At 54.7% G+C, this 164,446-nt stretch carries 146 protein-coding genes and 9 pseudogenes (1 of these 155 running past the window's edge); 71 read left to right on the top strand and 84 right to left on the bottom strand.

Translation table 11 applies throughout. The annotated features are described in order from the left end of the window. Window positions 1-195 precede the first annotated feature (195 nt). The 6 genes from VI25_RS01915 to VI25_RS01890 form a co-directional block, all read right to left on the bottom strand. Window positions 196-1,476 carry a M16 family metallopeptidase gene (locus VI25_RS01915; RefSeq protein ID WP_045689267.1) on the bottom strand — a complete coding sequence of 427 codons (1,281 nt, stop codon included), beginning with the start codon at window positions 1,474-1,476 and terminating at the stop codon, window positions 196-198. A gap of 11 nt (window positions 1,477-1,487) precedes the next feature. Continuing rightward, a complete protein-coding gene (gene porV, locus VI25_RS01910; protein WP_045689266.1) occupies window positions 1,488-2,684 on the bottom strand; it encodes a type IX secretion system outer membrane channel protein PorV in 1,197 nt (398 codons plus the stop codon). 46 nt (window positions 2,685-2,730) lie between these two features. Then, window positions 2,731-5,460 (bottom strand): type IX secretion system sortase PorU, encoded by a 2,730-nt coding sequence (gene porU / locus VI25_RS01905; protein ID WP_082455357.1) that lies wholly within the window; start codon window positions 5,458-5,460, stop codon window positions 2,731-2,733. Further along, a complete protein-coding gene (locus VI25_RS01900; RefSeq protein ID WP_045689265.1) occupies window positions 5,361-6,665 on the bottom strand; it encodes a hypothetical protein in 1,305 nt (434 codons plus the stop codon). Before VI25_RS01900 ends, porU begins: the two co-directional genes overlap by 100 nt. A 135-nt stretch (window positions 6,666-6,800) precedes the next feature. Next, window positions 6,801-7,538 carry a CDP-alcohol phosphatidyltransferase family protein gene (locus VI25_RS01895; protein ID WP_045689264.1) on the bottom strand — a complete coding sequence of 246 codons (738 nt, stop codon included), beginning with the start codon at window positions 7,536-7,538 and terminating at the stop codon, window positions 6,801-6,803. Between the two features lie 111 nt (window positions 7,539-7,649). Beyond that, entirely contained in the window at window positions 7,650-8,285 is a 636-nt protein-coding gene (locus VI25_RS01890) for an MBL fold metallo-hydrolase (protein WP_045689263.1), read from the bottom strand. A gap of 118 nt (window positions 8,286-8,403) precedes the next feature. Here VI25_RS01890 and VI25_RS01885 point away from each other — a divergent pair, with 118 nt between their 5' ends. The 9 genes from VI25_RS01885 to VI25_RS28185 all read left to right on the top strand — a co-directional run bounded on the left by VI25_RS01885 (window position 8,404) and on the right by VI25_RS28185 (window position 18,923). Next, window positions 8,404-9,528 carry an NAD(P)/FAD-dependent oxidoreductase gene (locus VI25_RS01885; protein ID WP_055562211.1) on the top strand — a complete coding sequence of 375 codons (1,125 nt, stop codon included), beginning with the start codon at window positions 8,404-8,406 and terminating at the stop codon, window positions 9,526-9,528. Between the two features lie 17 nt (window positions 9,529-9,545). Further along, entirely contained in the window at window positions 9,546-12,851 is a 3,306-nt protein-coding gene (locus VI25_RS01880; RefSeq protein WP_052695333.1) for a PD40 domain-containing protein, read from the top strand. Window positions 12,852-13,101: 250 nt separating this feature from the next. Continuing rightward, the gene (locus VI25_RS01875; RefSeq protein ID WP_045689268.1) at window positions 13,102-13,743 is read left to right on the top strand and encodes a heme exporter protein CcmB; all 642 of its coding nucleotides are present in this window, start codon (window positions 13,102-13,104) and stop codon (window positions 13,741-13,743) included. 123 nt (window positions 13,744-13,866) lie between these two features. Further along, a complete protein-coding gene (locus tag VI25_RS01870; protein ID WP_055562210.1) occupies window positions 13,867-14,538 on the top strand; it encodes a cytochrome c biogenesis protein in 672 nt (223 codons plus the stop codon). Further along, entirely contained in the window at window positions 14,519-14,764 is a 246-nt protein-coding gene (locus tag VI25_RS01865; RefSeq protein ID WP_045690037.1) for a CcmD family protein, read from the top strand. Before VI25_RS01870 ends, VI25_RS01865 begins: the two co-directional genes overlap by 20 nt. Window positions 14,765-14,898: 134 nt before the next feature. Then, complete coding sequence (locus VI25_RS01860) at window positions 14,899-15,327, top strand: cytochrome c maturation protein CcmE (protein WP_045690036.1); 429 nt, start codon at window positions 14,899-14,901, stop codon at window positions 15,325-15,327. A gap of 112 nt (window positions 15,328-15,439) precedes the next feature. Then, window positions 15,440-16,327: a hypothetical protein gene (locus VI25_RS01855; protein ID WP_152981451.1), complete on the top strand. Its 888-nt coding sequence runs from the start codon at window positions 15,440-15,442 to the stop codon at window positions 16,325-16,327. Between the two features lie 65 nt (window positions 16,328-16,392). Continuing rightward, window positions 16,393-18,135 carry a cytochrome c biogenesis protein CcsA gene (ccsA, locus tag VI25_RS01850; protein ID WP_316934224.1) on the top strand — a complete coding sequence of 581 codons (1,743 nt, stop codon included), beginning with the start codon at window positions 16,393-16,395 and terminating at the stop codon, window positions 18,133-18,135. Window positions 18,136-18,191: 56 nt separating this feature from the next. After that, a complete protein-coding gene (locus tag VI25_RS28185) occupies window positions 18,192-18,923 on the top strand; it encodes a hypothetical protein (protein WP_316934223.1) in 732 nt (243 codons plus the stop codon). A 338-nt stretch (window positions 18,924-19,261) separates the two neighbouring features. Here the strand turns inward: VI25_RS28185 and VI25_RS01845 are convergent, their stop codons facing one another. Next, window positions 19,262-22,075, bottom strand: a complete 2,814-nt coding sequence (locus VI25_RS01845) for a T9SS type A sorting domain-containing protein (RefSeq protein ID WP_152981450.1) — start codon at window positions 22,073-22,075, stop codon at window positions 19,262-19,264. A gap of 166 nt (window positions 22,076-22,241) precedes the next feature. Here VI25_RS01845 and VI25_RS01840 point away from each other — a divergent pair, with 166 nt between their 5' ends. From VI25_RS01840 to VI25_RS01805, 8 genes are all read left to right on the top strand, one after another. Then, the gene (locus tag VI25_RS01840) at window positions 22,242-23,042 is read left to right on the top strand and encodes a Rossmann-like and DUF2520 domain-containing protein (protein ID WP_045690505.1); all 801 of its coding nucleotides are present in this window, start codon (window positions 22,242-22,244) and stop codon (window positions 23,040-23,042) included. Between the two features lie 86 nt (window positions 23,043-23,128). Beyond that, window positions 23,129-23,458 (top strand): 2Fe-2S iron-sulfur cluster-binding protein, encoded by a 330-nt coding sequence (locus VI25_RS01835; protein ID WP_055562208.1) that lies wholly within the window; start codon window positions 23,129-23,131, stop codon window positions 23,456-23,458. A 113-nt stretch (window positions 23,459-23,571) separates the two neighbouring features. Beyond that, complete coding sequence (gene iscX, locus VI25_RS01830; RefSeq protein ID WP_045690196.1) at window positions 23,572-23,808, top strand: Fe-S cluster assembly protein IscX; 237 nt, start codon at window positions 23,572-23,574, stop codon at window positions 23,806-23,808. A gap of 60 nt (window positions 23,809-23,868) precedes the next feature. Then, window positions 23,869-24,372: a KdsC family phosphatase gene (locus VI25_RS01825; protein WP_045690195.1), complete on the top strand. Its 504-nt coding sequence runs from the start codon at window positions 23,869-23,871 to the stop codon at window positions 24,370-24,372. Between the two features lie 136 nt (window positions 24,373-24,508). Continuing rightward, entirely contained in the window at window positions 24,509-24,703 is a 195-nt protein-coding gene (locus tag VI25_RS01820; RefSeq protein ID WP_045690194.1) for a cold-shock protein, read from the top strand. A gap of 141 nt (window positions 24,704-24,844) precedes the next feature. Continuing rightward, complete coding sequence (locus VI25_RS01815; protein ID WP_052695597.1) at window positions 24,845-25,702, top strand: geranylgeranylglycerol-phosphate geranylgeranyltransferase; 858 nt, start codon at window positions 24,845-24,847, stop codon at window positions 25,700-25,702. Window positions 25,703-25,878: 176 nt separating this feature from the next. Then, window positions 25,879-27,195: a BamA/TamA family outer membrane protein gene (locus VI25_RS01810; RefSeq protein WP_045690193.1), complete on the top strand. Its 1,317-nt coding sequence runs from the start codon at window positions 25,879-25,881 to the stop codon at window positions 27,193-27,195. A gap of 210 nt (window positions 27,196-27,405) precedes the next feature. Beyond that, complete coding sequence (locus VI25_RS01805; RefSeq protein WP_055562207.1) at window positions 27,406-28,626, top strand: glycosyltransferase; 1,221 nt, start codon at window positions 27,406-27,408, stop codon at window positions 28,624-28,626. Here the strand turns inward: VI25_RS01805 and VI25_RS01800 are convergent. Genes VI25_RS01800 through VI25_RS01790 form a run of 3 tightly spaced genes read right to left on the bottom strand, consistent with a single transcriptional unit; the run spans window position 28,609 to window position 31,203 of the window. Next, window positions 28,609-29,214, bottom strand: coding sequence for an SAM-dependent methyltransferase (locus VI25_RS01800; RefSeq protein WP_045690192.1), 606 nt, complete (start codon window positions 29,212-29,214; stop codon window positions 28,609-28,611). The genes VI25_RS01805 and VI25_RS01800 overlap by 18 nt on opposite strands. Window positions 29,215-29,246: 32 nt before the next feature. Continuing rightward, window positions 29,247-30,002, bottom strand: a complete 756-nt coding sequence (locus VI25_RS01795) for a PIG-L deacetylase family protein (RefSeq protein WP_045690191.1) — start codon at window positions 30,000-30,002, stop codon at window positions 29,247-29,249. Then, window positions 29,995-31,203, bottom strand: coding sequence for an acyl-CoA dehydrogenase family protein (locus VI25_RS01790; protein ID WP_082455356.1), 1,209 nt, complete (start codon window positions 31,201-31,203; stop codon window positions 29,995-29,997). The genes VI25_RS01795 and VI25_RS01790 overlap by 8 nt, the downstream gene beginning before the upstream one ends. A 230-nt stretch (window positions 31,204-31,433) precedes the next feature. Here VI25_RS01790 and purH point away from each other — a divergent pair, with 230 nt between their 5' ends. The 7 genes from purH (at window position 31,434) to VI25_RS01755 (ending at window position 40,816) form a co-directional block, all read left to right on the top strand. Continuing rightward, entirely contained in the window at window positions 31,434-32,972 is a 1,539-nt protein-coding gene (gene purH / locus VI25_RS01785) for a bifunctional phosphoribosylaminoimidazolecarboxamide formyltransferase/IMP cyclohydrolase (RefSeq protein ID WP_055562206.1), read from the top strand. Between the two features lie 337 nt (window positions 32,973-33,309). Then, entirely contained in the window at window positions 33,310-34,335 is a 1,026-nt protein-coding gene (locus VI25_RS01780) for a rod shape-determining protein (RefSeq protein ID WP_045689771.1), read from the top strand. Between the two features lie 123 nt (window positions 34,336-34,458). Continuing rightward, window positions 34,459-35,379, top strand: a complete 921-nt coding sequence (gene mreC / locus VI25_RS01775; RefSeq protein ID WP_045689772.1) for a rod shape-determining protein MreC — start codon at window positions 34,459-34,461, stop codon at window positions 35,377-35,379. A gap of 2 nt (window positions 35,380-35,381) precedes the next feature. After that, window positions 35,382-35,915, top strand: coding sequence for a hypothetical protein (locus VI25_RS01770; protein ID WP_045689773.1), 534 nt, complete (start codon window positions 35,382-35,384; stop codon window positions 35,913-35,915). Window positions 35,916-36,154: 239 nt separating this feature from the next. After that, a complete protein-coding gene (mrdA, locus tag VI25_RS01765; RefSeq protein ID WP_045689774.1) occupies window positions 36,155-37,993 on the top strand; it encodes a penicillin-binding protein 2 in 1,839 nt (612 codons plus the stop codon). A gap of 52 nt (window positions 37,994-38,045) precedes the next feature. Then, window positions 38,046-39,344 carry a rod shape-determining protein RodA gene (gene rodA, locus VI25_RS01760; RefSeq protein WP_045689775.1) on the top strand — a complete coding sequence of 433 codons (1,299 nt, stop codon included), beginning with the start codon at window positions 38,046-38,048 and terminating at the stop codon, window positions 39,342-39,344. 68 nt (window positions 39,345-39,412) lie between these two features. After that, window positions 39,413-40,816: a hypothetical protein gene (locus VI25_RS01755; protein ID WP_152981449.1), complete on the top strand. Its 1,404-nt coding sequence runs from the start codon at window positions 39,413-39,415 to the stop codon at window positions 40,814-40,816. Here the strand turns inward: VI25_RS01755 and VI25_RS01750 are convergent. Next, the gene (locus VI25_RS01750) at window positions 40,741-41,817 is read right to left on the bottom strand and encodes a hypothetical protein (protein ID WP_152981448.1); all 1,077 of its coding nucleotides are present in this window, start codon (window positions 41,815-41,817) and stop codon (window positions 40,741-40,743) included. The two genes, VI25_RS01755 and VI25_RS01750, sit on opposite strands and share 76 nt — an antisense overlap. Before the next feature lie 116 nt (window positions 41,818-41,933). Further along, complete coding sequence (locus tag VI25_RS01745) at window positions 41,934-43,139, bottom strand: hypothetical protein (RefSeq protein WP_045689778.1); 1,206 nt, start codon at window positions 43,137-43,139, stop codon at window positions 41,934-41,936. A 58-nt stretch (window positions 43,140-43,197) separates the two neighbouring features. Here VI25_RS01745 and VI25_RS01740 point away from each other — a divergent pair, with 58 nt between their 5' ends. The 5 genes from VI25_RS01740 (at window position 43,198) to recO (ending at window position 47,654) form a co-directional block, all read left to right on the top strand. Next, window positions 43,198-43,497, top strand: a complete 300-nt coding sequence (locus tag VI25_RS01740) for a 2Fe-2S iron-sulfur cluster-binding protein (RefSeq protein WP_236704835.1) — start codon at window positions 43,198-43,200, stop codon at window positions 43,495-43,497. 208 nt (window positions 43,498-43,705) lie between these two features. Next, window positions 43,706-44,335: a thymidine kinase gene (locus tag VI25_RS01735; RefSeq protein ID WP_045689780.1), complete on the top strand. Its 630-nt coding sequence runs from the start codon at window positions 43,706-43,708 to the stop codon at window positions 44,333-44,335. Window positions 44,336-44,420: 85 nt separating this feature from the next. Beyond that, entirely contained in the window at window positions 44,421-46,412 is a 1,992-nt protein-coding gene (locus VI25_RS01730) for a two-component regulator propeller domain-containing protein (protein ID WP_055562205.1), read from the top strand. After that, window positions 46,403-46,765, top strand: a complete 363-nt coding sequence (locus VI25_RS01725) for a T9SS type A sorting domain-containing protein (RefSeq protein WP_045687933.1) — start codon at window positions 46,403-46,405, stop codon at window positions 46,763-46,765. Before VI25_RS01730 ends, VI25_RS01725 begins: the two co-directional genes overlap by 10 nt. Window positions 46,766-46,931: 166 nt before the next feature. After that, on the top strand, window positions 46,932-47,654 hold the full coding sequence (recO, locus tag VI25_RS01720; protein ID WP_055562204.1) for a DNA repair protein RecO: 723 nt from the start codon (window positions 46,932-46,934) through the stop codon (window positions 47,652-47,654). A gap of 87 nt (window positions 47,655-47,741) precedes the next feature. Here the strand turns inward: recO and VI25_RS01715 are convergent, their stop codons facing one another. From VI25_RS01715 to VI25_RS01690, 6 genes are all read right to left on the bottom strand, one after another. Next, a complete protein-coding gene (locus tag VI25_RS01715; protein WP_236704834.1) occupies window positions 47,742-48,683 on the bottom strand; it encodes an FKBP-type peptidyl-prolyl cis-trans isomerase in 942 nt (313 codons plus the stop codon). A 209-nt stretch (window positions 48,684-48,892) separates the two neighbouring features. Further along, window positions 48,893-49,315: an FKBP-type peptidyl-prolyl cis-trans isomerase gene (locus VI25_RS01710; protein ID WP_052695103.1), complete on the bottom strand. Its 423-nt coding sequence runs from the start codon at window positions 49,313-49,315 to the stop codon at window positions 48,893-48,895. A 9-nt stretch (window positions 49,316-49,324) separates the two neighbouring features. Further along, window positions 49,325-49,882, bottom strand: coding sequence for an FKBP-type peptidyl-prolyl cis-trans isomerase (locus VI25_RS01705; RefSeq protein ID WP_052695102.1), 558 nt, complete (start codon window positions 49,880-49,882; stop codon window positions 49,325-49,327). A gap of 48 nt (window positions 49,883-49,930) precedes the next feature. Next, entirely contained in the window at window positions 49,931-50,452 is a 522-nt protein-coding gene (locus VI25_RS01700) for an FKBP-type peptidyl-prolyl cis-trans isomerase (RefSeq protein WP_052695101.1), read from the bottom strand. A gap of 90 nt (window positions 50,453-50,542) precedes the next feature. Next, window positions 50,543-51,598 (bottom strand): FKBP-type peptidyl-prolyl cis-trans isomerase, encoded by a 1,056-nt coding sequence (locus VI25_RS01695; protein ID WP_045687932.1) that lies wholly within the window; start codon window positions 51,596-51,598, stop codon window positions 50,543-50,545. A gap of 48 nt (window positions 51,599-51,646) precedes the next feature. Next, entirely contained in the window at window positions 51,647-52,690 is a 1,044-nt protein-coding gene (locus VI25_RS01690; protein WP_055562202.1) for a DHH family phosphoesterase, read from the bottom strand. Window positions 52,691-52,953: 263 nt separating this feature from the next. On the opposite strand from VI25_RS01690, the gene VI25_RS01685 reads away from it, so the two are divergent. Next, window positions 52,954-53,373 (top strand): nucleoside-diphosphate kinase, encoded by a 420-nt coding sequence (locus VI25_RS01685; RefSeq protein WP_045687931.1) that lies wholly within the window; start codon window positions 52,954-52,956, stop codon window positions 53,371-53,373. A gap of 407 nt (window positions 53,374-53,780) precedes the next feature. On the opposite strand, the gene VI25_RS01680 is transcribed toward VI25_RS01685, so the two are convergent. From VI25_RS01680 to VI25_RS01660, 5 genes and pseudogenes are all read right to left on the bottom strand, one after another. Then, complete coding sequence (locus tag VI25_RS01680) at window positions 53,781-55,070, bottom strand: nucleoside permease (protein WP_055562201.1); 1,290 nt, start codon at window positions 55,068-55,070, stop codon at window positions 53,781-53,783. Window positions 55,071-55,274: 204 nt separating this feature from the next. After that, the gene (locus VI25_RS01675) at window positions 55,275-55,883 is read right to left on the bottom strand and encodes a superoxide dismutase (RefSeq protein WP_045687930.1); all 609 of its coding nucleotides are present in this window, start codon (window positions 55,881-55,883) and stop codon (window positions 55,275-55,277) included. A 134-nt stretch (window positions 55,884-56,017) separates the two neighbouring features. Continuing rightward, window positions 56,018-56,462: pseudogene (locus tag VI25_RS01670) on the bottom strand (nucleoside deaminase). 113 nt (window positions 56,463-56,575) lie between these two features. After that, window positions 56,576-57,130, bottom strand: coding sequence for a hypothetical protein (locus tag VI25_RS01665; protein WP_045687929.1), 555 nt, complete (start codon window positions 57,128-57,130; stop codon window positions 56,576-56,578). A gap of 138 nt (window positions 57,131-57,268) precedes the next feature. Beyond that, complete coding sequence (locus VI25_RS01660) at window positions 57,269-57,721, bottom strand: hypothetical protein (protein ID WP_055562199.1); 453 nt, start codon at window positions 57,719-57,721, stop codon at window positions 57,269-57,271. 325 nt (window positions 57,722-58,046) lie between these two features. Between VI25_RS01660 and aspS the strand changes: the two are divergent. Beyond that, window positions 58,047-59,809: pseudogene (aspS, locus tag VI25_RS01655) on the top strand (aspartate--tRNA ligase). Window positions 59,810-59,830: 21 nt separating this feature from the next. On the opposite strand, the gene VI25_RS01650 reads toward aspS, so the two are convergent. Further along, window positions 59,831-60,916: a LacI family DNA-binding transcriptional regulator gene (locus VI25_RS01650; RefSeq protein ID WP_045687927.1), complete on the bottom strand. Its 1,086-nt coding sequence runs from the start codon at window positions 60,914-60,916 to the stop codon at window positions 59,831-59,833. Window positions 60,917-61,184: 268 nt separating this feature from the next. Between VI25_RS01650 and VI25_RS01645 the strand changes: the two genes are divergently transcribed. The 7 genes and pseudogenes from VI25_RS01645 (at window position 61,185) to VI25_RS01620 (ending at window position 66,657) form a co-directional block, all read left to right on the top strand. After that, window positions 61,185-62,045, top strand: coding sequence for an aldo/keto reductase (locus VI25_RS01645; RefSeq protein WP_201783253.1), 861 nt, complete (start codon window positions 61,185-61,187; stop codon window positions 62,043-62,045). A gap of 217 nt (window positions 62,046-62,262) precedes the next feature. Next, a pseudogene (fucP, locus tag VI25_RS01640) lies at window positions 62,263-63,512 on the top strand (L-fucose:H+ symporter permease). 3 nt (window positions 63,513-63,515) lie between these two features. After that, window positions 63,516-63,992: an amidohydrolase family protein gene (locus VI25_RS28180; protein WP_316934222.1), complete on the top strand. Its 477-nt coding sequence runs from the start codon at window positions 63,516-63,518 to the stop codon at window positions 63,990-63,992. After that, a complete protein-coding gene (locus VI25_RS28175) occupies window positions 63,884-64,282 on the top strand; it encodes an amidohydrolase family protein (RefSeq protein ID WP_316934221.1) in 399 nt (132 codons plus the stop codon). The genes VI25_RS28180 and VI25_RS28175 overlap by 109 nt, the downstream gene beginning before the upstream one ends. 96 nt (window positions 64,283-64,378) lie before the next feature. After that, complete coding sequence (locus VI25_RS01630) at window positions 64,379-65,389, top strand: zinc-binding alcohol dehydrogenase family protein (protein WP_055562198.1); 1,011 nt, start codon at window positions 64,379-64,381, stop codon at window positions 65,387-65,389. 243 nt (window positions 65,390-65,632) lie between these two features. Next, entirely contained in the window at window positions 65,633-65,905 is a 273-nt protein-coding gene (locus VI25_RS01625; RefSeq protein WP_045687926.1) for an autorepressor SdpR family transcription factor, read from the top strand. Next, entirely contained in the window at window positions 65,902-66,657 is a 756-nt protein-coding gene (locus VI25_RS01620; RefSeq protein WP_052695100.1) for an SdpI family protein, read from the top strand. Before VI25_RS01625 ends, VI25_RS01620 begins: the two co-directional genes overlap by 4 nt. Here VI25_RS01620 and VI25_RS01615 read toward each other — a convergent pair. From VI25_RS01615 to nuoK, 5 genes and pseudogenes are all read right to left on the bottom strand, one after another. Continuing rightward, on the bottom strand, window positions 66,652-68,061 hold the full coding sequence (locus VI25_RS01615; protein WP_045687925.1) for an NADH-quinone oxidoreductase subunit N: 1,410 nt from the start codon (window positions 68,059-68,061) through the stop codon (window positions 66,652-66,654). The genes VI25_RS01620 and VI25_RS01615 overlap by 6 nt on opposite strands. Before the next feature lie 49 nt (window positions 68,062-68,110). After that, window positions 68,111-69,579 (bottom strand): annotated as a pseudogene (locus tag VI25_RS01610) (complex I subunit 4 family protein). After that, entirely contained in the window at window positions 69,579-69,845 is a 267-nt protein-coding gene (locus tag VI25_RS01605; protein ID WP_052695099.1) for a superinfection immunity protein, read from the bottom strand. Before VI25_RS01605 ends, VI25_RS01610 begins: the two are co-directional and overlap by 1 nt. 3 nt (window positions 69,846-69,848) lie before the next feature. Continuing rightward, entirely contained in the window at window positions 69,849-71,807 is a 1,959-nt protein-coding gene (gene nuoL, locus VI25_RS01600) for an NADH-quinone oxidoreductase subunit L (RefSeq protein WP_045687924.1), read from the bottom strand. A 104-nt stretch (window positions 71,808-71,911) separates the two neighbouring features. After that, window positions 71,912-72,244 carry an NADH-quinone oxidoreductase subunit NuoK gene (gene nuoK / locus VI25_RS01595; protein ID WP_045687923.1) on the bottom strand — a complete coding sequence of 111 codons (333 nt, stop codon included), beginning with the start codon at window positions 72,242-72,244 and terminating at the stop codon, window positions 71,912-71,914. A gap of 297 nt (window positions 72,245-72,541) precedes the next feature. On the opposite strand from nuoK, the gene VI25_RS01590 reads away from it, so the two are divergent. The 3 genes from VI25_RS01590 (at window position 72,542) to VI25_RS01580 (ending at window position 74,246) form a co-directional block, all read left to right on the top strand. Next, entirely contained in the window at window positions 72,542-73,003 is a 462-nt protein-coding gene (locus tag VI25_RS01590) for a MaoC family dehydratase (RefSeq protein ID WP_045687922.1), read from the top strand. Between the two features lie 192 nt (window positions 73,004-73,195). Continuing rightward, complete coding sequence (locus tag VI25_RS01585) at window positions 73,196-73,804, top strand: RNA polymerase sigma factor (RefSeq protein ID WP_201783252.1); 609 nt, start codon at window positions 73,196-73,198, stop codon at window positions 73,802-73,804. Window positions 73,805-73,868: 64 nt separating this feature from the next. Further along, window positions 73,869-74,246, top strand: coding sequence for a hypothetical protein (locus VI25_RS01580; protein WP_045687921.1), 378 nt, complete (start codon window positions 73,869-73,871; stop codon window positions 74,244-74,246). A gap of 56 nt (window positions 74,247-74,302) precedes the next feature. On the opposite strand, the gene VI25_RS01575 is transcribed toward VI25_RS01580, so the two are convergent. The 12 genes and pseudogenes from VI25_RS01575 to pruA form a co-directional block, all read right to left on the bottom strand. Next, window positions 74,303-76,051, bottom strand: a complete 1,749-nt coding sequence (locus tag VI25_RS01575; protein WP_262489900.1) for a serine hydrolase domain-containing protein — start codon at window positions 76,049-76,051, stop codon at window positions 74,303-74,305. Window positions 76,052-76,333: 282 nt separating this feature from the next. Then, the gene (locus tag VI25_RS01570; RefSeq protein WP_045687920.1) at window positions 76,334-76,846 is read right to left on the bottom strand and encodes an NADH-quinone oxidoreductase subunit J; all 513 of its coding nucleotides are present in this window, start codon (window positions 76,844-76,846) and stop codon (window positions 76,334-76,336) included. A gap of 53 nt (window positions 76,847-76,899) precedes the next feature. Then, window positions 76,900-77,475: a NuoI/complex I 23 kDa subunit family protein gene (locus VI25_RS01565; RefSeq protein WP_045687919.1), complete on the bottom strand. Its 576-nt coding sequence runs from the start codon at window positions 77,473-77,475 to the stop codon at window positions 76,900-76,902. Window positions 77,476-77,533: 58 nt separating this feature from the next. Next, window positions 77,534-78,613: an NADH-quinone oxidoreductase subunit NuoH gene (gene nuoH / locus VI25_RS01560; protein WP_045687945.1), complete on the bottom strand. Its 1,080-nt coding sequence runs from the start codon at window positions 78,611-78,613 to the stop codon at window positions 77,534-77,536. 127 nt (window positions 78,614-78,740) lie between these two features. Then, on the bottom strand, window positions 78,741-79,742 hold the full coding sequence (locus tag VI25_RS01555; RefSeq protein ID WP_045687918.1) for a 2Fe-2S iron-sulfur cluster-binding protein: 1,002 nt from the start codon (window positions 79,740-79,742) through the stop codon (window positions 78,741-78,743). Between the two features lie 46 nt (window positions 79,743-79,788). Beyond that, on the bottom strand, window positions 79,789-81,129 hold the full coding sequence (gene nuoF / locus VI25_RS01550; protein ID WP_045687917.1) for an NADH-quinone oxidoreductase subunit NuoF: 1,341 nt from the start codon (window positions 81,127-81,129) through the stop codon (window positions 79,789-79,791). Window positions 81,130-81,156: 27 nt separating this feature from the next. Next, on the bottom strand, window positions 81,157-81,726 hold the full coding sequence (gene nuoE, locus VI25_RS01545; RefSeq protein WP_045687916.1) for a complex I 24 kDa subunit family protein: 570 nt from the start codon (window positions 81,724-81,726) through the stop codon (window positions 81,157-81,159). Window positions 81,727-81,748: 22 nt separating this feature from the next. After that, window positions 81,749-83,008, bottom strand: a complete 1,260-nt coding sequence (locus tag VI25_RS01540) for an NADH-quinone oxidoreductase subunit D (protein WP_089333631.1) — start codon at window positions 83,006-83,008, stop codon at window positions 81,749-81,751. A 17-nt stretch (window positions 83,009-83,025) separates the two neighbouring features. Continuing rightward, complete coding sequence (locus tag VI25_RS01535; protein WP_082455354.1) at window positions 83,026-83,592, bottom strand: NADH-quinone oxidoreductase subunit C; 567 nt, start codon at window positions 83,590-83,592, stop codon at window positions 83,026-83,028. An 89-nt stretch (window positions 83,593-83,681) separates the two neighbouring features. Continuing rightward, the gene (locus VI25_RS01530; RefSeq protein ID WP_045687915.1) at window positions 83,682-84,236 is read right to left on the bottom strand and encodes an NADH-quinone oxidoreductase subunit B; all 555 of its coding nucleotides are present in this window, start codon (window positions 84,234-84,236) and stop codon (window positions 83,682-83,684) included. Between the two features lie 70 nt (window positions 84,237-84,306). Next, a pseudogene (locus tag VI25_RS01525) lies at window positions 84,307-84,698 on the bottom strand (NADH-quinone oxidoreductase subunit A). Window positions 84,699-85,068: 370 nt separating this feature from the next. Further along, window positions 85,069-86,738, bottom strand: a pseudogene (gene pruA, locus VI25_RS01520) (L-glutamate gamma-semialdehyde dehydrogenase). A 277-nt stretch (window positions 86,739-87,015) separates the two neighbouring features. Here pruA and VI25_RS23160 point away from each other — a divergent pair. The 3 genes from VI25_RS23160 to VI25_RS01510 are packed head-to-tail and all read left to right on the top strand — an operon-like array spanning window position 87,016 to window position 88,015. Next, a complete protein-coding gene (locus tag VI25_RS23160) occupies window positions 87,016-87,267 on the top strand; it encodes a family 43 glycosylhydrolase (protein WP_072144733.1) in 252 nt (83 codons plus the stop codon). Continuing rightward, window positions 87,228-87,818 carry a family 43 glycosylhydrolase gene (locus tag VI25_RS01515; RefSeq protein WP_055562197.1) on the top strand — a complete coding sequence of 197 codons (591 nt, stop codon included), beginning with the start codon at window positions 87,228-87,230 and terminating at the stop codon, window positions 87,816-87,818. Before VI25_RS23160 ends, VI25_RS01515 begins: the two co-directional genes overlap by 40 nt. Next, window positions 87,812-88,015 carry a hypothetical protein gene (locus VI25_RS01510; protein ID WP_055562196.1) on the top strand — a complete coding sequence of 68 codons (204 nt, stop codon included), beginning with the start codon at window positions 87,812-87,814 and terminating at the stop codon, window positions 88,013-88,015. Before VI25_RS01515 ends, VI25_RS01510 begins: the two co-directional genes overlap by 7 nt. Window positions 88,016-88,050: 35 nt before the next feature. On the opposite strand, the gene VI25_RS01505 is transcribed toward VI25_RS01510, so the two are convergent. The 4 genes from VI25_RS01505 to VI25_RS01490 all read right to left on the bottom strand — a co-directional run bounded on the left by VI25_RS01505 (window position 88,051) and on the right by VI25_RS01490 (window position 90,281). Then, window positions 88,051-88,599 carry a hypothetical protein gene (locus VI25_RS01505; protein WP_152981446.1) on the bottom strand — a complete coding sequence of 183 codons (549 nt, stop codon included), beginning with the start codon at window positions 88,597-88,599 and terminating at the stop codon, window positions 88,051-88,053. Window positions 88,600-88,711: 112 nt separating this feature from the next. Next, the gene (locus VI25_RS01500; protein ID WP_045687941.1) at window positions 88,712-89,410 is read right to left on the bottom strand and encodes a YjjG family noncanonical pyrimidine nucleotidase; all 699 of its coding nucleotides are present in this window, start codon (window positions 89,408-89,410) and stop codon (window positions 88,712-88,714) included. Window positions 89,411-89,508: 98 nt separating this feature from the next. After that, entirely contained in the window at window positions 89,509-89,835 is a 327-nt protein-coding gene (locus VI25_RS01495; RefSeq protein WP_052695095.1) for a (2Fe-2S) ferredoxin domain-containing protein, read from the bottom strand. 50 nt (window positions 89,836-89,885) lie between these two features. Then, entirely contained in the window at window positions 89,886-90,281 is a 396-nt protein-coding gene (locus VI25_RS01490; RefSeq protein ID WP_045687913.1) for an ArsR/SmtB family transcription factor, read from the bottom strand. Between the two features lie 112 nt (window positions 90,282-90,393). Here VI25_RS01490 and VI25_RS01485 point away from each other — a divergent pair, with 112 nt between their 5' ends. The 15 genes and pseudogenes from VI25_RS01485 to VI25_RS01420 all read left to right on the top strand — a co-directional run bounded on the left by VI25_RS01485 (window position 90,394) and on the right by VI25_RS01420 (window position 111,130). Then, window positions 90,394-91,083, top strand: coding sequence for a carboxypeptidase-like regulatory domain-containing protein (locus VI25_RS01485; protein ID WP_045687912.1), 690 nt, complete (start codon window positions 90,394-90,396; stop codon window positions 91,081-91,083). 449 nt (window positions 91,084-91,532) lie between these two features. Next, window positions 91,533-94,649, top strand: a complete 3,117-nt coding sequence (locus VI25_RS01480) for a SusC/RagA family TonB-linked outer membrane protein (RefSeq protein ID WP_045687911.1) — start codon at window positions 91,533-91,535, stop codon at window positions 94,647-94,649. A 267-nt stretch (window positions 94,650-94,916) separates the two neighbouring features. Beyond that, window positions 94,917-95,945: a RagB/SusD family nutrient uptake outer membrane protein gene (locus VI25_RS01475; protein ID WP_152981445.1), complete on the top strand. Its 1,029-nt coding sequence runs from the start codon at window positions 94,917-94,919 to the stop codon at window positions 95,943-95,945. Continuing rightward, window positions 95,932-96,234, top strand: a complete 303-nt coding sequence (locus tag VI25_RS27540; RefSeq protein ID WP_072144732.1) for a RagB/SusD family nutrient uptake outer membrane protein — start codon at window positions 95,932-95,934, stop codon at window positions 96,232-96,234. Before VI25_RS01475 ends, VI25_RS27540 begins: the two co-directional genes overlap by 14 nt. A 117-nt stretch (window positions 96,235-96,351) precedes the next feature. Beyond that, a complete protein-coding gene (locus tag VI25_RS01470) occupies window positions 96,352-97,428 on the top strand; it encodes a family 43 glycosylhydrolase (RefSeq protein WP_045687909.1) in 1,077 nt (358 codons plus the stop codon). Between the two features lie 49 nt (window positions 97,429-97,477). Further along, entirely contained in the window at window positions 97,478-98,545 is a 1,068-nt protein-coding gene (locus VI25_RS01465; RefSeq protein WP_082455352.1) for an arabinan endo-1,5-alpha-L-arabinosidase, read from the top strand. After that, window positions 98,542-99,165, top strand: coding sequence for an RICIN domain-containing protein (locus VI25_RS01460; RefSeq protein WP_045687908.1), 624 nt, complete (start codon window positions 98,542-98,544; stop codon window positions 99,163-99,165). Before VI25_RS01465 ends, VI25_RS01460 begins: the two co-directional genes overlap by 4 nt. Window positions 99,166-99,472: 307 nt before the next feature. Next, the gene (locus VI25_RS01455; RefSeq protein ID WP_082455351.1) at window positions 99,473-100,681 is read left to right on the top strand and encodes an aldose epimerase family protein; all 1,209 of its coding nucleotides are present in this window, start codon (window positions 99,473-99,475) and stop codon (window positions 100,679-100,681) included. A 144-nt stretch (window positions 100,682-100,825) separates the two neighbouring features. Next, window positions 100,826-102,559: a ribulokinase gene (locus VI25_RS01450; RefSeq protein WP_045687907.1), complete on the top strand. Its 1,734-nt coding sequence runs from the start codon at window positions 100,826-100,828 to the stop codon at window positions 102,557-102,559. Then, a pseudogene (locus VI25_RS01445) lies at window positions 102,556-103,256 on the top strand (L-ribulose-5-phosphate 4-epimerase). The gene VI25_RS01450 and the pseudogene VI25_RS01445 overlap by 4 nt, the downstream one beginning before the upstream one ends. A 113-nt stretch (window positions 103,257-103,369) precedes the next feature. Further along, window positions 103,370-104,860, top strand: a complete 1,491-nt coding sequence (araA, locus tag VI25_RS01440; RefSeq protein ID WP_045687906.1) for an L-arabinose isomerase — start codon at window positions 103,370-103,372, stop codon at window positions 104,858-104,860. Between the two features lie 158 nt (window positions 104,861-105,018). After that, window positions 105,019-106,719, top strand: coding sequence for a sodium:solute symporter family transporter (locus VI25_RS01435; protein WP_045687905.1), 1,701 nt, complete (start codon window positions 105,019-105,021; stop codon window positions 106,717-106,719). Window positions 106,720-106,897: 178 nt separating this feature from the next. Beyond that, window positions 106,898-108,670, top strand: a complete 1,773-nt coding sequence (locus tag VI25_RS01430) for a family 43 glycosylhydrolase (protein ID WP_052695092.1) — start codon at window positions 106,898-106,900, stop codon at window positions 108,668-108,670. 66 nt (window positions 108,671-108,736) lie between these two features. Further along, window positions 108,737-110,587 carry an NPCBM/NEW2 domain-containing protein gene (locus tag VI25_RS23150; RefSeq protein ID WP_082455350.1) on the top strand — a complete coding sequence of 617 codons (1,851 nt, stop codon included), beginning with the start codon at window positions 108,737-108,739 and terminating at the stop codon, window positions 110,585-110,587. A 24-nt stretch (window positions 110,588-110,611) separates the two neighbouring features. Further along, a complete protein-coding gene (locus VI25_RS01420; RefSeq protein ID WP_082455349.1) occupies window positions 110,612-111,130 on the top strand; it encodes a beta-L-arabinofuranosidase domain-containing protein in 519 nt (172 codons plus the stop codon). Window positions 111,131-111,294: 164 nt separating this feature from the next. Here VI25_RS01420 and VI25_RS26310 read toward each other — a convergent pair whose 3' ends face one another. From VI25_RS26310 to VI25_RS01385, 9 genes and pseudogenes are all read right to left on the bottom strand, one after another. Further along, window positions 111,295-111,582, bottom strand: coding sequence for a hypothetical protein (locus tag VI25_RS26310; protein ID WP_236704833.1), 288 nt, complete (start codon window positions 111,580-111,582; stop codon window positions 111,295-111,297). A 47-nt stretch (window positions 111,583-111,629) separates the two neighbouring features. Beyond that, window positions 111,630-112,388, bottom strand: coding sequence for an MFS transporter (locus VI25_RS01415; protein WP_236704832.1), 759 nt, complete (start codon window positions 112,386-112,388; stop codon window positions 111,630-111,632). Between the two features lie 128 nt (window positions 112,389-112,516). Continuing rightward, window positions 112,517-113,647, bottom strand: coding sequence for a transaldolase (gene tal, locus VI25_RS01410; protein ID WP_045687903.1), 1,131 nt, complete (start codon window positions 113,645-113,647; stop codon window positions 112,517-112,519). Window positions 113,648-113,772: 125 nt separating this feature from the next. Beyond that, window positions 113,773-115,824, bottom strand: coding sequence for a transketolase (gene tkt, locus VI25_RS01405; protein WP_045687902.1), 2,052 nt, complete (start codon window positions 115,822-115,824; stop codon window positions 113,773-113,775). Between the two features lie 201 nt (window positions 115,825-116,025). Next, entirely contained in the window at window positions 116,026-117,021 is a 996-nt protein-coding gene (locus VI25_RS01400; protein WP_045687901.1) for an arabinan endo-1,5-alpha-L-arabinosidase, read from the bottom strand. A gap of 104 nt (window positions 117,022-117,125) precedes the next feature. Then, the gene (locus VI25_RS26305; protein ID WP_236704838.1) at window positions 117,126-117,401 is read right to left on the bottom strand and encodes a GH36 C-terminal domain-containing protein; all 276 of its coding nucleotides are present in this window, start codon (window positions 117,399-117,401) and stop codon (window positions 117,126-117,128) included. A 111-nt stretch (window positions 117,402-117,512) separates the two neighbouring features. Further along, a pseudogene (locus VI25_RS25710) lies at window positions 117,513-119,227 on the bottom strand (alpha-galactosidase); the annotation flags it as partial. A 232-nt stretch (window positions 119,228-119,459) separates the two neighbouring features. Continuing rightward, window positions 119,460-120,467, bottom strand: a complete 1,008-nt coding sequence (locus VI25_RS01390; protein ID WP_082455348.1) for a glycoside hydrolase family 43 protein — start codon at window positions 120,465-120,467, stop codon at window positions 119,460-119,462. A gap of 12 nt (window positions 120,468-120,479) precedes the next feature. Then, the gene (locus VI25_RS01385; RefSeq protein WP_052695091.1) at window positions 120,480-122,555 is read right to left on the bottom strand and encodes an alpha-L-arabinofuranosidase C-terminal domain-containing protein; all 2,076 of its coding nucleotides are present in this window, start codon (window positions 122,553-122,555) and stop codon (window positions 120,480-120,482) included. Between the two features lie 365 nt (window positions 122,556-122,920). Here VI25_RS01385 and VI25_RS01380 point away from each other — a divergent pair, with 365 nt between their 5' ends. The 5 genes from VI25_RS01380 (at window position 122,921) to VI25_RS01360 (ending at window position 130,341) form a co-directional block, all read left to right on the top strand. Beyond that, a complete protein-coding gene (locus tag VI25_RS01380) occupies window positions 122,921-123,979 on the top strand; it encodes a LacI family DNA-binding transcriptional regulator (RefSeq protein ID WP_055562193.1) in 1,059 nt (352 codons plus the stop codon). Window positions 123,980-123,985: 6 nt separating this feature from the next. Next, window positions 123,986-124,696, top strand: a complete 711-nt coding sequence (locus tag VI25_RS01375; RefSeq protein WP_052695089.1) for a 3'-5' exonuclease — start codon at window positions 123,986-123,988, stop codon at window positions 124,694-124,696. Window positions 124,697-124,780: 84 nt separating this feature from the next. Further along, on the top strand, window positions 124,781-126,592 hold the full coding sequence (locus VI25_RS01370) for a DUF294 nucleotidyltransferase-like domain-containing protein (RefSeq protein ID WP_201783249.1): 1,812 nt from the start codon (window positions 124,781-124,783) through the stop codon (window positions 126,590-126,592). A 130-nt stretch (window positions 126,593-126,722) separates the two neighbouring features. Then, window positions 126,723-128,105, top strand: coding sequence for an NAD(P)/FAD-dependent oxidoreductase (locus tag VI25_RS01365; RefSeq protein WP_045687897.1), 1,383 nt, complete (start codon window positions 126,723-126,725; stop codon window positions 128,103-128,105). 181 nt (window positions 128,106-128,286) lie between these two features. Continuing rightward, a complete protein-coding gene (locus VI25_RS01360) occupies window positions 128,287-130,341 on the top strand; it encodes an alpha/beta hydrolase family protein (RefSeq protein ID WP_045687896.1) in 2,055 nt (684 codons plus the stop codon). 101 nt (window positions 130,342-130,442) lie between these two features. Here the strand turns inward: VI25_RS01360 and VI25_RS01355 are convergent, their stop codons facing one another. Then, window positions 130,443-130,847: a hypothetical protein gene (locus VI25_RS01355; RefSeq protein ID WP_152981443.1), complete on the bottom strand. Its 405-nt coding sequence runs from the start codon at window positions 130,845-130,847 to the stop codon at window positions 130,443-130,445. 75 nt (window positions 130,848-130,922) lie between these two features. Next, window positions 130,923-131,297 (bottom strand): PH domain-containing protein, encoded by a 375-nt coding sequence (locus tag VI25_RS01350; protein WP_045687894.1) that lies wholly within the window; start codon window positions 131,295-131,297, stop codon window positions 130,923-130,925. A gap of 441 nt (window positions 131,298-131,738) precedes the next feature. On the opposite strand from VI25_RS01350, the gene VI25_RS01345 reads away from it, so the two are divergent. After that, window positions 131,739-134,924, top strand: coding sequence for a TonB-dependent receptor (locus tag VI25_RS01345; RefSeq protein ID WP_045687893.1), 3,186 nt, complete (start codon window positions 131,739-131,741; stop codon window positions 134,922-134,924). A gap of 85 nt (window positions 134,925-135,009) precedes the next feature. Here VI25_RS01345 and VI25_RS01340 read toward each other — a convergent pair whose 3' ends face one another. From VI25_RS01340 to VI25_RS28165, 4 genes are all read right to left on the bottom strand, one after another. After that, window positions 135,010-135,450, bottom strand: coding sequence for a hypothetical protein (locus tag VI25_RS01340; RefSeq protein ID WP_045687892.1), 441 nt, complete (start codon window positions 135,448-135,450; stop codon window positions 135,010-135,012). Between the two features lie 94 nt (window positions 135,451-135,544). Next, window positions 135,545-137,911: a M1 family metallopeptidase gene (locus tag VI25_RS01335; RefSeq protein ID WP_045687891.1), complete on the bottom strand. Its 2,367-nt coding sequence runs from the start codon at window positions 137,909-137,911 to the stop codon at window positions 135,545-135,547. 206 nt (window positions 137,912-138,117) lie between these two features. Continuing rightward, window positions 138,118-138,321, bottom strand: coding sequence for a HupE/UreJ family protein (locus tag VI25_RS28170; protein WP_316934226.1), 204 nt, complete (start codon window positions 138,319-138,321; stop codon window positions 138,118-138,120). Between the two features lie 38 nt (window positions 138,322-138,359). Next, a complete protein-coding gene (locus VI25_RS28165) occupies window positions 138,360-138,728 on the bottom strand; it encodes a HupE/UreJ family protein (protein ID WP_316934220.1) in 369 nt (122 codons plus the stop codon). 407 nt (window positions 138,729-139,135) lie between these two features. On the opposite strand from VI25_RS28165, the gene VI25_RS01325 reads away from it, so the two are divergent. The 3 genes from VI25_RS01325 to VI25_RS01315 all read left to right on the top strand — a co-directional run bounded on the left by VI25_RS01325 (window position 139,136) and on the right by VI25_RS01315 (window position 141,878). Beyond that, a complete protein-coding gene (locus tag VI25_RS01325) occupies window positions 139,136-139,996 on the top strand; it encodes a hypothetical protein (protein WP_152981442.1) in 861 nt (286 codons plus the stop codon). A gap of 262 nt (window positions 139,997-140,258) precedes the next feature. Then, window positions 140,259-140,681 carry a hypothetical protein gene (locus VI25_RS01320; protein WP_045687889.1) on the top strand — a complete coding sequence of 141 codons (423 nt, stop codon included), beginning with the start codon at window positions 140,259-140,261 and terminating at the stop codon, window positions 140,679-140,681. Window positions 140,682-140,873: 192 nt separating this feature from the next. Further along, on the top strand, window positions 140,874-141,878 hold the full coding sequence (locus tag VI25_RS01315; protein ID WP_045687888.1) for an acyltransferase: 1,005 nt from the start codon (window positions 140,874-140,876) through the stop codon (window positions 141,876-141,878). A gap of 192 nt (window positions 141,879-142,070) precedes the next feature. Here the strand turns inward: VI25_RS01315 and VI25_RS01310 are convergent, their stop codons facing one another. The 11 genes and pseudogenes from VI25_RS01310 to VI25_RS01265 all read right to left on the bottom strand — a co-directional run bounded on the left by VI25_RS01310 (window position 142,071) and on the right by VI25_RS01265 (window position 153,341). Beyond that, complete coding sequence (locus tag VI25_RS01310; RefSeq protein WP_055562191.1) at window positions 142,071-143,282, bottom strand: hypothetical protein; 1,212 nt, start codon at window positions 143,280-143,282, stop codon at window positions 142,071-142,073. Window positions 143,283-143,824: 542 nt separating this feature from the next. Then, window positions 143,825-146,446 carry an ATP-dependent chaperone ClpB gene (gene clpB / locus VI25_RS01305; protein ID WP_055562190.1) on the bottom strand — a complete coding sequence of 874 codons (2,622 nt, stop codon included), beginning with the start codon at window positions 146,444-146,446 and terminating at the stop codon, window positions 143,825-143,827. A gap of 218 nt (window positions 146,447-146,664) precedes the next feature. Continuing rightward, window positions 146,665-147,237, bottom strand: a complete 573-nt coding sequence (locus tag VI25_RS01300; RefSeq protein ID WP_072144729.1) for an outer membrane beta-barrel protein — start codon at window positions 147,235-147,237, stop codon at window positions 146,665-146,667. Window positions 147,238-147,259: 22 nt separating this feature from the next. Continuing rightward, window positions 147,260-147,991, bottom strand: a complete 732-nt coding sequence (locus tag VI25_RS01295; RefSeq protein WP_045689661.1) for a hypothetical protein — start codon at window positions 147,989-147,991, stop codon at window positions 147,260-147,262. 266 nt (window positions 147,992-148,257) lie between these two features. Further along, window positions 148,258-149,180: pseudogene (locus tag VI25_RS01290) on the bottom strand (DUF808 domain-containing protein). A gap of 340 nt (window positions 149,181-149,520) precedes the next feature. Continuing rightward, the gene (gene bla / locus VI25_RS01285; protein WP_055562189.1) at window positions 149,521-150,270 is read right to left on the bottom strand and encodes a subclass B1 metallo-beta-lactamase; all 750 of its coding nucleotides are present in this window, start codon (window positions 150,268-150,270) and stop codon (window positions 149,521-149,523) included. Window positions 150,271-150,773: 503 nt separating this feature from the next. Then, window positions 150,774-151,238 (bottom strand): hypothetical protein, encoded by a 465-nt coding sequence (locus VI25_RS01280; RefSeq protein ID WP_045689660.1) that lies wholly within the window; start codon window positions 151,236-151,238, stop codon window positions 150,774-150,776. A gap of 49 nt (window positions 151,239-151,287) precedes the next feature. Continuing rightward, a complete protein-coding gene (locus VI25_RS01275) occupies window positions 151,288-151,851 on the bottom strand; it encodes a hypothetical protein (protein ID WP_045689659.1) in 564 nt (187 codons plus the stop codon). A 489-nt stretch (window positions 151,852-152,340) separates the two neighbouring features. Beyond that, window positions 152,341-152,496 (bottom strand): hypothetical protein, encoded by a 156-nt coding sequence (locus VI25_RS26300; protein ID WP_236704830.1) that lies wholly within the window; start codon window positions 152,494-152,496, stop codon window positions 152,341-152,343. Continuing rightward, window positions 152,493-152,741 carry an NUDIX hydrolase gene (locus tag VI25_RS26295; RefSeq protein ID WP_236704829.1) on the bottom strand — a complete coding sequence of 83 codons (249 nt, stop codon included), beginning with the start codon at window positions 152,739-152,741 and terminating at the stop codon, window positions 152,493-152,495. The genes VI25_RS26300 and VI25_RS26295 overlap by 4 nt, the downstream gene beginning before the upstream one ends. A gap of 24 nt (window positions 152,742-152,765) precedes the next feature. Further along, window positions 152,766-153,341, bottom strand: a complete 576-nt coding sequence (locus tag VI25_RS01265; RefSeq protein ID WP_052695412.1) for a hypothetical protein — start codon at window positions 153,339-153,341, stop codon at window positions 152,766-152,768. A gap of 270 nt (window positions 153,342-153,611) precedes the next feature. Here VI25_RS01265 and VI25_RS01260 point away from each other — a divergent pair, with 270 nt between their 5' ends. Continuing rightward, entirely contained in the window at window positions 153,612-154,334 is a 723-nt protein-coding gene (locus VI25_RS01260) for a DUF72 domain-containing protein (protein WP_045689658.1), read from the top strand. An 80-nt stretch (window positions 154,335-154,414) separates the two neighbouring features. Here VI25_RS01260 and VI25_RS01255 read toward each other — a convergent pair whose 3' ends face one another. The 7 genes from VI25_RS01255 to VI25_RS01225 all read right to left on the bottom strand — a co-directional run bounded on the left by VI25_RS01255 (window position 154,415) and on the right by VI25_RS01225 (window position 157,546). Then, entirely contained in the window at window positions 154,415-154,924 is a 510-nt protein-coding gene (locus tag VI25_RS01255) for a hypothetical protein (RefSeq protein ID WP_055562188.1), read from the bottom strand. Further along, a complete protein-coding gene (locus tag VI25_RS01250; RefSeq protein ID WP_045689656.1) occupies window positions 154,897-155,091 on the bottom strand; it encodes a hypothetical protein in 195 nt (64 codons plus the stop codon). The genes VI25_RS01255 and VI25_RS01250 overlap by 28 nt, the downstream gene beginning before the upstream one ends. After that, on the bottom strand, window positions 155,091-155,549 hold the full coding sequence (locus VI25_RS01245; protein WP_082455346.1) for a hypothetical protein: 459 nt from the start codon (window positions 155,547-155,549) through the stop codon (window positions 155,091-155,093). Before VI25_RS01245 ends, VI25_RS01250 begins: the two co-directional genes overlap by 1 nt. Further along, window positions 155,486-155,863 (bottom strand): hypothetical protein, encoded by a 378-nt coding sequence (locus VI25_RS24555; protein ID WP_052695410.1) that lies wholly within the window; start codon window positions 155,861-155,863, stop codon window positions 155,486-155,488. Before VI25_RS24555 ends, VI25_RS01245 begins: the two co-directional genes overlap by 64 nt. A gap of 19 nt (window positions 155,864-155,882) precedes the next feature. Continuing rightward, a complete protein-coding gene (locus tag VI25_RS01235; RefSeq protein WP_045689655.1) occupies window positions 155,883-156,116 on the bottom strand; it encodes a hypothetical protein in 234 nt (77 codons plus the stop codon). Beyond that, the gene (locus VI25_RS01230) at window positions 156,095-156,397 is read right to left on the bottom strand and encodes a hypothetical protein (RefSeq protein ID WP_045689654.1); all 303 of its coding nucleotides are present in this window, start codon (window positions 156,395-156,397) and stop codon (window positions 156,095-156,097) included. Before VI25_RS01230 ends, VI25_RS01235 begins: the two co-directional genes overlap by 22 nt. A gap of 204 nt (window positions 156,398-156,601) precedes the next feature. Further along, complete coding sequence (locus VI25_RS01225; protein ID WP_316934219.1) at window positions 156,602-157,546, bottom strand: D-2-hydroxyacid dehydrogenase; 945 nt, start codon at window positions 157,544-157,546, stop codon at window positions 156,602-156,604. Window positions 157,547-157,671: 125 nt separating this feature from the next. Between VI25_RS01225 and VI25_RS01220 the strand changes: the two genes are divergently transcribed. After that, window positions 157,672-158,724 carry a methyltransferase domain-containing protein gene (locus VI25_RS01220; protein WP_045689652.1) on the top strand — a complete coding sequence of 351 codons (1,053 nt, stop codon included), beginning with the start codon at window positions 157,672-157,674 and terminating at the stop codon, window positions 158,722-158,724. 135 nt (window positions 158,725-158,859) lie between these two features. Here the strand turns inward: VI25_RS01220 and VI25_RS01215 are convergent, their stop codons facing one another. From VI25_RS01215 to VI25_RS01195, 6 genes are all read right to left on the bottom strand, one after another. Continuing rightward, on the bottom strand, window positions 158,860-159,141 hold the full coding sequence (locus VI25_RS01215; protein ID WP_045689651.1) for a YMGG-like glycine zipper-containing protein: 282 nt from the start codon (window positions 159,139-159,141) through the stop codon (window positions 158,860-158,862). Between the two features lie 182 nt (window positions 159,142-159,323). After that, window positions 159,324-159,626: an alpha/beta hydrolase family protein gene (locus tag VI25_RS27535; RefSeq protein ID WP_262489897.1), complete on the bottom strand. Its 303-nt coding sequence runs from the start codon at window positions 159,624-159,626 to the stop codon at window positions 159,324-159,326. Window positions 159,627-159,666: 40 nt separating this feature from the next. Beyond that, window positions 159,667-161,781 carry an alpha/beta hydrolase family protein gene (locus VI25_RS27530; RefSeq protein WP_262489896.1) on the bottom strand — a complete coding sequence of 705 codons (2,115 nt, stop codon included), beginning with the start codon at window positions 161,779-161,781 and terminating at the stop codon, window positions 159,667-159,669. 202 nt (window positions 161,782-161,983) lie between these two features. Continuing rightward, entirely contained in the window at window positions 161,984-162,694 is a 711-nt protein-coding gene (locus VI25_RS01205; RefSeq protein WP_045690226.1) for a pirin family protein, read from the bottom strand. Window positions 162,695-162,697: 3 nt separating this feature from the next. After that, window positions 162,698-163,276 carry a nitroreductase family protein gene (locus VI25_RS01200; RefSeq protein WP_045690225.1) on the bottom strand — a complete coding sequence of 193 codons (579 nt, stop codon included), beginning with the start codon at window positions 163,274-163,276 and terminating at the stop codon, window positions 162,698-162,700. A gap of 40 nt (window positions 163,277-163,316) precedes the next feature. Continuing rightward, window positions 163,317-164,036 (bottom strand): pirin family protein, encoded by a 720-nt coding sequence (locus VI25_RS01195; RefSeq protein WP_045690224.1) that lies wholly within the window; start codon window positions 164,034-164,036, stop codon window positions 163,317-163,319. Window positions 164,037-164,191: 155 nt separating this feature from the next. Here VI25_RS01195 and VI25_RS01190 point away from each other — a divergent pair, with 155 nt between their 5' ends. Further along, window positions 164,192-164,446 carry the 5' portion of a winged helix-turn-helix transcriptional regulator gene (locus VI25_RS01190; protein ID WP_045690227.1) on the top strand. The gene runs 84 nt beyond the window's last position, so 255 of the gene's 339 nt are visible here — the first part of the coding sequence; its start codon is at window positions 164,192-164,194; its stop codon lies beyond the right edge, outside the window.

Below are 164,446 nucleotides of genomic sequence, written 5' to 3'. Positions count from 1 at the left end.
GGGGGGGGATGCGCCGGGGGCTCGTCTCGTTTAGGGCCTTCCCAGCCGGGAGGCTCTTTTATCTATTTGCTTAACAAGCCTATCTAGCGTTAACATTGCCAGCCGGGGGCTTAGGAACTAGCTTTCATTGTACGCAGCGCCTCACCGCCCCGTCTTTGCTTAGGCGGAGCGGTGGGGCGCTGCGTTTTTATCTGCTTAGCGTGTTGGGCCAGCTATTACCTCAATCATACTATTTGGTGAGAGGTATTCCTGAGCTAGCTCTCGCAGAGTGCTTGCCTCAACTTGATCAACCTCCTTCAAGAAGTCAGAGTAAAATGTACTTGGTAGGTCGTAGAAGATAATGCTCTTATACTTGTCACACTGTTCAAATACAGTGCTTAGTTCATTAGCAAACTTACCAGCCATGTAGTTTTTCACTGTTCGCAACTCATCTGCTGGAATTAGGTCTTCTTGCAACAAGCGTAGCTCATGCTGAACTTCCTTAATGGCCACGTCTGCATTCTTGGCGTTTACATCTGAACCAATTGCGAAGCTAGTTGCATGTTCGCGTGGGCCAGTGCTAGCGTAAATACCGTAGGTCAGGCCTTTGTCTTCGCGTATGTTCTTCATCAGGCGCGAACCGAAATAACCGCCGAGAACTTTGACTAGTACTTGGAGTTGGTGCGTCTGGGGGTGGTCAAGTGCCGGCCATAAACGACCAATGCGTAGAGAAGCTTGAATGCTGCTAGGTACTGTAACATAATCGAGTGCAGGTCCGCTAGCAGGAGCAACAGATACAAGCTTTTCGAGTGGCTTTTCAGTTACAATGCCTTCTCCTAGCGTTTGGCGCACCAACTGCTCATGGTACGTACTGACATCACCGCATAAGAACAGCTCAGCGTGTGAGAGCTGGTAGGTAGCATGGTAGAAAGCTTTAACCTCCTCAGAAGTTGTTTGCTCGAATTGCTTTTCGTTAAAGACCACTCCGTACGGATAGGTAGCTCCATATAGGTTCTGGGAGAACCGTTCAGCTGCTAGATAGCTAGTTTTTTGGCGCTCCACCTGGACGTTTTGGATAGTACGGGTCTTAAGTTGATTGAACTCGTTTTCGGGGAATGTAGCTTCAGTTAAAACATCTAGGAACAAGGGAAGAAGCTTTTCCAAATGGCGAGCTAAGCAGTACAGCGTAAGCGTTGCCCGGTCAAACCCTTGTTCGCACTCCAGTGAAGCGCCGTAGAAAGCTACTTCATCAGCAATCTGCCGGGCCGTGCGGGTACGCGTACCTTCCAGCAGCATACGAGCGGTGAGTAGCGAAACGCCGGAAGCAGTATCGTACCACTTTCCGGCTTTGAATACCGCCTGGAGGCGAATTACTGGCTGGGCTGCGTTACAAAGAACGTGGAGGCGGGCTCCATTAGGGAGCGAAAACACGTCAGCCGCGGGCAGCGTTACGCTGGCCAGCGGCTGAACGGGAGGAGCGACTGTGCGGTCGAGCATTCAGTAGGGAGTTAGTTGGTCGGAGACGGCTCAGATTCACCGAAGGCATCCGAGAGGTCATTGACGTTAAAGTGCAGAGAGATGCGGATTGTTTGTGAGAGCGGATTGTTGCGCGAGTTTGGTACCAAGTAAGCTGCATCAACCCCTAGTACGTTGTAGCGCAAGCCCGCTCCAAAGCTGAGGTATTGCCGGTCACCTTTTCTGGGATTCTCGTAGAAGTAGCCAACGCGTGCCATCAACAGATCGTTGTACGTATACTCAAGGCCAGTTGATAGGTTGATTTCGCGTAATTCCTCTTTGAAGCCGCCTGGGGCATCACTAAACGAGTTGAAGACAGCTGCAACAATACCTTGCTCAGCACGCTTTCTGTTCTCGTCTACCACGGATTGCTTAGTAGTATTCGTCGGATCATCAACGTCGTAGAAAGGCGTTGGAACCAGAAGCTTGTTCACGTCGAAAGCTAGGGTAAGCTTGTTATAAGGGTCCAACTCTTTCGTAATGGCCGTACCCAGCTTAAGATTCATAGGTAGAAAATCTGGCTGAGCGACATTGGTATAAGATATCTTATTGCCAATGTTAGAAATAGTACCACCTAACGACAAGTTGTACTCGCCCGCTCCAATTGTGAGGTCGTTGGTGTAATAGGCTCCCAGGTCAACGGCTACGGCATTAGCAGGCTTCGTATCGGCAGCGCCACCAGTGAGGTTAGAGCGCAGGAAGCGTGCATTTAAGCCAACGCCAAAGTTCTCGCTGAGCTGCTGACCATACCCTATGGTTAAGGCGTACTCTTTGGGGTTGAACGTTGGACCGGCTTGGCCTTGGGCATTACGGTACTGAATCTCACCCAAGTCAAAGTACATCAGATTGGCAGATAAGCCAGCGCGTTGGCCAATCTTGGCGGTACCGGATAGGTAGGCAAGGCCCATATCATTAGCTACGCTAGCTAACCAAGGCGTATACGAGGGAGAAACGCTGTACTTGTACCTAACGAATCCTAGCTTACCAGGATTGTAGTATCCGCTGTTGGCGTCTGGGCTAATGGCCACCCCTGCCTCGCCGAGGGCTGCTGAGCGCGAATCAGGACTGATTGTAAGGATGGGTACAGCAGTGGTAATAGCGTTTGACTGGGTCTGGGCCTGAGCAGCAACTGCGAGGCTCAAAAGACTAGGAACAAGGGCAAAACGCAAGGACAGTTTTGTCGAACGCATAACAACGGAAAAAGTAGGAGCGGAAGGTAGGCGAAAAGCCAGGGTTTTAGTTGAGAAGAACTAATTTTTCGTATTTGGAAGCAGTAGAGCCGTCGCTTGTGCGAACACTCACCCGGTACACGTATACCCCACGCGCGAGCTGATCGTGGTACTCATCGCGCCCATCCCAAGTGATGGACGACACGTGCGAGCCAGCAGCCAGCGCCGAACCTTGTAGCGTGCGAACCAAGCGACCCGCTACCGTGAAGATCTGCACTTGAATGTCTAACTCTTCCCCACTCCGGTTATGATCGAAGTGGAAGGTCGTGTTACCAGCAAAGGGATTAGGATAGTTCAAGACGTGTTGCAGAGCCAGCTTGTCGGTGGAGGCGGCAATGAATTCTAGACTACGCTCACTGGAGTTGTTATACGTATCCCAAGCCTTCACCTTAAGTAGGTGTGGCCCCGGAGTAAGTTCTTTGAACACATACTGCACTTGGCCCGCCTGAAAGCTATCCACCTTAGCGGTGTAAAACTCATTCAGGATAATGACTTTGTTAGGGTCATTATCAAGACTAGCCGTAATGTCGTGGCCGATACCGGAGCCAGCCGTATTGATACCACTTTCATCCCGTAGCTTACCCAGCAGGGTAGAGGTAGTAGGAGTCAGACCGCCAAACACGAATGACTCATCATTGTTCATGAAAAGCCGAATGCGAGGCGGGATGGTATCTAACGAAGCCAAATCGGAAGCACCACCAACTGGCACCAAGCGGGCACCGTGGGCGTCTTGCTTACGAATGGAGTCGGCGGCATACAAACTAATTTTGCCTAGCCCAAAGCTGTAGTTGATATCCTTCGGCACCACAAAGTTGACAGTGAACCGACCGTTGGTTACGCTGGCCTGCCCATCATACACCACGTTCTCGCGAACAACTACGGAAATTACCGAGTCAGAGGATTCATTGCGCAACGTTTTAACGATGGACTGCTTTTCAAAGACCGTTACCTGAGCCGTGCCGGTAAAGGTAGAATTACGCTGACCGCTTTGCTGTACTTCTCCTTTGAGCACTACTCGGCTTAGGGCCTTTAAGGTGTCTTGCTGGGTAGCTCCTGCAGGGCGGCCGTTGAGTTCCGTCACAACGGTCTGTTGGTCGGGGTAGGCTAGGCGCATGGAAGGGTCGCCTAGCAAGGCGTAGTTGCGGTTGGCATCGCCAAAGGCGGCAATGTTTTTGGCCGTGGTGATGACGTCCCCGATGCGGGGCATGGTCCCGTCGGAGCGCCGTTGTAGCACGTCGTTAAAGAACTCAACCGCTAGGCCTTGGTTGTTGCTGGCGTACACTACCCGCGTAGTGGTAAACAAGCCAATAGCGCCCCCTGCAATGTCGGTCAGGGATAATTCGCCGGCGGAAGTGAGTTCAGGGTTGTCGTAAGTACTAAAGTCGCACGTACCGGTGAACATGAACGCCAAGCGGCGGGTATTTTGCAGGCGAAGAACAGAAGCACTGGTTAAAATTTGCTCGTCGGCCCAGGCAGTGGGGCCACCATGCCCGATATAGCTCACAAGTAAGGAACCCTGCTCAAAAGACTCATCAATTGCCTGTTCGCACTCGGGGGAGCGCTGACCCGCGGCTACAGGGTTTTGCCGGTACATGTCAAGATACACCTTGCGCACGTTGTAGTTGGGCTGCGTAGTAGCTAGCGGGTTTGCTAGTGGCTCGGCACCTGCTCTTGTGAATAGGTTTGCGTCGCCGTCATCCGTGACGAACGTGAGGCGGTTGCGCCACTTGCCATAGCTAGTCGGGCTGTCGTAGCGGATAAGCTTATCGACTACCGCCTTTGCCATATCAGCATTGCCATATTGGCCTACTGCCGAGCGCACTGGGAGGCGGCCAACCCGCACGTCCATTAACTCATTGGAGCCTGGTAACCACGCACCCTCGTCGTCATCGAGGATGCCGTAGTAATCATCAGAGGAATAGCTAATGCCTTGGTTGTTGGGGCGGAAGCCTTGCACGGGGTCAAAGCTTTCTACTGATTCGTAAACGGGAACGTAGTTCTGGGCAATACGGTCGGCGTCGGCTGGTAAACGGTTTGCCCACCAGCTGGGCTGTTGGGCTTTGTTGTTTGTTGGGTCCGACTTGTAGTCGTAAGAAGCGTCGCCGAAGAGGAGGAGGTACAACTGCTTGCCAGATGGTGACCGGTCGTAGATCATCTTCATCAGGTCGCGGATGGCCGTGACATCCTGCCCTCCCGAACCAAATTCGTTATATATCTGCGTGGTCGTTACTACGCTTGCCACCAAGCCATCGTGACTAGCACGGTGGTCGGCCAACCGCTGGGCCTGCGCTAAAAAGGCAGGGTGCGTGACAATGACCAGGTCTATTTTCCCGTCCAGATTCAGGGTGTGCAGATTTTGGTTGGCAACCTTGCCAAAGCCTAATGGCGCGGGAAAGGAGCTGCCCGGCGTAAATGCCACGAACTCGCGTAGCGTATCGGTGCGTGCCACGAAGGAGCCGTTGTTAAAGCTAACAGCTGCTGGTCGGCGCGGGTTGGTGACGTCCCATACGGTAGCACCGGCGGCGTTGCCGACATCAAACTGGCTAATGGCTGCCGGCCCAATGTTTTCGAGAGAACGGAACTCCAAGCTGCTCCCATTTAAGCGTAACTGACGCTGGGCATTAAGTTCTAGATAGTCTAAGTACCCCTTGGCTGAGAGGTCTGAGCCGCATTGTAGGTAATATCTACCCGTAGCTCCGCCGGAGCCGTGGCAGGAACCACATAAGCGAAGGTAGATACACTAGTGTTGGCTATTTCCGGATAGGGAGTTGGTGTTCTGCCGCTTACTACCTGCGTACTGGTTTGGCCATTGATGCCTACCTGAAATATAGACGAGCTAGCCCCCGTAGACACCACCGATGACGTGATGCTAGCGGTAGTACCCGGTACCAAATCGGCCACCGGAAAACTAAAGGTTTTCTGGTTAGTGGTCGAGAATTCCTCTCCCAGCCAGGTGCGGCCCGACTTCAGAAGGTTGAGAAGGTCGCGCTCATAGTACTGCCGCTCTGTAAAGGCAGTAATGCGAGCCGTAGGCGTGCCCGTAACGGCTGGAGCTGTTGCCACGCGCCGGCCGGCAGTGGTGCCTACCGTCAGGAAATAGTAGGCGGTATCGGTATAAATATTGGTTTGATGGCGAAAACGAGTGGCAAAACCATCGCGCACCCAGGTATGTGGACCGCGGGCATAAAATAGAAAGTACTCGTTGTCGTCGAAGGTAGCATTGGCATCGCCAACAAATTGGATAGCATTTTCCACCAAATCATCGGGCCGATAGGCTGCATTGGCTTGAGGAAGCGTACCCATTGCATTGCCATATAAACGCAGGCGACTAGGGTCAATGCCCTGCACAGTGAGTCCAAAGCTCTGTAAGGTGGCTTTGCTGAGCTTGTAGATGCCGTTAGAGGGTACCCCAATCTTAAACCACTCGCCCTGGTTCAGAACGGAGGTACGGGCGTACACGCGGGTGCTTTGTCCGTCGCGGCGGGAGTCGGAGCTACGCGTGTAGGCGTAGGTGAACGACGTGAGTTTTTCGGCTTGTCCGGTTTGGGGGTTACGGCGTAGGGGCTGCACCGCCAGTAGCGTGACTGGTTGACGTTGCTCGGTGGTATGGGTAAGCCATACTGTTGGGCTAGCGGGAAGCGTAGCAAGGCTAAGCTGGCGCGTTTCTAGGGGCGTGGCGGCCTCGTATTCTGCTTCGCGCAGCTGCCCATCCGTCACGTTGCCCGGCAAGCGTAGCTGATACGTACCTACCTGCTCATTCATGCGGAATGTAGCACCCCGGAAACTGGGCACGCGGCGCAATTGGTTGCCTACTATTGCGGGTACGGTTCCCAGCCATTCTACTTTTCCCTGTACCACCTGCTCGGCCGACTGAGCTGCAGCAGATGCCACAAAGCCCAACGCGGCCACTGCGGCCAGAACCCAACTAGTAAAGTGGCGCATAAAAAATGCTCAATAGTCTGGTGAACGAGGAGTGGTTAATACAGTTCGCAACAGGTAGTAGGTAGGCACAGTTCAGCAAACGCCGGCTACTTAACTATCGGACCAGGTAAATATTGTGGCCTGCCAATAGAAATATCAGGCGCGCGCAGTCTTTACCACTGAGAGCAGCACATACAGTAAAATAACCAACGGGATGGCCGCCGCTTGCAATACTACTAGCAGACCCAAGCTCAGCAGTAGGAAAATGAACTGCAGAGAATTATCCTGCCACCGTAGGTTTTTGAATTTTAAAGCAAAAAGGGGAAGCTCCGCTACCAGTAGCCCCGCCAAAGTCAGCGCCAGGAGCAGCAGTACCCACGGGTTCAGAATAATATCCTGCAGGGAAAATGTGTCGTGGGCTAGAATGAGTGGTAATGAGGCTACCACCAAGGTGCAAGCAGGCGTAGGCAGGCCAATAAACGAGTCAGACTGCCGGGTATCGTTGTTGAACTTGGCCAGCCGCAGCGCCGAAAAAATACTAACCACGAAGGCGACGTATGCCAACCATTCAGGGAGACCAGTAGCGGGGAGGGCATGCCGCAGCAACTGAAATAAAATAGCACCCGGCACTACCCCAAATGACACCATGTCGGCTAGGGAGTCCAGGTCCTTCCCAATGGGAGAAGAAACGTGCAGGGCACGCGCCACCAATCCATCAAAAAAGTCGGCCACGGCAGCTATGCCAATGAGGTAAGCTGCCGTTACTAGTGGCATCTGCCAGGAAAGCGAAGTAGCGTCAGCCTGGGAGACGCCAGGGCCGAGGATAAGGGTAAGAGCCAGGCAGCCGCACAGTAGATTTAAGCAGGTAAGCGCGTTTGGGAGGTGCTTTTTCAAGGTTTGGAGGTAATCAGGAGCTAGTAGAGCAGGGCACTACGCCCCAAGGAGATTTTCAGAATAGGAAGTAAAATAGCAGCTAGGACAGCAAGCCACGCGGGGTAAAATACGCTAGCGCAAGAATGGGTTGCTTTTCCGCTCGGCGCCAATGGTGGTAGCAGGGCCGTGGCCCGGATATACCGTTACATCATCGGGGAGGGTAAGCAACTGGGTTTTGATGCTTTCAATGAGAGTATCGTAGTCGCCGCCGGGTAGGTCGGTGCGCCCAATGCTGCTTCGGAATAGCACGTCGCCGCCAATGACGGTACGCGTAGGTGCATGGTAGAATACTACATGGCCCGGCGCGTGGCCCGGCGCAAAGCGCACTTCCAGTTCGGTTTCACCAAAGCGCACCGGCTTCTCCGGCGTTAGAAAACCGGTAGGCTCGGCCGGCGTGTAGTGTGGAAATCCATAGTTAGAGGCATACGTAGGGACGGCCCGTAGCACGCTTAAGTCAGCTTCGTGAATAAGAAACGGGACTTGATAGGTGTCGAGGATAAACTTATTGCCTAGCACATGGTCAATATGGCAATGCGTGTTCAGCAGTAGTACCACCTGCAGCCCTTGCGCAGTAACAAATGCTTGTAGTGCCTCCTGTTCGGCCCGCTCGTAGCAGCCGGGGTCTACCACTACACATTGCCCAGAGGCATCATGCAGCAAATAGGTGTTTTCAGAAAAAGCATTGAAGGTAAATCCAGAGACAGTCATGCAATGAAGGAATGAGGCCAGTGCCAGCCGAATAAAATTGCGAGGGTAAGTTACGAGTCTTACTGCGAATGATGCCCACGCTACCCGCGTTTCACCCTACCCCCGTACCTTGCCAGCCATGACACAAGTAGAGTACCTGATAATAGGCCACGGCATTGCCGGGGCTACCCTGGCGCACGAGCTACGTGGGCGTGGCCGTAGTGTGCTTGTGATAGACACGCCCCAGCCTGATTCGGCCTCGAACGTAGCTGCGGGGCTGATGAACCCTGTGGCGGGCAAGCGCTTTGCCTTGGCCTGGCGCGTAGAAGAATTGCTACCCGCCGCTAGCGCATTCTACCGCCAGTTGGAAGCCCGTTTTGGCCAGCCATTTTTCGTGGAAGCTCCCATCTTGAAGCTGTTTTCCTCCGTAGCAGAACAGAACACAGTAATAGCCCGCAGTGTGGACCAACCGTGGCGACACTTCGTGGAAAACCCAGGCGAGCCGCTGCCAGTGGTGCCTGGTATGCGAGCAGACTATGGGGGCCTACGCATCCGGGGCGGAGGCCACGTACTAGTAAGCAACGTGCTGGCTGCCTTAGCCGCCGAAGGAATTCAGGAAGGTTGGTTGTGGCACGAAACTTTTGTTTGGGAGCAGCTTGTTCCGGCTGCGGAAGAGGACGGGGGAGGTCTGCTTTATGCAGGTCGGGTACGGGCGCAGCACGTGGTGTGCTGCGAAGGTGCTAATGCCCGGCATAATCCCTATTTTCATTGGCTGCCGCTTACTCCTAACCAAGGAGAAGTGCTGGACGTGGAATGCGCCGGTCTTTCTGATCAGCAAGTATTAAATAAAGGCGCCTACGTGGTACCGCTCGGCAACGGGCAGTTTCGGGTGGGCGCAACGTACCGTTGGCCGCCCTTTGCGGCGGGCACCACTCCGGAAGCTCGCCAAGAGCTTAGCCAGCGTCTAGATGCCATGACCACCGAACCATTCAGGGTGACGGGCCAGCGGGCCGGGGTTCGGCCGGCGGTGCGCGACCGGAAGCCATTGCTGGGCACCCACCCGGCGCAAGCTTCCGTACACATTTTCAATGGCTTCGGCTCGAAAGGTGTGATGCTGGCCCCCCGGCTGGCTACCCTGATGGCTGATTGGCTGGAAACTGGCCAGGAGTTGTGGTCCGAGGTCAATATTCAGCGGTATTCTGCGTTATACATTGCCGCCTTGTCTTCGGCTGGGGTAGCATCTTCTTCTGGTTCTCGCTCCTAGTATTTCAGCCTTCTTCTATGAAGCACATCTTCTTTCTTTCCCGGCGCGGTTGGGGCCGTCCGGCTGGCCTGGCTGCGTTGCTGTTGGGTGCCTTTCTGCCGGGTGGGGCCGCCCTGGCCCAAACGGCCCAGGAGCCGTTCGGGCGTGTGCGTATCCAGTACAAGGATTTCAACTGGCAGCAGCTCAGCACCCAGAACTTCAACATCTATTTCTATGCGGGCGGCGAAACCAACGCCCGGCACGCGGCGGAATATGCCGAGAAAGAGTTGCAGCGCATCACGGGGCTTATTGGGTACTACCCCTATTCAAAGACGACGATTATGTTGTACAACTCCGTGGGCGACCTACGGCAGAGCAACATTGGTCTGGATGCGGATAAGTACCAAACCGGTGGCGAGACCTCACTAACCCGCCTCACAAAAGTTCAGATTGCGTTTGAAGGGCAGCAGACACGGTTCAAGCAGGACTTAAGCACCCACATAACCCAGGTGCTGCTTAACGATATGATGTATGGGGGCTCCCTCAAGGAAGTCATCCAGAGCAGCTACCTGTTGCAGTTGCCCAACTGGTTTATTAGTGGCGCATCGGCGTACGCCGCCCAGGGGTGGAGCGTGGAAATGGACGACTACATGCGTACCATGACCAGCGAGTACGAGGGTACGAAGACGGCGCCGTTCTTTCTTCGCAATCCTGAGTTGGCGGGCCAGAGCATCTGGAACTACATAGCAGAACGCTACGGCTATACTAGCATTCAAAACATCCTCAACCTCACTCGTATTACCCGCGACGTTGAGGTGGGCATTAGTTCGTCGCTCAATGTGCCCTATAAGGTGTTCTTGAAAGATTGGCTGGGATACTACCGTCAGCTGAACGCTCAACCCCAAACGCCGTTTCAAAATACCGACGAGGCGCGGCGCGTAGTGCGCAACAACCGCAAAGGCGTGCTCTACTCGCAGCCAGTGATGAGCCCCAATGGGCAGCGCTTGGCCTACGTGCAGAATGACCGGGGCCGCTACCGCGTTTTGGTCGTTGGTAAAGACGGCAAGGGCCGCGACATTATTCACCGCGGGGGCTACAAAACGCCTGACCAGGAAATTGAAACTCGTTTGCCGGTGCTGGCTTGGCGGGGCAATGGGCAAGTGGCCGTGGCGGAGATGTACAAGGGCGATATGACCTTGCAGTTGCGTGATGCCCAAGGCGGCTTTGGAAGCATGCTAGACCGCCTGAAAGCCCTACTGCCTACTTTCGGCAAAAATGCTTCCATATTCTCGGTGTACTCGCAGGTCAACAGCATGAGCTACTCGCCCGATGGCAAGTCCTTGGTGTTTAGTGGCGTGCGCAATGGTCAAACCGATTTGTACCTCCTTCGTGCTGGCACCCGGACGCCGGAAAAGCTCACTAGTGATGTTTTCGACGACGTAGAGCCAGCCTTCCTGCCTGGTGGGGGCGGAATAGTTTTCAGCTCGAATCGGTGGCTCGACTCGGCTGGCACAGCAAAAGGCAGCTTTGGGGCAGTAGTGAATAACTACGACCTGTTTCTGTATCACCTCGATGGCCGGGCCCAGCCCGTAGAATCGTTGGTGAACACCATTTCTAATGAAGGGCGGCCACGGGCCTTGTCCGACTCTGAGGTGCTGTTCGTGGGCGAGGAAAGTGGCGTGCGCAGCCTATACCGCCTGTCGTTGGCTACCAAGAAGTACCAGCCCGTAACAAGCTTCCTGCCCAACATCAAGGACTACGACTACAACGCTACCTCTGGCACTCTGGGCTTTGTGGCTGCTGAGCAGGCCCGCGACTTCGTGTATTTGTATCCCAACTACGCGTTGCCCGAAAACCTAACGCTTTCCAAAACGGCCCGCCAAGAAATACTGGAAGACCGCTCGAAAGCGCCAGTTCCCACCAAAGCAGCTACTCCGGCACCTAGTCCTACGGCGCCTACTATCGCCAACGCACAAGAGCAGCAAAATCAGAGCAACGGAGAGCAGCCACGTCGTACCGATGGGCGCGTCAATACCACTGACTACGAGTTCGACGAGGATATTCCAACCTCCCGGGCCAACCCCACGCCGCGCCGTATCGCCCGCCAACAGGCGCCTACCATTGTAGCACTGCCCCAGGCCGCCCCCTCCGAAACGAGTGGCGTAACGGGACCGTACCGCTACGATAACCGCTTCAGCGTTGACAATGTGGTATCGTCGTTGTACGCTGATCCACTGTTGGGCCTTGGCATCATTGCCCAGGCTAACATGGCTGACCTGTTTGAGGACCACCGGATTCGGGCAGGAATTTTTGCCCTGACGGATTTGCGCACCAGCAATATTTTTGCTGAGTATACCAACCTCAAACATCGCTACGACTGGACTATTGCTTATACCAAGCAAGCATACTTCTTTGACTCTGAAACATACCAGAGCCGCTTGCGCTATGGCCGTCACGAGGTAGCGCCTACCATAGCGTATCCTCTCACGCACAACTTGAGCGTCCGTCTGGGGCCGCGCTTTGTAAACGTAAGCCGGCAGGTATTTTCTGACCTCAGCGGTACCACCGATGTAAACCGCAGCTACCTAGGCGGCTCCGGCGAATTGGTATTCGATAACTCCGTTGCTACGGGCGTAAATATGCTAGAAGGTACCCGCATGAAAGTGGGTTACCAGCGGCTGTATGGTCTTGATAATGGAGTGCCCACCTTTGGTAAGATTTACGTTGACCTGCGGCACTACCAGAAAATTCACCGGCAGCTGATTTGGGCTAACCGGGCCAGCTTTGGGCAGTTCTTAGGCGGCGGCAGCTTGCCTCCTTTCTTCCGCCTAGGCGGTATGGACAACTGGTTGAACAACGATTACGATGGTCCGCAACTAGCCACGCGCAGCCAAGACCCGTTGCCCGACCCCACGGAGTTAATGTATCAGCAGTTTGTGACCAATATGCGCGGCTTCAACTATAGCAAGCGCACGGGCCCGAAGTATGTGCTGCTCAACTCTGAACTCCGGCTTCCTATTATTCAGTACCTGTCTCGTAAGCCAATCGACTCCGGTTTCCTTCGGAACCTGCAACTCACGGCTTTCGGTGATGTAGGTACTACCTATTCTGGTGCTAACCCGTTCAGCGTAAACAACTCGAACAACACGCAGATCGAAGAGCAAGGACAAAACCCCTTTACGGCCACCGTCATCAACTTCAGCAACCCTATGCTGTACGGCTACGGCTTTGGCATGCGCAGCACTGTACTAGGCTTCTACGTGAAAGGCGACCTTGCATGGGGCCGGGAGAACTACACGGAAAAAGGCCCGAAAGTATACGTGACGCTAGGGTACGATTTCTAGGGTAGCTACTACCCACTTGCGGAAAGCCGTCGAAAGAAATTTCGGCGGCTTTCGTTTTTGTACCCACGCGGTTGCAAGCACCGCTGCATCCCCTTAGTGGGCGGCCCACTACGAACTGCACCAGTAAATAGGTAGCAGATTCAGATGGATTCCGGACCTAATAGAGGCTAATCCGGGAGTTGGGTTGTATCTTTGCGGTCCTTTTACCAGCCGTGTTGCCGTGACGCTACTGAGCGAAATCTGGGTGTTGATACAGAAGGACTTCCGTCTGGAATGGCGGCAGCGCGCGGCCCTGAATGGGATGCTGCTGTACGTGGGCAGCACTGTGTTTGTATGCTACCTCAGCTTCTCCCTACGCGGCGGACAACTTCCGGCCCCGGCCTGGAATGCGCTATTCTGGATTGTCCTGCTGTTCTCAGCCGTAAACGCGGTGGCGAAAGGCTTCCTGCAAGAAAGCCGCGGCCGCATGTTGTACTACTATACGGTGGTGCGGCCCCAAGCTGTTATTCTGGCTAAAATTGGCTACAATGCCCTGCTATTGCTGGGGTTAGCATTGATAGGCTTTGCGCTTTATGCCATTGTGCTCGGAAATCCCGTGCAAAACACTCCGCTCTTCGTGGGCAATGTAGTACTCGGGGCAGTGGGGTTTGCCAGCACACTAACGCTAGTATCAGGCATTGCGGCTAAGGCTACCAATAGTAGCACGCTGATGGCCGTGCTAGGCTTCCCGCTGATGGTGCCTATGCTGCTGCTGTTAATCAAAGTATCTAAAAATGCACTTGATGGGCTGGAGTTTGAAGCCAGCCAAAGCTCCCTGCTAACACTAGTAGCCCTAAACATGATAGTTGCGGCTGTCTCTTACCTCTTGTTTCCCTTCCTATGGAGAAGCTAAGCCGGTTTGTAAGCACTGAGGCGCCAATAGCGCATTTCGTAGCACTAAGCCCCCGCGCAAGTTGTTTCCCGCTCGACGGCCCAAAAGAGGGGGCCTTGGTTTACTCATTTCTTCTCTGTGCTCATGTCTAAAAATTGGTGGAAAGCCCTGTGCGTGGTACTGCTCCTGTACGTGGCAGTAGCAGGGCTGCTGATGCCCGTGCCGCGCTTGGCCATTCTGAATGAGAGCATCCGCAATCTGTACTTCCACGTGCCCATGTGGTTCGGGATGACCTTCATTCTGTTTGCCTCAGTCTACTACTCCATTCGTTATCTGCGCACACCTACGCCCGAACTGGATATTCTGTCGCACGAGGCGGCTCGCACGGGCATTCTGATGGGGTTGGTAGGTTTGGCAACGGGTAGCATCTGGGCGCGCTACACCTGGGGCGCTTGGTGGACCAACGACCCCAAACTCAATGGGGCCGCCATTGCCATGCTGATTTACGGTGCCTATCTGGTGTTGCGCTCGTCCTTTACTGATGAGCAGCAGCGGGCCCGTATATCTGCCATCTACAACATCTTCGCTTTTGCCACGGCAATGCCGCTCTTTTATATTCTGCCCCGCCTGACGGACTCTTTGCACCCAGGGGCGGGAGGCAACCCCGCTTTTGCAAAATATGACCTTGATAGCAACATGCGCTTGGTCTTTTACCCCGCAGTCATTGGTTGGACGCTGCTGGCCTTCTGGCTGGCACAAGTAGCCAGCCGTCTTTCCCTGCTCAAACTGAAAGTGTATGAAAAACAGCTTGCGTAAGCTTCGTCCGGCGCTATTGCTGCTGCTGGCCCTGCTGCTACCAGTGCTACACGTAGCCGCCCAAACGGCCGCAGCCAACGAGCCTGAAATGGCCGATTCTCTTCGCCTCAACGGCAAAATTTACGTGGTGGTGGCTGTCATTACGGTGGTACTGGCAGGGTTGCTGTTCTTCTTGGTTTCTCTGGACCGTAAGCTAACCCGCCTCGAAAAGGAAGTGCGCGACTAGGCTAAACGAAGTTGGTTCTACCCCCTAGGAAAGGGCCTTCTTGCTTCACAAATTCATGATTCATGCGGACCTTTGCCGCTGACTTTGTTGTTTCGATTATCGGCTACCAGTAGGAGCCGCCTGTTGCACCCCACATGAAAAAAGCACACATCCTTGCCATTGCGGTTATTGCCGTGGCCATTGGCATCATCATGAGCGCCGCCGGAGATGCCAGCGTGTACGTGTCATTTAGAGAAGCTCGGGAGCGGGCTGCCGATGGCAACCTCACCAAAGTGCACGTAGTAGGGCGCCTCCCCCGTGATGGACAGCAGAACATCCTCGGGCTGGAATACAACCCTGTACAGGACCCCAACTACTTCGCATTTACGCTGGTAGACACTAACCGCATTGCGCAACGCGTAATCTACTTCAATCCCAAGCCGCAGGATTTCGATAAATCGGAGCAGGTAGTGATTACGGGTGCCATGCGCAACGACATCTTCGTGGCCGACAAGATTCTGCTGAAGTGCCCATCGAAGTACGTGGAGAAAGACATCGAAGGCGCTACCGCCTCTATCAACTAAGGCTAGCATGAAGAGTGAGCAAGCAACATACGGAGCCTGGAAAGCGCCTAAGCGCCTTGGGCTGCGCGTAGCTGCAACTCACTTAATGCTTCTACCTGGTGCCTTGGCTGCCATGGCTCAAGTACCAAATGATGATATCGAAAACCGACAGCAGCTGCGCTTAAATGCGGCTATATCCTCGAACACCACGGGCTGCACAGTGCAATGGCGTTGCGTGGACGAAAAGCTGACGGGCAAATGCATCGAGTATCACAACGACCAGTGGTTTGAGTTTACGCCGCGCACAACGGGCCGCTACTACGTGAATATTGGTGGGCAGAAGTGCCGCGATACGCGCGGTGTACAGCTAGTAGTGCTTACGGGGCAGCCCTGTCAGCCGGCTACGTACCGGGTGCTTTCCTGCACCTCGCTGGGTAGTCAGGATGATGTGTTTATAACGCTGGACTCTTTGCAGGCGGGCCAGCCCTACCTATTGGATGTAGACGGCTACCTCAAAGATTTCTGTCAGTTTTCCTTGACCGTGAGCGACAAGCCTCAGGGCGTGCCTGCTCTAGCTCCACCACCTGTTTCAACGGTAGTACCGGCCGCTAACAGCCGCTTCACCCTGCGCTGGACGCTGCCTGACTCGCTCAGCGCTACGCGTCAGTTTCGAGTGTTGCGACGGGAAGCGGCCCAGTTTCGGGCGGCGCCCATGGCTACGGTACCGGTGGCGCGCACTACTTACGGCGCCAACACCACCGAATATGCTTGGACTGACTCGCTCACCGCACCGGGCCGTTACCTCTACCAGGTACTAGCTGATGCCTCGGATACTAAGGCACCGGTCCTGGTACAACAGCAATGGTACGCCTACAGCCAACTACTACCTGATCGTAGCAGTGCTCAGGCTATGAATGAGGCCGTTGCCAAGCGCGCCCTGAAAGCACAACAAAGCTGGGAGCGACACGGCCATCGGGCCCGCCTGAAACGCCTTGCTACCCAGCGACGCTCTAATCCCTAAAAACAAGTTCGTACTGGTCTGGTACTACACCATAGGCTAGTATTTCCTCTTCAACGCAGTAGCTCATGTTGAACACATTTATCGGCGACGCCGGGCACTTTAGTGTCATCGTGGCTTTTGTAGCGGCCACGGTAGCGGCGTATGCCTACTACGCGGCAGCACGCAACCAGCCCTTGGGCGAGTCAGATGCTTCTTGGCTGCGTATTGGCCGCGGAGCATTCATAGTGCACGGCTTGGCGGTGTTCTCGGTAGTCATCTGCCTGTTCACCATCATTCACAGTCACCGCTACGAGTACTACTACGCTTGGAGCCACAGCAGCAACCACTTACCCGTGGAGTACATGATATCCTGCTTCTGGGAAGGCCAGGAGGGTAGCTTCTTACTCTGGATATTCTGGCAGGTGCTTTTGGGCTTTGGCATCATGCGTTACCACCGCCGTTGGGAAGCTCCCGTCATGACGGTGTTTGCCGGCGTGCAGCTCTTCCTTACTTCCATGATTCTGGGCGTAGTGCTAGGTGGCGTGAAGATTGGCTCTTCACCCTTTATCCTGCTGCGCGACTTCCTAACGGATTTGCCTGTATTCAAGCTCAATCCCGACTTTGTGCCGAAGGATGGCACTGGCTTGAATGCCCTGCTGCAGAACTACTGGATGGTAATTCACCCACCCACGCTGTTCCTAGGCTTTGCCTTAACGCTGGTGCCCTTTGCCTTCGCCATTGCCGGTCTTTGGAAAGGTGAGTTCACCAAGTGGGTGCGCCCCGCTTTGCGCTGGACGCTGGTGGGCGGCTTAGTACTAGGGGTAGGCATTATGATGGGTGCTTACTGGGCCTACGAAACTCTGAACTTTGGCGGGTACTGGAACTGGGACCCGGTAGAAAATGCTGTGTACATTCCATGGTTAGTCCTGGTTGCATCTTTGCACGGTTTGGTGCTATGGCAGCGTAGCCGGACGGCCTTGCGTACGTCCTTCGTGCTGGTTATTGCCACTTTCCTGCTGGTTCTCTACGCCACCTTCCTCACGCGTAGCGGGGTACTAGGCAACGCTTCTGTACACTCCTTTACCGATCTAGGTCTCTCGGGCCAGTTGATTATCTACCTAGCCGCCTTTGTGGTAGTAGCCATTGGGCTGCTCGTATGGCGCTGGAAGACCATCCCTGTGTCGGAGAAAGAGCTGACGACCTACAACTCAGAACTGTGGGTATTTGTGGGAGCCACGGTGCTATGCCTGGGTGCGTTCCAGGTGCTGGTCACTACCAGCATCCCGGTGTACAATGCCTTCCTCGGCTTCATCGGTATCAAGTCTAACCTGGCTTTGCCTGCCGATCAGATTCAGCACTACACCAAAATCCAGTTGTGGATGGGGGTCGGCGTAGCCTTCTTCTCGGGCTTGGCCCAGATAATGTGGTGGCAGAAAAATAACAAAGAGTCGCTTACTAGCTCGCTCACCGTGCCCGGCATTCTGACGCTGCTTGGCGCTGCGCTGGTTATCCTACTGGTTCAGTACTTCGGTCTGAAAATGAGCATTACGTACATTGTACTGCTTACGACGGCTCTGTTCGGAGTACTAGCCAACTTGAGCATGGTCATCACGCTTATGAAGCGTAAGGTCAGTCTTTCCGGAGGTGGTATAGCCCACATTGGCATTGCGCTGATGCTGTTGGGCATTCTAGCATCGGCTGGTTACTCAAACATTATCAGCCAGAACGTCTCGGGCTTGCTATACTCGCGTGAGTTTGACGAGACTACCAACCGCGACAACGTGCTGCTGTGGCGCAACGATAAGGCCCAAATGGTCCGTATGAAGTAAGCTACACGGGGCAGTACTTTGATGCGCCTGGCGTTCCTGGCTACGTAAACAAGCAGTTGCTATTCCGCACGGCCGACGAATATAAGGCGCTAGCTCGGGCTGACATTAAGCGCGGCGATAAGGTGTACTACAAGGCTGGCGACACAGTCGACATATTGCCCGAGAACACTTATTACCGAGTAGAGTATAAGCACCGCGAAACGGGAGAAACGTTCACCCTTTATCCGCGTGGGCAGGTGAACGAAGAAATGGGCGAGGGGTTATTGGCTTCTCCTGACATCAAGAAGTTCCTAGACCACGATATCTACTCCCACATCAGCGCCGTGCCTCCACCCGATAAAGAGAAGGACTGGAGCGAAGTGAAGGAACATGTGTTGTCGCTGGGCGACACGATTTACTTGAACGATTACTTCGCGGTATTCCGTGGGGTAGAGCCTGCCCACCAAACAGCGGGGTTAGGGCTGGCAAAGGGTGACTTAGCCATCCAAGGCGACTTTTTGGTATACGGCGAGAAAAAGCAGTACCACGTGCACCCCGTATTTGTGGTGCGCAACCGCATGATCGGCCGAGTACCGGACGAGGTAGAGGACCTAGGCTTGCGTTTAACTTTCCTCAACGTAGATCCTTCCAACAGCAAGTTCACCTTTGGTGTGAGCACCACTCAAAAGGACTACATCATTCTGAAAGCAGTAGAGAAGCCCTTCATCAACCTCCTGTGGAGCGGTACGCTGCTCATGCTGTCGGCTTCTGCATGGCCCTGTACAAGCGTCGCCGCGACGTGGACGTAGCTGAGCTGCCCGTTCCTGAAGAAGCTGTGAAGGCTCCTCGGCCTCGCCCAATTCAGCAAAAGCGCCAAGTTGCGTAAGCGTTAAGCCTATCACTACGGCACAAACAACGAGGCCCTAGTCGTCTGACTAGGGCCTCGTTGTTTGTGATGGCCAAGTGTGGAACGCGAAGCATGCCTCTTGGTACTATCCTCACGAATGGCAGATAACGCAGTAATTTCGCTTACCAATGCAGGTGTTTTACCTTGGCTAGACAGGTTGCAGATATGGTCCTGTAGTAACAAAAACGGGCAGCTCCTAGAGCTGCCCGTTTTTGTGAGGCCTATATGAAGTAACAACGCCTACTTCTGCACGGCAATGTTGCGAATCATGTAGTCGTTGCCTGACTTCACCTTCAGGATGTACATGCCACTGGCTAAGCGCGACAAATCCAGCTTGTTGGCGAAGTTGTCGCGGACGTTGGCTGTGTATACACGCTGGCCCACCAAGTTTGTAACTTCTACTTGAAGTCCGGCCCGGGCGTTGGCGCCGCGTATATCCACTGTAAATTGCCCCGCTGACGGATTAGGATATACAGTCACGGCTTGCACGAGCGCATCTGAAACGCCAGTAGACACCGACGTGATAGTGATGTCGTCAACGGCCAGGAAAAACTGGTCGGCAGCGCTGTATACGTGGAAGCCCAGGAAGTAATTGCCGGTAGTGGCGGGCGTAATAGCTGCTACTGGTGTAGCGCTGTTGGCATCAGCAGTCAAAACGGTAGCAGTAGCAATGTTGCTGTTGTTCCACAGCGTATTGGTTTGGCCAGCCACCGTTGCAGCCGTGCCATACTTCACTTCCAGCTTTTCAGGGTAGTTGGCGCCACTGTTGCGGTATTTGAAGGCAAGCTGATAGCGAGAACCCGCACGCAGGAAAAGAGCAGGCGTGAAAAACCAGTCGTCGGCCTCCGTGGTACCGTCCTCGTTATAGAGGTAGGTCATGGCATTTGGTGAAGACGAGCCCACGAAAATAGGACCGGTGTCCGTTGGTACGCTCGAGCGGTTCTGCCAAGTTTCTTCATCATTATTCACGTTGAGCACCGTATAGCCACAAGGTATTGACCCGCTTGCTACTCCATCGAAGTTCTCGGAGTAGGGGAAGCTGGTTACAATGCTGGGTTGGCACTGGGTCGTAAACGTGAATGGGCCGGCCAAATCGCTCTGGCTAGTAGCACTGCAGTTGGTGCGAATGTAGAACTGGTACACGGTAGCACTCGTCAAGCCGGTGATGGTGGCGGGAGAGCCCGTAACTACTACAGAAGTACCGCTAGTAGCCGGGTTGAAGCCAACAGGACCGTACAGGATTGTGTAGCCCGTAGCACCAGTAGGAGCAGTGAAACTTACAGCGGCCGTTGTGGTAGCAGTGCTGGTTACTGCGGTAGCCGTCGGCGTTTGACAGGTTTGTGGAGTGCCCACACTAGCGGCTATAGCCAACCGCACAAAGTTGAGGTTAGAGGTATTCAGCGGTATCCAGGCTCCAGCAGAAAGCTTGGCGAAGAAGGTATTTGGCCGTTGAGGATTTTCTATTTGTACAGCTAGGCCGATATTCGAAGCAGAAGTTTCCTTGACAGCCACAAAGAACGAACCGCTCACGGCAATATTAGGAATGGCTACCGTTGCAGTGCCCCCCGCCGTCGTCCGATTCTGCGTGGGGGAGGTGTAGAGTACCGCACCTGGTGTGCCATTGGCTCCGGTGGCGTCTAACACTACAACTTGGTATGGAGCCGTATTGGTGCTAGTGCCGCCCGCAAAGGTTGGCCTTACCTCGTAGAGGGTCGTCGGCTGCGTTAGGGTGTATTTAACAGCTAGCATCCCATCAACGCCTGTTCCGCCGACACCGCCTGCGAAAGCTTCAGTAGTATCAATATAGGATAAGTGGTTAGAGGTTACCACTTGGGTGTAAGTAGCCGAATTGTTTAACGTAACGTCGTCCTCGGGCACTGTTACCGTCAGTGTGTTGGTGCCGGTAGAAGTGAGGGCATAGCCAGCAAACGTAACCGTGGTAGTAGCCCCAGGAGCTAGGCTAGCAACAGTTTGTGTGGCCGTAAACGTGTTTGGTCCCCGTACCGCGAGCGTTACCGGAATGTTAGTGAGAGTAGCATTGCCCGCATTAGAGATGACAGCTTGTGGTACATGTGGCGTAGCAAATGCCCGTGGCGCTTCTCCTAGCGTATAGACTGCGTCAACGCTCACATCATTGTCAGGAAGCGCAAACCGGTAGGTCCGGCCTGCATCAGGTAAATGGGTATTCTGTACCAAGTGTGGTAGATAGAACACCGTACCATTTTGCGTTATCGTATTTTCAAAAATAGTGGTGTTCCAAGGTTGATTAGGCGCTTTATATGTTAGATTTAAATCGACTGGGTCAGCTGATAATCCCTTTAAACCGATATAGAATGATTGAGCAGTAGGTGTGTTGCCGGAGGATGTCCAGGTGCCATACACCAGTTCTATCGTATTAGTACCCTCAAAAAGCCGGATCTGAAACTGCATCGTGTTCATCTGCGACGGAACAGTTGACGTAGTTCGCGTAGTGGGCTTGTCGCGCAGATTCTCAAACTGAATAGTACAAATGCGGTTGCCAGCCGTACCCGTAGTAGCTACTCGGTATTCCGTTGGGTTAGCTGTTTGATCGGCAGCACCTGTCAAGTCGATGCCCGAGGTAGCGGCTATAATGTTTTGGTCATCCTCATTGAAAAGCGGGAATAAATCGGTGGCGCTAGCCGGCGCAGCAGACCCCAGTTTAATGAAGCCGTTGGTATTGAGCACAAACTGCGTGTACACCGTACCGTTGAACACGAACGAAAACCCAATAGGCTGAGCAGCCGAGTTAGCATCGTCCGTATTAGCAGTTGTAATGGCAGTTCCACTCGTGCCTAAATCGGTGTAGGTGCCGCTTACGTTTTGGCTGAACGTCTGAAGGTACGGGAGGTCGTTTACTCTATTTGCCCTATTGCCACGCTGCTGAACAGGTGTTACCCTAGTAGGTATGGTTCGGGTATAGGGCCGCATATCGGACCACACCTGGGCTTGAGCGGTTGTGGCCCCAAGACTCACAAGAGCCCCCAAAGCCAACTGGCGCCACGTGGTAGCAGCCTTTGTGTAGAGGTTTAACATATTCTGAATGAAGTTGAAAAGGATGACCAACAGTGCAGTTAGCAGCTACACGTAGCAAGGACGTTAGCCTAGCTAAACAAGTTGTTAAATTTCCTCTAAAAATTGACTTCTACAGGCGGAAAATGTACAAGCCCGTACCTTGTTAGTTAAATAAAGGTGGAGCGCTATGGAAGAAACTAAAACTGCTGCGAAACGCGTAGTGCTGCTGGGCGCCGGCCGGGTAGCCCAGCATTTGGCCCCGGCCTTACTGGCCGCCGGCTATCATGTGGCGCATATTTGGAGTCGCTCTTTGGCCTCGGCCCAGGCCCTAGCTGCCACAGTACCGGGCGCTACCGCAGGTTCCACGGCAGCACTTCCCGCCGCCGATGTGTACATACTAGCCGTGCCTGATGCAGCGGTACCGGCAGTGCTAACCACAATGCAGTTCCCAAGTGGTGCCCTGGTAGCCCACACGGCCGGCGCTTTGCCGCTCAGCGTATTTTCTGCGTGCCCACGGGTGCGAGGCGGAGTGGTATATCCCATTCAAACCTTCAGCCCAGGCCGGATGATAGATTGGGGGCAGGTACCGCTGTGCGTAGAAGCCGCCGAGGCAGCCGGGGAGGCTACGCTGCTGACGCTGGCGCAGTCTCTCAGCCACAACGTGCTGCTTGTCGACTCAGCTCAGCGCCTCCGTTTGCATGTAGGAGCAGTGTTTGCGTGCAATTTTACCAATCACTTGCTCGGTATTAGTCACGCGCTGCTCACGGAAGATAAGCTACCCTTTGAACTGCTTGCTCCCCTGGTGCGCGAAACCATAGAAAAAGCTCTTGAACACCCGCCTTTCATGGTGCAAACTGGTCCTGCCGCCCGCTACGATGCTCCTACACTCGCCCGCCATGAGCAGGCGCTGGCCGAGCAGCCAGGGTGGTTGGCTATTTATAAGCAGTTGACTGCTAGTATACAAGAGAAACAGCATGCAATAAGTTAAAACAAGCAAGCTGGTCTCTTACTTTGATTCCGGGACGGGGGTGTGTACCTTCGTGCCCGCATTTTTGCCCGTTCAACGCGCTACTCGTGAAAGTCGTCAATATTACCTTTAAGTTTCAGGACGGCCAGCCCGACCAGACCCACGTGGCCGCCCAGGGCGAATCGGTGCTGGACGTGGCCCTCAACAACGACATCCAGCTCCAGCACAACTGTGGTGGAGTATGTGGGTGCAGTACCTGCCATGTATACATTGAGAAAGGCGAAGAAGATCTGCCCGAAATCAGTGATAAGGAGGAGGACTTCATTGACCGCGCCGTAAACCCGCGTATCAACTCCCGCCTGGGCTGTCAGTGTGTGGTGCAGGGCAATCAGGACGTGGTGGTACTTATTCCCCCACAAGAATTCCTGGGCCACTAACGGGTTGCCGCCGCGCATCTAGGTAGCACGTGCTACCTAGATGCGCGGCGCACGCGTGTGCTACCGAACCACGCCGCCTTCACACTTTCCTACTAACCAGCACAACGACGGATATGAATCACTTTGAACCCCCCATGCAGTGGAACGACCATGAGGATATTGCCATGGCCCTGTACGAGAAGTTCGGCGACGATTTTAACGAAGCAAAGATCTACCGCATTCGCTTTACCGATTTGGTAGAGTGGGTACTGAGCTTGCCCAATTTTGAAGGCACCCGCGAACAGTCCAACGAAGGCCACTTGGAGCAAATTCAGGCTAAGTGGGTGTATGAGTGGCGCGATAATCAATAAAACAACCGGCCCGGCGCTAGGTCCGCGGCCGTGTATGAATGCGGGCCTAGTTATCTGGCTATGAATACTGTGAATGCCGCGCCCGACCTGACCGGTATCAAGGCGTTTATTTTTGATGTGGATGGCGTACTAACGGATGGTACGCTGTTGGCGCTGAACTCCGGGGAGCAAGCCCGTGCTTTTCACATTCGTGATGGGTACGCCATTCGGTACGCCCTGCGCAAAGGCTACCGGATTGCTATCATCTCGGGACGGGAAGAGGAGGGGGTACGTAAACGGCTAGAGTCGTTGGACGTGCACGATATTTTCTTGGGGGTAGATGACAAGATGAAAATCTTCAACGCCTACATCAATACCTACCGCATCGACCCCGCCCACATTGCCTACATGGGCGACGATGTGCCTGATGCTGAGGTAATGCGCCGCTGTGGCGTGGCGGCCTGCCCAACCGATGCCGCGCGCGACGTGCGGGAAATAAGTAACTATTATGCCACGCTGCCTGGGGGCCATGGCGCCGTGCGGGAGTTGATTGAAGACGTGCTGCGCGCTCAGCAAACCTGGTAATGCCAGCGGCTTGTACTAGGCGGATTACATCCCAAAAGGAAACCCTGGCAACCCCAACCCAAGCGGTTGGGGTTGCGCTTTTCTAAAATCCATCTATATTTACCCGACCATCATCTAACCTATTTTTTTCTTTTTCATGAAAACAGGAACCGTAAAATTCTTTAATGAGTCGAAGGGCTACGGCTTCATTACAGAAGACGGCACGAAGGAAGATTTCTTCGTTCATGTTACCGGCCTTAACGGGGGCCAGGTTCAGCAAAATGACCGGGTAGAATTTGACACGCAGGAAGGCCGCAAAGGCGTGAATGCCGTTAATGTGAAGAAACTGTAGAATAAGATCTATACGTTTTAGTAACTAGCAAGCAAAGCCCTTTCCAGTCCTGGAAAGGGCTTTCTGTTGGGCTCTTGTTTCCCTCATTCCTACTGGTACTTGGGTCCGGTGCGGCCGATATCGTGTTTCTTGCAGCCTGCCATGTCAGCCGCTTCTTTGCCTTCTTCTGCTCACCGGAACCCAACGCCTGCTGCCGAGCCTGGCCGTTTGCGCCAATTAGCGCAACTTATTCGCCTGCCCAATCTGCTCATCATGGCCCTGTGCCTGCTGCTGGAGCGCGCTTCACTGCTTCTGCCTGGCGCACAGTGGCGGGTTGTGCTGGCTCCTGCGTTTGGGTTATTGGCCTTGGCTGCCCTGAGTATTGCGGCCGGAGGATACATCATCAATGACTACTACGATGTGAAGATTGATGCTATTAACCGGCCCGACCGGTTGGTGGTAGGGCGGGCCGTCAACCGTCGCCATGCTATGCTAGCCCATATTTTATTATCTGGGCTGGGTGTACTAGTAAGTGGTGCACTGTCGCCGCTGTTAGGGTTAGTAAATCTGGGCTCGGCACTACTGCTGTGGGGTTATTCGGCGCGGTTTAAGCGAGTAGCGCTGATAGGAAACCTAAGCATTGCCACGCTCACGGCGGCGCTGGTGCTGCTGCCGGAGTTGCAGTTGCGCACCGGGGTCACGTCGGTTTGGCTGTACGCGCTGGCCGCGTTGCTACTCACCATGGTGCGCGAAATAGTAAAAGATGTAGAGGATATGCGCGGCGACGCGCAGCACGATTGCTATACTCTACCTATTGTATGGGGGGTGGTGCGCACCAAATGGGTAGCCGGTTTTTTCCTGTTGTGCTTGGTAGTGCTCGTGGGCGGTGTGCTAGCCAGAACCACGGCTATGGAGCGTTGGCTACTAACTACTTGGCTGCTTGGGCTGGTTTTGCTGCCATTGCTTGGCTGGCACACTACCTACGCCGAGCCGACCGACGGCGGCACTTTGCGCGCCTAAGTGCTTGGTGCAAATGGGTGATGTTGGCAGGGGTACTTTCTATGCTGCTAGCAGGGTAAAACCGCAGGGCACACTGTTGCGTTAGGGGGTAAACGAATGAACTGCGGGGCTGCGCCTTATGCAGGTACGCATTCCCGTCTACTTCTCTTTCACCTTCTGACCCCAAGCCATCCAGTATGCGCTTCCTCTACCCGCTGCTAGCACTCAACACGCTGGCTGCATCCGTTGCCACTGCACAATCGGCCGTTACTGCCGACACGGCTGCCCAGCCCTCGGTTGGGGTTGCCGTACCTACTGCCACCGTCGATACGGCCGCTGCCTCGTCGTCTACCAGCGCTGAGGTAACTACTGCGTCTGCCAACACCACTGCCGGCGGACCTACCTTGGGCCTGAGCCGCCCCGTGCAGCCCACAGCGCGTAAGATAGGCGCTCGTGACCCTGATAAACCGAGCTTCATTCCGGTACCCATTGCCTTCTACCAGCAAGAAACTGGCTTTGCTGGCGGTGCTGCTGTTTTGCCCGTGTGGCGCTTTGGTCAGGATACCACTGTTCGGAAATCGAATGCGCGCTTGGTGGCCTGGATTTCGCAGAAAAAGCAAACTACGGTTCAGCTTACGCATACCATTTTCACGCCGGAAGAGAAGTTTTACTTTTCTGGGGAGCTGAGCTACTATGATCTGGCTTTCAGCTACTATGGCCGCGGCAACGATACCCGCAAGAGCGACGAAGTAACCATTCAGTACCCGCTGTGGGTGTTCGATGAAAAAGTGCTGGCGAAGGTAGTTCCCAATCTGTTTTTGGGTGTGCGCTACCGCCTGACCAACTTGGGCGACGTGAAGCTGAAGGACCAGATGGGACGGGGCGACGACAATGTGTACACCCGTTTGTCAAATCAGGAGCGTAACGGCGGCATCAGTTCGGGCGTTGGCCCGGCTCTGCTCTACGATGGGCGCGACAACGTGCTGGCTACGTACAGCGGCAACTTTGTAGATGCGCACATGCTGTTCAATGGCAGCTTCCTCGGCAGCGACTACAAGTTTACTCGCTACATGGTCGATGCGCGTCACTTTAACCCTTTGTTCGGCTCAAACAACACCATCTTCGCGGCTCAGTTTCTGGGGCAGTACCATTCCGGTAATGTGCCTTTCCGTGAGTTGGGCGGGATGGGCGCTACCCTGGGCGGGTCGTTGTACAACAACGCTTACCTGATGCGTGGTATTTATGAAGCCCGTTTCCGTGAGCGTCAGTTTACTACGGTGCAGGCCGAAATCCGACAGAAACTATTCTGGCGCTTCGATGGGGTAGTATTTGGTGCCCTGGGCCAAGTAGGCTACAAGCTTTCTGACTATTCGTTTGACGGCACCAAAATAGCCGGTGGCGTAGGCGCCCGTTTCCGCTTCAACCGCCGCGACCGTCTCAACATCCGTCTCGATTACGGGGTAGGTTCTGGCGGAAACTCCGGCATCATCTTCGCCGTGGGCGAGGCTTTTTAATCCATACTCAGCAACGACGTATCAACAAGAAGCGCCCTCTTCTATTCGTAGAAGAGGGCGCTTCTTGTTGGCAGATACTAGGGACTTAAACACAACCAGTAGGTTGACAATGTGGTTAGTAAGCTGAACTAGTGTAGCCTCAACAATAAAAACAGAATTTACTAACCTATTTAGACCATCACGGAGGAGCTTGCTGCGTAGAAGAATCCGATGGATTTCCTACTCTCTCCTCACCTATCTATTCCGTATAAGCCGGCCATTGCACTACGTTCTGCCGAGGCATGGAAAGTGCTAGTTCCACCAGCGGAAGGCCTGCGCGCTATTGTTGTTGTTCCGGCCAAGGATGAGGCCGAAAACCTGCCCGCCACCTTGGCCGCATTGGCTGCCCAAACTACACTGGAAGGCCAGCCCTTGCCCGTTGGGTTTTATGAAGTGCTAGTACTGGCTAACAACTGTACCGACAACACGGCAGCTGTAGTACGCCAAGCTGCAATCCGCTGGCCGCAGTTGGCTATACACGTGGGTGAGGTGCGTCTGCCAACAGGCGAAGCTCACGTAGGCAAGGCCCGCCGCCTGCTGATGGATGAGGCCTGCCGCCGCCTAGAATGGGCGGGTACTAAGGGCGCATTCATTGCCAGCACGGATGCTGATACGCGCGTGGCTCCCGATTGGCTAGCCGCTACTGCGGCTGAGCTAGCCGCCGGGGCCGATGCCGTTGGAGGGCGTATTCTCACGGCCGGTTCGTCGGTGCCTGTTTGCCCTGTGCGGCGCTACCAGTTGCAAGATGCGGCCTATTACCTGCTCCGGGCCCGGCTAGAGCATCTGCTCGACCCCGTAGCGGCCGACCCGTGGCCCCGGCATCACCAGCATTTTGGCGCTAGTTTGGCCTTAACCACGGAGGCGTACCGCCGCGTGGGAGGGCTGCCCGTAGTTCCGTACCTAGAGGATGAAGCTCTTTGCCAGGCCCTACTGCAGCACGATTTGCGCTTGCGCCATAGTCCCCGCGTGCGGGTGTACACCTCTAGCCGCCAGGAAGGCAGGGTAGCGGTGGGCTTGTCGTGGCAACTGCGGCAGTGGGCCGAAATGCAGCAAAAACAATGTGAGCCCCTGGTAGACAACCCTGCCCGTCTGGCCGCCGAATGGAAGGCACGCAACCGATTACGACGCCTTTGGGAGCAAGCCGCCACCGGCACCTTAAAGTCTAAACAACTTCAACAGGAAGCACACTCGGTGGCGGTGCCACTACGGGCCTTGCAGCGGCAAATTAGGAAGAGCACCACCTTTGGCCACCTGTGGAGCTGGGTTCAGCAGTGGTGGGCACAGCAGAACGACTGGAGCTGCCGTTGGCCCCAGGTGGCTCTAAGTACTGCCCTGCTAGAGTTGCGTCGGCTGCTGGCGGCATATGATGCTCAGCTATATACGCGAGAATAAATCCAGACGATACTGTTCATGGCGTTGCCCGCCAAGGTGGTGTAGTGCACCCTCGGGAGTAGCTAGTTCTAGGAAGAAGGTATGCACGTCGTCACCAGTCAGCGGGTAGTCGTGTACGCGTGGCGTCCAATGAACCAATAACAGATGGCCTCCTGGTTGCAGCGCCGCAAGTATCTGATCAGTCGCGCGCGCCAGATCCTCGGGACTCCAGTAATAGCCTACCTCTGATACCAGGATCAGGTCGAAGGCTTGCTGGCTTGGAAACTCTTCCGGCACCCGCAGTTCCTGAAACTCTACTTGGGGAAGATGCGCGCAACGCAGACGGGCTTGTTCCAGGGCTGCTGCCGCCACATCTACCGCTAATAAATGCCCACAGCGGGGTGCCAACTGCTCCGTGAGCACTCCCAGAGAACAGCCTATCTCAAAGGCTTGGGGGTAGTGGTCACGCGGTAGAGCACCTATTGTGGTAGCATATTTTTCCCGCTCATACGGGCTGGTTTCGAAGTTCCACGGGTCGGCATTTGCCCGGTATACCTCGTCGAAATAAGAGGGCGGGAGCGTATTAGGTTGGTTGGGATTGGGCTGCATTTGAATAGGAAGAGCAATACATGTCAGGCGGGCTAGCCGCCAGAAGCTTCCAGGAATACTTCTGTAGGCTGAGAAAAATGCGCTAGCATACTAGGCGCCAGCGTGAAGCCGGCGGGGTCGTCGTCGATGGGGCTTCCAGGTAATTGGGAGCGGTGGCAAGCAATGGCGCGTTGTTTTTGACGTAGCACTGGGCTGATGTCGAGCTGCCAGCCTTGCACCTCGCCCGGTTGAGGTAAGTCGGTGGGGGAGGCACGCTCCCAGGCCCATACTACGTATTCCACCATACGTGGGGGATGCGTTAGGTGAGCTAGCGCCGCTAGTGCCAGCGCACTAGTAGCCCGGTGGTCGGGATGCGGGTCGCGGCGCCAGGGCACCAGCACGCTATCAGGCTGGTACTGCTGTAAAATGGCAACCAGCTTTTCCACGGCCGCAACTCCAGTTGCCTCCTTAGGTGTTGGCACGGCTCCGTCGGGAAGTTCTAGCGTCTGCAGATCAGCAGTGGGTACCGCTAGCTCACGCAGGGCCGCACGTAGCTCCTCCTCGCGCAGGTGCTGGCGAGCGGAGGCTGAAAACTTCTGCGAGTTGGGGTGGGACATGGTGCCGTCGCTTACCAAAACGCACCACACAGGCAGGTTCGCTTGCCGCAATAGGGCGAGCAGCCCCCCGCAGCCCAAGGATTCATCATCGGGGTGAGGAATGAGCACCAAGGTGCTACCCAACGCAGTGGCAGCCTCAGGTGGGTGAGTAGGGTAGGTGGTGAGTTCAGGTGGGGAAGGCAGGTTAGTCATGCCACAGGCAGTAAGCGGGAGCGGAATGTTGCAGCACAAAGCGGCCTGCATCGGCTTGGGCAGCATCGGGCGCGGGCTGGCGCAGGTAATGAGTTAGGTCGCGGTGGAGGCGTTCAAAAGGTTCGGGCTTCAAGAGGCCGCGCGCTCCTACGCATTGCTCAGCCAAGGGCAGTATGCGCTGGCAGATTTCGGCAATGGCGGTGCGTACCATGTTGGCGTGAGCGACGGTAGCTTCGGCGGTAGGGGCCGAGAGTTGAGCTACGTAATCGGCTGCCGCCCGCAGCCATTGCCCTCCGCTTTCGGTCAGCAAAGCCATTTCGCCCAGCCGTTGGCGTTGGTAAGGGTCGTCGGTGCGGTGCAAGGCGCATAAGAAGCGGCGGGTCTCATCAAAAACAGCCTCGGCGCCACCCAACTGCACAGCGGCAAACCGAATAGCTCCGCCGCTAAACCACGGCTGGCGGTAATAGTCGCCGGGCTGGCCAAGCAGTTCCGCTGAACCTATTTCCAGACCCGTAAAATCGACGCGGAAGCTAGCCGTAGCCTGCATACCCAGAGGGCGCCAAAAGCTTCCATCTAGGGTTGGGCGCTTCTCATCGGCAGGTAGAATGAGCATCTGCCAGCTGCCATCTGGCAGGGCCCCCGTCAGGAGCGGGCGCGTGACATGGCCTGCGCCGGAGGCAAACGTTTTGCTGCCGCGCAAGCGGTAGCGGCCGTTGGGCAGAGGCTCAAGGTGTACTCCATCTTGTGCTTCCGTATTCCAAACCCCGAACAAGTGGCCCGCTCGGGCATCGGCCGCCCATTGGCTTATTTGTTCAGGCCGCCCAAAGCGCTGTAACAGCTGCAAGGCGTTTACGTGTCCTTCGTAAACCCGCCCTACTGCCAAGTTGCCCCGGCCTATGTGGCGCAAGGTGCTAAGCAGCGTGCGCGTATGTGTGGGGGCGCCTAGTCCTACGCCGCCCAAGCTAACCGGCAACGGAGCCACCAGCAAACCCGCTGACCGTAGCCAGGCAAACTCTGCGGTGGGGAAGCCGCCCGGCTGATCGGAATGAGGGGCTTGGGCGAAAAGACGAGGGGCCAGTGCAGCCGCGGCTGTTTCGGCCGCCCCTACTGAGGATAGTAGCCCGCTGGGAAGTGCCGCTTGCTGATCATCGGCCGCAGGTGGGCCAGTAGATTCGACAACCGATGTAAGTAACTCTGACATAATATCGAGTAGAAAAACGATGGGTAGGCTACCCAGCGGAGAACCCGCTACGTAGCGCCAGAGCAGTTACCGATAAAGAATAGTACCGCGTAGCAATAGCTCCTCCGTAGCACAACGTAGCTCAGCGCTAGAGGTTGGCGTAACAATTCCGTAACATACCGAATTGGGGTGCCGCCGGGGGGGTGCCTACCTTCGCGGCGCGTTTCACATTTCACCTAAGCCCGTTTGCCATGCAGCCGCAGCCTATTCGTTCCGCTCTCATTTCCGTGTATTACAAGGACCGTTTGGAGCCCCTCGTAGCGCTGTTGAAGCAGCACGGAGTTACTATTTACTCCACCGGTGGCACTCAGCAGTTCATTGAGGAGCAAGGAGCCGAAGTAACAGCCGTAGAGAGCCTGACCGGCTTTCCTGCCGTATTCGGTGGCCGCGTAAAAACTTTGCACCCGAAGGTGTTCGGTGGAATCCTGCACCGCCGCCACGAAGCCGGCGACTTGCAGGAAGCCGAACAGCACCAGATTCCCCCCATCGACTTGGTAGTAGTAGACCTGTACCCTTTCGAGGAAACAGTGGCCTCAGGAGCGGCTGAGCAAGACGTTATCGAGAAAATTGACATTGGCGGCATTTCCCTGTTGCGCGCTGCCGCCAAGAACTTCCGCGACGTGCTGGTAGTAAGCAGCCGCGACCAGTACGCCGCCGTGACGGAGCTGCTGACCACGAAAAACGGCGCTACTGACCTGGAGGACCGGCGCCACTACGCCGCTGCTGCTTTCGAAGCTACCTCTCACTACGATACCCAGATTTTCCAGTACATGGCCCAGGGTACGGAGTTGAGCGGCGCGGCCCTCAAGCTCAGCGAGAAGCCCGCCACGCCACTGCGCTACGGTGAAAACCCCCACCAAGCCGGCACATTCTACGGTGATCTGACTGCCCTCTTCGACCAGTTGCACGGCAAGCAGTTGAGCTACAACAACCTAGTGGACGTAGACGCCGCCGTGTTGCTCATGCAAGAGTTTGCTACCAATGGCCCCGCGGCCTGCGCTATTCTCAAGCATACCAACGCTTGTGGGGTAGCACAAGCGGCCACGCTTCAGGAGGCTTACCTCAACGCCCTGGCCTGCGACCCTGTATCAGCATTCGGTGGGGTTATTATTGTTAATCAAGAAGTAGATGCGGCAACGGCCGAGGAGTTGAACAAGCTATTCTTTGAAGTGCTGATTGCTCCCTCCTTTGCTGCCGATGCATTACCTATTCTGCAGAGCAAGAAAAACCGCATCCTACTTCGTCAGAAGCCGGTAACGTTCCCCGCCAAGCAAGTGAAAACGCTGCTCAACGGGGTAATCGAGCAGGACTTTGACCGCGTAATTGAAGGGGCCGCCGAATTCCGCACCGTTACCCAGTCAGCCCCGACGGAAGAGGAAGTGGCCGCCCTGGAATTTGCGCTTAAAATCTGCAAGCACACCAAAAGCAATACCATTGTGCTGGCTCGCGCCGGGCAGCTGCTAGCCTCTGGTGTAGGTCAAACCTCGCGGGTAGATGCTTTGCGCCAAGCTATTGAGAAGGCCCGCAGCTTCGGTTTCGACTTGCAGGGTGCGGTAATGGCTTCCGACGCGTTCTTCCCCTTCCCCGACTGCGTAGAAATTGCTGGCGAGGCCGGAATCCGGGCCGTAGTGCAGCCCGGCGGCTCTATTAAGGACGCCGACAGCATTGCCGCCTGCGACCAGCGCAACATGGCGATGGTACTCACGGGGGTACGCCACTTCAAGCACTAACCCATTGTAGGTAAGAGCAAAGCACCGAACCTATTCTCGGCTGAAGGACCTGAACAACAAAGCCCCGCTACTTCTAAGAAGTAGCGGGGCTTTGTTGTTCGCGAAAGAGTACAAATGCGCGCTAAAAGAATTGTTGCGGTTGAGTTGCAATGAAGCGCGTACATTCGCGTTAGAGTAGCTTGATCTAATTTTGGATTGTATTGTAGGAAGCAGCAACGCCTGGTCATTCCGCCGCACATATGAATGCGGACGTGCCGGGCTTCGCTGAAACTTGCTTACTTTTGCCCCACTTTTGACGGGTGCAATCGGCCCGTTCTCATTCACTTGCCGCTACGCAATGGGTTTCTTTAATTTTCTGACCAGCGACATTGCCATCGACCTGGGCACGGCTAACACCCTCATCATCCACAACGATAAGATTGTGGTGGATGAGCCGAGCATCATTGCGAAAGATCGTACCACCAATAAAGTAATTGCCGTGGGTCGGCAGGCGCAGCAAATGCACGAAAAGACCCACGATAACATTAAGACCATTCGTCCTCTGAAAGACGGCGTTATTGCTGATTTCCACGCCGCAGAGGAGATGATCAAGGGAATGATTAAGATGATTGACACGCGGACGCGACTATTTCAGCCCTCGCACCGCATGGTCATCTGCATTCCCTCGGGCATCACGGAAGTAGAGAAGCGCGCCGTGCGCGACTCCGCTGAGCACGCCGGTGCCAAAGAGGTTTGGATGATTCAGGAGCCTATGGCGGCGGCCATTGGTATTGGCATCGATGTGGAGCAACCTGTGGGTTCCATGATTATTGACATCGGCGGTGGCACCACCGAAATTGCGGTAATCGCCCTGTCGGGTATTGTTTGCGACCAGTCGATTAAGACGGCGGGCGACGTGTTCAACCAAGACATTCTGGATTACATGCGCCGCCAGCACAACCTCCTGATTGGAGAGCGAAGCGCCGAACGCATTAAGATAGAGGTAGGCGCCGCCCTCACTGAGCTGGAAGTGCCCCCTGCCGACTTTGAGGTTCGCGGCCGCGACCTGATGACCGGTATTCCGAAAGTTATTAAGGTGACCTCATCTGAAATTGCTATTGCTCTAGACAAGTCAGTAGCCAAAATTGAGGAAGCCGTTCTGAAGGCGCTGGAGATTTCGCCACCCGAGCTATCGGCCGATATCTACGAGAATGGTATTCATCTGACCGGCGGCGGCGCGTTACTGCGTGGGCTCGACAAGCGGCTGGCTGTTAAAACCAAGCTGCCCATTCACATTGCCGAGGACCCGTTGCGCGCCGTAGTGCGCGGCACCGGTGCCGCCATCAAAAATATCCAAGGCTTCCGCGGCGTACTGCTGACCTAAGCTTCTCTAGTACCAGGACGTAAGAAGTGAGAAGCAAGACGTTGGAGAACGGCCCGTACGGGGCTGCTCCGCAACTCTTCCTTCTCACTTCTTCCTTCTCATCCTTCTGCCACCTGACCATTCGTGAGAAACCTCTTTGCCTTTCTGTTTCGCTACCGGGGTATCCTCGTGTTTGCGCTGCTGGAGGTATTGAGCTTATACCTACTGGTCAAAAACAGCTCCTACCAACGGGCGGCCTTCTTTAACTCGGCCAACACCTACGTCGGACAGGTGCTGGATTTCCGCACGCGCATCACTGATTACTTCCGGCTGGTGGAGCTAAACCACGAGTTGGTAAAGGAAAACGCCATGTTGCGCCAGCAGTTTTACCAGCCCGACCTGAGCCGCCGCGAAGCCGATTCCTTGCCCGTGAGCCGCGACAGCCTCACCCAAGCCCGCTTGGCCCGTTTGGGCCGCCCCGATTCCTTGCTGCTGGGGCTGCGCCAGCTGCCCGCCCGCGACCCAGACTACCCTCTTATTCCGGCTCGGGTAGTAAGCGCCCCCTTGCGCAAGGTGGACAACTTCATCACCCTGAACGTGGGAAGTATTGATGGGGTAAAGCCCCAAATGGGGGTTGTATCGGCGGCGGGAGTAGTAGGGCGGATACTGGTGGTAAGTGAGCATTATGCCACGGCTACCTCGGTGCTGCATTCGGGTACCAAGATTTCGGCTCAGATTGTTCGGGACGGAACGGTGGGCACCATCCGCTGGCAAAACGATGATCCTACCCACGTTCTGCTCGACGATGTGCCCCGCCAAAACAAGCTGGTGCGGGGCGACACAGTAGTTACATCCGGGTACAACGCGGTGTATCCGTCCGGGGTGCTCATCGGTACCATCGACTCCTTCACGCGGGAGAGCGACAAGAACTTCTGGACGGTGCAGGTACGGCTAGCCGTGGACTTCTCCCGCCTGTCGTACGTGTACGTGGTCAATAGCCGGGTAAAAGCTGAGCGCGACTCACTGGAAATACGCGCTGGCGTTAAACCCGATACCGACGAATAGCCATGAGCACACTAGGTTCTCTGCTGCTGCAAGTGTTGCGCTTCGTGTTTTACGTGGCCTTCTACGTGCTGCTCGTTAGTGGACCCGACTTCGTGCTGTTCAACCTGGGGTGGTGCTATTTCTACCTGGGGTTTCTGCTGTTCCTACCCATCGGGACGCCCATTGTGGTGCAGCTGCTGCTGGGGTTTGGCTTAGGCTTCACCATGGACGTGTTCTTTGATACGGGGGGCGTGCACGCCGCCGCCGCGGTGCTGCTCGCCTATGCGCGCCCGTGGGTGCTACGCCTGCTTACCCCACGCGATGGATACGACGCGCAAGATTCAGTAAACATCCATCAAATGGGAGGGCAGTGGGTTATTGTGTATCTGCTGCTGCTTACATCTTTGCACCACACCGCTTTCTTTCTACTCGAGCTAGGCAGCTTTCACGTATTTGGCCTTACTCTGGTCAAGATTATTGTTAGTACGCTGTATACCAGTTTAGTGCTGCTGATTATTCAGCTGGTGTTCTTTCCTACGCGGCGCCGGAATCGGTAGAGGAAATCTTACACTTGTGGATGGTAGGGTGGGAGAGGAGGCAGCATGCGGTATATACTGGCGGAACAAGTAGGCCTCAGTTGGTTGTTCTTGGCCGCAAGCTCAGGCGTGGGCAGGAGCGAAGCTAGGAGGCGCTGCCGTTGTCACGCTCAGCCGTTTACTGTTTCCCGGTCTGCTGCTAGTATCTTTGCTGTTCTGGCCTGCGTGCCATAAGTGCCTACTCTTCAGATTACACCACCTTGCAATACCTCGAAGGCCGTAAATACGTCGTCCAAGCCATCTTCTTGGCAGTGGCGCTGGTGTTTGCCGCGCGCCTTTTCTACATCCAAGTCATGGATGGCAGCTACAAGCTAGCCGCCGACCGCAACACGCTGCAGCGAATTGTGCAGGTGCCCTACCGCGGACTCATTTACGACCGGAAGGGTCAGATCCTGGTGCAGAATACTCCGGTGTACGACCTGATGGTGACGCCCCGGGAAGTGAAGAAGCTAGATACCCTTCGGTTTTGTGAGTTGATTCAGTTATCCCTGGAAGACTTGCGCGCGGGCCTCAAGGCAGCTAAAGCGTTCAGCCGGGTCAAGGCTTCGCCGTTGGTATCTAACCTCAGCACGCCGGAGCTAGCCGCTATTCAAGACAACCTGATTGACTTTCCGGGCTTTAGTGTGAAGGCTCACATGGCGCGCTCCTACAACACCAAAAACCTTGCGCACGCCCTGGGCTACGTGGGCGCCATCACGCCGGCTTTTCTGGAGAAGCCTAAGTTCTCCAAGTACAACCCTGGCGACTTCCTCGGCATCACGGGTCTTGAGTCGTATTACGAGAAGGAATTGATGGGCCGTCGGGGGGTGCAGTATCGCATGGTGAACGTGCGGGGCATCGAGAAAGGCGCGTTCCGGGGCGGAGAGTTTGACACGCTATCCGTGGCCGGCCAAGACCTCCATCTGAGCATCGACTCCGACTTGCAGGCCTACGCCGAAATGCTCATGCAAGGCAAGCGGGGCTCAGTAGTAGCCTTAGACCCCAAAACGGGCGAAATTCTGGCCTTTGTGTCGGCGCCGATGTTTGAGCCCGCCACCCTGTCGGGCAAGGGCATGGGCAACCGCTACATGGACCTGCTCAATAACACCGAGCGGCCCCTGTTTAACCGCCCCCTAATGGCGACCTATCCGCCCGGCTCTACCTTTAAGCTGGTAAATGAGCTAGTAGCCTTGCAAATGGGGGTTGTAACGCCACAAACCGGCTTCCCCTGCAACTGGAAGCTGGTGCGCTGCACCCACCGCCACGAGTACCCCAGCAATGTGGGTATTGCCATTAAGAACAGCTGCAACCCGTACTTCTACCAGGTAATGCGGACTGCCGTCATGCGGGGGCGCTCGGCCAACCGCTTCGAGGATGCTCGCCTGGGCCTGGGTGAGTGGCGGCGGCAGGTAATGAAGTTTGGCTTGGGCGAAAAGCTAGGAGTAGACTTGTCACAGGAAAAGAAAGGCCTAATTCCCTCACCGGACTTTTACGATAAGCGCAACGGCTACCACCGCTGGAATTTCCGCACGGTATACTCGCTCAGTATCGGGCAGGGTGAAATCGGTATTACGGGCTTGCAAATGGCCAACATCATGGCCACCATTGCTAACCGCGGCTGGTACTATACTCCTCACTTTGTGAAGGGTATTGGTGCGGGTGGGCCACTGCCTCAGTACCGGGTACGGCATACCGTGGGTGTTGACCCCATACACTTCGATGAAATCATTCCCGGTATGCAGGGGGTAGTAGATGGTAGGGGGGGCACTGGCGGCAACGCTAGCCTGCTGGACGTAGGAATTTCGGTGGCGGGTAAAACCGGTACTGTGCAAAACCCCCACGGCGACGACCACGCCACCTTTGCGGCCTTCGCTCCCGCCGAAGACCCCAAGATTGCCGTGGTGGTTTTCATCGAAAACGCTGGTTTTGGGGGCAGCTCGGCTGCTCCGCTAGCCTCGCTGCTCATGGAGAAGTACATCCGTGGCAGCGTGGCACCCTGGCGCAAGCGCTGGGAAACCTGGCTGCAAGGCCCCGGCGAAAAGTTTGTCCGGCATCACTAATATTCTTGACTGTTGTGCTGGGCATGGCGCAGCATAACCTACTTCCTACACGTTGAACACGCAACCTGCACGGTATTCACGCAGCATCGACTGGGTTACAGTCCTCATCTTCGCCGTGATGGTAGGGCTGGGGTGGGTGAGTGTGTACGCAGCCAGTTACTCTCCCGACGCTCCCGCCGACCCCTTTAGCCACCTGAGTTTTCAGGAGCTAATGGCGTTCAACTGGTTTAAGCAGATTCTCTGGATTGGGACGGCCATTGTGCTCATCGTCGTTCTGGTCGTCATCGATTCCAAGGCTTACGACACCTTTGCCTTCGTGCTGTACGGAATCATGATTCTGCTGCTCATCGTTACGCCCTTCATTGCACGGCCCATTGCCGGGTCACGTTCTTGGCTAGAGCTAGGCCCAGTGCGTCTGCAGCCCGCTGAGTTTGCCAAGTTTATTACGGCGCTGGCCGTATCGCGCTACATGGCGGGCATCAACCTGCGGCAGCAAAACTTCCGCGACCAACTGGTGCTAGCTGGTTTGACGTTGCTGCCACCATTGCTCATTATAGCGGCCAACGAAACGGGGCAGGCGCTCGTGTTTGGCGCCTTTTTGCTGGCCTACTTTCGGGAAGGAATGTCCCCGCTAATTCTGCTGATTTTGGCGGCGGCCGGGGCCATCCTAATTCTCGCACTGCTGGTACCTAAGCTGTGGCTCATGGGGGCTTTTACGGTGATGCTGGGACTGATTTTCGCTTTTAACCCTCGCCTGATGCGTCATCACTTACCCATGTCGCTCAGCATATGGGCCGTAGTTATCGGCATGGTGTTCGGCGTGGACTTCTTTTTCAACAATGTACTGCAAGACCACCAGCGTAAGCGGATTGAAGTGCTGATTAACCCTTCCGCCGACCCGCTGGGAGTGGGCTGGAACGTAACCCAGTCCAAAATTGCCATTGGCTCGGGCGGATTAGCGGGCAAGGGGTTTCTGCAAGGCACCCAAACCAAGTTCGACTTCGTGCCCGAGCAAAGTACCGACTTTATCTTCTGCACCGTAGGCGAGGAGTGGGGCTGGATTGGTACAATGGTGGTGGTTATTCTGTTTATGAGCCTGCTGGCTAGAGTACTCTACGTGGCGGAGCGGCAGAAATCAGTATTCGGGCGCACCTATGGGTACTGCGTAGCCAGCATCATCTTCTTTCACTTCTGTGTGAACATCGGCATGACCATTGGGCTGGCCCCAGTTGTAGGCATTCCGCTCCCCTTCTTCAGTTACGGGGGGTCTTCGCTGTGGTCCTTCACCACGTTGTTATTTATTCTGCTGGCCATCGATGCCTACCGCAAACAGGATCTGGAGCGTTACTAATGCGTTGGTAGCGACACTAGCAGCAGGGCGCATTCAGTAATTGCGCATAATTCTGCGTTCTTGCGGTCATGAAGTATTCGGCGGCTGACGTTGCCTGTTCTCCTCTTTCTTCGGCTCGGGTTCCGGTATGGATGTGGGGTATCCTGTTGCTACTACACGGCCTGTTTTTCGGCTGGCAACTGGGGCATCAATCTTACGGCTTTCCCGATTCAGGCCGCTACCTCATGGCGGCTCACAACCTGCGCACAGCGGGAGTGCTATACGCTGAGCCACTAACCGGGCTGCCCCTATCCGCGCAAGAATACAGTATTCGTCCTCCGGGCTATCCGGTGTTGCTGATCTTGCTGGGCGCCACTACTACAGCAATACCAGTGGCCGTGCTTCTGCTGCAGAATCTGCTGAGCTTACTAAACGTAGGGCTGGCCTTGCAGTGGATTGCTCGGCGCCGGCCTACTCTCCGCCAGTGGCAGTGGGGCGTGCTGCTAGGGCTAGCCATAGTACCAGGGCAGTTTATTTACGCTAACGCACTCATGAGCGAAATACTGCTGCAAAGCTGCATAGTAGGCCTTTGGTTAAGCTTGACCGCCTTTTTTGCGAACCCCCAACGCCACTGGGTCTGGGTATTAGGGGCCATATTGGCGGCACTTGCCCTACTCATCAAGCCCGTATTCTTTCCATTTGCCGGCCTGTTCTTGGCCCTAGGTGGATGGGTGGGCTGGAAGCAACGGCGGCTTCGGCTGTTCCTGATTGGGTGTATTCCGGTGGTAGTAGCCCTGGGCTGGCAGGCACGTAATGCAAAGCAAACGGGGTACTTCCACTTCTCCAGTATTGCCGAAATCAACTTGCTGCGTTACAACGTACGCGCCGTTTTACAAAAGACAGAAGGCTACGAAGCAGCTGAACAGTTTGTAGCTACTACGGTGGCTGCCGCAGAAAGCCAACCTACGTTTGCCGCGCAACAGCACTACATCCGGAAGCAGAGTCAAGCAGTGCTACTACGGCATCCTGTGGCGTATGCAGCCCTGCATGGTCAGGGTATGCTCAATCTGCTGCTCGACCCCGGTCGATTTGACTTGGTGCACTTCTTTGGGCTACCGGAGCGAAATACGGCCGGCCTGCTCGGGCAATTTGCGCAGCATGGGTACGCGGCCATGGTTGCCTACGTACAAAGGCTGCCCCTGGGGCTGCTAGCTATTTTGCTGTTGGTAATAGCCACCAATGTAGTGCGGCTGCTGCTGCTGCTACGGTTTGCTGCCTGCCCCTTACCGTGGGCTTGGCGTTTGCCACTGCTAGGGTTGGTTTTGTACGTGGCACTACTCACGGGCCCGTTGGGGGCGGCGCGTTTTGCTGTGCCCATATTGCCCCTGCTACTAGCCGCGGCTGGCCTAAGTTTACCTCAAAGGCGTACCGGAGCGCCAGGCTCCTCTTCTGAAGGAGCATTGCCTGGGCTTAGCCAGGCAAACAAAGGGTGATGCGTAAGAATAAGAGCAAACGCCACGGCAAAGGCGGGCGCTAGCAAGTAGCCCATTCTGGCCAGGTCACCGGATAGTAGCATGTGGACGGCAACTACCCCCGCGAGGGTGACTACCGGCCAGCCCAAAGGGCGTACCCATCGTTGCCGATCCGCGGCCTTACCTTGCAGACCTGCTAACAGGGCCAAGCTAAAGAAGCCGAAGATGCTGAATATCTCGCCGGAGCCTTTCACGGAAAACAAGCGCCGGAGCGAGTACGCCAAGTTATCCATATGACTGATGGCATTGTGCACACTTTCTGCCGGGGTAGCTCCAACGCGAGCGTCAATCCAGCTGCGTACTCCCCAAGCCAGGGCGGCACTTACTACCATCCATCCCAGCTGTGCCCGCCACCCCACTGCCCGCTGCCCCCAGAACAGCAGCCACGGCGCCAAAAACACAAACGATTCCTTGGCGTGTGGGCCTAGTAAGATGCAAGCCACCAATGCTGCGGCTGAACCACTCCGAGCAGCATAGAACCCGAGAGCAAACACGAATAAGTACAGGCTATCTACTAATGGTAACCCTGCGGTATACACGGCCCAGCGGCTAGTCAGTACGGCTACCACGCCTAACGCCGCTGCGGCTGGAGTGGCACCATACAAGCAGCTAGTTTGGTATAGCACCAGCCCCACCCCCGCCAATAGCAGGCAGTTGACAAGGTAAAAGCCCAAGCGTAAAGGCCACTCGCTGGCCGCACGCTGGGGCCATAGGCGGGCGTATACCTGCTCTAGCGGCCACGCTACGGTGGCGGCGGCCAGCGGCACCAGCACCCGGTAGCGACGCGTAATACTCACACCCGCAAACTCACCGCGGGCAATTTTTAAGTAACTCCGGGTGTCAAGGGAGTGCGAGAAGTCGTAGTGAACGTACATCGTGTACGCCGGACCGGCTACCAGGCCAAGGGCCAGCAAGTACACCAGCAGCCAGCGCCGCACCCTCGGCCGACTTATCCTCCACATATGCTCATGCTAACAAGCCAACTTGGTGTACTGTACACGAGCCGTATAGAGTACGCCATGCTGAGCACGCGACCATGTCGGCCGGCATAGGCAGTGGGCGGAGCATAGTAGGGAAACTAGGCAAACTTCCGGTCGATGAGCTTGAGCAGTTTCTGTACGTGCTCATCCTTACGGGCCCAGTTGTAGCGGCTAGCTAACTCCTCGGTTACATAGCGCTTTGCTATATCGGCGTTGGGTAGCGTATCGAGGTGCTGAATCATGGCGTGGTATTCCATGTTTTCTCCATTGAACAGCTCGTTAATAAAGCTGAAGCGTTGGTTAATCGAAATAGCTTCCCGCAACGATTCCACTTTCGGAGCTTTGCTTGCCAGGGTAGCCGCGGCGGGGCGTTCCGTTCGCAACGTTTCGCTGAGGGAAGGCGCCCCCGACTGCTCAGCCTTCAGCTTCTCATACAGCGGCACGCCTGCTGGTGCCGTTTCGGCTAGCGCCCGTCGGCTATCAGGCGTAGGCGCGGCAGGCGCTGGTATTGCTGTCGGGGGTGGGGTAGGAGCCGGAGCAGGCTGGGCAACTGGGGTTGGTGGCGCTGCGGCAGGCGTGGGTATGGCAGGCGCCTCCACTGGCTTAGGGGCCGGGGGCTCGGTAGCCGGTGCAGGGCTGGGCGGGGTAGTAGCAGCCGGCGCTGGTTGGGGGGCTTCCTCGTACAGATCGGTTTCTGCCAGGGGAAGCAGCACGCTTAGCTGTTGCACTACCTCCGTAGTTGGTTGCACCTGGTCAGCGTGGGCTTCTAGGTACAACCGAAAGCGGCTAAGTAGGTAGTCGTGGTCCTGGGCTTGGCCAGCGGGCAGCGAGCTAAGGAAACCTTCAAACAGATCCTTATTAGCATCAAGGTAGCGCAGGCTTTCCAGCAGCTTTTCCGGGGTAGCACTCGTTTGATCACCCACCAACTTGCGGGCAAATGTTTCAGAAGGGTCGCAGGCGCCGTGCAGGGTGTCGCAGATAGCTTGAGCAAGCAGCGGCTCGAACACGGGGCGGCTGAGCTTGATGCGGCGCGACAGCACGTTCATGAACTGCGTTAGCGCCTGGCGCACTTCCGTATCCTCGAAATCAAAGTAAGGGCTACGCAAATTACCCATTTCGCCCATCCACTGCACAAGCAGCTGCTGCACTACAAACAGATTTACTTGCCGTACGGGGGTAAAGCGGAGCACCGCGGGGCCGTCGAGGGTAGCCGTAGGGCGGGCGCCAAAGTGCTGGTCGCAGAGTAGGGCAGCCAGGAGGCGGCCGTATTGTTCACGCTTGGCGTGGCTATATTTGGTCTTCATTGAAAGCCTGATTCAACGGGCAATTTAGGGAAAGATGCCCACTCTAATCGTTCAAAATATGCCCGCTGCTCCCGTAGCGGTACCTGTCGGAGTTACGCTGCTTGCGGCCCTGCAAGATGCGGGCCACGACTGGATGCATGCCTGCGGGGCCAAAGGCCGCTGTACTACCTGCCGCGTAGAAGTGCTGAGCGGGGCCGAATACCTCACGCCCCCTACCACTGCCGAGGAGCGTTACCACTCGTTAGGTCGCCTGCGGCTTACTGACCGGCTGACTTGCCAGGCCCGCTTGCAGGGTGGCGAACTGGTAGGGCGGGTACCCGAAGCCACCAAGCTCCCGCACGTAGCCTACCTGGAGTAGTGCACACTGCCCGCCAGGCCTACCTCTTATAGCTGCTAAAAGTGAAAAGATGCTCACTGGATGCATCTGCCTGATGGAGAGTAAGTAGCAGCATGCGGGGCACGAGGTATCTGGTTTTGGGTTTGAGCCTAGCCGCTGAAAGCTGTACTTTAGATGCTCCGATTGCTGTCAGCTACCTGACACGTGGCCACCCTCAACTGACGACTTTGTGTTTATAGAACCCCGCGTTGGCACAGGCCCCGGCGTTGCCCGCCGGGGCTGGATTGAAGTGGTGTGCGGCTCCATGTTTTCGGGTAAAACCGAGGAGTTAATTCGCCGCCTCAACCGCGCCAAGATTGCCCGTCAACGGGTAGAGATTTTCAAGCCCGCCCTCGATACGCGCTACCACGCCCAGGATGTAGTATCGCATAACGCCACGAGTATTCGCTCCACGCCGGTGCCTGTGGCCCAGGAAATGCTCCTGCTAGCCGGTGGCTGCGACGTGGTAGGCATCGACGAAGCTCAGTTTTTTGACGACTCGTTGGTGGAAGTATGCGTGCAGCTAGCAAACCGGGGTACCCGCGTTATTGTGGCTGGCCTTGACATGGATTTCCTAGGACAGCCATTTGGGCCCATGCCCGCGCTGATGGCCGTGGCTGAGTTTGTGACCAAGGTGCATGCCGTGTGCGTGTGCTGCGGCGACATTGCTTCCTACTCCTTTCGCGTAACAGCTTCGGAAGACAAGATTCTACTAGGCGAAACCGATGCGTATGAAGCGCGCTGCCGCTACTGTTTTCAGGAAGGCATGAAGGAAAAAGCTACCGAGCCTGCCCGCACCGTTCAGCCCCGGCCGCTGTAGCCGTAGGGCGAAAACCTTGCTGCACTAAACCCGGCCGTTAGGCGTTACTTTCCCGATTCACCGTTTTCGTCGCTATTACCTGCCGATGACACTATCGTTACGCCTTGGCCGCGGAGTTGTGCTCCTGGCTTTATTACTTACCTCTGGCACTGCGTTAGCCCAGTTTACGGCCGGCTACGGCGACTGGCAGTTGCACCTGCCCATCAACCGGGCCAAGGCCCTTGCCGACGTAGGCGACCGGATTTATGTAGCGGCCGAAGATGCATTTTTCTACTACGATAAAGAGCTGAACACTACCCAGCTGCTTTCCACCCGCGACGGGCTGCACGATGCAGGTCTGAGCACATTAGCTTTCGACTCAGTAAGCCAGCAGCTAGTAATTGCCTACCGCAGTACCAACCTAGACATTCTGCGCCTGCGCGACGGCGCCATCCTGAACATTGCCGACATTGCCCGCAAGGAAATTCAGGGACAAAAGACCGTCAACCATATCAACATTGCCAACCGAGTAGCTTACCTGGCATGCAGCTTTGGCATAGTAGCGGTAGATCTGACCAAGCTGGAAATAAAGGACTCGTACACCAACATTGGGCCGAATGGTAGTGTAGTGCAAGTGTATGCTACGGCGGTAGCCGGGGGCGTCCTGTACGCGGCTACTTCAGGGGGCGTACTCCACGCTAGCCTCACAAGCAACCTCCTGGATTACCGCGCCTGGACCACCGACTTTGCTGCCCGCGTCAATGACCCTTTTCGGACGGTTGCAGCTCAGGATGGCCGTGTGTACGTGGGTATAAATAACGACCGACTCTACCGCTACAATCCGGGCCAGCCTGCCCAGGGGTGGCAGGCCGTAGCCAGCCCATCAGGGGGAGAGTTTCGGCAGCTGACGCCCTCGCGCGCCGGCCTATTGGTTACGGATGCTCAGCGCGTATCCGTGCTGAATACGAATACAGGAACGATAACTGCCACCCTAAGCCCGGCACTACTAAGAAATGCACGCACTGCTATTCGAGCCAGAAACGGCTCCTTCTACGTAGCCGACTTCGACAATGGTCTGCTTGCTATAGCGGCTGATGGGCAAACTACCCAGCAGTTTATTACCAACTCACCCGCCTTTCCCCAGGGACAGGGCGTGCTGGCGGATGCCCGGACAAATACCGTTACAGTGTTTGGTGGTGGGTATGGCGAACGGTACTTGCAGCAGGATTTCTACCGGGGCTTTGCCGAGTACCAAAACGGCCGCTGGACTACCATAAGCGCGCAAACGCAGCCAGCAGCGCAATACCCCAATCCCAAAGACCTAAGCCGCGGCACCCGCACTCCGGATGGGACACTCTATGCGGGCAGCTATGGCAATGGCCTGCTGGAATGGAAAGGGCCTGGTAATTTTCGCTTGTTCAATCCTACGGTAGGCCTACCCAACCCACTGCGCAGCGCTATATCCGATGCTAACTATACGCGCGTCACGGATGTTGCAGCCGATGCGGATGGTAAGGTGTGGGTAGTCAACCGCCATCAAGTTGCGGGTCAATCGGGGTTGTTCTTGTTCGACCCTGTAGCTACCACGTGGACTACCGTTCCGTACTTCAGCGGGAGTGATAATCTAGACCGTATTGCCCTTGACGATGCAGGAAACGTCTGGGTGACGCGGGCCCGCGCTCCGCTCAATACCATTCAGGGTATTAATGTGGTCAACCCAGCTACCAATGAAAACCGTTACTTTGGAACGTCTGATGGTTTGCCGGCGGGTAGTGAGGTGTTTGATATTGTGAAGGACCGCAACGGCGACATATGGGTGGCTACCAACAAGGGACCAGTCGTATTCAACGATGCTAGTTCTGCCTTCGATACGAGTCTTGGCTTCCAGGCCCCTATTGTTCGGCGAGGAGAAGGAACAGGGTTCCGTATATTGATGGATGAGCCTGTTCGAACCATTGCAGTGGATGGCGGTAACCGGAAGTGGTTTGGTACTGATAGGGGCCTGTGGCTTTTTAGTGCGGATGGCGACGAGGCCTTATTACACTTTACCACGGCCAACAGCCACTACCTTCCGATCGGATTGTTGATGTGGACGTGAACGACAAAACCGGTGAAGTTTTCGTGGTGACGGATGGCGGTGTGGTATCCTACCGGGGCTCGGCTACCGTCACGGAAGGAAAGCCGGAGTGCGCCAAAGTAACTCCTAACCCAGTGCGCACCAATTTTACTGGCCAGGTCGGTATTTCAGGTTTAGCCAACAATGGCACGGTAAAAATTACGGACGTGACGGGCAAGCTGGTGTATCAAACGCGTGCAAGCGGGGGCACCGTCGTATGGGGCCTCACCGACTACAATGGGCGCAAAGTGCAGTCGGGCGTATACTTGGTACTTTCTTCCGATGCCGACGGCAAAAATGGCTGTATCAGCAAGGTGGCGGTGGTTGACAAGTAAAACCAGCCGCATCTGGCCGCGAACAAATACTGGCTTTTTGCGCGAATAAGTTAGCTATAGGGGAGCCGATTTGGGGCTGCACGTTGTTACGTAATAGCCGCTTTTGGCCTCATTTCGCGCTTCTTTTCCTTTGTAGAAAAGGGCGCTACATTTAGGTTCTTTACCTATGCTTATCAAAACCCGGGGCATTGTCCTGAACTTTCTGCGCTACCGCGAAACCAGCATTATTGCCCGGATCTACACCGAGCGCCTAGGGCTACAGAGCTACATTGTGAACGGGGTACGCAAGGCTAAGCCGCCGGGGCGCATTGCTTTGTTTCAGCCATTTACCTTGCTAGACTTGGTGGCCTACACCTCGCGACAAGGAGGCCTTACGCGTCTCTCGGAGTACCGCTGTGCCGAGCCATTTCATAGCCTGCCCTACGATGTTCGCAAAAGTAGTATCGGGCTGTTTCTGGCCGAGATTGTAGGGCGGGTACTGCTAGAAGAAGAAGAAAACGAACCGCTTTTTACTTTCCTGCACGACTCTATTTTGGCCTTTGACCGGCAAGAGGAAGGGTTTGAAAACTTTGCCCTCATATTTCTGCTAGGCCTAAGCCAATACCTCGGTTTTGGGCCCGAAACAGGGGAGCAGATTACTTCGCAAGTAGCGTTTGCGGCCGAAGCGCCCGGTAGTATAAGTAGCCATAGCCCTACTGCCCTGCGCTTCCAGGAGTTTGAGCAGCACTTTGACGCCTTATTGCGTGACCCCACCACAGCAGCCATTCCGAACGGACGCGTGCGGCGTGAGCTACTAGGGGTACTTATTCGCTACTACCAACTGCACGTAGAGCGCCTCGGCGATGTGCGGTCTTTGGCTGTGCTGTCGGAGGTGCTGGCGGAGCTATAACCCTCAGCAGCTTATTATCTACCGCAAACGGCGGCTTTTCACGAGAAAAGCCGCGTTTGCGGTTCCATACATCTTGGTGGTGCAGGGCTACTTCACATCTACTAATTCCACGTCGAAGCGAAGAATGGCGTTTGGTGGAATGTCGGCACCGGCACCGCGGGCACCGTAGGCCAGGCTGGCTGGAATTAACAGAATAGCCTTGGAGCCTTGGTTGAGCATAGCAATGCCTTCATCCCAGCCCTGAATAACCTGGTGTTGACCCAGCGGAAAGGAAATAGGCTGGCCACCGTTCTTTTCCGATGAATCGAACACCTTGCCCGAGAGTAGCATACCCGTGTAAAGAACCGATACTGTTTGCCCGGGCTGGGGCTTGGGCCCCGTACCCGGTTTCGTGACTATGTAATAAACGCCCCCCGCCGTTTGCGGCCCCGTCAGCTTCTGCTGGGTCATGTAGGCCTTAATCTTGGTGTCCTCCTGTTTTTTAGCGCGCGCCTGAGCTTGGAGTGCTTCCTGCTTAGCATCGGCCTGGGCAGCTTCCTGGGTTTGTACTTTCACCGCCTTGGCAAGCATGATGAACGTATTGCCCGCCTTCTGGATGAAAGGTGGTACGGGCTGGCGAAACGACTTTGCAAACACGCTGTCGGCGGAGAAGCGGAAGATGGCCGAGTCGCCGGGCTGTAGCAACGACAGGGCTTCCTCAATACTACCGCGCTGCTGGGCCCGGAGCGTATCTAACGGAGCCCGGAGCAGCCCTCCCGTCTGGCGCGAGTTCAGTAGCACAGAATCCTTGCCGGTGCGGAATTGCATGTGCAAAGCCATAATTTTTCCAACGCGGGTAGCGTAGGTAGCATCTCCAGTTGGAGCAAAGGGCGGACGCAATACATAGCGGCCGTTTTCGCGCCGGTACACCCGGTACTCCACCCCTGATTTTAGCTTGTTGAACTTTACGGGCGCACCCTGGAAAGCCAGTAGCCCAAAGAGAGCTATTAGCCCCATGCCAAACACTCTAGTACGCGACAACCAAAACATATTTGGGAGATGATAAGAATAGTTAAGCTGCCAAGATAAGCCTTATTCAGACCAGTCTTCAACCTTTATACACAGCCACGGCCCCGCTACCGGCAAGCGGTAGTGGGGCCGTGGGTAACTAGTGTGCCGTATCAGGCTATTTCACCTTCACTATTTCCAGCTCAAATACTAAATCAGTATTAGGCGGAATCAAATAGTGGTTCGTGTCATCAGGGTCGCGCACACCTTTGTCGGCGTAAGCCAGCTGGGCCGGGACCACACGCGCGCCGGGCACCCTGGGGTAGTAGCAGCAAAACTTCGTCCCAGCCTTTAATCACCTCTCCACGACCAGCGCGAATCTTTAAGGGGCCGCCCTGCCGCACCGAGGCATCGAAGATGCGGCCGGAAGGTAAAAAACCTGTGTAGTGCACCAGTACTCGGTCGCCAGGCTGTGCTACGGCGCCAGTGCCGGGCTGCCGAATAGCGTAGCGCATACCCGAAGCAGTTTGGGTAGCCCGCGCAAGCACGCTATCGGGAGCAGCCTGAGCTGGAGCGGTAGGTAGGGCCTGTTGGGCAATGGCTGGCCGCACTAGCAAGGACCCACCAAGCAGCACGGCGGCGCATAGCAGGAAAGAAGACGTAGTGCGTAGCATATGAAGCGGCTATTGAACGTCCTGGATTTCCAGATCGAATAGCAAGGGAGTATAAGGAGCAATACTACCTTGGCCAACTTCTCTATACGCTAGCTCAGAGGGTACTAGCAACAGCTTCCGGTCGCCCTTGCGCATGAGAAGGGCTGCCTCTTCCCAGCCAGAGATAACGCCACCGCCGCCAGCCGTGAAGCTAAAGCATCCGCAGCTTGTGCGGTTGTTGCTGGAGTTATCAAAAATAACACCGTCGTTGGCCTCATAAATGAACTTACCAACGTAATTAACCGTCACCTTTTGCCCTTTTGTGATGAGTGGGTTGGTAGCGGGACCGTTCGTGAGCGACACGAGGTACAACCCTGAGTTGGTGCGGGTATACTGCGAACCCGTGATGTTGTGGCGGGTAAGGTACGCCTGAATAGTTGCTTCATCCAAGGCTCTTTGCGCCTCAGTTTGCTCTCGAATTTGCTTGGCGTAGGACGGTTCCGTATCGCAGCCCGACAGTACGGGCACCGTCACCAGCAAAGTAGCAGCCAAACGAAGTAGGAGGGCTGGGCGAGTGAAGAAAGACATAGGTAGTAGGTAGAAAGCCAGTGGCAGGTAGTACGAGCCGGAAGGAAATTACTTGATATCTGTGAGCTCAACGTCGAAACGCAGCACCGTATTCGGAGCAATGTCACTCCCTGCGCCACGCGAGCCATATGCCAAACCAGAAGGAATTAGCAGCGTGGCCTTGGCTCCTTTGTTCAGTAAAGCAATGCCTTGGTCCCAGCCAGCAATAACCTGACCCCGGCCAATGGCAAATGAAAAGGGCTTGTTGTCACGACTAGCCGTGGAGTCAAATACCTTACCATCGAGCGTGGTGCCAGTGTAAAGCACCGAAACCTGCTGGCCAGCAGTGGGAGTAGCGCCCGTGCCAGGCTGCGTAATAACAACATACAGCCCCGATGCTTGACGCTGAGCCGTAAGGTTGTTGGCCTTGATGTACGCCTGCAAAATCTCCTCATCACGAGCGGCGTAATCAGTATTGTCTACTACTACGTCGTCATCGTTGAGGCTGAGGCAACTAGGTAGCGTTGCGCAAAGCGAAAAGAACAGCGCGGCCAGAAGCAACGACCGGAAACGAGAAAGCAAGGTGTGCATAGTGTAAGCAAGTAGAGTTCTACGGGAAGATACAAAAACCCCCGGCCTAGTTGCACCGGACCGGGGGCTGATGAAAACAGGCAAGCTGAATTAGCGGCCGCCCTGTGCTTGCTGCTGTTGCTGCATAGCCTCGATCTGGCGCTGAATGTCAGCGGCGCTAGGGCCGGCGGGCTGCGGAGGAGCTGCTTTCACGTCTACTAGCTCCACATCAAAGCGGAGCGGCGAGTCGGCGGGAATGTCAGCCCCAGCACCGCGGGCACCGTACGCTAGTCCTGAAGGAATCAGCAAAGTGGCCTTAGAGCCTTTATTGAGCAGGGGAATCACTCGGTCCCAACCCGGAATCACGCCACCAACCCCAATGGGGAAGTCAACTGGCTTGCCGTTGTTAGGCGCCTTTTCTGAGGTATCGAACACCTTGCCGCTGAGCAACGAGCCCTTGTACTTCACGGATACCAACTGGCCCGTCTTGGGCTTGGGGCCCGTACCTGGTTGCGTTACCACGTAGTACACGCCAGAAGTATCCTTCTGGGCGGTGAGGTTGTTTTTCTTGATATAGTCTTGCAGCTGCTGGTCATCTTTGGCCAACTGGGCAGTAGCCTGCTGCTTGATTTTAGCCTGGATTTGGGGGCGCATCTGCTCCGAAACCGTCTTAGCCTTTGCCTCGTCCATCAACTCTACTGCCTTCACGAAGAACGTGAGGGTAGTGCCCATTTTCTTAACCTGGGGCGGTGCTGGCTGACCCGTATTGCGTACGAACATGGAGTCTACGTTGAAGCGGAACACGCCTGAGTCGCCGGGCTGCAACAACGAAAGTGCCTCTAATTCGGTGCCCTTATTAGCTACTGGCTGCAGCTGAATAAAGGTAGGGAAGCCAAACATGTTCTTGCGCGAGCTTTGCAGCACCGAGTCCTTGGAAGTACGGTACTCAATGTGCGCCGTCATGATTTTGCCGATGCGGGCTTTGTAAGCCGCTGTGTCGGCCTCCGCATTTTCTGAGCGGTAAGAATAGCCGCTGCCGTCCTTCTTGAAAATCTTGTATTCAATACCGGACTTTGTTTTTTTAAACTCGCCGTCTTTATTGCAAGAAGCGAGGCTCAGAACACCAGCTGTTACGGCTAGGCTCAGAAAAGTGCGTTGAAGGAGCATGAAAGGGGTTAGGTAGTAAGACAGAATGAAGGCCCAAGTTACACCGAATTATACCGATGGTGGTGCAGCTGCCAATGGAGCCGTCACAAGTTGGGTTTGGTATTGGGGTAGCAAGCTCAGGAAGCGGTCTACCGTAGTGTCTAGCGGCTCCCGGCTGATGCCACCCGACGCATTGTGGTGGCCGCCGCCCTCGAAGTGGCGACGCGAAAAATCACTCACGGAGAAGTCACCAACCGACCGGAAGGAAATCTTGATTGCCTGGTTGCGGTCAATCAAAACGGCCGCGAAAACGATACCCTCAATGCTCAAGGCAAAGTTGACGAGGCCTTCCGTATCACCCGTTTTGGAGTGGTACTGCCGAAGCTCGTCCGCCGTGATGGCAATGTACGCCGTGTTATACTCCCGTAGCACCGTCAGCTTATCTTTCAGCACGAAGCCCAGAAAACGCAACCGTTCCTCGGAGTGAGAGTCGTAGATGCGACGGTGCACATCGGAAAGATTAATGCCCGCGCTCAGCAGCTCGGCAATAATCAGGTGCACATTGCGCGACGTGCTGGGGTGGCGGAAGGAGCCCGTGTCCGTCATGATACCGGCATATAGGCATTCTCCGATGCCCGTATCAATCAACTCCTGGTCGCCCAAGTCACGGATAACCTCGAACACCAACTCGGCAGTAGCAGCCGCTTTCGAGTTCGAGTAGTCCAAGTCGGCAAACTGCTCGGGGTCCTGATGATGGTCGATGAGCACCTTCTTGCCCGGGGCGTGCCGGATATACTCTCCCAGCTCATTGATGCGGTTCAGGCAGGAGAAATCGAGGCAGAAGAGCACCTCGGCCCGGCCAATGATGTCGCGCACCTGGGCGTCGTTTTCGCGCGGCTCATACACCACTACTTCCTCATTGCCCGGCATCCAAGCCAGGAAATTAGGATAGTCGGAGGGCGTTACCACCGTGACGTGGTGGCCTTTCTTGCGAAGGTAGCCTGCCAATCCTAGCGACGAACCCAAGGCGTCGGCGTCGGGCTTATGGTGTGTGGTGATGAAAATCTGTCGGGGCTGCGCTAGCAACTCCTTCAGTTCAGATATTGTGGACATTGCCTACGGGGTAGGTGACTGAATTTCGGTCGTTTAGGCCGCGTACAAAGGCGGCAAAAGTCGTAAATATTCTGGGTTCCAACAAAACACCTTTTGGAAAGGTGCGTTTAAGGCGTGCATTGCTGGCTGGAATAGCAAGACAGTTTTCTGTAATGATTCAGTTCCACCGTACAATAGCCAGCTAAACCCGCTACTTTTGCGCCCGCAAACTGGCAGTGCTGCATCCCCAGTATTTTATTTCAACCCCAACCATACCAAACCACATGGCCACGAACCGCACGTTCACGATGATCAAGCCCGACGCTACCCAGGAAAACCACATTGGTGGCATCCTGAGCATGATTGAAGAGGGTGGCTTCCGCATCGTAAGCCTGAAGAAAGTACTGCTGACTGCTGAGCGCGCCGGCAAATTCTACGAAGTACATAAGGAGCGCCCCTTCTATGGCGACCTGGTTAAATACATGTCTTCGGGTCCTATCGTAGCTGCCATCCTGGAGAAGGACAACGCTGTAGCTGATTTCCGCACGCTGATTGGCGCTACCAACCCCGCCCAGGCTGCTGAAGGTACCATCCGTAAGAAGTACGCCAAGAGCATTGAAGCCAACGCCGTGCACGGCTCTGACTCTGACGAGAATGCGCAAATCGAAGGCAGCTTCTTCTTCGATGCTGACGAGCAGTTCTAAGCAGTAGCCCTCGAAAAGGGCACCTGCTCTGTTGATCGCTCATTTCGGAGCTCATCACAAAAAATCCTCCTCTACTACCTGTAGAGGAGGATTTTTTGTATACCCTAAGTAGGCTTTTTATAGACTTAATTAATACTCATTTTATACTAAAGACCAGTAAGCAATTCAATCTGAATTGCTGCTGGCGCTTCTCAATTGAATGGTTTGCCAAGGCTATAAGGTCACTACCTGGCTGCATTTGCCCGAGAAAGGTAAATAGATTCTGCGCTTCATACTAAGCCAGCAGTTGAAAATACAGGGCGTGCTGTCGTTGCTGAAATACAGTGAGTGAAAAAACCGAGCCACTGGCTCCCGCAACTTTTGCAGGGGCCAGTGGCTCGGTATTTTCGTGCGGGGAGGATAGCCGCTTAAGCTTGCTCTACAGACAGCAGTGGCTCAGTATGCGCGGCGTCTTGGGTTTCCTGCGGGTTATGCTTGTGGCGGAACAACACCACGAACAGCACGGCAATAACCAGAGCATACAGGGCAAAAGTCAGCCAGATGTTATGCCAGTCCTTGGTTTGGTCGATAGGGTTGGTGAAGTACTTCTCAATCACGATGCCGCTGACCGAACTGCCCAATACGGCCCCAAAGCCGTTCGTCATCATCATGAACAGCCCTTGCGCACTGGCCCGGATGGAGGAAGCCGTCTGGGTCTCCACGAACAGGGAGCCGGAAATGTTGAAGAAGTCAAAGGCCATACCGTACACGATGCACGAGAGGATAACCATCCAGAGGCCGGGGCCGGGGTTGCCGTATGCCAGAAGGCCGAAGCGCAAAACCCACGCAATCATGCTGAAAAACATCACCTGCTTAATGCCAAAACGGCGCAGGAAGAAGGGAATAGCCAGGATGAAGAGCGTTTCGGAAATCTGGGAGATAGACATGATCATAGCCGGATGTTTTACGGCTAGCGTGTCTTGGTAGGCGGGCACCTTGTCGAAGTCGTGCAGAAAAGTGTCGCCGTAGGCATTAGTGAGCTGCAGTGCCGCGCCTAGCAACAAGGCAAACAAGAAGAAGGTGAGCATCTTCGTGTCGCGCAGCAGGGCAAACGATTTGAGGCCCAAGGCATCTACCAAAGAGCGGCTGGCAGTTTCTTTGGAGGGCGGGGGGCAGGCTGGTAGCGTAAACGAATACACGCCAAGCAAGAAAGCGGCGGCGGCCGCTATGTAGAACTGATTGGCTGATTTCTCAAAGCCCAGCAGGCTTACCGTCCACATAGCCGCAATGAAGCCGATGGTTCCCCACACCCGAATAGGTGGGTAGTCCTTCACCACATCAAGTCCTTCGCGCTTAAGCACGGAGTAGGACACGGCAATAGATAAGGCCAGCGTGGGCATGTAGAAAATCATGTTTAGCAGCATGACCCAGAACATAGTGCCCGGCTCCGTAACTAGGGGTACCGTGCAAAGCACTGCACCGCCCAAGATGTGCAGCATGCCGTACAGTTTCTCGGCATTTACCCATTTGTCAGCCACAATACCCATAAGCGAGGGCATGAAGATGGAGGCAATACCCATGGTGGAGAAGATGGCTCCAAACTGAGCCCCGGACCACTGCTTGGTCTGAAACCAATATGCCCCGATGGTTATCAGCCACGACCCCCAAATGAAAAACTGTAGAAAGCTCAGAATAGTGAGACGTAGCTTCGTACTCATGCAAATGCGGTTGAGAAAAAGTGGGGACAAAATTTCGAACCTAAAGATACAAGAATTCTTTCCGGCGGAATATGAGAATGCTTGGCCGCGAAGCGCCCTGGATGGCAGAGTAAGCAGGCGCAAACTGCCGTTGCCGTGCTAAATAAAAAGCCCTTCTGCATAGTGCAGAAGGGCTTTTTCTAAAACAGGAATTCTAAGTTTACTCTACGAAGCAGCCGCGAAACGACGGTTTACTTCGTCCCAATTGATGGCGTTGTAGAAAGCCGCAATGTAGTCGGGGCGGCGGTTTTGGTACTTGAGGTAGTAGGCGTGCTCCCATACGTCGAGGCCCAGCACTGGAGTACCTTTGCAGCCAGTGTCAGGCATCAAGGGGTTATCCTGGTTGGGGGTAGAGCAAATCTGTACCGTGCCATCGGGCTGCTTGCAGAGCCACGCCCAGCCCGAGCCGAAGCGGGTAGTAGCAGCTTTGGTGAATTCTTCCTTGAACTTCTCGTAGCTGCCGAACGCGCTCGTAATAGCCTCGCCGATTGCGCCGGTAGGCTCGCCGCCACCATTCGGACCCAGGATGGTCCAGAACAGGGAGTGATTCCAGTGACCCCCACCATTGTTGCGTACCGCAGCCGGTGCAGCGGCAATGTTGTGCATCAATTCTTCCAGGCTTTTGCCCTCCAACTCGGTGCCGGCAATGGCATTGTTGAGGTTGGTAACGTAAGCCTGATGGTGCTTGGTATGGTGGATTTCCATGGTCTGCGCATCAATGTGCGGCTCCAGGGCGTCGTAGGCGTAGGGCAGTTGGGGCAGTTCGAAAGCCATAAGTAGAAAGGTTTTGAGGTGGATAAGGGAGAGTCTGAGTCTACTGCAGCCGCGCAGCCCACTAGGAGTACACGCTGCCGTCAGGGTATAACCACCGAACCCCGTGTAGGGTTACGGAGGCGACCAAAAGTAGCCTATTTCCGCTTGCGAGCGAAAAAGTCCTGCATTAGCCCCCCACACTCATCCGACAGGATACCCGTGACTAACTCTGCCTTGGGGTGCAGCAGATTGCCATGCGCCGGTAGCCAAACTTAGGCTCGTGGGCACCATACACTACCCGCCGTACTTGGGCCCAGGCCGTAGCACCAGCGCACATCACGCAGGTTCTACCGTTACGTACAGGGTGCAGTCCTGCAAGTATTTATTGCCGAGGTGGTTGGCGGCGGCCGTGAGGGCCAGCATTTCCGCATGGGCCGTCACGTCGCGCAGCTTTTCCGTCTGGTTATACGCTCGTGCGATGATACGCTTATCCAGTACCACTACGGCTCCAATGGGAATTTCATCTTCATCAAACGCGTAGCGCGCCTGCTTCAAGGCTTCCCGCATGTACTGCTCATCGGAGTAAAGCGAAAGGGTCATAAGCGAAAGAGAAGAGGTAGGTACTAAAAGAGGCCTGGAAAGTGCAGGGAAAATTCCACTTCCGCGCTACTCCCACGGTACACGCTATACGGATGGCCCACGCAGGTCCTACCTTATTTCATCACTAGGCTTGCCATAACAGCCTGGGCCACGGGCTGCCACTGGGCTTGCTCTTCCGCCGGAGCCACGAAAGTAAACACGTACAACTGGTCGCCTTCAATGCTGTACTGCACCAGCTGATACTTGCGAATGGGAGCCAGCGTAGCGTTGCGACGGTTATCGGTGACCGTCGATACAAATTCGAGCATCACATAATCGCGCTTATTTACGGTGCGAATATCTTCCTTCAAGAATTCCACCTTGGAGTACATGTTTTGAATGCTGGCCTTGTAAATCTTCACCAGCAAGCTGTAGTCGCGGTTGCTGAAGGTGGTAGGCTTTTGGGCCACGCTAAGATCAACGCGGCCGTTGGGGCTACTAAAGACGGCTAGGGGTTTGCGCGGGGCCGGGTACTTGGCCGCAATGCCATCGTCGGGTAGGGGCTGAAAGCCGTCGGGTACGCCCACGGTAATGTTTTTGCTCACCACTGTTTTCTTGAGCTTGGGGCCAGCAAAGGCAAACAGCGCGGCTACTACCAGCAGAAAAGAAGCAAAGCGAAATGTTTTCATGGGGAGAGTATAGGACACTAGCCGGAGCTGGTGCCAGGCATAACAAGTGAAAGGAGCACCCACAGTAGTGCCCGTAGCAGTACAAAATAAAGCTCCGAAGCCGTAACGACTTCGGAGCCGAAAAAATGCGAAGCTAGCTTAGCGGCGCTTCTTTGCTACGGCCGTAGAAGGGTACTTAATCATCACCTTCTTCCAATACACGTAGTTGCCGGTTTTAGCTTCAATGAGGTAGGTGCCGGCAGGAATACGGCCCAGATCTACGGGCTCGCCCGTGTTATTCTGCGGGTCGAGGTTGGTCGTGTACACAGGCTGCTTTCTGTAGTTGGTCATAACCAGCGTACCAGGCTTGGTAAACTGCTGGGTAAAGCTGAGCATGATGCGCTGGCCGTCGGAAGTAGGAAATACATCAATGCCCGACAGGGTTTCGATGCGCTTGATAGGACCGTTCAGGGTTACTGGCTCTGCCTCCGATTTGGTTTTGACTTCGGTGCCGTCGCTAGTTTTAGTTTTGGTTTTAACCTTGGTCTGGGCCTGGGCGGCCGAAAACGTGAGGAACGAGGCGGCCAAGGCGAGCAGAACGGGGCGTTTCATATCTTGAAAAAAAGGAGTGTGGCGCGTAGAAAACGGTTTCGGGGAGGCAGTTTGCATACTCCGTACCAATTTTATGTGTGGCATACGGGAAAGGCCCATATTCTGCCGAAATAGAGATTTTCTCAACAAAGCATCTGGCATTAGGTGCGGCGAAAGGACAGTTTTTTTGCCAGCCCACTTATTTTTCCTGCCTACCTTCGCTCTGTATTTAGAAGGAAAAGGTGATAAGCAATGCACTTGCCTCCGCCGAACCAGGTAGGCTGGGTTGGAAGGCGCGGCGCCTTTGCTTGTCATGGCTTTTCCTCCTTTTCACTTGTTAACAGCCATGCTCCGGACTCATACTTGCGGCGAACTTCGCCCCGAACACGTTGGTCAAACCGTTACGCTCTGCGGCTGGGTACAGCGTACCCGCGATAAAGGCGGCATTTTGTGGGTAGACTTGCGCGACCGGTACGGCCTGACCCAGCTGGCTTTGGAGGAAGGCGTAGAAACGGCCGAAGTACGGGAGCAAGCCCGCCAACTGGGCCGCGAGTTTGTGCTCTGCGTAACGGGCCGCGTAGCCGAGCGCCACTCCAAAAACGATAAGATGCCCACCGGAGCCATCGAAATCCGCGTGGAGAAACTAGAGGTGCTCAACCCCGCCAAGCTGCCGCCCTTCCTCATTGAAGACGAAACTGACGGTGGCGACGACCTGCGGATGAAGTACCGCTACCTAGACCTACGTCGTAACACAGTGCGCCAAAACCTCATGCTGCGTCACCGCGTGGCTCAGGCTACCCGGCGCTACCTCGACGGACAGGAATTTATTGAAGTAGAAACTCCCGTTCTCATCAAGAGTACGCCCGAAGGTGCCCGCGACTTTGTGGTGCCCTCCCGCATGAATCCGGGCGAGTTCTACGCCCTGCCCCAGAGCCCCCAAACCTTCAAACAACTGCTGATGGTATCGGGCTTCGACCGGTACTTTCAGATTGTGAAGTGCTTCCGCGACGAGGACTTGCGCGCTGACCGCCAGCCAGAATTCACGCAAATTGACTGCGAAATGTCGTTTGTGGAGCAGGAAGACATTCTTAACACGTTCGAGGGCTTAGTGCAGTACCTGTTCCGGGAAGTGAAAAACCTGGAAATCGGTACGCTGCCCCGCATGACGTATGCCGATGCCATGCGTTACTACGGCAACGATAAGCCAGACACGCGTTTTGAAATGCGTTTCGTGGAGCTGAATGACATTGTGAAAGGCCACAACTTCCCCGTGTTCGACAATGCCGGCCTAGTAGTGGGTATTAATGCTAGCAATTCGGCCAGCTACACGCGCAAGCAACTCGACGAACTGACGGAGTTTGTGAAGCGTCCGCAACTGGGTGCTACGGGCTTGGTGTACGCCCGCGTAGAAGCGGACGGCACGGTGAAATCGTCGGTTGATAAGTTTTACTCCCAGGAAGTACTGCAGCAGTGGAAAGCAGCTTTCAATGCCCAGCCCGGCGACTTGCTGCTAGTACTGGCCGGCGAGCCAAACAAAACTCGCAAGGCCCTCTCGGAGCTACGCCTGGAAATGGGACAGCGCCTGGGCCTGCGCGACAAGGATACCTTCTCGGCACTGTGGGTTGTTGACTTTCCCTTGCTCGAATACATTGAAGAGGAAGGCCGCTACTTTGCTATGCACCACCCCTTCACCTCCCCCAAGCCCGAGGACGTGCCGCTGCTGGATAACCCTGATACCATTGGGGAAGTACGCGCCAATGCCTATGATATGGTAATCAACGGGGTGGAAGTAGGTGGGGGCTCCATCCGCATCCACGACCGCGCCGTGCAGGCCCGGATGTTTGGGCTGCTTGGCTTTAGCCCCGAGGAGGCGCAGGCTCAGTTTGGCTTCCTGCTCGACGCCTTCGAGTACGGCGCGCCACCCCACGGCGGCATTGCTTTTGGTTTCGACCGTCTCTGCAGCCTCTTCGGCGGAGCGACTCCATTCGGGACTTCATTGCCTTCCCAAAAAACAACTCCGGCCGCGACGTGATGATCGACTCACCCTCGCAGATTTCGGGTGCTCAGCTCAAAGAATTGAGCATTAAAACAGATGTGGTAGCGAAGTAAGCTAGTACTAGATTATTTCTACTATGAGTAGCGGTGCCCGAGTATTCGGACGCCGCTACTCGTTTTACGCCCATCTATCCGGGTAGGCAGCTTAGGCGCCGAAGAGTCCCGAACGACTAGTTGGGTAGTGAGGATGGTTTGGCGCGGGGCTGGGTGAGTGGCTGCTCGGGCTTGCTCCAAGAAAAGCAGGGCGGCTTCTTGGCCGATTTCTACTGTGGGGTGCATTACCGAAGTAAGGGTAGGCTCGACTACGGTAGCATGAAACTCATCGGTAAACCCAACCAGGGCTACATCCTGCGGGATACGCAGGCCTTGGCGCTTAAGCTCCTTCATGGCGGCAAAGGCCGTGGTGTCATTCACACCAAATATGGCATCGGGACGGTTGGGCAGGGCCAGGAGGCGTTGGGTGGCGGCGGTGGCACTGGCAATACTAAGGTCGCAGTGCACCAGGAGGCTTTCCTCGAAGGGCAAGCCACACGCAGCCAAGGCCTGTTGGTAGCCTTCAATACGCTCCTGGGTGATGTTGAGAGAAGCTGGCCCGGCAATGTGCGCAATGCGCCGGTAACCGCCTTCAAAAAAATGACGTGTGATGCGCCGCGCCGCTTCTTGATTGTCGACCACTACCGTGGCTACCTCCGTAGCGCGGCACACTCGGTCGAAAAATACTAGGGGCACTTCCGCGTCTAGCAACGCGTCAAAATGCGCGTACTCTTGGGTTTCTTGTGCCAGGCACATAATGATGCCATCTACCCGCAGCTTGAGCAGATCGGCCAAGCATTCCTTTTCCTTCTGGTAGCTTTCATAGCTGCTCCGAATTACAATGTGGTAGCCGTGTTCATTGGCTACGCGCTCAATACCACTGATAATGGAGGCGAAGAAGTGCGTAACCAAGTCGGGCACGATGACGCCGATAGTATAGGTTTGACTACGCAGCAACCCCATAGCTAGCGGATTGGGGCTGTACTGTAGCTCCTGGGCCAGCAGCTGCACCTTGCGGGTAAGCTCAGGGCTGATATCGGGGTGGTTGCGCAATGCCCGCGAAACCGTTGACATGGACACGCTCAGGGCTTGGGCTAGAGTTTTTAAGGAAACGGGCCGTTTGCGCATGCGCGGAGTGGAGGTAAGGTGCTACCAGAAGGCGGTAGACAAAGTGGAAATGCAAGGTCGTAACACTTCTTAACACTTCCGCACGGGTGCGGAATAGCTCGGGGGCAACAACGCAAAGCTTTGCGCAAAGCTTTGCGGAATTATATACCTGCCAAGCACTTGCGAAGCTCCGGGAAGCCCTTCATCTTGCTTGCAAGCCCACGCTGGAAACGGCCCCTATAGCCAGGCAAGCTACCCCGCACTTTCCTCCCACCCACTTTTTCTACCCATGGATTACCGACCCCTCGGCACTACTGGCCTGCACGTTTCCGCCCTAAGCTTGGGCGCTTCCTCCCTGGGTGGCGTCTTCCACAACATCGACGAGAATAAAGGTATTGATACGGTATGCACGGCCGTGGAACAGGGCATCAACTTCATTGACGTATCGCCCTACTATGGTTTTCTGAAAGCCGAACAAGTACTGGGACGAGCCCTGCGCCAAATTCCTCGGGAGCAGTATTACCTGTCTACTAAGGTGGGCCGCTACGGCCAAGACGGCGTAAAAAGCTGGGACTATAGCGGCTCCCGCGCCATCCGTAGCGTGGAAGAAAGCCTGGCCCGCCTGCACGTTGACTACATCGACCTGATTAACGTGCACGATATTGAGTTTAGTGACCTACAGCAGGTAATCAACGAAACCCTCCCGGCCCTCCATTCCTTAAAGGAGGCCGGAGTAGTAAAGCACGTGGGCATCACGGGGTTGCCACTGGCGTTATTTCAGCAGGTAATTGACCAGACGCCCGCCGGTACGGTAGAAACGGTGCTGTCTTTCTGCCACTACTGCCTTAATGATACTACCCTGGCCGACTACGTAGAGTACTTGAAGGCGCACAACGTAGGTATTATCAACGCGTCGCCCCTGGCTATGGGCATGCTTTCGGAGCGAGGAGCGCCGGAGTGGCACCCCGCATCGGTCGAACTGAAGCAGTACGCGCGGCAAGCGGCAGCTTTCTGCAAGAGCCAAGGGTACCCCATCGAGAAACTAGCTATTCAGTTTGCTGTGAGTCACCCAAGTATTGCTACCACATTGGTGAGTACAGCGCGGCCCGAGCTATTCGGCAAAATATTGCCTGGGCCACCGAACCCATAGATACCGAACTGCTGGAGCGGGTGCAACAAATTCTGCAACCTGTGATGAGCGAAACTTGGGAAAACTCCTGAGAACTGCCCCCAAGCTGTGGTGGCTTTGCAAAGAGTCCGCCAAGCTCTACGGCAAACCTGCTGATCCTTACCTACCCTAGAACAAGGCCAGTAGCCAGCTTGGTACTGTTACTACGCACTTTCCGCTCCCCCTACACCTCCCGCCCATGAGTACCCGCAAAAGCGTCTTTGCCGTTGGCCTGATTACGTCCCTGTTTTTTCTCTGGGGCTTTGCGCTCAACCTGAACCCCATTCTTATTCCTCACCTCAAGAAAGCCTGTCAGCTGACGGATGCACAGTCGGCGTTTATTGACTCGGCTTCCTACGTCGCCTATTTTCTGCTGGCTCTTCCAGCCGGGCAGTTTATGAAGCGCTACGGCTACAAGGGTGGTATTTTGGTAGGGCTACTGTTATTCGCGTTGGGAGCTTTTCTATTTTACCCCGCAGCGGCGGCCCGCTCCTACGTGTTCTTCCTGAGTGCCTATTCGTTATTGCCTGTGGCCTCACCTTCCTGGAAACGGCTGCTAATCCCTACATCACCGTGCTAGGCGACCCGAGCGGTGCCACCCAGCGCATCAACTTCGCGCAGTCTTTCAACGGGCTGGCCTCCACGCTGGCGCCGTTTCTGGGTGGGTTGTTCATCTTATCGGGCAAGACCCTGACGGCCCAGCAGGAAGCCAGCATGACGGCCCCCCAGCTGACCGCATATCTAGATGCGGAAGCCGCCGCGGTGCAGGTGCCTTACCTACTCATTGGAGGGGTAGTGTTGCTGGTAGCCGTGCTGCTCTACTTCACCCGCCTGCCCGACATCATTGAAACCGACACAGCCGGGGAGGAGGGGCGCTCTATTCTCCAGGAGAAAAACCTGCTGCTAGGGGTGTTGGCGCAGTTTTTCTACGTGGGCGCGCAAGTGTGCGTGAGTAGCTTCTTTATCCGGTTTGCGGGCCGCGTGGCCGGCATTGGGGAGAAGCAGGCCGCCTTGTATCTGGCCGGCGCGCTGCTAGGCTTCATGGTAGGGCGCTTCATTGGCACTCTGCTGATGCGCTACGTGGCCGCGTCGCGGCTGCTGGCTTTGTATAGCTTGCTCAACTTTTTTCTGGTGCTGTTGGCCGTAGTTCTGCCTGGCAAGCTGTCGGTGTATGCGCTGCTGGCGGTAGAGTTTTTCATGTCCATCATGTTTCCTACCATCTTCTCACTGAGCATACGTGGGCTGGGCGCCAAAACTAAGGAAGGCTCATCCTTGGTGATTATGGCTATTGTAGGTGGGGCAGTATTCCCCGTCATTATGGGCCGCGTGTCTGATATGACCAGCATTCAGGTGGCCTACATCGTGCCGGCCCTCTGCTTTCTGGTCGTGTTCTACTTTGCCCTTAAAAATAGCAGCGTAAAGAAAATTACGCTGGTAGCCGCGCACTAAGCCATGACCCACGAACCATCAGCACTGCTGAAAATTGATGCCCACCAGCACTTCTGGCAGTATAACCCGGTACGCGACGCTTGGATTGACGAGCCCATGGCCGCTATTCAGCGCGACTTTCTCCCGCCCGACCTAGCACCCTTGCTCCGTCAGCATGGCTTTGCCGGAAGCGTGGTGGTGCAATCCGATCAGTCGGAAGCTGAAAATGACTTTCAGCTACGCCAAGCCGATCAGTATGAATTCATTAAAGGCGTAGTAGGTTGGGTAGATTTGCAGGCCGCTGCTGTGGCGGAGCGGTTGGCCTACTACCAGCAGTTTCCAAAGCTGAAAGCTTCCGCCACGTGCTGCAAGGCGAGGCCGACCGCGCCCTTATGCTTACGCCAGCCTTTCGGCGGGGCATTGCTGCGCTGGAACGCCACGGCTACACCTACGATTTACTGGTTTTTCCCGACCAGCTCCGGTACGCAACGGAGTTGGTAGCCGCTTTCCCCCAGCAACGCTTTGTGCTCGACCACATTGCCAAACCGCCCATTAAAGCGGGGGAGGTAGGCACCTGGGCCGCTGATCTGCGGGCCTTGGCTCAACACGAGAACGTGAGCTGTAAAGTGTCAGGTATGGTGACGGAGGCCGACTGGCAGCAGTGGCAGCCCCAGGATTTTCGGCCCTACCTCGACGTCGTATTCGAAGTCTTTGGGCCTCGTCGTCTTCTGTTTGGCTCCGACTGGCCAGTGTGCCAGGTGGCAGGTGGCTACGGAGCGTGGTGGAGCTAGCGCAGCACCACCTCACTACCTTTTCTGCGGCCGAGCAGGCGCTTTTTTGGGGCGGCAACGCTGCGGCATTCTATCAGCTTTAAGAAGTCTTTTCCTATGAATACGTTGGTATGTGTTGAGCCCGGCCAGTTCCGCTACGAGCATCGCACGCCGCCCGTGCCGGCCCAAGGGCAAGCCTTATTGCGCATTCGGCGTATTGGTATCTGCGGCACCGATTTGCACGCCTACGAAGGTACCCAGCCCTTTTTTGCGTACCCGCGCGTACTTGGCCACGAGTTGGCGGGAGAGCTTGTAACGCCGGTGTCCGGCTTTCCTGTGGGGGAGGCCGTTACTTTTATTCCCTATTTCAGCTGTGGCACTTGCGTAGCTTGCCGTGCCGGCCGCCCCAACTGCTGCACCCACATCAACGTGTGTGGCGTGCACAGCGACGGCGGCATGGGCGAGTATCTGGTAGTGCCGACCAGCGCCCTGGTAGCTGGCCAAGGCCTGAGCCCCGACGAACTGGCCTTAGTAGAACCATTGGCCATTGGCGCCCACGGCGTACGCCGCGCGGGTGTGCAACCCGGTGAGTTTGTGCTGGTAGTAGGGGCTGGGCCTATTGGGCTGGGCATTATGGAGTTTGCGCGCATTGCGGGGGGGCAGGTCATTGCCCTCGATATTAACGAACAGCGCCTCGCCTTCTGCCGGGAGCATCTGCACGTGGCGCATACCGTGCAAGCCACCGCCCCCGATGTAGCCGAGCAGCTGCGGGCCATAACTGGCGGCGACATGCCTACCGTGGTTATTGATGCTACTGGCAGCTTAAAGGCCATCAACCAAGGGTTTCACTACCTGGCGCATGGTGGCCGCTACGTGCTAGTAGGTTTGCAAAAAGGCGAGTTGAATTTCTCGCATCCGGAATTTCATAAGCGCGAAGCTACACTGATGAGCAGCCGCAATGCCACGCGCGAAGATTTCGAGCACGTTATTACCTCCATGAAAGCCGGCTTGGTAAGACCCACCACATACATCACTCATCGCGTGCCGTTTGAACAGGTACAGTCGGAATTCAGCAGTTGGCTCAACCCTGCTACTGGCGTTATTAAAGCCATGATTGAGGTAAATTAAAGCCCCCGAACGTCTTGCTGAACTAAGCTGCGGCCCGCTGTCATTGGAGCGTAAGGCACTAGACACTGCCCTTGCCAAAATAGCAGTAAGGTAGGTGAAGGAGAAAATAATTCACAACGGCCTGCGTAGTTTGACTGCGCAGGCCGTTGCGCTTTTCGAGCCGCAACAACCCAAAATATATTGGAAGCTGAATGTTAACAATGGGAAAGTTATTTAGATATTTGTCTAAATAACTAATCAGTCTTGAACGCTCTATTTAAGGCACTAAATGACCCCACGCGCCGGGCTATTCTAGAATTGCTGCGGGAACAGCCACGCACTGCCGGGGAAATAGCCGACTACTTCCAGTTTTCTAGGCCTACAATCAGCCACCACCTCGACCTGCTCCGGCAAGCTGAGTTGGTGACCAGCGACAAGCAGGGACAATTTGTAACCTATACACTGAATATGACGGTGGTGGACGAGCTACTAAGCTGGTTACTACAGTTTAAACCCACTAATGAATCCAAGCCATGAAACCGAAACTCACTATCTGGAATGTACTCACTTTGCTGGCCGTAGTACTACCAACTGTGTATTTAGCGTGTACGTGGTCGGCGTTGCCCGCTCAGATTCCTACTCATTTCGGCATCGATGGGGAGGCTGATGGTTTCACGGCAAAGAAGAACATGTGGGTGCTCTGCCTTGCATTACCGCTAGGTACCTACTTGCTGATGCGCTTCTTACCCCAACTGGACCCCAAGCAGCAACTGAATGATGGCACCGTCAACTACCAGAAGTTACAGCTGGCATTGGTTGCGCTAATGAGTTGCATAAGCCTATTTAGCCTATATACGGCTTTGCACCCCGGTGTGCAGTTTAGCCGGGCCTTGCTGGTGCTGGTGGGCCTGTTCATTGCCGCCCTGGGCAACTACCTGACCACTGTGCAACCTAACTACTTTGTGGGCTTCAAGACGCCGTGGGCACTGGAGTTTCCGCGTATCTGGGCCCGTACGCACCGGCTAGGTGGGTGGCTATTTTTTACTATCGGCATGCTGAGCGCCTTGTTAGCACTGGTATGGTCTGCGCCTGTAGCTACAACTGTGCTGACTGTGGGTTTACTGGGTGCTTATATATGGGTATTCATACCGATTGTATCGGCGGGAAGTGAAAGCCGCCGCGGCCGGGCACTAGGAGAGTACGAGTACAGTCAAATGCCAAAACAAACAGCGCGGCCTTTTAGGGGCCGCGCTGTTTGTTTTGGCGCTGATATATGGTGCGGGCTATAGAATACCGCTTACCAAGCCGGGTAGTACACCTAGCACTACCGTTAGCAGAGCCAACAGTAGAAGTGCGGCCGACTGGAAGCTTGATACAGGCACTAAGGCCGCAGTGGTTTCATCCGTGTCGTGCATATACATAGCAATGATGGGGCGGAGGTAGTAGTAGATGCTTACCATTGACATGACTACTGCAAACACTACCAAGCCAATGTATCCATTCTCTACTGCTGCTGAGAACACAAAGAACTTACCAAAGAACCCACCCGTGAGGGGAATGCCGGCCAACGAGAGCATGGCTATCGTCAGCACAAAAGCCAGCAAGGGATTTGTTTTCGCTAAGCCATTCAGCCCATTGTAGTCTTCGCGCATGCGGGCGTTGGCTACCAACTGCAGCACCCCAAATGCGGCCACAGTAGCAATTGAATAAGCTAAGGAGTAGAAGAAAATGCCGTTAGCTGACGCGCCCTCCAACTGCCCATTGAACGCCACTAGGCCAATTAGCAAATAGCCCGCGTGCGATACGCTAGAGTATGCCAGCATCCGCTTGAGGCTGGTTTGGGCTACTGCTCCCACGTTGCCAATAAGTAAGGTAAGCACGCACATGGCCGTAAGTGTAGGTAGCCACAATCCCTGAGCCGAAGCCGCAGGAAATGCTTGCACCAACAGCTTGAGAAAGGCCGCAAAACCGGCGGTTTTTACCACCGTGCTCATAAACGCAGTAAAGAAGGTAGGGGTACCCTCGTACACGTCAGGAGTCCAGAAATGGAAAGGAGCAGCCGATACTTTAAACCCAATGCCAATCAGCATCATCAGCATGCCGATGTAGAGCATGGGCCTCAGAGAGTCGTTCACAGGATTCTGCACGGCAAAGCTGATGTCGCGCAGTACGAAGGTGCCGGTAGCACCGTACACTAGGGCCATGCCAAAGAGTAGGATGCCAGTGGCAAATGCGCCCATTAGGAAGTATTTGAGGGCCGCCTCGTTGGAGCGCAAGTTGCGCTTATCGGACCCCGCCAGCACATACATGGCAATGCTCAGCGTCTCGATACCCAAGAACAGCATCAGCAGGTGGTTATAGCTCACCAGCATAATGGCTCCAACCAAGGAAAACAGCAGCAGCGAATAGTATTCGGCTAGGCTTGCTTCGCCGTCGAGGACGTATTTTTCTGAGAAGGGAATGAGTAGCAAGGCCGTCAGTAGCACAATGCCAGTGAAGGCAATGGAGAAGTTATCGACGACCAGCATATCGTTGAAAAACGACTGTGGGCCCTGGTTCCAGTCAATGAAATTCACCGTGAGCACTAGGCCGAGGATGAGCATGGCCGCGGGCAGCAGGAGCCGGTTGGAGCGGCGGAATCCTAGAAATAGATTGCCGAGGCCCAGAACGGAAAGTAGAATGATTGAATTCATTAGCGTAGGATGTAGCCGCCGCGGCTCAAGGCCATGGACTACTATCAGTTTAGCGGATTACTACTTCGTTCAGAATGTTCAACACGCTGTCTTTCGACAAGTGCAAGAAGGTATTCGGAAACAGCCCAATCCAGAACACCAGCACAATAAGCGGTACCAGCAAGGCTAGTTCACTTCCCGTCAGGTCGGTGAAGGTAGCGGTGAATGACGAGTCGGGGCCCAGCATCACGCGCTGGAACATGCGCAATAAGTACACGGCGCTCAGAATGATGGTGATGCCAGCTACGGCACCCATCCAAGCATTGTACTTATACACACCGGCGAGCAAGAGGAACTCGCCCACGAAACCATTGGTAAGGGGCAGCGCAACAGTGCCCAGTAGCAGTACTAGAAAGCACACCGTCAGCACAGGGGCCTGGCGGGTAAGGCCTCCTAAGTCGTCAATCTGGCGGGTGCCCGTCCGGCGCTCAATGGCATCGGCAATGAAGAACATGCTACTACGTTTACGCCGTGGGCCAACATCTGAATGCTAGCGCCCTGCATCCCCATCTCCGTGAAGGAAAAAATGCCGGCTATCATCAGTCCCACGTGAGACAAGGAGGAGTAGGCAATAAGCCGCTTCACGTCCTGCTGGCGAATGGCGATGATGGCACCATAGATAATCCCAATGATGGCCAGAATCAGCACTAGGTTTTGCCAGTATGCCGTGCCTTGGGGCACTACCGGCAGCAGCCAACGCAAGCAGCCGTAAATGCCCATTTTCAGCATGATGCCCGAGAGAAGCATAGTAGCCGGGGCCGGTGCTTCGGTGTAGGTATCCGGCTGCCAGGTATGGAAGGGGAAGATGGGCATCTTCACGGCAAAGGCTGCAAAAATCAGCCAAAACAGCCACACTTGCGTCGCAACCGGCAGATTTAGATTATAGAAGGAAAGCAGTTCGGAATTGTGTGCCGAAAGGCCATTCGCCGTGGGACCAGTTTGGAAGTAGAGGTACACAAAGCCGGCCAGCATAAATAGCGAACCAACGATAGTGTAGAGGAAGAATTTAAATGTGACTTTGGCGCGGTTGGCACCGCCCCATACGCCGGCCAGAAAGTAAATTGGAATCAGTGCTACCTCCCAGAAGAAGTAAAAGAGAAAAGCATCCTGAGCCGTGAATACGCCTACCAGTCCGGTCTCCATAAACAACACCAGTGCATAAAACACCGACTCGTTTTCGAAGTTGCGGCGAAAGGCGCTCAGCAAGATAACGGGCACCAGAAAAACCGTCAACAACACCAGCGACAAACTCAGCCCGTCCATTCCCACGTGGAAGTTGATACCAGCAGAGCTAATCCACGGTAGGTTTAGCGAGAATTGCCCGGTAGCGTCAGCGCTGAATGAAATAGCCGCGTAGGCTGCTAGCGCAAATTCAACTAAAGCCGCGCCCAGCGCTGGAATCCGGGCCGCACGGCCTTTGAAGAAGTGCAGCAGCAGGGCGGCCGCCACGGGCCAGAGTAGGAGAAGGACAGTCAGCATTAGCTAATCAGGTTATTCCGATGACGCCGTAATTGATGCGAGGCAATAGCTTCTTTATCAGTAGGCGACAATTTGAGCGCAAAATGAAGGGCAATAAGCCATCCAATGATAGTCCAGCCCAAAAGCAGGTTTATGAAAAATATAGCCCGGGCATTTTGTTGGTCGCGGCCGAAGATAGCAGGCATCAGATAGCCAGTGAGGATAACCAAGACCCCAAAAAGGGAGAAACTTGTTTCAACATCGGCTAAAAATAAGACGCCAAGCATATGCTAAAACTTCACAAAGTTCAGGGCCATCACCAACACGATGCCCACTACCATTAAGATGAGGTAGGTTTCCACGGAACCAGTCTGTACATAGCGCAGGAGTTGGCCGCCACCCATGGTCAGGCGACCAAAGCCGTTCACAATGGGGTCAATGATGCCGTTCTCCACGAAGCGGTACAGTCCTTTCGAGAGGCCCATAATGGGCCGCACAAATAAGGTGTTGTACAGCTCATCAATGTAGTACTTGTGGTAAAGCAGGTTTTCCAGGAAGCCGCGCGACTCACCGTCTTCTGCTGGACGTACGCCGCGGCTTACATACTGCACGTAAGCTAGGATAATGCCTAGCACGCCAGCTCCTACCGAAAGACCAATGAGCATAAACTCGGTGGCGTGGTCAACCTCAGCCCCGAAAGCAGCCGGGTTAATCTTCTGGGAGTAAGTGAATAAAGGGGCGAGAAAGTCAGCGAGGTAGCCGCGCCCCAACACTAGCGGAGCATTTAGGAAGCCTCCTACAGCAGCCAGAATAGCCAGCACAATAAGTGGCAGTGTCATGGAAGCCGGCGACTCGTGCAGATGGTGTTTCTGCTCCTCCGTACCCCGGAACTCGCCGAAGAACGTCAGGAACAGCAGGCGGAACATGTAAAATGCCGTCAGGAAAGCCGTGAATAAGCCTACTGCATACAGCACTTTGCTATGCTCATGGGCATGCAGCAGAATTTCGTCTTTAGAGAAGAAGCCTGAGAAGGGCGGAATACCCGCAATGGCCAAGCAGCCAATCAAGAAGGTGATAAAGGTGATGGGCAGTGCCTTGCGCAGGCCGCCCATGCGGCGCATATCCTGCTCGTTGCTCATGGCGTGAATCACGGAGCCTGCACCCAGGAACATCAGCGCCTTGAAGAAGGCGTGAGTCAACACATGGAACAAGCTGGTGCTGTAGCCCATCACGCCCAAGGCCAGGAACATGTAGCCCAACTGCGAAACGGTAGAGTAAGCCAGAACCTTCTTGATATCATTTTGGGCCAAACCAATGGTAGCAGCAAACAGGGCCGTAGCTGCGCCGATGATGGCAATAACTTCGAGCGTTTCAGGGGCTAAGGTAAACAGCACATTGGCCCGCAGAATCATGTAGATGCCTGCCGTAACCATGGTAGCAGCGTGAATCAGAGCTGAAACCGGAGTAGGACCGGCCATGGCGTCGGGCAGCCAGGTGTAGAGTGGCAACTGAGCCGATTTACCGGTAGCACCCACAAACAGCAGCAACGTAATGACCGTGACTACGCTCACAGAATACGGCCCGAATTGGCCTAGTGCCGCCTTTTGAAATACCTCGCCAAACTGCACCGAGTTGAAGGTGAGGTAGATCAGGAAAATGCCGAGCAGGAAGCCTAAGTCCCCAACGCGGTTGATGATGAATGCTTTCTTAGCAGCGTTGTTATAGTTAGTGTTCTTGTTCCAGAAGCCGATAAGCAGGTACGAACAGAGCCCCACGCCTTCCCAGCCAATAAACAGAATAACGAAGTTGGCACCCAGTACCAGTACCAGCATGCTGAACACAAACAGGTTCAAGAAGCTGAAAAACTTGCCCACATTCTCGTCGTGGTGCATGTAGCCGATACTGTACACGTGAATCAGGAAACCCACGCCCGTCACCAGCAGCAGCATAATCAGGCTCAGCTGATCAATCTGGTAGGAGAAGGGGATTTGCATGGAGTCCACCGAAATCCAGTCGAACAGCGTAACCACGTAGGGCGCCTGGAAGTTGGCAAACAGCATAACCGAAATCAGGAAGGAGCCTAGCACCGCCGCACTCCCAATCAGACCGGCTACCGTGCCCGACAAGCGTCGGTTCAGCAACCCATTAATAAGAAAGCCCAAAAACGGCAGCAGCGGAATAAGCACGTACAAAAAGGTGGAGTACGGGGCGCCGGCAGCGGGAATTACTTGCGTTACTTGTTCTTGCATATGATGGGGCCTAGGGAGCTTAGGGCCAAGGGCAACTGTCGGGTTCTGTACTAGTGATACGCACCAATACAACTCTTCTGCGCCCGAGGCCTTCCAAACCTAACTCAGAACTTCAGTCGATTTAGCAGGTTGACATCGGTATTCTGAAGGTTGCGGTATATCATCACGATAATAGCTAGGCCTACTGCTACTTCGGCGGCAGCCACAGCCATGATGAAAAACACAAATATTTGTCCGTTGGCATCAGCGCGATACGCCGAAAAAGCCGTCAGCAGCACGTTCACAGCGTTAAGCATTAGCTCTACGCACATAAAGATGATAATTGCATTACGTCGGGTGAGCACGCCTAGCACACCAATGGAGAACAATGCGGTGGCGAAAAAAACGTAATACTGAAGAGGAACCGTTTGGATGACCTGCGGTATGTTCTGGTCCATGCGGGAAGGCTGACGGCGAAAGGACGTCCTCACTCACGGGGGAGTGAGGAACTACTAGCTGGCAAAGCTAGCTGAAATTCGGAAACACCGGCCCTAATTCTACCCCCTTTCTGGGCGAAATCGAGATGGGGCTTTTTTCGCAGTAGTAAGCTCGGCTAAATGATTCTTATCTGATTAAAAATCACCGCCTATCTAGAGCATTCAAAGCTCGGCTACTAATCCGCAAAAAAGCCCTGATTTGCGTCCCAAACGGGTATCTGCCGTACATTCGTCCCCTCACACGCAACCCACTCTCGAATGAGCCTTACCATTAGCAGCTTAGCTGAACTACAACAGTACGAAGAACAGGAGCTCGGCGTATCGCCCTATCATACCATTACTCAGGAGCAAATCAACCAGTTTGCAGCGGCTACGCTCGACTTCCAATGGATTCACCTGGATGCAGAACGTGCCCGGACGGAGTCGCCTTTTGGAGCTACTATTGCGCACGGCTACCTCACAGTAGCACTGCTGCCCTACCTCTGGAATCAGATTGTTACGATTGAGAATCTGAAGATGCAGGTGAACTACGAAATAGAGAGCCTGCGCTTCAACCAAGCCGTCGTAGTAGGTAGCCAAGTTCGCCTGCGAGCTAAGTTGGTGTCGGTAAAAGATCTGCGGGGTATTGCCAAAGCGCGCATTGAAGTAACCCTGGAGGTGGAAGGTAGCCGCAAACCAGCTTACGCTGGTATCATCACCTTCCTCTACCACTTCAGCTAAAACGCAGAAGATAGTTTGCTGTTATTTGTTAGTTGAAGTACGTAGCCTTGGTAGGCTGCTTATGAACTAGTGCCCCGTTCCGCGCTATATAGCCTGGTTAGCAGCTACTAACCGAGGCTCTGCACTTGCCTTTGGTAAGAATTTGTGAAGCGCGTAAAGTATTTCTTACGCTTTACCGTCTGCCTATGCAGAATGGAAACGCTACCCCTCACGCTTCACGCCCCGCACCCCATGACGGCTGGCTATCAGGATCAGCAGATACAAGAGGCTGTACGTGCGCAGCGCGGCCGCTTGCTGCAATTTATCCGTCGCCGCATCCCCGATCCGGCAGAAGCGGAAGATGTGCTGCAGGATGTATTTGCCGAGTTAGTGGAAAGCTACCGGGTGTTGAAGCCCGTGGAACAGGCTGCGGCCTGGCTGTTCCGCGTGGCTCGCAATAAAATCACGGACCTGTATCGCCGTAAAAAAACGGTGTCTTTGGAAAATGAAATGGCTGCCTATGCGGCTGACGGGGACGAAAACGCCTTATTGCTAGCCGACATTTTGCCCGCCCCAGATGATGCTCCTGAGAATCGCCTGCTGCGCGAAACCCTGATGGAAGCGCTAGCCGATGCCTTAGCTGAGTTGCCCGCCGCCCAGCGCGAAGTGTTTATCTGGCACGAGTTGGAAGAAAAAACCTTCCGCGAAATGGAGGAAGAAACGGGTGTTCCGCTTAAGACTCTGATTTCGCGCAAACACTACGCTGTGCAGCATCTACGCAAGCGCTTGCAGATTCTGTACAACGAGCTGTTCACGGATTAGGCGCGGCTGTGCTACCCAGCCCCCTCGCGCGCATCCGGTTTACCACCTTCAGCAATTCAACAGCATGAAATCTTCCTTTTGGCTGCTACGCGGCCTGAAATTTATACTCTTTGCCGTCCTATTCGTGGTGGCCATCGGCTACCTTACCATGAACCTGTGGAATTGGCTTGTACCCGCCTTATTTCAAGGGCCGCAGATCACTTTCTGGCAGACTATAGGCTTGCTCGTACTGTCCCGTATTCTATTTGGAGGGTGGGGGCGCGGGGGGCGCAGCAGCGCTTGGGCTCGGCACCGCCGTCAGTGGAAGCAAAAAATGGAATCTCGAATGGCTTCTCTTACCCCAGAAGAGCAAGAGAAGTTTCGCCAGAAAATGGCGGGTGCCTGCAGCCCTTCGTGGATGCGACGCAAGGCTCCGGAAGAATCTTCTAATGCCTCGTTCTAACTGATGTAACTGAAAAAAGCCTTGGTTCTATCAAGGCTTTTTATTTTCCACTGAGCTTACTGTTTTGGCCAGGCTAATAGGGCTCGAATGCGGCCTAAGTAGGATGCTTGGGAACCTGCGGCTGGTGTTGAGGTAGGGGAGACTTTAGGTAACCCTGCGGGTTTCTTGGTTCGAATTTTACCAGCTGTAATTTTATTACGGGTACCCAAACGGGGCTTACTCCGCGCAAGTGGTGCCGCGGCGGGCAACTGGAAGCGCAAAACGGGGTTCCCATCAAATGTGTAAACCGGAGCCATTCCTACCTGTTCATCAAATCGATATTCCATCACTCGGGCATAGTACGTATGGCCAGCTTGCAATCCAGTTACTTGCACTACGCTATCAGGGCCGGCGGCTACTACGTATGTGCCTTCTCCCAGAGAAGCCCCGTGGCCAAAAGTGCGGCCGCCAGCGTAAGCACGCCCTTCAATGGGAAAACGAGTTACTGGTGCTCCCTCGCTTACTACTACCAAGCGGTGGGTGCCATTTCCGTTTTTCCATGTGAGCGTAGCTGATCTTGGAGTGTCGTGCGTGAGCCGCAAGAGAGAAGCATTTTGCTCCGGCGGCAGTAGGTTGTAGGTGGGCCATGTGGCCGTGCTATTAAGACAATCCCATCCTAAGCCCTCCACGTCGTTCCAGAAACGGTTTGTGTTAGGGCAGGAGTTGAGCAAAATAGCCCACGTATACCCATCGGCAGTGCGCGCCACAATGCTAGTAGAGCCGTTGAGGCACCCCGTATGCCACCACACACCGCGTTTATTGACCATCCATCCCTTAGCATAGCGCTTTGTTGCCTCCGAGGGAGTTGTCATGGTGTCAAGGGTAGCAGGTAGCAGCAGGTCGGGGGTAGTAGCAAGTCCATCGACAGCTAGTAAAAAGCGCACCAAATCGCGGGCGGTAAATAGCCAGCCACCATGGGCATTCATTGCCTCTAAGTTGGCTCCGCCATAGGCATATGGTACCCGTTTACCCGTACCGTAGCACGATTCCCCCGTGAGCGGGCACGAATATTCCGATTCGTTCTCCCGTTTGTCGGCTAGCAAATTGCGGCCTAAGTGTGCTTCCAGAATACCGACTGGCTCTAAGATGTGGCTGCGCACCCACGTTTCATAGCGCTGACCAGTTACTTTCTCGATAACCTTCCCTAGGATCAAATAGCCAATGTTGGAATAAGCGAAACGGCTACCAGGCGCAAAGTTCAACTCCTTACTTAGTAAATAACGAATTAAGGTAGAGTCGCCCACGGGGTTTGGGGCCTGCATTACCTGGGCTACGTGCAGCGGAAAGTCAATGGGGTCAGAGTTAGAGAAACCATCCACGCCAGCATCCCGATTCCACCCTGCGGTGTGTTCTAGCAATTGGCGCACCGTGATGGTGTAGATGCGCTGATCAGTAATAAGATCTGTGTAGTACGGTTCCTGCAGATAGCCTGTTGGCCCAAATACGTTATGTTGTAAAGTAAGCTGCCCATCTTCCACTAGCTTCATAATAGCCACGGAGGTCACCGGTTTTGAAACGCTAGCGACCCGCATCAGGGTAGCTGGCGTCATGGCTTGGCTTCGGGCTAGGTCGGAGTAGCCGAAGCCCCGGGCATATACTAGCTTTCCTTGCTTGCTAATAGCCACCGAAGCGCCAGGTATTTTCCAGCGCTTCATTAATTTTTGGACTGCAGCATCATATGATGCAGTTTTTGATGACCAAACTCCCGTTTGGGCCCATGCTGGGAAGGTGAGCAAGCTCAATAGCAGAGCAAGCAGAATTTTCACAAAAATATACGATATATGAGCTGTTCTTCATAGTTAAATGCAACTATGATTGTCTAATAGCAGACCTGCAATTTTACCGGATATTGCTGATAAACTGGTGATTACAATTATAGATAATTTTGTATTATTCAAATAAAATAAAAATAAGCAATAGTACAGATAACTAGCCGAGGGCAAATAAGCGCTCAGGTAGTCTAGCTGCCAGAGAATGTGATACATAAAAACAAGAGCGGCAACTGATAGCTCAGTTGCCGCTCCGTGCGTTGGTAGTAAGGGTATTCTTTAGAAGTTCCGCTCTCCTGCTTCGCGCTTGCCCAACATTACCGCACCAACCATGGCCACGAGGAACAGTACGGAAGCCAACTCGAAAGGCAGTAGGTAGTCCTGATAAAGCACTAGGCCCAAGCGGTCCACCATACCAATCTGAGAATCGAAAGTGGCATCTTGAGGAGCACCCGTGGGTGCAATATCTTTGAGTGCGGCTACCAGAATGAGTAGTAGCGATCCGCCAGCTACGGCCGCCGCAATCTTGGCGAGGGCTGGTTTATGTGGCTCCGTATCCACGTTCAGGTTCAGGAACATAATCACGAACAGGAACAACACCATAATGGCCCCGGCATACACGATAATGTTCACGGCCGCCAAGAACTGCGCATTGAGCAGCAGGTAGTGTCCTGATAAGGCAAAGAATGTCAGAATCAAAAACAGTACGCTGTGCACTGGATTCTTAGCGAAGACAACACCTAGCGCACTTAGCAGCGCTACAAAAGCCAAAAAGAGAAAGATAGGAGACATACGGAATGGTTTTGTCGTGCTAAGTGAAGCACTCAAGACGGCAGATGCTGTGGCTATACAGGTTGCTGCGCTAAGTTGCTGCGTAAAGAGTCGGCCTGTTCAGGTGTCAGTTGGATACCACGAATGGAGCGGGCATCGGGCGATACGGGCTCAACTAGGCGGTCTTTGCCGTAAATGAACTCATCTCGCTCGTAGCGTGGTGGCGCAATCTTGTCGGCTTGCAGGTACACCGCAGCTTTGGGGCAAGCTTCTTCGCAAAGCCCACAGAAGATGCAGCGCAGCATGTTGATCTCGTAGCTGATAGCGTACTTCTCCTCCCGGTATAAGCTTTCTTCACCTTTCTTCCGTTCGCCAGCAACCATGGTAATGGCTTCGGCTGGGCAGGCAACAGCGCATAGACCGCAAGCCGTGCACCGCTCCCGGCCTTGCTCGTCGCGCTTCAGGACGTGTAGTCCACGGAAAATGGGGGAGAATGGACGTACTTCCTCGGGGTATCGCACGGTAGCCTTCTTCATGAAGAAGTGGCGCATCGTGATGCTCAGGCCCTGGAAAATTGCCGGCAGGTAGGCCCGCTCGGCCAAGGTCATCGGCTTCTTTTCTAGTTTCTTAGCTCTATTTGTGAGTTGCATATCGTCAGACCAGGTGCCTTTGCGCTCTATGGCCGGAAAGGCGAGGTAGGAGGGATGGTTACTTGATTACCCCAAGTAGGATGAGGCCGCCGGTGATTAGGATATTCACAACCGCAAGAGGAATGAGAATAGTCCAGCCCAGACGCATGAGTTGATCGTAGCGGAAACGTGGCAAGGTCCAGCGCACCCACATGAAGAAGAAAATGAAGGCAAAAATCTTCAGAAACAGGCCTACCGTGCCCAGCACTGTAATCAGGTTCTGGGCGGCTGCTAAGGTCCAGTCGTGGTTTTCTACCAACCAGCTTCGCAGCTCGTACTGGAAAGGAAAGTTAAAGCCACCGAAGTACAGCACGCTCATCACGGCCGAAGCCACGAAAATATTGATGTACTCCGCGAATAGGTACAGCCCCAGCTTCATGGATGAGTACTCGGTGTGGTAGCCGCCCACTAGTTCGGTTTCGCACTCTGGCAAGTCGAAGGGCGTGCGGTTGGTTTCAGCAAAGGCGCACACGCAGAAGATTATAAAGCCAAGAGGCTGCTTTACAATATTCCAGAAATGCCACTCGCCAGCTACAGACTGCTGTAGGGTGATAGTGCGTAAGCTCAGGGTTTCCGATATCATCAGCACGGCAATCAGGGACATGCCCATGGCTAGTTCGTAGCTGATGTTTTGGGAGGCAGCTCGGATAGCGCCCAGCAAGGAGAACTTATTGTTTGACGCCCAGCCCCCGATCATTACGCCGTATACGCCCAATGACACTACGCCGAATACCCACAGCATCCCAACGTTCACCTCAATTCCTTGCAGGAAGAAGGCATTATTGCCAAAGCTCAGGTTATTACCAAATGGAATTACGGCCGACGACATAAGGGCCGTAATCATAGCTAAGCAAGGCCCAAAGATGAACAAGGCCTTGTTGGCGCCACCGGGAAAGAACTCTTCCTTGGTGAACATCTTAACAGCATCGGCCAGAGGCTGTAATAAACCGAAAGGTCCGGCCCGGTCGGGGCCTACACGGTCTTGCAGGAAGGCAGCAATTACACGTTCAGCGTACGTGCAGTATGTCGCAATTAGCAACGACAGTGCGAAGACAACGAAGATGACGATGGATTGCCAGCCTAGTGCGGGTAGTTCAATCATTGGGTGGTTGATAGCTAGGGTACGTCTGTTGGGTAGAACTACTCAAAGCAGCGTACTTACTGACGATGAATGACTGTTGCGTATGACGCTAGGCTAGATAGCAAGCTCCGCCTAGCACTAAGGATTAGCTACCGAGTTTCAAGGGAGGGTTCTGGGCCAACTCACGCTGGGTGCTTTCTGGCAAATCTGCCACAACCGACTGGTTTAGCACTGGTAGCTCGTAGTGGTTGGCCGAGATAACCGAAGAACGCTCAATATGCGCTGGCCCCTCAATGGTCCAGTCTGAGGTATCCTTCTTCTCAAAGCGGCACTCGTTGCAAATCCACTCTTTCACCTCGCCGTATTGGTCTTTACGAGCTGTAGTGCGTAGAACTTCCTTGCCTTTATACCACAGCACAACGTTGCCAGAGCACTTAGGACAGTCGCGGTGGGCATTTACCGGCTTGGTAAACCACACCCGCGACTTGAACCGGAACGTTTTATCGGTAAGAGCACCCACGGGGCACACGTCAATGACATTACCAGAGAAGTCATTATCAATAATGTTCTCGATGTACGTGCCAATTTCGGCTGCGTCGCCGCGGCCCAGCACGCCATGCACGCGGTTATCCGTAATCTGGTTGGCCGTATATACGCAACGGTAGCATAAGATACAGCGCGTCATATGCAGCTGAATCAGGGGGCCAATGTCGATTTTCTCGAAGGTACGCCGCTCCTCCTGATAGCGTGTGGTGCTTACTCCATGCTCGAACGCAAAGTTCTGAAGGTCACACTCGCCTGCCTGGTCGCACACTGGGCAGTCTAGGGGGTGGTTGATGAGTAGCATCTCCACGATGCCCTTGCGCACGTTTAGTACCTGCTCAGACGTAGTATTTTCTACTATCATTCCGTCTTGCACCGGGGTTACGCACGAGGCTACCAGCTTTGGCATGGGGCGCGGGTCCTTGGCCGAGCCAGCGGCTACGCGCACCAAGCAGGCCCGGCACTTGCCACCTGAGCCCTTCAGCGGGGTGTAATAGCACATGGCTGGGGGCACAATGCTGCCACCGATTTGGCGGGCTGCATTGAGGATGGTAGTTCCGTCCGGAACTTCTACCTCGATGCCATCAAAAGTTATTTTAGCCATTATTCAAAGCTTCCGGGAAGGAAGAAGAAAGTCAAGTGTCAGATGATTAAACCAGTACCCCATTGGCCCGGTACACCGCACCGGGTTGCGCGGCTTCCTTGGCGTTGGTCACGTGCCACTCAAACTCGTGGCGGAAGTGGCGCACGGCCGCCGCAACGGGCCACGCAGCTGCTTCTCCAAGTGGGCAGATGGTATTTCCCTCTATTTGTTTGGCTACACTCACGAGTAAGTCAATGTCTTCCATATGACCGTGACCATGCTCCAAACGGTGCAGCACCTTTTCAAGCCAGCCGGTGCCTTCACGGCAGGGCGAACATTGGCCGCAAGACTCGTGGTGGTAGAAGCGGCTGAAATTCCATGTGTTGCGCACAATGCAAGTGGTTTCGTCCATAGCAATGAAGCCACCTGAACCCAGCATAGTACCCGTTACGAAACCTCCATCAGAAAGCGACTCATACGTCATGAGACGGTTTTCACCGGCTGCCGTTTTCAGAATCAGTTCTTTCGGCAGTATGGGTACTGACGACCCCCCGGCTACTACCGCTTTCAGTTCCCGGCCCTTCCAGATGCCGCCGCAGTATTCATCAGAATAGATGAATTCTTCTACGGGCACCCCTAGCTCAATTTCGTAGATGCCAGGCTTGTTGAGGTGGCCGCAAGCAGAAATAAGCTTGGTACCTGTGCTCTTGCCCACTCCAAGCTTAGCGTATTCGTCGCCGCCCTCGTTGATAATGGGCACAACAGCCGCAATAGACTCAACATTGTTTACTACTGTAGGACGGGCGTATAGCCCTTGCACCGCCGGAAATGGAGGCTTGTTGCGCGGGTTTCCTCGCTTGCCTTCTAACGATTCCAGCAGGGCTGTTTCTTCGCCACAGATATAGGCACCACCACCAGGATGCACATGCAAATCGAGGTCGTAGCCAGAGCCTAGGATGTTTTTACCCAGGAAGCCGTTTGCATAAGCTTCTGCAATGGCCTTCTCCAAGATACGCAGCACATACAAAAGCTCGCCTCGAATGTAGATGTACGAGGTGTTAGCACCCAAAGCATACGAACTCGTAATCATACCTTCTACGAGTAAGTGCGGGAGCTTTGACATCAACTGTCGGTCCTTGAAGGTGCCTGGCTCTGACTCATCTGCATTGCAGACGAGGTAGCGTGGTACTCCTTCGGGCTTAGCCAAGAAGCTCCACTTCATGCCAGTAGGGAAGCCAGCACCCCCTCGGCCCCGCAGGCCCGATTTCTTTACTTCCTCCACCACCTCATCGGGGGTCATTGTTTTCAGCGCTTTCTCTACCGAGCGGTAACCACCATGTTTGCGGTACACCTCAAAGGTATTAATGCCTTCAACGTTAATATGTTCGGTCAGCAGTTTGCGTCCCATAGGTTCAGAGCGGTAAGCTGAAAGACGTTAGTTGTTGGCCAGTGCGTTTGGGAGGCCAGTTTCTTCCCATGGTAAAGCTGGGCGGTGCACTTGGTTGCGTAGCTCCGTGAGCATTGCATCTACTGCCTCAGGCGTATCAAGCCGCTCGTAATACTTCTCGCGCACCTGCACGATGGGAGCAAAACCACAGGCCGCTAGGCACTCTACCTCTTTTAGGGTAAATAACCCATCGGCAGAAGCAGGGCCACCTACTTTAGCGCCCGTAATGCGCTCCAGATGCGCTGTCAATTCGTCGGAGCCACGCAGCATGCATGGGCCAGTACGACAAATTTCCAGTACGTGCTTGCCCACCGGCTTCAGGTTGAACATGGTGTAGAAGGAAGAAACCTCGTACACTTCAATGGGCTTCAATCCGAGCGTTTCCGCTACTAAATCTTGCACCTCGGGACTTACCCAGCCACCAAACTCAGCTTGAGCAATGTGTAGCACGGGCAACAGCGCAGACTTGCGACGGTCATCGGGGTAGTGAGTGAGCAGACGTTTGATTTCAGCTTGGGCAGCTTCGGAAAATTGCGGCTTGACGGTAATCGTCTCCATATCGGTCAAATTCAGCAAAAAACTACGCGTCTAGCTCACCGGCAATTACGTTCATTGACGACAGCGTCACAATGGCGTCGGAGAGCGTTTGGCCGGTTACCATTTCGGTGTAGGCCTGGTAGTAGATAAAGCAGGGGCGACGGAAGTGCAGGCGGTACGGGGTGCGTCCGCCGTCCGACACTAAGTAAAACCCTAGCTCACCGTTACCACCTTCCACGGAGTGGTATACTTCGCCCACAGGAGCCTCTATTTCTCCCATCACTATCTTGAAGTGATAGATAAGAGCTTCCATGTTTTTGTACACGGCTTGCTTGGGCGGCAAGTAGTAGTGGGGGGCATCGGCGTGGTAGGGGCCCTGCGGTAGGTTTTCGAGTGCTTGGTTGATAATGCGCAAGCTCTGCCAGATTTCCTCATTCCGCACCATGAACCGGTCGTACGTGTCGCCCTTAGTGCCAATAGGAATTTCAAACTCGAAGTCCTGGTAGCTAGAATACGGATTCATTACTCGCACGTCGTAATCGACGCCCGCGGCCCGCAGGTTGGGGCCCGTGAAGCCGTAGTTCAACGCCCGCTCTGCCGAAATGCCTCCTACGTCAACCACCCGGTCCATAAAGATGCGGTTGCGGTTGAACATCTTCTCGAACTCGGTCATAACCGCCGGAAACTCCTTTAGCCACTTGCGCAGCTTCTGAATAGCTACGTCGGTAAAGTCGCGCTCCATACCACCCACGCGGCCCATATTGGTGGTGAGGCGGGCACCGCTTACTTCCTCGTAGATTTCATAGATCTTTTCCCGCTCATCCATCAGGTAGAGGAAGCCAGTGAAGGCTCCCGTGTCTACCCCCAAGATACCGTTGCAAATCAGGTGGTCCGAAATGCGAGCTAGCTCCATCAGAATCACGCGCATATACTGAGCGCGTTTGGGTACTTCTACCCCGAGCAGTTTCTCCACCGTCATGTGCCAGCCCATGTTGTTGATGGGCGACGAACAATAGTTCATCCGGTCAGTGAGAGGCGTAATCTGATAGAAGGGGCGCCGCTCCGCAATCTTCTCGAAGGCGCGGTGGATATAACCGATAGTAGGCACCCCCGAGATAATCCGCTCCCCGTCCATCTGCAGAATGTTCTGGAAGATGCCGTGAGTAGCGGGGTGGGTAGGACCCAGGTTAAGAGTTGTCAGCTCTTGATTGAAGTCGTTTACGGAAGGCGCAAGTGGGTTCTGCTGTTCCCGGGCTTCTTCAATAATTTTATGAGTGCCTTCCAGCGTGTCGTTTACTGCCATGATAAGGTATCAGGGGCCTAGCGGCCGAAGAATAAATCAGTTTTGTCTTCGCGAGTACCATCTTCCAATGCGTACTCCTTGCGCATGGGGTGATAGTCCATGTCTTCCACATTAAGAATGCGGATGAGATTGGGGTGGCCGGGGAAGATGATGCCGTAGAAATCATAGGCTTCGCGCTCCATCCAGTTGGCTGTAGCGTACAAGTCCGTCATAGTGGGCACAACGGGATCAGCCAGCGGGAAGAAAATCTTTAACCGCAGCCTCACATTGTGTACTAAACTGTGCAGGTGATACACCATCCCTAGCTCCTGGCCTTCCTTGTCGGGGAAGTGTATTCCGCACATGGTGGTCAGGAAGTTTACTTGTAACTCTTGGTCTTGCTGCAGACCAGCAAGGATATCGTGAATTCGCTCCCGGGTAGTAGTGGCCGTAAGCAAGCCGTAGGGCTCTTCAACATCAGTGAAGGCATCCTCACCGAACAAACGATGCAGCAAAGAGAGGAGCTGCGCATTTTTCTGCGTCGCGGGGTCTTGAGCAGCGGCGGTTTCTTGAGCAGCCGGGGATTCTTCGTTTTGGTCAGCCATTCTTTCAGGGAGAAGCGAGAAGACAGAAGCAGGAAGCTAGCCGCCGGGAAGCAACCAAGGGTAGCTTCCCGGCGGCTAGCTTCTGGTCCTTACTTGATGTTATAAGAAGCCAGCAAGGCTTGATACTCGGGTGAATTGCGTCGGCGGAACGACTCGTTTTTGGCTAGATCCTGAATGCGCATCAAACCGTCGAGCACTTGCTCGGGGCGGGGAGGACAGCCCGGGATATACACGTCTACTGGAATGATGCGGTCAATGCCCTGGAGCACAGAGTACGTATCGAAGATGCCACCCGAACAGGCGCAGGCACCCATGGCGAGCACCCAGCGGGGTTCAGCCATTTGCTCATACACTTGCTTTACAATGGGAGCCATTTTCTTGGCAATGGTGCCCATTACCATCAGCAGGTCGGCCTGCCGGGGCGAGAACGAAGGCCGCTCTGAGCCAAAGCGGGAGATATCGTAGCGGGCGCCCATGGTAGCCATGAACTCGATGCCGCAGCAGGAAGTAGCAAAGGGTAGGGGCCAGAGTGAGTTGGCGCGGGCAATGCCTACTACTTTCTCCAGGGAGGTAGCGAAAAAGCCAGCGCCTTCCATACCCTCCGGGGCGTCTACCATTTTGATTTCAGGAGCTCTATTTTCCATGATGGTCAGTCAGTTGAGAAGAAGCTAAGGGCTTCATAGGGGCAACACAAGCTGCGTTGCAAAGGTTGCCCTAGCGTGCCTCGTTCCAGCGTAAAACTCCCTTCTTGATGACGTAGCAAAACCCGCCATTAGCAGGGCCAGAAACACAATCATCTGAATAAAGCCAGTGGAGCCCAGGGCCCGGAAGTTTACCGCCCACGGATACATGAAGATAACCTCCACGTCAAAAAGCACAAATAGAATGGCGGTGAGGAAGTACTTAACCGAAATAGGTGTGCGCGCATTGCCCACCGATTCGATACCGCACTCAAAGGCCTCATCCTTCACGCGGCTCTTGCGGCGCGGGCCCAGCAAGTGCGATGCTACCATGGAAAAAGCAACGAAGGCAACGGCTAAGATAAACTGCACTACAATAGGCAGAAAATCAGCAGGTTGATATTGGGTTGGGACAGCAAGAAGCATACGTATCGGTAGGGATGAGCTATTTAAAAACAGCGTGCCTAGCAAAGGTATCACGAAATGTGGGCTGAACAAATGGGAAATCAAGGTCAACGCCGTGCCCTGCAACGGAAGGTTAACTATGGGCCAGTATAGAATAAGTACTATCTCTATAGTCACTGAAAGCCAGTGTGAAGTGTCTATCTACAGCAGCTAGCAAAGTTTCTGAGTAACCATTGTTTTCTATGGCGTGCGCAAGAATCACTTGCGGGCCGTAACGCACCGCTCTGAACCCTCATGCAATACTGGTTTTGAGCTACCATTGACAGAAAAACAAAGGCCCTTTCAGCATCTGAAAGGGCCTTTGTTTTTCTGTCAATGGTAGCAAGCTAGGCTAGAATCCTCCCTGGCCAGTCACGTTCAAGTTTTCACCAGTTTCTACGCCCATAAAAGGGTAGCGGTAATCTACGGGTGGCACGAAGGTTTCCTTAATAGCCCGCGGAGATACCCAACGCAACAGATTCAGCAAAGAGCCAGCCTTGTCGTTGGTGCCAGAAGCGCGCGCACCACCGAAGGGCTGCTGACCTACTACCGCACCGGTAGGCTTGTCGTTGATGTAGAAGTTACCTGCGGCCTGCACCAACTTCTTCGAGGCTAGCTCAACGGCGTAGCGGTCCTGCGAGAAGATAGCACCGGTGAGAGCGTAGGGCGAAGTAGAGTCTACTACCTCCAGGGTCTGCTCAAACTGAGCTTCGTCGTAGATGTACACCGTTACCACCGGGCCAAACAGCTCGTCGCACATGGTAGTGTACTTGGGGTCCTTGGTTACAATAACCGTGGGTTCAATGAAGTAGCCTTTCGACTTATCGTAGCCACCGCCCGCTACAATTTCAGCATTGTTGTCGGCCTTGGCACCGTCGATGTACTTGGCCAGCTTGTCGAAAGACGTTTCGCTGATAACAGCGTTGACGAAGTTCGAGAAGTCTTCCACATCACCCATTTTGAAGGTAGCGAGGTCTTGCTTCACGTACCCCAGAATTTCGTCGGCCAAGTTAGAGGGTAGGTAGATGCGAGAGGCTGCCGAGCACTTCTGACCCTGATACTCAAATGCTCCCCGAGTAATAGCGGTAGCTACTGCTTTGGCATGGGCCGAAGGGTGAGCCAGAATAAAGTCTTTGCCACCCGTCTCACCTACGATGCGCGGGTAGCTCTTGTAGCGCTTGATGTTCTGCCCAATGGTCTGCCAGATGTTCTGGAACACTCCCGTAGAGCCAGTAAAGTGAATCCCGGCGAAGTCGCGGTGCTGGAAGATAACCTCGCCCGCTACCGGACCATCCACATAAATCAGGTTGATGACGCCGTCGGGCAAGCCAGCTTCCTTGAAAAGCTCCATCAGCACCTGGCTGAGTAAATTTGCGTGTACGCCGGCTTCCACACAACTACGTTGCCCATCATAGCTACGGCAGTAGGCAGGTTGCCAGCAATGGAAGTGAAGTTGAAGGGCGTAAGGGCAAACACGAAGCCTTCCAGGGGGCGGTGCTCCAGGCGGTTCCACATGCCGGGCTGGCTCTGGGGCTGCTGGTGATACAGCTCCTGCATGAAGTGCACGTTGAAACGGAAGAAGTCAATCAGCTCGCAAGCCGCATCGATTTCTGCCTGAAAAGCGTTTTTGCTCTGGCCCAGCATAGTAGCCGCATTCAGGCGGGCCCGGTAAGGGCCGGCCAGCAGCTCGGCAGCTTTCAGAAAAATAGCGGCGCGCTGCTCCCACGGTAGCTCAGCCCATGCCGGACGAGCCGCCAAGGCTGCGTCAATGGCTTGGTGCACGTGCGAGGCGTCGCCTTCGTGGAAGAAGCCCAGCGTGTGCTGGTGGTCGTGGGGTGGGAAGATACGGTGGGTGGTGCCGGTACGTACTTCCTGGCCCCCAATGTGCATGGGAATATCGCGTTCCTGCTGCTTCAGCTCCTTTAGCGTCTTGAGCAATTCAGTGCGCTCAGGCGAATTAGGAGCATACCCCTTTACAGGTTCGTTGATAGGGGTAGGTACGTTAAAAAAGCCGTTGGCCATAGTGGTTGCTGGTTTTGTGAGTGCATGGATGGTGGAAGGAGGAAGAGCAAAGGTAGGAGGAAAGCTGAAGCCGTATGTTCTTGGCCCTACTAACAGGCTAGCGGCAGATCGGAGCTTCATTGCCTGATGAGCTGACCGGAAAGCAGTAAAGCAAGCCGGATGCTATAGATGAGTACAGTGTACTATTCATAGTCATGACACAACCGCCGGAAACTGCATCCAACTCGCTCAAGATACGTTTGCTTACGAGTTGCTCGCCCACTAGCCTAGCCTTCCAATGCTTACTGAAACTGCTCCTACCTATCAGAATCCCATCTGGGACTTCGATTTCCCGGACCCCACTATTATCCGGGCTGCGGATGGGTATTACTACGCTTATGGTACGCAAACCAAACGACCCGGCAACCTCATCATCAACTTGCAGGTAGCACGCTCCCTAGATTTGGTCCGTTGGGAATATGTGGGTGAGGGATTGCCACAAAAGCCATTATGGCTCATACCACGCAAAAGTTCTGGGCACCCCATGTAAGCGAGCACAACGGCCTCTACTACCTCTACTACTCGGCTAAACCCGATAAAGGCGAGGGCCTGTGTTTAGCGGTGGCTACTTCGGCCGCTCCCCAAGGACCCTTCCTAGATGTAGGTGCCCCGCTACTATGCGGCACTGGCTTCCTCGAAATCGACCCGATGGCGTTCGATGACCCAGCTACTGGCAAGCGGTGGCTGTACTGGGGCTCGGGCTTTGGGCCGTTACGGGTGCGGGAGCTAGCCGAAGACCGTCTGTCCTTCGCGCCTGATAGCCAGGAAATAACGCTGGTGCAACCCGCCGGAGCTGGCGACCCACGCCGCTATGATCAACTTTTAGAGGGTAGCTGGGTGGTACTGCGTGGTGGGTGGTACTACTTGTTTTACTCCGGTAATAACTGCTGCGGCCCCGATGCCCACTATGGCGTACTCGTAGCCCGTTCTCGCACTGCCACGGGCCTTTCGAAACCCTGGCCGAAGCCTCCGGCGACCCGTACGCAATGCTGCTGGAAGGTAATGAACACTGGGGCGCACCGGGCCACAATTGTGTGGTGACGGATGCTGCCGGGCAAGACTGGCTAGCCTATCACGCCATCGACGCTCGGCAACCTACCTTCGACGCTATTGACGATGAGCAAGGTTTCTCCCGCCGCGTGATGCTCCTAGACCGCCTAGAGTACGTGGGCGGCTGGCCGCGGTTAGTCACGACGGGTGGCACGCCGTCATCTGAGTTACAGCCGGGGCCTCAGTAACCTTAGCGGAATATAGCGCCCTACTGTAAACGGGCCTACAGCCGCTCCATTAGCTCCCGTACCTGCCGCTCCAAGTCAGTCAAGGATCCGGAGTTGTGGATGGTAAGGTCGAAGTGAGGGTAGCCGTCGAGGGCAGTTTCACTGGGGTGGTTATCGTCGCGGGTGCCGTCGCCGCGCTGGCGGAGTGGGTCGCCTTCCACGCGCAGCATCAGGCCGCCCCGGCTACGGATAAGATCGGCTTCATTAGGGAAGCGTACGTCTGGAATTAAGGTAAACTGCTCCTTTGGTAACTTGGAGAAGAATGCTTGCACCCAAATATTGGGCTCCCATTGGCGTAACGCGAGGCCTACCTGCTGGAGCATCTCCCCACGCGTACGACCAAAATTAGGTAGCAGTTCCGCCTTGCCGCGCTGAGAATAATAGGGGGTAGTGCCCTCACCCGCTAGCGCGGCACATACTGCTTTAATTGGCTCGCCCACTGAGCGGATATGCCACTGTCGTTGTGGTTGGAGCTGCTGCATAAGGCGGGCAATGGTATCCTTGCCGCTTCCCCGGCGTCCCGAAAACCCAATTAGTCGAATCATGGAGGCAAAGGTACGGCCAGCAAAGCGGAGACCACACTTCACCAGCCAATAGTGAGCCATTACACAACACGCTGAGCAGCTAGTTTGCTAGGCCGCTAATAGGTAGCGGAACTTAGAGAATATCCTTCAATTCGCTTAAACAGCTAATTTCATAGGTGGTCTGGGCAAAATGACGTCGCTTCTCCGGGTTAAAATACACTTGGTCTAGCCCCGCATTGCAAGCACCTAATACATCACATTCCAGATTATCACCTACCATTAAGCTCTCTGAAGCGCGGGCACCGCTACGTTCCAAGGCGTGCTGGTAAATGCGGGAATCGGGCTTGAGGTGTCCGCAACATTCCGACGTCACAACTTCCTGGAAATAATTGGTGAGGTTGGACGCGTTGAGCTTGATGTGCTGAATGTCCTTAAAGCCATTCGTAATCAAGTGCAGCGTGTATCCTTTCTCCCGTAGGTAGTCGAGCACCTCGTAGGTATAAGGAAATACCGCCGTTTTATGGGGCAGAATATCCGTAAACTCCTTAGAAATAGTAGTTGGCACCTCCAACTCAGGCACCCCTAGTTTGCTTAGTGTACGCACAAAGCGTACCTCGCGCAGCTGCCGCTGGTCAATTTTGCCCCCTTGGTATAGGCGCCACAGCGCATGATTAATGTCGGAGTACACCCGAATGAACTCTTCCACGGTGAAAGTGCCATACCGTCCTAGGTCGTGCAGTACATACAGGTGACGCAGGGTTTCATCGGCATTAGCCTCAAAATCCCAAAGCGTATGATCAAGGTCGAAGAAAAGGTGACGGTAGGTTTTCAAGAAGTGCAAAGCAATGAGAAAGGAGACGATACTATATACTACGTAGTGAGATGAAGCCGGGGTATGAGCAATCAATGACGCGCTGGTGAGTAGCAGCCCTACGCTAACCGCAGCCGTTCTACAACGCGGCCTTCACCTACGTGTTCACGCACGATGTCTGCTGCGTCCTTCGGTTTCACGTCGCCGTAGACGGTACCTTCGGGATAAACAATTAGCGCCGCACCAGGTCCCTTCTTGCAGTGCTTACATAGGTCTAGGCAGTTACAGGTTTGCACCTGTACTTTGCGCTTGTGGCCTCCCGTAAGCAAGCTTTTCAGGCCCTGTTTCTTTAACTCGACTTTGATGGACTTGGCAACGTCCTTTCCCACATCGTCTTTTTGAGCCGTACAAACAAAGAGGCGAATAGGGGAAGTAGCTGATTTCACGAGAGGTACGTACGTTGAGCAGTAAATAAGCCGGGTAGGGCGTGTCGGACTTACAGGTCCGGCACGCCGGTCCAGCGACGATTTTGCAGCTTATACGCGGCTAGCTCGCGGTTCGACCATAACGTTTGGTAGATCTTCTGATCATGAACCAGTTGCTGGTCTCGTTCCATGTAGCCGAGTAGCTGATGAACGAAGTCTTGCGCTTCTTCCTTTATGTAATAGAACACCCAATTGTCGAGGCGTCGAAAGTTCACTAGGCCCGCATTCTTCAGGTAAGATAATTGCCGAGATGTTTTGGTCTGCGTGAAATCCAGCACCTGTTCTAAGTCAGAAATGCACATTTCCTGATTTCGCCACAGCAAATGGAGGATACGCACCCGACTTTCGTCGCCGAAGGCTTTGAATAGTTGCTGACCAAATGCAACGGTAAAGTGTTTCAGGCGCATCTTTAGAGGGAGGAGTTGGGAAAACGGCCTAGCTGCACGGTGGGCCGAATTTACACCAAACCCGTGAGCGCCCCCTGAAAGTGCCGTATACTTGTAGTCTGTAATGCTTTGTATGTCTGTTGTGGTTCGTTTTCGTTTCTTCTTACTGTCGATCCTACTGGTAGGGGTAGTAGTAGCATTGCTACAACCAACGGCAGCTCATGCCCAAGGACAACGCCGCGTGGTGCAGTTCTCTGGTATTGTAGCCACCGGCGACTCCCTGCTGGGCGTACCAGGCGCCGCCGTATTCGTGCCCAAGGCTGGGCGTGGTACTGCTACCAATGCGTATGGATATTTCTCCTTACCCGTGCTAGCCGGCGACAGTATTGTGATACGCAGTCTTGGCTACCGCAACCAATATGTGATTGTGCCGGAGGATTATCAGCGCCAGAGCTACTCCGTTATCGTATCACTGCGTGAGGATGCCACCGTGTTGCCCGAAGTACGCATTTTTCCTTACGCCACCGAAAAGCAGTTCAAAGAAGCATTTTTAGCCTTAAAGCTGCCGACGGAACGAGGCTCTGCCGCTGCCGAGAATTTGAATGAGCAGGTGATGCGCCGTATGTTCAACAACTTGCCGGTAACTAGCATGGGTAATTACCGCCAAACCATGCAAAATCAGCAGTATGATCAGTCTCGACGTATGGGTATGGGCCCCAGCCCTCGCACGAGTAACCCTCTGCTAAACCCATTCAGTTGGTTGCAGCTAATTAACCAAGTGAAGAAAGGAGAGTTCAAGAAGAAAGAGGGGGAAGATTACTAGAATCCAACTGCTAAGTAAGCATCCTAGTGAAGGAGTAGTAAGTATATCTTACTACTCCTTTTGTATTTACGGGCAGTGCGGAAAACGAGGGCTATCTGTAGAAAAATTATGCATGGTGGACAGTACCGATGAGCAAGTACTCTCTTACTGGAAATGCTAAAAGTGAGTGGAGTTGTAATAATCTGTTGGTTATTTGTTACGATTTCACTAACCTTACTCACGAATTCAAGAAATAGCTTCCTGTTGTCCCTTAGGATTACGCCAAAAAAGGCGTATAGGCCCTAAAAAGCCAGCTTTTTAAATTCTACTTTTTTTTGTTCCCTTACACAATCGTTTGTGAAGTGAGGTAAACACAAACGATTGTGCAGTATCCCTAAATTAATTCCCACACTCACTTTCATGAAAAAGCCTGTACCTAGAATACGCCGGGTAACCCTGCCGGCTTTGATGTGCTGCCTACCTTGCAGCCGTTACTGGCAGCTACTGGAACTGCGGTAAGCATTCCCAATACAATAACCTCCTTTCAAGCTGATATCAGCGTTTCGGGAAGAGTAGTAGATGAAAAAGGCGCTGGTCTGCCTGGCGTAAATGTGGTAGTAAAGGGTAGCAGTGTTGGTACCCAAACCGACATTGACGGCCGCTTTACGCTAACCGCTCCCGACAACGGAACGCTGGTGTTTTCCTTCGTAGGATATACTGCGCAAGAGGTGGCTATCAATAGCCAGACGTCGCTCAATGTAGCCCTAGCTCCTGATAACCGCGCGTTGTCTGAAGTAGTAGTAGTAGGTTACCTAACAGAAGACCGTCAGAACGTAACCAGCGCCGTGAGTAGCTTGAATGTGTCTGAGGCTCAGAAGGCTCCAGTTGCTACCGCTACTCAGGCTTTGCAGGGACGGGTATCAGGTGTACAAGTGACTGGTTCCGGCGGACCAGGTGACGCTCCTATCGTAAACATTCGAGGTATTGGCACATTAGGTAATGCCGGTAGTGGCCCCCTTTACGTTATCGATGGTTTGTGGACAGATAATATCCGCGACCTAAATCCGAATGACATTGAAACTCTGAATATTCTGAAGGATGCTTCCTCTACAGCCGTATATGGCTCCCGAGGGGCCAATGGGGTAGTTCAGATTACTACGAAAAAAGGCCGCGCTGGTGCTCCTTCTATTAGTTTTAATGGCTATCGGGGTGTTGACCAAGTTTATAAGCGTTATAATCTCACGAATGCCAGCGAATGGGCTGACCGAGCAGTAACGGCATATACAAATGCGGGTCTTGACCCGCTTAACAATGGACAGAATAGTTTAGCAGGTGCTGTAAAGGGGCCAGGTGGTGCTTTCAATCCCAATGTAGATACGGATTGGCAAAAGGAATTTTTCCAAACCGGTACCATTGAAGACTATAACCTATCCTTCTCAGGAGGAAGTGTTGGCGAAAAGACAGCGACAAACTTCTTGGTCTCGGGCGAATACTTCCATCAGTCAGGTATCGTAAAAGGCCCAGACTTCAAGCGTTATAGCTTGCGCTTAAACTCCGGGTTAACTCGTGGTCGACTCAAATTTCAGGAGAATGCGCAGTTCACTCACTTAGATGTGACACTGCTTAATGGAGCACCTTTCATAGATGTGCTAACCATTATTCCTAGCATCCCAGTATATGATCCAGCCAATGAAGGTGGTTTTGGCACAGGTTCTCCCACGCTCAATAGTTTCGCTACTAACCCTATTGGAGCGCAGCAGTTATTGCGTCGTACGCAATCAGATAACCGCGTAGCTGGTAACATCAGCGCTGATTTCTCCATCTTCGACTTCCTGACGTATCGTTTGAACGTGGCTATGGATGGCCATACGTACAGCAATGCAGATGCGCAGCAAGCGGGTATTCTTCGCCAAAACAGCAGAATTAATACGTCTTCGCTCAATGAGTTTCTAGGGTATGACCTATTTATGCTGGGCGAAAATATGCTGACCTTCAATAAGCGTTTTGGTGATCATAGCATCAATGCCGTAGCGGGTTATTCAGAGCAGAGCTTCCGTCAGCATAATGTGCAGGCCGGTGCACAAGGGTTCACTAGCTCACCTCAGTATTATTTCGAGCTAAGTGCTGGTCCGGAGAAGGGGGTAATTGGTGGCAGTTCGTTCAAGTATACCAAGCGTTCATTCTTTGCACAGGCTACATACGACTTCAAAAATCGTTATCTGTTGTCAGTAAGCGGACGTCGAGATGGTTCGTCGCGTTTTACACCGGACAACCGTTGGGGTAATTTTGGTGCTGCGTCGCTGGGCTGGCGTGTTAGTGAAGAGGATTTCTTCAAGAGTGCTGTTCCGGCCGTCAACAATTTGAAATTGCGTGCCAGCTATGGCTCTAACGGTAACGATGCTCTCAATGGGCTCTACGGCGGAAGCTATTTGCCGTATCCAATCGTTGGCCAAAACGTGAATTACGTTATAGGTACTGGTCAAACTATTGTGAATGGTTCTTCCCAACTGGCTTTGCCTAGCCCAGATATTCGCTGGGAAGATCGATATACGAAGAACATTGGTCTGGATTTGGGCGTGCTTGATGATCGGCTCACCCTCTCTACAGATTACTATGTTTCACAAACGCGCAATGCCCTAGCACCAGTACAGGTGCTAACCTACTTAGGGCACTTCGGACAAGCACTTTATCAGAACGCAGGTGACATAGAGAACCGCGGTTTAGAACTGGCCTTGGGGTACCATGACAGTAGACGTGCTTTCACCTATGGTGCCGACTTCACCCTAACTACTATAAAAAACGAGATAACGTCAGTACCGGTAGAAGGACAGGTATTTGAAGGAGGTGAGTTGTTGACTCGTTCGGCACTAGGTACTTCTTTAGGTGAGTTTTATCTGATTCCGTTCGATGGTATCTTCCAATCAAACGATGAAGTAGCTAACTATAAGAATGCTAGTGGTACTGTAATTCAGCCCTACGCTTCAGCTGGTGACGTGCGCTATAAGGACACTAACGGCGACGGAACAATTAGCAACAGTGACGCTGTCTATTCAGGTAAGTCCATTCCAAACCTGATAATGGGGCTTAACCTCACAGCTGCTTACAAAGGTTTTGATTTGTCGGTGTTCTTTAACTCATCAAGCGGCAATAAAATCTATAACGTAGCACGCCGTGATTTGGAGAGTTATGTTGGTCCTAACAACTATAACGCTGATGTGCAGCCGTGGACGGCAGAAAACCCCTCCACTACCACGCCACGTCTGTTGCAAGGTGGCGGTCTAGGCAATCTTGGTCTAGCAGCTTCTTCTAACTCTCTATTTAATACAACGCGTTGGTTAGAAGACGGCTCTTATATCCGTCTGCGCAACATTCAACTCGGCTACACTTTCCCTAAGACATTGACGAGCAAAATGCCAAGCTTAGGTAGCGTACGAGTGTATGTAACGGGGCGTAACGTGTTCACCATTACTGATTACACAGGATTTGATCCAGAGATTACGGGCACCGGTTTCTTTAGCCGTGGTATTGACGCAAGTTCCTACCCTAATGTGCGCAGCTTCACCGGCGGCATTCAGGTAAACTTCTAATTCATGCTAGGACAACAAATAATTGTCCAAGACCCCAATCCAACCTGTTTTTCCTACTTAGATGAAAATCAATAAAATAGCTGCCTAATACTTGCGGGTGGCCTGTTCATAACAACTGCCTGCGAGAAGGACTTGCTGGACCAAGCTAACCCCAACGCACCAACTACAGACCAGTTCTGGAAAACTGAAAGTGATGCTGTCAAGGGAGTATATGCTTGCTATTCTGGTCTGCAGCAGTTTGCCTGCTACTACCGTAGCTGGCACTTTATGGCCCATCGTTCTGATGAGTCATATAGCCAAAGCCCTTTTGTTGCCTTAGCAGACTTTACACGCTTCATCCAGCCCGACGTAGATTTCTTCATTTCATCATTTGCGTGGAATGACTACTACCGCACCATCTATCGCACCAATCAGGTAGTAGCTCACGTGCCTGATATTCAGATGGATGAGACGCTCAGAAATCGTTTAGTGGCTGAAGCACGGTTTGTGCGGGCCCTCTCGTATTTCGACTTGGCTTACTTCTTCGGCAACATACCTCTTATTACGGTAGAACCTACTGTAGCAACGCGGGCGCCTCAAGCAACGCAAGCCCAAACAGAGGAATTCCTTATTTCGGAGCTGACCGCTATTATCCCGAATCTGCCATTATCCTACGGCGACGCCGATAAAGGTCGTGCAACACGAGGTTCTGCCCAAGCTTTGCTAGCAAAGGTGTATATGCAGCAACGAAAGTGGAGCGAAGCCGCTGCGCTGTTCGCACAAATTGCTACTGACAATCAGTACACTTTGGTGCCCAATTACCTCGACAATTTTACCGAGGCTAATGAGAACAACAGAGAGTCAGTTTTCGAGGTTCAGTTTACTGGAGCTGTGCTAGAAGTTGGTCAGGGCCAGGACAATGCTTCTGCCTCAGAAAGCCATGACCGGCCGAACTTCTTCGGCCCTCCCGGTCCTACCTATGCCGACGTGCAGCCTCGGCGCTGGCTCTTAGATGAGTACAAAGATTCCACAGTGACTTTTGCCTCTGGTAGCACTACTAGGCACCTGATTGATCCTCGCCGTGATATTAGCATCGTTCACGCGGGTAACCCAGACCGTTTCTACGGCAGAACGTTTGCTCAATGGAACTGGAATCCGAATCAGCAGTACTGGCGCAAATACCTCAATGACCGTACCCGTACCGACGAAAACTTCTCCTCTGGTATTAACCACCGTGTGATTCGCTACGCAGACGTGCTATTGATGCATGCAGAGGCTATGACTGAACTGGGGCAAATGAGTAATGCTCTACCTTAGTAAACCGGGTGCGCACGCGGGTAGGACTAGCCCCACTAACGGTACATTCACTCAGAGCGCTATGCGTCAGATTATCCGCAGTGAAAGAGCGAAGGAACTTGCTGGTGAAGGAACTCGCTGGTTTGATATCCTACGCTGGGGCTTAATGGACAATCAAGCAGGTATTGATGAATTAAAGACTCGCGATTCTGATTTCACCAACTTCCGTTTGGGAGTTTCGAAACTGTTGCCAATTCCGCGGCGCGACTTGGCCATCGACCCCAACCTCAAGCAGAATCCTGGGTACTAATACCAGCACTAGAGGATGAGTTTACACAGCCGTTCCAGGGCTTGCCTTGGAACGGCTGTGGTATTCCTAGGGTAGATGTGAATATGGTGTTTTTTTGATATAAAAGTTTGACAGATAATGAGTTATTGTTGTAAATTGAATGGCAAGTATTTGCTGGCTGTAGCCTTGTTGGGTTTGCTCAGTTGCCAGGATGGAGGGGAACCAAGCGTTACTCCCACGCCGCCTGCCCCACCTCCAACTGCCGGAACCACCTTTACTAATCCGCTGCTGGCCTCCGGGCCTGACCCCTGGGTATATCAAAAGGATGGGTTCTATTACTACATGCATACCACCAATACCAACTTGCGAATCTGGAAGACTGCCCGGATGTCGGATTTAGGGTCGACTTCTAGTGTAGTGGCTTGGACACCTCCTATTGCCGGAAATGCTTCGGGTAACCTATGGGCACCAGAACTGTACTTTCTGGACGGCAAGTGGTACATCTATTATTCCGCTGGTCCTGCTGGTTCAGATCTAGGTCGGCAGCGGACATGGGTACTAGAAAACTCGTCTGCTGACCCTACTACTGGAGTGTGGGTAGATAAGGGGCAGCTGGTAAGCCCGGGGGCAGACTTTTGGGCTATTGACGGCACCGTACTTGAGCAAAATAATAAGCGCTATTTTATCTGGTCGGGTCACAATGGGCTTGACGCTGTGCAGCGTCTTTATATCTCGCAGATGAGTAACCCGTGGACGCTAACTGGTCCTCGAGTAGAACTGTCACACCCAGAGTATACTTGGGAGGTAAGCGGTTTTGGAGTCAACGAAGGTCCTGAAATCCTCAAGCACGGCACTAAAACCTTCTTAGTGTATTCGGCCAGCTTCTGCGGTACCGATCAGTATGCACTGGGCATGCTCACGGCTTCGTCAACCGCAGATCCATTGCTACCTGCATCCTGGGCCAAGTCAGCCCAGCCCGTTTTCTCGCAAAGTCCAGCCAATCGCGCGTACGCAACGGGGCACAATTCCTTTTTCACCTCCAAGGATGGACAAGAGAACTGGATTTTATATCACGCCAATTCTAACCCGAATGAAGGATGCGTTGAAAAACGTAATCCCCGCATGCAGAAGTTTACTTGGAACGCTGACGGTACTCCAAATTTTGGTGTGCCAGCAGCCATCAATGCTCGGCTAACTAAACCTAGTGGCGAGTAATAGCACTATAGATTGTCCTTGCTTTCTCTTACTTCATTTCCCACCACATATGTCCACACATTTACTTTCGGTACGGCGCCATTTGTGTCGCCTGACCTTAGTGCTGTTCGTCCTTACCTGGTTTGGTTCCGAAGCCTATGCCTTGCAGGGTCTACAAGGCGTACATGATCCTTCTACAATTGTAAAGGAGGGCAACAAGTACTGGATTTTCGCTACAGGTCAGGGCATCTACAGTATGTACTCCACGGACCTCGTAAACTGGACCCCAGGGCCTCGGGCGGTATTTGTCAACAACGCCTACCCAGCTTGGATTAACACAAAAGTGCCCGGCTTCGCAGGCAATTTCTGGGCTCCCGAGTGTATTTACATGAATGGTAAGTACTACCTGTACTATTCATGCTCATCCTTCGGTTCTAAAGTGTCGGCTATTGGATTGGCAACCAACGTTACCTTAGACCCTGCTAGCCCCAACTACAGATGGGAAGACCAGGGCGAGGTAATTTCTACCAATAGCAACAGTGCCGTCAATGCTATTGATCCGGCTGTTTTCAAGGATACCAATGGAGACGTATGGTTCAGCTACGGGTCCTTTTTCGGTGGTCTTCGCATCACGCAATTGAACGCAACTACCGGCAAAACCCTAGGCGGTACCAGCTATGCCGTAGCTAACGGTGATGTAGAGGCCGCGTTCTTAACCAAGCACGATAACTATTACTACTTATTTATCAACCGTGGCAGGTGCTGTGCCGGGTTGAACAGCACGTATCATATCCTAGTAGGACGCTCTACAGTTCCTACTGGTCCATTTTTGGATCAAAATGGGGTGGACCTGAATGCTAATGGTGGTACCATGTTCTTGAGCAGTGCTGGCCGCTACATTGGGCCAGGTCATGCAGGCATTTTTGAAGAGAGTGGAGTAAGCTACTTTTCTCACCATTATTATGATGGGGAGGATAATGGAGTTCCAAAGCTAGGACTAGCTAAACTCACGTGGGGTGCTACGGGCTGGCCTTCTGTAACCCGGGACTGGGTTACCACTGGGCGTTACGAAATCAAGAATCAAAATAGCAACTTGATTTGGGATGCGTGGGGCTGTACTGGGGCATCAGGCAGATGATTGCGCAAGGCACGCCAGCAGGGTTGGACTGTCAGCGCTGGGACGTTACGGCGTTAGGAAACGGAGAATATAAAATCACGAATGCCCTGGGCGGCTTAGCTGCCGATGTAGCCGGCTGCTCGCCGGATCTAGGAGCTAAGTTGCAGTTGTTTGCCTACAACGGCTTAAACTGCCAACGCTTCCGGATTGACCGTGCCAGTGATGGTACCCTGGTTTTTGCATCTGCCAATGGTAATCGAGTAGTTGAAGTGCCCAACGCTTCGACTACCGCAGGGCAGCAACTCGGCCTGTGGGATTATAATGGTTGTGCTTGTCAGCGCTGGACCTTGACGCCCGCCAGCGCAACTCTCGCTGCCAATGGCAGCCAGAAGCTACAGGGTGTGCGGGTGTACCCAATTCCGGCTAGTGGGGGCAACTTCACTATTGATGTGAGTAACCAGCCAGTAGCACAGGCTACGCACGTGGAGGTGTACGATATGCGTGGTCATTTAGCCTACCGTCATGAGTTTGCTAAGCAGCAACAAACACTACATATAGCGGCTGGCTTGCGGCCTGGTGTATATATGGTGCAGGTACGTCGGGGCAGCAGCCTCATGACGCAGAAGGTATCGGTACTATAGTAAGTACACGCTAGTGTATTAAGAAGGATTCCGCAGACAAAGCACTGCGGAATCCTTCTTTTTTATAAGGGAAATACACAAACGATTGTGTAAAGTGAAAACGTTTTTCTACTTTACCCCTCGATTAGGAGGTGTTCTAGTTTGTGACCAGCAACTTACCTTGGTGAGGAAGTGGTTAATGACTTCAACAACAAGGATATGTGATTGTGAAGAACGCGGAATTATGTATTCTGCCCTTCATTTCACAGGACGCCAGCCTCCTATACGATGTGCTTAGTCCTCCCAAATTCCCATACTCCATTTGTTCATGACAAATTTTAATCGTGCCGGATTGTTGACCAAGGGCGTAGCCGGACTAGCAGGCTTCTTATCCGTGGCAAGTTGCAATCAGTCGGCGCCTGCTACTGAACAAGCAGCTGGCACTTCCCAAACCATGACCGATACTACCCAAACCGCTTCTGGAGCTGCTACGGCTCCTACCTCCGCCTCCTTCGGCAAGACACAAGATGGCACTGAGGTGCAGCTATACACGCTCACCAACGCCCATGGAATGAAGGTGAGCATCACCAACTTCGGGGGTACTATTACCAGCCTCATGGTGCCAGATAAGGCGGGTAAACTGGGCGACGTAGTATTGGGCTTCGACAACGTAAATGGCTATCAAAGCCCCGAGTTTAAAAAGTCGAACCCCTACTTTGGCGCCCTAATTGGCCGTTACGGCAACCGCATCGGCAAGGGCAAGTTCACACTGGATGGGAAGGAGTATTCACTACCCCTAAACAACAACGGCAATACCTTGCACGGCGGCGAAAAAGGCTTTGACGAGAAGGTGTGGCAAGCCGAGCCCGGCACATCTGCCGATGGCCAAACGCTGAAACTCACCTACCTGAGCAAGGATGGGGAAGAAGGTTTCCCTGGCAACCTCAACGTGACGGTTGTATACACCCTTACTAACGACGACGCGCTCAAAATCGACTACTCGGCTTCTACCGATAAAGCTACCCCGGTTAACCTCACGAACCACGCCTACTTCAACCTCAGCGGCGGTAAGGACGTGCTAGGCCACGAAGTGACCATGCCAGCTGACCGCTACACGGTAGTAGATGCCGGCTTGATTCCTACGGGTGAACTGCGCCCCGTAAAAGGCACGCCCTTCGACTTTACATCGGCCCACACTATTGGTGAGCGAATTGGTCAGGTACCCGGTGGGTACGACCACAACTGGGTGCTCAACCAGGCTAGCGGCAGCCATGCCGCCGCTACCGTGTACGAGCCTACTACTGGCCGTACCATGGAAGTAACCACCACCGAGCCCGGCTTGCAGTTCTATACCGGCAACTTCCTCGATGGTACTCTTAAAGGCAAAGGCACTACATATGGCAAGCACGCGGGCTTCTGCATGGAAACTCAACACTTCCCCGACTCGCCTAACCAGCCGAAGTTCCCGAGCACCATCTTGAAGCCCGGTGAGACCTTGCAGTCTACCACAACCTATAAGTTTGGCGTGCGCCAATAGGCACCACTGCTTTCTACTGGCTAGCCAAGTAGTTGTGGTGTCCTCTCTGGTAGCATGATGATGCGAAACCAAGAGTTGTAGCTCTAATAAGCCGGCGGCACTCTTCTCAAGTTTTCAAGTAACAATTTCATCCATTCACCTCTCGTGGAAACCTCCTCTTCAGCATCTTCCCAAGCGGAAGCTTTCGTTATCGGTATCGATTACGGCTCCGATTCCGTGCGGGCCGTGCTGGTAAATGCGCATACTGGCGTAGAAGTAGCCCAGGCTGTACACCCGTACGCCCGCTGGAAAGAACAGCGCTACTGCAACGCAACCAAGAATCAATTCCGCCAGCACCCGCTCGACCACATTGAGGGCCTAGAGGCCACGGTACGCCGCGTAGCTCAGAACGTACCCGCCGAGCAAATCGTGGGCCTGGCTGTTGACACTACTGGCTCTACGCCCGGCCCGGTTGACGAGCACGGAGTAGCGCTAGCCTTGAAGCCTGGCTTCGAGGAAAACCCGAACGCCATGTTCGTGTTGTGGAAGGACCACACGGCCCTGCCCGAAGCTGCCGAAATCAACCAGAAAGCCCGTACGTGGGGTGGCGAGGACTTCACCCAGTTTGAGGGAGGTATCTACTCTTCGGAGTGGTTCTGGGCCAAGATTGCGCACGTGGTGCGCGAAGACGAGGCCGTAGCTAAGGCTGCTTACTCCTGGATGGAACACTGCGACTGGCTCACGCTGCTACTCACCGGCGGCGAGCTAGCCACTTTCAAGCGCAGCCGGTGCGCCGCTGGTCACAAAGCCATGTGGCACGAGAACTGGGGCGGTTTGCCTTCCGAGGAGTTCCTAACGCTGCTAGAGCCCAAGCTGGCTGGCTTGCGCGAGCGGTTGTTCGAGGAAACCTATACTGCCGACCAAGTAGCGGGTACACTCTCCGAGGAGTGGGCACAGCGCTTAGGCCTGACTACCAAAACAGTGGTAGCCGTGGGCTCATTTGATGCCCACGCCGGTGCCGTAGCAGGCGAAATCGAAGCCTACTCTATGGTAAAAGTGATGGGCACCTCTACCTGCGACATCGTGGTAGCTCCCATGGATGAAGTAGGAGGGAAGCTTGTTCCCGGCATCTGCGGTCAGGTAGATGGCTCCGTAATTCCCGGTATGCTGGGCCTAGAGGCTGGTCAATCGGCCGTCGGCGACTTGCTAGCTTGGTTCCGTGGAGTAATAGAGTGGCCCCTGCGCACCTTGCTGCCCCAATCGTCGGCACTCACCAAAGAGCAGCAGGATGCTTTGCGGGAAGAGATGAGCGATAAGCTGTTCATTGAACTTACCAAGGCAGCCGAAGCCGTGAATCCCGAGGAATCGGCGGTATTGGCCCTCGACTGGGTGAATGGTCGTCGCACGCCAGATGCCAACCAGGCGCTGAAAGGTGCTATCATGAACCTCACCATGGGTACTTCCGCTCCTCAGATTTTCCGGGCGCTGGTAGAATCCATTTGCTACGGCTCCAAGCAAATTGTGGAGCGCTTTGAGCAGGAAGGCATTGCCATCAAGCAGGTGATTGGCCTGGGTGGGGTAGCCAAGAAGTCGGGCTTCATGATGCAGACCCTGGCCGACGTGCTGAACCGCCCTATCAAGGTAGCCGAGTCGGACCAAGCACCTGCGCTGGGTTCGGCTATGTACGCCGCCGTAGCCGCTGGCATTCATCCTGATGTAGTAACGGCTCAGAAGGCCATGGGTAATGGCTTTGCCGAAACCTATACTCCCAACCCCGAGCGAGTAGCTGACTACCAGCGCCGTTACGAGCAGTACCAAGCCTTCGGGCAGTATGTTGAACAAGCTACCCAGCAGCACGCTGGCGAAGTTGCCGAAACCGAGCTGGTTGACCAAGCATGAGCCAATACCAAGATTTAAAGCAGGCCTGCTACGAGGCTAACATGCAGCTACCCGCCCTTGGTTGGTGCTCTTCACCTTCGGCAACGCTAGCGTAGTGGACCGGGAGCGGCAGGTATTTGCCATCAAGCCCAGTGGTGTACCTTACGCTACCCTCAAGCCCGAGGATATTGTGGTGTTGGATTTCTCTAACAACATTATTGAAGGTACCAAGCGCCCCTCGTCGGATACCAAAACCCACGCAGTGCTGTATAGCCACTGGGAGCATATTGGTGGTATTGTGCACACGCACTCCACCTATGCTACAGCTTGGGCCCAAGCTCAGTTAGACATCCCGATTCTGGGTACCACCCACGCCGACCACCTCACGGCTGATATTCCCTGCGCGCCGCCCATGGAAGACGCCATGATTGCCGGCGACTATGAGCACCAAACTGGCTGGCAGATCATCAACGAGTTCCAGCGCCGTGGCCTCTCTGCCGAAGAAGTAGAAATGGTACTCTTGAGTAACCACGCACCCTTTACTTGGGGCAAGACCGTGGAAAAGGCAGTGTACCACAGTGCCGTGCTAGAAGAAGTAGCCCGCATGGCCTACCTCAGCTGCACCCTGCGCCCTGATGTGCCCCGCCTGAAAGACTCCCTAATTAAGAAGCACTACGAGCGTAAGCACGGGGTACACTCTTACTACGGGCAGAACTAAGCGCCAATAAGTAAGCGCCCTCCTGGGTAAGGAGGGCGCTGTGCGCTACTACGAGGCTCCGGCCAATTTAAACGATCAACCAAACCCACCCGCGGTTTTCTTCTTTCCTTCTCATGATTAACATTTCCCAATACGAAGCCTGGTTCATCACCGGCAGCCAACACCTATACGGCCCCGAAACTCTGGAGCAAGTAGCGCAACACTCCCAGCAGATTTCGGAAGCTCTCGGCCAAGCACTGCCAATCAAAATTGTGTACAAGCCGGTGCTCACGGGCCCCGACGCTATTACGAAGCTGGTGCAGGAAGCCAACACGACTCCCAACTGCGTGGGGCTGATTGCGTGGATGCACACCTTCTCGCCGGCCAAAATGTGGATCAACGGCCTGAAGATTCTGCAGAAGCCATTGGCTCACCTGCACACCCAGTTCAACCGCGACATTCCGTGGGGCGACATTGATATGGACTTCATGAACACCAACCAATCGGCGCACGGCGACCGGGAGTTTGGGTTCATCGGTGCCCGCTTAGGCATAAAGCGCAAAGTAGTGGTAGGGCATTGGGAAAGCCAAGACGTGCACGAGCGCCTCAGCATTTGGTCGCGCGCAGCTTGCGCCTGGGCCGACTGGCAGGGTGCCCGCATCATCCGCTTCGGCGACAACATGCGCTACGTAGCCGTAACCGAAGGCGACAAGGTAGAAGCCGAGCTGAAGTTTGGCTATTCAGTAAATACCTATGGCATCGGTGACTTGGTAGCCGTTATCAACCAGGTAAGCGACGAGCAGGTAAACGAGCTGCTAGCTACCTACGAACAGGAGTACGAACTGGCCGCCGATCTTAAGGATGGTGGCAGCCAGCGCGATTCCCTGCGCGAAGCCGCGAAAATTGAAGTAGGCATGCGCACGTTCCTGCAAGACAACAAGGCCATCGGCTTCACCGATACCTTCGAGGATTTGCACGGCATGGCTCAGCTGCCCGGCATTGCTACCCAGCGTCTGATGGCCGAAGGGTACGGCTTTGGGGGTGAGGGTGACTGGAAAACGTCGGCCCTGGTGCGGGCTATGAAGGTGATGGGTGCTGGCCTGGCCGGCGGCAACTCCTTCATGGAAGACTACACCTACCACTTCCAGCCCGGTAACGAGCAAGTGCTCGGCTCGCACATGCTGGAAATCTGCCCCACGATTGCCGAAGGCAAAGTGAAAGTAGAAGTACACCCCCTTGGCATCGGTGGTAAGGCTGATCCGGCTCGTTTGGTATTCAACTGCCCCGCTGGTCAGGCGCTCAATGCTACTATCGTAGACCTGGGCCACCGCTTCCGCATGATTGTAAACGAAGTGGAGGCAGTAGCTCCTGAGCAAGATTTGCCCAAACTGCCCGTAGCTCGCGTGCTGTGGAAAGTAAAGCCTAGCCTAAGCGTAGGCGCGGCCGCCTGGATTTATGCTGGTGGTGCTCACCACACTGGCTACAGCCAGAACCTGACGGCTGAGTATCTGGAGGATTTTGCAGAAATGGCTGGCATCGAGTACGTTATCATCGACGATGAAACCAAGCTGCGGACGTTCAAGAATGAGTTGCGCTACAACGACGTGGCGTTTAGCCGGCGCTAGAGCAGTAGGAGCAGAGTAATAAAGCGTCATGTTGCACCAATAGCAGCATGGCGCTTTACTACCCTCTGGGTGTTGACTCATTTAGATGTCAATAAAAAATGTTGTAAAATCAAGCCCTCAAATACTCTCATAACTTCCCACGTTCCCGGATTTACCTCATGCGTAACAATCTTACGACGCTTGACATCTTTGTCTTCTTGTTCTACCTAATCGGCGTTTCGGCCTATGGATATTACGTTTACAAGAGCAAGCAAAAGGCTGAGCAAAGCACCAAAGACTATTTTCTCGCTGAAGGCTCGCTCACCTGGTGGGCCATTGGCGCGTCCATGATTGCCTCGAACATCTCCGCCGAACAGTTCATCGGTATGTCGGGGTCCGGATTTACTGTGGGGGTAGCAGTAGCCGCCTACGAGTGGGTGGCCGCTATTGTACTCATCATTGTGGCGGTGTTCTTCATGCCGGTTTTCCTGAAGGAGAAGATCTTCACGATGCCTCAGTTCCTGGAACAGCGCTACAATTCCACGCTCAGCCTAATCATGAGTATTTTCTGGCTGTTCCTCTACGTACTGGTTAACCTAACTTCCATTCTGTACCTAGGTGCGCTGGCCATCAGTAATTTGATTGGTGGCGGTAGCTTCCACCTGATTATGGTGGCGCTGGCCGTATTTGCCCTGCTGATTTCACTGGGCGGTATGAAAGTAGTAGGCTATACCGACGTAATTCAGGTAGTAGTGCTGGTAATTGGTGGCTTGGTTACAACATACGTAGCCTTGTCGGTTGTAAGCACCAAGTTTGGCTTGGGTGGCGGTGCCATCTCGGGCTTCATGGCCCTCATGGACAACGCCGGCGACCACTTCAAGATGATTTTCCCGAAACCGGGGCCCACAACACCGCAGGAGGAAATAAATAAATACATCACCCTACCCGGCATTGCTATGTACTTCGCCGGCATGTGGATTGTGAACCTGAACTACTGGGGTTGCAACCAGTACATCACCCAGCGCGCCCTCGGTGCCGACTTGCAGACTGCCCGTACGGGTATCCTGTTTGCCGGTATGCTGAAGCTGATGATGCCCGTTATCGTAATGCTGCCCGGTATTGCAGCCTACGTGCTGTACAAGAACGGTGAGTTGCAGCAGGAAATGGCTTCAACGGGTGCTTTCAACTCCGACAACGCGTACTCGGCTGTGTTGACTTTCCTGCCCAACGGCTTGAAAGGCTTGTCGATGGCTGCTTTGACGGCTGCTATTGTGGCTTCTTTAGCTGGTAAAGTAAACTCGATTTCGACCATCTTCACGCTCGACATCTACAAGCGTTACATCAACCAAGACGCCACTGAGAAGAAGCAGGTATGGGTAGGTCGCCTGACCATCCTTATTTCGGTGATTCTGGGCGTAGCCCTGACGTGGGAAGATTTGCTGGGCATTGGTGGCGAGGGCGGCTTCCAGTTTATTCAGAAGTACACGGGCTTCATCTCGCCCGGTATCGTAGCCATCTTCGTGCTGGGTATGTTCTGGAAGCGTACCACGGCGGCTGCCGCCATTACGGGTATCCTAGCAGGTTTTGCTTTGTCGGTACTGTTTAATAACTACGCTCCTTCGCTGTTCGGCAACGAGACGATCCTGTACACGGCCTACCCCAATGGCCACGGCAGCTACGAGATTCCTTTCCTAATTTGCATGGGCTTGTCGTTTGCTTTCACCCTGCTTATTATGGTGGCCATGAGCTTGGCTGGGCCGGTAGTTAGCGCCCGCGCTATCAACCTCACGCCAGGTATGTTCAAGGTAAGCTCTCAGACCATGACGCTGATTGTTATCACGCTGCTGCTGATAACAGCTCTTTATGCCAAGTTCTGGTAACCAACCAGCCTAGCTGCAGCCAACCAGTACTGGCTGAGCTTCCATTACCATATTGTTGCGCAGATTATCCCATTTTCCGCGCGTAAGCACCAGGACGGGGACGTGAATACTAATTCGCGTCCCCGTTGTGCTTCCTATTGCCCTGCTCTAATGCCGTTCCAACCAAATTCCTACACCCATGACCCCTACTTCTACCTTGCCCCGCCCGGGCAAAAGCATCCTCCTGCGCCCTTGGGCCACCCCCTTTGCTAAAGTACTGCGCCTGCTGGCGCTGATGCTCGGGTTTGCTACTAGTCTGAGCTTTCCGGCCCGCGCCCTGCAAGGCAACGACAATTGCCACGACCCTTCCAGCATTGTGAAGGATGGTAACAAGTACTGGATTTTTACCACTGGTACCGGCATCTATGGTATGTACTCCACCGACTTGGTGAGGTGGGAATCTGGGTCGCGGCCCGTGTTTCAGGCTGGCGCCTATCCTAGCTGGATTCAAAGCAAAGTGCCCGGCTTCTCGGGCGACTTCTGGGCGCCGGAGTGCGTGTACCGCAACGGTAAGTTTTACCTCTACTACTCCGTATCTACGTTCGGGTCCAACACCTCCACTATTGGCTTAGCTACCAACGTAACACTGGACCCAGCCAACCCGAACTACCAGTGGGTGGACCAGGGCGAGGTAGTATCTACAACAAGCAGCAGTGCTGCTAATGCAATTGACCCCGCCGTTGTAACGGACGCTAGTGGTGGGCTATGGATGAGCTACGGCTCCTTTTTTAAAGGTATTGGCTTGATTAAGCTGGATGCTACCACTGGTAAGCGCTCCGGCACTAGCTTCTACTGGCTGGCGGGCAACGTGGCCGCCGATGGCGTAACGCGCAACAATAGCGGTAGCGAGGCGCCGTACATTGTGCGCAACGGCAGCTACTATTACCTCTTCATCAACAAAGGAGCTTGCTGCAAGGGCTCCAGCAGCACCTACTACATTCAGGTGGGCCGCTCTACCAGCATCACCGGCCCCTACCTTGATAAGAATGGAGTAGACCTGAACAAGAACGGCGGTACTACCCTCATTGCTACTAGCGGCAATTACGTAGGACCCGGACACGTGGGCCTGTTCATCGAGAACGGTGCCAACTACCTCACCCATCACTACTACGACAGCAGCCAGGATGGCCGCGCCCGCTTGAGCGTGGGTAACATGGGCTGGGATGGTGCCGCGTGGCCCTTCATCACCCGCGACTGGATTGCTAGTGGCCGCTACACCCTCACCAACCAGAATAGTGGTAAAGTGTGGGATGCTTGGGGCTGCACTGGCGCCCAAGGTCAGGCCATTGCTCAGGGTACACTGAGCCCCGGCCTCGCCTGCCAGCAGTGGAATTTGACTCCCGTGGGCAACGGGGAATACAAAATCACGGCCAACGTAGGTAGCGGTCTGGCGGCCGACGTCGTGAATAATAGCTCCGCAAACGGCGCCAAGCTGCAACTATACCCTTACAGCGGCGTTGCTGGTCAGCGCTTCAAGATTGAACGAACCAACTCAGGTGGGTACGTGCTCTCATCAGTGAATGGTAATAGGGTAGTAGAAGTGCCTGCCTGTTCTACTACGGCGGGGGTACAACTGGCCCTGTACGATTACTTGGCCAACAACTGCCAGCAGTGGGCTATTGCGCCTACTGCCAGTGCCCGGGTGCTAGCTACCCAGCCGGCCCAAACCGCTCAGTTTAGCGTGTACCCTAACCCCACGGAGCACGGCCGCTTTACGCTGACGCTAGGAGAGGAGTTAGCGGGGAGCAACGTAACGGTGACCCTCTCAGACTTGCAGGGGCGGCGGGTATATAGCCGTATTGCTACGGGTAGTACCTCGTTGCCTGTGGAGGTTGCCGTGCGCGCCGGCTTGTACGTGCTGCAAGTCAGCAGCGCCCGAGGTTCCTACACGCAGAAACTACAAGTACAGTAAAAAATTGCACCGCGGTGCCTCTAATGCACGGGGCACCGCGGCTGGCAGCCATTAACCTACAGCCCCATGAACAACCACACCTTGGCCCGGCTAGCAACCAGCCTCCTGCTAGGCAGTGCAGCCACCATCGGTCCGGCAGCATCACAGAAAGCCACCTCCCCTGACTTTCATCAGTGGGCCCTTACTCCACCCATGGGTTGGAATAGTTGGGACTGCTACGGCCCCACGGTAGTAGAAGCGGAGGTGAAAGCCAACGCCGACTACATGGCCAAAAACTTGAAAAGCAGTGGCTGGGACTATGTGGTAGTGGATATTCGCTGGTACGTAGGCAACGACACTGCCCACGGTTACAACGAGAAGAACCCTGATTTTGCCATTGATGCCTATGGGCGCTTTGTGCCCGCCGTAAACCGGTTTCCCTCAGCGGCAGGCGGTAAAGGATTTAAGCCCTTGGCTGATTACATGCACGCAAAGGGCCTGAAGTTTGGCATCCATATTATGCGCGGGGTGCCAGTAGTAGCTGTGCAGCGCAAGCTGCCTATTCTCGGTAGCAAAGCCACCGCCGCCGACATTTACTCCAAAGAAGGACAAGCGGGCTGGCTGCACGATATGTACACTGTAGTAGCCGGTCGGCCGGGCGCCCAAGAGTACTACAATTCCCTCTTTAAACTGTATGCGAGTTGGGGCGTTGATTTTGTGAAGGTGGACGATTTATCGTCGCCTTACCACAAGCCGGAAGTGGAGATGATTCGGAAGGCCATTGATTTGTCGGGCCGCAAAATAGTGCTCAGCACTTCGCCCGGCGAAACGCCTATTGCGGAAGCAAAGCACGTCGCGGCCCATGCCAATATGTGGCGTACCGTTGGCGACTTCTGGGACAGTTGGGAGCAGCTTAAAGAGCATTTCGACGTGTGCAACCGCTGGTCGGCCTACATCCAACCTGGCGCTTTTCCCGATGCCGACATGCTGCCGTTGGGCCGCCTAGGCATACGGGCGGAGCGCGGCGACGACCGTATGACCCGCTTCACCCGTGACGAGCAGTATACGCTTATGAGCCTGTGGAGTATCTTCCGCTCGCCGCTTATGTTTGGTGGCGACCTGCCCAGCAACGACGCCTTCACGTTGTCGTTGCTTACCAATAAAGACGTGCTGGCCATGCACCACAGCAGCACCAGCAACCGCCAGCTGTTTCGCAAAGACAACTTGATTGCCTGGACCGCCGACGACCCCAAAACGGGCGACAAATTCCTGGCACTCTTCAATGCCCAGGACCAAGAGTTGGCGCCAGTCAACGAGGCTGCTTGGTCTAGCTCGGTTATCACCCGCCAAACGCCCGGCCAAAGCCAGGCAGTGAACGTGGACATTACGGGCGCAACCAAGCTCTATCTTAACGTGCGCGAAGGTGGCGACGACATTGCTTGGGACCACGCCGATTGGCTAAATCCCGTGCTCAGCAACGGTAGTAAATCGGTGTTCCTGAGTTCGATGCCTTGGAAGACGGCAACTGCCGGCTGGGGTACTGTAACGGCCAACCGTAGCGTATCGGGTGCTGATCTAATAGTTGCAGGCAAGAAATACGACCAAGGCATTGGTACGCACTCGAACTCCATGATTGAGTACGATCTGCCCGCTGGCTTTACCCGGTTCCAGGCCACCGCTGGCCTCGACAATGCCGGTGCCGCCCAAAATACGGGGGGAACCATGCAATTTTTGGTTTTCACCAAGAACCCGTTCCGCCCTCTACCTGCCGACTCCGTGAAGGTCCCCGTAACCCTGGCTCAACTCGGGCTGACGGGCTCCTGCACCGTCCGCGACATGTGGACTGGCAAAACGACTAGTGGCGTGGCAGGTGAGTTTGCCCCCTATGTGCGCCGCCACGGTGCGCGCCTGTTTAGAATCTCCAAAGGCAAGAAATAATGATGCTGAGCCAGTCCTCTATTTCTGAGAACTGAAACGGGCACTGGCCATTCTATCCAGGTAACGCCGGACTTTTCTTACTGGCAAGACGACAAGCCCGTAGCAGACCAGCGCGAGGCCGTGGGCCATGCCGTGCGTGCGGAGTACCTCTACTCGGCTATGGCCGACGTGGCCGCTCTTACGGGCGACCAGCAGCTGCTGGCGTCGGTAGACAGCATCTGGCACAACATGGTCTCGAAGAAGCTCTACGTAACGGGAGGGACGGGCGCCGTGCCGGGGGGCGAGCGGTTCGGGGGCAACTACGAACTGCCCAACACCACGGCCTACAACGAAACCTGCGCCTCGGTGGCTAACGTGTACTGGAACCAGCGCATGTTTCAGCTCCACGGCGACTCGAAGTACGTGGACATGCTGGAGAAGGTGCTCTACAATGGGTTGATTTCCGGGGTAGGACTGGATGGCAAATCCTTCTTCTACTCCAACGCCATGCAAATCAAGAACAGCGTGAGCTTCGCGCAGAGCGAGCCTCAGCGTGCGGGGTAAACCCTGCTGCCAGCACCGACCGCTCTGATGTGCAGTGCTAGCGCAAACCAAAGCGACTCGTAGATATCAGTTAGTAGATGCTGGTACTTACTCCACTTATGTAGCCTGTTGAGCGGGTGTGGGGGTAGGAGCCGGGCGGGCGGCAAGAATGCCAATGGCGGCGCCTAAGCAGCAACCAATGCAAAGGAAACGCGCAGGCTAGAAACCTCCGCCACCAGCCCAATCAGTGGCGGCCCCAGTAGAAATCCAAGGTAGCCAATGGTAGAAACCATAGCCAGCGCCACCCCCGGCGACACCGTAGTGGCCCGCCCCGCGGCGCTGTAGGCCAGAGGCGTTACTGAGGCAATACCGAACCCGACCAGCAGAAATCCTACTACCGATGGAATAAATGCAGGCCAAAGCACCGCCAGCAGTAAGCCCGCGGTGATTAGGGCACTGCTGATTTGCAGCATGCGGTTCGTCCCGTAGCGGTGAGTGAAGAAGTCGGAGATAAAGCGGCCTAGGGCATGGTGCTCATGCAGGCCACGTAGCCGGCCGTTACCAGAGTAGCATCGGGCCGCACTACCTTCTGAAAATATACTCCGCTCCAATCGAACATGCAGCCCTCGCAGAGCATTCCGCAGAAGGCAATAAGGCCGATGCGCAGCAAGTAGGGCTCGGGGCGGCGCAAGCCTGGGCCACCAGCTTCGGCGCCTGTATCCTGGGGCAACGTGCGCTGGTGCGCTAGTATAGTAAGCACCAGCCCAATGCCCATCACGAGTAGGAAGTGCCAAAGCGGGGTTTGCTGCCAACGAATCAGCAAGGTGCCTAACGCGCCACCTAGGAAGCCAGCCAAGCTCCACAGCCCGTGGAAGCTTCCCATAATGGGCTTGCCGTAGGCCGCCTGCACTCCAATAGCCTGAGTATTGACGGAAATATTGAGCAGGTTACCCGCAAAACCAAACAATACTAGGCTACCCGCCAAGCTCCAGAAGCCAGATGCCCAACCTAGTAGGGGTAGGAATCCTGCGTACATGCAGGTAGCAGCCAGCACTACCACCCGGCTGCCGTAGGTATGCACCATCCAGCCGGCTACTGGCAAAGCCAGCATGGAGCCTACGGGAAGGGCCAGCAATAATTGTCCTAGCTCTCCTTCACTCAGCCCCAGCTTGAGGCCGATATCAGGAATGCGAGAAGCCCAGGAAGCAAAGCATAACCCCGCCACAAAAAACAAGGCGCTAACAGCCACGCGGCGATGGGTAGGCGTAAATTCAGCCATACAGGAAGTTGGTAAAACAAAGCGGGGAGCTACCTAGGTAGCTCCCCGCTGATGGTATTTATCCTGAGCAAGTGAGAACCCCAAAGGCTCACTTACCAAAGAAGGATATGGCTTATGCAGCAGACAACTTATGCCGTGGCACCGGCCAGTGCTTCCTGGCGCTTCTGCTCAAGCACGTTCATCAGCTTACCGAAGGGCTCGGTGAACTTCTGGGCGCCTTCCTGCTCCAATTGGTTGGTCAGGGCCTCCAAATCAATGCCCAACTCAGGCAGACGGTCCAGCACGGCTATTTCCTGCTTATCGGCCAAGCGGTTGGCGGGCTTGCCTTTCGCGCGGTAGAAGTCCAGGGTTTCTACTGGAATGGTGTTTACCGTATTTGGGCCGATAAGGGCTTCTACGTACTTCAGGTCGTCGTACTTGGGGTTTTTGTTGCCGGTGCTGGCCCACAGCAGGCGCTGTGGCTGAGCACCCTGTGCCTTCAGGGCTTCCCAACGTGGGCCCGCAAAGATTTCTTCAAATACCTCGTAGGCACGCTTGGCGCTAGCAATGGCTACCTCACCTACCAACGACTGCGCCAACTCGCCCTTCTCGCCGCCTTCGGCTGCTAGTTGCTCAAGCTTGGGGTCAATCAGTACGTCGATACGAGAGAGGAAGAAGCTTGCTACCGAATCCAGACGCTTCACCGAACCACCAGCTTTTACGCGGTCTTCCAGACCAGCAATGTAGGCTTCGGCTACGGCGCGGTACCGATCTACGCTGAAAATCAGGGTTACGTTTACGTTCACGCCAGCCGCAATCAACTGACGAATGGCGGGTAGGCCAGCTAGGGTAGCGGGCACCTTAATCATCACGTTGGGGCGATCCACCTGCTTCCAGAAGTGCAAACCTTCGGCTACGGTTCCTTCCGTGTCGTGCACCAACTCGGGCGATACTTCCAGGCTCACGTAGCCATCACCACCATTTTCGGGGTGGTCATAAAGGGGACGGAGCAGGTCGCACGCCTGCTGCACGTCAGCAACGGCTAGTTTGGCGTAGATCTCATCGGCCGAAAGACCCTCCTGGGCAAATTTGCGAATGTCGTCGGCGTAGTCATCGGAGCCAGCAATGGCTTTCTCGAAGATGGCTGGGTTCGACGTTACACCGCGCAGACCGTCTTCTGTAATCAGGCGCTGCAGTTCACCGTTGTGCAGGATGTTGCGGCGAATATAGTCTAGCCAAATGCTTTGGCCGAAGTCGTGAATGGCAACTAATGGGTTCATATCGAGTGGGGCTTTATCGGTTCAAAGAATACTTTCGGGAGAAAGTGGAAGCTGCTACCTAGCACACCTTGGCTACCTTTTTCCTAGAAGAAAGGTAGCAAGGTGTGCTAGGTAGTAAACAACGATTACGACAGAACTTCTTTCTGCTCGATTTCGGAGGGCTGACCTTGAAGTACCTGCTGGGCCTGCTTCACTACGTTCTCAACAGAGAAGCCGAAGTACTCCAATACTGCCTCGCCAGGGCCCGATTCGCCGAAGCGGTTCATGGCAATGACGGTGCCTTCGTCGGTTACATACTTATGCCAGCCCATAGGCGAGCCAGCCTCAATACCTACGCGCTTGCGCACCGTGGGGGGCAGCACCTGCTGCTGATAGGCTTTGTCCTGCTTCTCAAACAACTCCCAAGACGGCATGCTTACTACGCGGGTGGGCACACCTTGTTGCTCCAAAGCTTCCTGCGCCTGCAGGGCCAATGAAACTTCCGAGCCCGTAGCCAGCAGTAGCAGCTGGGGCTGGCCGTCTTTGGCCTCGCGCAGGATGTAGGCCCCTTTGGCCACGCCCTCGCGGGCCGAGCCAAACTGGCCTTGGTCCAATACGGGCAGCTTCTGGCGCGACAAAATCAGCACCACCGGCGACTTGGGTGTGGTCATGGCAATACGCCATGATTCTACGGTTTCATTGGCGTCGGCTGGGCGTAGCACCACAATATTGGGGATGGTACGCAGGGCCGCTACTTGCTCTACTGGCTGGTGAGTAGGGCCATCTTCGCCCAGGCCAATGCTGTCGTGGGTGAACACGAAAGTAGCGGCCGACTCGGCCAGGGCCGTGAGGCGGATGGCACCGCGCATGTAGTCGGAGAAGGTGAGGAAGGTGCCGCCGTACGTGCGTACCCCGCCGTGGTGGGCCATACCGTTCATGGCCGCACCCATGGCGTGCTCGCGCACCCCAAACCAGATGTTAGACTTCTCGTAGGAGCCGGGCTGGAAGCTGATGTCGCCGCTGGTGGGCATCTCGTTGGAGCTAGCCAAGTCGGCCGAGCCACCAAACAAGAAAGGCACCGACTGCTTCAGGGCATTCAGGGCTTTGCCGGATGCCTGGCGGGTAGCCAGGGCGCCGTCGGCGGCGGTGAAAACGGGCAGCGAGGCGTCCCAACCTGCGGGGAGCTCACCCGCAAACGAAGCCTGGAACAGTTCCCACTCTGTGCCAAACTCCTGCTGGTACGCCTCTGTTTGCTGCTGCCATTCGGCCTGAAGGGCGGCGCCGCGCTGGCCAGCTTCGGCCAGGTGGGTGCGTACCTCTTCGGGCACTACAAACGTAGCCTCGGGGTCGAAGCCAAAAAACTCTTTTGCTTTCTTCAGATTATCAGCGCCTAGGGGCGAGCCGTGCACTTTGCTGGTGCCTTCCTGGGGGCTGCCGTACCCGATGATAGTTTTCACCGAAATGATGGACGGACGCTCCGTCTCCTGTTGCGCCGCCTTAATAGCCGCCTCAATACCATCGAGGTCGTTGCCATCGGTTACGCGCTGGGTGTGCCAGCCGTAGGCCTCAAAACGAGCCAGGGCATCCTCCGTGTATGAGAGATTGGTGGGGCCGTCGAGGCAGATGTCGTTATCGTCGTAGAGGTAGATCAGCTTGCCCAGCTTCAAGTGGCCGGCCAGCGAAGCAGCCTCGGCCGCAATGCCTTCCATCAGGTCGCCGTCGCTCACGATGGCGTAGGTGTAGTGGTCTTGCAGCGTGTGGCCTTCCTTGTTATACACGGCGGCCAAGTGCGCCTCGGCCATGGCCATGCCTACGCCGTTGGCGAAACCCTGGCCCAGCGGCCCCGTCGTTACCTCTACGCCTGGCGTCAGGTTCGACTCGGGGTGGCCTGGCGTCTTAGAGTGCATCTGGCGGAAGGCCTTCAAATCATCCAGGCTTAGGTCGTAGCCATAAAGGTGCAGCAGGCTATACAGCAAGGCCGAACCGTGGCCCGCCGACAGTACGAACCGGTCGCGGTTCGGCCACTTCGGGTCCTGGGGGTTGAAGCGCAGGAAGCGCGAGAAGAGCACGTAGGCCATGGGCGCCGCGCCCATGGGTAAACCTGGGTGGCCAGAGTTGGCGGCCTGCACCATGTCTACCGACAGCAGACGAATGGTATTAACGCTTAGGTCAGCGAGGGAGGAAGTCGGCTTGGTCACGAAAGGACAAGTAAGAGTGGGAAATGATGCTAAGCTAAGAGACGAAGGCACTGCTTCGGCCGCATCAAAAGGAGTTGTGCGCGAGAAAAAGGACCGTAATCGGTGCCGATAGTCGAACCTGGGAAGTTGACAGCGGAAAAGTAGAACTTATTACTGCAATACACAATCGTTTGTGTAAATATTCTGCTTCCCGCCAACCAGCTAAGGCTGTACTACAGGCCAGCCAGTAGCGTCCCAGTTTAGCTTTTCAATGCGTAGTTTGGGGTGGCCTTTGTCGCTGGCATCATACCCGTGGAAAACAAGATAATCGGCCTTGTCAAAGGTGTACACGGAGTTATGACCTAGGCCAAACCAGTTTTTGTCGCCGGCTAGCACCTGCGTGCCACCTCCTTGCTCAAGAGCTACACCTGCTTTGTCTACGTAGGGACCCATCACGTTTTTAGCGCGGCCTACCATAATCTTATACGTGCTTTGGGGGCCGCGGCAGCAGTAGTCAAACGACGTGAATAGGTAGTAGTAGCCGTTTTTACGAAACACAAACGGAGCTTCAATAGCGCCGTCGCCGGGCATAGAATCGTTGAGCTGGGGGCTGCGGGGGCGCTTGGCAATGGTGCGCCACTGTTCAGGCTGAGCGGGGGCCGTAAGGTCGGGGCGTAACTGAACCAGCTTAATGCCCTCCCAAAACGAGCCAAACGTCAGCCAGGGAGTGCCCGCGTCGTCGCGGACGAGGTTGGGGTCAATAGCATTCCACATGTCGCGCCCTGGCACTGATTGGAGCACCCGGCCGTGGTCTTCCCACTTGAAGTCTTTAGAGGTAGGATCGAGGGTCTTATTCGTGGCTAGGCCAATGCAGGAGGTGTTTTTGCCAAAGGCGGAAACAGAATAAAACAGGTAGTATACCCCGTTGTGAAAGGAAATATCGGGCGCCCAGATATGGTTCTTGAAGCCTGGTACGGCCTGCACGGCCCAGGCGGGAGCAGTAGCAAAAATGGGCTTCTCAGGTTTCCAATTCTGCCGGTCCTTTGATGACCACACGGAGATGCCAGGGCCAGTGCAGAACATATAGTACGTGCCGTTCTGTTGCGCCATCACGGGGTCGTGAGCCGGAATAAGGGGTACTTTGGATTGCGCTTGGGCGCCTAAGCTGCCTAGGGCGAGGGCAAGCGCCACGCAGTGCTTTCGAAGAGAAGGATACATAAACGATTGTGTTGAATGTAGTAGGGAAGGTAGAGCCCACAACGCAGCCAAAATGGGGGGTAAGCAACTGGCGCAACTCAGCCTAGTTACCCTTCATCTGGTGATTACTCCGCTGTTAGTTCCAGCACGTGGCTAGTAAGGGCCGGGGCATTAGTAGGCGAAACCATAATGCCAATGCGCATCAGGTAGTCGCCGGAGTAGATTTGGTTGTGCGCGGGCAGTTGCGATGTGGCACCGGGCATTAGGTTGATTTCCGTGACGCGGTAGCGTTTAGTGGTGTCGAGGCCCTGTAGGCGCACGGGAAGCACGTTTTCGTTGGTGCGGGTGTGCAGGTTATAGCCAAACACAACGGCCTTGCGCTGCTGGTCGCCCACGTACATCACCGAGGGCTGGTTGCTCTCGTAGGGGGAGCGGAGGCGGTATTGCTCGCCCTGCCAAATGACGGAGCTCAGGCGCTTGTAGTCCTTCACGGCCTGCTGGCTAAACTGTAAGTCTTCGGGCGTCATTTTCTCTACCTCAATATCGTAGCCCAACTTGCCCATCATGGCCACATCCGTACGGAACTTGATGGAGTGCTGGCGATTCCAGTTGGTAACGTGGCTGCACAGCGTATTGGAAGGAAAGAAGTTGGAGAAGCCCCACTGAATAAACACGCGCTCAACGGCGTCGGTGTTGTCAGAAGGCCAAAACTCGGTGAAGTACTTCAGGCCGCCGTAGTCGGAGCGGGCACCGCCGCCGGAGCACAGCATCATGGGCACGTGGGGGTACTTCTGGCGTACCCGGGCCAGCACCTTATACAGGCCCCGCACGTAGTCAATATACAAGTGCGACTGATTCTTGCCCAGGTACTTGGAGTAGCCGTTGGTGATCATGCGGTTGCAGTCCCACTTGATGTAAGCCACGTTCTGCTTAAACTGCTCGTCTACCACGCCAAAGACAAAGTCCTGCACTTTGGGTTTGGTCAGGTCGAGCACCAGCTGGTTGCGGTAGTAGTCCTCAGGGCGGTTCGGGAGCTTAAGTACCAGTCGGGGTGTTTCTCATACAGCTCACTTTTAGGGCTTACCATCTCGGGCTCAACCCAAATCCCGAACTTCACTCCATTCTTACTAGCCGTTTGCACCAAGTGACCTACGCCGTTAGGTAGCTTGGTTTTGGCCGGTTCCCAGTCGCCGAGGCTGGTGGCGTCGTTGTTGCGCGGATACTTGTTGCCGAACCAGCCGTCATCCAGCAAGAACACGTCCACACCCAGCTTGCCCGCATCAGCAATCAGCCCATCCAGCTTCGGTTCGTTGAAGTCGAAAAACGTGGCCTCCCAGTTGTTGAGCAGGGTTAGGCGGGGTTCGGTGCCATCGAGCACGCCAAAGCGGCGGGCCCAGTTGTGCAAGTTGCGCGAGGCTTGTCCTTTGCCCTGGGTGCTGTAAGTAAAGATGAACTCGGGGGTAGTAAAAATTTGGTTGGCGGGTAGCGTGTACTCAGAAGCGTAGGGGTTGATGCCCGCCGATACGCGCAGGGCGTTGAGGTTATCCAGCTCAAATGCCAGCCGGAAATTGCCCGTCCAGGCCAGCGTGCCGGCCAGCACTTCACCGCTCGTTTCGGTAGCAGCTTGGTCAAAAGCGAGTTGGAATGCTGGCGTTTGGTACCAGTGGGGGCGGGTACCCAGCTTGGTATCAATCACCTTCACACCACTAGTAAGCGGCGCTTCCTGCATGCCTGCTTCCTTCGCCCAGTCGCCGTGAAACTGGGTTAGCCAGTACTGGTGGGCGTTGAAGTGCAGCATCGCCGACGCGTAGTTAGTCAGCACTACCGGCTTCTTCTCCCGGTGCCGGATTTCCGTCCAAGCTTTAATAACATCCTCGCGGTAGTAGGCAGCAAAGTGCAGCAGCACCTCCACTGGATACTGCGGGTCGCGCAGGCGGATAACGGTTTCCGTGAGGTCGTCGCCGGTTTTGCTGGTTTGTTTGTCGGCGAAGACTAAGCTCAGCCCCGGATTACCATCGGAGTGAACCAGCCGAATGGCTGGCTCAAACAAGTTGTCGGTGCCCGCGGGTACGTAGGCCTCGTGTAGCTTGGGCAGCGGGCCGTAGTCGGCGGGGTTGCTGAGTTTGGCGCCCAGGTAGGTTTGGTACAGCTTCTGATTGTCGCCAACGGCTAGCACAAGGCTTACGTGCTGAGTTTCGACGACGATGGGCGGGGTAGCAGGAGCCATGGCAGATGCCACGCCACTAAGCAGTAGCAGGCAGTAGCTTAGTACGGATTTCAGCATGGGCAGGGTGGGAATGGAAGAGCGGCGGACAGGAGCAGAAGATTGGCTAAAAAGCCAAAACGTCATGCTGCACTCGCTGAAGCTCTCTGCCCGGTAGCTTCATCGCTACAACGAAGCGGGCGAGATGCTTCGGCAAGCGCAGCATGACGTTCATAGTAAGACAGTAGCAGGAAGGTTACTTGGCGGCTTTAATGCCTTCCGTAGTCATGGCCACGCGCTTCATTGTGCCATCCTTGTTGTAATACAAGTAGTCGATGCAGACGGAGCGGCGGAAGCTTCCCCCATCGGTGGGGATGCTGCCGTTGTGGTAGATAAAATAGCTCTGCCCCTTGAAGTCAATGATAGACTGGTGGTTGGTGTTGGAGTTGCCCGCTACCTCGTTCAGAATACCTTTAAATTCCCAGGGCCCTTCGATGCTGCGGCTCATGGCGTAGGCAATCTTCTCCGGGAACTGGTAGGCGTAGCTGAGGTAGTACCAGCCGTTGTGTTTGTGCACCCAGGGAGCCTCCGTAAACTTAGGCAGGGTAGTTACCTTGTTGATGGGGCCATCGAGCTCCGTCATGTTTGGCTTCAGCTTCGCCCAGTAGCAGTTGGTGTTGCCCCAGTACAGGTAAGCTTGGCCCTTGTCGTCTATAAAAACGGTGGGGTCGATGTCGTCCCAGCTGATGGGACTATCGGTCATGTTATTGGTGATGATGGCCGAACCCCGGGCATCCTTGAACGGACCCGTTGGGCTGTCGGACACTGCTACCCCAATAGACTTGCCCGGAATGGTGCCATGCTCCACGGCCACGTACCAGTAGAACTTGCCGTTGCGCTCAATCACCTGCGAAGCCCAGGCATCGGCCTTAGCCCAAGCAAAGGCTTTCACATTCAGCGGCGAGGGATGCTCCTTCCAGTTTACCATGTCCTGGGAGGAGTAGCAAAGCCACTCATTCATTACGTAGCGCTCCTGGCGCGCAGGGGCTTCGTCGTGGCCGGCATAGAGGTACACCGTACCCTTATGCACGAAGGCGGCGGGGTCGGCGGTGTACTTGTCTTTGATGATGGGGTTACCAGCCACGGGTTCCGGGGCTGCCTGCCCTAGCGCCGCCGTGGGCGCCAGGGCAGGAGCCGCAGCCAGTAGCAGCATACCAGCGAGTAAGGAGCGGGTAGCGGGCAAAAAAGAGAGTTGCTTAGTCATGACGGCTACCGCTTAGCGCTTACCAGGAATGCGTAGCACCGTGAAGGAGTTGGGTGCCAGCGTGTACGTCACATTCGACGACGATACTTTGAACGACTCCTCCTTGGGCGCCACGTTGGTGGGTTGCTCCAGCGTGTTCACCGCGTTGAGGTCATTGCTGGCCAGCACGGTTGCTTTGCCGGCTTTGCCCAGCTTCTTCACGCCCTGTAGGTTAATGGCTACCGGACGAGCCTCGGTGGAGTAGTTCACCAGCTTCACAATGATTTCGCCGGTTTTGTCGTCGGCCACGGCACTGCTGAAGAGGTTGTCTTGGCCATTCTTGGCGTTGCCAGCGCGCTGCACGGGCAGCATGGTGGTGCCAGGGTTGGTAGAGTACATCTTCTGCACGTAGTAGTTGGGCGTGCCGTATGCTTTCAGGTTGTCAAACCAGATCATGTCGGGCGTCCACTGCCAAGCTTCTACGTGGGCAAATAGCGGCGCGTAAGAAGCCATAACTACCTTGTCGGCATTGCGTTCCAGGCCCGTCATAAAAGCGGCCTCCGAAATGGCGCAATCCCAGCTGTTTTTGTTGTCGGGGCTGCCAATGGCAACACTCTGGGCGGCGTACTCGCCGGCGAAGATCTTGGTGCCGGTGGTGGGGTAGTTGTCGTAGCGGCCTACGTTCTGGCGGAACCAGTCGGGCTTGGCGTAGTAGTGCTCGTCAATTACTTCTGCCTTCAGCTCCCGCAGGCGCTTGCTAGCTTTGTCGAATAGCTCACCATCGGGGCTGGGGCCCGCGCTCGAAACAATGTTGATAGTGGGGTACTTGGCCTTTATGGCTTTCATAAAGGGCTCGTAGCGCTCCAAGTACTGAGGACCCCACTGCTCGTTGCCGATGCCAATGAACTTCAAGTTAAACGGAGCAGCGTGGCCCATGGCTACGCGCTTGGCACCCCAGGGGGAGCTGGCGGGGCCATTGGCAAACTCAATCAGATCTAGGGCGTCCTGAATGAAGGTGTCAAGCGTGGGGTCGTCGGCGTGGTTGTGACCTTCGCCGGCGTTGGGGCCGCTGGTAGCAGTGCTAGTGGTGGGGGCTAGCTCCGCCGAGTTAAACTGGCACGCCATCCCCACGTTCAAAATCGGCACAGGCTCGGCCCCAATGTCTTCGGATAGTTGGAAGTACTCAAAGAAGCCCAGACCGAACGACTGATAATAGTCGGGGGTAGAGCGGTGCTTGAACTCCATGTTCCAGCGGTTGATCAGGGGCACACGCGAAGCCACGTCGCCAATGGTTTCTTTCCACTGGTAGCGCTCATTCAAGGTGCGGCCCTCCACAATGCAGCCACCGGGAAAGCGCAGGAAGCCGGGGTTCATATCCTTTAGCAGCTGCACCAGGTCGGTACGCAGGCCGTTCTCACGGTTTTTGTACGTGTCCTTCGGGAACAGAGAAATCACGTCGATATCAGCCGTGCCCGCGCCGTTGAGCGCCAGCCGGAGCTGCCCTTTGGCTGCCGTAGCCGATGGCTTCATCACAACCGAGTACTTCTTCCATTCGTTGGTGAGACCCGAAACCTGGCTCTGCGCCAGCATTTTGCCTTTCTCGTCTTCCAGCGTTACGGTGAGACCGGTTACGTTGCCTGGGCCGCGCCGCGCGTACACCGAGAAAGTGTACTCGTCGTTCTGCTTCAGCCCCATACCCCGGAAGCCTTCATTAATGAGGCCGGCGTCGGGGCTGGCAGTAGCAGCCGTGAGGCGCGCGAAGTGGTTGTTGGTAGCGCTAATGGGCCGGTCGCTGATAACGGTGTACGTCTTCAGAGCGGCTGCCCCGTTGATGCCTTTCCAGCCGGTTAGATAGTTGTCAGCAATTTCAAACGACTTGTTTTTTACCAGCTCAGGATATAGCCCGCCGTCGGCGGCGAAGTTGATATCCTCGAAAAATAGGCCATACATCGTTTTGGCGATGGGAGCACCCGGCTTATTTACTTGCACAGTAATGGTGTTAGCCGCAGTAGGTTTATTTTGGGCTACTGCTGGGGCTAATCCCAGGCTGCTGAGGGCCACTAGGCCGGTCGTCAGCTGCGCAAATCGGGTGGGAAAATACGTGGGCATAGGTAGATGAAGAGGGAGAAAGGGAAAGTAAGGAACCCTAAAAAAACAAGGCGTATTCGGGAGCAGATGAGCTGCTAATGCCAAGTAAGTCATAACTCACCAGGCACAATCGATTGTGTAAAGTAATGAGAAATTTCTAACATCTTACCTATTTAGTATAAAAAATACCCGGTTAATGAACGTGGGTGCGCATTCGGGAAAAGGTGTAGAACCCTGTTTTCACCCCAAATAATAAGCTAGTGAGTAAATACCTCTGCTCAGATAATAGATAATGCTATCTTTACACAAAGCATTGCGTAGCGAACCGCCATATGGCCCCACGAAAAAAACAAGTCCCGGCTCCCAGTACGACCAGCCCAGTATCCATGGCCGACCTCGCCCGGGAGCTAGGGGTTTCCATGACGACCATTTCGCGGGCCCTGAGCGACCACCACAGCATTGGGCCGGCTATGAAGCAGAAGGTCCTCAAGCTGGCGAAGAAATACAACTACCAGCCCAACCGGTTGGCCTCTGCGCTGCGCAAAGGCAAAAGCCAGCTTTTGGGTATTATCGTACCATATATTGAAGGTCGGTTTTTCCCCTCAGTAGTGCACGGCATTGAAACGGCCGCCAGCAAAGCCGGCTACAACGTAATCATCTGCCAGTCGAACGAGGACGTAGCACAGGAGCGGCGCAACCTGGAGATTCTACTCAGCGCCCAGGTAGCGGGCATTCTGGTGTCCCTTTCACGTACTACCCTCGATTTTCGTCACTTTGATAAGGTGCGCAGCCGGGGGTTGCCCTTGGTGTTTTTTGACCGCATCGTGGAGGGCGACAACGTAAATGCCGTGGTGCTCGACGACCAAGAGGGTGGGTGCCTATCTACGCGCCATCTGCTACAGCAAGGGTGCCGCCGCATTGCCCACCTGGCCGGCCCCCAGCATCTGAACATCTATAAGAATCGCCGCCAAGGCTACCTTGATGCTTTGCGCGAAGCGGGCATACCCGTAGAGGAGGAGCTGATGGTATACACCAACATGACCCAGGAGCAAGGCACCGAAGCTATGCGTAGCCTGCTAGCCCTGCCCTCGCCACCCGATGCCATATTTGCGGCTGGCGACTACTGCGCGCTGGGAGCCTTACAGGAGGCGCAACGCCAAGGCCTGCGCGTACCTCAGGATATTGCCATTTCGGGGTTCAGTAACGAAACCTTCACCGTTATTACAGAGCCTTCTATTACCACCATTGATCAGCGTTGCGAGGAGATGGGGCAAGCCGCCGTGCGGTTGCTGTTAGAGTTAGTTGATGCTGATGGCAACCCCTTTGCCCCTCGGCAAGTATCGCTACGCCCGGAACTGCTCGTGCGCCGCTCCTCCGTACGCCAGCCAGACAACGTAGCTGCTTCGGTGCAGGGCGTGGCGGCGGATGTGCTGCTGCCCCAGTAAGTAATCATGCCGCAAGAGTACCTGCTCTTTGTTGATACGGAAACCACTGGTCTTCCCCGCGGGTGGGACCAACCGTATACGAAGGAGCCCAACTGGCCCTACATTGCGCAGCTTGGGTGGGCAGTTTACACTGTAGGAGGGGAGCAAGTAAAAGCCGATCAGGACTACCTGCTGGTGCCCGCTGGTAGCATGCCGGCCTCGGCCATTGCTATTCATGGCCTCACGCCAGCTTTTCTCCAGGAGCACGGCCAGCCGCCCCACGTGGTGCTGCAACGCCTGCTCAGTGATTTGGAGACCTACCAGCCCCGCGTAATTGGGCATTTTCTGCAGCTCGATTTTCACGTGCTGGGGGCAGCCTTCGAGCGGGCGGGCCTACCCAACCCTTTGCTTGCGCTGCCGCAGTTTTGCACTATGACGGCCACCAAGCCCTCCCTGCCCAATGCCCCGCACGAGCGGCACCTGCGCCTGCACGAGCTGCACGAGCTGTTGTTCGACGAGGCGCTCGAACGTCCGCACGATGCCTACGTAGATGCGCTGGCTACTGCCCGCTGCTTTTTCGAGTTGCAGCGTCGTGGTTGGCTGACCGATGATATCTTGCTGGGCCAGTTGCCCCTGACGGCTCCTGTGGCGCCCGTGCGTAAGCTCGGGTGGCTCTGGGTGCTCGGCGTGGTAGGAGCCGGCTTGTTGTGTATTCTTTACTGGATTCTCTATGGATGACCGCCTCGATTTTCTCCGCACTGTAGAACCGTTTACCGTCTTGCCCGACGAGGTGCTGGCCGGAGTGTAGATCTGCTGCAAGAGGTGTCCTACCCGAAAGAAACCCTGCTCTACCAGCAGGATTCTTCTAAAATCCGCAGCCTGGATATTGTTGTATCTGGAGCCTACGAAACGTTTTTCTACGATAGCGCGCAGCACAAGCGCCTACCCGAAACGTACGGACCCGGCACCTGCTACGGGGGCATGTCCATTCTGCTTAATAAGAAACGCTCCCTCCGCACCGTCATAGCCCGCCGCGACACCCGCGTGCTGCAGCTCCCCCGCCGCGACTTCCGGGCTCTATGCCTGGCTTCGGAGCAGTTCTTTCAGTACTTCACCCACAAGTATGGGGAGCGGATGCTGAACGATGAATACGCCCACTTCGTGAAGCCTGCCAGCCCGCCGGAAGCTAACTTCCTCGTGGCCGACCAGCTATTCTCCCGGCGCATTGAAACGCTGGAAGTGCGCGAGCTGCTGGCGTGCCCCGGCGCTACCCCCATTTACGAAGCGGCCCGCCGCATGGCGGCTGCCAAGGTGAGCTGCCTGTTTGTGACCGACGACGAAACGGGCACTATCAGCGGCTACTGCACCGACATTACCCTGCGCGACAAGGTGATTGCCCAGCAGCTTGACGCGGCGCGCCCCGTGCGCGACGTGGTAGCTACGCCAATTGTGAGCATCAACCAGGGCGCCTACGTGTATGAGGCCATCTTGCTGATGTTCCAAACCAAGACCCGCTACTTGCTGGTGGAGCGAAATGGGCAGTACACGGGCTTCCTGAGCCGCAACAAGCTGCTCAGCGACTTGGCGCAGTCGCCGTTCATGTTCATCCAGGCCGTGAAGCTGGCCCAGAGCACGCGAGAGCTAAAGCGCCGCTGGGAGATGGTGCCTAACATCGTAAACCAACTCCTGACGCGGGGCGTGAAGCCGGAAATCGTGAACCAGGTGATTTCCACCGTGGCCGATACCATTGCCCTTAAGGTGATTGAGAATGTGCTGGCTGAGCACGGCCCGGCGCCGGCCAAGTTTGTGTTTATGGTGCTGGGTAGCGAAGGGCGCAAGGAGCAAACCCTCGTGACGGACCAAGACAACGCCATTATCTACGAGGATAAAGCCAATGAGCAGCGTGAGTTGGTGCGCGCCTACTTTCTGCGCTTCGCCACGGCCGTGTCCGACGAGCTTAACCAGATTGGGCTCCACTTCTGTACGGGGGGCTTTATGGCCAAAAACTCAAAGTGGACGCACTCCCTTTCGCACTGGAAGCGCAACTACCATCAGTGGATGAGCGAATCGAACGTGGAGACGGTGATGCAGTTTGCCACGTTTTTCGACTGTCGCTTTCTCTATGGTGAGGTAGGCCTTATGGACGAACTACAGGCGTTTCTGCACCAAGAGCTGAGTCAGCCCCTCGACCGGTTCCTGTTCTTCATGGCTAAGAATGCTTTGCAGTACGAACCGCCCCTCACATTCTTCCGGGGGTTCCGCACGTTCACCCAGGAAGGCCAGCAGGTATTCGACCTTAAGAAAACCATGAGCCCTATTGTGGACTTGGTGCGGGTATATGCCCTCCAGAACCAGATTTTCCAAACCAACACGGGCGAGCGGCTAGCCCAGTTGCGAGAACGGGGGGTGTTCAAGGAAAAGGAGTACCAGGAGCTGCTGCACGCCTACTACTACCTCATGGGCATGCGCCTTAAAAAGCAGGCTCGCCAACTCATCGACGACCGCGCGGCGCCTACCAACTACCTCGACCCCAAGACGCTGACCCAGGTAGAGCAAGTAACCCTAAAGGAAATCTTCAAGGTCATCACCGACTTCCAGCTGAAAATCAAGGTAAGCTTCACGAAGTCGTTTTAGCAGCAGTACCGGCCCTCGTACCGTCGTTGGCTCTCCCCAAGCACAACCTCAAGTAAGGTTTTGCGGTACAGGATTTTGGCACTATTGCCACCTTTCATCGGGTTGATGCCCCGCTTGTTTTTAGCTTGTTATGGATACGAATCTTCCGGTTACCTCGCAGCCACGCATTGTTATTATTGGCTGTGGGTTTGCTGGCCTGCGGTTAGCCAAGGACTTAGCCGATTCTCCGGTGCAGGTAGTCGTTATCGACCGCAATAACTACCACAACTTTCAGCCCCTACTCTACCAGGTAGCTACCGGCGCCCTGGAAGCCGACAGCATTGCATACCCCATTCGCAAGATCTTCGCCGGCCAAACCAATTTCTTCTTCCGCATGGCTGATGTGCAGCGGGTAGATGCGGAGCGCAATACGGTCGTCACCAACATCGGCGACATTCGTTACGACCACCTTGTTATTGCTACCGGCTCGATCACCAACTACTTCGGACTGGAAAGCTTGGAGCGCAACGCTATGCAAATTAAGAGCGTGCCCAATGCTCTCAACCTACGCAGCTACCTGTTCCAGAACTTTGAGCGCGCCTTGCTGGCGGAGGACCCAGCCCAGCGCCAGGCGCTTATGAACGTGGTAGTAGTAGGTGGCGGCCCTACGGGCGTAGAAATCTGCGGGTCATTGGCGGAAATGCGTAAGGACGTACTGCCCCAAGACTACCCCGAGCTAGACCTGAAGAAGATGGAAATCTATCTGGTTGAGTCCGGGGGGGAGGTGCTGGGGCCCATGTCCGTTGATTCGCAGGTGAAGGCCAAAAAGTATCTGGAGGACATGGGTATTCATTTGCGCCTGAATACCAAAGCCACGCGGTTGGAAGAAGGTAAGCTCTACTATTCCGAAACCGAGTTCATCCGCACTGAAAACGTGATTTGGGCGGCCGGCGTGAACGGGGCTGCCGTGGCAGGCTTGCCCGAAGAGGTAGTAGCCAAGAACAAGCGCATCAACGTGGACACGGTAAACCGCGTGACGGGCTTTAAGAACGTATATGCTATTGGCGACGTCGCCAATATGGTGACGGAAGAAATGCCGCGGGGCTACCCCATGCTGGCTCCGGTAGCCATTCAGCAGGCTGAGCAACTAGCCAATAACTTCAAGCGCCTGCTGCACGGCGAAGCCCTCATGCCCTTCAAGTACTTCAACAAAGGCAGTATGGCTATTGTGGGCCGCAACCGCGCCGTAGTAGACTTGCCGGGCGACAAGCATTTTGGCGGCTTCTTCGGGTGGCTCACGTGGCTGTTCGTTCACTTAATGACGCTGGTTGGCTTCCGCAACAAAGCTGTGACGCTGATTAGCTGGGCCATCAGCTACTTCAGCTCTGATAAAGCCCTACGTCTCATTATCCGCCCCTACAAGCGCAACGACTTCAAGGATGATAAAGGGAAGAACACGGCCCAGCACAACGCTTCTACGCCCCAGTATAACCCCTCCGTGCCAACCCCAACGGCACCCGTGGTGGGTGGGTAAGCACGCTCCCGAAGTGCAAGACTAGTCTGGTTAAGGTAGTCCTTGGTTTTTCGGAATTACCCAACTGGGTAGCGAAGAGCGAGGGTATATAGCCAGTGATAAAGCCGAAAGGTGCATGACCAGAGCCGCAACGTTGGGGCCTGCCGTGCGTCTTTCGGCTTCTCTGTGCTACCTTTTACTTATGAACAACCTGTATTCTCTGCTCACGGGCGCGTGCCTGCTGCCCGCCCTTGCCCTGGCGCAGGTGGCCGCGCCGGCTCCGCATCCCCTCACCGCCCGCGACTTGCAGCAACTGCGTGACGTACGCGACGCCCACTTCTCGCCCGATGGGCAATGGGTGACTTATGTAGTGAGCCAGCCCGACACGGCCGCCGACAAAGCCAACGCCGACGTCTGGATGGCCCGTTATGACGGCACCCGCAACTTGCGCGTAACCACCAGCCCCGACAACGAAACCAGTCCACGCTTCTCGCCCGATGGCACCTACCTCAGTTTCCTGTCGAGTAGGGGGGAGGGCGAAGATGGACACGCCCAGCTCTGGCTGCTGAACCGCAACGGTGGTGAGGCGGAGAAAGTCACCAAGCTCAAAGGCAGCGTGTCTGACTACGTGTGGGCTCCGGATGGCAAGCGCCTGGCCTTGATTATCCGCGATGCCGACCCGGACTCGTTGACTCAAGTGCAGCGGGCCCGCAAGAAAACGCCTCCGGTCATCGTCATCGACCGGTTCCAGTTCAAGCAGGATGTAGATGGCTACCTCAACAAGCAGCGCCAGCACCTCTACGTGTTCGATGTGGCTACTCGCAAGCTGGTAAGCCTGACTTCTGGCCGCTACGACGAGCACCTGCCCGCCTGGAGCCCCGATAGCAAGCAGCTGGCTTTCGTGAGCAAGCGCGGCGACGACCCCGACCGCCACGATAATTACGACCTCTACGCCATTGACGCCACTCCTGGCGCGCAGCCCCGCCAGCTTACTACCACCGACGTGGCCGACAGTGCCCCCGGAGGGTGGAGCGGGCGCCCAGCGTGGAGCCCTGATGGCAAGCAGATTGCCTTTGTGGAGGGTGCTGCTAAGGAGCTGCTCGTGTATGGCCTGCACCAGTTGGCCGTAGTGCCTGCTACCGGCGGCACGCCCAAGCTGCTCACTCAAGGCCTAGACCGCAATACCGGTAAACCACAATGGTCCAAGGATGGCAAAAGCCTGTACTTTCTCCTGGAAGACGATCGGGCCCAGGTGCTGGCCCGGGTGCCCGCTGCGGGGGGCAAGGTGGAGCGTCTGTTGGACGGTCAGCGCGAAATAACGGAGTTTGAGCTAGGGCCCAAGGGCCAAATGGTGGTTGTAAACAGTGAGCCTCAGCTACCCGACGAAGTCTTTGCTTTCGAGAAAAAGAGCTTACGGCCATTGTCGAAGCAGAATGACGCTTGGCTGAAAACCGTGCAGTTGGGCGCGGTGGAGCCCATTCAGGCCAAGAGCAAGGACGGTACCATGGTGAGTGGCTTTGTCGTGAAACCCGTGGGCTACCGAACTGGTCAGAAATATCCCACAGTGCTGCGCATTCACGGCGGCCCAGTGTCGCAGTTTGCCTATGGCTTTGCCCCCGAGTGGCAGCTGCTGGCGGCCCATGGCTACGCCGTGGTAGCCAGCAACCCCCGCGGTAGCTCCGGCCGCGGCCTCGATTATTGTAAAGCCATTTACGCCGACTGGGGCAACAAGGACTCCGAAGATGCGCTGTCGGTGGTGGAGTATGCCGTGCAGCAAGGCCTTGCCGATCCGACCCGCCTGGGCGTGGGAGGCTGGAGCTACGGCGGCATCCTCACCGACCACATCATTGCCCGCGACAAACGCTTTAAAGCGGCCACCAGCGGCGCTGGCATTGCCAACGTGCTAGCTGGCTACGGCACCGACCAGTACATCCGTGACTACGAAACAGAGCTGGGTACACCCTGGGACCACCCCGATGTGTGGATGCGCATTTCCTACCCCTTCTTCCACGCCGGCCAGATCAGCACACCCACGCTGTTTCTGTGCGGGGAGAAGGACTTCAACGTGCCCCTGCTGAATACCGAGCAGATGTACCAGGCTTTACAGAGTCTGAAGGTGCCTACGCAGCTTATCATTTACCCCGGTCAATTCCACGGTATCAGCAAACCGAGCTACGTGAAAGACCGCTACGACCGGTACCTAGCCTGGTACGATAAGTACCTGAAAACCGGAACGGCTACCGCCGGCGGGCAATAAATTACTGCACTTCTACCAGAAAAGGCCCGGCTTTACAAAGTCGGCCTTTCTGGTAGAAGGCTAACTGCCAATACTGTGCTCTTTCTACTGATTGTAGTCGCTTAGCGGCAGGGCGAAGAGGATATGTTTTCTAAGTACATGATCTTCCCATGCTGGGGGCAAAGGGTGATGACGGGGCCTAGGGCAGCAAGCTCATCCTGGGTGGCTAGTCGCGCCCTAAAGGAAAGCTCGCGCCCAGCTTGTCGGTACGCTGCGGGCACATTTATCGCGCTTATCACGTATTCCGCGGCTCCGGTAGTGGAATTGACTTGCGTTTGCGCTTCTGGAATAGCGCGGTTGAGCTGGATAAAATAACCGGCATTGGCCGCTACTCCACAGTCAGGGCCCAATACTACCCCATCCAAACAATCCAATCCTGGCTCATCCCCGCCACATTGCCAGGCGCTAAGTAGAAGAGTGCAGCACAGCAGGCTACCAAGGCGACGTAATGCGATGGGGAAGTTCATAGTCATAACCAGGTAATGTTATCGTGTGGATGCTCTGGCAACCTGCTAGGTTGCATGACTACGTAAGTTGCTCCATTACACCGCAAACTCACTCAAGGCGCGGTACACATCGTAAATGCTCTTATCGTCGCGGAAGGTCTTGCTGATGGGTGCTGCCTGGCCACGCACCCAAATCTTGAGCTCCGCCTCAAGGTCGAAGTGGCCGGTGGTTTCCATGCTGAAGCGCTCTATGCTGCGGTAGGGGATGGTTAGGTACTCCCGCTTTTTACCAGTCACGCCTTGCTTATCCACTAGAATCAGGCGCTTGTTGGTGAACACCATCAGGTCTCGAATGACGGAGTAGGCGCTCCGTACCTGCTCGCCGGGGGAAAGTAACTGGCTGAGCTCTAGCTGAATCTCATTGGCATCGTTGGCAGAGGCATTGCCTAGGAAGGCGTCGAGAAGTCCCATAGTAAACACACGTGAAGGTGGAAGAATGCGTCAAACTAACAAGAAAATACACGAGGCAAACTAAGCTAATGCAGTGTGTCAGCAGCGCACTAACAAAGCAGGCATGGTGAACACCATGCTACATAAGTGCTATTAGATAGTATTTATGTGATAATGTAAATTGACTTATTGTAAGATTCAGTGGTTGCTTTGAGTGTTAATAACGGGTAGTACTGTATTTGAAAAAGATAATTATTATGATGTAATAATAGAAAGCTGTATACCCGCTAAAGAGCCGATTAATGCCGTTGAAAATAAATTTTAAGCTGTTAATAGCTGATACATAACATTATAGTAACATAAGGCAAGGGTTAATTTTATAGGTATAATTCAATTTAATAAAAAGAGATATACCTTTGCGGCCCTTTTAAAAAAGGGGCTTTTTTCAACAAATATTTATCTATGAGTAACTTACGTTTACGCCATTTGGTGTTGCTGATTCTGACGTTACTGTCAGCGAGGTTGGGCATGGCGCAAAGCACCACTGCTGCCATGAGCGGCACGATTACCGACCAGTCGGGTGCAGGCCTGCCTGGGGCAACAATTATTGCGGTGCACAACCCTACCAACACCCAATATATTGCTCCTACTAACTCAGAAGGCCGTTTTAACCTGCAGAACATGCGGGTAGGTGGTCCCTATAGCGTACGAGTAACGTTCATTGGGTATAAGGACGTAACCCGCGAAAACATCTTCTTGAGCTTAGGACAGAACCAGCGTCTCGATATCAACCTGAGCGAGGCCACGGAACAGCTGGCAGATGTACTCGTAAGCACCCGTCGCGATGGGGTTATGAATGCTAGCCGAACTGGTGCGGAAACCCGCATTTCGCGTGAGCAGCTGCAGCGCCTACCTACCCTGAACCGTTCCCTGAACGACTTCACCCGCCTTACGCCCCAGGCGAATGGTGGCACTAGCAACTCGATTGGCGGCGCCAATAACCGCTACAACAATATTACCATTGACGGTGCGGTAAATAACGACGTGTTTGGTCTGGCCCCCAGCGCTACTCCCGGTGGGCAGGCGGGCACCCAGCCCATTGCTCTGGACGCTATCCAGGAAATTCAGGTGGTTATTGCTCCCTACGACGTAACCCTGGGTAACTTCACCGGCGGTGGTATCAACGCCATTACCCGCTCGGGCTCGAACGACTTCTCAGCCTCGATCTACGGCTTTGGCCGCAACCAGAACACTATTGGCAAGAGCGTGACGGAGCCCCGCACAAAGGCCGACGAGTTCTACAATTACCAGACCGGTGCCCGCGTAGGTGGCGCGCTGGTGAAAGACAAAGTCTTCTTCTTCCTGAACGGTGAAATTGCCCGTGCCAGCACGCCGCTGGGCTTCGACCCCGGAACCTCGGCTTCCGGCATCAACCCTGCCACGTTGGCCGGGGTAGCTGCATACGCCAAGCAGCGCTATGGCTACGAAGTGGGTAACTACGGCAGCGTAACCAACCGCACCGAAAGCAACAAGGTCTTCGGTCGTCTGGACTTCAACATCTCCGAAAACCATCAGCTGACCATCCGTCACAACTATGTAGAGGCCTTCGCCGACAACCTGACTCGCTCTTCCATCAACTTCCGCTTCGGCAACAACGGCTACCGTTTCAGCAACGTTACCAATAGCTCGGTGGCAGAATTGAACAGCCGCCTCGGCCGCTTCTCCAACAAGCTGTTGCTAAGCTACAGCCGCATTCGTGACCGTCGGGATACCCGTGGCACCCTGCTGCCTTCCTTCACCATCTCCGACAACGGCAATACGTACATCTTCGGTACGGAGCGGAGCTCGGCGCTGAACAGCCTGAACCAGGACATTGTAGAAGTAACCGACAACCTGACGGCCGCTTTCGGTAAGCACACTGTCACGGTAGGCACGCACAACGAGGCCTTCAAGTTCCGCAACCTGTTCATTGCTGATGGCAATGGTGCTTACACGTTCTCCTCGCTGCAGAACTTCTACCAGGACAAAGCTACCCGTGTACAAGCGGCTTACCCCACCACCGGCGACGGCGCTGCGGCTTTTAAAGCCATGCAACTGGGCTTCTATGTGCAGGATCAGTACTCGCCCATCGAGAACCTGCGCCTGACCGCTGGCCTACGCCTCGACGTGCCCGTGTTTACCGACAAGCCCGTGTATAACCCCCGCGTGGCTAGCCAGACGGCTTTCGCCAAATACGGCGACATCAACACCGAGAACATGCCGAACGGCCAGCTGCTGTGGGCACCTCGCCTGGGCTTCAACTACGACGTGAACAATGATGCGAAAGTGCAGCTGCGCGGCGGTACGGGTATCTTCACGGGCCGCGTGCCCTATACCTGGATTGCCAACAGCTACACCAACAGCGGCATGATTCAGGGCAACCTCGACATCAACAACGCCTCGTACAACTCGGCTAACCCCAACACCCCCCGCTACCTCTCGACCATCGAGACGGACATCAGCAAAATCCCGACTACCTACAGCTCGGGTGCTGCCAAAACGGCCCAGATCAACACGCTGTCGAAGGAGTTTAAGCTGCCCCAAGTGTGGCGCTCGAACTTGGCCGTGGACTTCCGCCTCCCCGGCGACGTGCTGGCTACCCTGGAAGCCGTGTACTCGAAGACCATCAACGACATCTACTACCAGGATGCTAACCTGGCGGCTCCCATTGGCAAACTGGCCGGCCCCGACCAGCGCCCCGTGTACGCCGGTGGCAACGCCCGCCGCGTAGATCAGAACTTCACGAACGTGTATGTGCTGCAGAACACCAACAAGGGTTTCCGCTACAACCTCACGGGCCAGCTGCAGAAGCAATTCTCGGATGGACTGAACACGATGGTGGCCTACACCTATGGTAAGTCGAAAGACGTGAACAGTGGCTTCAACACTACAGCTTCGTCGAACTTCGGCTTCAACCAGATCATCACCGACCCCAACAACCCAGCGCTGAGCTACTCGCTCAACGACCGTCGTCACCGCTTGCTGGCTACGGCTGGTTACACCTTCCACTACGCCGGCGACAAACTGGCTACCACTATCTCGGCGGTGTACGAAGGCCTCTCGGGCCAGCCGCTCACCTACGTGTACGGCAACAGCACCGACCTGAACGGCGACGGCAACAACGGCAACGACCTGATCTACATACCCCGCGATGTACGCGACGCCAACGAAATCAAGCTGGTAACCACCGACAACCGCACCCTGGCGCAGGTACAGGATCAGCTGGAGGCCTTCATCAACAACGACCCCTACCTGCGTAGCCACCGGGGCCAGTACGCTGAGCGTTTTGCCGCTCGTCTGCCTTGGACGCACCAAGTGGATATCCGCGTAGCCCAGGACTTCAATTTCCAGGCCGGCGGCAAGAAGAACACCCTGCAGGTGACATTCGACGTGATTAACGTAGGCAACCTGATCAACAATGAGTGGGGCCGTCAGTACTCGGTACAGAACAATGCTACCGAACTGCTCCGCGTAGAAGCCACAGGCAACGGCGTGCAACCTACCTTCTCATTCCCCCGCACCATTGCTACCCGCACTAACGCCTGGGATATTTCTACCCTGGCGTCACGGTGGCAGGGCCAGCTGGGTGTGCGCTACATCTTCAACTAAGCGCTACCTAGTACTACTCCGCATGAAAAGCGGCCGGCGAAATTCGCCGGCCGCTTTTTTTATATGGCCTAGACCTACATAAATATCAATTTAAGCTCTCGTAAGGCACCAAAAGGTTGACTAGCGTCTCATCGCTCTTCAATCGAATACCATCTTTTTGCATTCCAAATTTTCCTAAGCATAGGGTGGATACCACACCATTGGAATACTTAAAATCAGCTTGAGCTCTGACATCTAACCCTGTATTGACCGTGTCTGCGCGCAAGGATGATGCACGGTTATCTATTTGAGATAAAATGGCGGGTTTAGTTATTTCAGTAGTTCTAGCATCATCAAACTGCTTCAAAAATCCTTGACAGCTAATAGCCATGAAGGTGTGAATGTCAAAATTGACTGATCGAACCCTAACATATACAAGTGTAGGCCTATCTGAATGGAGAATATGTATAATTTCTTCGCTAGCAGCTTTCGGTTGACAAGACAATAAGGCAAGTGCCAATAATATCTGGGTAAAATTGATCTTCATAGCTAGAGTTGCATCAGTAGCTTATAAACAAGCCAGCAAAACAAAAACAGCCGGACCTAACGGCCCGGCTGTTCAAATCTAACAGGAAGGAAGCTTAGTTGCCACCGGTAGCACCGGTAGTGCCACCGCTCTGCTTGGGCTGCTGCGACGACACATTGCGCTGCTGCATGGGGTTCTGGGGAGCGGCCTGCTGTTGCTGCTGGAACAGTTCGAAGCGGGAAGGCGCCAGCTTGCGCGGGAAACCATTGTTCGAGAGGTCTGTGTCGGCGGTTTGCAGGTAGGGGTCGAGGGTGAACGAGGCCACGGGCTTTTCGGTGATGAACACCTTGGTCACCTCGGCGTTGTTGCGGCGCCAGATTTCGGCGGGGATGTTCACTACTTCGTTCGTGCCGTCGGCGTAGGTCATCTGAATGATAACGGGCATCACTAGGCCACCCAGGTTCTTCAGGTCAACCTGGTAGTAGTTCAGGCCCTTCTTCAGGATCTCCTGCTGCTCGGGCTTCAGCTTCGATACGTACTGCTGGTAGCGGGCCTTATCGGTTTCCGATACCGCCAGCGGGTCGTAGTTGTTGTAGAAGTCCTTCAGCTCAGGGCGCTCGTCTACCAGGGTTTTGCTGATGTCCTGGAGGTTGCGCTGCTGGGAGAGGCTCTTGGGAGCGGCGTTCAGTTCCTCGCGGCGGGCGGCATTCTCAATGTCGGGGTTCTTGGAGTCGACTTTGTACCACTGCACGTTTTCGATGCTCATGTCGGTGTGCTCGGTGCCGTAGAACCAGCCGCGCCAGAACCAGTCGAGGTCAACGCCCGAAGCGTCTTCCATAGTGCGGAAGAAGTCGGCGGGCTTGGGGTGCTTGTAGGCCCAGCGCTGGGAATAAGTTTTGAAGGCGTAGTCGAAGAGCTGACGGCCCATTACGGTTTCGCGCAGAATGTTCAGGGCGGTGGCGGGCTTGCCGTAGGCGTTGTTGCCCAGCTGCAGCACCGTCTCCGAGTTGGTCATGATGGGGTTCTGCAGGTTCGGGTTCATGGCCATGTAGGGCACAATCTGAGCCGGCTCGCCGCGGCGCGAGGGGTAACCCCGTTCCCATTCCTGCTCCGTGAGGTACTGCATGAAGGTGTTCAGGCCTTCATCCATCCAGGTCCACTGGCGCTCATCGGAGTTCACAATCATCGGGAAGAAGTTGTGGCCTACCTCGTGGATAACTACCGAAATCAAACCATACTTCGTGGCCGAAGAGTACGTGCCGTCAGCCTCGGGGCGGTAGCCGTTGAAGCAGAGCATAGGGTACTCCATGCCGCCGATGGGGCCGTGCACGGAAATAGCCACCGGGTACTCGTAGGGGATGGTGAACTTAGAGTAGGTCTTGAGGGTGTGCGCTACGGCCTGCGTGGAGTACTGGCCCCACAGCGGGTTGGCCTCCTTGGGGTAGTACGACATGGCCACCACCGGCTTGCCTTCTACCTTCAAACCCATAGCATCCCAGATGAACTTCCGCGAAGAAGCCCAGGCAAAGTCACGCACGTTTTTGGCATCGTACACCCAGGTCTTGGTGCCTTTGGCGCGCCCTTGCTCGGCCTTAGTGGCCTCGTACTGCGTCACAATCACCACTGGCTTCGAAGAAGTTTTAGCCTGGTTGAAGCGCTGGCGCTGCGTAGAGGTCAGCACCTGGTCGGGGTTCTGCAGGGTACCGGTGGCGCCTACCACGTGGTCGGCGGGAGCCGTAATGGCCACTTTATAGTCACCGAAGGGCAGCGTGAACTCACCCTGGCCTAGGAACTGCTTGTGCTGCCAGCCGTTCACGTCGTCATAGACGGCCATGCGGGGGTAGAACTGGGCAATTTCGTAGAGGTAGTTCTTGTCCTGCTCGAAGTACTCGTAACCCGAGCGGCCACCCGTTTTCTTCTGGTCGTTTACTGTATAATGCCACTTCACCGTAAACGTTACGGACTGCTTGGGGGCCAAAGCCTGGGGCAGGTCCACGCGCATCATGGTGTAGTTGATGGTGTGGGGCAACTGCTTATTGCCGCCCTTCATCCGGATGTCGTCGATTTTGAACGAGCCGTCGAAGCTGGTGCGCTCCAGGTACTCCAGCGTCTGAAACGACATCTTATCCCGCAGCTCCGCCGTTTGCGTGGAGGCCGTCATCGACTTGGGGTCGTAGATGTTGGCGTCGAGCTGCAGCCACAGGTAGTTGAGCTTGTCGGGCGAGAGGTTGGTGTAGGTGATATCCTCGGTGCCGCTGATGCTCTGGTCGGCATCGTTGAGCGTCACTTTGATATTGTAGTCGGCGCGCTGCTGCCAATAGTCGCGGCCGGGGGCGCCGGAAGCAGTCCGGTAGGTGTTGGGGGTCGGCAACTCTTGGCCGAGCTGCGCAAATTTGTCGGTTCCGGAGTTGGTGTTCTGCGCCACGGCCGGGGCGGCCAGCAGCGCAACCAGCCCGGCGGCCAGCAGAGTAGGTTTCAACATAGAGAGGAGGGGAAAAGCCCGCAAAGAAAGCGAAGATACGCACCAGTACCGGGGATACCCGCGCGTGCCGCGAAAGACACGCACAGGTGGGAGCGTTGCACAAGTGTAGCCCCATTTAGCCGATAAAGTGACAAATTAATGTCATAGCGCTCCGCATGCGCTAGTCACGTGCCGCAACAGGAGGCGTACCCTACGTGGGGCTTTTCCTACAACTGCCCCAAGAGCAAGACAACAGCAATGCCCAACGCCGCGCCGCTAGTTACCAAAAGCCAGTCGCGGCGGGCAACATTAACGACGCGCAGCAGCACAAAGCCCAGCAGCAAAATGAGGCCTACAATAACTAGTTGACCTAGTTCCACGCCAATATTGAAACTGAGCAGTTCCAGCACGGGTCGGCTCTGGCGGCCCAGCAGTTCGCGCAGGTAGCTAGAGAAGCCCAGGCCGTGAATCAGCCAAATACGGCAGCCAGCAGATTAGGTAGGGTGAGGATGATAGCATCGGAGCGTCGCCGCTCACTGGGGCGGGCAGAAGGCTTGCCCGCGCGCGCCAGATTCAGCAGGCAGGTGAGCACAATAGTTACCGGAATCAGCACCTCAATCAGCTTTGGCGAGTAGCTTACCACGTTCAGGGTAGCTAGCGCCAGCGTAAGGGAGTGGCCCACCGTGAAACTTGTGACCAAGGCTACCACTCTACGCCAGTCTTGGAGCACATAGGGGGCGCAGAGGGCCAGCAGAAACACGAGGTGGTCGTAGGCCTGCAGGTTGAAAATGTGGTGAAACCCGAGCTGGAGGTAGGTCGAAAAAACAGACAACGACATTGTGCAAAGCTACAAGATGGCAGTCAGCAAGCAGTACCGGCGCGTTTTCGGGTCTGGCGGTACCTGCACCCTAGAGGGGTAGGTACCAACAAAGAAAACGCAACAGTATAGTGCTTATTCAATACTAAGTACTGGTATTTTTCGGTAGCTACCCTTCCTAAACTAACTAGGGCGGCAGCGGAATGTCTGCTAACACTTAGTAGCTGGGCAATAGAGCTAAAGCAAAAGAGGCCTTGCCAACGCTACCGTGACGCCTTTGGGTTGCTTGCTCACGGTAGCTGTGCTATATGGCTCCTTGACTAATAGACGCGTGTTCGCTCACTTAGCACCTTAATGGCGCCTGCGAAAAACCGGAGCATTATTTGAGTGGGCTACTTCTGCTTATATGGCTCAATGGCCTTGGGCATGTGCCGTTTACTTTTCACTTTATCCTTATTCGTTTACATGACCATTTCTATCACCCTCACGCCCGGCGCGCGGGTGCTACTCTGTTTTTATCCGTGGCGCTTACATTGGTGGCCCAGGCGCAAAACGTGGTTGTAAAGGGCGACGTCATTACCGTCGATAAGAAGCCCTACGCCAAGCTCACCAAGGTGGGGAGCATGATGATGAAAGACTTCACCTTGCTCACGCTTGATGATAAGGAGGTGATGAAAGCCAAAGGCAACATCACTTCTTTGCCCAACAATGAAACGTTTATCTACTACATGATGACGTTTCAGCCCGGTGGCGAAACTGCTGAGATGGGTAAGACCGGGCTGAACTTCGCCCAACAGCTAGCGGAGGCCCTGGTGAAAAATGAGGTGATGCGCGACGGGCAACCTAACCCCGATGGTATTAAGCGCTTCACGGAAGCCTACGGCGAAAAGCTCTCGGCCAAGTACGCAGCCGAAACCGCAGCTCAGAACAATGCCAAGCCCCTGGAGTACCAAATGGTAGAGCGTGCCCGCCGCGGCCCGGCCGCCATTGCTTTCAATAAGCGCACCCAGCGCACCGAAATTATCCAGGATGACAAGGTGATTGGTTACCTCAGCCCCATAAGCAATGATAAGGGGCGTTCCAATTGGGCAGTGGTGTTACCCGACGGCCTCACTATTGCGGAGGTCAATATTGAGGCCTGGATGGCCGACTCTCCCGGTGCCCGTGACATCACCTATAAAATGCTGGTGAAGAAGGACAACAAGTACCACAATCGCTCCGCCGTGGGAGGGGTAAGGGCCGCCCAGCAAGACGCCGTGCAGTACCTCGTACTAGGTGGGTACCTGTAAGCCACTACCGGCACTAAGCGGTTGTCTGCTGAGTAAGAAGCAGCAAGCCTGGTACCTGGGGTAATCCGCTTAGCACTAGTAGTTTTCAACTCGAAAGTGCTGTTCTGCTTCAGAACAGCACTTTGTGTTTGTATACCTGCCCCCATAAATAGGGGTAAGGGTAAGGTGGTGGTAATTATTATTTTATGCGGTGAAATATATAGCCAATAAAGAAGTTATATATTCGGCGAGTCAAGTTATTCTACCATATTTCCTTCGTTCAATGAAACTAACTTTAGTTGCCCTAATGCTATGGCTAGCGGCCAGTAGTACGTGTTTTGCCCAGCAAACTGCGCCTTCTCCGGCAAACTCAGTAGGTGCGTATCAAGCGGGTAGTGTATCGGATAGCACACGGCAAGTACTACACCGGCTTTTCAAGCGCGGCCGGCTGTATGGTACAATTGGCGCAGTGGCGGGCGGAATGGTGGTAGCAGGAGCTACTAGTTATGTAGCCAGAGGAGAGGGAAACTGGCAGACAGGAATAGATTACGTCTTAGGAACTAGTGCCTTGGCATCGGGGCTGACGATTAGGGTTCTGTTTAGCCGTCGTAATGAGCGGAAGCTGTTGGAAGACTTGGCGCAGGGAAAACCGCTACCCGACTATGTAGTGCAGTGGCTGCCTTTCGCGCAGAAAAGAAAGAAATAAAGCCCACCCACAGGCATGTGTTGTACAAGCAAGCTTCCTAAGGCCTGCTCTAGCAGCAGTATGCCCCATTAATACTGATTATGGATGCCATTACCCGTTGGTATGGTCTACTAATTAGATGATTGTAAAAGAATTTCGTCCTGTCTACTCCACCCAAAAACACGCAACTCAGAAGACACTTTTTCAACTCATATGCAGACAGCCATAATGCGAAGCGACGCTCGGAACTACACAATAGATATGCTGAGAGCCATAGGCGCATTCTGCGTGATCATGCTTCACATGCCCTACTCGGACCTGAGTGCCAAAGGCGTTTCTGCCATGTCCTTGTGCGCTAGGTGGGCCGTGCCTTTCTTTTTTCTGGTAAGTGGCTACTTCTTCGAAAAGAAAAGCAAAGCCAATCTAGATCAGGCCTTCATGCATGTGCTGAAAAATCTAGTCGCAATATTTGCACTTGCCAATATTGTGTACCTGTTCATTGCCCTGAAAACCGAGTACTACACGGCCGCTGATATTTTTTCGGTTAAATCCCTAATCCTGGGCGACTACATTCACCTATGGTTTATTGGGTCCATGATTTTTGGGTACATCACGTTGTGGTTTTTCTTGTCTTTGAAGATGGAAAAACTACTTCCGAGTGTTGCCGCCGGTACTCTGGTATTTATTCTGCTCTATAGCCCCTATTCTGTGCTGACGGGCCCCTACGTGGAGGGCCATTTATCCAGATTTCTGCTGTCCATTCCCTTTCTATTTATTGGGTTTATGTACTCCAGATTTCACCTGGAACAGCGGTTTAGCAAGTGGTTCAGCGTGGGTATGATGGTGGCTGGCTTTGCGCTACAGTACATTGAGAGCTATATCCTATTTTCTTTCCGCAAGGAAGGCCTGTTCGCCCACGAGTTCCTGTTCGGCACGTTCCTGTTCTCCATGGGCGTCTTTATGCTGTCCTTCGCCATTGTAACCCCCAAGGACACAATTCTCTCCAGGATAGGCCGGAATTATTCTTTGATGATCTATTTATATCACCCATTGCTAATTGTCGTTACCTTTTTTGCTATCAAGAAAGTAGGCTTGCAAAATTCCAGCTACACCCTGTGGTTTAACCCGGTGTTGATATTTATGGCTACGCTCTTAATAGTTAAATTTTTATCGAATAAATATCCGAATGTGTATAAAGTAATTAGTGGACGGGTATAATAAACGTATTCATAATGCAACTTGCTGTTAGAACGTAATTCTGAGCAGTCACAAATAAGTTTCTCTACTAATAAGAAACCCCACCGGTGCAGTACCGGTGGGGTTTCTTATTGGTTTTACACATTCAGTGCTACCAGTGCTACCACTCCACGCATGACAAAGCCGTGTGTAAATAAGTGCTGGTAGCTGGGCTTAATGGTCCCCTTCCCCGCTCAGGTCCGCCCCAATCATCACGATGCGGGAGGGGGCACCTCCTACACTAAAGGTATGCTTCTCGGCCAGGGTAGCTTTGTCCAGCATGTGCACTTTTCCCTGCGTGGCGTTCGTGATATACACATGGGTCTTAGTAGCCGTGAGGAAGGGCACTACCGTGGCCACGTCGGGCAGCAGCCCCGTGAGCGACTTGTCTATTTTCTTTGCTCCAGTAGCACCATCAAATATAGAAAGCTTGCCATCGGCCTGTAAAACCAAGATGTCTTGGCCAGCCGCATCGTATACCGCGCGGGTATACTGCGTGATGCCACCCAGGCTTGTAAAGGTTTTTGCTACGGGATTTACCATGTGCAGACCAGCCGTGGCACTCATGCCCAAGAATGTTTTGGCAGATGCTCCATAGCTGAGGCTAGACAGCCAGTTCGAGCCAAAGCTAGCTGGGTAGGGAATTAGCTCTTGCTGACCGGAACTCTGAACCTTAAGAATGCCTTGCGGAGTGCCAAACACGGCCACGGAGCCATCGGTAGCGTTGCCGTGAATGTTGGTTACCGCAATACCAGAAGGGCTACCTACTTCGTTGCCCTGCGCGTTAACAATCTTTACCCGCCAAGGAGTAGCACCAGTTGTAGCCTTATCTGAGACGGCGTAGGTATTATTGGCAAACGTGATTACAGCGCCATGATGCGCACTTCCTACTGGTACCGCAGTGGTAGTAGTAGCTGAATGCAACTGTGATTCATTTGTGGTGTGCAACTTGCCATCGCCATCCCCGAAGATAGCAATGCTGCTACCCTGCACAGTGAAATGGGCGGGCTTCACAGCGGCTGATTTTGTGAGAGCCCATTTGGGGGTGCCCTTCGTGTGGGCATGGTCGCCGTGAGCTTCAATGCCACTATCAAAAAACTCTACCGAGTTATTGGCACCCGACACAAAAGCGGCAAAACGCCCGCTACCCGTTGGGTACAGTGTGGCACCGCCAAAGCTAGCTTGAAAGCTTTCCTGTGCCTTTTTCTTTGGGTCGAGTAGATGTACGGCGGTACTCGTTTGGTCGGCCACTAGTAGCCGCACGTGCTGACTTTCAGTTTTCTCCGGCGTCACTACCTCCGAGTCATTTTTGTCGCAGGAGGAGAACGCACTGCCTAGAAGCAAGGCTGTGGCCGGATAAAGAATAGTACGGGTTACTGTTTTCATGAGAATAAGGGAAGGATGAATGAGGCACGAAGGTATATATGAAACAATGTTGCATAAATTAAAATATAGTTAAAAAGGCCCTGCTACTTACAAATAGCAGGGTATATCATTTGTAAAGCGCGCAAGTAGTACCGAAAAGCAAAGCAAATAGTGGCTCAAAGCAGCGCATACCAGTACTGCCACTCCATGATAGTAGCCTTTAATAGACAGGCGCTTGACTGCTGAAGGCTACTTCGGAACTCCGAAATTGCTCGCCTTGAAGTCGAGCACAACAGTGTTGCTAACGAAGAAGATGTTGTCCGTGAGAGCATCTATGTTCTCATTCGCGTTAAATGGGTAGATGCTGGTTGCGGTTAAACCATGTCTTATACTTGGGCAGCTTCCGCTATCCTAAGTAAGCGTCTTGCTGCATGGTTGCGCCGTAGCAAGGTACTTGCTCTCCTCAGGAGGTTGTGCAGCCGTTGCCTGACACTAGTTTAAATACGCAAAAGCCCCGCTGGCACTGTGCCAGCGGGGCTTTTGCGTATTTAACAATGGGTATTTTACACGCCTGGGATTTCCACGTCCACGTTCACGAAACGAATCTGCTCGTCTTCCAGCACGGCTTCCACCACGGCGTCTTTGCTCACGCGGCCCGAGAGGATATCTTTCGACAGCTCATTGAGCACAAGGCGCTGCAACACCCGCTTCAGCGGCCGGGCCCCGAACTGCGGATCGAAGCCCTGCTCGCCGAGGTAGTCGAGCACCTCGTCGGTGGCTTCCAGGCGGATGCCAGCTTCTTCCAAGCGCTGCTGAATCTGCCGGAACTGGATGTCCACGATCTTGCGGATTTCCTTACGCTTGAGCGGCTGGAACATCACAATCTCGTCGATGCGGTTCAGAAACTCGGGACGCATGTGGCCTTTGAGTCGCTCCACCACTTCCTCGCGGGTACGGTCCACCACTTCGTCGTGGTTGTACTCATTCAGTTCTTTGAAGTTCTTCTGAATGATGTCGGCGCCCGTGTTGGAGGTCATAATGATGATGGTGTTCTTGAAGTTCGCCACCCGGCCTTTGTTGTCGGTGAGGCGGCCATCATCGAGCACCTGCAGCAAGATATTGAACACATCGGGGTGCGCCTTCTCTATTTCGTCGAGTAGAATTACCGAGTACGGCTTGCGGCGTACGGCCTCGGTCAACTGCCCACCTTCGTCGTAACCCACGTAGCCGGGAGGCGCCCCAATCAGGCGCGATACAGCGTGGCGTTCCTGGTACTCGCTCATGTCAATGCGAACCATGCTGTTCTCATCGTTGAACAGGTACTCGGCCAGGGCCTTCGCCAGTTCGGTTTTACCCACGCCGGTAGTACCCAGGAAGATGAACGAACCAATCGGGCGCTTGGGATCTTGCAAACCGGCGCGGGAGCGGCGCACGGCATCAGAAATGGCCGCAATGGCTTCCGTCTGGCCAGCTACACGCTTGCCTAGCTCTTGCTCCAGGTTCAGCAGCTTCTCGCGGTCCGACTGTAGCATCTTGCTTACCGGAATACCAGTCCACTTGGCTACTACCTCGGCAATGTCCTCGGAGGTTACCACTTCCTGCAGCATCGAGCCGCCGTCTTTGCCTTTGTCGGCTTCGGCCTGGGCCTGTAGCTCTTTTAGCTTGGCTTCGGCTTCCTGAATCTTACCGTAGCGCAGCTCTGCCACGCGGCCGTAGTCGCCCTGGCGTTCGGCCTGATCGGCTTCCAGCTTGTAGCGCTCAATGTTCTCTTTCTCGGTCTGAATGCTGGTGAGGGCCGATTTCTCGTTTTCCCACTGGGCTTTCAGGGTGTCGCGCTTGGCCGTTAGCTCCGCCAGGTCCTTGTTAAGCACGTTCTCCCGGTCGTGGTTTTCCTCCCGGCGGATGGCTTCGCGCTCAATTTCCAGCTGCATAATGCGGCGCTGCACCTCATCCAACTCCACGGGCATAGAGTTCAGCTCGATGCGCAGCTTGGCGGCAGCCTCGTCCATCAGGTCAATGGCCTTGTCGGGCAAGAATCGGTCGGTGATGTAGCGGGAGCTAAGCTCTACGGCGGCAATTACGGCGTCGTCGGTGATGCGTACGCCGTGGTGCAGCTCGTACTTCTCCTTGATGCCACGCATGATGCTGATGGCATCCTCTGTAGTCGGCTCATCTACCATCACGGCCTGGAAGCGGCGTTCCAGAGCTTTGTCCTTCTCAATGTACTTCTGGTACTCCTTGAGGGTAGTAGCCCCAATGGAATGCAGCTCACCGCGGGCCAGGGCAGGCTTAAGTAGGTTGGCGGCGTCCATGGCACCTTCGCCACCGCCGCCGGCCCCAATCAGGGTGTGCATCTCGTCGATGAACAGAATGATCTGGCCTTCGGAGTCGGTTACTTCTTTGATAACGGACTTGAGGCGCTCCTCAAACTCGCCCTTGTATTTGGCGCCCGCAATGAGCAAGCCCATGTCCAGGGACATGATGATTTTATCCTGGAGGTTTTCGGGCACGTCGCCAGCCACAATGCGCTGAGCCAAGCCTTCTACAATGGCGGTTTTACCAACGCCGGGCTCACCAAGCAGGACAGGGTTGTTCTTAGTGCGGCGGCTCAGAATCTGTAGTACGCGGCGGATTTCCTCGTCGCGGCCAATAACGGGGTCCATCTTACCGGTGCGCACCTGCTCATTGAGGTTACGGGCGTAGCGGTTGAGGCTCTGGTACTGGTCTTCGGCAGTCTGGCTAGTCACCTTGCGACCCCCGCGCAACTCCTTGATGGCCGCTTTCAGGTCTTTCTCGTTGAAGCCGGCATCCTTCATCAGGGTAGCTACGGCGTCTTTACCGCCCAGCAACCCTAGCAGCAGGTGCTCCACCGACACGTATTCGTCGTCAAACTCTTTCAGGAAGCCGGTAGCGCGCTGCAGAGCCGCGGCGGCTTCGTTGGACAGGTAAGGCGAGCCCCCGCTTACTTTGGGGTAGCCCGTTACCAAGGCATCGAGGCGGGGCGTGAGGATGTTCAGGTTGACACCCAGCTTCTTAGCCAGAAACGACAACACATTCTCGTCGCTCTGGAAGAGGCCCTTCAGCAGGTGGCCGGTTTCAATAGCCTGCTGCTGATTGCCCCCGGCAATTTCAGTGGCCTTCTGCACGGCCTCCTGTGCCTTGATGGTATAATTATTAAAGTTCATGGCTTGCTAAGTCTAGGTAGGTGCTTCGGGTTAGGAAGTTCTACGAGATGCTTAGCAAACGGGGTGCAGAAGAACTTATACTGACATTTTGACTTATTTTAATCGGTTGCTTTATGTGCTTAATGTAATTATGGCGTATAAAGTTAACTATCCATATTAACAGTGATGTATTTAAATTATTTCATATTATTGAAGTTCTACTTGCTTATTTTAGGTTCCTAAAACTCCAAACCAGCAACAGCGCTAAAGGCTTGATAATACATAGGACCAATCTTTTCTAACTGTCCAAGTGCTGTATACTGCACGCCTGAATAATTGTCTCTGTTCCGGCCTTTAGTGTATTGAATTTCCAGCAGCGGAGAGATACGCGTAAACGCTTTGATTTGCACACCCAGCCGCACAATGCCGCTTAAAGTTGGATTCGTCTTTTGCCTGACCAACGGAGTAGCTGTTACTACATCGTTGCGGTAGGAATTGGAGCCACTAACATACGTCAGCGTAGTGTAGGATAGAGTAGTGCGGTTGTTGGTAAACATGCCGATTTTAGGGCCAGCCGCTAGGTAAGGCTGTACTGTATGATGTCCTATCGTATAGCGCAATAAAATGGGTATTTGCAAACTGTTCACTTCCACAGAGGCAGGCAGAGCAAGTAACTGACCAGAATTTACCGTTCCGAGTTGAGCTGGCTTTGTTTTGGTAAGATGAGTGCGCATACGGCTATAGCTAAATCCACTGCTAATTGACCAAGCATTTTTGTTGGCTAGCCTCAGTTCCAGTGCATAAGTAGGCAAGGTTGAATAGGTTGCCTCAGCATCAGAAATAATCAGATGACCGGTATGACAACTGACCATTTTGTAGGCCAGCCCGCAGGCTTACCAAAAGCTGGGTTGTATTGCGCTCTTCCGGAAGCCGGTAATCATAAGCTTTGGTGCTCGCTTGACACAGGGTGTCGTAGCGTAAGGCAAGATTGCTTAGGCCGCGCTCAGTGAATGTCGTGCGTGGTATCAACTTCACTACTTCCAGACAATCTTTGAATAACGCTGCCAAGGTAGCCTGGTGGGTACGGCGTTGCACTCCTACCGGACTGCTGTTAGCAATGTCGATAAAATATTGTGCCGTTTCGGAAGAAGCGTATAGTTGATTGGGATTATTATGAGCCGCGTTGAAGTCGTACCGGTAGAAGTTGGCCTCGCCTGCTACTAGGTGCTGGAAGAAAACAGTTGAAGAATCAACTACGCCAGATTCAGAGTTGCGGTTAGTTGGAATGGTACGCTTAACAAAGCGTCGACCATCTTGCAGCCCAAAGGCGCGCAAATCCTGAACGGTATATTTCTTCTCTGCGCTCTGACTGGTCTGGTGCAAGATGACGCCTTCGGTGGTGGCAAAGCGCGGAACGGTTAATGTACCCTTGATAGTATCACCTTGAATGGTTACAATATAGCCAGGTGTGTTATTAGCCAGTGCTTGCGCCAGTGCTATACTAGGACAGGTGATAAATAGGTTAGTTATGAGCAGCGTTAGCTGAAAGCTTTTTTTGCTTGGCATTTTCTAGATTATTGCTGGTTAGTATCGCTGGTATTTGTAGGGAATGAATATCCACTAGTAAATATTAGCGTTGTTTGACTCAAGGCTTGACAAGCTTGCTGCCAAGCTACGCAGGAAGAAGCAAGTGGCAAGTGACGCTTAGCTAGTTTCACTATCTCGCCACAATGGCCCCGATGAAGCCGACGATCAGCACCCCAGCATTCCCCAACTAGCGCTATAGCTCGTGACTAGCTATGAGGCGGAGACCGTACCTACAATGGCGCGGCTCATTTTTGCTTGCTGAATACCTTCTTGAACAGAAGCACTAGTTTCTCAACTACAAAACCAATCAGTAGCCCGCCAATAGCACAGGCCAGTGCCTTGGCAAGCCAGGCCACAGCGGGTATGTGCGCTAACGCCTGTTCCAAATCGTGCAGTAAGTGAGCGGTAAACGGAATGCCGTGAGCTATGATTTCGGCCCCTACCCACAGCATGGCCGCCGTACCTACATACCCGAGGATACGCAGGAAGTGCGGCATAAATTTCACGATACCGCGCCCCAATTTTTGCACAGCGGGGTGGTATTTGTCTTGGGCGAGGTGCACCCCTATATCGTCGGCTTTCACAAGCAGGCCCACAAAGCCATATACCGCCACGGTAATAAACACGGCCACGGCCAGCATTACGACAATCTGGTTGATGATGGGCTGGTCGGCTACCTGGCTATAGGCAATGGCTATGATTTCGGCTGACAGAATGATATCGGTGCGAACGGCTCCCGCCACCCGTTCCTGTTCCAGCTCCTCTGGCGTAATCTCTTGTAGCTGCTCGCTTTCAGCCTGCTCGTCGTGGTGCTTGCTGAACATGGAGTGCACCTTTTCATACCCCTCGAAGCATAAGTAAGCCCCGCCCAACATAAGGATGGGCGTAATGGCCCAAGGAGCGAAGTACCCCAGCAACAAGGCCGCCGGACTCAGAATGAATATTTTATTGATCAGTGACTTTTTCGCTATCCGGTAAATGATGGAAAGCTCACGGGATGGGTCCAGGCCCACCACATACTTGGGCGTAACCGCCGTATCGTCGATGACAATGCCGGAAACTTTACCGGTGGTTTTGGCTACCTGGTAGGCACGTCATCTAAACTAGCGGCGCTTGCCTTTACCAAAGCGGAAATATCATCCAGTAGCGCAAAAAAACCTGAAGCCATATTCTATGTGTTCGTTTCTTGATTCTTGTTTGCAGATAGTTACGCGTTTTTGCTTCACGTAGCTTGCCAGCAAGTTATAGCGTTTTCGCGGCTGGTGCCTGATTTGCTCTTACGGCAGCAGTACCGTGCCCCTAATTGGCCCGAGCCGGTAACTCGTGACCTGTTGGGTAATAGAGGTTATACTCTACTGATGCGTAGCGGCAGACTACCTAGGAACAAGTCCGGTTGAAGTAGCTGCTCTAGAGGCGGACGGTCTGGGTTTGGTGCACTAAGCAGGCTCAGATTTCTGTATTGAGAAAGCATAACTCTGCTATACTGGCAGCTTCCAGTAACCAATAGGCTACGGTTGCTGGAAGAGTTGGATAGTGTAGTCGAGTAGGCTTTGGTCGCCAACTTTGCCATGCCCCGGAACGACAACTTTCACATTAGGATACTCTCGTTTCACCCTTTCCACGGTTGCGGGCCATGCTTGGGCATTGGCGTCGGCGAGGTTGCCTTTTCCAGCTTGCAACTCTTTAACTAAGCACCCGCCAAACAGCACTTCATCATCCGGGAAATACCCCACCACATTGTCTTTGGTATGCCCCTCTCCCCAAAAAGCAGCGTAGACTTTGGTCTTGCCAACTCGTAAAGCAAGGCTATCCGTGAATCCGTGCTGCGGAACGTTGGCTCCACTCTGCTTGGCATACGCAATGGTCTTCTCGCTGGCATAAGACGGAATTTTGCTTTGTTCAAACTCCTTTAAGCCGCCAACACAATCGTCGTGGAAATGCGTTGGGATTATCGCCTTTATCGTACAGTGAAGATCCTTTTTTATCCAGGCAATCAGTTCTTTTGATTCCTTGTCATGAGTAGGAGTGTCGAACACGACGGTTTCTTTTCCGCTTTTCACGATTAGGCCGTTGCAAGGCACTTTGCCGAAGCTTTCGGTGCTCAAGAAAGAAGTATGAACAAAGGTGCCTTTAGAGACTTGCACGATGGTTAAGTCCCCTGATTGATAAACTACTTTGCCGGCTGCAGCACTTACTTGGTGGAGATAGGGCTTTGCTTCAACAGCAACTAGCAGCAAAAGGGCAAGTGAAAACTTCATGGTTCTGGAGTTGATAAATACTGCGTGTAATAGCTTCGCTGGCTGTCATGCACCTACAATAGTGCTTCATAAACGGAGGCTGCGTTTGCTCTCATATTCTGCTTCACTCTGAGCTCCGTCTGACCAAGAAGTGTAACCGAATATACTCTAGGAGGGAAACTGCTCTATCGTTCAAACTTATATGATTCGGTTAGTTGCCTGACTAGTATAAGCGGGCTGCGAACTGCGCCAAGGCAAATCCATTTGCAGGTAGTGCGAACGGTAGGATGCACATTCTTCCTGAAACTATTCGGCATGAGGTGGTATGCAGCAGTATGTTCGTGCAAGTAGGGTAGCGCCTATAGCAACAAACGAAACGCACCAAAACCACTTGGGTCTTGGTGCGTTGCTTATTTCTGTAATAACGATATGATATAACGTGAAATGTCTATAGCGTAAGGATATGGCTTGTAGAATAGTTGGCTACTGCATTGTCGAGCTGATGCCATTTGTGGTCCCTCTCATTACGCTATCTGCCGGCCTATTCCCGAACTAATAGTGGTGGCACGGCGGAATAGCCATCCCGCCGCCACCCACAGCCCAGCAAAAACAGTATTCAGCACAATCACCCACAGTACACCCATGTTAAGCTCAGGCCGCTTGATCAGGAGAGCGACAAGCGGCACAGCAAACTGAGTAAGCGCGGCGGCAAACATAGCACGAGCCATACCCTGGGGCTGAAGCCGGGCCACTGCCGCCCCAATGAAGCCAACGGCTAGCACCGCTCCATACAGCAGATTCATGGGGTTGTCTTCGCTGCCTATGAAGCCCACGGCCAGGTTGCCCCACACCAGCAGGAGGGAAGCCGCCGTGGCTACTCCTGCAGCCAGTTTGTAGGTGCCACTGCGGCCCCGGCTGGCTACTAGCAGATACAGGAGGCCCAAGACCAGCAGCAGGATGCCTGCCATTACAAATTGGGATATCGCCATAGGAGTATCAGGTAAGGTTCAGGAATGATGGGGTTCAGAGTCTGTTCCTCTAAGCCAGTTGCCGGTGCGAGTTGGTGGCGCGGCGAAACAGCCAGCCCGAAACCGCCCAGATGGCGGCAAAAGCACCATTGGCAACCAGCACATTCAGCAGCTTCACCTGGGGCTCCGCCGCCACACCCGTCGGGGTCCAGACAAACAGCGCCACGGCAGTAACCACGATGTAGGTGAGCGACGCCGCAAACATGGCATTCGACATGCCCAACGGCCGGAACCGCGCCACAAAGGCCCCGATGAGCGCCACGGCCAGCACCCCCAGGTAGAGCAGATTAGCAGGGTTGTCTTCGCTCCCGACGAGGCCCACGGCCAAATTCGCCCACACAAGTAAGAGCCCGGCCGCTACTGCTACGCCCACGGCCAATCTATACGCGGTGCTGTCGCTCATTCGCGCAATCAACACGAACGTGAGACCAGCCCCGAACAGTAGAATGCCCGCAGCAACAAAGTCGCCCACACTCCAAGCCATTTCGGCAATAAACAGCTTGGCTGTCAAGGGAATGAGCAACAGAAGCCCCGTAGCCAAGGCAACGCGAGTAACGCTTTTAGCGAGTGTCATGACAGTAGTGTGTTTGACGTACAACAGATGAGAAAAGCCGTAGGAAGCAAGTAGCAGCAGCAGAAGACACAGATTCTATTAGAAGCCTTTGGTAAGCATCCTTGCAGTAGAAGCGTAGCCCAGAGAATCAAGCTTGTGTGTGTTTCTGTCTCCTAGCAGCTGCCGGTCCTGGTAGTAAGCCGGAGTGATGCAAAGGATATAAAAGAACTTTGCATTTCAAAGTAAACAAATATTTTTTTGTTGCCATCCGGCTATTGGAGTAGTCAGGAAAGTAAAGCAGTGTAGCACCCGCGCAAGAGTCTGCTACCCCTGGCACTTTACCAGGTACCACGCTAGCCCTACTACCAGCGCTGCCGAGCCAAACCGGAGGAGCAAGAAAACCCAGGTAGGAAGTTCGGGTTGCTGAGGCGACTGCATAGCGCGTAGGGTAGAAGTGAAAAGTGTGCAGCCGCTAGCGTATCCTCGCGAAGCAAAGAAGCTGCGGGTACTTTAGTCGGCGAGTTGATGTTGTGCGCGCAACCAATCAAAGATGATTTGGTCTACAGCAGACACCAGCGGGCGGTGGCGGTAGGTGAGCCACAGAACTTCCGCAATTTCAGCGGCGGGCTGCAAGTGGCCAGCGTAGTGTCCGGAGTAGCACGTCATCTGGACCAGTACCCCATCCGGATGACCGTGGCTGGCGCCGTAAAGGTGCCTACATGCACGAGGGTGCCCGGGTCCAGTTCTACTGTTAGCTCCTCGCGTATTTCCCGCACGAGCGTTTGGGCATCGGTTTCGCCGGGCTCCCGCTTTCCACCGGGCAAGTAGTACCGGTCTTTGCCCCGGCTGCGGGTGCTCAGAATGCGCCCTTCATGTAGGTGAAGCCAGGCAATCTTATCAATAAGGGACATCAGCGTTGCTGTGAGAAGCAGTACTTAGCGTCTGCTGGGGTTAGCAGACGCTGGCGACAAATGGCGTAGTAGGGTCAGGAGCATGTGGTAGATTTCTCGCAGGGCCTCGGGCTCCACAATAGCCTGTTCTTTGATAAACGTTAGCCACACCCCGCCGGGAGTATCCTCGGGAGCCGCCACCAGATCTAGGCGTAGCTCTTGGTATTTCAGCAGAACTGCACGCACACCAGGCTCTGCCAGCAGTTGCTGCAAGCGGCCCGGTTCATTGGTTTTGATTATGTACGCTGCATCCAGCTCCGGGTCGCCCACTTGCACATCTTGCATGCCCAGGGCCTTCCCCAGCTGATGTATCCAATCCTGCTCGTGTAAGGCGAAACGCAAGGTGGGGGCCCCTGGTACCAGCGCCATGAAGCTGGTTGTTTCATAGCCGCCCTCAAAGCCGCCACCCAAGTCTACCTCCAACTCCAAACGCATCTGGTAGCCTCCCTCGTGTAAGTCGGCACTATACTCAAGGATGTCTTCTTGCTGCTGAAGATCGGCTGCAACTTGCTGCCAAAGGGCAGTTTCAGATTCGGCGTGGAAGGAACGAAGGCTACTCATAGCGGGCAAGGCGGGAAAAAATAGAAACGGCCACTTTGGCGAGGAAACGGCCCGGGCAGCACCAAGCTACGGCTTAGGAGTTGCGTACGTGAAACGCCTGCTCTGTGTTGAGAGGTACCAACCGCAGCGCCAGTTGGCATCTGGGAAGGTAAGAGCGTAGGAAAACTGCCTTGCCTACCGTGGAGCTCGTGGTAAAACAACAGGGCAAGGTGTCACTTACTGGGGGTTGAAAGCGTAGGAACAAGCACTTATTCGCTACATGCTCTGCCCATGCCTACCTACCATATTGGTTGCTCAGGTTATCATTACCGCCATTGGAAAGGAGTATTCTACCCCGAAAAGCTGCCCCAGCGGCTATGGTTCGACTACTACAGCCAGCACTTTCGTACGCTGGAGCTGAACGTGACGTTCTACCGGTTTCCACAGCTGTCTTTCCTGGAAAACTGGTATCAGATCAGCCCCGCCGACTTTACTTTTTCGGTGAAAGCGCCGCGACTAATTACCCACTACAAGCAGTTCAACAACGTCAGCCAGCTTCTGTCCGACTTTTATGGTACTCTGCAGGAAGGCTTGCGCGAGAAGCTAGGGCCGGTACTATTTCAGTTGCCGCCCAAAGCTGCCTACCACGAAGACCGTCTCCAACGCACCCTCGACAGCTTGGATCCAGCCTTCGCCAACGTGCTCGAGTTTCGGCACCCCAGCTGGTGGAATGGGAACGTGTACGCCGAGCTTGCTCGTCGCCGCGTGACTTTTTGCGGCCAGAGTCACCCTGATCTGCCCGATGAAGTAGTCACGAACACGCCCCTGCTGTACTACCGCTTTCACGGCGTGCCCCAACTCTATCACTCCCCTTACAGTTCCGAGGCTCTGCACCGCATCCAAGAGCAAGTGCAATCTGCGCCGGGCTTACAGCAGGCCTACTTGTACTTCAACAATGACATTGGGGGCTCGGCTATTCATAATGCCCGCCAAATGCTACAGCTCATGGCATAGCAATAGTAAGCGTGGGGCGTATTGGAGTAAGCCGGTAGTATTACCAAGTATCCCAACACGCCCCGCAAGAGGCTCTAGTATCAGAGGGCGACGCCCGCTCGAAATCCAATACTGATGTAGCGGCCTTCGCTGCCGTAGTTACTCATCCCACTCTGGTAATAGTTGCCGTGTATGGTAGCGCGGGAGGATGCTTTGCGTACGCCTAGGCCCAGGAAAACATCAAACAAAACGGGTAGCTCGGGCAAGAAAAACTGGTTGCCTACCACGAGGGTGGCACCGTACCGGTCAATGGTTTCTGATTGCCTACGCAGGCGGTATTCGTAGTATGACAGTCCATCGGGGCTGCGCTCCGCTGCCCAGCTTTTGGCGTCAAACTGCATGCGGAAATGCTGGTAGCTCGGCCCATACGCTACATAAGGCCCTTGGGCTCCTGCGGCGCGCCCACTTAGATAAATACGGTGCTGCGCCTCCAACCCATAGCCCCGAACCCGGTCGTGGGCGCCCTCGCTTAAGTCGGAGGTGAGAGCCTTGACGGCGCCGTGGTACAGTTGGGGCGTGAGCATCAGGCGTGGCGAGATGTCGCCCGCCACATCTTCTCGACGCTGACGTGGTACCCGCCGGCAACAATAGGGAACAAGTTCAGCTTGACGTTCAGCAGGTGCTCCGGCTGGGGAGTTGCACCTCCTTGACCATGAGCGGTTGTGCTAGTACCTAGCAGCCCAGCACTCAGCCACCCTGCTACAAAAATGGCGCGCATTACTTGGTAGGCGTGATGGGCAAGTGGCTCAAAGGAGTAAGCTTACCACCCGTGTAACGGTACTGGTACAAGCCGTCGGGTCCAATAGCCAGCAGTTGCCCGCGGTGCGGAATCACATCCGACACGTTGATGCTGAAGCTTTGCGGAGCCGGCAACACGGGCGTGGTGCTGGTGCTAAATACCTTAAGCTCGTCTTTATCGCACACAAACAGTAGGGTGCTGTCTACGCCCAGGCCCATTGGGTGGCGCATGGGGTAGGACTGGGCTAGGCGTGGGGCACTCAGGTTGCTGAGGTCAATTACCTGGAGCTGATTGGGGCCACCACCGCATGTGCGGCCGTCGCGTAGAGTTACGTAGGCGTAGTTATCATCTACCACTACGGGGTCGCAGCTTACTACGTGCTCATAAAACGCCATTCGTTTGGGCTGGGCCGGCACACCAGCATCGAAGATGTACATACCCCGTTGGTACCCAAGAACAGGTAGGGTGCCCGCGGGTAAATAGTTTCGATACCGAACCCCAGCGGCACCACGGCTCCCCGCTCCGGAGCAGCCGGATTGGTAAGGCTAAACAAGCGGAGGCTGTTGTTATCGACGACGTAGAGCGTGTTGTTGAGCACCGAAAAGCGGGCCAATGAACCAGCTTTGCCATCATTCCCGGCGGCCAAGTCGGCGCTGGCGGGGCTGGCGTCGTTGTTGGCGCTGCAGCTACTAAGCGCCACGGCCAAGCTGCCGGCCAGGGTAGAAATAAGGAGGGTAGATAGGAACCGCATAGGATGGGGGAAGAATAGATTATAGTTTCTGCCAGCCCACCACTACCGCATCGGCGGGGCGGTTTTGGGGTTGGTATTCAGTGGGAACATCCCCGGTTTCGGGCATGGGTAGCTCGGGCACGGCCTCGCGTACGCGGTGGAGAAGGCGCGCTTCCTGCACGTTCGAAAGGTCGAAGGTGAGAAGGTCGGGGCCACTGTCGGCGTAGAGCAGGTTGCCCTTCATTGCCACGTCTACATTGCCAGGAATGCGCAAAAAGGCAACTGGGCGGGGGTGGCTTGGGTCTTGGTTATTGATGATGTGACTCCCTGATATCGTTCGTTAATGAGAATGTAGGGGTCGCGGAGGAAGATTTTGCCGGTGTTATGCATGTCGCGAGGTGGCAGCACGGCCACCGCCTGCTCTAGCTGAGGCCGGGCCATCAGCAGCGGCTTGTAAACGGGTATCGGTATTCGCTCGATGGGAGAAATGAGGGGGCAGGCCGTTAGGCTGGTTAGCAGCACTCCGCCCAATAGAAGAGAGTAGTATCGACGCATATATACAGAATAAGAGATGGGTAGTAGCTAGAGCATCTCTTGCATTCTAGGGGTTGCATCGGGTACAAGCGAAGTAAGAAATTTCTTAGGCGCTGTCCTAGCCTAAGAACTATCTGCATTAGGCCTGCCAATAGTTCTCAGGCTAGCTCGTGCACCCGCGGGTAACGGTATTTTGAGCCGGTGACAAAGGCTTGGAGGCCGTACCTAGTAGCCGCGGCCCAACTCTACCAGGTTTTCTAAGGGCTCTTGCTGAAGCAAGTGGTGCAGGTTGCGCAGAAAGACAGCTACTTTTCCTTCGTCTTCGCCAGGCTGGCCGCCGCCGCTGTGCTGAGTAAGCAAAACCCGGGGAAGAGTCCAAAGCGGGCTGTCGGTAGGTAGGGGCTCCTGCATCGTCACGTCTAGCACGGCCCCGCCCAAGCGGCCTGCCTGCAAGGCCGCAATAAGTGCCACTTCGTCGGTGGTGTTGCCCCGGCCCACGCTGGCGTAGATGCTATGCGGTGGCATAGCCGCAATCAGGTCGGCAGAAAAGAAGTTGTCGGCGCTACCAGGTAGGCAGTTTACTACAATGTCCGTGTCGGGGAGGGCGGCTCGTAGTTCTTCCTTGGAATGCAGCTGCGCCTGCGGATCGGTGCGGGCCAGGAAGCGCACGGCGCACTGAAACCCGCTGAGCTGCTGGGCCACGGCCTGCCCAATAGTGCCGCTACCCAGAATAATAACGCGCTTCTCGCGTAGCAGTCCCATGCGGTTGCGCAGGGGCGCGCCTATCCAGTGGCGTTGCGTTTGCCACACGGCCAACTCTGGTACGTAGCGGTACAAAGCCAGCAAGCCGGCTACCATGGTTTCGGCGCAGGGCCAGGCAAACAAGTCGCCCACGTTGGCTACTGGTGCCGAAACGCGCAAGTGTTGGTACCGGTCGATACCCGCCGAGTCGATTTGCCAGAACTGTATGTTCACTAGTGCGTCCTCCGCTAGCCACTCGAGTGGTGGGTTGCCCAGTAGTACATCGGCTTTTTGCAGCGCGGGCCGCTGCTCAGCATCGGGTAAGTCGTGGCGGAAAGTAGCCTGAACGTTGGCGGGAAGCTGACCGAGCAGGTAAGCGCGGGCCGAGTCGGAAAGGGAAGAATACACGAATAGCTGCATTTTCCTCATACTGCCTTAAGTAGGCACGGGGTTGCATTCGGCCTCCAACACAAATCCGGGGGGTTGTGTGTTGCGTATTGTTGCGTATACTATATTCGGCTAGAAGGCATCCAGCCGCTTACACGAACCCATCCATGGAAACCCTCACCCAACAACAGGTACAGGAGTACTACGGCCGCCAGCTTCGCACGCAAGACGACCTGCAAACTAACGCCTGCTGCACCGATGATATTCCGCTTGAGCACCGACAGATTCTGGCCCAGCTTGAGCCCGAAGTGCTAGAGAAATACTACGGCTGCGGCGTGGCCGTGCCCCCGGCCGTGGAAGGCTGCACCGTACTCGACCTAGGCAGCGGCAGTGGCCGCGACGCCTACCTGCTGTCGAAGCTGGTGGGAGAGCAAGGCCACGTAATTGGGGTGGATATGACGGAGGAGCAGCTATCCGTAGCCCGTCGCCACGTGCAAGCGCACACCGAGCGTTTTGGCTATCAGCAGCCTAACGTTGAGTTTCGTCACGGCTACATTGAAGACCTGCGCACGGCCAATATCCCCGACAACAGCGTGGATGTGGTAGTAAGCAACTGCGTCATCAACCTGAGCACCGATAAAGAAGCCACGTACCGGGAAATCTTCCGAGTGCTGAAGCCCGGCGGCGAACTACACATCTCCGACGTATTTGCCGACCGCCGTATTCCCGAAGTGCTGCGCCAAGACCCCGTGCTGTACGGGGAGTGCCTCAGCGGGGCCATGTATACCGAAGACTTTCGCCGCCTGCTTCACCACATCGGTATTCGCGACTACCGACTCACGGCCAGCCGCCTTCTAACCATCGGCAACCCTGAGATTGAGCAGAAGGTAGGCAACATCAAGTTTTACTCTCTCACGGTGCGGGCTTTTAAGCTCCCGCACCTGGAAGACCGGTGCGAAGACCACGGTCAGGTAGCAACCTACTTGGGCACCTTGCCCGGCCATCCGCACGCCTTCTCTCTCGACGACCATCACCGGTTTGAGACGGGGCGGCCCATGCTGGTCTGCGGCAACACGGCAGCTATGGTGGGCGAAACTCGTTATGCAACCCACTTCCGCGTCATCGGCGACCAAAGCCAGCACTTCGGCCTCTTCGACTGTGGCCCCAGCCCAGCGGTAGGAGCAGATGACGCAAGCGCGGCGGGTGGCTGCGGTTGCTAATAGCCTCAAGCTTCACGAAGACGCCTAGCCCGTTTGCCCGGCTACACCGGATGCCCAGCTGCGGGTAGGTGGCAACTAGCTTCAACAAAAAGCCCCGCTCTGAACAGAGCGGGGCTTTTTGTTGAAGCTAGTTGCTTATTTTTTATATGCTTCGTAGCGGGCTGGGTCTCTCTTCTTGTCCTTTTTCCGGCCAATTACGCCACCTGCGGCGGCGCCTACTACACCGCCTACTACGGCGCCTTTACCACCGCCTACTACAGCACCAGTTACAGCACCGGCACCTCCACCAATGGCCGCACCTTTTGCTTTTTTGCTCCAGCTTTTCTTAGTCTGGGCGTGTACTTCTGGAGTAGCTACAGTGCTGCCAAGTACAAAAACGGCCGACAACATGGCCGCATATATTTTGAGCGTTTTCATGACGTCTAGAGTTAGTGAGAAACTATATCTGAGGTCTAAAACGCAACGGCTTACAGTTGGGTTATACTTCTATTGTGAAATTTTATTTAGCCCGGCGTATAGCTACTGTTCAGCTGTGAAACAGGCCAAAAAAGAAACCCGCACTGGGAAAGGGCGGGTTTCTTTTTTAATACTCCTGACAACTACTTCACCGGGGCCGCCGATGCGCCGTCGGGTGTTGTAACGGCGCCTACACTGGCGGGATTTTTCACGTACTTGTCGAGCCACGTGTTCATTTCCCACAGCATGTGCATTACCGACTCGCGGGCGGCATAGCCGTGGGCTTCGGCTGGCAGCACCACGTAGCGCACTGTAGCTCCGTGGCCTTTCAGGGCGTTGTAGAACCGCTCACTCTGGATAGGGAACGTGCCGGAGTTATTGTCAGCTTCCCCATGGATAAGCAGGATTGGCGTCTTAATCTTATCCGCGAAGTTGAAGGGCGACATGTTGCTGTAAACCTCGGGCGCCTGCCAGTAGGTACGCTCCTCACCTTGAAACCCGAAGCGTAAGCGTGCGGTTGTACGCTCCGCTGCGTGCAATACCCGCCTTAAACAAGTTCGTGTGGGCAAGCAGGTTGGCCGTCATAAAGGCTCCGTAGCTGTGGCCCATTACGGCTACCCGCTTTGGGTCTACCACTCCCAAACGCTGCCCTTCATCAATGGCGGCTTTGGCTGATGCCGTTAGCTGCTCCACGTAGGTATCGTTCGGCTCCTTATTGCCTTCCCCCACAATAGGAATGCTAGTGCCTTGCAGTACGGCGTAGCCCTGGGTTACCCAGTACACCGGAGAGCCCCAGTTTAGGCGGGTGAACGTGTAGGGAGACCCTTTCACCTGACCAGCGTCCTTTTTATTCTTGAACTCTACCGGGTACGCCTCCATAAGTGTGGGCAGCGGGCCATCCTCCTTCTTGTAGTTGGGGGGGAGGTAGAGGTTTGCAGTGAGGTCTACGCCATCGGCACGCTTATATTTCAGCACCTGCTTCTGCAGATTGCCCAAGCTGGTGTAGGGGTTTGTGAACTTGGTTAGTGCGGTGAGCTTGGTAGTGCGAGCATCGCGCAGGAAGTAGTTGGGCACTTCCTGAGGCGACTCGCGACGCGTGACCAGCACGTGCTTGCTAGGGTCCAGAATGGTAACGGGCACCTCATAGTAGGGGGCCGCCGAACGCCACCACCGGGCGCTTTTCTTAGTACGCACATCGAGCTCGTCCACAAAAGGTCGGTCGCCTTCCGCCGAGGCCCCGGCACCCAGCAAATAGATAGTTGCGCTGTTGGCGTCGGTGGCAAGTACGTAGCGGCCCAGGGCATTGCGCTCCATAAACGGCGTACCAGGGTCGGTGTAGGTATCCTGCGCCGAGCGGTCGAAGAGAGGCGTGAGCGACGTTTTGGTGGCCAGATCGAGGGTCCAGGTGGTTTCGTGCCGGTCCGACCAGCGCGAGCCCTCCACAATAGCCAGCTTATCGGTGCCCCAGCGGATATTCTGGAAGCGCAACGGTAAGGCCGCCAGCTCCTGCGCTTGTCCATCGAAAGGAGCGGGCAGGGCGTAAATTCGGTCCCGCACGGCAGCCTCCGTCTTGGGGTCGCCACCATCCTGTGCTTCTACCCAGAAAACAGTGTTAGGAGCATCTTCGCGCCAGCCGTGGGAGCGAGGACCGATAGGAACCGCATCAAAGCTAGTAGGCACGTTGTCGGCCAACGGCTGATCCGACAGCTCTTTTACCACGAGGCCCTCCATATTCATTACCTCAACCCGCAGCGGGAAGCTGTAGAAAGGTAGAGTGTAGGAGTAGGGGCGGTGGCGGCGCTTTACCAATACAAAGCGGCCGTTGGGCGAAGTAGATACTTGCTGAATAAGGCCGGGCTGGCCCAACGGGTGCATACGACCATCGAGGCCTACTTTCACTACCTGGGTCAGGCCGTAGTAGTCGAACAGGCGCTCATCGGTAGAGTTTTTCAGCAAGTCTTGGTAGGTGCGCGCGGCAGCTGTGCGACCACTATTTTCTTGCACGATGGGGCCACTAGGAGTGACTAGCGTGTTAGGTGCCTCACCCCGGCCGCTTACTACAGCTTTGGCTACCAAGGTCTTGCTATCCGAAACCCACTCGTACGGGATGCCAAAGATGCCGTTCAAAAACAGGTTGGGTATTAGCCTAGCCGAAGCGGAGGCCACGTCCACTATCCACAACTCAATGTGGTCGGCGGTGGTATGGGTGAAAGCTACTTTGGTATTGTCCGGTGACCATTGCACGTCACTGATGCGCGCTTTCGCTGGCAACCCTTGCACCAGCAGTTCTTTGCCCTCGGGTAGGCGGCGCAATCGTAAGTTGGTAGCGTAGTTTACCCGGCTAGCTCCGTTGGTGCGCGGGTTGATGCGCAGGCCCGCTACCCGCAGCTCCGGCTGCGACAAATCCTGGATGGCGGGCATAGCCTGCACATCCTGTAGCAGCATCCACTGCCCGTTGGAAGCAAAGCTGACGCGTGGCGTAGCAGGAGCGTCGGCCAGAGCGGCAATAGCTCTGGGTGGCATCTGGTAGGGAAGGTCTTGAGCTAGGGTAGACCCGAGCGTAGCGCCCCACAGCGCCAACGTGAGACAGTATATTTTCATAGCTGAGCTTAAGCAAACACGAGAAAATTATAAACGAAGGTCGGGACAAACCAGCGGATTTTCAGCATGGTGTCAACAACCAATCAGCTAGTTGTCTCGTATGATGCCCGGTTTTCTTACTTCTAATAAGCCAAAAAAGCCCTTCTGCATGCAGAAGGGCTTTTAAATATGTGTGAAAGCTCCGCAGTAAACGGTCTGTATATTAGTGGTTTATTGGAGCTTCGATGAGAATAAATTTACTTTCTCTGTCCACGGCTACACTAATCAGGTCGGTTTCCCAAAGGCCGATGCTTTCCCGCTGTTGTACCACCTGGCCGTTCACTGTAAGCTGGCCTTCGAGTACAAATAGGAAGACTGACTTATTGAGCGGATTTAGACGGTAATCTACCTGCTGGCCGGCATCAAAGAACCCTAGACTAAGCTTGGCGTTCTGGTTGATCCAGCAGTGGGCGGTGCCTTCCTCATTGCTCACAATAGTTGTGAGCTGATTACGACGCTTCTCGGCAGGGAAGTGGCGGCGCTGATAGCGTGGCGTTACGTTCTGCAGCTTAGGCTCAATCCAGATTTGCAGGAAGTTTACCTGGTCGTCGCCTATGTTATACTCTTCATGGCGCAACCCCGAGCCGGCGCTCATAATTTGCACCCAGTCGGTAGTGACTTCCTCGGAGTAGCCAAGCGAGTCCTTGTGGTTCATGCGGCCAGCTAGCATCACCGAAATGATTTCCATGTTGCTGTGCGCGTGCAGGCCAAAGCCTTTACCGGCTTGCACAAAGTCGTCGTTGAACACGCGCAACAGGCCAAAGCCAGTTCGCTCAGGGTTGGCGTACGGACCGAAGCTCAGGGAAAAATTGCTCTGAAGCCAACCCGTGTCTTTTAGGCCCCGGTCGGCGGCTGTGGTGATGCGAAATGGCATGGCTTAGGCAGGGAGTTGGTTATGGAAGGCAATATCGGAGTAGTGCTTGCGCTGACGGGCGGCTTTCTCCCGGCTTAGGAACGGCTCGTCTAGCTGCTCAGCGGCGCCTACGTACCCCAAGGCAATAAAGCTTACGGGTTGCAGCGTGGCGGGGATTTGAAACGCCGCCCGGGTTTTTTCGGCGTCGAAGCCACCCATGAAGTGACCGTGCAACCCTAGGGCCGTGGCTTCCAGAATCAGGTTAGCATTGGCTAGTCCTAAGTCGTGAAGGGCGGCGCCGTTGGGAGTACCATTATCGTAATGGGTTTTGGCTAGCGCCAGAATAAGTACGGGCGCGTGTTTGGCCCAGGGTTGATTGCCAGGTAGCAGGCAGTCAACCATCTTCTGAAAGGTTTCCTGGTCGGTGTGATGAGCGTAGATGTAGCGCCAGGGCTGCTCGTTCATGGCGCTGGCTGCCCACGAGGCCGCTTCAAATACCTGATGGAGCGTTTCGGGAGCTACTGGGTAGCTGGCAAAGGCCCGGGGGCTCCAGCGTTTGCGAATATTTTCCTGAATAGGAAAGGTAGTGAGTGCGTTTTTCATCGGATGATAAGACTAAGGCAGTTCGTGCGTAGCGAGCAAGTTAGTTAAGCGACATAGGAACTTCCATCAGCAACAGACGAGTGTTGGAATTGGCTTGTACGGTAAAAGAAGCCGTATCCCAGATGCCAAACCCGTCGCGCGGATGCAAGGCTTGGCCGTTGATGGTCACGTCGCCTTCCAGCACAAATACGTAAACGCCGTTGCCAGGCTTCTTTACGTGGTAGTCAGTGCCGAAGCCGGCATCAAAATCGGCGAGGTGAAACCAGGCATCCTGATGAATCCACACGCCCGCATCGTCGGGATTCGGCGACAAGACCTGCTGAAACTGGTTGTGGCGGTCCGCGGCGCGGAAGGTCTGCTGATCGTAGCGGGGCTGCACGTTGCGCTTGTTGGGGAATACCCAAATCTGCAGAAACTTCACTTGCTCCGTCTGGCTGTGATTTTTCTCGCTGTGCGCAATGCCCGTACCGGCACTCATCACTTGTACATCACCACTCTGAATGATGCCGTGGTTGCCGGCGCTATCCTTATGCTCTAGCGTGCCGCTCAGCGGAATGCTGATGATTTCCATGTTGTCGTGCGGGTGGGTACCGAAGCCCATCCTGGCTGCCACGGTATCATCGTTGAGTACGCGCAGTACACCGAAGTGCACGCGCTGTGGATTGTGGTAGCCCGCAAAGCTGAACGTATGGTAAGAGTTCAGCCAGCCGTGGCTAGCGTGGCCGCGGGAGGTAGCAGGGTGAAGGAGGGTCTGAGCCATGGTGAGCGAAAGTGCAGAAGTGATGTAATCCGCAATTGATGTATATACATTAATTGGCTCTCAAAGTTCACTTGCTCACTATATATTTACAAGTAGTTACACCATTGTATACCAATATACTGGATGTAACCAATGTTCATAATCAAGTAGATACTATGGCAGTTCGCGGAAAAGAATTTCCAAATTGTGCGTTTCGGCAGACGCTGGACGTGCTAGAGGGTAAGTGGAAGTTTGCCATTATCCACAGCTTGTTGCTGCACGGCACCATGCGCTTTAAAACGCTGGAACGAGATGTAGCCGGTATTACCGCTCGTATGCTCGTCAAGGAGTTGAAACTGCTGGAAGCTCATGGCATTGTAAACCGGCGCGCCTACGCTACCGTGCCGCCCACGGTGGAATACACGCTGACG

Origin of the sequence: Hymenobacter sp. AT01-02, assembly GCF_000961955.2 — a bacterium.
Lineage (GTDB): Bacteria > Bacteroidota > Bacteroidia > Cytophagales > Hymenobacteraceae > Hymenobacter > Hymenobacter mucosus.
Note: the sequence above shows the minus strand (reverse complement) of the source record. Positions and strands in the feature narration are given on the sequence as shown.

Bases quoted from the DNA above. Each gene is read 5' to 3' on its own strand.
- VI25_RS01915 (WP_045689267.1), bottom strand. From the start codon at position 1,476: ATGCTCGACCGCACAGTCGCTCCTCCCGTTCAGCCGCTGGCCAGCGTA.
- porV (WP_045689266.1), bottom strand. From the start codon at position 2,684: ATGCGTTCGACAAAACTGTCCTTGCGTTTTGCCCTTGTTCCTAGTCTT.
- VI25_RS01900 (WP_045689265.1), bottom strand. From the start codon at position 6,665: ATGCGCCACTTTACTAGTTGGGTTCTGGCCGCAGTGGCCGCGTTGGGC.
- VI25_RS01890 (WP_045689263.1), bottom strand. From the start codon at position 8,285: ATGACTGTCTCTGGATTTACCTTCAATGCTTTTTCTGAAAACACCTAT.
- VI25_RS01885 (WP_055562211.1), top strand. From the start codon at position 8,404: ATGACACAAGTAGAGTACCTGATAATAGGCCACGGCATTGCCGGGGCT.
- VI25_RS01880 (WP_052695333.1), top strand. From the start codon at position 9,546: ATGAAGCACATCTTCTTTCTTTCCCGGCGCGGTTGGGGCCGTCCGGCT.
- VI25_RS01870 (WP_055562210.1), top strand. From the start codon at position 13,867: ATGTCTAAAAATTGGTGGAAAGCCCTGTGCGTGGTACTGCTCCTGTAC.
- VI25_RS01865 (WP_045690037.1), top strand. From the start codon at position 14,519: ATGAAAAACAGCTTGCGTAAGCTTCGTCCGGCGCTATTGCTGCTGCTG.
- VI25_RS01860 (WP_045690036.1), top strand. From the start codon at position 14,899: ATGAAAAAAGCACACATCCTTGCCATTGCGGTTATTGCCGTGGCCATT.
- VI25_RS01855 (WP_152981451.1), top strand. From the start codon at position 15,440: ATGGCTCAAGTACCAAATGATGATATCGAAAACCGACAGCAGCTGCGC.
- ccsA (WP_316934224.1), top strand. From the start codon at position 16,393: ATGTTGAACACATTTATCGGCGACGCCGGGCACTTTAGTGTCATCGTG.
- VI25_RS01845 (WP_152981450.1), bottom strand. From the start codon at position 22,075: ATGTTAAACCTCTACACAAAGGCTGCTACCACGTGGCGCCAGTTGGCT.
- VI25_RS01840 (WP_045690505.1), top strand. From the start codon at position 22,242: ATGGAAGAAACTAAAACTGCTGCGAAACGCGTAGTGCTGCTGGGCGCC.
- iscX (WP_045690196.1), top strand. From the start codon at position 23,572: ATGAATCACTTTGAACCCCCCATGCAGTGGAACGACCATGAGGATATT.
- VI25_RS01825 (WP_045690195.1), top strand. From the start codon at position 23,869: ATGAATACTGTGAATGCCGCGCCCGACCTGACCGGTATCAAGGCGTTT.
- VI25_RS01820 (WP_045690194.1), top strand. From the start codon at position 24,509: ATGAAAACAGGAACCGTAAAATTCTTTAATGAGTCGAAGGGCTACGGC.
- VI25_RS01815 (WP_052695597.1), top strand. From the start codon at position 24,845: ATGTCAGCCGCTTCTTTGCCTTCTTCTGCTCACCGGAACCCAACGCCT.
- VI25_RS01810 (WP_045690193.1), top strand. From the start codon at position 25,879: ATGCGCTTCCTCTACCCGCTGCTAGCACTCAACACGCTGGCTGCATCC.
- VI25_RS01805 (WP_055562207.1), top strand. From the start codon at position 27,406: ATGGATTTCCTACTCTCTCCTCACCTATCTATTCCGTATAAGCCGGCC.
- VI25_RS01800 (WP_045690192.1), bottom strand. From the start codon at position 29,214: ATGCAGCCCAATCCCAACCAACCTAATACGCTCCCGCCCTCTTATTTC.
- VI25_RS01795 (WP_045690191.1), bottom strand. From the start codon at position 30,002: ATGACTAACCTGCCTTCCCCACCTGAACTCACCACCTACCCTACTCAC.
- VI25_RS01790 (WP_082455356.1), bottom strand. From the start codon at position 31,203: ATGTCAGAGTTACTTACATCGGTTGTCGAATCTACTGGCCCACCTGCG.
- purH (WP_055562206.1), top strand. From the start codon at position 31,434: ATGCAGCCGCAGCCTATTCGTTCCGCTCTCATTTCCGTGTATTACAAG.
- VI25_RS01780 (WP_045689771.1), top strand. From the start codon at position 33,310: ATGGGTTTCTTTAATTTTCTGACCAGCGACATTGCCATCGACCTGGGC.
- VI25_RS01770 (WP_045689773.1), top strand. From the start codon at position 35,382: ATGAGCACACTAGGTTCTCTGCTGCTGCAAGTGTTGCGCTTCGTGTTT.
- VI25_RS01755 (WP_152981449.1), top strand. From the start codon at position 39,413: ATGAAGTATTCGGCGGCTGACGTTGCCTGTTCTCCTCTTTCTTCGGCT.
- VI25_RS01750 (WP_152981448.1), bottom strand. From the start codon at position 41,817: ATGTGGAGGATAAGTCGGCCGAGGGTGCGGCGCTGGCTGCTGGTGTAC.
- VI25_RS01745 (WP_045689778.1), bottom strand. From the start codon at position 43,139: ATGAAGACCAAATATAGCCACGCCAAGCGTGAACAATACGGCCGCCTC.
- VI25_RS01740 (WP_236704835.1), top strand. From the start codon at position 43,198: ATGCCCGCTGCTCCCGTAGCGGTACCTGTCGGAGTTACGCTGCTTGCG.
- VI25_RS01730 (WP_055562205.1), top strand. From the start codon at position 44,421: ATGACACTATCGTTACGCCTTGGCCGCGGAGTTGTGCTCCTGGCTTTA.
- recO (WP_055562204.1), top strand. From the start codon at position 46,932: ATGCTTATCAAAACCCGGGGCATTGTCCTGAACTTTCTGCGCTACCGC.
- VI25_RS01715 (WP_236704834.1), bottom strand. From the start codon at position 48,683: ATGTTTTGGTTGTCGCGTACTAGAGTGTTTGGCATGGGGCTAATAGCT.
- VI25_RS01710 (WP_052695103.1), bottom strand. From the start codon at position 49,315: ATGCTACGCACTACGTCTTCTTTCCTGCTATGCGCCGCCGTGCTGCTT.
- VI25_RS01705 (WP_052695102.1), bottom strand. From the start codon at position 49,882: ATGTCTTTCTTCACTCGCCCAGCCCTCCTACTTCGTTTGGCTGCTACT.
- VI25_RS01700 (WP_052695101.1), bottom strand. From the start codon at position 50,452: ATGCACACCTTGCTTTCTCGTTTCCGGTCGTTGCTTCTGGCCGCGCTG.
- VI25_RS01695 (WP_045687932.1), bottom strand. From the start codon at position 51,598: ATGCTCCTTCAACGCACTTTTCTGAGCCTAGCCGTAACAGCTGGTGTT.
- VI25_RS01690 (WP_055562202.1), bottom strand. From the start codon at position 52,690: ATGTCCACAATATCTGAACTGAAGGAGTTGCTAGCGCAGCCCCGACAG.
- VI25_RS01685 (WP_045687931.1), top strand. From the start codon at position 52,954: ATGGCCACGAACCGCACGTTCACGATGATCAAGCCCGACGCTACCCAG.
- VI25_RS01680 (WP_055562201.1), bottom strand. From the start codon at position 55,070: ATGAGTACGAAGCTACGTCTCACTATTCTGAGCTTTCTACAGTTTTTC.
- VI25_RS01675 (WP_045687930.1), bottom strand. From the start codon at position 55,883: ATGGCTTTCGAACTGCCCCAACTGCCCTACGCCTACGACGCCCTGGAG.
- VI25_RS01665 (WP_045687929.1), bottom strand. From the start codon at position 57,130: ATGAAAACATTTCGCTTTGCTTCTTTTCTGCTGGTAGTAGCCGCGCTG.
- VI25_RS01660 (WP_055562199.1), bottom strand. From the start codon at position 57,721: ATGAAACGCCCCGTTCTGCTCGCCTTGGCCGCCTCGTTCCTCACGTTT.
- VI25_RS01650 (WP_045687927.1), bottom strand. From the start codon at position 60,916: ATGCGCAAACGGCCCGTTTCCTTAAAAACTCTAGCCCAAGCCCTGAGC.
- VI25_RS01645 (WP_201783253.1), top strand. From the start codon at position 61,185: ATGGATTACCGACCCCTCGGCACTACTGGCCTGCACGTTTCCGCCCTA.
- VI25_RS28180 (WP_316934222.1), top strand. From the start codon at position 63,516: ATGACCCACGAACCATCAGCACTGCTGAAAATTGATGCCCACCAGCAC.
- VI25_RS28175 (WP_316934221.1), top strand. From the start codon at position 63,884: ATGCTTACGCCAGCCTTTCGGCGGGGCATTGCTGCGCTGGAACGCCAC.
- VI25_RS01630 (WP_055562198.1), top strand. From the start codon at position 64,379: ATGAATACGTTGGTATGTGTTGAGCCCGGCCAGTTCCGCTACGAGCAT.
- VI25_RS01620 (WP_052695100.1), top strand. From the start codon at position 65,902: ATGAAACCGAAACTCACTATCTGGAATGTACTCACTTTGCTGGCCGTA.
- VI25_RS01615 (WP_045687925.1), bottom strand. From the start codon at position 68,061: ATGAATTCAATCATTCTACTTTCCGTTCTGGGCCTCGGCAATCTATTT.
- VI25_RS01605 (WP_052695099.1), bottom strand. From the start codon at position 69,845: ATGCTTGGCGTCTTATTTTTAGCCGATGTTGAAACAAGTTTCTCCCTT.
- nuoL (WP_045687924.1), bottom strand. From the start codon at position 71,807: ATGCAAGAACAAGTAACGCAAGTAATTCCCGCTGCCGGCGCCCCGTAC.
- nuoK (WP_045687923.1), bottom strand. From the start codon at position 72,244: ATGGACCAGAACATACCGCAGGTCATCCAAACGGTTCCTCTTCAGTAT.
- VI25_RS01590 (WP_045687922.1), top strand. From the start codon at position 72,542: ATGAGCCTTACCATTAGCAGCTTAGCTGAACTACAACAGTACGAAGAA.
- VI25_RS01585 (WP_201783252.1), top strand. From the start codon at position 73,196: ATGGAAACGCTACCCCTCACGCTTCACGCCCCGCACCCCATGACGGCT.
- VI25_RS01580 (WP_045687921.1), top strand. From the start codon at position 73,869: ATGAAATCTTCCTTTTGGCTGCTACGCGGCCTGAAATTTATACTCTTT.
- VI25_RS01570 (WP_045687920.1), bottom strand. From the start codon at position 76,846: ATGTCTCCTATCTTTCTCTTTTTGGCTTTTGTAGCGCTGCTAAGTGCG.
- VI25_RS01565 (WP_045687919.1), bottom strand. From the start codon at position 77,475: ATGCAACTCACAAATAGAGCTAAGAAACTAGAAAAGAAGCCGATGACC.
- VI25_RS01555 (WP_045687918.1), bottom strand. From the start codon at position 79,742: ATGGCTAAAATAACTTTTGATGGCATCGAGGTAGAAGTTCCGGACGGA.
- nuoF (WP_045687917.1), bottom strand. From the start codon at position 81,129: ATGGGACGCAAACTGCTGACCGAACATATTAACGTTGAAGGCATTAAT.
- nuoE (WP_045687916.1), bottom strand. From the start codon at position 81,726: ATGGAGACGATTACCGTCAAGCCGCAATTTTCCGAAGCTGCCCAAGCT.
- VI25_RS01540 (WP_089333631.1), bottom strand. From the start codon at position 83,008: ATGGCAGTAAACGACACGCTGGAAGGCACTCATAAAATTATTGAAGAA.
- VI25_RS01535 (WP_082455354.1), bottom strand. From the start codon at position 83,592: ATGGCTGACCAAAACGAAGAATCCCCGGCTGCTCAAGAAACCGCCGCT.
- VI25_RS01530 (WP_045687915.1), bottom strand. From the start codon at position 84,236: ATGGAAAATAGAGCTCCTGAAATCAAAATGGTAGACGCCCCGGAGGGT.
- VI25_RS23160 (WP_072144733.1), top strand. From the start codon at position 87,016: ATGCTTACTGAAACTGCTCCTACCTATCAGAATCCCATCTGGGACTTC.
- VI25_RS01515 (WP_055562197.1), top strand. From the start codon at position 87,228: ATGGCTCATACCACGCAAAAGTTCTGGGCACCCCATGTAAGCGAGCAC.
- VI25_RS01505 (WP_152981446.1), bottom strand. From the start codon at position 88,599: ATGATTCGACTAATTGGGTTTTCGGGACGCCGGGGAAGCGGCAAGGAT.
- VI25_RS01490 (WP_045687913.1), bottom strand. From the start codon at position 90,281: ATGCGCCTGAAACACTTTACCGTTGCATTTGGTCAGCAACTATTCAAA.
- VI25_RS01485 (WP_045687912.1), top strand. From the start codon at position 90,394: ATGTCTGTTGTGGTTCGTTTTCGTTTCTTCTTACTGTCGATCCTACTG.
- VI25_RS01475 (WP_152981445.1), top strand. From the start codon at position 94,917: ATGGCCCATCGTTCTGATGAGTCATATAGCCAAAGCCCTTTTGTTGCC.
- VI25_RS27540 (WP_072144732.1), top strand. From the start codon at position 95,932: ATGCTCTACCTTAGTAAACCGGGTGCGCACGCGGGTAGGACTAGCCCC.
- VI25_RS01470 (WP_045687909.1), top strand. From the start codon at position 96,352: ATGAGTTATTGTTGTAAATTGAATGGCAAGTATTTGCTGGCTGTAGCC.
- VI25_RS01465 (WP_082455352.1), top strand. From the start codon at position 97,478: ATGTCCACACATTTACTTTCGGTACGGCGCCATTTGTGTCGCCTGACC.
- VI25_RS01460 (WP_045687908.1), top strand. From the start codon at position 98,542: ATGATTGCGCAAGGCACGCCAGCAGGGTTGGACTGTCAGCGCTGGGAC.
- VI25_RS01455 (WP_082455351.1), top strand. From the start codon at position 99,473: ATGACAAATTTTAATCGTGCCGGATTGTTGACCAAGGGCGTAGCCGGA.
- araA (WP_045687906.1), top strand. From the start codon at position 103,370: ATGATTAACATTTCCCAATACGAAGCCTGGTTCATCACCGGCAGCCAA.
- VI25_RS01435 (WP_045687905.1), top strand. From the start codon at position 105,019: ATGCGTAACAATCTTACGACGCTTGACATCTTTGTCTTCTTGTTCTAC.
- VI25_RS01430 (WP_052695092.1), top strand. From the start codon at position 106,898: ATGACCCCTACTTCTACCTTGCCCCGCCCGGGCAAAAGCATCCTCCTG.
- VI25_RS23150 (WP_082455350.1), top strand. From the start codon at position 108,737: ATGAACAACCACACCTTGGCCCGGCTAGCAACCAGCCTCCTGCTAGGC.
- VI25_RS26310 (WP_236704833.1), bottom strand. From the start codon at position 111,582: ATGCTGCAAATCAGCAGTGCCCTAATCACCGCGGGCTTACTGCTGGCG.
- VI25_RS01415 (WP_236704832.1), bottom strand. From the start codon at position 112,388: ATGGCTGAATTTACGCCTACCCATCGCCGCGTGGCTGTTAGCGCCTTG.
- tal (WP_045687903.1), bottom strand. From the start codon at position 113,647: ATGAACCCATTAGTTGCCATTCACGACTTCGGCCAAAGCATTTGGCTA.
- VI25_RS01400 (WP_045687901.1), bottom strand. From the start codon at position 117,021: ATGTATCCTTCTCTTCGAAAGCACTGCGTGGCGCTTGCCCTCGCCCTA.
- VI25_RS26305 (WP_236704838.1), bottom strand. From the start codon at position 117,401: ATGTACGTGGGCGACCAGCAGCGCAAGGCCGTTGTGTTTGGCTATAAC.
- VI25_RS01390 (WP_082455348.1), bottom strand. From the start codon at position 120,467: ATGACTAAGCAACTCTCTTTTTTGCCCGCTACCCGCTCCTTACTCGCT.
- VI25_RS01385 (WP_052695091.1), bottom strand. From the start codon at position 122,555: ATGCCCACGTATTTTCCCACCCGATTTGCGCAGCTGACGACCGGCCTA.
- VI25_RS01380 (WP_055562193.1), top strand. From the start codon at position 122,921: ATGGCCGACCTCGCCCGGGAGCTAGGGGTTTCCATGACGACCATTTCG.
- VI25_RS01375 (WP_052695089.1), top strand. From the start codon at position 123,986: ATGCCGCAAGAGTACCTGCTCTTTGTTGATACGGAAACCACTGGTCTT.
- VI25_RS01365 (WP_045687897.1), top strand. From the start codon at position 126,723: ATGGATACGAATCTTCCGGTTACCTCGCAGCCACGCATTGTTATTATT.
- VI25_RS01360 (WP_045687896.1), top strand. From the start codon at position 128,287: ATGAACAACCTGTATTCTCTGCTCACGGGCGCGTGCCTGCTGCCCGCC.
- VI25_RS01355 (WP_152981443.1), bottom strand. From the start codon at position 130,847: ATGAACTTCCCCATCGCATTACGTCGCCTTGGTAGCCTGCTGTGCTGC.
- VI25_RS01350 (WP_045687894.1), bottom strand. From the start codon at position 131,297: ATGGGACTTCTCGACGCCTTCCTAGGCAATGCCTCTGCCAACGATGCC.
- VI25_RS01345 (WP_045687893.1), top strand. From the start codon at position 131,739: ATGAGTAACTTACGTTTACGCCATTTGGTGTTGCTGATTCTGACGTTA.
- VI25_RS01340 (WP_045687892.1), bottom strand. From the start codon at position 135,450: ATGAAGATCAATTTTACCCAGATATTATTGGCACTTGCCTTATTGTCT.
- VI25_RS01335 (WP_045687891.1), bottom strand. From the start codon at position 137,911: ATGTTGAAACCTACTCTGCTGGCCGCCGGGCTGGTTGCGCTGCTGGCC.
- VI25_RS28165 (WP_316934220.1), bottom strand. From the start codon at position 138,728: ATGTCGTTGTCTGTTTTTTCGACCTACCTCCAGCTCGGGTTTCACCAC.
- VI25_RS01320 (WP_045687889.1), top strand. From the start codon at position 140,259: ATGAAACTAACTTTAGTTGCCCTAATGCTATGGCTAGCGGCCAGTAGT.
- VI25_RS01315 (WP_045687888.1), top strand. From the start codon at position 140,874: ATGCAGACAGCCATAATGCGAAGCGACGCTCGGAACTACACAATAGAT.
- VI25_RS01310 (WP_055562191.1), bottom strand. From the start codon at position 143,282: ATGAAAACAGTAACCCGTACTATTCTTTATCCGGCCACAGCCTTGCTT.
- clpB (WP_055562190.1), bottom strand. From the start codon at position 146,446: ATGAACTTTAATAATTATACCATCAAGGCACAGGAGGCCGTGCAGAAG.
- VI25_RS01295 (WP_045689661.1), bottom strand. From the start codon at position 147,991: ATGCCAAGCAAAAAAAGCTTTCAGCTAACGCTGCTCATAACTAACCTA.
- bla (WP_055562189.1), bottom strand. From the start codon at position 150,270: ATGAAGTTTTCACTTGCCCTTTTGCTGCTAGTTGCTGTTGAAGCAAAG.
- VI25_RS01280 (WP_045689660.1), bottom strand. From the start codon at position 151,238: ATGGCGATATCCCAATTTGTAATGGCAGGCATCCTGCTGCTGGTCTTG.
- VI25_RS01275 (WP_045689659.1), bottom strand. From the start codon at position 151,851: ATGACACTCGCTAAAAGCGTTACTCGCGTTGCCTTGGCTACGGGGCTT.
- VI25_RS26300 (WP_236704830.1), bottom strand. From the start codon at position 152,496: ATGACGTGCTACTCCGGACACTACGCTGGCCACTTGCAGCCCGCCGCT.
- VI25_RS26295 (WP_236704829.1), bottom strand. From the start codon at position 152,741: ATGTCCCTTATTGATAAGATTGCCTGGCTTCACCTACATGAAGGGCGC.
- VI25_RS01265 (WP_052695412.1), bottom strand. From the start codon at position 153,341: ATGAGTAGCCTTCGTTCCTTCCACGCCGAATCTGAAACTGCCCTTTGG.
- VI25_RS01260 (WP_045689658.1), top strand. From the start codon at position 153,612: ATGCCTACCTACCATATTGGTTGCTCAGGTTATCATTACCGCCATTGG.
- VI25_RS01250 (WP_045689656.1), bottom strand. From the start codon at position 155,091: ATGCGCGCCATTTTTGTAGCAGGGTGGCTGAGTGCTGGGCTGCTAGGT.
- VI25_RS01245 (WP_082455346.1), bottom strand. From the start codon at position 155,549: ATGTACATCTTCGATGCTGGTGTGCCGGCCCAGCCCAAACGAATGGCG.
- VI25_RS24555 (WP_052695410.1), bottom strand. From the start codon at position 155,863: ATGCGGTTCCTATCTACCCTCCTTATTTCTACCCTGGCCGGCAGCTTG.
- VI25_RS01230 (WP_045689654.1), bottom strand. From the start codon at position 156,397: ATGCGTCGATACTACTCTCTTCTATTGGGCGGAGTGCTGCTAACCAGC.
- VI25_RS01225 (WP_316934219.1), bottom strand. From the start codon at position 157,546: ATGAGGAAAATGCAGCTATTCGTGTATTCTTCCCTTTCCGACTCGGCC.
- VI25_RS01220 (WP_045689652.1), top strand. From the start codon at position 157,672: ATGGAAACCCTCACCCAACAACAGGTACAGGAGTACTACGGCCGCCAG.
- VI25_RS01215 (WP_045689651.1), bottom strand. From the start codon at position 159,141: ATGAAAACGCTCAAAATATATGCGGCCATGTTGTCGGCCGTTTTTGTA.
- VI25_RS27535 (WP_262489897.1), bottom strand. From the start codon at position 159,626: ATGTCGCCCTTCAACTTCGCGGATAAGATTAAGACGCCAATCCTGCTT.
- VI25_RS27530 (WP_262489896.1), bottom strand. From the start codon at position 161,781: ATGAAAATATACTGTCTCACGTTGGCGCTGTGGGGCGCTACGCTCGGG.
- VI25_RS01205 (WP_045690226.1), bottom strand. From the start codon at position 162,694: ATGCCATTTCGCATCACCACAGCCGCCGACCGGGGCCTAAAAGACACG.
- VI25_RS01200 (WP_045690225.1), bottom strand. From the start codon at position 163,276: ATGAAAAACGCACTCACTACCTTTCCTATTCAGGAAAATATTCGCAAA.
- VI25_RS01195 (WP_045690224.1), bottom strand. From the start codon at position 164,036: ATGGCTCAGACCCTCCTTCACCCTGCTACCTCCCGCGGCCACGCTAGC.